This is a genomic window from Pedobacter sp. AJM (assembly GCF_002197755.1).
In the GTDB taxonomy this organism is placed as follows: Bacteria; Bacteroidota; Bacteroidia; order Sphingobacteriales; family Sphingobacteriaceae; genus Pedobacter.
Genome location: NZ_NHOT01000001.1, coordinates 57,672 through 288,357, shown reverse-complemented (window position 1 = coordinate 288,357; position 230,686 = coordinate 57,672). Strand labels below are relative to the sequence as shown.

The following is a 230,686-nucleotide window of genomic DNA, read 5'->3' as shown; positions in this document are numbered from 1 at the left end:
AACGATTTATCCATGTATGAAAAGATGGAGGATCAGACTATAGCAAGGGAGATGTTAAAAGAACATTTTTCTAACAGAGAATTCGTTAAGGCACTTTTTTTTGCCTCAGAAGAGGTTTATGGGCTTATGTTAAGCTGGTTGGAGGGGAAAGAACTAGACAAGAAAAAAACGGATAAGCTTATGTTGACTCTACATAAATATTATTCAAGAATGTGTACGCGAAGTACTCCTTATGGCTTGTTTGCAGCGTGTAGTTATTCCACTATCTCCGAAAAAAGCACGATAATGGATTTCACTGATGCAATTCCAAGGCAAATTAACCGGTTTAGCATGGATTTCATAAACGATTTTGTAAGTGGAATATGGAAATTTCAAGATATAAGAAAAAAAATGATTTTCTATACCAATACATCTCTATATGAAGCAGGTGAAAAGTATATTTATACAGAGGCAAAGTCAAACAAATCCTCTGTTGGTTATGCACTCAGCGCAATAAAAAAAACGGCATTTACTGAAAACACAATTAAAATATCCCAAAATGGAGCCAGCTATCAAGATATCGTTTCATGTTTAACGCCTAGTGGCGCCACTGTCAGTATCAAAAGTACCAGCACTTATTCCCTTTCAGGGTGCGCCAAAAGACCAGTTTAATCACCAGGAGCGTGTTTTAATTTAATTTGTTAATGATGATGGAGATCTTGTTGGCGAACCAGAAATAAGAGCTGTGGTAAAAACCCATGACGGCGATGAAAATAACAGTGCGTAGTACGAGGCCTTTGTACTTGCATAGGGCGCACTTCTTAATAGTTTAGGGAGCTAATATCTTACAAAATAATTTTTGAATGTTAATCAAGAGTCCGAGATCCAGATAGAATAGATGTTACAATTCTAAAAAGAAATTCTTAAATTTACAGGTAATTAAAAACCGTTACACATATTTAACGGAATATCTTTGCTAGCTTGTAATTGATTGATTAAGATGTAATTAGGAATAAGGAGCATCTGACTGTTAATCAGAGGGTCGCTGGTTCGAGCCCAGCAGAGGGAGCAAAGATTTTCAAGCCTGAAAATCACATAAAAACCCCCATCCTAGCTAATAGGATGGGGGTTTTTTATTTTCATAATAAGTGCCAATCATAAAAAAGATTACGATAAGCATCAGAACCATTATAATTTTACCTGAACCATCAATCAATTGAGATTTTTTTAGGGGCGGAACCTGAATAAAAAGCTCCGCCTAAAATGGGGCATTAATTTTTATCAACTGCAACCCTGTAACTTGGATCTTCATAAATATTAATGTCGATGACATCACCGGCGTTGGCCAGTAAGGTACGGCAGTCTTCACTAAGGTGTTTTAAATGCAGTTTTTTACCTTCCTTGTGATAGCGTTCAGTAAGTTTGTTTAATGCTTCAATGGCAGACATATCCGCCACCCTGCTATCCTTAAAATCAATGATCACTTCAGCAGGATCATTTACTACATCAAATTTTTCAGCAAATGCAGTAACCGATCCGAAAAACAATGGGCCGTAAATTTCATAATGCTTAATGCCATAATGATCGATGTATTTTCTTGCCCTGATTCTTTTAGCACTTTCCCAGGCAAATACCAGTGCAGAAATTACGACACCAATAAGTACTGCGAGTGCGAGGTTGTGTAGCCATACCGTAATTACGGCTACTGTAATGCCAACAAAAATGTCTTGTTTGGGCATCTTGTTGATGATTCTTAAACTCATCCATTCAAAGGTTCCGATGGCAACCATAATCATCACTCCGGTGAGTGCAGCCATGGGAACGAGGCCAATAACGGGTGCACCAAATAGAATGATCAGTAGAATAGTAAGTGCTGCCACAATTCCTGAGAGACGGGCCCTTGCGCCGGCGGAAAGGTTTACCAGTGTTTGTGCAATCATCGGGCAGCCCCCCATGCCGTAGAAAAATCCATTCAGGATATTGGCAATGCCCTGTGCAATTGATTCACGGTTACCGTTACCTCTTGTACCGGTGATCTCATCTACCAGGTTAAGGGTGAGCAGGCCCTCGGTAAGGCCAACGCCTGCCATGATTACAGCATAGGGTAAGATAATCTGAAAGGTTTCCAGATTTAATGGTATATGAGGGATGTGAAAAGGTGGAAATCCGCCACTCACTGAAGCAATGTCACTCACAGTTTTAGTGTGGATGCCAAATCCTAAAACGATAAAGAAAACGACAACAATAGCTGCCAACGATGGCGGAACTGCTTTTGTAATCTTCGGAAAAAATACAACGATGGCGATGGTAAGGGCTACAAGGCCAGTCATAATTATTAATGGGCTGCCCGAAAGCCAGGTTTGTTTCCCGTTAATGATTGTTTTGAATTGCTCCAGTTGTGCCATAAATATGATGACAGCGAGGCCATTCACAAAACCATACATCACAGGTTGTGGAACAAGTCTGATAAACTTTCCCAATTTAAACAGGCCAACCATAATCTGGACAATCCCAGCGAGGGCAACAGCAGCAAAAACATATTCAATTCCATGCGACTGCATTAATGCAATCAGCACTACTACTACCGCGCCCGCACCTCCGGAAATTAATCCCGGACGGCCACCCAGAATGGAGGTTACCAATCCCATTATAAATGCCGCATATAAACCTACCAGGGGTGGAAAACCAGCCAAAATGGCAAAGGAAAGCGATTCGGGTATCATGGTCATTGCCACAGTGATACCAGCCAAAACTTCTGTTTTGTAGTTGACTTTTTGTGAAAAATCAAAAAAACGTGTACGTAAATACATACCGTGAAAATTAATGTCAAAAAAAATAAAATAGATATTATCCTGGCAAGAGATTAGCCAGGGTTAAAAAAATAACTGAAAGGTTTCAGGGCTTTGTCACAGGGTGATATGAAACTTGTTGAATTTTTCTCATTTCGATTGTTGCAAAAGTATTAAAATTATAGAAACCCCTGCATATTTATTTAAACCTTTTGATCTTTATACCGCATGATCCTGGCAAGCCGGTTTGTTAAATCAGGTCTGCTGAATCCCGTTTTCTGCTGTTGATCTTTCAAACAACATAATTTAAGTAAGCAAATGGATTTTTGCGCTGTAACATGTTGCGCTGATTTTCATCCAACTATTATAGCTGAAGTGATGAGAAAAAAAAATCTTTTATTATTGTTTTGCCTGGCTATTCCGTTTTTGGGGTGGAGTCAGCAAATGATTAAGCCTGAAAAGAACATTGTTGATAAAAAGTGGATCAAGAATCAAAATTACCAAATGATCTGGTCAGCAGTAAAAGATACGCTCAGGATTCCACTGGCAACGGTTGATACGCAGGTAGAAGTTCAGGGAGATAAAATTCTGGTCATAACCATTGTAAAAATGAAATCGTCAGCTTCCCCTTGGATAGATTCTACGCTTGTACGCCGCTCAGATCTTTCACCCATTTACCATTCTTCTTATAATGCGCAGCGGGAAATGGTACTGCATTTTGGCGATGAGGTGATGGGGTTTTATAAAAATATGGCAACGGGAGAAACAACTAAAATTAATGAACCCGTACATCCTGGCTATTTTGACAGTAACTTTTATCCTATGCTGATCAACTGGTTACCCTTAAAAAAGAATTTAAAAGCAGAGATTGCCATTTTCGATTACAATCCAAATGGAAAAACAGGTTTACTTAAGGCCAATATACTGGATGTACGCGAAGGCGAATTTAACAGTAAAAAACTGGGTAAAAGGAAAATTTGGGTAGTGGAAGTTTCTGATGAAATCGGAAGCACCAACGGACGAAGTATTTACCAGATTGATCAACTTACCCGGCAAATTTATAAACAAAACATTTCTGCAGGCAGCAGGATCATGGAAATGACACTGGTAGGGCATTAATGATTCACCCGATGTTTAATCCAGGAAATAGCCATCTTAAGGGGCTGTTCTGATGTTGAAAAGGCGGTGTTATGGCCTAATTCCGGGTATAATGCATATTCATAAGCCTTTCCTTTAGCTTTAAAAGTATGAAGGTTTTCTATTGATAAACCTACGGGGGCCTGAATATCTTTTCCTCCGAAAATCCAAAGACCAGGAATGTTAAGCATTGCAAGTGACTGGTTAGGGTCTGTTGCTGCAAATGAATACCTGTCAGGGTCGTTCTTTATGTGATTCCGCGCATCATTTTCAGTATGCGTTTCCCAGAAATTTGAATCTCCCCGGGTATAAAACTGAAACCGTAACTGTTGAAGAGTATTAACAACTGGTCCGCTAAATAGGACCATAAAATTTACCTGGCGATTTTTTGCAGCTGCCAGCGGAACAATCCATCCGGCCTGACTAAACCCCATTAAACCTACAGGTATAGGTTTAGCCGGAAGATGCGCCAGAAAGGTATTGATGGCTTCACTGGCATCTGTTGCCAGCCTGTTCAGGTTAACTGAATCAATGTTATTTGTTCCCACCTCAGGCCCTTCGTAAAGCCCACCTGATTTTCCTACTCCGCGTTTATCATAAGTAAATACAGCTATACCATTTTTTGCCAGGGTAGATGCCAGCTTTATCATCCTTTTCTCTTGTCCGGATCCATGTACCAGAACTACCGCGGCATAGGGTTTTTCCGGGATGAGGAGTGTGCCTGCCAAAGTGATGGTATCACGCTTAAACTCCATGTTCTGCATAGTGAATCTAAACCGATGATGAGCATCAATTGTATTTTGCCCGAACGTTTTAGCACTCAAAAAAAGAAAGAAAAGAAACAGATATGTTTTCATCATTATTTTAAATATGAAGCAAGGTAACCTTGTCAGGATTACAGAAACTTAAAATGTGATGAAACCATTTAAAAAAGTGATGACCGGGTGCCGGTCACCTGTTTTTTTGCAAATACCAAGGCCAGAGTTGTTTTAAAAATTCTACCGTTAGATTCAGGCTTTCTCTGTTTTAAGTATAGATTAGATGATCATTTCGCGAATAAAACTGTATTTCGATCTGATCTGATCTTATTTTTAAATTTCTGAAGGAATGCCTTAACCGCTGTTAAGAGGGGTTATAATTTATCCAAATTTGTTAAGCAGTAATTTGCACGTTTTAAAACTGCCGATTTGAGTTCAGGATTCATTTTATCCCAAAGCCGATACACCATTGAAAGGCGGTGGTTATGCTGAAGTTTATCCCTATGGCGATCATGAAAATCCCAGTACAAACTATTGAAAGGGCAGGCATTGTCTCCCACCTTATCATTGCGGTCATATTTGCACCCTTCACAGTAATTGCTCATTTTATGGATGTAGTTTGCCGACGCGGTGTAAGGCTTTGAGCCCGTAATTCCACCATCGGCATACTGGCTCATGCCACGGGTATTGGTAATTTCTACCCACTGTATGGCATCAATGTAAATACCCAGATACCAGAAATCTACCTCATCAGGGTTTATTCCGGCAAGCAAGGCAAAATTTCCTGTAATCATCAGGCGTTGAATATGATGGGCATAAGCATGATGAAAGGATTGGGAAATGGCCTGTTTCAGGCAGTTCATGTGGGTTTTGCCCGTCCAGTACCAGGCTGGCAGCTTCGTTTGATGATTAAAGTAATTGAGTGATTCAAATTCTGGCATTTTCATCCAGTAAATGCCACGCATGTATTCGCGCCAACCCAAAATTTGCCTGATGAAGCCCTCGATCTGGTTCAGTGTGATTGATTTTTTATCTTTTTCCCAGGTGGCCAAAGCCGCATTCACTACTTCTACTGGTGAGATTAATTTCGTGTTCATGCTGAAAGATAGGCGGGAATGATAAAGTGCCCATTCATTCGTTTGCATGGCGTCCTGAAAAGTACCAAATAGTGGCAGGCAGTTTTCACAGAAATAATGGAGAAGTTTTAGCGATTGTTTCCTGTTTACCGGCCATTGCAAATATTCCGGTTCGATTTTGCCGATGGTTTTAACCCCTGCTTTCAGTAAACGCTCATATGGCTGACGTACATCATTGTCAAATAGCAAAGGTGGATTGGGTTTATGGTTTTTGGGGAGCTTTTTCCGGTTTTCTGCATCAAAATTCCATTTCCCGGCTTCAGGATCATGGTCATGATGGATTAAAACATGGTGCTTTATCCGCATGGCCCGGTAAAAGCTTTCCATTATGATTTCTTTACGGTCAGCAAAAAAATCAGCCAGTGCTGTTCTTGTAGTATAAAAGTGTTCACTGTCAAAACTACAGGAGGAAATATTGAGGCCACTACAAAAACCTTTGAGTTCCTGATCCAGCCTGTATTCATCCGGAAGCTGATACTGGAATTCCTCAATTTGATACTTCTTTATCAGATCATTTAGGTTATCAGAAAAATTTTGCCTGTTATCCGGATGGTCAAGGTGAAGGTAAAGTGTCTCAAATCCTTTGTTGCTGATGGTTTCAGTAAAATTTTCCATGGCTGCAAAAAAGGCACAGGCTTTTTGAATGTGGTGCCATACATAATCCGTTTCAGTTTTCACTTCCATCATCACATAGAGGATAGCCGGATCAGCATTTAAAAACCAGGAGTGTTTCAGGTTCAGTTGATCGCCGAGGATAAGCCGGAGTATCTGGTATTTTTGCTTCATGATGCATAATATGTAAGATCTTACTTAAGTCAGCTCCATCTTAAACCGTTGATCTTGTCGGTATTAAATTCTATTGTAGCGGCTTCTTAGCACAGAGCCGAAGAGAAGTGTAAATTTATGTACGTTGGAAATTCTGACGCGTTCCGCCATAATTTGTGCTGCTGTTTTCCTCCTGATTTTATCAAAAAGTCTGCGGTAATAAATGTAAGCCAGGTATACACCTTTTCTGGATGATGCCGGCAATTGCCTGATGCCTTCCAGTGCCTCGTCAAATTCTTTGCTGATTTCCTTTTCAATAACGGTTTTTTCTGACGTTGAAAATACCGACAAATCCACATTTGGGAAATACGTACGGCTTAAAACATAAAAATCGGCATTCACATCTCTTAAAAAATTTACCTTTTGAAAGGCTGAACCCAGTTTCATCGCAGATTCTTTTAAACGTGCGTAAGTGGCCTTATCACCTTCTGTAAAAACATGCAGGCACATCAGGCCCACCACTTGCGCAGAGCCCAGGATATACTGCTCATATTTTTCTGGCGTATATACTTCCTTTCGGAGATCCATTTCCATGCTCTGAAGAAAAAGATCAATCAGTTCAATATCTATCTGATAGTTATTAACCACTTCCTGAAAGGCATTAAGTACCGGGTTAAGGCTGATGCGGTCATTGATGGCTTCATAACAGTCTCTTTTAAACTTATGGAGCAGTGTGGCCTTATCATAGTCGTGGAAACTGTCAACAATTTCATCGGCAAGCCTTACGAAACCGTATATCGCATAAATAGGATTCCGAAGCTTTTTACCCAGGAATTGAATACCCATGGAAAAGCTGGTGCTGTAATTTTTAGTAACGATCTTACTGCATTCTGCAGATACTTTATCAAAGATGGTTTTCATTTTTCTGTAATGGATGAACGGAAGCAAAAATTAAATAATCGAAGGATGCGGCTTTCAAAATAAATCGAATACATATATGTTAAATCTTTTCTGCCAGCTGGGCATGATGAAAGTCTTCAAGTTTGAGCAATAGGTTAATTAGTTCCATTTTTTCCTGTGGAGAAAGGGGCTCCGTTACCTGAGCCGAAGCCAGTCTGATTTTATCCATGCTTTGTTTTAAATGGTCATTTCCTTTTGCAGTTACGCGGATCAGTTTACTTCTCCTGTCCAGAGCTGAAGATTGCTGTTCAATTAAACCTTTGTCCAGAAGCCTTTTAATAATTAATGATCCTGCGGGCTTATCATGTATATTGTGTTTAATCAATTCTGTTTTACTCATGCTTCCGCCAGAAACCAGGCTGATGAGGTAGATAAATTCGTCGGGTGTGGAGAATGTGCTGTCGGTGATAGCGGCTTTGGCGTGGATTTTGGCATAACGGTATAAATGAACGAGAGAGGTGTTGATGACACTATCTGCCGAGCGGCCATTTACTTTACCCGTCCAGTTGGGATCAGCTGCTGATACCGGCTGTTCATCTCTGAAACGAATATCGAGCCAGCTGCGAAAGGCATGAAGATCTTCAGCAGGATGTTTGGTACTGCTTTCATATATTTTAACCAGGTCTACCAGTTCATGGATTAATTGATACATCATATTTCGGGCTAAAAATTCGTTTTTAAATTGCCAATGCCGCCATCAACCGTTAAAATTTGTCCGGTTATCCAGCTGCTATCACTTGAGAGCAGATAGGCAATGGCTGCGCTGATATCTTTTGGTTCTCCAAATCTTCCGATGGGATGTCTTTTTGCTGATGCTTCCATTTTTTCGGGAGTGTTAAGCAGCTTGCCAGCCAACGGGGTATGGGTTAAGGAGGGTGCTACTGCATTTACCCGGATATGGTTAGGGCTCAGTTCGGCTGCTAAAGAGATGGTCAATCCCTCCACCGCTGCTTTTGACGATGCGATGCTGGAATGAAAGCCCATGCCGGTTCTCGCTGCTACGGAACTCATCAGTACAATAGAAGCTGAAGAAACATTTTTTAGCGATTTTAATGCCTGTTGTATAGACAATGCTGCACCAACTACGTTAAGCCTGAAATCATCTATTAAATCAAGTGCAGAAATTCTGTTAAATGGTTTTAGATTGATGTTACCAACACAATAAACCAAGCCATGCAATTCATCTGGGATAAATGCAGATAATGACTCAGGTCCTTGCATCACATCCATTTCCAGGTAGTGTACTGCTGCGGGCCATTCTGCTGAACGGTTTCTGGATGCCGCATAAATAGTCGCTCCTTCATTGTTTAATAATCTAATCAGATCAAGGCCTATGCCTGAACTTCCGCCTATAACCAGAATATTTTGATGCTGAAATCTCATGGGATGCTGCTTGAATTAATATATTAATATACAATTTTGTAATTATAATGTTTATAAATATACTAAATATTTGGCCAGGACGATGTTTGGGGGTTACTACATTTTTATTCAATATCATGAAGAAATAAATGTATCGCTGATAATAAAGAAGAAACTTGAATTTTATGGATGAGTAAGGGGGGAGATTTTTGATGAATCAGAAATATATGGTCAAAAAAAATCCGGACAACGCAAAGTCGTCCGGATTGATTTTATACAGGAAAACATGATTACTGTGGCAAATCTTTGATGGTATAAATACTATCAACTACATATTTGCTATAACCTCTCCAGGGCAAGCTTCCTTTATATTCTTTATAGTGTAATTCATAAAATTTACCACTGTTGCCCATCATGCGTTCTGCAATTTGCTTATCTCCGACTGAAAACTCAAATTCATTATTCTGCAGTGTGCCGGTTTGCCTTGATTTGATCCCGCTTTGAATAAGTTTTCCTTCATACGATTTAAAAAGGTAGCCCTTTTTTACAATATAGTTTAATTCGCCTGCCTTAACACCTTCGCCAAATACAAAGAAATAATTGTAGTAAATTAACCCTCCGATAATTAATAAAGCGATGAGGGCTATAATTGATGTGATTTTTTTTCCAGTTGTCATATTATTGAATCTTTTAAATTTATCCTAAGTATTTTTTGCCAATTGATTTTTTCCTCTTCTCAGTCTTTTGAGCTGACCCAAGTGTTCAGTAGGAATATTATCCCCGAGTAATTTACCCCAGGGTTTTAATTCGTCAATTCTGTCAAATATGATTTTAAGTACGGCAATGAAAGGAATTGATAAAAACATACCCGGTACGCCCCACACCGCTGCACCCATGAGCACAATAACGATAGACACCAGTGCGTTAATCTGAACTTTTGAAGAAACGATCTTCGGAACCAGTAAATTATTGTCGATAAACTGGATAAGTGCATAGGCCGCAATAATTAATAATTGAGTGGTGTACCCGTCAAATGAAACGGTAGCCATTAGTACGGGTAAAGCAATGGCAATAATTCCGCCGATATAGGGAAGCAGGTTCAAGATTGCCCCAATTACCCCAATCAAAATGGCATTGGGCACACCCAGAATTAACAATGCACAAGAATTCATAACAGCCACAATCCCTGTTTCTATTAGTAAACCCACAATATAACTTTGAATCGCAGCTTTGGTTTCTGCCAGAATTTCTCCGACTTTTTGTTGATTTTCTGCTGAGAAAACTTCATAAAAGAAATTGAGGATTAATGTTTTGTATAACATGATCAGAAAGGTATATACCGGGATCAGAAACACCACACTCAGAACACCCAGTGCGCCGCTTAAGGTTTGTCCGATTACTGCCTTACTGTTGTTGGCTGCCTCCTTAATCATCTGTACCTGTTTTTTCGTGCCAATACCAAAAGTTTTTTCCAGCCAGGCTTGACTGGTATAAAGCAATTCGGTAAACTTTTGCTTCATGGCATCAACATTATCAAAAAAGTGTGCAATTTGCGACGACAGGAAATAAGCGATTCCGGCTACTACCAGTAAAGCAATAATCATAGAAATTATAATGGAAAGAATTTTAGGTAATTTTCTCTCCAGCCGTACCGATAGGGGATTTAATAATATCGCAATCAATGTTGCAAAAGCCAGCGGAACCAGAATATCCCGAAGCACACTGAGTATAAATACAGCGATGACGAGGCCAAGCATGATTACTGGTGCCTTAATGTAAAATGGGAATTCCTTTTTCATATTTAAATTGTTGAGATGTGGTTTTGCCTGCGCCCATATCATTTTATAAAATAAATGCAGTTAAAATAAATTAACTGCATTTATATCATTGGCATAATATTAATCTGATTTTAGTTAATATTATGCTATACTCTATTCTGTACTTAGTATAAGGTAAACTCTACACGACGGTTTTCCTGACGACCAGTCGCAGTTTTGTTAGATGAAATCGGTTGATCAGGTCCGTAACCAGTAGCTTCGATTCTGGAAGCATTAGCACCCTGAGATACCAAATAAGCTTTTACAGATTCTGCTCTTTCTTTAGATAAACGTAAGTTTAACTCTCTGCCACCAGTGTTATCGGTGTGACCAGCTAATTTTAAGCTAAAGTTTTTGTCTACCAATAATCCAGCAACCCTGTTTAAGCTAGCATATGATTTAGAACGGATAGTTGATTTACCTAAGTCAAATTCTAAGTTTGAAATCGCATCTTTAACTACCTTACGGTCTTCCTCAGTGATTACCTTAGTTTCTCTGATGATTTCGCGTTGTACTTTGATTGGACAACCTGAACCATCAACTACAGTTCCTGAACCTGTTCCAGGGCATTTGTCAAATTTGTTTGCTACACCATCATTATCATCATCAGCCATATCTTTAGCATATTGATCTCTGTCACGTTGTGCATTTTGCTCAGCAGTAGATAATGCTCTTCTTAACTCAGCACTTTCTTCAGCACTTTGTTTGCGAAGATCCGCAACGGCGCTATAGTTTTGTAATTGAGAATTTTCTTTGTTACCCAAAGCAAACTCTAAACCTACGTGAGAGTAAGAATACCTGTTTTCTAAGTAAGCACTTTTAACAGTTGGTGATGATTTGATAAAATTAATATCATAACCTAAATCAATGTTGATGCCTTTTGATACACCAAATTTAAATCCAACTCCTGTTGGGATGTACCAGCCTTCTCTGTCTGTGAAAACCTGGGTAGTTCCTACCTGAGAATCAGAAGCCATATAACCGGCACCTGCCTTAATGTAAGGAATCAATACCGCGTTTTCAGTATTTAAGCTGAAGTTAGCGATGTTTAACACTGCAGTTAATGATCCAGCCCAGTTGATGCTGTTTTTCTGTTCTAAGTTAGGCGCTACGATGGTTTTCATTTCACCACGTAAAAAGTCTGCCTGTAAGCCTAAAGCCGGTAAAATTTGTTTTTTAACAAAAGCACCATAACCGATACTTTTAAATTCCCTGGCAGTAACACTTCCACCACCTAAAAAAGTATTCTGGCTGAATATACCTCCCTGAGCACCTACACTCCAGGTTCTTAAAGGTTGTTTACCAAATCTACCAGAGGTAGTTGGTGTTGATTCTTGTGCAAATAATTGTGATGATAATCCCAATATCGCAACCATCATTGATAGTTTTGTAATATTTCTGTTCATATTGTTAATTTTCGATATTAACAGGGAGAGCTATATTTTGTTTCACTATCAAATCATGAATAATGAGCAAAAGTAAATTAAACGCTCTGTAACAGTGATTTATGTTTTTTATACTCTTATTTGGAGTGAAATATCACTTAAGGGAATGTCTTAAGCCTTATGAAGATGACTGCTTTTAAGTGCAGAAAAAATATTTTAAGGAAAACAAAATCTTGATTAAGATTGATTTGATTTTTTGCCGGTATACATTTTTTACCCTTATTAAATCTTTTCCAAACATAATAAATGATAGCCTATAGTCAGCTGATCACATCTGAATCATCTAGAATTAAATGTCAACCAATTAAGTTACCAGGCCCATGGTTTCGGCCATTCTGCAGGCTTCCATCGCGTTACTTGCGTTTAGTTTCTGAAATATATTTTGTCTGTGTCGATTCACAGTATTGATACTCAGCACCAGCTTATCTGCAATCTCTTTACTCCTCAGTCCACGTTTAATTAGCCGTAAAACTTCTTTTTCTCTTGAGGAGAGGAGCACTTTAAATTGCGCCTCATTCTGCTCAATACTCTTACCGCTTTTATTGTTAATAATTATGCCTCGCGGAATATCAAATTCCGGGTGGTCATAAATCATCTGGTAAAGGCAGAGTGCCAGCCAGATACTGCCATCATCCGAACTGGTGATATACAGCAAACGATGTTTGATCAACACGTATTTGCCATCCCTGTTTTTTATTCTAAGTTTGGTGATGACCTCATAATCCATGCGTTCTTCAGCAGGCAAAGTATGCAGGTGCTGAAAAAACTGGAACTCAAGTCGGTATTTTTTCTGTAAATCTTCAGGATGTATTTTATTTAATAACTGATCTTCCCAAATGGATCTGATTTCATGATCTTGCTCAGATAGCCCAAGCTGTCCAGCGATATCGCCATAATAAAGAAAGCTTTTCCGCGCTTTCATGTCACTTAACACTGCAATACAGTTTTCAAATTGACTGTACATCTGTGCAATACGCTTCGTATTATCCAGTTTCTGATCAGGATTTTGGATCGTTTCAAAAGTTTGAGACAAAAGTTTAATATCAAGCAGATTTCGCATTTAACTAAAATTGATGGTTATTTATGACCATTGAAATTGGCTGAAGCGTTAAATAACTTTGCGAACTTAATCATTTGAATGGTGATGAAGTGATGAAATAAATGTTTTCAATTGCTTGTATTCTCTTAATTGATCATTACTATAAATTAATCGATAATATTAAATGAAAAGAATTCTTTTGACAATAGGTATTTTATGCGGACTGAACGAATTGAAGGCGCAGAATTTAGAAAAAATGCAGTGGTTTAATGAGCCGGATAAATGGGAAATTAAGAATAATACCTTAAAAATGCAGGTTACACCAAATAGTGATTACTGGCGTATTTCTCATTATGGCTTTACGGTTGATGATGCACCATTTTATTATGCAACATATGGGGGAGAGTTTGAAGCAAAGGTAAAACTTACCGGAGCCTATAAAGCCCGATTCGATCAGATGGGTTTAATGATCCGGATAGATCATCAGAACTATATTAAAACAGGGGTGGAGTTTGTGGATGGGAAATTTAACATCAGTACAGTAGTTACTCATGATAAAAGTGATTGGAGTGTGCTTCCGTTGGAAAAGGTGCCGCCATTTATCTGGGTTAAAGTGGTGCGCCGACTTGATGCTGTAGAGATTTTTTATTCTTTGGATGATCAAAATTACATCATGACAAGAAATGCTCCTTTGCAGGATAATACACCTGTAATGGTGGGCTTAATGGCTGCTAGTCCGGATGGTAATGGTTTTGAGGCAAAATTTGAAAACTTTAAGGTGAAACATTTGCCAGATCAGCGCAGACTGGAGTGGTTAAAAACACATTAACCATAAAATGACCAGCAGGTTTAAGGAATAAATAACGTGCTCCATTATTTTTATATGCCTGAGTTACCAATATAAATTAATTCTGATACACTCACATCTATCAGAAATCAAATTCCAGCTGGTTATTTTCGATATTTTCGATTGGGATTTCATCATAAAAACGAGAAAGGGTGATGCCCAGCAATCGAACTTTCATGGTTCCCAATTGCGCTTCCTCTAAAAGTTTTATGGCTTCCTGAAACATCTGCGAAGCCTGATTAAATGGTGTTGAAAAAGAACGGCTTCTGGTAATCTGTTTAAAATCTTCAAATTTAATTTTTAGGGTAATGGTTTTTCCTTTTAACTGATGCTTCTCTAACCTGGTGGCTACCGTTTCGCTGATTTGCTTCAATAAATCGTGCATTACGGCCAGGTCATTAGTATCTTCTGACAAGGTGTCTTCTGCGCCAACGGATTTTGTTTCGCGTTGAGACTGAACAGGCCGGTGATCCAGTCCACGTACAATTTTGTAATAGAATTTGCCTGATTTTCCAAACTGTGCAATGAGTTGTGATTCGGTTAAGTTTTTTAAATCAGCACCAGTGTTAATTTGCATGGCCTTCATTTTTGCAGCAGTAACTTTGCCTACACCAAAGAACTTTTCAACAGGAAGTTTTTCGATAAAAGCCTTGATTTTTGATGGCCCAATAAAAGTTAATCCATCTGGCTTGTTCATATCTGAAGCCACCTTAGCCACAAATTTATTGATGGAAATACCTGCAGATGCGGTAAGGTTCAATTCATTTCTGATGGCATCTTTAATCGATTTGGCAATATCGATAGCTGATCCTATGCCAAGTTTATCTTCCGTAACATCCAGATAGGCCTCATCCAGCGAAAGTGGCTCTATCACATCAGTATAGCGGCTGAATATTTCCCTGATGGCTTTTGACACCGCGGTATAGGCATCAAACCTGGGATACACAAATATAGCTGTTGGACAAAGCTGATAAGCTTTACTGCAAGACATTGCGGAACGAATGCCATATTGCCGGGCTTCGTAACTGGCTGTGGCAACTACCCCGCGACTATCGGGCTTGCCGCCCACTACAAGAGGTTTCCCCCTATACTCAGGAAAATCACGTTGCTCTACCGATGCATAAAAAGCATCCATATCAATGTGGATAATCTTTCTTATAATACTTTCAGGCTGATCGGACATTGATGGGTAGTATACGTTCGGAATGAAGAATCACTTTTTGTGAAAAACTGATATTAAATTTCGAAAAAAATATCATGATCTGGAGTGTCCCGTATTTTTCTTTACATAAAATCAACCGGGATAATGTAATCCGGAATGGCTAAAGGATCAGTAATGGCCAATGATAATGACTGGAAAATCAGATATTAGAGATGTAAACAATCTAAGCTATTGGCAATAGGAAATTGGTTATCGTTAACGGGTTAATTTAAAAGTTCCTGCACTTTATCTAATAAGGAATCCATTTCGAAAGGTTTTTCCATAAAGTCGTTCGCGCCTGCATCCATGGCAGATTGCCTGATATCACGGCTTGCTGAAATCATCAAAACCGGAATTTCTTTGTATTTAGGGTCATTTTTTAACAACTTACAGATATCACGTCCGTCATGTCCACTCATCCAGATATCGAGCATAATTAAATCAGGTTTATTTTTCACTGCATCAATAACTGCTCCACCATCGTAAGTAAACTCAACATCATAACCCATCACTTCCAATATCATCGTTATCGCATCTACTATCCCTTCATCATCATCAGCGATGAGTATTTTCTTAATTTCCATTTGGCGTAGATTTTGTCTTATTTGTTAGTATTTATAGGTGAAAAGCAAATATCATAAATTCTCTATTAGTATTAATGGATAAATCTTGTTTTTGTTTTAAAAAAAATATATTATTTTAAATTTCACTTCCTGATGGTTTTTAGACCATATTTGTTTCAACTTCATGCTGTTAAAAAAGAGAAATATGGCGCACATGATGAATAACTTAGCATCTAAATGATAATTTAGAAAAGGAGTCAGAACAGTTGTATTGTATTATAAAATTAAAAAGTGATTTTATCACTTATATTTACATCAAAATTTAACCAGTCTATCTTTCAAAGTTAAAATGGATCATATTAATATTAAGAAATTAGCAGAAGCATTAAATCTATCAACTTCTACAATTTCGCGTGCTTTTAGAGATAACAGCGATATTAATGGTGCCACCAAAGAGCGGATTTTAACCAAAGCGAAAGAATTAAACTATCAGCCTAACCATTACGCCAGCAATTTAAGAGAACAAAAAAGCAAAACCATTGCGGTAATTGTACCTGAATTGGCCAACAACTATTTTTCACAGGCTATACATGGTATTGAGCGGGTGGCCAGGGCGAATGGTTATCATATCCTAATTTATGTGACTGATGATGACTATCATAAAGAGGTAACCTTTATTCGGCATTTGCATAATGGCCGGGCTGATGGAATTATCATGTCAGTTTCGGGGGAGGCCAACGACCACAATTACCTGAATGAGTTCGGTACGAAACGCCTGCCGTTGGTTTTTTTCGACAGGATTTATGAAGATATTGTAACGCCCAGAGTAATTACGAACGATTATAACAGTAGTTTTTTAGCCACTGAACATTTAATCATGCAAGGTTGCAGGCGCATTGCTTATCTGGTGGTGAATAAAAGTTTATCTATCGGTAAAACGCGAATGCAGGGATATTTAGATGCTTTGACCAAGCATCGGGTTGGTTTTGAAGAACAGTTAATTGTGGATTGCAGTAATAGTTATGATGAAAATAGCATTATCATTAAGAATGCCTTAACGGATTTAAAGCCAGATGGTGTTTTTACATCTGTGGAACGTCTGGCTTTTGCTACTTATTATGCTTGTTATGATTTAGGCATTGACATTCCTGATGATTTGAAAGTAATTAGTTTTTCCAGTCTGGAAATTGCCCCGCTCTTAAATCCATCACTCACCACCATTACGCAACCAGCGGCTAAAATTGGAGATGAGGCAGCTAAATTATTATTCAAAATTTTAGATTGTCAGCAAGATAAAAATTTCATGAATGAGGTGGTTCTGGAGTCAGAAATCATCATCCGTAATTCTACCTCAAACCAGCAAAAAAAACGCCCGAAATAAGCAGGTTTTTAATCCCTGAAAATCTCAAAAAAAATCCTCACTTAGTGTAAAATAAGCAGAATTCTGTTCAAATTTCGGGAACGTTCCCGAAAATGCAGCAGATTTGATATTGATTTTTTCGGGAACGTTCCCGAAGAATCGTTGAAAAATGGCTTAGTGTAAAAAATACACGCTAAACAACTTTTATGTTTCAATAATTAATTGATTATCAATATTTTATTTTTTATTCGGCATTTTTTTGAAATCTAAAATTTAAAGTAAAATTAAATTTTTATCAGTTTTTTACAGGTCTGTTCTTCTCTGTAAATATATTTTTTAAATAAATTTTGAAATGTAATTATGTGCTGTAAATTAGGCCTGTGTGTAATTCACTATAATATTTAACCAAATTTTTATACTTAAACGAGCTTCGAATATGAAAGTATTTTACCTGTTAAAACAGGGGCTTTTGGTGCTGTTAGTTTTTTCAGCATTAATCGTAAAAGCACAAACCGGATCAATCTCCGGAAAGGTGCTTGATGAAACAGGCCTGCCATTACCTGGTGCTTCTGTGGTTGTAAAAGGTACAACCAGAAGTACATCCACTGATGGTGAAGGAAATTTCAAAATTGCTGGTTTACCGAACGGTTCGGTAACCTTATCTGCCAGTTTTATCGGCTATCAAACACTCGATAAAGCGGTAAGCCTTAATGGCAACACTACGCTAAACTTTCAGCTGGTGCCTGATGCACAAAAATTAAATGAAGTTGTGGTAATTGGCTACGGTACGGCAGAAAAGAAAAACTTAACCGGTTCCATTACTACCGTAAGTTCGAAAGACTTTCAAAAAGGTACCATTACCACTCCTGAACAATTGATTCAGGGTAAAGTTGCCGGTGTAAACATCATTTCAGGTGGTGGTGCGCCAGGTGCAGGAGGACAAATCCGTATTCGTGGTGGTGCATCTCTAAATGCCAGCAACGATCCGTTAATTGTTGTGGATGGTGTTCCTTTCAGCGGAAACAGTATTGGTAATGCACCAAGTCCGCTTTCTTTAATTAATCCGAACGATATTGAAACCTTTACCGTATTGAAAGATGCAAATGCAACGGCAATTTACGGTTCCAGGGCATCAAATGGGGTAATTTTAATTACTACTAAAAAAGGTGCTTCAGGTGCACCGGTGATTAATTTCAGTACCAATAATTCCATCGCCACAGTAGCGAAAAAGGTTGATGTTTTCTCTGCTGATGAGGTTCGTGCCTATGTAAACGCAAATGGAACAGCTGCACAGCGAGCACTTTTAGGTACCGCCAATACTGATTGGCAGGATGAAATTTATCAAAATGCATTTTCAACAGATAATACGTTAAGCATTGCCGGATCATTTAAAGGCGTTCCTTACCGCGTATCTGCTGGTTATTTAGATCAGGATGGAGTATTGATTACCGCCAAGTTGAAAAGAGCAACTGGTGGTTTAACCTTATCGCCACGTTTATTTAAGGACCACTTAAAAATTGATTTAAGTTTAAAAGGAACCCTGAGTAATTCTCAATATCCTGATGAGGCAGCCATTCAGAATGCCATCCAGTTCGATCCCACTCAACCTGTTTATGCTGATAATAAATTTGGTGGCTATTTCGAGTGGATTTCAGGAACGGGAGCTGCAGGCGTGCCAAATCCAAATGCACCACGTAACCCGGTTGCTTTAATCAGGCAGCAAAATAACGTAGGTAATGCAGAAAGAAGCTTTGGTAATGCCAGGTTTGATTACTCTTTTCACTTCCTGCCGGAATTGCACGCAAACTTAAATTTAGGTTACGATATCTCTAAAGGTTACGGTTCAAAATCAATTCCTGTTTATGCAGCGCAACGTGCCTCAACAAATGGTTACTACGAAAGAAGGTTAAACAATGGTTCTGATAAATTCTCAGAGTTCTATTTAAACTATGCCAAAACAGTAGAAAGCATTAAAAGTAGGTTTGATGTAACTGCTGGTTATGGTTACTATGATAACTCCACTACTGATTTTTATTTCAATACGTACAGAGGAACAGGAGAGATTTTAACTACTCCTGTATTCCCTAATGCGGTGGAAAGACAAAAGTTACTTTCTTATTATGGAAGATTTGTATACACCCTTGCTGATAAATATATCCTTTCCGGAACGATGCGTGCAGATGCTTCATCAAGATTCTCAGAGCAGAATCGTTGGGGATATTTTCCTTCAGCTGGTTTTACCTGGAGAATTATTGGCGAAAATTTCTTAAAAGACAGCAAAGTGGTATCTGATCTGAAATTAAGATTAAGCTATGGCGAAACAGGTAATAAAGACGGATCAACCATTGGTAACTACAATTACATCTCCAGATATTATGCCAATACCAACCAGGGTCAGTATCAGGTGGGCAACTCTTTTTACAATTATTACAGTCCTGCTGGTTATGATCCGGATATGAAATGGGAAACCACAACTACTTATAATGCTGGTTTGGATTATGGTTTCTTAAAAGGAAGATTGTACGGTAGCCTGGATGTGTATTACAAAAAAACAAAAGATTTATTGAGTACGATTAACATCCCGGTAGGGACCAACTTCAGTAACTTATTAACCACCAACGTGGGGAATATGGAAGTAAAGGGTGCTGAAGCCAGCTTGAATTTTGTAGCCATTCAACAAGATGAGGTGACCTGGGAATTTGGTGTGAATGCGGCTTACAACAAAAGGAAGATTACCAACTTAACGTTAAATCCTGATCCGGGATCTAAAGTTGGCGCAGGTGACATTACCGGCGGTACAGGAAATACCTTAAAATGGAATGCGGTGAACCAGATTCCAAGTGCATTCTTCGTTTATAAGCAAGTTTACAATGCCAATGGCGTGCCTCTAGAAGGTATTTATGAAGATTTAAATGGCGATGGTGTAATCAACACGAATGATCAGTATTTCTATAAATCACCGGATCCAAACTTCACCTTTGGTTTCAATACGTCATTCACCTATAAAAAATGGACGGCTACAACCGTGCTTCGGGCGAGCATTGGAAACTATGTATACGATAACATTTCATCCAACTTCGGAATCAGAAATAACATCTTAAGCACACAGGGAATTCTGAACAATGCCGGGGTAGATTTATACAATACCAATTTCTCCGGGAGTTCGGGTACACAGTATTTAAGTGATTATTTTATCAAAAATGCATCATTCTTAAAAATGGATAACGTTGGTTTGTCGTACAACGTAGGTAAATTATCTAAAAACAGTAACACCAGTATGCGAATTTCAGCGAACGTACAGAATGTATTTATCGTATCTGATTACAAAGGCTTAGATCCGGAATTATCATCAGGGATTGATTTTAACTTATACCCAAGACCGAGAACTTACACTTTGGGTTTAAATGTTGGTTTCTAATATCAAAGAAAATATAAAAATGAAAAATTCATTTAAAATCATATTGGCATCAGGGTTCTTGCTTTTAGGTTTAAATTCTTGTAAAAAAGAGGACTTAAACTTAACGCCAACCAATGATGTAACTGCCGAGAATGTTTATGCCACTCCGGCCGGATATAAAAATAGCCTGGTGAAGCTGTATGCAACTTACGCACTAACCAGTCCATCAGGTTCAGACAACAGTGATGTTGGCGGATTAAATGCAGGTTTTGCAGATTTCTTCAGGTTATTCTGGACTTCGCAGGAGCTGACAACGGATGAAGCCATTTGTGCCTGGGGCGATGTGGGTATTCCGGAATTAAACTTCGGCACGCCAAGCAATGATAACCAGTTTTTAAGAGGTTTATACTCGAGAAGTTTACTGCAGATTACTTTCTGTAATGAGTTTTTAAGAGAAAGCACACCAGAGAAATTGGCAAGTCGCAACATTGCTGGTGCAGATGCCACCGCCATTACCCGCTACCGTGCTGAAGCTCGTTTTTTACGTGCTTTTCAATATTGGGTATTGTTAGATGCTTTTGGTAATCCGCCTTTCGTAACTGAAGATGATAACATTGGTAAAGTTGCACCAAAACAAATTCAAAGAGCAGCGTTATTTAACTATGTGGAATCTGAATTAAAAGCAATTGAAGGCGATTTAGCTGAGCCGCGTGCAAATGATTATGGCCGTGCCGATAAAGGTGCAGATTGGGCTTTATTGGCGAGGTTATATTTAAATGCACAGGTTTATACCGGTACCGCGAAATATACTGAAGCCATTACCTATTCAAGTAAAGTAATTGCAGCCAGTTATCAATTGAAAAACAATTACCTGGATCTTTTCAAATCAGATAACGATAGAAACAATACAGAAAACATCTTAACCATTAACTATGATGGTGTAAAAGGAACAAATTACGGAGGAACTACTTTCTTAATTAATGCGGCCATTAATGCAGATATGAATCCGGCGAGTTTCGGTGTTCCGAATGGTGGATGGGGTGGAAACAGGACCCGTCAGAATTTACCGGCTCTGTTTCCTGATGCAAACGGAACATTAGATAAACGTGGTGTTTTCTTCGGTACTAAAAATACAATTGATGATGTTGGTACTTTCACTGATGGGTTACGTGTTACAAAATTCACCAATAGAACATCTGCCAATACCACTCCAACTTCGCTAAACGGCGTATTCAGCTCGCTTGATTTTGCTTTATTCCGCCTGGCTGAACAGTATTTAATTTATGGAGAAGCTGTTGCGCGTGGTGGTTCCGGCGGAAGTGCAAGCCTTGCTTTAACTTATGTTAATGCCTTACGCACCAGGGCTTATGGGAATGCATCTGGTCATGTGAGTGCTGCGGCATTAACTACAGATTTCTATTTAGATGAGCGCGGACGTGAATTATACTGGGAAGGTCACCGCCGTACAGATCTAGTCCGTTTCGGAAGGTTTGCAGGTGCTGCTTATTTGTGGCCATACAAAGGTGGCGTAAAAGCCGGAGCATCAATCCCGGCTTACCGCAATATCTTTGCCATTCCAACAGCAGATTTAATTGCCAACCCGAATCTGGTTCAAAACACAGGTTATTAATCTTAATTTTAATAAGAGATGAAATCAACAATATTCAAATCCTTAGCGTTGGGCTTAATCACCCTATCGCTTTGGTCCTGCAAAAAAGATGAAACGCAAACCGTTTCCAATATTGCACCTGCAGGTACATTAGCGGCTTCGGCAACTAATTTAAATTTAGTGCAATCCAATGGTACGCAAACCGCACTAACCTTGAACTTTCCTATATCTACCGCAACAGGTTATGTTGTGCCAGTAACCTCTACTTTACAGTTCGATTTAAAAGGGAAAAACTTTAGTACGCCAAGTGAAATAGTGGTTACAAGGGGTACTTATGCACCAACGGTTACCCAGGTAAATAACATGATTTTAGCTTTGGGTGGGAAGGTAGGTACACCTGCACAGGTTGAAGTAAGGTTAAAATCCGGCGCAGCCGTAAACGACATCAGCTATTCGAATGTGGTTACTTTAAGTGCAACACCTTATTTAGCTTCTGCCTGGATTTATGCTCCGGGAGCTTACCAAAACTGGGATCCCGCTACTGCAGATAGTTTGGTTTCACTATCAAGCAATGGCATTTATACCGGAATGATTGCCTTTACGCCAGGTAAACTTGCTTTCAAAATTACACCTGCAAAAAAATGGGATCTTTCTTACGGTGATGCCGGTACGGGTACTATCAGTACTTCTGGTGGAGATATTAATTCACCGGATGCGGTAGTAAAACAAGTTACGGTCGACTTAAATAAATCAACCTACACCATCACTACACCAAAAGAATGGTCTATTATTGGTGATGCAACTCCAGGTGGCTGGGTTACTGATACCGATTTGAAAGTAATTAACGATGGAAAAGCAATGGTTTACACATTGCAAACTACGCTGGTTGCAGGAGAATTTAAATTTCGTTTCGGTCACGACTGGGCGATTAATTTAGGTGGCGGTACCACGCTTGCTTTGGGGGGTGGCAACATTAAGGTGGAAACCCCTGGCATTTATACCATTACTTTAACGCTTACGAAAGCAGGCGATGTGGTAACAGGCGGTAGCTACACCATGGTTAAAAAGTAATTAATCTTTATTTCGCCCTGCCGAACGCATGTTCTGCAGGGCTTTTATCCTTTAATGTTTCAGCATGTTCAGATCCAAAAACTTTTCGCTCTTTCCTTTATTATCCAGTGCTCAAACAAACTTTCTGCAATTTGCAGGAAAAAAAATAATGCTGCTGACTTTGCTGATTTCACTTTCGGCAAGTCATTTATTCGCCCAGAAATTAGAACGGATCGAGCCGATGTTTTGGTTTACAGGTATGCACAATCCTGAATTGCAGTTGATTGTACATGGCGAAAACATCGCAGCAAGCACCGTTTCATTAACTTACCCGGGTGTAAAACTGGTAAAAGTTAATAAAGTAGAAAACCCAAATTACCTGTTTTTAGATTTAACCATCGCGCCAACTACCAGGGCGGGAAAATTTCCAATTCACTTCACTGTAAACGGGAAAAAAATATTGAATTACACTTACGAATTAAGGAACCGCGATAAAAGCGCAACCAGAATTCAGGGCGTAACACAAAAAGATTTTATTTACTTGTTGATGCCGGATCGTTTTTCGAACGGCGATAAAAGTAACGATGTAGTGAAAGGCTTAGCCGAAACTGCATTAAACCGTGATAGTATGTATTTCCGTCACGGAGGCGATATTCAGGGGGTAATGAATCACCTCGATTACCTGAAAGATTTAGGCATCACCACCGTTTGGATGACGCCGGAAATCGAAAATGATATGGAAAAAGCTTCCTATCATGGTTATGCAGTAACCGATCACTATAAAATTGATCCGCGTTATGGCAGCAACGAACTTTTTAAGAAATATGTAGAAACTGCTCATGCAAAAGGCATGAAAGTGATTAAAGATATTGTGCACAATCACATTGGCACGGGGCATTGGTTTTTTAAAGATTTACCGATGAAAAGCTGGGTGCATCAGTGGGCAAAATATACACAGACCAGTTACCGCGATCAGGCGGTTATGGATACACATGCCTCACAAGCCGATCGCAAGAAAATGCTGGATGGCTGGTTTGTGCCGTCTATGCCAGATCTGGATCAGCAAAACCCTTATGTGCAAAATTACCTGACGCAAAACCACATCTGGTGGATTGAATATGCAGGCATTGATGGTTTACGTTTAGATACTTATCCTTACAACGATCCGGCTTATATGGCAGATTGGGCATTGAAGATAAAAGCTGAGTTTCCAAACCTTTCTATCTTCGCAGAAACCTTTGTCAGTGGCGTGCCGAATCAGGCTTATTTTACAGAAGGAAATACTGTAAATCGCGGCTTTAATACACACCTTCCGGGAATTACCGATATGGCTGTAAAAGAAGGGATTTATGAAGCACTAAACGGAAAAAATGGCTGGACTGATGGCGTGAATCGTTTGTACGACGTGATCGCACATGATTTTTTATATAAAGATCCTACTCAAAATTGCATCGCATTAGATAACCACGACATGAGCCGTTTTTATTCTGTAGTGAATGAAGATTTCGAAAAGTATAAAATGGGTATGGCCTTATTGCTCACCATGCGTGGCATTCCGCAAATGTATTACGGAACTGAAATTTTAATGAAAAATTTCTCCAACCCTGATGGTTTAGTGCGTGCCGACTTCCCTGGTGGATGGGATGGTGACAAAAAAGATAAGTTCATCGCCAAAGGTAGAACAAGCAAAGAAAATGAGGCATTCAATTTTGTGCGGACATTAGCAAATTACCGAAAAAACAGTGTTCCTTTACAAAGTGGAAAATTGATGCAGTTTGTACCGGAAGATGATATTTATGTGTACTTCCGCTACAATGAAAGCGTTAAAGGAACAGTGATGGTCGTTGTAAATAATTCCGAAAAAGAAAAGACACTGAAAACGGATCGTTTCACAGAAAGAACCCTCGGAACTACCTCAGCGAAAAATATCATTACCAACAAAACCATTTCATTCAACGAAATTAAAGTGCCAGCAAGGACAACGCTGGTTTTGGAGTTGAATTAATTAAAACGCAAAAAATAAATACTAAGGCGGAAAGATCAAAGATCAAAGCGGAAAACCAGGTAAGCACACCTGCCTTGATAATAGATACTTACTACGCCATAAGATATAACAACCAACAATGCAAGAAGAACTCCAAACCCCCAATCCCGAACCCAAAACCCAAATAAAAGCCTGCCTTTTTGATCTTGATGGCGTTTTAGTTGATACCGCTGTTTACCATTACCAGGCATGGAAACGACTCGCCAATACCATTGGTTTTGATTTTACCGAAGCGCAAAACGAACAGTTGAAAGGCGTAAGCAGGGTAGAAAGTTTGAATAAAATTTTGGCCTGGGGCGGCGTAGAAAAAACGGATGCTGAAAAAGAAGAACTCGCCACTTTGAAAAATAGCTGGTATGTAGAAATGATCACCAAAATGACACCTGCAGAGGTTTTGCCCGGGACGGTAGATTTTTTGACTGAAATTCACCAGGCTGGTTATAAACTGGCTTTGGGTTCGGCGAGCAAAAACTCAGGGATTATTTTAGAGAAAACCAATCTTGCGCATTTCTTTGATGAAATTGTAGATGGCAATATGGTTACTAAATCAAAGCCAGATCCGGAAGTATTTTTGAAAGGTGCAGAACTTTTAGGTTTCAAACCTAATGAATGTGTCGTTTTTGAAGATGCTGTGGCTGGTGTGGAAGCAGCGAAAAGAGGTGACATGAGAGCCATTGGTATCGGCGAAAAAAGCATACTCACCGATGCGGATGTAGTCGTTAGCGGATTAGACAAATTAACAGTTAAAGATTTAGAGAATTTATAGGTTTAAGGTGTAGGGTTTAAGGTGAAGGGCATTGTCTCCAATCTCCAATCCCGCTACTCAATACTCAATTATGAAAAATTACATTAAAGCAGATGAGTGGAACATTATCGAAGAAGGCTTTGATCCACATTTAAATAAAATTTCAGAAAGTATTTTCAGCTTAGGCAACGGCCGGATGGGTCAGCGGGCTAATTTTGAAGAAACTTATACCGGCGAAACTTTATCAGGTAATTATGTTGCAGGCGTTTATTATCCTGATAAAACCCGCGTAGGCTGGTGGAAAAACGGCTATCCGGAATATTTTGCCAAAGTTTTAAATGCTGCAAACTGGGTAGGAATTGAAGTCAAGCTGGATGATGAAGTTTTAGATTTGGCAACTGCCGAAGTAAGCGAATTCAAGCGGGTGTTGGATATGCATTCCGGGGTTTTAGAACGTACTTTCACCGCAAAGCTAAAAAGTGGTAAAACTGTAAAAGTAAAAGCAACCCGTTTTTGTAGCATCGCTGATGATGAAGTTGGCGCCATTCGTTATTCCATTACGCCAATAGATTTTGATGGAAAACTAACCTTAATGCCTTTTATTGATGGTGATGTTAAAAACCAGGATAGCAATTATGATGAAAAATTCTGGGATCTTGTTGCGGATGAATTTTCAGGAACAGAAGCTTACCTCAAACTGAGAACGAAAAAAACAGCTTTTGAAGTTTGCACAGGTACTAACATCAAACTCTACAAAAATGGGGAACAGCTTGATGTTCAGTTGGAGGAAGTTCGCCGGGAAAAATTCGTCGGACAAACTGTAACGTTGGATATAAAGGCAAACGAAGAGGTTACACTGATCAAAATTGCGGCTAATTTATCTTCCGAAAACTATCCAAAAGAATCGCTTTTAAAAGAAACAAAGGCAGTAATTGCGAAAGCAACGGCTAAAGGTTTTGATACGTTATTGTCAGAACAAAAAGCAGCCTGGGCAACCAAATGGGAAGAGAGTGATATCATTATTGAAGGAGATGTATCTGCACAGCAAGCCATCAGGTTCAATATTTTCCAGTTGTTTCAAACTTATACAGGTAAAGATGATCGTCTGAATATTGGTCCGAAAGGTTTTACCGGCGAAAAATACGGCGGCTCTACTTATTGGGATACTGAAGCTTATTGCGTACCATTTTATCTGGCCACTGCACCACAGGAAGTAAGCAAAAACTTATTGGTTTATCGCCATAAACAATTAGGTAAGGCGATCGAAAATGCTGCAAAATTAGGCTTTAAGGATGGCGCAGCGTTATATCCCATGGTGACCATGAATGGCGAGGAATGCCATAACGAATGGGAAATAACCTTCGAGGAAATTCACCGCAATGGTGCGATTGCCTTCGCTATTTATAACTACATCCGCTATACAGGCGATGAAAGTTATCTTTCTGACTTCGGCTTGGAAGTACTCATTGGCATTGCCCGTTTCTGGAAACAACGTGTAAACTGGAGCAGCGAAAAACAGCAATACGTAATGCTCGGGGTTACAGGTCCGAATGAGTACGAAAACAACGTAAACAATAACTGGTACACCAATTTACTCGCTACCTGGTGCATGAAATATGCCACCGAAGCAGCAGAAATTGTAAAAACACAGCAGCCACAAAAATATGTGAATTTGCTGGAAAGCGTAAATTTCAGAGATGAGGAATTTACCGATTGGGCAGATATTATCGAAAAGATGTACTATCCGGAAGATCAGGAAAAAGGAATTTTCTTACAGCAGGATGGTTATCTGGATAAGGAGCAAACATTGGTAAAAGATCTGCCGGCGAGTGATAGACCAATCAACCAGAAATGGAGTTGGGATAGGATTTTGCGCTCACCGTTCATTAAGCAAGCGGATGTTTTACAAGGTATCTATTTCTTTGAAGAAGATTATGATCTGGAAACCATCAGAAGAAACTTCGATTTCTATGAGCCACGTACCGTTCACGAAAGTTCCTTGTCGCCTTGCGTACACAGTATTTTGGCCGCGAAACTAAACGACGAAGCACGTGCTTACGAATTTTATCTGCGTACTGCCCGGTTAGATTTAGATGATTACAACAACGATACAGAAGATGGTTTACACATCACTTCAATGGCCGGAACCTGGATGAGTGTGGTAGAAGGTTTCGCCGGAATGCGGGTTCGAAATGGAAAACTACAATTTAATCCGTTTTTGCCAACACAATGGAAATCGTTCTCGTTTACGATTGGTTTCAGAGGTGCAACGCTTAAAATAAGGATCGCAGAAAACGGCATCACCATTAAAAACAATAATGATGTAGAACTTGAAATTAATATCAAAAACCAGTTGTATAAGTTAGCGGGTAGCACTGAAATCGAAGTTAAAAACACTGAATTAGTATGAGTAAAGATGAGGGTTTAAAGGTTGAAGGTAGAGGGTTAAAAAAGCTAACTTTTGCAAATCAGAAAGGCCTTTCGGCACCATGTTTGTCACCTTTTCAATTAAGCAAAGTAAGTCATCATATGCTTATCTTGATCTTAATGCTGCTCTCTTCATCATCATTTGCACAAAAAAGGAGTAAAAAAATGAACGATCGACAAATCGTGATCTATCAGTTATTGCCTCGGTTATTTGGAAATAAAAACACCAGAAATATCCCTTACGGCACCATTGAACAAAATGGTTCTGGTAAGTTTAACGACATTACTGATAAGGCTTTAGACGGAATTAAGGAACTTCATGTAAACTACATTTGGTACACCGGAGCCATCGCCCACGCCAGTTTAACCGATTATGCTGCCTATGGGATTAAGGTCGATGATGCCGATGTGGTAAAAGGCCGGGCAGGTTCGCCCTATGCCATCCGCGATTATTACGACGTGAATCCTGATTTAGCCGTTGATGTTAAAAACCGGATGCAGGAGTTCGAAGCGTTGATCAAAAGAACACATGCCAGAAATCTAAAAGCCATTATCGATTTCGTTCCTAACCATGTCGCCAGAAGTTATCATTCATACGCCAGGCCAAAAAATGTGATTGATTTTGGTGCGCAGGATGATCCGAGCAAAAGTTTCAGTCCGAAAAATGATTTTTACTATGTTCCGGGTCAGCCATTCGTGGTACCCACCAACGGAGAAAAAACGCCTCTTTCTGCGCTGCAGGATGGAAAGTTTGAGGAAAATCCGGCTAAAGCCACCGGAAACAATGTGTTTTCAGCTGTGCCTAAATATGATGACTGGTATGAAACCATTAAACTCAATTATGGGGTAGACTATCAGCATGGAGAGAAACAGTATTTTGATCCCATTCCTCCGGTATGGACCAAAATGCGTGATATCTTAATCTTCTGGACCAAAAAAGGGGTAGATGGTTTTCGATGCGATATGGCCGAAATGGTACCGATCGCTTTCTGGAGCTGGGTAATCCCTCAGGTAAAAAAGATAAATCCGGATCTGATTTTTCTGGGTGAAGCTTACAATCCGCAGGTTTACAAACAGTATCTTGAAGAGGGTAAATTCGATTACTTATACGATAAAGTTGGATTATACGACGGCTTAAAGCGGTTAATCAAAAACGAACCCAATGCAGATGTTAAGGATATTCGTCACGTATGGCAGGCAGAAAGTGCTGGTTTTGGCGAACACATGTTGCGCTTTTTAGAAAACCATGATGAGGAAAGAATTGCTTCTGCAGGATTTGCAGGGAAGGCCGAACTGGCTTTACCTGCAATGGTGGTTTCGGCAACCTTGGGCCAAGGCCCCGTAATGTTATACTTCGGACAAGAAGTAGGCGAGCCCGGTAAAGGTGCAGAAGGTTTTGGTGGCGATGATAACCGCACCACGATTTTTGATTATTGGGGCGTACCCTATCATCAGCAATGGATGAACGGCGGCTTATTCGACGGATACGGTTTAAATGGAGATCAGCAGGCGTTAAGGACTTATTATCAGCAGTTATTAAAAGTAACCACAACCAGTGATGCCGTTTTACATGGTGAAATTTATGATGTTCCACAAAACGGAAACATGAATAACCGCATGTATGCTTTTATTCGCTACTCGGGCAAGCAACGTTTACTAGTGGTTGCGAATTTCGACAGGGACCAAACTTTAGAAGCAACTATTGAAATACCGGATCAAATTCTGAAAGTAAAAAGTTCTTCGCCGGTTACTGATTTATTAACAAACAGCAGGCTAAATATTCCGGCAGGAACAAGTATTCCTGTTAAACTTGGGCCGGTATCCGCGCAGGTGATTGAATTTTAAAAAGTATTAACCACAGAGTACACAAAGAAAAAGCACAGAGCAAGCAGAGAAGTTTTAAAATGTCAACGTCTTTTGTGTAAAAAATCGGTGTGCTATGTGGTAAAAAACAGAACCAAATAACAATGAGCTTACAGAGGAAATGAACAGTTAGCAAATAGAAACTTTGTGTCCTCCGTGAAAAACGCTGTGCCCTCTGTGGTAAAATAACGAAAAATAATGAGCTTAAAAACAGTTTTCGAGAACCCGAAATTAACACTGGTTCAGATCATTAACATGAGTGTTGGATTTTTCGGAATCCAGTTTGGCTGGGATTTACAACGTGCCAACATGGGACGTATTTATGAAAATCTGGGAGCCAATCCAGATCAGGTTCCCTTATTGTTTCTAGCCGCACCATTAACCGGGTTGTTGGTTCAACCGATTATTGGTTACCTGAGCGATAGAACCTGGCACCCGAAATGGGGAAGAAGAAGACCCTATTTTATGATCGGGGCAATTGTGAGTAGTCTGGCACTGATCGTGATGCCACACAGCAGTGTGCTGTGGATGGCAGCAGGTTTGCTTTGGGTTTTAGATGTTTTCGGAAACATAGCGATGGAGCCTTTCCGTGCTTTTGTTACCGATAAATTGCCTGATAGTCAGGTGAACCGGGGTTTTATTATGCAAAGCATGATGATCGGTTTGGGTGGAAGTGTGGCTTCAGCGTTACCCTGGTTAATGAACAACGTCTTTCATTTGCAAAACACAGCTGCAAAGGGAATCATTCCTGAAAATGTGAAGTTTTCGTTTTACATCGGTGCTTTTTTCTTTTTCGCAGCCGTATTGTGGACGGTCTTTACCACGAAAGAGTATCCGCCACAAGAAAACGAACTTCCGGAAAAAGAAAGCAGAGGTTTCAGGAACGGTGTGAATGAAATTTTCAGTGCATTGAAAAATATGCCGAAGCGCATGCAGATTGTTTCATTGGTGCAGTTTTTCACCTGGCCGGGGTTATTCCTGATGTGGTTTTATTACACTACTGCGGTTGCGGTAAATGTATTTGGTGGCAAAGATGCTGCCGATCCGGTTTATGCACAAGGCGCCGATTTTGGGAGTTTGACTTTGGCTTATTATAGTGTCATTACGTTTCTTTTTGCATTGGTGTTGCCCAAAATTGCTGATGCTTTAGGAAGAAAAACAACCCATGCCATTTGTCTAATCTGTGGTGCCATCGGACTGATCAGTGTAGCTTGGGTACATGACAAAAACATGCTGTATCTATGTATGACGGGTGTTGGCATTGCATGGGCCAGTATTCTTTCCATGCCTTATGCCATGCTGAGTGGTTCTTTACCAAAAGATAAAATCGGGATCTACATGGGCATTTTTAACTTCTTTATCGTGTTACCAGAGATTATCGCTTCGCTGGGTTTCGGCTGGTTAATGCGAAACGTATTAAATAATGATCGCCTTTTGGCGGTTCAATTGGGTGGTGGCCTGATGATTTTAGCTGCAGTGATTTGTTATGTCTTCATCAGAGAACCGAAAAAAACAGATGATGTTTTGACAGTGAAGTTGGGTGTTGAAGAGAACAGATCGGTGTAAGATTGTTGATCGTTCTTCATTGACAGTTGGTAGGCTTCGATAAAAAGATTGCTGTATCAAGTTCAGGAAGACGACCGCATTAATCCCTTGTTCATATCAATATAAAAAGCAGCTTAAAATTGAAAGGAAGCTTACAAATTTAACTTTGCGCTTCGCTATCGCCATCCCTGCTACCCGGCCTAGGAAATGATGGATTGGAGAAAACGATTAAAGCTTCCACCACAATTTTACATACCACTACCACCCAAGGCAGCACAAGCACCAGATTTTTCATCGGGTGCTTGTGCTGCCGAAATAAAGCTTTAACGAATTTATCCGACATCAGTTACAAGCCTTGACTTTTGCTTGCTCTTGTTAAGAAAAGAAGAAAGCCCTTCGGCGGCCAGCCGAGGCCAGCCACCGCATTGGAAAAAACTGCACGATTCGAAAAAATCTCGGATCAAGTTCAGGAGAACATACGATTTGGTAACATTTCTACAGCGATTTTTGATTAACGCTTCTTAAGTTTGATATTTAAACATTCAAACCAAACCTTCAATGAAATTCAAACTTGTACTCGCTACCTTCTTATGTGCAGGCTTTTTCGTCAATGCACAGCAAGAGCCGAAGAAAAACCAATCAAAAGAAACTAAAACCACCACAGAATTAACCGTTAAAGAAGAGCCGAAACCTGCAGCTAACGAAAGAAGCATAAAAGTGGAGAGCACTGTAGTGACCAATCACGCTGTGAATATTAACGGTAAATCCGTTCCTTATAAAGCTACAACAGGTACTTTACCCGTTTGGGATGAAGAAGGAAAACCTATTGCAGGCTTGTTTTACACTTATTATGAGCGGAGCGACGTTTCCAATCGAGATAAGCGACCATTGGTGATTTCCTTTAACGGCGGTCCGGGCTCGGCATCGGTTTGGATGCATATTGCTTATACCGGTCCGGTGGTTTTGAATATTGATGATGAAGGTTATCCGGTACAGCCCTACGGCTACAAAGAAAATCCGTACTCTATTTTAGATGTTGCTGATATTGTTTACGTAGATCCGGTTAATACAGGTTACTCTCGTGCGGTAAGTAAGGATGTACCGAAAGAAAAGTTTTTCGGCGTAAAAGCTGACATTAAATATTTAGCCGAGTGGATCAATACTTTCGTCACCCGCAATAATCGTTGGGCATCACCAAAGTTTCTTATTGGCGAGAGTTACGGTACCACCCGCGTTTCAGGTCTGGCTTTGGAACTACAAAACAACCAATGGATGTATTTAAATGGTGTGGTTTTGGTCTCGCCGACAGAATTAGGCATTGAAAGAGGTGGCCCTGTTGATGCTGCCTTGCGTTTACCCTACTTTGCGGCTACGGCCTGGTACCATAAAGTGTTGCCTGCAGATTTACAGTCGAAAGATTTAACCGCCATGTTACCCGAAGTTGAGGCTTTTACCATTAATGAACTCATTCCGGCAATTGCACAGGGAGGGATGTTGAGTGCGGATAAGAAGAAGGAAACTGCAAACAAAATGGCACGATATTCCGGCTTATCAGAAAAGGTAATCATGGATTATAACCTTAACGTACCAACAGATTTCTTTTGGAAAGAACTGATGCGAGATAAAGGGTTCACGGTTGGTCGGTTAGATTCACGTTACCGCGGCATCGATAAAATGAGTGCTGGCGAAGGTCCGGATTACAATGCCGAATTAACTTCCTGGTTGCATTCGTTCACGCCGGCTATTAATATGTACATCCGCAATGAACTCCATTACAAAACAGATTTAAAATATAATATGTTCGGTTCTGTTTACCCTTGGGATAAAACAGGCGACCAAACTGGAGATAATCTCCGCCAGGCGATGGCACAAAATTCATTCCTCCACTTATTGGTGCAATCCGGTTATTACGATGGTGCCTGCGATTATTTCAATGCCAAATACAGCATGTGGCAACTAGACGCCGCCGGTAAATTAAAGGATAGAATGACATGGGAAGGCTACCGGAGCGGACACATGATGTATCTGCGAAAAGATGATTTGAAAACGGCAAATAACCACATCAGGGAGTTTATCAAAAAAGCGTTGCCAAAAGAAGGAGAGGCGGCTAAGTTTTAGCTATGATGGTGGTGATTATAGGATGTTAAGATAGTGTAGAGATATCGTTCATTCAATAATGGGAGCGCAAAGGCAGTGCAAATATAAAATTTGTTCCTGCTTTGCGCTGTATTACCGATAAAAAATCGGGAGATGCCGCTTCAATCAGGGCTAAATCGGTTAGGCTTGTAGTACGGAAACCCCTCATAGTAGCGGTAACCTGAATAATTTAAACCCGACCACAGTGGATGCTTTACCAAAGCATTACTGCCACTGCTTTCCAAATGATTTATTTAGAAGCAACAGATTTCACAGTACATAAACTTTAAGGTTTGACAACTCAAATCGTCAGCATGCAGGAAAATTTGTCAATGCTGCCAGGGCAATTTATCTGCTTAAAAATTCAAAGCGTAAACTGTTGCCTGCAAACTAAAAATAAATACTTATTTTTGTGGCTCAATTATGCAGCAAATAAAAACATCATTCGATTTTGAAAAACCTATTGCAGATTTAGTTCAGCAAATAGAAAAGGTTAAGCAGGTTGCCGATAAAACTAAGGTAGATATGTCTGCCACTTTAGATGAGCTTGACGGTAAATTAAATGAAACAACCAATAACTTATATAAAAATTTAACAGGCTGGAATAAGGTTCAGATGAGCCGTCATCCGGATCGTCCGCAAACGCTTGATTATATCAGCATGATTTGTGATGATTTTATTGAGCTTCACGGTGATAGAACGGTTAAAGATGATAAAGCCATTATTGGTGGTTTTGCGACCATAAACGGCCAAACCATAATGGTTATCGGTCATCAGAAGGGCAAAAATACCAAAGAGCGTCAGTTTCGCAACTTCGGTATGGCTAACCCTGAAGGTTACCGCAAAGCTTTACGTTTAATGCGCCTGGCAGAAAAATTTAACAAACCTGTTGTTTCTTTTATTGATACCATGGGTGCTTATCCGGGTTTAGAAGCAGAAGAACGTGGTCAAGGTGAAGCCATTGCCAGAAACTTATTAGAAATGTCTGTACTCCGTGTGCCGATTATCTGTATTGTTGTGGGTGAAGGTGCATCAGGCGGTGCTTTAGGGATTGGTATTGGCGATAAGGTTTATATGTTAGAGCATACCTGGTATTCTGTAATTTCTCCGGAATCTTGTTCATCTATTTTATGGAGAAGCTGGGATTTTAAAGAAAAAGCTGCAGAATGTTTAAAACTAACGTCTGATGATATGTTTGGCAACAAGCTGATTGACGGAATTATTCCGGAGCCGCTTGGAGGTGCGCATCAGGATCCGGAGCTGATGGGCAAAACGTTAAAAGAATACCTGATTAAAGATCTGGCAGCTTTAGGTAAATTAAAAACCGATAAAATGATTGAGCAAAGAATTGATAAATTCTGTGCAATGGGAGTTGTAAACGAATAATCATTAACTACCTATATTTTTGTCCCGTTTGGCCTGGCTGAGCGGGATTTTTTTTTGCAGTTCACGCTCGTTTGAAACGAGCGTGTAAATAGGTTGCCGTATTTTAGGGCATGTAAGGGTAAACTGGTTTTGTATACTTTTACGATAAAATCGTAAGGCTATTATTGCACTTGTTAGAAACAAGCGCAAGCGCTATAGAATTGCTTACGCTCGTTTGAAACGAGCATGTAAATAGGTTGCCGTATTTTACGGCGTGTAAGGGTAAACTGGTTTTGTATACTTTTACGATAAAATCGTAAGGCTATTCTTGCACTTGTTAGAAACAAGCGCAAGCGCTATAGAACGGCTTACGCTCGTTTCAAACAAGCGTATAAATAGGTTGCCGTATTTTACGGCATATAAGGGTAAACTCGTTTTATACACATTTACAATAAAATCGTAGGGCTATTATTGCGCGGCTTTAAAACCGAGCGCAAGTACATATCTTATGCATCTCTCAATCAATGTCTAACAATTCAATTTCTATTGGGCCTCCTAAATTATAATAGTTGGATGCTGAACTATAAATATAATGTTCTGGCTCAGACACTATTCCAGCTCTAACCGGATTTTGATGAATGTAATTCAACTTTTGAAATGTAAAATTTGGACTGATTAATTCAACCGCATGATAACCATCTTGCCAAACTTTATAGTTTTCAATTCGTGTAAGATATTTTCCAGCAAATTCAAATTTATTAAGCAACCATTTCCTGCGACTTTCATTTTCAGAAGATATCTCTTTAATAATAGCCTTGTTTGTGAATTTTTTAAAATCTCTTATGATTTCAAAAAGCTTGACATTTGTATGGGTAGATGCAATAAGATGGATATGATTTGTCATTAAACAGTATGCGTAAAGTATAAGGCCTTTGTTTGATTGGCAATACTTTAAAGAATCCATGATAATTTCTTTATAAGATTGACGGGTGAATATATCCACCCAATCTACAATCGTAAAAGTTAGAAAGTAGATACCTTCCGGATTCCTAGCTTGATACTGATCTGACATTCAATAAAAATATTTATTTATACTGAAAAATCATAATTGCTTACACTCGATTCTAACGAGCGTTTAAATAGTTTGTCGTATTTACGACTTATATGCCAAATTAATCTTTATGCATCTTTTTACGATAAAATCGTAAGGCTATTCTTGCACTCGTTAGAAACGAGCGCAAGCGCAAAAAAAAGCAGCTACAACTAAATGTAACTGCTTTGTAAGCTTATATTTTAATCATTAAGTTTATTGCCCCGGGCCTTGCTGCCCATAATAACCTGAAAATTTAGCCTCCAATCCAGCAAATATTTTTTCCAGTTGTGTGCTTACCTTTTCCTGGCCGGCAGCCTTGCTGGTTTTAATCATTCTGTCTAAATAGTAGAGGCCTGTCTGCACATTTTGCGATCCGGTTAGTGAACGTTTAGACTGCGAAATATCACTCAGGAAAATAAGTTCTTTATTGATATAATCTGCTGATTGTGTTAAAATTTCATTTGCCCTGGCTGTTTCACCTAACTTATACAGATTTTCGGCCATGTAATATTTTACCACTACAGTACGAATGCCAAAGAACCGTTGTGGCATCACTTCATAATATTTATCTACCACTTTTTTAGCTTCGGTATTTTTTCCTTCTTTAATTAAACTTCCGGCGAGGTTACTGAAGATATTGGTGAAAATAAAGGTGTCATCTGATGATTGCGGATCTAAATAAGTGGCAGTTTTCATGTTGCCCCATTTAAACTTGGTCATTACGTTGTTGTAAAGAACTGGAGTATTTAACTGTTCAGCCCTTTCTTCATTATTAGCAGTATCTGGTTTAAGTGGCATCAAGCGTAAGGCCAGGCCTTCACTGTATAAGTATTTATCCAAACCATTGTATTGATCTGAAGGTACAGTAGAGGCAAAATAAATTGGCCTTTTCCAGTTGTTGTGTGCCAGGATATCCAGCATGGCTAAAGTACCTTTAGTAACATACCCTTTGTTGAATGTCCAGTCCATTTCAGGAGTAATTTTTGCTGCATTGGCAGGAGAAACGGTTCCTGTACTGATTACCTGTTGCGGATCAATGGTGATTTTGAAATTTTTAGTAGGCAGGAAGTTAGATTTAGTACCATCCTGCATGGCTACTTTATCATTGTCATCATTGGATAAAAGTAATTCCACGATGTTTTTAAGTTCCACATTACCCGCAATTTTATAATCATCGAAAGGCATTACATCTCTTTCTCCCTGTACATATTGTTCAGGTTTCATGGTGATTGGCAATGGCTCAGATTGATTTTGTTTCTGTCTTAAACCATTAATGTACCAGTCTGTATCGAATAAGCTTAAATTCACAATGCGGACATCAGGGCGAACATTTTCAACCTCCTGGATGTACCAGAGCGGATAAGTGTCATTATCGCCATAAGTAAACAAAATGGCATTGGATGCGCATGACTGAAGATAATCCAGTGCAATATCATGTGCCACCATTTTTGTAGAACGATCGTGATCATCCCAGCCTTGTTCAGCCATAATTACAGGTGCAACCAGTAATCCAATCACGGTAGCGCCAATGGCACCGGCGGTTGGGCTCAGCTTTTTGAGTACCCACTCTCGAATGGCCAGAACCCCGAGTCCAATCCATATCGCGAAGGCATAGAATGAGCCTACATAAGCATAATCACGTTCACGAGGTTCTAAGGGCTTTTGGTTTAAGTATAAAACAATGGCAATACCGGTAAAAAAGAAGAGTAAAGCCACTACACCGGCATCTTTTTGATTGCGTTGAAAATGCCAGATGGCACCTAACAAGCCAATAATCAATGGCAGAAAGAAGAAGCGGTTGTAAGCTTTATTATCAACTGTTGATGGGGGCAAATGACTTTGATCGCCAATTTTCCAAGAGTCAAAAGCTTTAATGCCACTTAACCATTCTCCTTCATAACCGCTTCCCTGACCTTGTTCATCATTCTGGCGGCCAATAAAATTCCATCCGAAATAACGCATATACATGTAACCGATCTGGTAGCTGAATAAGAAACCTACGTTATCTGCCAGGTTTGGCTTTTTAGCATCATCAAGGTGCATCCATTCTTTATAAAATGCGGCATGAGGGGCATCATCGCTATACATACGGGGGAGCAAAGTATTGTTGTTGTATTCGTATTCCGTTTTTGTGCCTGCTTTTTCATACTTATCATTCCCTTTTCTCCAGATGGTTTTTCCCCCCTCTTTAATTCCGGTCCGTTCAGAGTTGTAGTTAGGTCCATAGCCCAGTGGCCTGTCACCATATTGTTCACGGTTAAGGTAGCTTAAAAAGGAGAAAGCATCTTTAGGGGCACTATTATTTAAATTTGGATCAGCTTTTGCCCGGATGATGATCATGGAGAATGAAGCATATCCGAAAATAATGAGTACTGTTGAAATCAAGCCCAGGTTTAATAATTTCTTTTGGTGTTTAATGGAGTACCTGATTCCCCAAACCAATAAACCAATTAATACGATCGCAAAAAACAGCACACCTGTTCCGAAGCCAAGACCTAAAGTGTTCACGAAGAATAAATCGAAATAGGCACCGAAGGAGACTAAATATTGAATAATGCCATATTGAATAACAGCTAAAATTAAGATTCCAGCAATCAGGGTTTTAAAAATACCAGCGGTAGTCGCTTTGCCTGTTCTTCTGAAATAATATACAAAAGCAATTGCCGGAATGGTTAATAAGTTTAGTAAGTGAATACCAATAGATAAACCCATGATATAGGCAATAAATAACAGCCACCTGTCGGCTCTCGGCTCATCGGCATGAGATTCCCATTTTAGAATTGCCCAGAATACAATAGCTGTAAATAAGGATGATTGAGCATAAACTTCTGATTCTACTGCAGAAAACCAGAAACTATCTGAGAAGGTATAAGCCAGCGCACCAACCGCTCCGGCACCCATAATGCTGATTAACGTACTTTTTGAAAGCACCTCGCCTGGTTTAACCAGTGTTTTTTTAGCCAATGCCGTAATCGTCCAGAACAAGAACATGATCGTAGCACCGCTTGATACTGCAGAACCAATGTTCATCCAGTAGGCAATTTTTGTAACATCACCAAAGGCAAAAATAGAGAAGAAGCGTTGGATCATTAAGAATAATGGTGCGCCTGGCTGGTGTACCACCTGCATTCTGTATGCTGATGCGATAAATTCTCCGCAGTCCCAAAAGCTTGCAGAGGGCTCAAGGGTTAAAACATAAGTTATGGTAGCAATTAGAAAGCAGATCCAGCCTACTATATTATTGACTTTAGAATAATTCATTGGTTATTTAATGATATTAAAAAATTGTTTTCACATAAAAATGCTGCCGAAATTAACTATTCTAGTCGATAAAACTGGTAAATTTTTAGATTGATTTAACAAATTTTAACGGCTGCAGGTTATTTTACCAGGTACTTTATTGCCTTTTAAATGTGGTGAAAAAAATAAAAACCCATAAACAGAATCATAGATGCTGATTATGGGTTAGGTTTAAATGTATTTTTACTTAGCTTGAGGCAAATGGGGTAAATCTTTGTATTAATTCGTTGTATTGATTTTCAAGTTGCTTACTCAACCCGTTCTGCTTAAATGTTTGCGTCAGCTTGACCATCTGAGCAAGATAGGTAAGGTAAATACGAACGTTTTGCGCTGATGCGAGTTGATCTTTGCTTTCAGAAACGTCAGCCAGATAGGTCAGCTCTTTGTTGATGTGATTGGCGGATTTGCTGATCATTGCATTTGCCCGGTTTAAATCATTCAAACGATAAAGGCTTTCTGTAAAATAGAAAGTACTTACCACCTGGCGCATGGTATAAAATTTGTCAGGTATCACCTGAAAGTATTGATTTGCTATTTTTTTACCTTCATTAATTTTTCCCTCATCAATTAATTTAGTTAACAGCCCGCTAAACATATTTGAAACATAAGTCACATCATCAGCTGACTGTCTGTCCAGGTGATTCGCATTTTTAATATTGCCGTACCCGTATACGTTCATCAGGTTATTGAACATCGGTTTTGGGTTAATCAGATCCTTACCGTCAGCTTGTGAAGGATCTGATTTCAGCGGCAACAGGTGCTTGTTAAGGCCTTCTGTATATAAGTATTTATCCAGTCCGATGTACTGCTCATCTGGCATAGCACTGGTGAAATATATTGGTCGTTCCCAATTGTTATGGGTTAGAATATCAAACAAAGCTAAGGTACCTTTGCTGACATAATTCCCCGTATATGTCCATTCCATGCTTTCAGCAATTTTTCCTGCATCTTCTTTTGGCACCGTTCCGGTATCTAAAACTTGTTTGGGATTTACTGTTAATTTTAAATTCCGGGTAGGGAGGATATTATATTTAGTGCCATCATTCATCGTTACTTTGTCTGCATCATTATCTGATAGCAATACTTCCAGAATATCTTTTAATTCAACATGTTGTGCAATTTTATAATCCTGGTAATACATGACATCCCGGGTACCGGCAACATATTGTTCTGGTTTAAGGGTTATTGGCAAAGGTTCCGATTGATTCTGTTTCCGCTTCAAACCATCAATATACCAATCGGCAGTAAACAAACTCAGGTTAACCACCCGTACATCCGGACGAACATTTTCCACTTCCTGTGCATACCAAACCGGATAAGTGTCATTATCGCCGTAAGTAAAAAGAATGGCATTAGGCGCACAAGATTCCAGATAATTAACAGCCATATCATGAGCAACATGACTTTCTGAACGGTCATGATCATCCCATCCTTGAACAGCCATCAATACCGGCACCATTAAAATTGCGGTAAATGATGCAAACAGGCCCGCTTTTGCCGGTGAAAGTTTTTGAAAGAGCCAATCTTTCAGCCCTAAAACACCCAGGCCAGTCCAGATGGCAAAGGCATAAAAAGATCCTACATAAGCATAATCTCTTTCGCGGGGTTCTATTGGTACTGAGTTGAGGTAAATCACAATTGCAACTCCGGTAAATACAAACAATAATCCAATTACTCCTGCATCTTTATGATTGCGTTTAAAGTGCCAGATAGCACCAATTAATCCGATAATCAATGGCAGAAAGAAAAAACGGTTATAGGCTTTGTTTTCTGTAATAGATGGTGGCAAATGGCTTTGATTGCCCAGCCTCAAAGCATCAATTGGCTTAACGCCACTTAACCAGGCACCATTAAGGCCTCCTAATTGTCCGTCTTCATTATCTTGCCTGCCCACGAAATTCCACATAAAATAGCGCATGTACATTTGCCCGGTCTGAAAAGAGAACATATAACTTAAATTATCCATTAAAGTTGGTTGATGTGCATCATCAAAACCCATGTAGTTTTTGTAAAAATTGATGTGTTCAGGCTTATCGCTATACATTCGTGGCATTAAAGTTTTGTCAGCAAAAACATATTCTGATCTGGTTCCGGCAGATTCATATTTGTCTTTCCCCTTTCTGTAAAGCGTTCCGGTTTCTTTAATGTCGATTTTTTCTGAATTGTAATTTTCACCATAAAGTAAAGGACGATCACCATACTGAGATCGGTTAACATAGCTTAAAAAGTTAAAAGCATTTTCAGGGTCTGTGTTATTCAAATTTGGTTTCGCATGTGCCCTGATGATTAAAATAGCGAATGAGCTGTAGCCAAAAATGAGCAGCGTTGTAAACAGCAGAATTATGTTCAATGCTTTTTTATGCTTGCGGATAGCGTAATGGATTCCATAAACCAGTCCGCAACTAAGTAATAACACAAAAAATAGAATACCACTGCCAAAGCCAAGACCTAATGTATTTACAAAGAAAAAATCGAAGTTCGCCGCAAATGAGACCAGGTATTGTATAATTCCAAATTGTACAGTTGCCAATGCCAGAATTGATATGACAAAAACTTTAATCACATTTTTCAAGCGGGGATTTGGATGCTTTTTGAAATAATATATGAAGATCAGTGCTGGGATAGCCAATAGGTTTAAAAGATGTATGCCAATCGAAATACCCATCATATACGCTACGAATAGTAACCATCGATCAGCCTTTGGTTCATCTGCATGAGATTCCCACTTTAATATTCCCCATAATACTATTGCGGTGCAGAGCGATGACATGGCATAAACTTCAGCCTCAACGGCCGAGAACCAGAAGCTATCAGAAAAAGCATAAGCCAGCGCGCCTACCAGACCGGCACCCATGATACTGATTAATTTAGAGGTGCTTATTTCTTCTTCTTTTTTAAGAATCGTTTTTTTTGCCAATGCTGTAATGGTCCAGAATAAGAAAAGAATTGTACCTGCGCTTGCCAAAGCTGAAGATACATTCATAAAATAGGCAACCAGCGTTTTATCGCCCAGGGCAAGCGTAGAAAATAACCGCTGGATCATGGAAACCATTGGTGCACCTGGCTGGTGAACAACTTCCATTCTATATGCTGCTGCAATAAATTCTCCGCAATCCCAGAAACTTACAGATTGATCTAAAGTGAGGATATAAGTGAGCGCGGCAATAAAAAAGCACAGCCAACCCATAGCGATGTTGATCTTTGAATAATTCATAGTAAAATTTAGTCTTTGATAATAAATGATTTATGTGGTTCCTGATTAAAAATGTCGTAGAAAAAAATAAAATGTTGCACGGCATATGATGATTTTTTTATCTTTGCAATGCAAAAAGGAAGAGTAAGAAAAAATTGAAAAATTTTTTAAAATGACTCTTGCATATTTCAAATAAGCTTCCTACATTTGCATTCCCTTACGAGGGGTTAACCTCGGGAAAGTTTGTCCGATAGTATAAGGGTAGTACGACAGTTTTTGGTACTGTTTGTCTTGGTTCGAATCCAGGTCGGACAACAAATTTATCATCGGATCGTGTTTTTAAATAACATGATCCGATTTTTTTTAAACCGTAAACTACACACGGATTATGCCATTGCAGTTTAACCCGGTAAAATTATTTTCCGGAACAGGTTCACGAGGACTATCACTGAAAATTGCCGAAAGTTACGGCAAGCCACTTGGTGATGTTACGATCCACAAATTTAGTGATGGAGAATTCCAGCCTTCTTTTGACGAATCAATCCGCGGCTGCGATGTTTTTTTAATCCAATCTACTTATCAGCCTAGTGATAATTTAATGGAACTCTTGTTGATGGTAGATGCGGCTAAAAGGGCATCGGCACATTATATTACGGCAGTTGTTCCTTATTATGGTTTGGCCCGTCAGGATAGAAAGGATAAACCACGTGTAGCAATCGGCGCCAAATTGGTAGCAAACTTATTAAAATCAGCAGGTATCCACCGCATTATGACGATGGATTTGCATGCGGCTCAGATTCAGGGTTTCTTTGATATTCCGGTAGATCACCTGGATGGATCAGTGATTTTTGTACCTTATATTAAAAGTTTAAATCTGCCAAATTTAACCATTGCATCTCCGGATATGGGTGGTTCATACAGGGCCAGAACTTTTGCAAAGTTTTTCAATGCAGAAGTAATTATCTGTGATAAACGCCGTAAACGGGCCAATGAAATTGAATCCATGTCAATTATCGGTGATGTAACCGGGCAGGATGTAGTGTTGATTGACGATATTTGTGATACCGCCGGAACATTATCAAAAGCTGCGGCTTTGATTATGGAAAATGGTGCGGCCAGCGTAAGAGCAGTCTGTACACACGCGGTATTATCTGGTAAAGCCATAGAAACGGTTGAAAATTCTGTGTTAACAGAATTGATCGTAACAGATACCATTCCTTTAAGAATGGAGAGTGAAAAAATTAGAGTGCTGAGTACCGCAAGTTTATTTGCCAGGGCAATTGCCAATGTAAATGAGCACGGTTCAATTAGCGACTTGTTTAAAGTATAGCGTTAAGCGTGTTGCGGTAGGCATTTAAAAGGCCAAAACAACTTATGCTGAACAAAAAGAGAGTTTGAAAAAGTTGAAGGTTAAATAGTTTAGGGCTTAAGGTCTTAATACTCGATACTAAAACTTGCTACTAATAAATAAATATAAATAAAATGAAAACAATCGCAATTAGCGGTTCTCCAAGAGAGAACGTAGGGAAACGCGATGCCAAGGAACTTCGTTACGAAGGTAAGGTTCCGGCGGTATTGTATGGTGGAAAAGAGCAACAACACTTAGCAGTGGTTATTGCTGATTTAAGAGATGTTATTTATACCCCGGAAGTAAATTTTGTGGAAATTGATGTAAACGGTACTAAAACTAAAGCGATCGTTAAAGACACTCAGTTTCACCCGCTTACTGACGTATTAATGCACATCGATTTTCTTCAGTTGTTCGACGAGAAAGAAATCGTTATGGAAATTCCGGTTAAATTAACAGGAACTTCTCCAGGTGTTAAAATGGGGGGTAAATTGATTCAGAAATTACGTAAGTTACGTATCAAAGCATTACCTGCTAACATGCCACAAAATGTTGAAGTAAGCTTAGAAAAATTAGAAGTAGGTAGTTTATACCGTGTGCGTGATCTTAAAGCTGAAGGTTATGCCATTACAAATACTCCTGAAGATACGATCGTTTCTGTTGCAATGTCTAGAGCATTAAAACAAGCAGAAACTGAAGCTGCTAAAGGTAAAAAATAGTACAAGGATTTCACTGATTAAAGTGATTTCACAGATTAAAAGCGGTGCAAAAGCAATTTTGTACCGCTTTTTTATTCAAATTTTTTCTTAACCTACGCTACCCGTCAGAAGCTAAAGTTACTCCCTAGGTTTTATAAAACCCATTTTTCATCTTCCATTAAACATTATATCTTTGCGCCATGAAATATCTGATAGTTGGCTTGGGTAATATTGGTCCGGAGTATGCGCATACAAGGCATAATATTGGATTTGATATTGCTGATGAATTGGTGAAGGGCTTAGGGGGCAGTTTTGATAATATCCGGTTGGCCTATTATGCTGAAGTGAGTTTCAAAGGAAAAAAACTTCATGTCATCAAGCCTACAACTTTTATGAACCTCAGCGGTAAAGCCGTAAATTATTGGATGAAGGAGTTGAAAATTGCTCCTGAAAATGTATTGGTTATTGTTGATGATCTGGCGCTCCCACTGGGTAAACTCCGGTTAAAATTACAAGGCTCAAGTGCTGGTCATAATGGCCTAAAAAGTATAGAGGAAGTTTGTGGCGGACAAAATTATGCCCGTTTAAGATTTGGTATTGGGAATGATTATCCTAAAGGTCGTCAGATCGATTTCGTTTTAGGTCTGTTTGATAAAAATGAACAACTGGAATTGCCTGCGCTTATTGATAAAAGTGTAGAACTGATTAAAAGTTTTGTTACGATTGGTCCGGCACATACCATGACTGCTTTTAATAAATAACATCGAATCATCATTTTTAAACTTCATCTTCATGACTTTCATCGAATTTAAAGATTCCTTAAAATCTGATCATCCGCCCATAGGTTTATCTGTTCCATTAAAGGCACTCTGGTTTGATGGAAAAGGTGATTGGGATCAAGCGCACCATGAAGTAGATCATTTGGATGATGCTATTTCCGCTCTGATTCATGCCTATTTACACCGTAAAGAAGGCGATACCTGGAATGCAGATTATTGGTATAGGAACGCAAAAGAAAGCCGGCCACAAATTTCACTGGAAGAGGAATGGGAACAGTTAGTCGTACGATTTCTATAAAAGCTTTTTTTTCCGAAATAATTAAGATTTCCACCAACGAAAAAAGACCATCTTTCAATGGTCTTTTTTCGTGATATTGTCGTTTAAGTTATTTAACCTGTTCCTGTGCCCTTGCGATATAGGCATCTACCAACTGTGCTTCTGCACTTTCAGGGTATTGTGTCTTGATTTTGGTGTAAGCATCAACCGCACCGTTAAAATCTTTCAAGTTTTCATTTACCAGACCTAGTTTTTTAAGAAACATTGGTGAAGTAAATTTACTGGCTTTGTCTGATGCTTTTTTATAATAAGTAGCAGCTTGCTTGTAGTCTTTCAGTTCGCTATACGCATCACCCAATAAGCCTAAAGCCAATGGATCTGCAACCGGGCTGCCAGTTGCGCTATATTTTCCAAGTGCATCAATAGCTTGTTTATATTCACCTTTACGTAAATAAATTCCGCCAAGATAAAGGTTAGCTAAATTAGCAGATTTAGTATTGTCATATTCATCAGCAATTTGTGCTAAGCCTGGGTAACCGCCTTCACCTTTAACTGCTTTATTGTATAAAGAATCAACACCTACATAAGATTCAGCCTTAAACATTTTGCTTGCTGCCTCTTCAGCACGGCCTTTTAAGTACACATTTTGATACCAAAAATATACACCGATTAATAAAACTACAGCACCTGCGATAAAAAGCAAGCTCTTATTATTTTCCTGTAAAAATGAACCTTTTTTAATAGGTTGAGTAGTCTGGTTATCTGTTGTAGACATGTTTGTTTAAAAAATTAAGATTGCAAAAATACATTTTTCAATCAAAGTATCAACCTTTATTTTGAAGTATTTAATTAAACATTAGTTATTTAGAGGTTAAAAAACGGTAAATTGCGCCATATTTATGTGGTTAAAGAATATTACGCTTTTAAATTTTAAAAACTATTGCGATGCAGATCTCCGATTTTCAGATACTGTAAACGTTTTTACCGGGAACAATGGTTCAGGTAAAACCAACATGCTGGATGCCATTCATTATTTATGCCTGTGTAAAAGTTATTTTAACCCGATTGATGGTCAGCAGATTAAGACCGGAGAAGATCTGTTTATGATTCAGGGTGATTTTGACCGCAATGAAAAAAATGATAAAATTACCTGTGGCGTAAAGAGAAATCAAAAAAAGCAGTTCAAACGGAACAAAAAGGAATACGAAAAACTTGCCGACCATATTGGTTTATTTCCTGTGGTGATGGTTTCTCCATATGATGTGAACCTGATTATGGAAGGTAGTGAGGAGCGCAGGAAATTTATAGATAATGTTATCTCTCAGACCGATTCACATTATCTTGATCAGCTCATTGCCTACAACCGCATTCTTTTAAATAGAAATGCTTTTTTAAAGCAAATCGCCATCACCAGAAAATATGATCCGACATTGCTGGAGATTCTGGATGAGCAACTGGTGATCGCGGGAAACAAAATTTTCGCAACCAGAAAAGCATTTATGGATGAGTTTATTCCACTCTTTAACGACTATTATCAGTACCTTACCGAAAATAAAGAAACAGTTGCCTTAAATTACCAATCGCAATTGTCAGATATGCCATTTGATGAGTTATTGCGAAAATCGGTTGAAAAAGATCGGGTGTTAGAACGCACTACAACCGGTATTCATAAAGATGAGCTCGCTTTTGTCATCAGTGATATGCCGCTGAAAAAATTTGGTTCGCAAGGTCAGCAGAAGTCTTTTTTAATTGCTTTAAAACTGGCGCAATATGCCTACCTGGCAAAAAATAAAGGTTTTAAACCGCTGCTGTTGCTGGATGATATTTTCGATAAGCTGGATGATCACCGGGTACAGAAATTGATGCAAATGGTATCTCACCAGGATTTTGGGCAGATCTTTATTACAGATACCGGAAAAGAAAGAGTAAAATCTGTCTTTGAAAAAATAGAAGTTGATGTAACTTTGTTTGAAGTTAAAGAAGGACAAATAAGCCATGCGTAAGCCGAATGATGTAACGATGAAAGATGCCATCAGCAAAATGCTTGATGTATATCGTTTACGTAGAAAATTTGATGAAACATTCATCCTGGCTATCTGGCCGGAAATTATGGGTACCGCCATTGCAAATAGAACTACACAAATCTATATAAAGGATAAAAAGTTATTTATCAGAATAGAATCATCCGTAATTAAAAATGAACTGGTAATGGTTCGTCAGGGCATTATACAAAAGTTAAATGAACATGCCGGTAGTGTGGTCATCAATGAAATGATATTTCTATAATGGCTTATAAACAGAAAGCGCTGGATGTATAACCCAACGCTTTCTTATTTTGATTCAGCACCAGGTGCCTTTCAAATTAACTTCTTCCGCCGCCAAATATTTTAGCCAGAATCCAGATCACTAGTGCTACTACTATTACGACTACGATTACGCCTGACCAAACGCCGGCTTTGAAAATACCTCCAACAAGTTCACAACTGCTTAAGGTAGTGCATAAAAATGCGATTAATGCTACAGGTAATATCTTTTTCATACTGATGTTATTTTTTTATAGCTAACATCGAATACGAAATAAAGTTTTAATCACGGGCTATTTACCGTTAACTTTTAGCAATTCCACTTCAAAAATTAGAGCGCTATATGGTGGAATATCAGCTCCGGCACCACGCTCGCCGTACGCCAGTTGGTATGGGATAAAAAATTTATATTTAGATCCTGCAGGCATCAATTGTACACCTTCAGTCCATCCTGGAATCACCCTGTTTAACGGAAAGCTGATGGGCTCACCACGATCATATGAGCTGTCAAATTGTTTTCCGTTTAGCAAAGTTCCTTTGTAGTGTACTAAAACAGAATCTGTAGCGATAGGTTTAACGCCTGTTCCAGCGGTTATCACTTCGTATTGCAGTCCACTGGCAGTCGTTTGTACGCCCGCGCGTTTTTTGTTTTCTTCTAAGAAATCTTGTCCTTCTTTTATCATTGGTCCGTATTTAATTTTATTGGCTTCAGCCTCAGCCTTATTTTTAACAGCTGATGCTTTGGTAATGGCTGCATTGATATTTTCCTGAGCCTGTTGTGGTGTTAAGATTAATTTTCCGCCTGTAAATGAATCCTTCAAGCCTTTTATCAGCATCTCATAATTTAAAGCTGATAATCCGGTCGTTTTTAACCCTGCTCCAATAGAGGTTCCGAAGGCATAGCTGGTAGAATCTAACCCAGTTCTTAAACCAGAAATAACCCTGGTGGTTTTAGTTATAGTTGTTTTTTTAGCAACAGGTTTTTTTACGGCTGCTTTTTTTTGTGCATAAGTGGCAATGGAAAGGGTTGAAAGGCAGGCTGCCAGGAGAATTGTTTTCATTTAGTGATTAAGGTGTAATGTTAAAACGGTTATATACGCTGGATATTTTAAGCTTGAAAGATACGAAATTGATAAAACAATAAAACCCCGAAATCTCGGGGTTTTAGCATAAAAATATTTTTTACAATTGATTAGAAACGCTCATCTGCCTTGAAGAAGAAGTTTCCTTCAATCTCCGCGTTTTCATCAGAGTCAGACCCGTGAACGGCATTGGCATCAATTGATTTGGCATATTTCTGACGGATCGTACCTTCTGCCGCTTCAGCAGGATTGGTTGCGCCGATTAATTTTCTGAAATCTTCAATCGCATTGTCTTTTTCAAGGATAGCAGCAACAATTGGTCCTGAAGACATGAAGCTTACTAAATCTTTGTAAAATGGGCGTTCAGCGTGCACCGCATAAAACTGACCGGCAGTTTCATCCGTTAATTTGGTATATTTTAATGCGATGATTTTGAAACCTGCATTGGTAATGTCATTTATGATCGATCCGATGTGGCCGTTTGCAACTGCATCAGGCTTGATCATGGTAAAAGTTCTGTTCGTGCTCATTGTGTTTGAATATCAATTTTTCTGCAAAAATACGTTTTATTGATGAATAATCAACAGCCTTGTATAAGATCATGCTATACTTAATAGTTGTACAATCAGTCATCTTCAGGAAAGCCTTATTCATGATATATCATCCGGCTGTCTTAAAATCCTTTAATCCTATACTAAAAATACTTAGCTTTGCAACGCAAAAAATATATGCTTACACTACCTGAGTTAAAATCTTTACTGGCTACGCCACAACGAATTGTCATTACTACACATCACAAGCCGGATGGAGATGCCATGGGTTCATCACTAGGGCTGTATGGCTATTTAATCCAAAAAGGTCATCATGTAAAAGTCATCACGCCAACTGATTATCCAACTTTTTTACACTGGATGCCTAACAATTCTGATGTAATTATTTATACTGAAGAGCATGAAAAGGCTGCGAAACTGGTAGATGAAGCTGCTTTGATTTTTTGTTTAGACTTTAACACCTTAAGTCGAATTAATGAACTGGGTGAGCTCGTCAGGGCGTCAGGTGCTAAAAAAGTAATGATTGATCATCATTTAGAGCCTGAAGATTTTGATGATTACCGCCATTGGAGCATTAATGCCTGTGCGGCAGCACAGTTGGTATATGACTTTATTGTCAACCAACTGGAAGATAAAGCTGGAATCAATAAAGATGTTGCCGCTTGTTTATACACTGGTATTATGACGGATTCAGGATCGTTTCGTTTCGAATCAGCTACATCTGATGTATACAGAATTGCGGCAGACCTGATTGATTTAGGTGCTGAACACTGGAAAATTCATCAGCAGGTATATGATAATGCCAGTGAAGACCGTTTGAGGTTCCTGGGTTATTGCCTTTCCAATAAATTAGAAATTATCAGGGATTACAATACTGCAATCATTGCTGTCACTAAAGAAGAATTAGTCCGTTTTAACAGTACTACAGGCGATACAGAAGGCGTGGTCAATTATGCGCTTTCCATTAATGGCATCAGGCTGGCAGCACTGATTATTGAGCGCAGTGATAAAGTAAAGCTTTCAGTAAGATCTACCGGTGATTTTCCGGCAAATGAAATCTGTAAAAAATATTTTAATGGTGGCGGACATCGAAATGCTGCCGGTGGTGCCTCAGAAAAACCTTTGGATGCGGTAGTAAACGATTTCAAATCCATTTTAGAAGAGTATAAAAATCAATTAATTGCGTAAAGCAGATAACCAAATTAAATAAAGTTTAAAATACAAAATGAAAAAAGGAATTATTGTTCTTGTAGCTGCAACATTAGGGTTGGCAGCTTGTAACAAAGAAAAAAAAGGTGCTGGTGGTTTATTGTATACCATTCACCATTCTGAAGGAAAAGAGAAAATCAAAGAAGGTGATATCATTAAAATGAATTTCATCCAGAAAAATGATAAAGACTCTGTTTTGGGCAGCACTTATGATAATGAAAATCCACAGGTTTTTCCGGTTCAAAAGAAAATGTATGCTGGTGACATGAATGATGTGTTAACTTTATTTGGAGAAGGTGATAGTGCAACTTTCAAAGTAAATTTGGATACCATGGCTTTTTATAGTAAACAGCCTAAGCCAGAGCAGTTTAAGAATGATAAGTATATTACCTTCACTATCAAGGTAGAAAAAGTTTTCAAAAAGAATAAAGGTGAAGCTGATTCAACCTTCAATAAAAGAGCAAGTGAGTTTTTTCAGGCAGATTTTAAAGCCAGTGCAGAGAAAAAGAAAGGTGCTGAAGAGGGTAAAATTAAAGCTTACGTTTCTGATAACAATTTAAAAACGAAAACTTCTGCAAGTGGTTTACAATATATCATTACAGCACCTGGAAATGCAGAACGTGCACAACTAGGTGATACAGTAACATTAAACTATACCGGAAGATTAGCTAAAAAAGACAGTAAAGGTAAATATCCGGTATTTGATACCAGTGATGAAAAAATTGCCAAAGCTGAAAATAAATTCCAGGCAGGCAGACCATATGGCCCAACTAAAATGGCTTTGGGCGGAACCATTCCAGGTTTTACTGAAGCATTGCAATTGGTTGGTAAAGGTGGAAAAATCACTGCTATCATTCCTTCTAAATTAGGATATGGTGAGCAGGGTGCTCCACAGGTAGGTATTATGCCTTACAACCCAATTGTATTTGATATTGAGATCACAGATATCAAAAAGGCTCCTGCAGCAGCAGCCGCACCGATAAAAAAATAAATTAAATTAAAAAGGTGTTGTTCTTTCTAAGCAACACCTTTTTTTTGTCCCATTAAGTCATAGCAGAAAATGAAAAAAGGAATAATTATGATACTGGCGGCAGCTTTAGGTTTATCTGCCTGTAATAAATTTGAAAAGGGCGAAGGCGACATGACCTATAAAATTTACAATAGCGAAGGGAAACCTAAAATTCAGGAAGGTGATTTCGTTAAGTTAAATGGGATCCAGGTGATTGAAACCAAAAATGGGGATTCTACCCTGGTGAATACTTATGACAATGAAAGACCTGCATTTTTTCCCATCAGCAAATCAATGTTTAAAGGAGACCTGGCTTCTGCCTTAAAATTACTGGGCGAAGGAGATAGTGCTGTTTTTAAATTGAATTTAGATTCTATGGCCAAATATTCAGGTCAGCCTAAACCAACCGGCGCAAAAGATAACTTTTCTACTTTTACCATTAAAATAGAAAAGGTTTTACATAAAACGGCTAATGAGGCTGATTCTATTTTTGAGAAAAAGAAGCGTTCATTTTTTGAAGAAGAATACAAAACTTTAATTGCAAAAAATAAAGCTAATGAGGCTTCGAAAATAGCGAAGTATATTGCTGATAATAACTTGAAAACCCAAAAAACAGCATCGGGTTTGCAATATATCATTGAGGCACCGGGTAATACGCAAAGGGCAACCTTAACTGATACCATCATGGTTGATTATACAGGTCAGTTCACCAATAAAAAGGCCGATGGTAAAATCAACGTTTTTGATACATCAGATGCGAAGGTTGCCAAAGAAGCTGGTATTTACTCGCCAATGGCACAATATGCAGCCCGTCCATTAGTTTTGGGGCAACTGGCTCCGGGATTTATTGAAGGTGTTCAGATGATTGGTGTAGGCGGAAAAATCAAAATCATTATTCCTTCCAAATTAGGTTATGGAGAAAATGGTGGCGGTCCGATTAATCCTTTTACCCCGTTGGTTTTTGATATTTCTTTAAAAGCAATTAAATAAGATATAGCCGGATTGTATCCATAACAGGCGTTTTTATTTTTCATGATAGCCTCAATCGATTTTAATCGATTGAGGCTATCTCATTTCTGATAATTGATTAAGAAAAGGAGGTTGCTCTTTGCATCTCACTACGACTAAACATAAATGGCGATCGCCTTAAGATTGCTTCATATCTCCAAAAAAATCTATTAGCAATAAAAAATTACCTAATCCTCCCAGTCTTTGAAAGGATGAGTAGTTAAACTGGCATTATAATAACGCTTATCACCAGTTACTTCTACATTAATCCATGGTGGACACTCAAAATCTTCGTCTTCAGCTAACAACTCAATTTCTGCTACAATTAATCCTTCATTATCACCAGAAAATACATCTACTTCCCAGGTTTTACCCTGATGGTCAATTTCGTATCTGATTTTTTCCAGTTCACCTTCCGAAAAATGATCAAGCAACTCCTTTGCTTCGGCCAGAGGGATTTCATATTCATATTCCAATCTTGAGGCACCAACCGTAATGCCCTTTATTGTTAGCCAGGCCTTTTCTTCCGCTATTCTTACCCGAATGGTCTTAGCAGGATCATTATGGATATAACCCTGCCTGAGGTTCTTTCCTGCTGGTTTAATAACCTGATGCCATTCTTCGTGATGAAGCAAAAATTTTCTTTCGATTTCGATACCCATTATCTGGCTCTTTTTTGCAAATCAGCAACAGGCATACTGATCATTCTTCCTATAGCCTGTTTTCCCTTATACGTAATCACACGAAGCATAGTTGCATCTTTTGGTGGCGTAATCGCGGTTGTATATTTAGGATAAAAACGATCTGGCATAGAATTGTCGAAGCTATAATAAATGTCTAAGCCATCAATTTCAGGTGTCAATTCAATCATCAATTGTTTATCAGAACTGCGTTTCACTGTAAAAACCGGATCGTAAATAGCAGGTGAATATTTAACTTCAGCTAAATCCAGTCTTTTAAAGTGCTCTTCTGTACGGTCAACGAAACTCGTCCAGTTTTTCTTTTCTATAGGACTCCATATAGCTTCAGAAATTGCAAAGGCACGTGGCCATACCATGTATTGCACCTGGCGGAAGTTGAAAATCTGTTCTGTCCAGAGATTGGCTTGCCCTCCGATGATATATTTAGAATCTGCGCCTGCAGGTATTGGATTGAACTGATACGCTTTATTTAACCGAAGGGAAGCATAAACCTTAGGTTCTGTAATCACATCGGCCTGCATATAATCTAGATAGGCAAATTCAGTTGGGCTCATCACCACGTTATGCTTATCTTTTGAAGCCTCAATGCCATATTTTAAACCCCTCCAGCTCATTACTGATGCTGTAGGTGAAACTCCGCCTTCCAGAATTTCATCCCAGCCCATGAACTTCTTGCCTTTTGAAACCACGATCTGCTCTACACGTTTTTCGAAGTAAGCCTGTACTTGCGGAATGGTTTTTAAACCTTCCCTTTGCATCAGCGCCTTTACCTGGTCATTCTTCTCCCAGAAATTATGAGGGGCTTCATCACCGCCCATGTGTATGTATTCAAAAGGAAAAAGTTTGGCTACTTGTGTAATCACGGAGTCCAGAAAAACATAAACCTTTTCGTTCGCCGGACATAGCGTATTATCTACTAAAGCGAGGGGAGGCGCACCACGGCTCCAATCCATAATCTTTTCACCTGAACGAACCTTGTAATTAACTGCATCCGGAGTGCAGGAAAGTTCCGGATAAGAGGCGATTGCCGCTAAACTGTGTCCGGGAACGTCAATCTCCGGCATGATGTTTACAAAACGATCCTGGGCATATTGTACCAGTTCTTTAATATCTTCCTGTGTATAGAAACCACCATAATTTCTGGGTTCATCAGCGGTTGGCGGAATAAAGTCGCCAAAGGTTCCGGTTTTTTTAACACTCCATGCACCAACCTCGGTTAATTTTGGTAAACCTTTAATCTCAATTCTCCATCCTTCATCATCCGTTAAATGGAAGTGCAGCAGGTTAAATTTATAGCGGACCATGTTATCAATAAACTGCTTTACCTCATCCTTTGTGAAAAAGTGACGTGCAACATCAAACATCAGCCCCCTCCAGCCTAATTTCGGATAATCAACGATATCAACACAGGGTAATTTCCATTTTACGTTTTCGACCAGTTCCTTACTTTCAATAGCTACCGGAAACAGTTGAATCAGTGATTGAACACCCCAGAAAATTCCTGCCGGTTGATTGGCCGTAATGATAATTTGGGTGGGATTCACATTTAATTTATAGCCCTCTGTACCCAACTGTGCATCACTTTGAGTATTCAGTATCAATTTAATTGTTGGATGATTTGCTGTAGAAACGGTGCTCACAAATTTCCCCGTAGCTGTTTTAATTCTTTCTGATAGAAAAGCAATACTTTGTTTTAAACCTTCATTTTTTGATGCCTGAATACTTACGTTTTCAGGTAAGGTAAATTGTCCGGCTTTTTTCATAAGCGATACAGGTTCCGGAATAATGGCAATCTGAGCAGTTGAAACTGCATTTTCAGTATCGCCGATTTCAGTTTCACCGACTAAATTTTGTGCATAAGTATTGGCAGTAAGAATACAGTATGACAACAACAGGAATAGTTTCTTCATTTAAGTATTTAAAATTGAAAATTATTGATCTGCAATTTATTAAAAAGTTAGGAATTAGCCTATTTTCTCTTTACTAATCATGAATGGATGGCTTTACTAAGTCGATTTAGTGCTTAAAATCAGTACCGTTTAATGTATTGGAGAGTTTAACGGCTTAATGAAGTCAGTATGGTTTTGGAAGCTGTTTCCTGTGTATACCATAACGAAAGTTACAGCCGATTTGTGATGGACTGTATAAATGCATCATGCAGGTTTTTGCTAAAGCGGCTTTGCTGATCCTTTAAACGTTCAGGGTGCCATTGCACAAATAAAAGAAACGACTTGCCAGCGGGTTCAAGGCGTTCTATGGCTTCGGCAATACCATCTGGTGAAATGGCACTCACCACTAAACCTTTGCCAATACGATCGGTGCTTTGATGGTGATTGCTGTTAACCAAACCAAAATCAGTATGTACAATTTGTTTTAACCAGGAAGATGGATTGATGATAATCTCATGATAACGGTCTTGCTTGTCGGGCATTTTAGAATGGTCAAACTTTCCCCAGGTGGCAATATCCGGAATTAAAGTTCCGCCAAAAAAAACATTGCCAACCTGTATTCCCCTGCAAATGCCCAAAACCGGAATATCATTTGCCTCTGTATATGCTAAAATTTTAAATTCAAATTCGTCCCGGAGTTCATTCACATCATCTTCATGGCAGTATGGATAATAGTCTGGCTGATTATAAAACCGGGGATGCACATCCTCTCCACCGGTTAATACAATCCCCTGGCAGTTTCTGATGGCTTCAAAATTATCGAGTTTATAACCCAGCTGAATTACTGCTATGCGGCTATCATATGATAACACCCAATCCCGATAGATAGAGAATTTGCTGCAATCGGTAACACCAATAATTATTTTTTCAGCCATTAAATAAAAAGTGATTAATTGAGATCTTTATTTTTATTGGAGATCTGATTATCTCTGGTGTTTTTTTGAACAGTAATGGCACCGAAAAGCGAAAGTAAAAAAGCAAAGGCATAAAAACCTTTTTCACTGGGCAATAGTGTGGCGTTCCATAAGCCAATCACCAGCAGGGTAATGGTGAGCAAAGTAGAGAACCAGCTTAAGCCATAGTAAATTTCAGTTACCGGAATGCCTTCCAGTTTATCGCGAACAGCTTTTTGTAAGGAAATTACAGCAAAAAGGCCAAACATTAAAACAGTGAAATAATATCCTTTTTCATTCAGTAGCATGTCTGAACGCCAAAGGCCAACAATAAAGCCGATCATTCCGGTGCCTAAAGCAATCCAGGAAGCAGCTATAAATGCATTTGATGGTTTTTGGTTCATTTGATTAGCGTTTAATAAAAATGTAATTGATTTATTAATGGTAAAGGTTAAAGATATATAATTTTTGGTTGGTCAGTATTTATGCCGATCATTTTCAACACCTGAATACCTTGCCAAAACAATAATACACAATTCTTTATTATACTTAAATCTTAACTTAGTTTAATGCAGACTCTACTTACTTCAGCGCAAATGCGCAAAGCAGATGAATTTACGATAGCAAATACGCCTATTGCTTCTATTGATTTAATGGAAAAGGCAGCCCGGGCCTTTGTACATAGTTTTTTAAGAGATGAATTCGACACGCATAAAAGCATTGCTATATTTTGTGGTAAGGGGAACAACGGAGGCGACGGACTGGCCATAGCACATCTTTTACTCAGTAATGGATATAATAATATAAAAGTTTACCTGGTTAATTTTTCTGAAAAGCAAAGTGCCGATTTTACCATTAACCTTCAGCGGCTGGAAGAATCCAGGTGTAAAAAGGTAGTTTTAAATGCAGCTGCAGATTTAAAAAGTATCAAATCCGATATCATTATAGATGCCATTTTAGGGTCCGGCTTAAATAAGCCCCTGGAAGGTGAGTATGCAGCACTGGCAAGACTGATCAATCAATCGCAAAGAAAGGTTTATGCTGTTGATGTACCGACCGGCTTTTTTGCAGAAGGAAGGTTGCCAAAAGAATATAATGGAATAAAAGCCTTTAAAACGATTTGTTTCCAACGGCCAAAAATTAATTTTTTTCTGCCTGAATCGGTACAGGCGACAGTACAGGTTGAAGTTGTGGCAATCGGATTAGATGAGCATTTTATGCAGAAACAAACTTCAGATTTTTATCTGATAGAGCAAAGCGATGTGAAAAATATACTCCAACCCAGGAGATTATTCAGCCATAAAGGTACCTATGGTCATGCCTTAATTATTGCCGGAAATACAAATACCATGGGTGCCGCCCTGCTTTCTTGCATGGCATGTCTGCATACCGGTGCAGGTTTAACTACCGCCTGTATTCCTACTGGTGGCTTAATTGCACTGAACACGGCCCTTCCTGAGGTAATGGCTTTACCACGTGATGAATATACCCGGATAGAACACCCGGGGAAATATCAGGCCATTGCTGTAGGACCAGGTTTAGGTGTTTCTGTTGAAAATGAGCGTTTAATGGAAAGTTTGATGACATTTGATTATCCATTGGTTATTGATGCTGATGGTTTAAATATGTTGTCAGAAAGACCAGATTTATTAGGCAAGTTGCCCGCACATTCCATTTTAACACCACATATGAAGGAGTTTGACCGGCTTTTCGGGTCACACGACAACTGGTGGGACCGTTTGCAAACTGCAAAAGAACAGGCTGTTAAATTACAGGTCGTTATTGTGCTTAAAAATCAGTTTACTTTTATCTGTACTGCCGAAGGTGAAGTTTTAATTAATCCAACCGGTCATCCTGCCATGGCACAGGGTGGAATGGGCGATGTTTTAACCGGAGTAATTGCGGCTTTTTTAGCGCAAAAATATACGCCTGCCGATGCCGCTGTTTTAGGTTGTTTTGTACATGGAAAAACCGGTGACAGCCTCGCTCAGCATAAATTTGTGGTTACGGCTTCACAGGTAGCTGCCGGAATTGCGGATACCATTCAGAAGCTGATGTAATTGACGCATGTAATTTCCTGAGTACTATTCGGGTGGATCTATTCAGTGATAAATGTGTTTTTAAAAGTGTCCGATTTGCCTGAGTTATCACTGACGACATGGTATTACTGAAAAAATTAATCACAAATTAAAAATGGTTTAAACCCCTTTTGGGAATGTTTAAGAGCCGTATTTTTTTTATTCGTGTGCATACTTCGGGCAAACAGCTATTTATAAAATGATTTGGCTCACGAATTGATGAGGGTGTTAGAAAACCGAAAAACAATATTTAATTATGGAAACAAAAAAAGAGTATACCTTAAAGGAGCTCATTCAGGAATCGGCAGAAGATCCCAATGAAAATGATTTTTTTGAACTGGAGAAACCTGCCTTGCTGGAAGTCAATCTGAAAAACCAGAAAATTATGGCCAAAGCAGGATCGATGGTAGCCTATATTGGCAACGTTGATTTTAAACGCGAAGGTTTGTTAAGTAAAGGATTAGGCGGCTTATTGAAAAAAGCGATATCCGGAGAAGGCACATCATTGATGCATGCAACAGGAACAGGCAAACTTTATTTAGCTGATGAAGGTAAAAAGGTTAAAATCATTAAACTTCAGAATGAATCCGTTTTTGTGAATGGAAACGATGTTCTGGCACTTGAAGACAGCATTAAGAATGAAATCAAGATGTTAAAAAGTGTTGCAGGAATGATGAGTGGCGGATTATTTCAGGTTAAATTATCTGGCAGCGGGTATATTGCCATTACCACACACGGAGAGCCCATTTTGTTGAGGGTAAGTGCCAATCAGCCGGTTTATACGGATCCCAATGCAACAGTGGCCTGGTCAGAAAATTTATCACCTAATATTAAGACCAATCTTACTTTTGGCTCATTCATCGGAAGAGGGAGTGGGGAATCATTTCAATTAGAGTTTTTCGGAGAGGGCTGGGTGTTAGTTCAGCCATATGAAGAAGTGAAATACGCACAAAAATAAAATATCATAAAAAATCCCAGCAAATTTAAAACCTGCCGGGATTTTTTTATTTAAATATTCTAATTAAACACCACCCATTACGGTTAGTTTTTCCATCGTTGGGTTTGCACTTCCACCCATCGGTTCAAGTGTTACTGCAAAAGCCTGTGCATCCTGAATGGCTTGCATTTTTAAAAGGGCTTCTTTTGAAGTCGAATCCGTTTTGCCAAATACACCAAGACTTACCGGTTTTCCATTTACCATTGCCCAAAGTTGGTATTCATGTTGCGCATCTGCCTTCGGAAGATCCATTGCCAGGTAATTAATCAAAACATTTTTATTTTTTTTATTCCAATAGACATTCATTTTTGCCTGAGGACTTATGGCCTGCCCCTTCATTTTGATGGTCGCCCATTCTTTACTCTCATTCATCTGTACCAGATTATTTAATCCCTGGTTAGAATATTCAAGTTTGCTTACAACACCTGCAAATTTTTGTTTATCTAAATTTAAACTCGCAATCTGGTCGTGTGCATCGGTTAACTTACTATAGGTGATAAACAATGCCGCTGTACTCATCAACAAAAGTGCAATGCAGGCAACCAGTGCATAACGCAAGGTTTTTACCTTTCCGCTATGGTTTTCAAGCTGAACTATTTTTGTTTCTTGTGGTAAAGATGGTATAAGAACAGGCTCAGTTTCTTCATCTGCACCAATACCTAATTTCTCAAATAGTTTTGTTTCAACAAACGCAGCAGGTTGTACTGCATTTTGCATGGCATATTTTTCCAGCGCATCTTCAATGGCAGCAAGTTCATTTCTGATTTCCTGATGCTGACTGGCAAGTTCCTGTACCTGCAGCGCTTCCTGGGGCGATAAATCACCCAAAACGTACAGTTCAAGTACTCCTGATTCGATATATGCTTTTAAATTTTCCACGCTTAATTAAAATTCCTTCTCAATTCAATAATAGCCAAACGAATGCGGGTTTTTACCGTACCCAATGGCAGATTTAACTTTTCTGCGGCTTCTACATGTGTATAGCCTTTGTAATAAACTAAATCAAGAACGGCATGTAAGTCCGGTTTTAGATTTTCAACAAGCTGCTTTATCCCAAGTACATCCGGGTTAAAAGTAACTTTGTTTTGTTCATCAACGAAACTTACGTTATTTTCTATATCCTGGTTTTTGAGTGAATTTTTAAAATCTTTAGAACGTAACTTATCAATAGATAAATTTCGTGCAATATTCATCATCCAGGTAAACAGTCTTCCTTTGGAATTGTCGTAATGTTCAGCAGATTGCCAGATCTTTACAAAGGTTTCCTGCAATACATCTTCAGCAAGCTCCGTATGGGTGATAATCCTGGAAATAACGCCGTAAAGTGCAGATGAATACATCCCATACAGTGTTTTTAACACTGACGAATCTCTCGATTGTAGTGCAAAAACAAGTTCAGGTTCAGTTAATGTAGTTTTTTTCAATGCGGTCACTATGCTTGCTAAGATACATTACTGAACACGAAAAGCAAAAAAATGTTTTATAAAGAAATTCCTGCAGGGAGTGCAATTTTTAAAACATTTTTTAAACTGCAGTCATTTTCTGCTTTATGCTATACCATCAATCGGGAAAAGATGTTTTTCAGCATGATAGGAAGAGCGAACCAGTGGGCCACTTTCTACATATTTTAATCCTTTTGATAAACCCACTTCTTTATACATGGCAAACTGATCAGGATGAATCCAATCGATAACCGGATGGTGATTGCGGGTAGGCTGTAAATACTGGCCCAATGTTAAAATATGTACACCATTTGCAACCAGGTCATCCATCGCTTCAAAGATATCTTCATCCGTTTCACCTAAACCAAGCATAATACCAGTTTTAGTTCTCAAACCAAAATCAGAAATTCTTTTCAGCGCTTCCAGGCTTCTGTCGTATTTAGCCTGAATTCTTACCTGTCTGGTTAAGCGTTTAACCGTTTCCATATTATGTGATACCACTTCCGGACGTTCTTCCAGCACACGGTATAAATTATCCCACTGCCCTTTAAAGTCAGGAATTAGAGTTTCCAGTGTTGTTACCGGACTTTCCCTGCGGATGGCCTGCAATGTTTCAGCCCAGATAATAGAACCACCGTCTTTTAGATCATCACGGTCTACTGATGTGATTACGCAGTGTTTTACCCCCATTAATCTTACTGAATCGGCAATCCGGTTTGGTTCATCAACATCAACAGCTAAGGGCCGTCCGGTAGCCACAGCACAAAACGAGCAGCTACGCGTACAAATATTTCCAAGAATCATGAACGTTGCAGTACCAGCACCCCAGCATTCGCCCATATTCGGACAGTTACCACTTTCACAAATGGTGTGGAGTTTATGGGTATCGACCAGACTGCGAACCTGAGCGTATTCTTTGCCAACAGGCAATTTTACACGCAACCAATCCGGTTTACGTTTAACTTCGGTTACTGCAGGTACAACTGGTAGATCAATCATAATGCAAAGTTAAGGATTAGGATTGAAATGTAACAATATGGAAATGTTGTAATGTTGTAATGTTTGAAGGTTACTTTTTAAAGGAAATGCAAATTCTCTGATTCAGATCCTGCAAATTAGACATGCCGACTTATAGCTTACCATAAACTTTTTGCTTGGTTCAATAGCGCATTCCCTTTTTTGGTGATTTCTTTTTTACCGTTATTTATAGTAGATGACCCGGTATATTGACTAACTGCATTTGAAAGGTTTCTGAATTTATGAATGCCTGCGAAAATCTCTTTGGTGTGTGGAACATCGTTTTCCTTCATTACCCGTTCCCAGTTAATTTTTGATAGGGTAGCAATCATGTATTTTGAAACCAGTTTTGTGATAAAGGCTTTATCATAAACACCATTTAACGCTGCATCTGATTTTCTTTCACCTGCAAAATCAATGATTTTTTGAAATGCCTTATGTTCTGTGTCTGAAAACAAAGTGCTTTTCTTTAGCTTTTCAAGCGCTGGAACAGCTTTTTCCGGTTGATCTCTTTTTAGATGCAGATAAGCGTCAATAATCCATACCAATTCGTTTTGAAAGCCTAGCTTATTCATATCCTTTAAAAAGCATTCAAAATCTTCTAAAGATCTTTCTTCATCAATCTTGCGTGCCATGCGCATTCTGTCGAAGCCTCTGAATAGGTAATTCATTCCATCAAAGGCAATATGAGTTTGGGCGTCACTTAAATTTCTCCAGCCAAAAAAAGCCTTGGTATAGGGCAAAGGCATATCTTTATTTTGATCAAGCCACTTGATGTTTCTTGATAAGCCATCCTCTGAAAGATAATACAGGTTATTTCCAAAAAATAAGAATCCCCGTACAAATTCCAGCAATGTTTTCATTTCAGAGTCAGGCAAAAGTTCGGGCTGTGTTTTTGAGCATTCATATAAGGCAAATGGCTGACCTAAATCCCGGGTAGTTAATACTGCCATGCTTAAAATGGCGTGCTCAATATTTTGCATACGAAGCCTTTCTGCCGGGTCAATGGTCTTTAAATTTACTTTTGGCGCACCGTAGAGCACATTAAAACCCTGTATCAATCCCGGGAAAATATCTTCGTCGGTTTCTTTTACAAAAGTTTTCACCTTACGGTAATTGTTGTAGATTTTAAAGGCTTCCAACACCGAAATGCGATGTTTGCTGGTATCCATTAACGACAAAACAGATTGGTTGTACTTAGAAAAATGCTGATACTCGGACATATTAGTGTCCAGCACCGCATTTGCACGAATGGCAATTTTGGTAAACTTATAAAAAATGATTTTATCATAATTGATGTTTTCCTGTAGCTTTTGTTTATCCAAAAGAAGTAAGGCTTCATCTGTTTGGTCACCAGAACAAGCCCAAAGGAAAATTGTGCAAATTAATAAGAGCGAATACTTCATCATTATCATTTAAAATAAATAGGTAAACCAAAATGCTGGCTAATCAAAACTAGTCTTTTTTCAAACTATCGCAGGATCAAATGTTTGTTTATGCAATAGATTTTTTTAATTCAGGCGATATGATCTTTGGTTCTGTTTTTATAATGCCATTTTTATCAAATTTTGATCAGGTGGTTTAAAACGGAATGGCTTTTGCGAATCAGATTCTCGAAAAAAATATTTTACTACATTAAATTCTAATTTTTTGGCAATTTTTTTAGTTTTCCGACTGCAAAATTCGTTGTATGTTTAAAATGATTCTAAATTTGTAACTCCTTTAATATAAAATGACTAAAAAGAAAAAGACAGTTGGCAAAACTGACGTAGATGTGATTTTAATAGGCGCAGGTATTATGAGCGCTACCCTTGGGGTTTTATTAAAAGAGTTAGAACCTGGTTTAAGCATCGAAATTTACGAAAGACTTGACATTGCGGCGGCAGAAAGTTCTGATGCCTGGAATAATGCAGGGACTGGTCATTCTGCTTTTTGTGAATTGAATTATACTCCCGAAAAAAAGGACGGTACGGTTGAAACCAAAAAGGCCGTACAGATTGCCGAAAACTTTGAAGTTTCTAAACAGTTCTGGGCTTACCTTATTGAAAAAGGATTGGTTTCAAACCCGGGAAACTTTATTCGCAAAATTCCGCACATGAGCTTTGTTTGGGGAAAGAAGAATGTAGAGTACCTGAAAAAGCGTTATGAGGCATTGCAAAAATGTACGCTGTTCAGTGAGATGGAATATACGGAGGATGCAAAAGTAATTGATACCTGGGCACCTTTGATTATGGACGGTCGCAAGAAAGATGAAAAAATTGCAGCAACCAAAATGGATCTGGGAACTGACGTTAATTTTGGTTCTTTAACCCGTGATATGTTCAGCCACCTGAAGGAACAGGAAAATGTAAATCTTTATTTTAACCATGAAATCCGCGATCTGAAAAAAAATAAGGATGACAACTGGGCAGTAAAATCATTACCATCCGGAAAGGCTGCTACAGATTCTGGTAAATAGGTGTAGGCCCTAGCATCTTTTGAAAATAATTTTCCAAAAAATGGTGTAACATGTAAAAAATAAAAATTGTATAGCTGTTTTACCGGAAACGCCCTCGGTTTGGAAAACTCCAGAATGACCATTTTCCCACCTGGTTTTAATACACGATACATATCAGCCAAACCTTTCTCCAGATTTTCGAAGTTCCGCACGCCATAAGCACAGGTAATGGCATCAAAGGTATCTGCTTCAAAATGCAGGCCTTCCGAATCACCAACCTGAACCGAAAATATTTCACTTAAGCTACGTTGGTTGATTTTTTTGCGGGCCACTTCCAGCATGCCTTCAGATATATCTACACCGACCACTTTTTCAGGATGCAGTTTCTTGATGGCTTCGAATGCAAAATCACCTGTGCCGGTAGCCACATCCAGTAAATTTCTTGGCTGAATAGACACCAGTTCCTTAATGGCCTTCTTGCGCCAGAGTACATCTATACCTAAAGAAAGAAAATGGTTTAAAAAATCGTATGTACCTGAAATGTTATTAAACATGGTTGCAACCTGCTCTTTTTTAGTTGCATCTGTAACCTGGTATGGAGTGATGTTCTGATTCATGATAAGTAGCAAATATAGGGAAAAAGTCGGGAGTCTTTAGTCAAGAGTCTAATGTCTGGGTTGCAATAATCAATGCACCATTTAAAGTTTACATTTCTACCAGACTAATCATTTTCGACTTTAGACTTTGAACTTCGGACTTCGGACTCAAAACCCTACCTTTGCCTTATGGTTATCAAAACGGCAACATTTGTTTGCAGCAACACCCAGATTTCGGCTTTACCGGCACCATTAATGCCTGAATATGCTTTTATTGGCCGGTCTAATGTCGGTAAATCCTCTTTAATTAATATGTTAGTGAATCAGCATGGCCTAGCGAAAACTTCGCAGCGCCCAGGCAAAACACAACTTATTAATCACTTTTTAATTAATGAGAAGTGGTACATTGTCGATCTTCCGGGTTACGGTTATGCAAAAGTTTCAAAAACCAGCAGAGAGAAATGGGAGAAATTTATCCGCGCCTACATCACCAAAAGAGAAAGTCTGCAATGTGTTTTTGTTTTGATTGACAGTCGTTTAGAACCACAACAGATTGACATTGAATTTTGCTACTGGTTAGGTGAAAAACAGATTCCTTTTTCATTGATTTTTACCAAAGCCGATAAACAAGGTATGACCACCACACAGAAAAATGTAGCTGCATTTAAGAAAAAATTAGGCGAATTTTTTGAGGAAATTCCGGCGACGTTCATCACCTCAGCTGAAAAAGGAAATGGAAAAGATGACGTGCTTAAATTTATCGGTGAGGTAAATCATGATTTTGTCGTTCCAACAGAATATAAGAAATTTTAAATTATTTAGTTTATGGTCAATAGTTCAATCCTGGAAAGCCATTAACTATGAGCCATTGACTATCATCTTTAAAACATGAAAAAATACTTTTCTCTCGTATTATTCGCTCACTCCGTTTTTGCATTACCTTTTGCCATGATTGGCTTTTTTCTCGGTGTAACCACCACTGAAAATCCTTTCGAATGGCATAAACTGATTTTAGTTTTACTGTGTATGGTATTTGCCAGGAATGCAGCCATGGCATTTAACCGCTACCTGGACCGGGATATTGATGCCAAAAACCCACGTACGCAAATGCGTGATATTCCTGCCGGAAAGGTGTCAGCTAATGAAGCACTCATTTTTGTAATCATCAACTGTATATTATTTGCAGCTGCCACCTATTTCATCAACCCGCTCTGCCTCTATTTATCGCCAGTTGCCCTCTTCGTAGTATTGTTTTACAGCTATACCAAAAGGTTTACCGCACTGTGCCACCTGGTACTCGGACTTGGCCTTGCGCTTGCCCCTATTGGTGCCTACATTGCCGTAACAGGGCATTTTGCTTTGGTACCTGTTTTATATTCTTTAACCGTACTTTTCTGGGTAAGTGGATTTGATATTATTTATGCCTTACAGGACGAGGATTTTGATCGGGAAGAAAAATTACACTCCATCCCATCCGCACTTGGCATAAAAAATGCACTGAATGTATCGGTTTTACTGCATGTATTTTCAGCAGCCTGCGTTATCCTGCCAGTTTTTTTTACCGAATTTAGCTGGGTATATTACATCGGGATTCTGTTTTTCTGCTCCATGCTGGTATATCAGCATTTGCTGGTCAAACCAAATGATATTAGTAAAGTAAACAGGGCATTTCAAACCTTAAATGGATATGCTTCAGTGGTATTTGCGCTCTGTTTTTTAATCGACGCCTATTTAAGACATAAATAAAAATGAGTGAGTTTGAAAAGTAATTTAGAATGAGTAAATGACCGAATGAGTGAGTTTTAAGAACAATTTTGGATGAGAGAGTTTTGAATGAGAGAATATTTGGCAATTTCAATATCATTCAGTCATTCTCTAACTCTCTCATTCAATCCCTCACTAATTCTCTAATTAAATATGATGATAATAGAAAAAAAAACCAGAACATATATTCCGCAGGATTTAACCATCAACTGGGAAAGCCTGGAGCCACTTTTTAAGGAACTGCAAAGCCGCGAAATCAATAACGTGGAGGAACTGGAACAATGGTTAAAAGACCGTTCAGAACTCGAAGCCGCATTGGAAGAAGATTTTGCCTGGCGATACATCAAAATGAGCTGCGATACAGCCAATGCGGAATTGGTTAAAAGCTTTCAATATTTTGCTGAAGAGATTGAGCCAAAAATTTCACCACTGGCTAACGAATTGAACAAAAAATTTGTAGAAAGTCCTTTCATGGATGACCTGGACAAGGAAAAATTCTTTGTTTACAGCAGAGCGATTAAAAAGGCTTTAGAAATTTACAGGGAAGAAAATATTGAGCTGTTTACGCAGTTACAGGTAAAACAACAAAAATATCAGAGCATTACCGGTGCCATGAGTGTGGAAATTAATGGCCAGGAATATACGCTGGAGCAGGCTTCCATTTTCATCAAAGATTTAAACCGTGAGGTTCGTGAGCATGCCTGGAAAACCATTCAGCAACGTCGTTTAATTGATAAGGACGACCTGAACATTTTATTTGATGAATTAATCAAGATGAGAAACCAGGTGGCACTAAATGCAGGTTTTGAAAACTACCGTGATTATATGTTTCAAGCTTTAGGTCGTTTTGATTATAGCCCTCAAGACTGCTATGATTTTGCCAATGCCATTGAAAAAGAAATCGTTCCGATTTTAAAAGAGCAGGCAGAGAAACGCAGGGAGGCTTTGGGATTAGAAACACTTAAACCCTGGGATGTAGAAGTCAGCATCAGTGGTAAACCAGCACTTAAACCCTTCCATAATGGCGAAGAACTGATTGATAAAAGTATTGCCTGTTTCAATGCCATTGATGAAAAGTTAGGCGTAAAACTGGCAACGATGAAAGCCAACCATCTTTTTGATGTGGAGAGCAGAAAAGGTAAGGCTCCTGGTGGTTATAATTATCCACTGGCAGAAACAGGTGCACCGTTTATCTTTATGAATTCAGCAAACTCGCTTCGCGATTTAACAACAATGGTTCATGAAGGTGGGCATGCGATTCATACTTTCTTAACAGCAAACCTGGAGTTAAATGATTTTAAACATTGCTCTTCGGAGGTTGCGGAACTGGCATCCATGAGCATGGAACTCATTTCCATGGACAACTGGAGTGTCTATTTCGATAATGAAGAAGATTTAATCCGTGCTAAAAAAGAGCAACTGGCAGATGTGCTGAAAACATTGCCCTGGGTAGCCGTAATTGATCAGTTTCAACACTGGATTTACACCAATCCTGAACATACCGCAGCAGATCGGGAAGAAACATTTAAACAAATTTACAATCGCTTCGGAGCGGGTTTTGCAGACTGGGACGGTTTAGAGCAGCAATTTGGAAACGTTTGGCAGAAACAGTTGCATTTGTTTGAAGTTCCTTTTTACTATATTGAATATGCCATTGCACAATTGGGTGCTATTGCCGTATGGAAGAACTATAAAGAAAACCCTGGCAAGGCACTTGATCAATACCTGGCCGCACTTTCTTTAGGCTACACCAAACCGATCAACGAGATTTACGAAACGGCAGGAATTAAATTTGATTTCAGCTCAGATTATGTAAAGGAACTGGCAAACTTTGTTAAAGATGAGTTAGAGAAATTAGGATAATACATCCATATTTACTAAGTCGCGGTTAATCCCCGCGACTTTTCTATTTTTAGAAAAAACATTTATGCGCATCCTTAAAACAATAATGATCATTTTAACATTTGCAACAAGCATTTGTTACGCACAGCAAAATAATACCATACAGAAATATAGCTTAACCGGTTTCATCAATAAAAAGATTCCGGTTGAATTAAATATTTCCGTTTATAATCAGCTCATTTTAGGAAATATCAGGTATTTAAATACCAGGTTGAAACAGCCAATTAAGGTTATTGGCCATGTGGAAGATCAAAATCAGTATTCGATGCATGAATTTGAAAGAGATGGAAATATTAGCGGAAGCATTTATGCCGCGCTCAAAAACAATAAACTGGAAGGCAACTGGTCGGCAACCAAATCAGATACCAGTTATAACGTCATGCTGGCGATTAAAACCAATAAAAATCTTAAGCCGGAAATATTTTCACCTCTTAAACCAGATCAGCTGGCAGGTGAATATGCTTATCAATACGGTGAAAAAGGGTATCAGGGAAACATCACCATCAAAAAAATAAGTGGTAACACCTACAGTTATGATATTGGTTCGGTTACGCATGATCCCGGAAGAAACATTGCTGATGCATCAGGAAAGGCTATTTTAAAAAATAACCAGCTGATTATACAGGTGAACAAATCCTGTACATTCAAAGTTAAATTTTACAATGGTTTTTTAATCATTTCGCAGGAAAGTCCAGGTCAATTAAACGATTGTGAATTCGGATTTAATGCCACCTTAGAAGGCATTTATCTGAAAATTAAATAGTAACCTGAATCAGTTACCTGTATCGTAGACATAGCACATTCTCTTTTCCATTAAATATCCCGACGTGATATATCCATTACAGTCATTTTACTACTAATTGTGAAAATTTGTTAATTAGGTTAAACAGTGTTAAATATCCAATTTGATCTGTTTAATGCATTAGTTTAGGTTTAAATCTTTCAGAAAGGTCATCTAAACCATTAAGCTAATCAACTAAAAATGAAACCATTTACGCTTTTTCTCATACTTTTCCTGCTATTCCAGTTTTCTTTAAAAGCCCAGGAACATACAGGTAAAATTTCAGGCATTTTAACAGATGAAATAGGAAATCCAATAGCAGCAACCATTATTCTGATCAGCATAACCGACACATCCTTTCGAAAAATGACGGTTGCTACTGAAGGAAAGTTTTCTTTGAAGAATTTAAAAAGCGGAAAATACCAGATGATGCTTAGGGCAGTTGGCTATAAGGATATTATTGAAAATATAGAGATTAACCCATCGAGATTACTGGTTAGTAAGGATTTCATATTGGTTTCTATTTCCAATAATCTTGGCAGTGTTTACATTGCGGCGAAGAAACCTTTAATAGAAAGATTTAACGATAAAGTTATCATGAATGTAGAGAACAGTATCATTTCAACAGGGAACAATGCCCTGGAAATTTTAGCTAAAATACCAGGTGTTTCTGTTAATCAGGATGGGATCATCAGTGTGCTCGGAAAATCAGGTGTTCATGTTTTAATTGACGGGAAATCAACTTACTTATCTGCAGCGCAACTGGCCACCAGGTTAAAATCCCTGAGCGGGAATGAATTAAAATCAATTGAACTGATGACCAGTCCGTCAGCCAGATACGATGCCTCCGGAAATGCTGGAATTATTAACATCAAACTAAAGAAGAATTCGAGCCTTGGCACCAACGGAAACATAAATTTAGGATTTGGTTATGGCAAAAATCCTAAGAGCGACGCTGGCATTTCATTCAATCACAGCAATAAAAATTTCAATATCTTCGGAAGTTACGCTAACCAAAACAACCAATACCAAGAAGATTTGAATATCACTAGAATTAGTCCTGATGGAATTTCTGACCTGTATTTTCATCAATACAATACTCAAATTCGTTCATCGCACAATAATAATTATAAACTTGGCCTGGATTATTTTATAAATGAAAGGAATACGATTGGTTTCTTGACAAGTGGCTATTTTAATCATGGTCATGACAGCTCAAATGGAAAAACCAATATTGGAAAAAATTTCATGGAAACAGATTCTTCCATTGTAGCAGATAATCCATCTACGAGCAAATATCGGAACCAGGCCTATAATATCAATTATAAATCTGTAATTGATACACTTGGGCAAGAGTTTACTATAGATCTGGATTATGCAGAATATCAAAATGAAGAATGTACCGTATACAATAATTATTTTTCAGATGTAAATGGAAATCAATACAAGTCGCCTTTAACCTTCAGGAATTTAACACCGTCACATATTAAAATCAGAGCGGCTAAAATTGATTATTCATTACCGTTAAATCCTAAAACTAAATTTGATTTTGGAATAAAAAGCAGCTGGGTAGTTACAGATAATGATTTCCGTTTCGAAAACCAGGTAGCTTCACACTGGCAGAATGATCAATCCAGGAGCAATCAGTTTATATATGATGAAAATATCAATGCCGTTTATGTAAACTTTAAACATGAATTCAAATCAACTGGTATTGAACTCGGTTTGAGGGCAGAACAAACCAATTCGGAAGGCAATTCTATTAGTGAACAAAAGGTTGCTAAAAGAAGTTACCTTGATTTTTTCCCAAGTATTTCCATAAATCATTCGGTATCAGAAAATAATCAGTTAGGCTTTTCATACAGCAGGAGAATAGACAGGCCGGATTATAAATCGCTAAATCCCTTTGTTTATTTTGTTGATTTGTATACTTTTAGTCAGGGAAACCCGTTTTTGAACCCACAGTATACCAATGCTTTTGCATTCTCTTATAACTATAAAAAAAAGCTTAATATTTCATTGGGTTACAGCATAACTGATAATTTGATCATGGATGTATTACTGCCAGATAACGCAAAAAAAACACTTTACCAAACGGTTCAAAACCTCGACAAACAGTTTTCTTATCATTTAACCATTGGTGCTCCAACAACCATAACTCAATTCTGGAATATGGACAACACGGTTACAACTACTTATAACCAGATAAAATCAGCAAATTTAGGCGGAACAGATTATAATAGAAAGAAAGCAAATTTCACATTGAACAGCAGTCATAGTTTTACATTATCACCATCAGCTGCTGCGGAATTATCAGGTGAATTTACATCTGCCCAAATTTATGGCAGTTATGCCATTAAACCCTATTACGGACTTGATTTCGGGTTAAAGAAATCATTTCTCGCCAAAAAACTGCAGATGAAATTTGCCTTCAATGATATTTTAAACAGCAGAAAAACAAGAATAAGCAGTGCGCTATCCGGACTGAATTATAATTTAAGCCAAAAACAAGAAAGCAGAATTTTCAGGCTTAGCCTGAATTATGCTTTTGGCAGCAACAGCACAAGGGCGACCAGAGAAAGGGAAAAAAGTGTAGCGGATGAAGAAAACAGGATCAAATAAAAAAGTGGAGCTATATAAGCTGTAAGCTAAGCTAATTTATATATTGATTGCCACACAGATCCTCATCTACATCAGCTTACTGTATGTCTTATACCACCTCACTATTTTTATCTCGTGTTTTCATAATGACAAACATCACCATTACCGAAATTAAGATCATCACCAAATAGCTGTAACTTAAATTTCGCTCATCCTTGGCAGGGAAAAGATTAACGACACCATAACTCAGGAAGGAAACAATTACATATGTAATACCCCCTGTTAAGCCACCCGCAATCCCCGCATTTTTCGGGAACTTGCTTAAGCAAAAGGTAAAATAATTATTGAATGTATAACCGGCCCCAATATGAATGATGAAAGCGAAAAAAATCAGTGAATACAGGTTGCTGATGAATTGCAGACTGATGATCATCAAGATCACAAACAGGAGCTGCAAGGCTGCGTTAATAGCAAGTCTGCTAAAAAATGGACGGTTAATGGTAGCCTTGCCGATAAACCCACCTACCATCCAGGCAAAACCCAAAACCAGCGAGCTGTACCCCGCAATAACCGGAGAAAACTTAAGGTCGTGTTCAATAATAAAGGGACCCGTCATATTATAAACCATCACCATACAGTACGCCAGGCCCAGCATCACAATGCCAAGGGTAAAGCTACTGGTTTTTACCATCGTGACATAGATGCCCGTTATTTTTTTCAACTGAAACTCAGTAAAATGTTTTAGTGTTTCCCCACTGAAAAGAAATTCAAGTAAAGCAAAAATAAGCGCGAAACCAGCTAAAAAGTAAAAATTTGATTCCCAGCCAAAGGCAGTTTGTAAATATCCGCCAACAAAGGGTGCAATAATTGGCCCGGTAGACCAGATGATAGAAAACAGGCTTAAATAATGCTTGAGCTGATCACCTGCAAACAAATCAACAAAATAGGCACGTTTGGCTACAACAATGCATCCAACCGTTAAACCATGGATTACCCGCATCAGATAAATCAGATAGATATTATGGGTAACGGCAATCACTATACTCGCTGCAGCAAAAATCAATAAGGCATAAAGGCAAATTTTATAACGCCCGAAACTATCCAGCACACTGCCAATAAACAATTGCGAAACACCATAACTGATCAGGAAGATACTCAAGGTTAGCTGAACCTGGATACTGCTGACGTTCATCTTGCCGGCCATAGTGGGCAGCGAGGGGATATAAATATCTGTAGCGAAACCCGAAAGTGGAATCAAAGCAAATGCGAGCATCGTGGCTATTTTTTGATTCTTTTCTTTAATATAAGAGACATTGTGATTTACGGCTTGCATGGGTAATAAATATTATAATCAAATAAATTTTTCCTTATATAAATTGACTTGATTGGTTCAAGTTGACAAAAGTATCGTTTTAGCCCATGGATAAATTATGTCAATCAAATAAAGGATAATGTTTTTCAAATAATTGCACATTTTGACACTTTACCAATAATACCTGATTTTTGATCTCCATTTGGGTCAAAATAATGATGCTTTGAAATTTATATCCTGCTTTAAACGTTTTTAGCTGATATTTTTTTAAGTTTGAAGAATACTACAAGCAAATAAAAATGTTCGAAAAGCTATTCAGGAAGAAATCTATTTCAAAGATATTAAAGGATGCAGCAGGAGGCTATGGCGATCATGAAAATACACTTCACAAAACACTGGGGGTACGGGATTTAACCGCATTTGGTATAGCTGCGATTATAGGTGCCGGAATTTTCAGCACCATAGGCAAAGCCAGTGCAGATGGCGGACCAGCAGTAATTTTTCTATTTATTTTTACAGCCGTTGCTTGTAGTTTTGCCGCTTTTGCCTATGCAGAATTTGCATCTATGGTTCCGGTTTCAGGAAGTGCATACACTTATTCTTACGTTGCTTTCGGCGAACTGATCGCCTGGATTATCGGCTGGTCACTGATTATGGAATACTCTATCGGAAACATCACGGTGGCAATTTCCTGGTCGGATTATTTTACGGGATTACTTTCTACCATCCGAATTCCTTTTTTGGGTATTGATGGGATCCATGTACCCGACTGGGCAACAATGGATTACTTAAGTGCCTATAACGGACACGAACATGCCGAAGCATTACGGGCAGCTGGTAAAAATATTGCTGCCCTGGATCCCGCTACCGCCTTAGCAAATAACGCATGGCTTACCGCACCCCAAATTGGAGGTTTTCACCTAGTGGCTGATCTCCCGGCATTAGGTATCATTATATTAATCACCTGGTTAATTTACAGGGGTATGAAGGAAAGCAGAAATGCCAGCAATGCCATGGTAGTGGTAAAATTAGCGGTGATTATGCTGGTACTGGCGGTTGGTATTTTCTATGTTGATACCAGAAACTGGAATCCCTTCGCACCAAACGGGGTGTCGGGAATTTTAAAAGGAGTATCGGCCGTTTTCTTTGCTTACATTGGTTTTGATGCGATTTCTACCACTGCAGAAGAATGTAAAAACCCGCAGCGTGATCTACCCCGCGGAATGATGTGGGCGATCATCATCTGCACTATTCTATATGTTGCAATTGCACTTGTACTCACCGGAATTGTAAAATCAGATACCCTTGCCGTTGGCGATCCACTGGCTTTCGTATTTGATCAGATTGATTTAAAACTGATGAGCGGAATCATTGCCGTAAGTGCCGTTTTTGCCATGGCCAGTGTACTTTTGGTATTTCAGATGGGACAACCCCGAATCTGGATGAGTATGAGCAGGGATGGACTATTACCTAAATCATTTTCTAAAATTCACCCAAAATATAAAACACCATCCTTTGCAACCATTGTAGTAGGCTTCGTAGTCGCAGTTCCTTCACTTTTCATGAATTTAACCATCGTAACCGATCTTTGTTCTATAGGTACGTTGTTCGCATTTGTGCTGGTATGTGCCGGCGTGCTGGTATTACAAAACCGCCCTGATGTGCAGCGTGGTAAATTCAAAATCCCCTATCTTAACAGTAAATTCATTGTTCCTGTTGCGTTCATTGCTGCATTGGCCTTCGCTTTTGTTCAATTTCCAAAGGAAACCAGTGCCTTCTTTTTTAATACCCCAAAAACGGTTACTACTGTAAATTTTGTCACCTCTTTAAAGGGTGAGGAACTGCAGATGGTAAAAGAAGAAATTGTTAAGGATGCTGTGCCACAAATTATCCTTTCAGAAAAAGTAGATGCAGAATCATACCTCAGTGCTTTACCTGGTAATCGTTATGAGCAGTTTATTGCAGCATCAAAGGTTTCTTTTGATAAGAAATATGAAACAGGCTGGAGTTTGTTTAAACATAAGATCCCGATGTGGATTTTTCTGATCATCTGCGTGGTCATCTCGTATTATTGCATTACTAAAAACCTATCCCTGATTCCTGTTTTAGGATTAATCAGTTGCTTATACATGATGTGTGAACTGGGCATATCCAACTGGATTGGCTTTGGAATCTGGCTGGTTATCGGACTAATCGTTTACTTTGCATATGGATACAGGCATAGCAAACTGGCACATCCTGAAGTTTAATTTATTTCTAATAAGATACTGATGATGAGAAAGTGTCCGCTATCGGTTTACTCCTCATGAACAGGTATCATACGCCGATCTTTATCATAATGAAATCAGTTTCGGTCCGTGGAGACACATGACCGATAAGAAAATCCCCTATCGGTTGGTGACTCACCAACCGAAAACAGGTCCTTTAGTTTTCATTGGATAGCATACGTTATCACCGCTTTTTAAACACAAAAACAGTTAATGCTATCAATCCTATTCCAGAAAGAATAAGGTAATATTCACTATGTGCTAAACCATTTACCTTAGCGGCTGGCCCGGCAATAAATAATAAAACAGCCAATACAATCAATAAGTTCCTGATCATTATACCGCTAATCTGTTCAACTCAATATCATCAGGTGTTACAAATATTAACGGAACTTTCTCTACATCTACATAACTGCTGTCCAGTCCAAAACTACGTTCTTCTGATAAACTTAACTTTTTAAGGATAAAATAATAGTCCATAATCTGGCGTTCATAGAAACTCAGTTTGGTAAATTTAGACAGGTGTTTCTCCAGCAATACAAACCTGAAATCGCCGGCAATTTTATGTTTGTTTAAAGAAGTATACTGACTGGTAATATCAATCTCCCCATTTTTAACCAGCTCTTCCACTACTTTACGATAAAGCAGGTTTACCCGTTGCTCTACCCTGAAGCCCAGTCTGAAATCAATCCTGATTAATTTACCGGGGATTAAAAACTCCACTTTGTAATCCATGGTATAAGGCTCATCCATCACGTCTACGTGAACCAGCCAATACACATCTGCCCGCTTAGGTTCCTTCTGGATAATGGAATAAATAATCTTGGATTCAATCTCCGTTTTAAAGTTTGCGCTGGTTAAATAAACCAGTTGTGAGGAATATTTCGGAACAGATTCATCACTGCTCAGTTCGCTTAAAATCGGATAATAATCTTCAATCTCCACATATTTTACAAAACGGTTTTTAATTTTTCTGGCCACAAACCAGCTCCACATAATAGTAAATAATAAAGATCCGATAAATACCGTCACCCATCCGCCGTGCACAAATTTGGTTAAGTTACTCACTAAAAATGTTCCCTCAATTACAATGTAAGTGAGGAAGAAAATTAAAATGGAATATTTAGGAAACCGCCTGCTGCGCAGATAAAAACTCACCAGAATCGTGGTCATTAACATAGCGATGGTAATGGATAAACCATAGGCTGCATCCATGCGTTCTGACTCTTTAAATAACAAAACAATTCCACAGCAACCAATCCATAACATCCAGTTGATAGAAGGGACATATAACTGGCCTTTTGAAACCGTAGGGTAAACAATCCGGATTTTTGGCCATAGGTTTAAACGTACAGCTTCTGATATCAGGGTAAATGAGCCGCTAATTAAAGCCTGAGAAGCTATAATTGCTGCCATTGTAGCTAGGATCACCATGCCGATCTGAAACTGTTCAGGCACAATCATAAAGAACGGATTCATTTTTGCTCCAGGCATGAAATTAGCGGAGTTTTGCAGAATCCAAACGCCCTGCCCCAGATAGTTAAGAATCAGGGTAAGCTTTACAAAGATCCAGCTGATCCGGATATTATTTCTTCCGCAGTGACCAAGATCAGAATATAAGGCTTCAGCCCCGGTTGTACATAAGAATACACCACCTAAAATATAAAATGCATTGTGATTGTTAGCCAATAAATGCACTGCATAATATGGATTTAAAGCCCTCAGAATGCTAAAATCTTTGATGATAAAGGTAATTCCTATAACCCCTAAAATGGCAAACCACACAAACATGACCGGTCCGAATAGTTTCCCAACCAAATTGGTTCCAAATTGCTGAATGATGAACAGCATGGTTAAAATGGTTAATACGATCGGAATAACCGGGACATCAAATTTACTCGTTAAACCTTCTATAGCTGAAGTTACCGTAATACTCGGTGTAATAATTCCATCAGCCAGTAAAGCACAGCCACCAATAATAGCCGGTACCACAAGCCATTTGGCTTTTTTCCTTACCAAAGAGAAGAGTGAAAAAATACCACCTTCTCCTTTATTATCAGCCCTTAAGGTAATAATAACATATTTAATGGTAGTTTGGAGTGTCAGTGTCCATATAATGCAGGATAGTACGCCTAAAACAACATCAGTCGTAATGGCACCCGGATGGTTAATTACACCATCTTTAACCCCCAGTATGATTTTAAAAATTGCGTTAAGTGTATAGAGCGGCGATGTACCAATATCTCCAAATACGATTCCTAAACTAATCAGAACCCCACCGGCGGTTAATGCATTAACATTTTTATGATTTGACACTTTATGTTTTTTTAGTGGGGCAAAAGTAAACTATGTATAACAAATTAACAACCAAATTATTGTGTATTTTTAACACGATCCAAAATGTATATTATTGTTAAATTGTGTTAAAATATCGCTTTCAAACAAAATGTTTAATTTCTTTGTTTAAAATTAATACATTTGCTTCAGCAATTTGATGAAACTCTACACTAGGATAACGTTACTCACAAAACTTGTATGCACAGGGTGTATGGTTTTGTTGTGTAGTTTAAATTCCTGGTCGCAACAAACTGACAGCATTCATTTTAGCTTAAAAAACAAAACCAGAAAAGCCATCAGAATTCCTGAAATCAAAGCCAATATCGAACCTTACAAACCCATGTTCGGATCGTTTGGATACTCAGGGGTTTACCATACCTACTCCAGTGTTACTAAAAGTCCGGCTGTAGCAACTAACAAAGACAAATTACTTACGGTAGTCAAAATTTATCCCAATCCTGTTGAAGATCAGTTAAATATTATTTTATCTATTGGTAAAGATGGCACCCAGACAACAATCAAAATTATTGATTTGCTGGGCAATGAAGTAGTCACCCTTGCAAACGAACGCTTAAATGCAGGAGAGCAAACCAAAAGCTTTGCAATCCCTAGCCGTTTAAATGCTGGCATTTACTTTTTAAGGGTAACCGCAGGGTCAGAAAGCCAGGTAAAGCGCATCTCAGTTTTATAAAATCATTTTCTTTTCTATTTTTGAAAAGGTATGGGCAATCTCATACTGCACACACCTTACCTTTAAGAAATGAAAATTATAGCCATCGGACGGAATTATGCCGAACATGCCAAAGAACTGAATAATCCGGTTCCCACTACTCCCGTGATTTTTATGAAGCCTGATACGGCCCTATTAAAAGACAACAAACCTTTTTATCTGCCCGATTTTTCAGATGATATCCATTATGAGCTTGAAGTAGTGCTGAAAATCTGCAAAGAAGGAAAGCATATTGCCGAAAAATTTGCTTCAAATTATTATGACGAGATTGGCCTGGGAATTGATTTTACAGCCCGGGACATCCAAAGCAAACATAAAGAAAAAGGCCTGCCCTGGGAACTGGCGAAAGGATTTGACCATTCCGCACCGGTAAGTATCTTTTTGCCTAAAAGCGATTTTGAAGATTTATACCTGATGAACTTCGAATTGCAAATTAATGGCGAAACACGTCAGCATGGTCACACTAAAGATTTATTGTTCTCTTTCGAGAAGATTATCAGTTTTGTATCGCAGTATATCACTTTAAAAAAAGGTGATTTGATTTTTACAGGTACACCTGAAGGTGTTGGCCGAGTTCATCAGGGTGATAAATTAGCCGCATGGCTGAATGGCAAACAACTTTTAAATTTTGAAGTTAAATAAGGAATGATTAAAAAACCGATCCTGCACCTATTTAACCTCTCACTTTTTATTTGTTGTTCTATCACCGTTAATGTACTTCATGCGCAGCAGATATTCAGCAATAATAAATATCCCATTACGGATTTTCGGCAACCATTGGACATTGCACCTCCTGCCCTGGCGGGTTCATTTGGCGAACTAAGAGGTAATCACTTTCACTCGGGCGTGGATTTCAGAACCAATCAACGCGAAGGTTATCCTGTTTATGCGGTTGCAGATGGCTATATTTCCAGGTTAAGGGTTCAGAACAGTGGCTTCGGACAAGCGCTTTATATTAATCACCCGAATGGTTTCACTACCGTATATGGGCACTTACAACGTTTTGCACCAAAAATAGCTGCGATTGTAAAAAACCTGGAGTATGAGAAAAAATCATTTGAGATTGATGAATTTCCCGATGCCACATTGATTCCTGTACATAAAGGTGAAGTAATTGCCTGGTCTGGTAACCGGGGAAGCTCTGGCGGTCCGCATTTACATTTCGAAATCAGAGATACCAAAACTGAAGAAACCATTAATCCACAATTTTTCGGCATTATCATTCCAGATAATATCCCGCCTATTATTCATGGATTATACGTTTACCGTTTAAACGGCAAAACATTTAATGAATTTACACCCAAACAAGCTATTGGCATTACAGGAGCGAATGGCAATTATAAAACTGTTGCCCCTCTTAGTTTAACGGGCGAAGTTGGATTTGGGGTAGTGACTACAGACCGGCATAATGGTGCATCTGGCACCAATGGGGTGTATTCTATTCAGCTGGAAATGGATGGGAAGATGATCTATACTTCTGCGCTGGAACGTTTTGCTTTTGAAAACAGCAAGGCGATTAATTCGCATATTGACTACCCCACATACCTAAATACGAAAAGAAGTATTCAGAAAAGTTTTGTCGATCCCGGAAATCCTTTAAAAATTTACAGCGGATTGGTGAACAGCGGAAAAATTAATTTCAACGACGGCGCCGCACATCAGCTTCGGTATATCATTACAGATGCTAAAGGGAATGCGTCCATTCTACCTTTTACCGTAAATGCAGGAAGTGCACCAATTATGGCACCTATTATTCCATCAGGCATAATTTATCCCTATGGGAAAGTGAATGAATTTAATACAGAAGACATTAAAGTAGTTTTCCCAAAAGGAACCTTGTATAATGATTTAAACTTTGTTTATAAAAAGCTTCCGAAGCCGGCAGGAAATGCGTGGTCTGCTGTCCATCAAATTCATAACCGTTATACCCCACTTCACATTGGGTTTGATTTATGGATTAAGGCTGATCAGCTTCCGGAGAACTTAAGGTCAAAAGCACTTATCGTCAATTCAAATGGCTCTACACAGGGAGGATCTTATGATAATGGATTCGTAAAAGCAACACCTAGAAACTTTGGAAGTTTTTACATTGCTGTTGATACCATTGCACCACGAATTTCTCCTATCAACATCATCGAAGGAAAAAGCATGTCAGGTCTATCAAGAATGAACTTCAGGATCAGTGATAATTTGTCTGGCATTAAAAGTTTTAATGGTTACCTGGATGGTAAATGGATTCTCATGGAGTTTGATGCGAAAACAGCAACGCTTTGGCACAGCTTTGATGAGCGAACCACTTCCGGTAAGCATACCTTCGAACTCGTGGTGGCCGATATGAAAGATAACACAAGAAGATACACGGTACATTTTTCCAAATAGATGGTACAAATGTTTTAAAATGTCATCTTTTAAAAGATCGCGAACAGGATACTAATTTAAACTGTTTACATTGCAGCATTAAATTTAAATATTAATCAAAATTCAATCATTTTATATATGGCAGAATTAAAAGAAGGTGATCCGGCACCAGCAATTACATCGAAGGATCAAAACGGAAATGAAATTTCACTAAATGATTTTAAGGGTAAAACCGTAGTGCTTTACTTTTACCCCAAGGATGACACACCGGGCTGTACAGCTGAAGCATGCGATTTCAGAGACAATTATCAGGGGCTGCAAGCCAAAGGCATTGTGGTTTTAGGTGTTAGTGTAGATGATGAAAAATCACATCAAAAATTCATTACCAAGCACAACCTGCCCTTTACCTTACTGGCCGATACCGAGCAGAAAATTGTAACAGATTATGGTGTATGGGCTGAAAAAAACATGTATGGAAAGAAATATATGGGCACTGTTCGTACCACATTTATTATAGATGGTGAGGGTAAAATTGCCCATATAATTAAAAAGGTTGACACTAAAAACTCAACCCAACAGGTACTCGATTTAATCAATAACTAATTATAATATAGCAAGTAAAATATTAACTTTGCTATGAACAACAACCTCGTATTTAATGAAACATACAATTAAAGAGCTAGAAGATATTGCCTCACAAATCAGAAGAGATATCGTTAGAATGGTTCACGGATGTCAATCTGGACACCCAGGCGCTTCGCTTGGATGTGCTGATTTCTTTACAGCTTTATATTTTGAAGTACTGAACCATAAAACAGATTTTACCATGGAAGGTGTTGGTGAAGATTTATTCTTCTTATCTAACGGACACATTTCTCCTGTTTGGTACAGTACACTGGCACATGCCGGCTATTTTGATAAAAGTGAATTGGCCACTTTCCGTAAGCTGGATTCCAGGTTACAGGGTCACCCAACCACACATGAGCATTTACCTGGAATCCGTATTGCATCCGGATCATTAGGTCAGGGATTATCAGTAGCCATTGGTGCTGCTTTAGCCAAAAAGTTAAACGGCGATCAATCTCATATTTTTGCCTTACTTGGTGATGGAGAATTACAGGAAGGTCAAAACTGGGAAGCAGCAATGTTTGCGCCGTTTAACAAAGTGGATCATTTAATTGCTTCTGTTGATTATAACGGACAGCAAATTGATGGCCCAACCAGTAAAGTACTTGCATTAGACGATTTACAGGCAAAATTTGAAGCTTTCGGATGGCATGTAATCAATACTGATGGTAATGATATGCAGGCTATTGTGGAAGGTTTGCATTATGCTAAAACTTTAACAGGAAAAGGTAAACCGATCTTAAATTTAATGAGTACACAAATGGGTGCAGGTGTTGATTATATGGTAGGTTCGCATAAATGGCACGGTACGGCCCCAAATGATGAGCAACTGGCCTCAGCATTGGCGCAGTTACCAGAAACTTTAGGGGACTATTAAATTAGATTTGAGACTATAGATAGGAGATTTGAGACTAATTGTCGCATAATCTCACCTCTAAAATCTCATCTTACATATCTAAACTAGATTTGAGACAGTAGATAGGAGATTTAAGACTAATTGTCGCATGATCTCCTATCTCATATCTCATATCTCATATCTAAAAACAAAATGAAAAAATACACATATACAGAGAAAAAAGATACACGTTCGGGATTTGGTGCTGGCTTACATGAGGCAGGAAAGAAAAACGAAAACGTGGTTGCCTTATGTGCCGATTTAGTTGGATCGCTAAAAATGGATGCTTTTATCAAAGATTTTCCGGAGCGTTTTACACAGGTGGGTATTGCAGAAGCCAATATGATTGGTATTGCAGCCGGAATGACAATTAATGGTAAGATTCCTTTTACCGGAACCTTTGCCAATTTTTCTACAGGTCGCGTTTACGATCAGATCCGTCAGTCGGTAGCTTATTCTAACAAAAATGTTAAAATCTGTGCTTCACACGCCGGATTAACTTTGGGTGAAGATGGTGCAACCCACCAGATCCTGGAAGATATCGGTTTAATGAAAATGTTGCCGGGAATGGTGGTGATTAATCCATGCGATTACAACCAGACGAAAGCCGCAACTATGGCTATCGCAGAATATGAAGGTCCTGTTTATCTACGGTTTGGCCGCCCGGTAATTCCGGTATTTACAGATCCTGATCAAAAGTTTGAGATTGGTAAAGCCTGGATGGTAAATGAAGGAACTGATGTAACCATTATTGCAACAGGCCATATGGTATGGAAAGCCATCGAAGCTGGTGAACAACTGGCTGAACTGGGCATTGATGCAGAAATCATCAACATCCACACCATTAAACCATTGGATGATGAAGCCATTTTAAAATCGGTTAAAAAAACAGGTTGCGTAGTAACCTGTGAGGAGCACAATAAATTTGGTGGTTTAGGTGAAAGTGTTGCGCGTTTATTAACGACCGAATTACCTACTCCGCAAGAATTTGTAGCTACAAATGATACTTTTGGCGAAAGTGGTACACCTGATCAGTTAATGTCTAAATACGGCTTAGATGCAGTTAACATTGTTGAAGCAGTTAAAAAGGTAATTGGAAGAAAAAAAGCTTAAATTAAGTCACTTTAAAGGCACGAAGAACGCGAAGAAAAACTTGGTGGTCTTGGTGCCTTTTTAGTAATAAATACTAATATTCCTCGATGAAACCAATTGAAGATTCGCAAATTCTTGAAATGTTTGCCGTCGAGAAAACCCGCGATGAAGCTTTCAATTTACTATTAAAAAAATATCAGCAGAAAATTTACTGGCACATCAGGCGATTGGTACTCAACCATGATGACTGTGACGATTTATTACAGGAGGTATTTGTAAAGGTGTGGAAGAATATTGATAAATTTAGAAACGATTCGCAACTGTATACCTGGATTTATCGCATTGCCACAAATGAATCCATCACTTTCCTCAATAAACAAAAACTAAAAAACAATACTCCTTTGGATGAGGTTTCTGCAGAACTGGCTGAAAACCTCGTAGCTTCGTCATATTTTAATGGAGATAAATTAGAATTAAAATTGCAAAAAGCCATTCTTACCCTGCCCGAAAAGCAACGTCTGATTTTCAACATGAAATATTTTGGAGACATGAAATATGAGGAGATTTCGGAAGTACTGGGCACATCAGTTGGGGCGTTAAAAGCATCATTCCATATTGCTGCAAAAAAAATTGAAGCTTTTATTACAAATGATGAAATAGATTATTAAACCTTTTCACTCAAATTGTATCCTATATCTGTGATGAATGAAAATATAGAAAATAACGATTGGAAAAAGGATGCTCCTGTACTGTCAGCAATGCAGGAAAGCAATCCATTCAACATTCCAAACGGATATTTCGAAAGTGTAGATGACAGGGTAAAGTCTGCTATCTTCATTGATGGCTTAAATAAAGAATTAAACGGTGATGGTTTTGAGGTTCCACAAAATTATTTTGAAAACCTCACCGAACGGATTGAAACAAATATCAAGATATCAGCACTGCCAAAAGCCGAGGATTCATTTTCAGTTCCTGAACACTATTTTGACGGTTTAAAGCATAGAATTACGGAAAGAATAGCTGCTGAACAACCTAAAAAAGCTGCAAAAATTGTTCCTCTTTGGAGACGAAACATTTTGAAGTATGCCAGTGCAGCCTGTTTCGTTTTGATGGCGTCATTTGGTGCATATTTTTATCAAAACAATGCATCATCAATACCTTCGCAAACCCAATCTGCAGAGCTTTCGAGCGAACAACTGCTATATGATATTGATGAAAGCACCATTATAGAACATTTAGAAACTCAGAATACCACATCAGCAAATAATACTTCTGCGTCAGATACAGAAATGGAAAACTATTTATTGAGCAATTTCTCCTCGAGTGATTTATCTCATGAATTAAACAACTAATAATGAAAAACTTAGTATTCAGTACCTTAATATTCCTTTTACCCCTTACGCTTTTGGCTCAAAGACCTAAAAGTGAAGAAATCGAATCGCTTAAAATAGCTTATTTTACCCAAAAACTTGATTTATCGCCAGATGAAGCAAAAATCTTCTGGCCGATTTACAATGATATGCAGAGCGAGCAAAATGCCTTACGCAAAGAACGCATGCAAAAGATGATTTCTTTCAGAAAAGTAAATGAAATAGATAATCTTACTGATGCTCAGGTTCAAAGTTTAATTACGAGCGAATTTGATTTTAAGCAAAGAGATCTTAATTTGGATAAAAAGTATTACAGTAAATTAAAAGCCAAGCTACCGATCAAAATCGTTGGAAAATTTTATCGGGCGCAGGAAGGATTTAAGCGTGAACTGCTTAATAAATTTAGAGGCGGACAGAAAAATTAGATTAAAGACTTGCAGCGATGCAGGTCTTTTTGTTTTAAAGGCTATTGTATTTCCGTACTTTTGTGCATGCTTACTCAACGTCAGTTGTTTTTACAACACAATGCACAAACCTCTCCCGAACCGCTTATGCTCGAATTTGTACGGGCAAAAGGCGTTTATATTTATGATTCATCAGACAAAAAGCATTTAGATTTAATTGCAGGTATTGGTGTGAGCAATGTTGGCCACTGTCATCCGGCTGTGGTTAAAGCCGTTCAGCAACAAGCCGAAACCTATATGCACCTGATGGTATATGGTGAATATGTGCAGACACCTCAGGTTAATTTCGCTAAAGCGCTGGCAGAGGTTCTTCCTGAAAGTTTAAGCTGCACTTATTTTCTGAACTCCGGTACCGAGGCTGTTGAAGGCGCCATGAAGTTAGCTAAACGTTATACGGGAAGAAAAGGCTTTATTGCCTGCAAAAATGCTTATCATGGCAGTACCCAAGGTGCAGAAAGTTTAATGGAAAGTGATTTCTATTCATCAGGCTATGGGCCTTTTTTACCGCATGTCGACTTTATCAGGCATAATCATATGGCCGATTTAATTAAGATAACAGAGGAAATTGCAGCTGTTTTTATTGAACCCATTCAAGGAGAAGCTGGCATCCGCGTAGCCGACCTCGCATACATGCAGGCATTAAAAGCAAAATGCTTGGAAACAGGAACCTTGCTTATTTTTGATGAGATCCAATCAGGTTTCGGTAGAAGTGGTAAAATGTTTGCCTTCGAGCATTATAACGTTATACCCGATGTGTTGCTGCTGGCAAAAGGAATTGGTGGCGGCATGCCAATCGGTGCTTTTATCAGTTCGCTGGAAATTATGTCTGTACTATCGCATAACCCGATTTTAGGGCATATGACTACCTTTGGTGGCCATCCGGTGTGTTGCGCAGCCGGTTTGGCGACATTGAGCACTTTAGTCGACAATAACATTGTGGATGAAGTAGAAGAGAAAGGTCAACTATTCAAATCACTTTTAAAACACCCGGCCATAAAAGAAATCAGAGGAAAAGGCCTGATGCTGGCAGTTGAATTTGAAAGTTTCGAAATGAATAAAAAAATCATCGATGCCTGTATTTTAGACGGTGTACTATCCGATTGGTTTCTGCATTGCAGCAATTCGATGCGTATTGCCCCTCCCCTTATCATCACTAAAACAGAAATTGAGGAAGCCTGTAACATTATCCTTAAAAATATTAACTTAGTTCTCGAACAAAAAGCTTAAAGCGGAAAGACTAAAGTTAACAGACAAGCGATGATATTCTTCGTATAGTTTTAATACCTGATACTAAATACTGGATACTAAATGAATGTTTTAATAGTAGAAGATGAAAAAAGCCTTGCGCTTGAAATGGATGAATTTCTGAGCAAAGAAGGGTTCATAGTAGAACATGCCTGGAAAAAATCATCTGCAGAAGAGAAGATCTTCGTGAACAACTACGATTTTATTCTGCTGGATTTAGGTTTACCAGACGGCGATGGCTTTGAGGTTTTAAAACAGCTTAAAGCAATGAAAGACCGCGATGATGCCGTGATTATTTTAACTGCCAGGAGTGCGGTTGATGACCGTATCAAAGGTTTGGATGAAGGTGCTGATGATTATTTACCCAAACCTTTTTCATTAAATGAACTTTTAGCCCGCATGCATGCCATCACCAGGAGGAAACATAAACTGGAGAAAAATGAGGTTAACATTCATAACTTCCTGTTAAGCATTCAAAATCGTACTGTTTCTTTTGGAGAAGAACGCCTGAACTTAACCAAAAAAGAGTTCGAAATATTTAACTATTTGGTATTGAATAAAAACCGTGTGGTATCGAGAATGAGCTTAACTGAACACGTTTGGGGCGATATATTAGAAGTCAATTCTGATTCTAATTTTGTTGATGTGCATGTTAAAAATTTACGTAAAAAACTGGCTGCAACCGCAAATATAGACTGGTTTGAAACGGTAAGAAGTATCGGATACAGGATTAATTGTTAAGCTAAAAGATGGTAAGGTAATAAAATTGGTTAGCGGATTAGTATTTCAAGACCGCAGAAAAAGCTTTCAATTGGCTGTTCGCAGTTTATTATGATCAGGCGATAAACTGGAGTTGAAAAGATATTAATGTGATTACTAAACTTTAAATTTATACGATTAATGCCTTTTTGACGCTCAACACCTAAACAATTCTATATCTTATCAATTTGATACAACATGAATAACTAACCATTCTAAATACTAACTCTAACCTAACCTCCACATAAAACACCTAACCAACACCCCATGAAATTACAGGTTAAGTTTTCTTTATATAATGCAGTCACTAAAATTGCGATCATATTGCTTTTAGGGGCTGCCATTTTGTTTTCACTGGAAAAACTGGCCTACAATCAACTGGATAACCGACTGATCAAAAAAAAGAATAAGATTATCAAAAACCTGACCGACAGTGAGATTGATAGCTTGCTTAATAATCAGGATTCCTTTACCGATTATAACATATTAAAAGAAGAGTTTATTGTTTTACAGGATATTCCTGACAACCAAAAGGACTCGTCAGCAACTGTTTACACAGAGAGGCGTGAAATTGAAGGCAATATTGAAGTTTACCGGATTCTGAATTATAAATTCTCTTACCACACCAACTGGTATAATCTTGAAATTGGCGAAACCATGACTACATTACAGTCAATTAAAAATTCCATTCGCTTTTATACGCTCATAGTACTGGTTATTGCCCTTTTGATCACTTTAATAGCTGACTATGCCTTTTCAAATTATTTACTCAAACCTTTTTACCTGATCATCGATAAAAAAATCAATAAGGTTGATGATCCATTGCATTATAATTACCAGAATATCCCCACCACTACTGAGGATTTTAAAATGCTCGATAACAGTGTAAATACACTCATGCGAAAAATCAATACGCTTTTTGCACTCGAAAAGCAGTTTATCGCGAATGTTTCACATGAATTATTAACCCCAATCTCTATTCTGAGTACCCGTTTCGAGAACATGCTGAATACGCCCGAAATTCCGGTAGAGCATGAAAATAAAATCTACGCTTCCATTAAAACCCTAAACCGGCTTAAGGTAATCATTAACAGCCTGCTTTTAATTTCGAAAGTAGAAAACAATCAATATCTGAAAACGGAAGAAATAAGCCTGACACAGGAACTCAGCGACATTTATGAAGACCTGGAAGACAGAATCATAGATAAAAAAATCAAATACAGTATTAATTTAAATCATGATTACCAACTTATCGGAAATAAGGCCCTGATGCATACATTATTGATGAACATTATTAATAATGCCATTAAATATAACCGGGAAGGTGGAGAATTATCAGTTACAGGTTTACTCACCGGTCAAAAATATGTATTAACTATTTCAGACAGTGGACTAGGCATGAGCGAGGAGTTAGTGGCCAATGCTTTCGATCGTTTTAAAAGAGGAAATACAGAAGAAAACGGATTTGGCCTGGGCCTCGCCATTGTACAGAGTATAGCCAGTTTTCATAAAATTGATGTCGAAATTAAATCTGTTGAACAACAGGGCACCAGCATCTCCTTAATTTTTCAGGTATAATCTAAACAGCACTATATCTGTATCGGCCAGCTACAAATTTGTACCTTTGCATCTTATGCCTGTATCCTTTAAAAAAGCATTACTCCTGATCTTCAGTTTTTTGCTCTGTTGTGTGTCGAATTTATTTGCACAAAAAGTTGTAGCCATACAGGAATCGGTACCACAGCATATTTTTACGTTCAAAGAAATTGAAGTACTGGAAGATCCTGCCGGTCAATTCGAATTTAATCAGATCAGCAGTAAGGCATTTGAGCAACTTTTTAAGGCCAGTATTACCAGCACGCCTCAAACCAAAAATCTCCATAAAACTTATTGGTTCAGGATCAAAATCAGGCAGAATGAAAAAGTAGAGAAACCTTTTTTACTGGAATTTTTTGATCAGACCATCGATCATATTACCGCATTTATTCCACAATCTGACGGCAAATATCAGGAAAAAAAGCTTGGTGATGCATATGATTTCAGCAAAAGGCTGATTAACCATAAAAATTTTGAAATTCCGATTAAAAATAATGGAAACAGCATTCAGACCTACTATTTCAAGATCAAATCATCTCAGATTTCAGATATTATAATTGTATTACGAAGTGCGGAATGGTTCATTTCCTATGCCCTTGATGAATACTTTTACTTCGGTATTTTTTATGGCATGATTCTGGTTTTCAGCTTCTACAACCTGATTATGTACGTAGCCATCAGGCAGAAACAATATCTATATTATGTGCTGTACAATCTGAGTGTAGGCTTTTTTGAAATGAGTACTGATGGTATTGCTTATCAGTACCTTTGGCCAAACGCACCGACCTGGAATCAGGTTGCCTATGCTTTTGCACTTTGTGCCACCAGTATATTTGCTTTGCTTTTTACCAGAGAATTATTATTCATTAAATCGAAAGCGCCAAAAATAAACAAGTTAATTACTGGCATAATCACCTTAAGGATTATCTTTTTTTTCTACTGTTATCTTTTCGATCAGACTTTATTTAGTTTTAAATTTATAGAAGCTATACCGCTTTCCGTCGCTTTCTTCACCGGAATTTATATTTACAAAAATGGCTATAAACCTGCCCGCTTTTTTGTACTCGGCTATAGCTTTCTGTTTATAGGCTTTGTGCTTAAGTTCTTAATTATGCTGGGTATCAACTGGCTGAACTTTGGGGTAATCAGTTATTATAGCCTTAGTTTTTGTTTTATCATGGAAATGGTTTTCCTATCCTTCGCTATCGGCGATAAGGTGCGGATTCTGAAGTTAAAAAAAGATAAGGCTCAACAAAAAATTATTCGGCAAATGGCTGTTAATGCCACCTTAAAGGATACCATTAACCGTGAACTGGAAAGTAAGGTAGAAGAACGTACACGTGATGTTTTCCATAAATCCTTAATTATTGAGAGTAAAAACCAGGCTTTGGAAGAAGCCAATATGTTATTACAGAAGCAAGCTGAAGAAATTTCCAGGATGAATGTATTGCTGGAGCAGGATAATGAGGAGTTACAAACCAGTGTAGAAAAAGTAACCCGTGACCGGGTAATGAATACCGAAGTAGATTTTGAAGAGTTTAGTAAAATCTATCCTGATAAAGAAACCTGCTATGAATTTTTGGCTGAGCTCAAATGGAAAAATGGCTACCACTGCAGAAAATGCAGTAATGATCATTATTTTACCGGCCATATCTTACATAGCCGACGCTGCAGTAAATGCGGTTATGAAGAATCGGTTACAACCTACACCATTTTTCACAATACAAGGATTCCCATTAATAAAGCTTTCTATATGATTTTCCTAATTTATTCATCAAAAGGAAAAATCTCTTCACATAAGCTTTCAGAGTTACTAACCATCAGACAAAGCACCTGCTGGACCTTCGGATCACGAATTAAAAAAGTGATGGAAGACCGGAAAAAAACACTTAAAAAAAGTGGTAAAAATGGTTGGAGCCAGCTGGTAATTGAATAATCAGTAGTGCTAGTTGGTCACATTTTTGTTATTACTGTAAATCAGCAAAAATAATTTGACCGGTATTTAAGCGTATCAAAATCGTTCTGAAGCCGTATCCATTCCTTGCATTTAATAACTGATTATCAGGCTGAAGTGACCTGCAATAATTGCGGTATTAAAGCGTATCATTATTCACATAAACAACTACAAATCAATTACTTATACCAAAATTAACTTTCAGAATACTTGCTTTTAACATGAATTGCATAGTAACTTTACCTCATATAATATTAACAAAGCAAAAATTATGAGAAAAAAGTTTACATTGCTTATGGTATTTTTTATTGGCGCTATCTCATGGAGTATGGCACAAAACATTACCGTAACCGGCCAGGTGAAGGATCAGAAAGGTCTGCCTTTACCTGGTGTTTCCGTTAAAGTGAAAGGCTCAAACCAGGGTGCATCCACATCAGACAACGGAACTTTTACCATTTCTACACCACAGAATGCAATACTTGAATTTTCTTTTATAGGATTCAAAGCGATAGAAGAATCCGTAAATAACAGAACCAGCATTAATGTTACCTTGTCGGATGACAATCAACAGCTCAATGAAGTCGTTGTAATTGGCTATGGGACCACCACTAAAAAAGACCTGACTACTTCGGTGGTGTCAGTTTCATCAAAAGATCTAGAGAATCAGCCCATCACTAACCCGCTACAAGCTATCCAGGGTAGAGCAGCAGGTGTACAGGTAAGTTCACAATCAGGTAAACCAGGCGCAGGAATTTCCATCAGCATTAGAGGGAATACATCAATTACCGCCTCTAATAGTCCGCTTTATGTCATTGATGGAGTGACTTCCAGAGATGCGAGCTTTTTAAATGCCAACGATATCGAATCCATGACAATATTGAAAGATGCATCTGCAGCAGCTATTTATGGTTCAAGTGGTGCGAATGGAGTGGTTTTGATTACCACTAAAAAGGGATCGGCTGGCAAATTAAAGGTGGCTTTCAATGCCTTTACGGGTTTTTCTAACTTCTGGCAAAAACAAGATGTACTCAACAATGAGCAATATATTGGTTTGATGAAAGAATTGGGTTACACTACTTTTGGTGGAAATAACAATACCGACTGGCAGAAAGAAACCTTTGGAACGGGAACACAAAACCAGTATCAGGCTTCTATTTCTGGCGGCATAAAAGGGGGACAGTATTATTTTTCTACAGGTTACCAGCAGGATAAAGGCGTTGTTGCCCCCGCAAAACTGGATCGTTTAACGGCCAACTTTAACGGATCACAAAACATCACCTCATGGTTAAAATTGACGGGTAATGCGGTGTTAACTTCCAGCAATTCTATTGATGTTGGTGACAACAGCAGTGTTTCTCGTGGAGGGGTTATTTTAGGCGCACTAACTACGCCTCCTACCATTGGTATTTTTGAGCCAAATGGTCAATACACCACGATCCCGAATGCGGGTGGATGGGATAATCCTTTAGCTTTGGCTTTCGGATCTAAAAACAAAACCCGTAATTTCAGATTCATCGGGGCTTTTGGTGCGCAAGTTAACTTCACTAAAGATTTGTTTTTCAAATCAACGATCAGTACCAATGCTAATCGAAACTTTTACAAGTATTCTACTGACAATTTCTTAACCACCTATGGCCGTCAGGAAAGAGGCGTTTACCGAGATAACACCACTAATGACCATGTTTGGTTAAATGAAAACATTTTAAATTACACCAAAAATGTGAGTAAAAATGCTTTTACGGCAACAGGTGGTTACACCATTCAATCTTCAGATTATCAATATAAAAATAATGAGTTAACTCGTTTTTATGATGTATCCGGCAATCCAACGGCACCATCAGTAGCTTTAACAGTGCCACAAAGGGCACAATGGAGTAAACAATCTTATCTGGCCAGGGTTACTTATGCTTACGATAGCAAGTATTTATTCAGTTCCAACTTCAGGGCTGATGGCTCATCTAGATTTGCCAAAGAAAACCGTTTTGGTTACTTCCCGTCCTTTTCAGCAGGCTGGAGAATTTCTGGTGAGAACTTCATGAAAGAAAGTAAGACCATCAATGATCTAAAACTTCGCGGTAGCTGGGGTAAAGTGGGTAATGATGAAGGAATTGGCGATTATGCTTACTTAAAACTTTACAATGTAAATGCACAGGGTGAATACAACCTTCAAAACCCTGCAAATGATAACCTATCATGGGAAAAAACCACGCAGACCAATATTGGTTTGGATTTAACCCTATTCAATAGCCGCATTACCTTCACTGCTGATGCTTATTTAAAAAAGACAAATGATCTTTTAATTAACGTGCAGTTGCCTCCATCATCAGGCTTTGGAAGTCAGGCCTATAATGTTGGTGCGATGGAAAACAAAGGTTTGGAGTTTGTTTTGTCAACGAAGAACTTTGATCGTGAGCAATTCAAATGGACTACGGATTTGAATTTTTCCATCAACCGGAATAAAGTAACCGATTTAGGTGCCACTACACAATCATTAAACTTTGCCGGCATCTACGAACGTGACGATGCTGTTCGCGTAGTAGCGGATAGGCCGTTGGGCAGCTTTTACGGTTATGTATTTACAGGTGTGAATCCGGCCAACGGAGCAGCACAATATGCAGATACCAATGGCAATGGTCTTACGGGCTCGGCAGATCCGGGCGACAGAACTTTTATTGGTTCTGCACAACCGAAATTTATTTATGGTATCACTAATAATTTAACTTATGGAAACTGGGGATTTAATTTCTTCTTCCAGGGAGTTCAGGGTAGTGAATTATTTAATGCCTCCAGAATTGATATCGAAGGTATGTTCGATTCCAAAAATCAATCAACAGCCGTATTAAACAGATGGACTACGCCAGGCCAAATCACCAATATTCCAAAAGCATTAAGAAGTAGCTCAGAAAACTCCCTTACTTCCAGCCGTTTTGTAGAAGATGCCTCTTACCTGCGCTTAAAAACCGCAACGCTTTCATACAGTTTCAGCTCATCGGTATTGGAAAAACTAAAAATGAGCAAGCTAACCGTATTTGCTACCGGGTATAACTTATTAACTTTTACAAAATACTCAGGGCTGGATCCTGAAGTGAACATGAATTCAGCAAATGGCCCATCGATGGGTGTTGATTATGGCACTTATCCACAATCAAGAAGTTTATTGTTCGGTATTAATGTTGGATTTTAAAGATTAAGAAAATGAAATTAAAAATATATTCATTAGTGGCAACCGCAGCATTAGCGATTACTTTGCAAAGCGGATGCAAAAAAGGTTTCCTTGAAAAACAGCCTTTCAATCAAGTTACTGCAGATGTAGCCTTTACAACTGCAGCGGCAGCAGAGAAATTAATGGCCGGCGTTTATGGTGGTATGTATAACGACTATCACATTTGGGATTATATGGTTAATGGTGATGTTACGGCAGATAATGCCTATGCAGGAGGTGATAACCCTGCAAATATCCAGATTGATCTTTTCACCACCAATTCAACGAATGGCAATGTTGGCCGCGACTGGAGTGGACTTTATTCCAATATTAAAAATGCAAATGAAGTTTTGGAAAATGTTCCGAACATTCAGGATCCTACTTTGGATGCCAGTGGCAGGAGAAATCAGATTTTAGGTGAGGCTTCCACATTACGGGCTTACTTTTATTTCCACCTGGTAAGGTTATATGGAGGTGTTCCTTTGGTTTTAACCTCGCCAACCTCTTTAGAAGAGATGCAAAAACCCCGCTCTTCAGTAGAAGCAGTTTATGCGCAAATTATTAAGGATTTGGAGTTTGCCTTACCAAATGTTCGTTCCACTGCGCCCAATAAAGGCATGATCACCAAAGGGATTGTTAATGCACTTTTAGCAAAAGTATATGCTTCAAAACCAAATCCGGATTGGAGCAAAGTACAGCAATACGCTGATGCCACGATAAATGGTGGTTATAACCTGATGGGATCTTTTGATCAGCTGTTTGATGGCGCACATAAAAATAACAGTGAATCCATCTGGGAAATGCAATACGATGGCTGGGGCGGCCCGAATGGCCGTGGAAACTGGATGACTGGCGTAATTGTAGGTACAGGCTGGAAACGCTTTTGTACGCCTACAAATGATTTAGTTGCTGCTTTTGATACAGAAGGTGATGCTATCCGCAAAAATTCCAGCATAAGCTTTAAAAACGTAAGCACAGAAGGATGGTCTGATGATTACTGGACCAAATCCAATTATCCGTTTATCAACAAATACCGCAATGATGATTTAGCGAATTCTTATATTCTTCGTCTGGCTGACATTAAATTGCTCAAAGCAGAAGCCATAAATGAACTAAGTACATCAGGCTGGTCGGCTGCTGCTGCTCTGGTAAATGAAATCCGTCGTCGCGTAAATTTGACCGCCACTCCTGCAAATGATCAGCCATCCATGCGTCTGGCCATTGAAAAGGAACGCCGTTTAGAACTGGCTTTTGAAGGCCACCGTTGGTTTGATTTATTAAGAACAAATAGGGCAATCGCCGTTATGAATGCGCAGAAAAACGGTAATGGTGCAAACTTAAATTATAATGTTACCGCTGATAAGTTATTGTTCCCGATTCCGCAGGCAGAAGTAGACCGAAATCCAAGCATCAAATAATTCAACACACCAAATAATCCCTAAGGTTCGGGGCCAAAGTATACCGTCCCGAACCTTTTAAAAACAAAGATTTCGATTTTAAACTTTTTATCTCCCTATGAAATTCATTTACAATATTTGTTTAGTGACCTGTCTGCTATTATCTGCCTGCGCCAGCAGAAATGTAAAATCAGGCAATGAAGCCAATCAACAAAACAATGCTAATTCCCAAAAAAGTGAAGTGGGTTTCTGGTTAACCAAAGGTGACCAATCTCAATTGCTTCAGAAACAAAATATCACCCTGAACTTCACTGATGAAACCAATTCAAATCCAACGATTGAAGTTGACCCGGAAACTAAATTTCAAACCATTGATGGTTTTGGTTATACCTTAACAGGTGGAAGTGCTACTTTAATTAATGCTTTGCCTGCAACGGAAAAAGATAAACTGTTGAATGAACTCTTTGCCAATACTGATCAGGCCATCCGTGTTAATTACATCAGGATCAGTATCGGTGCTTCTGATTTAAGTGCTACTCCCTTCACTTATAACGATATCGCAGAAGGCGAAACCGATGAAGCACTGGCTAAATTTTCGATTGCCAAAGAGCATGCAGATTTAATTCCAATATTAAAGAAAATTGTAGCGATTAATCCTGCTATTAAAATTTTGGGTTCACCGTGGACAGCTCCAACCTGGATGAAAACGAATAAAAGCTTTATTGGAGGAAGTTTGAAACCGGAATATTATCAAACCTATGCCAAATACCTGGTGAAATACATCCAGGCCATGAAGGCAGAAGGTATCGTCATTGATGCCATTACTCCTCAAAACGAGCCTTTACACCCGGGGAATAATCCAAGCATGTACATGACAGCTGCTGATCAGGCAAATTTTATTAAAACAGCTTTAGGTCCGGTATTTAAAAACAGTGGTATTAAAACCAAAATCATCATCTACGATCATAATGCTGATAAACCTGAATATCCAATCACCATTTTGAACGATGCTGAGGCGAAAAAATATATAGATGGTTCTGCCTTTCACTTATATGCTGGTCCGATCACTGCTTTATCCAAAGTTCATGATGCACACCCTGATAAAAATGTTTATTTCACTGAGCAGTGGGTGGGCGGACCAAGTAATTTTGCAGAAGATTTGAAATGGCACGTATCTACACTAATTATCGGGGCAACCCGAAACTGGAGCAGAAATGTATTGGAATGGAATCTGGCTGCAGATCAAAGCTATAATCCACACACAGATAAAGGTGGTTGTACATCATGTTTAGGCGCAATTACCATTGCACCTGCAATAAGTAGAAACGTAGCCTATTATGTTATTGCTCACGCCTCTAAATTTGTTCCGGCAGGATCAGTGCGAATTGCATCTAATTTGACCAATAATTTGCAGAATGTAGCTTTTAAAACTCCAGATGGGAAAAATGTGCTGATTGTATGCAATAACAATAGCTTCACTACCCATTTCAACATTAAATACAAAGGAAAAATAATAACCAGCAGCCTGGATCAGGGTACTGTTGCCACTTATGTTTGGTAAAAAACTTAGTTTAATTGTCAGGATAGCCTCGCCAATGCGGGGCTTTTCCTTTTCAGATGGTACTGAAATTATTGGTTTTAAAATCCTACACTGATTTTTCTGGCAAGGGCTTTGATATTAAAAATTATCAAAACCTAAACCATGAGAAATATCATTCCAATACTCGCTATTTTTGCATCCGCTATGCTTGCCTGCCAAAGTAACAGCACAAAATCTGTATCTACAGATATTAAAGCTACCCACACAGATACAGCTTCGAAACAATGCTTTCAATATGTTGATAAAAAAGATACGGCCTCTTTAAGCTTGGAAATCAACAACGGCAAAGTAAATGGAGTGCTGAGTTATAAGCTATTTGAAAAGGATAAAAATGATGGAACCATTACAGGCATTGTTAAAGGCGATACCATTATTGTAGATTATACTTTCCAATCAGAAGGTACAACATCAACGCGTGAGGTAGTATGGTTAAAGAAAAGCGATCAGTTAGTTGAAGGATTTGGAGAGGGAGAAGAATCAAATGGTAAAATGAAATTTAAGAACCTCGCTAATCTTCGTTTTGATCAGGCAATGGTTTTCAGGCCAGTGATTTGTAAATAAATAGGCATACGATCGGATCGATAAAACCTGGTATTAAAGATTCTCAAACCTTTCCCAAAAGCCATCTACAGGCAATTTGGCAAAAATATTGACAGGTTCTTTCTTTACCGGATGCAGAAACTGGAGTCTGCGGGCGTGCAGGCAAATACTTCCTTTTCTGCTTCCCCTCGGATAGCCATATTTATTATCTCCAACTATAGGGCACCCCATAGAAGACAACTGTACCCTGATCTGATGCGACCGGCCGGTAAGCGGATCAACCTCAATGAGATAATAATCGCCTACTTTTGAGAGTAAACGATAAGATAATTCTGCACGCTGAGAACCCTGAACTTCGGCTTTATAATAGGTAACCACATTTTTCTGCGGATTTTTGATCAGCCAATGAATCAATGTTCCTGATTCATTTTCAGGCTTATTTTTCGCCACTGCCCAATAAGTTTTTTTAACCTCACGATTTTTAAAGGCAGCATTCATCCGTTCCAAAGCTTTACTTGTTTTGGCGAATAAAATAACACCGCTTACCGGACGATCTAATCGATGTACAACGCCTAAAAAAGCGCCGTTGGGTTTATTATATTTCTGGGCAATGTATTTTTTTACCTGCTCATCTAACGGTTCATCACCTGTTTCATCAACCTGTACAATATCCCCCGCTCTTTTATTAATAGCGATTAAATGATTGTCTTCAAAAAGAATATCTTTATCGGTAATGGGCATAGGGAGGTTTTTTGGGTAGAGGATTAATTGCTTAATAGACTTTAGACTAAAGGCTCTGGACTATAGACTCCAAACTTAATACTGTTCTTTTTCGCTGGGAAAATCATTGCTTTTAACATCGCGGATGTAAGACTGGGCAGCACCTAGAATATCATCATATAAATTAATATACTGACGCAAAAACCTGGGTTTAAAACCTTTGGTTAAGCCAATCATATCATTTACCACTAAAACCTGTCCGTCGCAGCCATTTCCTGCGCCAATACCAATGGTAGGAATATGTAAGCTCTCGGTTACTTCCCTACCCAGTGCAGCAGGAATTTTCTCCAGTACAATGGCGAAACAGCCGGCAGCCTGCAAAGCTAAAACATCAGTTTTTAATTTATTTGCTTCTTCTTCCTCTTTCGCCCGAACGGTATAGGTACCAAATTTGTAAATCGATTGTGGTGTTAACCCCAGGTGACCCATTACCGGAATTCCTGCTGTAATAATGCGCTGAACAGATTCAATAATTTCTTCACCACCTTCTAACTTTACACCATGTGCGCCAGATTCTTTCATAATTCTGATGGCAGAGTTTAAAGCCTCTTTTGAATTTCCCTGGTAAGAACCAAAAGGAAGATCGACCACTACAAATGCACGTTTTACCGCTCTGATCACAGATGCCGCATGATAAATCATCTGATCTAAAGTAATAGGCAAAGTTGTTTCGTGACCAGCCATTACATTCGATGCCGAATCACCGACCAGTAAAACATCCAGTCCTGCATCATCTAAAATGGTTGCCATGGAATAATCATAGGCTGTTAGCATGGATATTTTTTCACCACGCTGCTTCATTTCCTGTAAAATGTGTGTGGTTATTCTTTTGATTTCTTTATGTACCGACATGGGTTTTGTTTTGTAGCCCCAAAAGTATTGTTTTTTCCTTAAATAAGCGGAAAGACCAAAGGTAAAAGACTAAAGCTACCAAAACCTGAAATCGTTTTATACTCAAATCAAGCATCAAACCTTTCGCTTTAGTCTTTCTGCTTTTACCTCAAAGCTTATTTAACTTTTTTCTTTACATTTCCATTCTTAAATCATATCTTTGTACCCCGAAATGGAAGGGATATATTCATCTTTTTTTGCACCCTGCAAAAACAGCTTAAGTGCTGAGATAAACCCTTTTTTCATGTCTTTTTCAACTCAAAATCCATATTGTAATTACCATGACTAACTACACCAAGTTACCTGCGATTTTATTACTGGCCGATGGCACTATTTTTCACGGCAAAGCGGCTGGAAAAATCGGCACAACCACTGGCGAGATTTGTTTTAATACCGGGATGACGGGTTACCAGGAAATCTTTACTGATCCAAGTTACTTTGGACAAATAATGGTGACCACCAACTCGCACATTGGTAATTATGGAATTCAGAAAGAAGAAATTGAATCTGATTCAATTAAAATTGCAGGCTTAGTTTGTAAAAACTATAATATTGTTTATAGCCGTAAACAAGCAACTGAATCTATCCAGGATTACTTTCAGAATGATAACCTGGTCGCTATTTCTGATATTGACACCCGTGCCCTGGTACGCCACATCAGAGATAAAGGTGCCATGAATGCCATCATTTCTTCAGAAATTACAGATATTAATGAATTGAAACAAAAACTTGCTGAAGTTCCTTCTATGGAAGGCCTGGAGTTATCATCAAAAGTAAGTACAACTGAACCTTATTTTTATGGAAACCCTGATGCCAGCTTAAAAGTTGCAGCATTAGATTTGGGGATAAAGAAAAACATTCTCCGCAGTTTCGAAAACCGGGATATTTATGTAAAGGTTTTTCCTGCAAAAACAAAGTTTGCTGAAATGGAAGAATTTGGTCCGGATGGTTATTTTATTTCTAACGGTCCTGGCGATCCATCTGTAATGCCTTATGCTGTAGAAACCATTAAGGAAATCATGGAAGAAGACAAACCATTGTTCGGTATTTGTTTAGGCCACCAGTTACTGGCAGAAGCAAACGGCATTGGTACGATGAAAATGTTTAACGGACACCGTGGCTTAAATCACCCGGTTAAAAATATTATTAAAAACCATTGTGAAGTAACTTCACAAAATCATGGTTTTGGGGTTATTCCGGATGAGGTTAGACATTCAGATAAAGTTGAAATTACACATGTTAACCTGAACGACAAATCTATCGAAGGTATTCGTGTAAAGGGTAAAAAAGCCTTTTCAGTACAATACCACCCAGAGTCTTCACCAGGCCCTCATGATTCTCGTTATTTATTTGATGATTTCGTGAACGTGATGAAGGGCGAATTGGTTTGGTAAACGGGTGATGGGTTAAAAGGTTTCCGGTTATAAGTTGTGGATTACAGGTTTAATGTCATAGATTATAACATATAATAACACTGTATCGTTTCTGATTCTGGCTTCGCCATACAGACTTTCAACTTTTAACTAAAAAAATGCGGATCTAACCTGATTCGCATTTTTATTTTATCATATTTTCTTTTTTTCTGACTAATTTCACTTTTAATTCATTTTTAGCTCCTTACCTTCGTTATATGGAAACAAACAAAGCCATGATCAGCGTCAAAAATCTGGTTAAAAAGTATGATGATTTCATTGCCGTTCAGGATTTAAGTTTCGAAGTTTACGAAAATGAAATTTTTGGCTTGCTCGGTCCTAATGGTGCCGGAAAAACCACTACTCTCGAAATTATTGAAACACTCAGAGAGAAAACTTCCGGAGAAATTATCGTTGATGGCCTTTCAGTTGATAAACATCCCAATGCAATTAAACAGCTCATTGGTGTGCAATTGCAGGCGGCCGGCTATTATCCTAACTTAAATCTGATTGAACTGATTGAACTTTTTGCAGGTTTGTATGGTGCTAAAATCAAGCCGATGGATATGTTGGAAAAGGTTAATCTTCAGGATAAGGCAAAAGCCAAATACAAAGCCCTTTCCGGCGGACAAAAACAGCGCTTCTCTATTGCTACGACACTTATTAACCAGCCCAAAATTATTTTCCTGGATGAGCCTACAACCGGCTTGGATCCACAGGCGAGAAGAAATTTATGGGATTTAATTATTGAAATTCGAAATGCCGGCACCACTGTGGTAATTACAACACATTATATGGATGAAGCCGAGCAACTTTGTGATCGCGTTGCATTTGTAGAACGTGGAAGAATTATCGCTGTAGATACGCCTGACAACCTGATTGATCAGCTGATTAACAGTGGTTTCGAACGTAAGAAAGAAGTAAAAAAAGCGAACCTGGAAGATGTATTTATCAGTATGACAGGTAAAGAATGGAGAGAATAACCTCATTAGGAGTTACCTGCAAATGGAATACAATCTGCAAAAAAGTAAAAAATAATTATACGTTAATAAATGAACGATAGAAATTCAGGTTCCGCTCTGGCGGGAGAAAGACCTAAGGCTTATAGCAATACTACAGCAACACTTGCCCTAGCTAAGGCAAGTTTCCGTTCAATTATGAGAAGCCCTTCTGCAGTTGTTTTTACGCTGGCTTTTCCCTTAATATTTATATTGGTTTTTGGCTTTTTAGGTGGTGGCGGCACGCGCATTGATGTTGGCATTACACCCGGATCAGATATTAATAACCCTGTGATCAGCATGCTTGGAAAAACAGGTATGATCCGATTGGTAAAAGACAAATCAAAAGCAGAATTCGATAAATTGCTTGAAAAAGGAAATGTAGATGCGATGGTCGATATCCACAAAAAAGTGAATACCTCGGCTTACTCCGTTAATGTGGTTTATACTTCTGCATCCCGTGATAAGGGAGGTATTTTAAAGTCGGTTTTGAACAACCTTTTTTACGATAAAACACTAAAACCAACCGTTGCAGAAATTAAAGAGCGTACCGTTACCGGAAGAGAATATAAAACGATTGATTTTATTTTACCGGGTCAATTGGGTTTTTCTTTATTAAGCACCGGCGTTTTTGGCACCGCTTTCGTTTTTCTTAGCTTACGCCAGACACTCGTAATCAAACGTTTTTTTGCAACCCCTGTAAAGCGCTCCAGCATTGTAATCGGTGAAGGCATTGCCAGAATTGGTTTCGCACTCATTGGCGCTTTGTTTATTATCCTGATCGGCCATTTTTTCTTTGGTTTTACCCTCGTCCACGGAGTCGTCACGGTGATAAATATGTTACTGCTGGCTACAATGGGAATTATTGTATTTATGGGTTTTGGCTTTATCATTTCAGGCATTGCGAAAAGTGAAAGTATGGTTCCTCCCATTTCCAATATTGTAACCTTACCACAATTTTTATTGTCTGGGACGTTTTTCTCCATTGAAGCTTTCCCTACATGGCTGCAACCCATCAGCAGGGCTTTACCTTTAACCTATCTTAATGATGCCATGCGAAAAGTCGCTTTTGAAGGTATGGGCTTATGGGACGTAAAGTTTCAGATTATGATTCTGTTGATCTGGGGGATTGTGATTTACGCAGTTGCCGTAAAAGTTTTTAAGTGGGAATAACCTTTTAAAAAAATATTTTAGGCCGGTGCGAAATAACTCCGGCTTTTTTTGGCAAAATTAATATCGGTTATATATATTTTTTATTCTAAACGATATTAATATATTTGTGTATGTGGAATTTTAACCTGGACGATCTGAAAGAATTACAACCCCTTATTGATCGGTTGTATGAGAAAAAAGCCAAAATTGATTCTTCGAGGCCTCTACCTAATAGCGCACTTCAGCGCATTAAAACAGATTTAAGCCTTGAATGGACTTACAATTCTAACAGTATAGAAGGCAACACCCTAAATTTACAGGAAACCCAAATGGTACTCCAGGAAGGAATGACCATCAAAGGAAAATCACTGAGAGAGCATTTCGAGGTATTTAATCATGAAAAAGCGATTAATTATCTATACACTCTGGTAGAAGAAAGCTACCAATTACGCAGTATAGATATATTATCACTTCATGGTTTGGTATTAAGAAGCATTGAGGATGATTTTGCCGGTCGCATCAGAAATGGAGGTGTTCGAATTGTAGGTGCCAATTTTATACCGCCCAACGCAAATAAGGTTTCTGATTTACTGGATGAGCTGATTAATTTTGTGAATAATAATCCGCTGTCTTTAAATGACATGGTTCTAACCACCATTTTCCACCATAAGCTGGTATGGATTCATCCTTTTTTTGATGGCAATGGCCGAACCGTAAGGCTGGCCATGAATCTGCTATTAATGAGAAAAGGGTTCCCACCTGCAATTATTCTTAAAACAGACCGAAAAAAATATTACGAATCACTTAACCAGGCCAATAAAGGAAATTACCATAAGCTCTGCTTACTTATGCTTCAGGCTGTTGAACGTTCATTAAATATGTATATCAATGCACTTCCCGGCAATCACTATGGTGATTATGAATCAATAGCCAGCATTGTTGCAGAACCGGATATTCCTTACGGCCAGGAATATGTTAGCTTGTTGGCCAGGCAGGGCAAAATTGATGCACACAAAGAAGGAAAAGACTGGCTCACCACTAAAAAAGCTGTAAAAGAATATATCACCAACAGAAAAAGAATACGTTAACCTTTTTTAACTTTTTGCTTAAAACGAATCAGGTACTTTTGTATCATGAAAAAACTGATGATTATTTTTGCAGCCTTATTGGTTTCTTTTAACGCATCTGCGCAATTTAAATTTTTATCGAATAATACCTCAGATGAATATAATGCGAAGTTATTTGTTGCCGATTGCACTGATGGCCATTGTGAGGGAAAAGCTACGATTGCCATTTCTGACAAAATCACAGGAGATGATATTCAGACATTTCACTCTGATGACCTGGATTTTTCTTTAACTGAAAAACAAAATGCAAGAATAGGCTGGCTTGATCTCGGAAAGTATCAAAGTCCGTTAATTTTTGGCGATTTTAATTTTGATGGCAAAGAAGACCTCGCCATCAGAAATGGAAATAAAGGTGCCTATGGCAGTGCTTCATATGATATTTATATTTCTGATAAGAACAGGAAGTTTACACTGGATAAAAATCTGACGAAACTGGCCAGTGAAAATTTAGGTATGTTCGATGTTGACCGGAAGAAAAAGCAAATCAGTATTGAACAAAAAAGCGGATGTTGTTTTCACAGCATAACCAGTTATGAAGTGGATAGCAAAAAGGGACTTAAAGAAGTTTCGTCAGTGATTGAAGATTCCAGTATGGGCGATGAAGTAACTGTTATCACTCAAAAAATGGTTGGAGGCAAAATGCAAAAAACTGTTCAAAAGTTTAAAACCAAAGATTACTATGCAACACCCTAATTATTTATAGGGCTGCTTTCACCAGGAATGGTAAAATTTCTTTTTGAAAACTGACAAAATTCTTTCTCACATCGGCATCACTCACTGAAGTAAATGCAAATGAAAATACGATGCTTTTACTGGCTTTAAGCAAAAAGGCTAAACCTTCTCTCCTGGCGGGATTATTCTTAAAATTATCCAGTTCCAGATAAGCCGCGAGCAGTAAAGCTTCCAGTTGATCGGATAAATGCTTTAAAAACTCCTGCGAATTGGCATTCTCACGAACAAAATCCCATCCGATAAATTCATTACATGCTGTGAAGGATAAGCGGCTTGTTTTCATCACCAAAGCTTTCAAGTGCTCTTCTTCAGAAGCATAGCTTACTTTGTTATTGATGATTTCATTCAGGTTCTGATCCAGGTAATCCATCAGGATACTGTCCAGCACCTGCTCCTTGCTTTCAAAATATTTATAAATGGTAGCCTTGGCTATCCGGGCCTTTTTAGCAATTTCGTTTACACTTGTTTTGTGATAACCATATTTTCTAAAAAGTTCTTTGGCAGCTTTTTTTACGGTATCTTTTATTTTTTCGGCTTCCATTAATTGGTTACGTTTAATAAAACATTCCCCTGCAGGGAAACATTGTAAATTTTCAGATTTTTTTCTGCCGGAGCTTTCTGCGGTGTTCCGTCAAGCAGGGAGAATTTTGCCCCTGAACATGGATCGGTAGCAGTGATACTGTTGTCATCAGGAACAATGGCACATTTTTTCTCCGGATTAACGGTGCTGCAACGATCAAAAGCCACAAAGCTACCCAATGGTGTTTTAACAATAATTAAACCGGCTACTCCATGATTAGGCACCAATAATACACCGTTTTTTGCCTGCAAACTAAATTGTGTGAGTGTAACATTATAATTAACCACCACTTCTGGAATATAGTTTTCCTCTTTCCCGCAGCCACACAATAGTATCGTAAAAAACAATATGCTATAAAAATGCCGCATCGTTAAATTAAGGCTGATTTAAACTGTTTTAAGAAGCGGGCGTCGTTTTCTGAAAATAAGCGTAAATCTTTGATCACATATTTTAAATTCGCGATGCGCTCAATACCCATACCAAAAGCAAATCCGCTGTATTTTTTAGCGTCGATCCCACAGTTTTCCAACACATTCGGATCAACCATTCCACAACCTAGAATTTCTACCCAACCACTGTATTTACATAACTGGCAGCCTGCGCCTTTACAAATGGTACAAGAAATATCCATCTCTGCAGATGGCTCAGTGAAAGGAAAGTAAGAAGGACGGAAGCGAACTTTTGTTCCCTCGCCATATAATTCCTGTACAAAGTAGAATAAAGTCTGTTTTAGATCCGCAAATGAAACATTTTCATCCACATACAAACCTTCTATCTGATGAAAAAAGCAGTGTGCCCTAGCCGAAATGGCTTCATTGCGGTAAACCCTGCCCGGCATAATTGCCCTGAAAGGTGGCTGTCCCTGCTCCATCATACGCACCTGTACCGATGAAGTATGTGTACGCAAAGCAATGTCGCCTTTTTCTCCGCCTTTTTTTATGAAAAATGTATCCTGCATATCTCTTGCCGGATGTTCTTCAGGAAAGTTTAGCGCCGAGAAGTTATGCCAGTCGTCTTCAATTTCTGGTCCTTCGGCTACATTAAAACCAAGCTTGGCAAAAATCTCTACAATTTCACGCCTAACCAGCGCCAAAGGATGCCGTGAACCAATTTCAAAACCTTCTCCAGGTAGTGTTAAATCCAGGTCATTCACAGAAGCCTGAGCCGTACTGGATTCCGTAATTTCCTTCAGGGAATTGTATTTTGATTCGGCAATTTGCTTAAACTCATTTAAAACCTTCCCCAGTGATTTTTTTTCTTCAATGGAAACAGATTTAAATTCTTCGAAAATTTCTTTTATAATGCCTTTACTGCCTAAGTATTTAATTCGGAATTGCTCCAGTTCATCTGCTTTTTGTGTTACGAAAGCTTGAATATCCGTGGTGTATTGTGTGATCTTATCCTGCAACATGGGTTCAAATATACAGCAAAATATCGTAAAAATTTAAACATACCGGGTTCAAAAATCTGTTTACAATATCAGCATAAAAGAAAATGAACCCAAAACAGCAAAAGCCACATGATGTGGCTTTCTAAATTTTTACACTGGTTGGTGAGACACCAACCAGTAGGTTGAATTTAAATGACGCCTAAATCTTTCCCAACCTTTGTAAATGCAGCAATCGCCTGATCAAGGTGATGTTGTTCATGTGCAGCAGAAAGCTGGACGCGAATCCGTGCTTTACCCTGCGGAACTACTGGATAGAAAAATCCGATCACATAAATTCCTTCTTCCAGCATTTTGGCTGCAAATGTTTGGGCTACCTTGGCATCATATAACATCACCGGCACAATGGGGTGAAAACCAGGCTTGATATCAAAACCTGCCTCGGTCATTTTTTCACGGAAATATTTGGTATTGCTTTCTAGTTTATCTCTCAATGAAGTCGTTTCACTTAACATATCCAAAACGGCGATAGAAGCACCGGCAATAGCAGGCGCAAGCGTATTGGAGAACAGATATGGGCGAGACCTTTGACGCAACATATCAATAATTTCTTTTTTGCCTGAAGTAAATCCGCCTGATGCTCCACCCAAAGCCTTACCTAAGGTTCCGGTAATGATATCAATGCGATCCATTACATTAAAATGCTCATGTGTGCCACGTCCGGTTTTACCTATAAAACCAGAGCAATGCGACTCATCAATCATGATCAATGCTTCGTATTTATCAGCTAAATCTGCAATTTGGTCTAATGGTGCAACAGATCCATCCATTGAAAAAGCACCATCGGTAACAATAATCCTGTGGCGACAATCTTTAGCTGCAATCAGTTGTTTTTCCAAATCTTCCATATCCGCATTTTTATAACGGAAGCGCTGTGCTTTACATAAACGAACACCATCAATAATGGACGCATGATTTAGCTCATCTGAAATAATGGCATCTTCAGCATTAAATAAGGGTTCAAAAACACCTCCATTCGCGTCAAATGCTGCTGCATATAAAATGGTATCTTCTGTACCTAAAAATTCAGATATCTTAGCTTCAAGTTCTTTATGTACATCCTGGGTACCGCAAATAAACCGTACTGATGACATGCCATAACCGTGGTCATCAATTGCTTTTTTAGCAGCTTCAATTACTTTCGGATGAGAGGAAAGGCCTAAATAATTATTCGCACAAAAGTTGATCACCTCTGCGCCGCCACTCACTTTAATATCTGCACCCTGAGGTGTAATAATTATACGTTCGCGTTTAAACAATCCAGCGTTTTCAATTTCTTCAAGTTCCTTCTGAAGAACAGGTTGTAAGGTTTTGTACATGGCTTTTTATGGTTATTACGGCATCAAAGTTATAAAAAAAACCGCGCTCCGTTTGAAATTCCAACTTGAAATACCATTTTACTTCAAATCAATCTGATCTCAGCTTGCCGATGCCATATAATATCTTGCAAAAACGAAAAAAGAAACCAGGTAAGCTATTTTTTTTTCTACTTAACAAACTTTAACATTGAAATTCTGTATAGTCTTAAAACTTATTCGATATTTATAGCTTACTAATCATTACCATGATAAAATTTTGCGCGCTCCTTTTATTTTGTAGTTTGGCCAATTTTGTAATTGCACAGCAACATATTATTTCAGGAACTATTCGGGATACGGGCGGGCAACCAGTACCTTTTGCATCTGTTTATATAAAAAATACCACTACGGGCACATCAGCCAATGTGGATGGAAAGTATACCATTAAACTTAATAGTGGCCAGTTTACACTTAGTTTCAGGGCTGTAGGCTATACACAACAAGATCATATCGTAAATGCTAATACAGATATCGTTTTGGATGTTAAACTCTCTTCTGAAAGTTATACGCTTGATAACGTTAACATCAAGGCAAATGCGGAAGACCCTGCCTATGAAATCATCAGACAAGCCATTAAAAAGAGAAAGGAACACCTGGAGGAAGTGAAAGCATTCTCCTGCGATGTTTATATTAAAGGAGTGCAACGGCTAAAAGGTGCCCCTAAAAAATTCATGGGCAGAGATATCAGAAAAGTGATGGATCTGGATACGAATAGAAAAGGTATTATTTATCTCTCAGAATCGCAAAGCAGATTCAATTTTCAAAGGCCAGATGATATCCGTGAGGAGATGATTTCTTCTAAAGTAGCAGGTACAAACAGTGCGTTCAGTTTTAATAAGGCTTCAGATTTAATTATTGATTTCTATGATAATTACCTGTTAGAGAATAAATTGAGTGCAAGAGGATTCATATCTCCAATTGCTGACAATGCGCTGTTCTACTACAAATACAAATCTTTGGGTGATTCGAAAGAAAATGGTGTACTCGTTCATAAGATAGAGGTGATCCCACGTCGCGAAAATGATCCTGTATTTAGAGGTATTATCTATATTATTGATGAAAGCTGGAGAATTTACAATACCGATCTTTACCTGACCAAAAATGCAGGAATCAATTTTATTGATACCTTAAACATCAACCAGCAGTTTACGAAGGTAAAAGAGGTGTACATGCCTACCAGTGTGAACTTTCAGTTTAATGGGAATATTTTGGGTTTCAAATTTGCAGGGTACTATGTTGGCGTATATAGCAATTACAACCTTGAGCCTAAATTTCCAAAAAGCTTTTTTAATGGTGAAATTCTGAAAGTTACCCAAATGGTGAATAAAAAGGATTCTATTTATTGGAGCAGTAACCGTCCGATTCCTTTAACACCTGATGAGAAATTAAATTATGTTAAAAAAGACAGCATTGCAAAGCTTAAAGAATCTAAAAAATATTTAGACTCTCTGGAGAAAGAAAATAATAAATTCGGATTAGGTAAGCTTTTTATGGAGGGCCACAGCATCAATGACCGCTATGATAAAAAATATTATTCATTTGATCCCATCAGAAAATCTATTTTTTATAATACCGTAGAAGGACTTGTGATCAAGTATGGTGTTACGTACAAAAAAGTTCTTGATGACAACGTTTCATACAGTATCAGACCGGAGGCAAGGTATGGTTTTGCTAATCAGAAATTAACGGCGAGTTTAAGCGGAAATTACCTTTATAATCCATTAAAACGAGCCAGTGTGAGTGCATCTTTTGGTAATGGAATTTTCGACATGAACAATTTAGGTTCGATGACGGCCATAGGCAATACCATTAACTCGCTATTGTACGAAAAGAATTTTGCGAAATACTACGAAAAAAGTTTTTTCAATATCAATACCACCAGAGAACTGGCTACAGGTTTACAAGCCAGCCTGGCCTTTGATTATAACAGGAATCATTATCTCACCAACAGCACTGATTTTAAATTCTTCGATAATAAAGAGCGGGAATTTACCTCCAATAATCCATTTAGTCCGAATGTGGAGACACCACTATTTCCAACTTACACTTCCGTTAGTGCGACAGCAAGTTTAACTTATACCATCGGGCAAAAATACATCACTAGACCAGATGGTAAGTTTTACACTGAATCAAAATATCCGAAAATAACCGTCTTGTATAAAAAAGGGATGAACGGGGTATTGGGCAGCGATGTTGATTACGACTTTGTAAAAGCAGAGGTTTCTCAGGATAGGATTGGGTTAGGCTTATGGGGATATACTTCGCTTTTGGCAGGCGTTGGAAAGTTTTTAAATAACAGCAAAATGTATTACCTGGATTATAAACATTTCCAGGGTAATATTTCTACCATCTTCCCTCCTAACCTTCGTAAATTTCAATTTCTTGATTTTTATCAGTTCAGTACCAATCAGCAATATTTTGAAGCACACCTGGAACATAATTTTGCTGGCTTTTTCTTCAATAAGATTCCAATCTTACGCAAAGCGAGGTTAGAAGAATTTATAGGCGGCGGGTATTTATCTTCACCAGAAAAAAGAAATTATAAAGAGTTTTACTTTGGTATTCAGCGATTGGTATTAAGAGCAAGTTATGGCTTCGCCTATGATGGCGCAAAAAAGCTGACGCAGGGATTTAGAATCAGCTATGGATTTTAATTTAGGTTAAGATTAAAGGTTGATTGTTTAGGGATTAGATGAGTTAGGCTTATTTCTTACACCTTTTACTTGTAACCGGGAGACGTAAGAATATACCTCCTTTACCTAAACGCTTTCTTCCATCCATCTTTTTTATTATCTTTGCCCCGCTTTAAACGCCGTTTGCAACGGTATCAACAGCGTTATGAAAAAATATCAGACACTTCTTTATTATTGCTATAGTTACATAGCAGATGCAGAACAATTTGCTGCAGATCACCTTAAATTTTGTAAATCGCTAGATTTAGTAGGCCGTATTATTGTGGCTGATGAAGGTTTAAACGGAACGGTTTCAGGTACGCAACAATCATGCGATGCCTACATGAAAGCTATCCATGCAGATGAACGTTTCGCGAAGACTGAATTTAAAATCGATGAGGTGGAAGAACCATCATTTTTAAAGATGCACTGTCGCTATAAGTCAGAAATTGTGCATTCGGGCTTAAGAGATACTTCGATTATCAATCCAAATGAAAAGACAGGCAAACACCTGGAACCAGCAGATTTCATGGCCATGAAGGATGATGAAGACGTTGTTATTTTAGATGTTCGCTCCAATTATGAGCATAACCTGGGGAAATTTAAAAATGCAATTACGCTAGATATTGAGAATTTCCGCGATTTCCCGGAGCAGATAAATCAGTTGGCTCAATACAAAGACAAGAAAATTCTAACTTACTGCACCGGAGGCATCAAGTGCGAAAAGGCTTCGGCCCTTCTTTTACACCATGGCTTTAATGATGTTTACCAGTTACATGGTGGAATTATCAAATATGGAAAGGAAGCAGGCGGTAAAGACTTTGAAGGTAAATGTTACGTATTTGATAATCGAATAGCCGTAGATGTTAATCAGGTTAATCCTACCGTTGTATCAGTTTGCTATAATTGTGGCAAAACCACCCCAAAAATGATCAATTGCGCCAATCCGGAGTGTAATGAACACATTACCCAGTGTGATGAATGTGGAGAAAAACTGCAAGGTTGTTGCTCTACGGCTTGCACCACTAATCCACGGAAACGCCCATACGACGGAACAGGTTATTATGTGAAGGTTCCTCAGCCAGTAGCAAAGAAAGTAGAAATGATATGATGGAGTTGATGGCCAATAGTTAGTGGTCAATAGCTTAGTTGGAAATCCATAATTGATTGTTTAATGCGGATAAGCACCAGCCGATAAACCTAAAAAGCGTCCATTCTGGTAATTAAGAAAGCCGCAGATTCAGTAAACCTAAATATTGCATGACGCTGTATGGGCATAAAAAGCTGAATTCTAGATCCGGATTAGAAGTTGTTTGTTTATGGCTTCATCCCGGAGTGATATCATTGAAGCTGCATTTAAGAGGCTTTATGGTGAATATGAACAACTTTGCAAAAATGATGTCTATGGACTATTGAGCAATTAGTTTAATAATAAAACCATCAACTAACAAGCATTCAATGTTTTTCATTTACTTTGCAATGCAATGGCTTAATCAGATCCCATTATATGTTTAATACAGTACGCCTGTTTTTATTATTTCTTCTTCTATCCCATTATACTTTTGCTTCCGATATTAAGAGCATTGGTGTTCCGTATATTGAAAATTATTCCAAGTCTATTTATGGTGCAGGCAATCAGAATTGGAGCATAGCCAAAGATCATCATGGCATTATGTACTACGGTAATGCCGAAGGTTTACTCACTTTTGATGGAAAGTATTGGCAAAAATATAAAATGCCAAACGGTCAGATCGTAAGATCGGTTGCGACAGATCAAAAAGGGAAAATTTATACCGGATGCTTCGGCGAATTTGGTTATTGGGCCATTAAGGAAAATAAATTAACTTATCATTCGCTCATCTCATTGCTTCCAAAAGGGTCAAAAATCACAGATGAAATCTGGAAAATTTATGTGGATGGCGACCGTGTGATTTTTCAGTCGTTTTCCAAAATTCTGATTTACCATAACAATAAAATTAGCATTGTAGCTTCCTCAAAATCATTACTTTTTCTGCACCAAGTAAATAAACGGTTTTTTGTGGAGATACTTGAAAACGGATTACATGAACTGGTTGGCAATAAACTGGTTTACCTTTCACAAAGCGATCAGTTGGGCAAACAAGGGGTATTGTCTATCCTACCCTATAAGAATGGAGGACTTTTAATCGGCACCAGCAAAAACGGCCTTTTTGTCTATGACGGAAAAAATTTTACCCCCCTAAATACACCGGCAAATGCATTCCTGAAAACTTATCAGCTTAATAACGGTGTTCGGTTACTGGGAAAATATTATGCCTATGGAACCATTCTGAATGGCTTGATTATCATTGATGAAGATGGCAACATTGTACAGAAAATCAATAAATCAAGCGGACTTCAAAACAATACCATATTAAGTTTGTATGCTGATAACGAACAGAATCTTTGGGCAGGTTTGGATAATGGCATCGACAGGATTGAATTAAATTCGCCCCTGTACTTTTATTTTGATAAAACCGGGCAGTTCGGAACAGTTTACTCCAGTATCATTTTCGACAAAAAAATCTATCTTGGCACTAACCAGGGGCTATTTTATAGTGAATGGTCTCCAAATACGGCATCAAATCTTAATTTTAAACTTATTCCGGGTTCACAAGGACAAGTTTGGGAACTGACCATCATTGACAGCGAATTAATTTGCGGCCATAACAGCGGTACATTTAAAGTTTTTGGTGACCGGATTGAATGGATCTCGCGTACAAGTGGCGGCTGGACGATAAAGAAGCTAAATTCCAATCCCAATTACCTGATCCAGGGCACTTATGTTGGTCTCTCACTATATCAGAAAATACCCGGGGCAGGTTTAAAATTTATCACACAAATTTCGGGTTTCGATGCACCATCCCGGTTTATTGAGCAAGATAATAAAGGCGATATATGGGTCGGTCATGCTTACAAAGGGCTTTATAAACTTACTTTAAATTCAGATTATACAAAAGTCATTAGCACCAAGTATTTTGATGAACGCAATGGTTTACCTGGTAATTATAACATCAACATTTTTAATCTGGAAAACAGAATTGTCTTCTCTTCTGATAAAGGTTTTTATACCTATGATGAATTGAGCAATAAATTTACCAGCTACGAAGTATTAAATAAAAAACTGGGGTCTTTTGCCGCTTCAAATAACATTATTCAGGCCGGAGAAAAGAAATACTGGTTTATCAACCACGGCAAAACATCTTTGGTTAATTTTTCTGCCCCGGGGAAAATAGAAATAGATTCCAACCAGTTTAGTTTGCTCGACGGACGAATGGTTCAATACTATGAAAACATTAGTAAAATTAGTAATTCCATCTATCTGATTAGTGTAGATGATGGCTTTGTAATTTATAATTCACAGCAAAATCAATCTATTGCGAGTAAACTCCCCGCTGTTCTCATTCGGAGAATAGATGACATTACCGATAAATACTATACGCTTAATGAAACCGGAAATGATACCGAGCTCCCGTACAGCAGAAATAATATCCGCATTTCTTTTGCACTTCCTTATTACAGGCAGGCTAAAGTAAAATACCAGTATTTCTTAGAAGGTTATTCAAAAGACTGGTCAGACTGGAGTGATGCTGCCGAAAAGGATTTTACTAATCTATCCAGTGGAAGCTATAAATTTAAGCTCAGGGCTAAACTTAATGATTCATCAGTAACAGATGTAACGGTCTTTAAATTTACCATTCTTCGTCCCTGGTATTTGAACAACTGGTCATTACTTGCCTATTCTATTCTTTTCGCTGTGGTTTTGATCTTAGGTAAGAAAATCTATGAAACAAAGCTTAAAAGAGACAGTCAAAAAATAAGTGAGCAACTAAAGTCAGAACAGGATGAAATCCTGAGAAGAGAAACAGAAGCCAATGAGAAGCAGATTACAAAACTTCAGACAGAAAAATTACAGGCTGAGCTGGCTTCTAAAACCCGCGAGTTAGCCAATTCGGCCATGACACTGGTTTATAAAAATGAGCTGCTGCAAAAATTAGGTGGCGAAATTACCAAATTGAAAGATGAGAACGGCAAGAAGCTGTCTGATGATCAAACCCGTAAAATACAGAAGGTAATTAACGATGGGATGAATGATGAACGCGACTGGCATTTATTTGAAAACAGTTTCAATGAAGCACATGAAAGTTTCTTCAAAAAATTAAAAGCACAGCATCCTGATTTGGTCCCTAACGACCTTAAACTATGTGCTTACCTAAGGATGAATATGAGCAGTAAAGAAATGTCATCACTGCTTAACATTAGCCTGAGGGGCGTGGAAATCAGAAGGTATAGATTGCGTAAAAAACTAGAGGTTCCGCATGATAAAAACCTTACAGAATTCTTGATGGAATTGTAGCTTTAAAATGACAGGAAGTTTTAGGCAGATCATTTTAAATAAAATTTTACTCATAAATTCATTAGTTAGGGCAGCAAACCACTACATCATTACCTCTCATAGCCGAAAAATTTACCCCACAATTTACTTCGTGTATATTTTACACTATTTAAAAAAAATTATTAAGGTGCCGTATTAAAAAAGTGCCTATTTGGCCCTTTACGCCATTTGGTACGTTTAACTGAAGTATCAAAATCAACTTCATGATGTATAAATGTTGAGGTATATTTACTTGCACAAGCAGAAAAACAACCTCACTTTTATATTAACAATTAACTAAATTTTAATAATAGCATGAAAAGAATCTTTACAAGAATTTCTGTTCTCGCTGCATTTTGCTTGCTAACCATTAACGTAGCATTTGCGCAAAACATTACCATTAAAGGTAAAGTAACTGATGGAGGTGATAAGACATCTTTACCGGGCGTAACCATTACGATTAAGGGTGCACAAGGGGGAACGCAGACGGATGCAGACGGGAATTACTCAATCAGCGCACCTGCTGATGCCACTTTAGTATTCAATTTTGTAGGTTACACTGCACAAGAGCAGGCAGTGGCTAACCGCACCGCCATTAATGTGGCTTTAGCTTCATCAACACAACAATTAGAGCAGGTTGTAGTGGTAGGTTATGGTACACAAAGAAAAATTGATGTAACCGGATCGGTAGCCAGTGTTAAGGGGGAGGATATTTCAAAACAGATCTCCACAAATCCTGTTGGTGCCTTGCAAGGTAAAGTAGCAGGTGTTTCTATTACGAATACTGGTACGCCAGGCGGTTCGCCAACCATTACCATCAGAGGTACCGGTACCATTTATGGCAAAACAGTACCATTATATGTAGTAGACGGTGTGTGGTATGATGATATTAACTTTTTAAATCCTTCAGACATTGCCAATATTAGTATTTTAAAAGATGCCTCTGCTCAATCCATTTATGGTATCAGGGCTGCCAATGGTGTAGTTCTCGTAACAACAAATAAAGGTAAAAAAGGTGATGCAGTAATCAATTATAACGGTACTGTGGGTTTCCAGAAGGTAACGAATCAGGTTGAGATGGCAAATGCTTCAGAATATGCTACGGCAGTAAATGAGGCATATGCACTTCAAACTCCTGCTGTTGCCCCATTATTTTCCAATACCAACCTTGGAGAAGGAACCAACTGGTATGATGTCGTTTTAAGAGATGCTTTGATTACCAATCATCAGCTTTCTATTAGCGGAGGAAGTGAAAAATCAACTTATAACCTATCCCTAGGCTATTTAGATCAGGATGGAATTGTTAAAAACAACAATTACAAAAGATATACCGCCCGATTATCGAATGACTTTCAGATTTTTAAACCATTAAAGATTGGATATAATGTAACTGCAGCTTCCAGCAAATCTAAAGATGCTCCAACCAGTATCTTCAGGGCTTTGTATGCAGCTTCTCCTGTTGTTCCTGTGTTTAATGCAGATGGAACTTATGGCGATCCTAATGCCTATAACTTAGGTAATGGCAGTAACATGAATCCTCAAGCTACTTTGGATTTCTTTAATCAGCAAACCACAAAATACAAGGTTACCGGAAATATATTTGCAGAGTTGAAGTTCCTGAAAGACTTCACATTCAAAACGAGTTTTGGTGGTGATTTTGGTCAGGAAGAAGTTCGTGGTTATATTCCGGTTTATAAAGCAAGTAATACGCAACAGAATACCAATAGTAAATTGGATATTGATCGTGTTGAAAACAGAAACTGGATTATAGAAAATACTTTAACTTACGATAAAAAGTGGAATGACCATAGTTTAACAGTACTGGTAGGACAAACTGCCCAGCGTAATAAAATGTATAAGATCAATGCAGATGCATTAAATGTTCCATATTCTTCAGAAGGCGATTTGTATTTAGCATTAGGTGATGCGTCTACCAGAAACATCACAGATGAAGGTGAGCTATCAACGTTTGCTTCTTATTTTGCAAGGGTTAACTACGGTTACAAAAACAAATACCTTTTAAATGCTTCAGTTAGAAGAGATGGTGCATCTCAATTCTTTGGTTCTGACAATGTTTGGGGTAATTTCCCTTCCATCGGTGCAGGCTGGGTAATTAGCAACGAAGATTTTATGAAAGATCAGAAGATCTTCAGTAATTTAAAATTAAGAGGTAGCTGGGGTAAAGTAGGTAATGCCGGAGTTCCGTTTAATCCATCTACCCAAACGGTAGATCAAACTGCTGGCTTGATTGCTTTCTTCGGAGGGATTCCATACACTGGTGCCAACATCAGAACATTAGTTCCACCAACATTATTCTGGGAAAGAAGTGCTGGTACAGATGTTGGTTTAGAAATGGGTTTTCTTAAAAACAGATTATCAATTGAGGTAGATTATTACAGTAGAAAAACTGAACAAGCAATCTTTGACATTCCCGTATTGGGAAGTTTAGGAACAGTTAACAGTTCAATTATTGCTAACCAAGCAGATATTCAAAATCGTGGTTTAGAGTTCTCGGCAACTTGGGCTGACAAAACTGATAATGGTTTTACTTACTCTATTAGTGGTAATATCGGAATGAATAATAATAAAGTTCTCAATGTAACCTCAGGAGCAAACCCTATCTATAAAGGCGGCGATGGTTTAACAAGTGGATATTTATCTACAAGAACTGTCAACAACCGTCCAATTGGTGAGTTTTTTGGTTATCAGGTTGAAGGTGTTTTCCAAACTGATGCTGAAGCCGCCGCTTGGCCAGGTTTTAAAAGAGGTGATTTTAAATATGCTGATATTAATGGTGATGGAGTAATCGATTTAAGAGACAGGGTAGTCCTTGGAAATCCAAACCCTAAATTCACTTATGGCGTGAATACTAATTTCGCTTATAAAAACTTCGATTTAACGTTGGATATCCAAGGTGTTGCAGATGTTAGTGTATATAATGCAAATTTAAGTAGCCGCTTTGGTAATGAAAATTACACCAAGGATTTTATCAACAACCGTTGGTCAGGCCCAGGAACATCGAATACCTATTCGTCTGCTGACATTGCTGGTGGTATAAATAATGCACCAAATTCATTCTATGTTGAAAAAGGTGATTACATCCGTTTGAGAAATATTCAACTCGGCTATACCTTGCCAAGCGCAATAAGCAGTAAAATGAAAATGCAGCGATTAAGGTTTTTTGCAAATGCTCAAAACGCAGTTAACATTTTCGGATACAAAGGTTTTAGCCCTGAGGTTGGAGGAAAACCTACAAGTGCAGGTATAGATACAAACGTTTACCCATTATTTGCAACTTATAATTTCGGCGTTAACGTAACCTTCTAATTGACATCAAAATGAAAAAAAATATAAATATACAATCGAGCGTATTGGCCTTTGCTTTTAGCACATTGCTCTTTACAGCTTCATGTAAAAAAGACTTTCTTAATGTACCACCCCAGGCACAACAGCCATCAGTTACCTTCTGGAAAAACCAGGATGATGCACTGAAAGGCGTAAATGCTATTTATGCGAATCTTCGCAGCTGGAACAATGTAGCATTTAATGCCATTGCTATAGAAAGCACAGGATCAGATGAGGCGGATAAAGGCAGTACGCCTACAGATGCAACCTTTTTTAACCTGTATGATCAGTTCACTGTTACTGCTACTCACGGTACTTTACAAGATTTCTGGACGGGTCAGTATCAAAACATCAATCTTTGCAACCAGGTGTTGGATAATGTACCAAATATCAATATGGATGCTTCACTTAAAGACAGATATTTGGCTGAGGCTAAATTTATCCGTGCATATTCTTACTTTAGGTTAGTGAGGGCTTACGGAAGAGTACCGCTTAGGTTAAATGTTCCTAAAGATAACTCTGAGTATAATATTCCACAGGCTGAGAAAGCTGCGGTATATGCTCAAATTGAAAAAGACCTAACAGAAGCCGCTGCTGTATTACCACAATCATACGGTGCTGCAGATTTAGGGAGAGCTACAAAAGGCGCAGCACTTGGTATGAAAGCTAAAGTTGCCATGTACCAAAACAAATGGGCAGATGTACTTGCACTAACCAATCAGGTAATGGGATTAGGTTATGATTTATATCCTGACTTTGAAAAAGGTTTTAGGGTTGAAAATGAAAATAGTGTTGAGTCTTTATTCGAAGTACAGGCAGAATTGTTGCAAAGCAATGCTGATGCTTCAAACTCACAATACAGCCAGGTTCAGGGTGTAGCTGGAGTAATGGGATGGGGTTTCAATACACCGTCGGCAGAGTTAGCTGCAGCTTTTGAAACTGGTGATCCAAGAAGAGATGCTACTATCTTATTTAAAGGAGAAACCACGCCTCAAGGAGATTTAGTACCAACTACAGTTCCGAATGACCGTTACAATCAAAAATCTTATGTTCCATTTAATACGAGGATCTCTGGTTTTAACGAAGGTGCTCAACAAAATTTCAGGGTATTGAGATTTTCTGATATACTTTTAATGAATGCTGAAGCTTCGAACGAATTGGGAAACCCTGCACAAGCGCTAACTTCTTTAAACAGAGTACGCAGAAGGGCGAGAGGTTCAAACACTGCAATTTTACCTGATGTCACTACTACTGATCAAACCGCATTGCGCAATGCAATATGGAAAGAGAGACAAGTTGAATTAGCAATGGAAAACGATCGTTATTTTGATGTCATCAGACAAGGAAGAGCACTTCAGGTTTTTGGCCCCAAAGGATGGAAAGCCAATAAAAATGAAGTATGGCCTATTCCACAAACAGAAATTGATTTAAGCGGAGGCTTGCTCACGCAGAATCCTGGTTACTAATAAAAATGTTGATAAAGGTTGCCAGATGATCTGGCAACCTTTTTTTTAAACCGCTATGTTAAAAACTTACCTTATCCGTCACATCCTAATTTTCTCGCTCCTTCTGGTTTCACTTTCATCATGTGCACAAAAAGAAAACACCAATGATAGTGCTCAGCAAACCATTAAAAAAAATCTTTCTGATGAAGAACTTTTAGACCTTGTTCAGAAACAAACCTTCCAATATTTTTGGGATGGTGCCGAACCTACATCCGGTGCGGGAAGAGAACGTTATCATGTTGATAATATTTATCCTGAAAATGACAAAAGTACGGTAGCGACAGGAGCAACAGGTTTCGGATTAATGGCCATTTTAAGTGGAATAGACAGGGGTTATGTAACGAAACATGATGGCTTAACGCGCCTGAATAAAATACTTGATTTTCTAGCTAAGGCTGATCGTTTCCACGGCGCCTGGCCGCATTGGCTTTACGGGGAAACCGGTAAAGTGCGTCCATTCGGACAAAAAGATAATGGAGGCGATTTAGTCGAAACTTCATTTGTCGCTCAGGCACTGATTTGTATCGATGCTTATTACAAAAACGGATCTGCTGAAGATAAAGCCCTGGCAAAAAAAGCAGATGAACTTTGGAAGGGTATTGATTTCAACTGGTACCGCAACGGCAACCAGAATGTACTATACTGGCATTGGTCGCCGGAATACCAGTGGGAAATGAACTTTCCTGTTAAGGGCTATAATGAATGTTTAATTATGTATGTTTTAGCAGCTGCATCACCTACCCATACCGTTCCTGCCGAAGTTTATCATCAGGGCTGGGCCGACAATGGCGCAATCAAAGCTGATTTTAAGGTATATGGTCATCCATTCACATTGAAATATCAGGGACAAAAAAAATCTGTTGGTCCATTATTCTGGGCACATTATTCCTATCTCGGATTAAATCCTAAAGGTTTAAAAGACCGCTATGCCGATTACTGGCAAAATAATGTGAACCATACCCTTGCCATTCATGATTACTGTGTGGCTAATCCTGAGAAGTTTAAAGGATATGGCGAAAACAGCTGGGGATTAACCGCAAGCTACTCGGTTAAAGGCTATGCTGCGCATAATCCACAGGAAGATTTCGGGGTAATCTCTCCTACCGCAGCCATTTCATCCATCCCATATACACCAAAAGAATCAATGAAGGTTATCCGCCATCTTTATGAAGACTTAGGTGATAAGGTTTGGGGTAAATATGGCTTCTATGATGCTTTTTCTGAAAGTGAGAACTGGTATCCTAAAAGATATTTAGGCATCGATCAGGGGCCAATGGTGGTAATGATCGAAAATTACAGATCAGGTTTATTATGGAAATTATTTATGAGTAACTCCGACGTACAAAAAGGGTTAACAAAACTCGATTTCCAGTTTAAACCTTAGCATTCTATATAAATGTTTAGCCATCATATATTTAAACTTAAATTCAAAAACCATGAAAAAAGTAATTTTAATATTGACAGCAATGATGGGATTCGTAATCCTTAACTCAAGTTTTACAACCCTACCAAAGGTTAAACATAAGACAATAAAAGCAAAATTTGCTACCGTAAATGTAACCGCAACCAATTCAACCAGCGACGGCATTTATGTACAGTTAGAGAACAACACCAGTGGTGGCACTTATTCTTTTTTTATTGCTCCGAATACGCCAAATGCAACAGTTATCGGACAAATACCTGAAAATAGTGACATCTATACCGTAAAATTAACTTCTGCGGGAGGTGCCCATGATATGTGGGTTTACTGGGAACATCGTACGCATGTTACCGGTCTCAGTGTAAGTGGCATGGCGATAGGCTGTTCCAGCTGCGCTAGAATCACCATTTTTAATTAATTACGAAGGAATAATGGCTAAACATTTATTCAAAATATTTGTAATTACAGCGCTGTTTTGCAATAGCTATCGCATTTATGCTCAGCAAAAAACCTATTGTAACCCCATCAATGTTGATTATGGTTACACTCCTATTGAAGATTTTACCAAATGGGGAAAACACCGTGCCACAGCCGACCCCGTAATTGTAAATTACAAAGGCGACTTTTACCTCTTCAGTACCAACCAATGGGGTTACTGGCACAGTCCCGATATGCTGAACTGGAAATTTGTAGAACGCAAATTTCTTCGCCCGTGGAATAAAACCAAAGATGAGCTTTGTGCCCCAGGCGTAGGCATTGTAGGTGATACCATGGTCGTCTTCGGCAGTACCTATACCAAAAACTTCACTTTATGGGGAAGCACTGACCCCAAAGGCAATAAATGGTTTCCGCTGGTTGATTCGCTGGAAATTGGCGGATGGGATCCTTCCTTTTTTACAGATGATGATGGCAAATTTTACATGTACAACGGCAGCAGTAATAATTACCCGATGTATGGTGTAGAATTAGACCGAAAAACCTTTAAACCTAAAGGAACACGAACGCCCATGTATTTACTCGAAAGCTGGCGGTATGGCTGGCAACGATTTGGAGAATATATGGATAATACTTTTTTAGATCCTTTTGCCGAAGGTGCCTGGATGACCAAGCACAATAGCAAATATTACTTTCAATATGGTGCGCCGGGAACAGAATTCAGCGGGTATTCTGATGGTGTGGTGGTAGGAAGCAAACCTTTATTTTACGATACGCAGTTTACACCACAATCTGACCCCTTAAGTTATAAAGGTGGTGGGTTTTCAAGAGGTGCAGGTCATGGTGCCACCTTTCAGGATAATGCTAAAAATTATTGGCACATTTCCACCAGCATCATCTGCGTTAAAAATACCTGGGAACGCCGGATGGGCATCTGGCCAACAGGGTTTGACAAGGATGACGTGATGTGGACGAATACCGCATTTGGAGATTATCCGCTATATCTTCCAGCTGAAAGAAAAGAAAATGGCCCTGCCGGACCAGGCTGGATGCTGATCAATTATAAAAAGCCCGTGATGGTTTCTTCTACACTGGGTAGCTTCTACGCCAACAATGCAGTTGATGAAAGTATTAAAACCTATTGGAGCGCCAGAACAGCGAATAAAGGTGAATGGATTCAAACTGATTTAGGCAGCCTGGCCATTGTTAATGCCATTCAGATTAATTATGCTGATCAGGATGCCACGTTTATAGGTAAACAAATTGGTATTTATCACCAATACCAGATTCTTTCTTCAACTGACGGAAAGAAGTGGACCATGCTGGTTGATAAAAGCAAAAACAAAAAGGATGTGCCTCATGATTACATCGAACTTCAGAAACCGGTTAAAACCAGGTTTATCAAAATGGTCAATATCCATATGCCCACCGGAAAGTTTGCCATAAGCGGTTTACGTGTTTTCGGAAATGGAAACGGCAAAAAGCCATCAGCAGTTGAAAATCTAGTGGTATTAAGAACTGAAAAAGATAAACGTAGTGCTTACACTAAATGGGAACCTGTTGACAATGCTTTTGCCTACAACTTGTATTATGGAACAGCGCCAGATAAATTGTATAACTGCATCATGATCCATGATTTTAATGAATATTGGTTTAAGGCAATGGATAGCCAGAAAGCCTACTACTTTTCAATTGAAGCCATCAACGAAAATGGCGTTTCAGAGAAAACAACGGTAAAGAAAGTAGATTAATTTTAAAAGAATAAAAAACACATATAATGAATAGAGCGAAAATCCTGATTATTTTATTAGCTTCCTTTGCGCTGAACGCATCAGCACAGAACAAAAAAACAGTATCTCCCGAAGAGGCAAAGATGAACACCTTTATCACCAACCTCATGTCGAAAATGACAGTTGATGAAAAGATTGGGCAGCTGAATTTACCAAGTTCCGGAGACATCACTACCGGACAGGCCAACAGCAGCGACATTGGTAAAAAAATCGAAGCCGGACAGGTAGGCGGTTTGTTCAACATCAAAGGTGTAGAAAAAATCAAAGCGGTACAAAAGGTTGCGGTAGAACAGAGCAGAATGAAAATTCCATTACTTTTTGGTATGGACGTCATTCATGGCTATAACACTGTTTTCCCAATTCCATTAGGCGTTAGCTGTATCTGGGATATGGATCTGGTACAAAAAACAGCCAGAATTGCAGCCATTGAAGCCAGTGCAAGCGGTATTAACTGGACCTTCTCCCCTATGGTAGATATTTCACGCGATCCACGCTGGGGCCGGATTTCTGAAGGTAGTGGTGAAGATCCTTACCTCGGTTCAAAAATTGCAGCAGCCATGGTAAAAGGCTATCAGGGCAGGTTACAAGCCAACAATGAAATTTTAGCTTGTGTAAAACACTATGCTTTATACGGAGCAGCTGAAGCAGGCAGAGATTACAATACCACTGATATGAGCAAGGTAAGGATGTATAATGAATATTTCCCTCCTTATAAAGCAGCTGTAGATGCCGGTGCAGCCAGTATCATGGCTTCATTTAACGAAGTTGATGGTATCCCGGCTACCGGAAGCAAATGGTTAATGACTGATGTTCTACGCAACCAATGGGGTTTTAAAGGCTTCGTGGTAACCGATTATACAGGTATTCCTGAAATGATCGCGCACGGAATGGGCGATTTACAAACGGTATCTGCATTGGCCATGAATGCCGGCATTGATATGGATATGGTTGGCGAAGGATTTTTAAGCACGTTAAAAAAATCACTGGCAGAGAAAAAAGTTAGCATCAATGAAATTAACAGGGCCTGCCGTTTAATCCTTCAGGCGAAATATAAACTGGGTTTATTTACTGATCCTTATAAATTCTTAAGTACAGAAAGAGCCGAAAAAGATGTTTTCAACGCCGAAAACCGTCAGGTAGCCCGTGATATTTCAGCTGAAAGTTTCGTATTACTTAAAAACAACAACAACATTCTGCCCTTAAAAAAATCAGGTACCATTGGTTTAATTGGCCCACTGGCAGATAACACCGCGAACATGTATGGAACCTGGAGTGTTGCTGCCTTGTTTGATAAGTCTGTTACCGTATTACAAGGATTAAAAAATGCCTTAGGCGAAGATGCCAGGATTTTAACTGCTCGTGGTTCTAATTTTCTGGCCGATTCTGCCATGGAACACCGTTATGTAAATGTGCACAATCCTACATATAAACGGGATGGACGCACAGAAGCAGAAATGATTAAAGAAGCTTTAAAAGTGGCCGAAAAATCCGATGTCATTGTTGCCACTCTTGGCGAAGGTTCTGAATTTACAGGGGAAAGCAGTAGTGTTACGGATATCCAAATTCCGGAAACACAAAAGAACTTACTTAAAGCCTTAGCCAAAACAGGAAAACCAATTGTTTTGGTGCTGTTCACTGGCCGCCCACTGGCATTGAAATGGGAAGAAGAAAATATCCCTGCCATTTTAAATGTTTGGTTCCCGGGAAGTGAAGCCGGAAATTCCATCGCAGACGTATTGTTCGGCAAAGTTAATCCTTCAGGAAAACTGAGTACCACTTTTCCTCAAAACGTTGGACAGGTGCCGTTATATTATGCACATAAAAACACCGGACGTCCTCTGGCTGAAGGAAAATGGTTTGAAAAATTCCGTTCCAATTATTTAGATGTGAGTAATGATCCGTTATACCCATTTGGATTCGGTTTGAGTTATACCACATTTGATTATAGTGATGTGAAATTAAGTGCTAACACCTTAACCAAAGGAAAATCAATTACTGCATCGGTTACCTTGAGTAATACCGGAAAGTATGATGGCAAAGAAGTGGTTCAATTATACATCCGCGATCTGGTGGGCAGCATTACCCGCCCAGTTAAAGAATTAAAAGGTTTCCAGAAAGTAAGTTTAAAAGCCGGCGAAAGCAAAACCATCAGCTTTAATATTTCAGAAAATGATTTGAAATTCTACAATTCAGAACTAAAATTTGTTGCTGAACCAGGAGATTTTAAAGTATTTATCGGTACCAATTCCAGAGACGTAAAAGAAGCTGCTTTTACATTAAAATAAAGAAATCAAATGGTTCACTAAACCCTGACCCATTGCAAAATGATCAGGGTTTTTTATTTTTGTCAGATGAAAAAGATTATCCTATCCCTTTGTTTAATTTTCAGTTTCCCTCTTTTAAATGCCCAGGATTTAAAGAAATACGAGTATGGAAGTTTTATCAAAAGAGGCGACTCCATTCATTACAGAATCCTCTTCCCTGAGAACTTTAATCCCGCACAAAAATATCCGGTTTTATTTGTATTGCATGGTCGAGGCGAAAGCGGAAGCGACAATGAAAAACAATTAACACATGGTGCCAGATTATTTCTGAGAGATGATATCAGGAAGAATTTCCCTGCAATTGTGGTGTTTCCACAATGCCCTGCAGATAGTTACTGGGCCAATGTAAACATCACAACGAATGATAAAGGGAAAAGAAAGTTTAGTTTTGTGGAAGCTGGCAAACCAACCCGGGCCATGCGGACCTTACAAGGGATGGTAAAAGATTTTCTAAAAAAACCGTTTCTCGATAAAAAACAAGTCTATGTTGGTGGCCTCTCTATGGGTGGAATGGGCACTTATGAATTACTGAGAAGACAGCGAAGAACATTTGCCGCAGCTTTTGCCATTTGTGGTGGCGATAACACCAACAACATTAAAAAATACCAAAACGTGCCCCTTTGGATTTTTCACGGCGGAAAAGATGATATTGTAGATCCGGCCTTTTCAATGGCCATTGCCGAAAGGTTGAAAACCGTTGGCGATGAAGTAAAATTTACGCTATACCCAAATGCCAACCACAACAGTTGGGATAATGCTTTTGCCGAACCAGGCTTGCTGCCTTGGTTATTTGGACATAAGAGATAAAATTTCAGACCATATAGATTTTAAGAATCTATATGGTCTTGATCATTAATTACTATTCAGCCATATTATGGTAAACCGCCTGAACGTCATCATCTTCCTCTAATTTATCAATCAGTTTTAATACATCAGCTGCCTGCTCCTCTGTTACTTCATGATGTGATAAAGCAATACGCTCTAATTTGGAACTTTTCAGTTCGATTCCTTTTTCTTCCAAAGCTTTTTGCAAAGAACCGAAGTTTTCAAAAGCACCCTGTGCAACCGCGATATCATTTCCTTCTTCATCAGCCTCTACATATAACTCTTCTAAACCGGCATCAATCAATTCAAATTCAAGTTCTTCCAAATCCAAACCTTCAGCAGGAACAAAGCGAAAAACAGATTTGCGGCTGAAAACAAAATCCAGGGAACCTGTTTTACCCAGGGAACCATCAGTTTTGTTAAAATAGCTACGCACATTGGCAACGGTGCGGTTGGTATTATCTGTAGCCGTTTCAATTAAAACCGCAACACCATGAGGCGCATAACCTTCATATACAATTTCCTCATAGTTAGCCATCGACTTATCAGATGCACGCTTGATTGCAGCTTCTACCCTGTCTTTTGGCATATTTACAGCTTTCGCATTTTGCATGGCTGTACGTAAACGTGAATTGGTTTCCGGATGAGGTCCGGATTCCTTAACTGCCATTACAATATCTTTACCAATACGCGTAAATTGAACGGCCATCTTGGCCCAACGCTTAAATTTTCTTTCTTTTCTAAATTCGAATGCTCTTCCCATGTTTTAGTATTGAGATAGGAGATGTGAGATAAGAGACCTTAGGCCTTCAACCTTCCAACCCTGTACCTAATTATTTATTTTTAACTTATTCCTTCAGCTTTTTGCTTTTATTTTCGCTTAGCTTTTAGCTCTTCTTTAAATTCGTTAACATGTCTTCTGTCATTTTCGCCAGATCAAATTCAGGTTTCCAGCCCCAGTCTTTAGTTGCGAAACCATCATCAATTGAACGTGGCCAGCTATTGGCAATTTGCTGACGTGGATCATTGCTGGCGTAAGTTAAGGTAAAATCCGGAATATGTTTTTTAATCTCTGCCGCAAGCACTTCCGGCGTAAAACTGACGCCACCAAAATTGTAACTGCTGCGTACAGAAATTTGATCGGCCGGTGCATCCATTAACTCAATAGTGCCGCGGATGGCATCATCCATGTACATCATTGGCAGTTCGGTTTCTGCATTCAGGAAACTCTGGTAACTTCCCTTTTTCAAGGCATCATGAAAAATGTGAATGGCGTAATCCGTTGTTCCGCCACCCGGGGCAGCTTTCCAACTGATTAATCCGGGGTACCGGATACTTCTTACATCTAAACCATATTTCTGGTTATAGTATTCGCACCAGCGCTCTCCGGCCAGCTTACTAATGCCGTAAACCGTATTCGGATCCATTACACAAAATTGCGAAGTATTATCCTTTGGCGAATTTGGTCCGAAAACAGCAATGGAACTTGGCCAGTAAACCTTCGCCACTTTATATTCAAGTGCTAAATCCAGCACATTTAAAAGACCATTCATATTCAGATCCCAGGCCAGTTTAGGATTTTGTTCTCCGGTTGCCGATAATAAAGCAGCCAAAAGATAAACCTGCGTAGGTTTGTATTTTTTGAAAATGCCATTGATCATTTCTTTATCCAGAACATTTACAAACTCGAAAGGAGCAGAATTTTTGATGTCATAATCAGGTCTGCGGATATCGCAGGCAACCACATGATCATCACCATATATCTTACGTAACATGGTAACCAACTCCGTACCAATCTGGCCATTAGAGCCTAAAACAATAATTTCTTCCTGCATATTTTTTTTGAGAATGTGCAAAGGTAAAAAAATGAGACAAAAGGCTATAAAATATTTGTACTAAGCATATGCGATGTGTTTTTCCGATAATGAATAAATCAATATTTCTGGAACTGCTTTGTATCATCAACATAAATAGCAATTTTTATTACGGTGCAGTGCTGATAATCGATCATAAAAGCTAAAAATAATGCCAATTCAAAGCTGACAAATTTTAAAATTTGAGTGAAGAAAAAGAAAACAAAACAAAAAAAAATCTTTCAAAAGCAGGAGAGGTGAGAATTTATGAAAAAAACTTATCTTTATCTAAAGTTAATGTAATTAGTACACGAAGTATTTAGCCTACAAAAACCAACATAAACGTACTTAAGACAGTAATTAATTAATTATTTAGAACAATTCTATTTAGTAACAATCGCATTGCGAATACGGAATTAAAGCTTTCATATTTGATTATCATGCCATTTTTTTCTAATATTACCTATCCAACGCATAAATAACCAATATATAAAAATACAAAAACGATGCACAGAAGAGAAGCACTCAAAAACGTTGCATTTTTACTGGGAGGAGCCATCTCAGCGAGTACAATGGGCGTTCTATTTGAAAGTTTTACACTCCCTGAAAATGAAAAGAATTTTGTTTCATTTTCAGTACAGGATCAAAAAATTTTCGCCGAATTTGCCGATATTATTGTCCCGACAACTAAATCATCTGCCGGCGCTAAAGCTGCAGGCCTAGGTAAATTCATTCCAATGATGATGCAGGATTGCTATCCGAAGGAAATGCAAACCTCATTTGCAAGGGGTTTCAAACAACTTCAGGACAAGTCGATGCAAGATTTCAAAAAAAGTTATGTGGCCCTAACTGTTCCTGAACGCACCAAATTAATGGTTGATTTAAGACTGATGTCTATAGCCCAAAAAGAAACAAAATCAGAAGAAAATAAGGATCTGGTTTACTTTTTCATTACGGCCAGAGATCTTACCTTATTGGGCTACTATTCTTCTGAAATTGGATGCACCAAAGCCCGCGAATATATTCTTGTTCCCGGAAGATACGATGGCAATACCAAGCTGAAACCCGGACAAAAATCCTGGGCTACCTAATTTCAAAACTACAACGACAAAACATCATGAATTTAAATACAAATTTAAAAGCTGAAAATACTTACGATGCCATTGTAATAGGATCGGGGATTAGTGGCGGCTGGGCTGCAAAAGAACTTACAGAAAAGGGCTTACGGGTATTAATGCTCGAAAGAGGAATGAACATTGAGCACATTACCGGTTATGAAACGGCCATGAAAAATCCTTGGGATTTTGAACATGCAGGCAGATTAACCGAGGAGCAAAAACGTACGCACCCAGTACAAAAAAGAGATTATCCATATAGTGAGGCCAATGAAAAATGGTGGGTAAATGATTTGGAATGTCCGTATACAGAAGATAAACGTTTCGACTGGTACCGTGGTTTTCATGTTGGTGGTAAGTCTTTAATGTGGGGCCGTCAGAGTTACCGCTTAAGTGAACATAACTTAGAAGATAATGCAAAAGACGGACACGGTAGTGACTGGCCTCTACGTTACAAAGAACTTTCTCCATGGTATGATTATGCAGAGCGCTTTGCAGGAATAAGTGGTTCTAAGGAAAACTGGTCAACCTGCCCGGATGGAGAATTCTTACCTCCAATGGACTTAAATATTGTTGAAAAATCAGTAAAAGCCAGGATTGAGGAGCATTACAAAAGAGAGCGGATCATGATGATTGGCCGTGTAGCCAATCTAACTGTTCCTCATAAAGGCCGTGGAAACTGTCAATACCGTAACTTATGCAGCCGTGGTTGTCCGTTTGGTGCTTATTTCAGTACGCAATCCTCTACCCTGCCTGCGGCAATGGCTACTAAACGTTTAACGTTAAGACCTTACTCTATCGTAAATCATATCATTTATGATAAAGACACGAAAAAAGCAAAAGGCGTAATGGTAATCGATGCAGAAACCAACAAAACCATGGAGTTTTATGCAAAAATTATTTTTGTGAACGGTTCTACATTGGGTTCAACTTTTATTTTATTAAACTCTACTTCGGATGCACATCCAAATGGATTAGGGAATGGAAGTGGACAATTGGGGCATAATTTAATGGATCATCATTTCCGCTGTGGTGCTTCAGGCGAAGCAGAAGGCTTTGATGACAGATATACCTACGGACGCCGTGCAAATGGCATTTATGTCCCCCGATACCAAAACATTGGAAATGATAAACGTGATTACCTGCGTGGTTTCGGTTACCAGGGTGGTGCAAGCAGATCAAACTGGCAAAGTGATGTTGCCGAACTTTCATTTGGTTCTGGTTTAAAAGAAAAAATGACGAAACCAGGCAGCTGGACCATGGGTCTTGGCGGTTTTGGAGAAATGTTACCATACTATGAAAACAAGGTTTACATTGATAAAACTAAAAAAGACAAATGGGGTCAGCCAGTATTAGCCATTGATTGCGAATACAAAGAAAATGAGAAAAAAATGCGTGTGGATATGATGAATGATGCAGCAGAAATGTTAGAAAAAGCGGGCATGAAAAACATCAAAACATATGATGCAGGTTGTTATCCGGGTATGGCCATCCATGAAATGGGAACGGCAAGAATGGGTAATGATCCAAAAACTTCAGTTCTCAACAAATGGAATCAAATGCATGAAGTGAATAACGTGTTTGTAACTGATGGTGCCTGTATGCCTTCAATCGCATGTCAAAACCCATCATTAACTTTTATGGCTTTAACCGCTCGTGCTGCTGATTATGCAGTGAAAGAATTAAAGAAAAACAACATTTAATTAATAGGTAAAAGGTATGAGGTTTAAGGTATAGGGTTAGGAGTCCAAAGCCTTAAACCTTATATCTTAAACCCTAACCTCTATGAAAAGAAAATTAAGAATGGGCATGATAGGCGGTGGAAAAGACGCCTTCATCGGTGCAGTACATCGCCTTGCGGCCAATATGGATGGTTTAATCGAATTTACCGCAGGTGCACTAAGTGTGAATCCGGAAGTTGGTTATGAATCCGGTAAAATCCTCTTCCTCCCTGATAACAGAATATATAAGAGTTATGAAGAAATGATTCAGCAGGAAAGTGAATTACCTGCTGATGAAAAAATAGATTTTGTAACCATCGTTACTCCAAATTTCGCACATTTTGCCCCAGCCATGCTGGCACTGGAACATGGCTTTAACGTGGTGATCGAAAAGCCAATGACGCTTACCCTGGAAGAAGCTAAACTGTTAAAAGCAAAGGTAGAAGAAACAGGCTTAACGCTTTGTTTAACGCATACCTACTCTGGCTATCCAATGGTAAAACAGGCCAGGCAAATGGTAAGTAAAGGTTTGCTCGGCGCCATCAGAAAAATTATTGTGGAATATCCGCAAGGATGGTTAAGTACTTTGTCTGAACGTGAAGGAAATGCACAGGCCGCCTGGCGTACAGATCCTTCCAAAACAGGGAAAAGTGGCAGTATGGGCGACATTGGAACACATGCAGCACATCTTGCAGAATATATCTCCGGTTTGAAAATCGCCAAAATTTGTGCGGATTTAAATATCGTTGTTCCTGGAAGAGCTATAGATGATGATGGAAACGTGCTTTTAAAGTTCGATAACGGATCAAATGGTGTACTCATTGCATCTCAAATTGCAGCAGGTGAAGAAAATGCATTAAAAATTAAAGTTTATGGTGAAAAAGGGGGCTTAGAATGGCATCAGATGGAACCAAATACACTGATTGCAAAGTGGCCTGATGCACCGGCTCAAATTTACAGAACAGGTAATGGTTATATGGGCAGCTTTGCGAAACACAATACGCGTACACCAGGTGGACATCCTGAAGGTTACCTTGAGGCATTTGCCAATATTTATAAAAACTTTGCCTTAACGGTTAATGCAAAACTGAACCAGGAACAACCTACACCTGAAATGTTAGATTTCCCTACCGCTGATGATGGAATACGGGGAATGGCATTCATTGAAAATGTAGTGAACTCAAGCCAGTCTGACCAAAAATGGTGGGATTATAAAATTTAAATACAAGCATGACAACAATAAAAGGACCGGCCGTATTTTTAGCGCAGTTCATCAGTGATGATGCGCCGTTTAATTCGCTGGAAAACATTTGCAAATGGGCTGCAGGCCTGGGTTTTAAAGGGATCCAGATACCAACCCTGGATAAAAGGTTTATCGATCTTCAGAAAGCCGCAGAGAGTAAAACCTATGCTGATGACTTAAAAGGCACTATTGCTTCTTATGGTTTGGAAATCACTGAATTATCTACCCACCTACAAGGGCAATTGGTTGCTGTTCATCCTGCTTATGATGATTTATTTGATGCCTTTGCGCCAAAAGAATTGCACAAGAATCCAAAAGCCAGAACGGAATGGGCAGTGCAGCAAATGAAATATGCCGCAAAAGCATCTCAAAATTTGGGGTTAAACGCACATGCTACTTTCAGTGGATCCTTGCTCTGGCAGTATTTCCATCCATGGCCACAACGTCCGGCAGGTTTAGTGGAAGAAGGTTTTGCCGAACTGGGCAAACGATGGATGCCTATTTTAAATGAATTTGATCAGTGTGGTGTAGATGTTTGCTATGAAATTCATCCTGGTGAAGATTTATTTGACGGAGAAACTTATGAAATGTTCCTTGCGGCAGTGAATAATCACAACAGGGCATGCTTATTGTATGATCCATCTCACTTTGTATTACAACAGCTGGATTATATTCAATACATTGATATTTACCACGAACGCATTAAAGCATTCCATGTGAAGGATGCTGAATTTAATCCAACAGGTAAGCAAGGTACATTTGGTGGTTATCAAAGCTGGGCAAACAGAGCAGGCCGCTACCGCTCTCCTGGAGATGGCCAGGTTGATTTTAAAACCATTTTCAGTAAACTGGCACAATACGATTTTAAAGGTTGGGCCGTAATGGAATGGGAATGTTGCATTAAAAACCAGGAAGACGGTGCCCGAGAAGGTGCCGAATTTATAAAAAATCACATCATTAAAGTAACCGATAAAGCATTTGATGATTTTGCTGCATCGGGTAGTGATAGCGCTTTCAACAAAAAAATATTAGGATTACAAGACTAACAACATGAAAATCTGCATGGTTTTCTACATCAGATCATCAAACCTGCAGCATCACATGTTATTAAAAACACACAAATGAAAAAAACATTATTAGGTTTAGGCGCTGTAGTTATTTTTATGGCCTCTTTTACCAAAGCAGACTTAGAAAAAGAAAAAACGGTAGTGGCAACAGCTACATTATCCAGTCATGCCATGCAAATGAGTGCAGGCGAAAAGCTGATTAACAAATCAGATTGTATTGGTTGCCATAATAAGGTGAATAAGATTATTGGTCCTTCTTACATGGATATTGCTAAAAAATACCCTGCAACTGAAAAAAACATCAATTATTTAGCAGATAAAATTATCAAGGGTGGTACAGGTATTTGGGGTACTATGCCAATGACAGCCCATTCAACATTAAAACCTGCCGATGCTAAATTGATGGTTAAATATATCTTATCCTTAAAAAAGAAATAGGCATACATTTTTAAACCTCATACAATTCTAATGAAAACAGAGCAAGAAAATAAAAACACGAGTAACCGCCGTGATTTTATTAAAACCAGCGCCATAGCTGCCGCTGCATTTATGATTGTTCCACGTCATGTTTTAGGTGGGCCGGGTTTTTTAGCACCCAGCGACCGTTTACTGATTGCCGGTATCGGCGTGGGTGGTAAAGGACAAGGTGATATTGCTATGTTTGCCAAAAGTGGTAAGGCAGATATCGCTTTTTTATGCGATGTAGATGATCGCCGTGCTGCATCAAGTGTAAAAGCATTTCCAAAAGCAAAATACTATAAAGACTACCGCGAAATGCTGGATAAGGAACACAAAAACTTTGATGCCGTTTCTATCTCCACACCTGATCATAACCATGCTATACAGGCACTTGCAGCCATGCAGCTTGGTAAACATGTGTATGTTCAAAAACCGCTTACGCACGATATTCATGAAGCACGGATTTTAACCGCTGCCGCGAAAAAATATAAGGTGGTTACGCAAATGGGTAATCAGGGCGCATCAAATGATGGTCCGCGCCAAATGAAAGAATGGTATGAAGCAGGCTTAATTGGTGATGTACATACGGTTTATGCCTGGACCAATCGTCCGGTTTGGCCGCAGGGTATTCCATGGCCGGATAAAAAAGCAGAAATTCCAAAAGAGTTAGACTGGAATTTATGGTTAGGTACAGCCCCTGAGAAAGATTATGTAGATAAACTCGTGCCATTTAACTGGCGTGGCTGGTGGGATTATGGTACCGGTGCGCTGGGAGATATGGGCTGTCACTTAATTGAAGCACCTTTCAGCGTTTTAAACTTAAAATATGCCAAAGAGGTAGAAGCCAGTGTGGGATCTGTTTATGTGGATGAATTTAAACGTGGGTATTTTCCTGAAAGTTGTCCGCCGTCAAGCCATGTTACCCTGAAATTCCCTAAAACGGAGAAAACAAAAGGCGATGTTACTTTACACTGGATGGATGGAGGTATCCAACCTGAACGCCCTGCTGAATTGGAAGCTAACGAAACCTTTGGTGATGGTGGCAATGGTACTTTGTTTATCGGCACGAAAGGTAAAATGATGTCGGAAACCTATAGTGCAAATCCGAAATTATTACCACTTAGCAGAAACAAAGACATTAAAGTAAAAGAAAAATATGCCCGGGTTAAAGGAGGTGCTGATGGACATTATGCACAATGGGTAGAAGCAGCAATTGCAGGTTATGGTAAACAGGAAGTAAGTTCGCCTTTCGAAATTGCTGGCCCTTTAACTGAGGCTTTATTAATGGCTAATTTAGCCATCAGAAGTTTCGATATTCAAAAAACGGTAAATGGTAAAGTAACTTACCCGGGTAGGTACATGAAAATGCTTTGGGATAATGACAACATGAAAATTACTAATTTCGATGAGGCCAATCAGTTTGTCAAACGTGAATATCGCAAAGGCTGGAACAATTTAACTTTATAAAAATACACTCGTCATTCCTCGCAATGATGAAAAACGAAGTAAAATGAAAAAAATAATCCTTTCTGCCTGCATCATGTTGGCAGTTACACAAATATCCCAGGCACAAAAGGGCTTCAAACCCTTATTTGATGGTAAAACAACTACTGGTTGGCATACTTACAATAAAACCAATGTGGGCAGTGGCTGGCAGGTTCAGGAAGATGCATTACACCTTGATCCTAAAACCAAAGGTACTGATGGCGGTGGCGATTTGGTCACAGACAAAGAATACAAAGATTTCCATTTAAAATACGAATGGAAAGTAGCACCAAAGGCCAACAGCGGTTTAATTTTCTACGTTCATGAAGAACCAAAATACCATGCAACCTACTCTACTGGTTTAGAAATGCAGGTATTGGATAATGATGGTCATCCTGACGGAAAAATAACTAAACACCGTGCCGGAGATTTATATGATTTAATCAAAAGCTCATCTGAACCTGTTAAACCGGTTGGTGAATGGAACAAAGCAGAAATTATTAGTAAAAAAGGAAATTTAACCCTAATTTTAAATGGGGTTCAGGTGGTGAAAACAACCTTATGGGATGAAAACTGGAAAAAGCTGGTTGCCGGAAGCAAATTTGCTAATTTGGAAAACTGGGGAACTTATAAATCAGGCAAGATTGCCCTTCAGGATCATGGTGATGAAGTTTGGTACAAAAACATCATTATAAAAGAATTATAACTGAGGTTTAGGGGGTAATGTAAAAGGCTTGAGGGTTTCCTTTCTCGCTTTAACTTTATACCTTAAACATGATAACCTTACTAAAATTAGGCTAAAAGCGTAAGGCAAAAGATTGATGGATTTATATTCCTAGCTTAAACCTTACGCCTTAAACCTTATACCTCATAAACTTATATAAACCAAATGAATACCACTACCCGCTTTAAACTCTCTACCATGATGTTCCTCGAATTTTTTATATGGGGATCATGGTTTGTAACACTGGGCACATTTTTAGGCAACAATTTGAAAGCAAGCGGATCAGAATCTGCTTCTGTTTTTGGAACACAATCCTGGGGAGCTATTATCGCTCCGTTTATTGTTGGCTTAATTGCAGACAGATATTTTAATGCGGAGAAAATACTTGGTGTGTTGCATATTGTTGGCGCTGTATTGATGTATCAAATGTATAGGGCAACTGATGTAAGTGTATTTTACCCTTATGTACTCGGTTATATGATTTTATTTATGCCAACATTGGCATTAATCAATTCCGTTTCATTTAACCAAATGCAGGATCCGGAAAAGGAATTTTCAAAAATACGGGTTTGGGGAACCATCGGCTGGATCATTGCAGGCTTGCTTATTAGTTTTGTTTTCCATTGGGATTCTCCTGAAGGCATTCAATCGGGATTATTGAAAAGTACCTTCCTGATGGCTGGTATTGTTTCATTGGTATTGGGTATCTTCAGCTTTACCCTCCCTAAAACACCTCCTAAAGTTTCTTCGACCGAGAAAATCAAAATTGGTGATTTAATTGGTCTGGATGCCCTCAAGCTGTTAAAGGATAAAAACTTCGCCATCTTCTTTATTTCGGCTATATTAATTTGTATTCCGTTGGCATTTTATTATCAGAATGCCGGTTTGTTTTTAGCGGATATTAAAGTTTCAAATCCAACCGGAAAAATGGCAATCGGTCAGATATCCGAAGCATTATTTTTGCTGGCCATTCCTGTTTTCTTTTCGAAATACGGCTTTAAAAAAACCATATTGGTAGGTATGCTTGCCTGGGCACTTAGATATGTATTGTTTGCTTTTGGTAATGCCGGCGATTTAAGTTTTATGCTTATTATTGGTATTGCGTTGCATGGTGTTTGCTACGACTTCTTTTTCGTATCCGGTCAGATTTATACCAATTCCAAAGCAGGCGAGAAATACAAAAGCTCAGCGCAGGGTTTAATTACCTTAGCCACTTATGGTGTAGGGATGCTTATCGGATTTGAGGTTGCAGGTAAGATAACAGATACTTATAAAGCAGCGGATGGTGCAATCGACTGGAAAATGGTGTGGATTATTCCTGCAGTTATTGCTGCTGCAGTCTTCCTGCTTTTTGCTGTTCTTTTTAATGATAAAACAAAATCAGAAGCTAAAGCCCTTTAACATGCCTTCAAAATTAAACAGAAGAAATGCACTAAAGAACATCATTGCAGGCACTGCCGCAATTGGTGTTTCATCGGGTATATCATCCTTCGCTATGGATCAGCCAAAACCATCTGAAAAACTTAAAGGCAACGTAAATCATGCTGTTTGCCGCTGGTGTTTTAGTACGCTTGATGTAGAAACACTTTGTACCGAAGCAAAAAAAATCGGCATAAAGGGCATTGATTTGGTTGGCCCAAAAGATTGGCCAATACTTAAAAAACATGGACTGGTTTCTTCTATGTGTAACGGCGCTGAAATTAATCTCGTTGATGGGTTTAATGATAAAAAATTTCATGAAACTTTAATCAAGAATTATTCTGCCATGATTCCCCTTGTGGCCGAAGCTGGTTACAAAAACTTAATCTGCTTTAGCGGAAACCGTCGTGGAAAAGACGATGAAACCGGCTGGAATAACTGTGTAGAAGGATTAAAACAGTTAATGCCATTGGCAGAAAAACATGGCGTGGTATTGGTAATGGAATTGTTAAACAGCAAAATAAACCATGCCGATTATCAATGTGACAAAACGGCCTGGGGTGTTGAACTGTGTAAACGCTTAGGTTCAGAAAACTTTAAACTGCTTTACGATATTTATCATATGCAGATTGATGAAGGAGACGTGATTCATACCATCCGGGATCATCATCAATACATTGCGCATTATCATACAGCTGGTGTTCCAGGCCGGAATGAAATTGATGATACGCAGGAACTTTATTATCCGGCAATTATGAAAGCCATTGTAGAAACCGGCTTTAAAGGTTTCGTTGCACAAGAATTTATACCTAAAAATACAGATAAAATAGCTTCGTTAAAAAAAGCCGTTGAGATCTGTGACATTTAATTAATTATTATGTTATCAAGAAAAAGTTTCATCATCAATAGTTGCTTAGCAGTAGCAACTTTACTTTTGGCTCCATCAATTGCATGTGTAGCCCAGAAAAAGGCAGTTGGCCTACAACTTTATTCGTTAAGAGAAGACCTGCCAAAAGATTTAAAGGGAACGATTGAAAAAGTGGCAAAAGCAGGCTTTACAGAAGTTGAAACTTATGGCTTTTCTATTAAAGGTCAGTTTTGGGGTTTAACTCCTGTAGAATTCAAGAAACTATTGAGCACAAACGGACTTAAAGCAGTTAGCGGGCATTATGGATTAGGTACTTATTTAGCTGATGGCAACACTGATGAACTAAAAGCGGCTATTGCTGCTGCAAAGGTTTTAGGCAGTGAATATGTTACTATTCCTTATCTGGATGCCAGTATCAGAAAAAATGCAGAAGACTATAAAAAACTTGCCGCCAAAATCAATATTGCAGGCAAAATGTGTAAAGATGCAGGTTTACGACTGGCTTATCATAACCATGATTTTGAATTCCAGAAACAGGGAGAAACCACCGGCTATCAAATTTTGTTAAATGAAACGGATAAGAAACTCGTTGACTTTGAACTGGATTTATACTGGGTAGTACGCTCTGGAAATGATCCTATCAAATTATTTACAGAAAACCCAGGTCGTTTTACCATGTGGCATGTAAAAGATATGGACAAAACAAATCCTGCTTTAAATGCAGAAGTTGGAACGGGAAGTATTGACTGGAAACCCATTTTCGCTGATGCCAAGTTATCAGGCATGAAACATTTCTTTGTTGAGCATGAAACCAATTATAAGCCTAACCCAATCGAATCTGTTGCGGCAAGCTGCGCTTATATCAAGAAAAACATTTTATAATTTCTCATCAAAATTTTATTAGTAAAGGTCGTAGTGTTTTCTCGCTACGACCTTTTTCATGTTAACGCCTTTCTGAGTTATGATCTGACAAGACATTATTGCTCAATTCAACTTGCCAGCGAGTACACATGCCAGCTTAAATCTTTTGGTATAGCCCTGTAAATCAAAAACATCAAACAGGACAATATAAATTCCGATATTGGACATACCTCCGTGATCATCCAAACCATCCCAGGTTAAAAAGCCATTTGTTCCGATGGTTTGATTGTTAAGCAACTTTCTAATCAGCCTTCCTTTATCAGAATAAATGCTTACCGTAGCCAGGCTTGAATTCTGCTTCATATGGTATTCCAGTTTAAGCACATCCTCGAAGTTATCCCCATCCGGAGAAAAGGTTTTAGACAATAGAAAAACTTCGCTATTGCCATCAACTGACGATTGTGAGTTTTGATAGGTTGGAGTGGCAAACCCCGCTGCGGCAGCTGCTGATGTGAAATTACCAGGTTCATTTGCCGGCACCTTGAATGATACCCTTTCCAGCGAGATTCCGTCTTCATCCTGGATTAACGGATGATGAATTTTCGATTGATAATCTAACCGGTCCAATACCTGATTATGGCTTAACAAAACCACCGTTCCCTTATCATTATTATAGGCCGGCATACTGCTGATCTGAATCAGTTGGTTCGGAAACTTCACATCATAATTCTCCCGGATATTCTTTTGATTGCTCGTAATTACCCAAAACGTTCCCTCAGGCATGGTTAATTTTTTAGCCGAAATATTTTTAATATTGGCTACTTTACCAGCAGTATTGGTATTGGCGAGTTGCAATTCACTTAAATCAATATCATGACCGGAATTGTTGTAAATCTCTACAAAATCCACTCCACCAGGCCTCGGATTGAATAACACCTCCGAAATTAAAACATCATCCTGAACGAGAATGGATCGTGCACAACCAGGTGAAGCCTTATTTCCTGAAGAACTGACTATAGTAGCTTTTTTGGGGATGTGTTTGCTGATATTTTTAATCCGGTCATTTCTGACAGGGTGAGGATTAAAAATAATCGATGCAATTTTAATGGGTAACAATAGGGATATAAGCTTAATTTTTAGCATATTTGGACTTATATCAAATGTTTTATAAATATAATAATTAAAATTTAAAATGAAAGTAGCAGTTGTTGGTGCCACCGGATTGGTTGGAACCGTAATGTTAAAAGTATTGGAGGAAAGAAATTTCCCTTTAACAGAGTTAATTCCCGTAGCTTCAGAAAAGAGTGTTGGTAAGGAAATTACTTTTAAGGGTAAGAAGTTCCCAATCGTTAGCATGGATACTGCAATTGGTATGAGACCAGATATTGCCTTATTTTCTGCCGGTGGAAATACTTCATTAGAACATGCACCACGTTTCAAAGAAGCTGGTACTACTGTGATTGATAATTCATCAGCCTGGAGAATGGATCCTGCGATTAAATTGATCGTGCCAGAGGTTAATGCCTATGAACTTTCTATCGATAATAAGATTATCGCCAATCCAAATTGCTCTACCATTCAAATGGTTGTGGTTTTGAAACCATTGCATGATAAATATAAAATTAAAAGAGTCGTTGTTTCTACCTATCAATCCGTTACTGGCACAGGTGTTAAGGCCGTTGAGCAGTTAATGAATGAACGTAAAGGCATTGATGGCCCAAAAGCCTATCCATATGAAATTGACTTAAATGTCCTGCCTCATATTGATGTTTTCATGGATAATGGGTATACCAAAGAAGAAATGAAAATGGTTAAGGAAACCAATAAGATCATGAGCGATGATACCATCAAAGTTACGGCAACTACTGTTCGTATTCCGGTAATGGGCGGCCACTCTGAATCTGTAAACATTGAATTTGAAAATGATTTTGATTTGGCTGAAGTACGCAGTATTTTAGAAAAATCGCCTGGAATTATTGTAGTTGACGATGTAGCAAATTTAAAATATCCAATGCCTAAAGATGCACACGAAAAAGATGAGGTTTTTGTTGGCCGTATTCGGAGAGATGAATCAGCACCCAAAGCTTTAAACCTTTGGATTGTTGCCGATAACTTACGTAAAGGTGCAGCTACTAACGCCGTTCAGATAGCAGAATACCTTATCCGGAAAGAATTAGTTTAATTTTAAAACAAAAAAATTAAGCCCGTGCCACAAACACGGGCTTTTTTGTATTCTTTTCAGGATAAAAATTCATATCACCACATTTTATCCTATGTTATATTTCTACACATGCCTGATGAAATTTTAATCAGAAATCAATTACTAAATATAAAACAAAAACACTAATCACCAAATTATATATAATTTGGTGATTACAATATTAAATTTATATATAATTTAATGATTACAATATCAAAATTATATATGAATGAATTATATTTGTTTAGAAAGGTATTTTGATTATGATTGAAAGAATATTAGAGAATTATATTGAATCCAAGTTTTTTAAAGGAAAGGCAATCATCATTACTGGTGCCAGGCAGGTAGGTAAAACAACGATGTTAAAAAAACTCGCAAGGCTGAAAGAAGAATCATTCGTTTTTCTTAATTGCGATGAAGCCAATGTACGTATAACACTGGAAGATATCGGTATTGAACGATTGAAATCAATCATAGGAACGCATAAAATACTTTTAATTGATGAGGCGCAAAGGGTTACCAATATTGGTTTAACATTAAAGCTTATTGTAGATAACTTTCCAGAAGTACAACTTTTAGTTACGGGTTCCTCCTCTTTAGATTTAGCAGCAGGCACAAAGGAGAGCTTAACAGGTAGAAAATTTGAGTATCACCTTTTTCCTTTTTCAGTCGCTGAGCTGGTGCAGCATACCAATATTCTTACTGAAGAACAATCATTGGAAAAGAGATTAATTTTTGGCAGCTACCCAGATGCGATAAACTATCCAGGTGAAGAAAAGGAACTTTTATTAAATTTAACCAACAGCTATTTATTTAAAGATATACTGGCACTGTCCGGTATCAGAAAACCCATTCAGCTGGAAAAACTAGTACAGGCTTTGGCACTGCAGATTGGAAACGAGATCTCATATAACGAACTTGGGCAAATGATAGAAGCAGATAAGCTCACTGTTGAACGCTATATAGATTTACTTGAACAATGTTTCGTGGTATTCAGATTAGGTGCCTACAGTAAAAACCTGAGGAATGAAGTAAAGAAAGGGAAGAAAATCTATTTCTATGATAATGGCATACGCAATGCTATAATCCAGAATTTTAGTCCGCTAAGCTTACGGCAAGATACCGGGCAGCTTTTCGAAAATTATATGATATCCGAATTTATAAAAGCCAATAGTAACCAGATTAAGCATACCAAACATTTCTTCTGGAGAAGTTTCCAGCAGCAGGAAATAGATTTGATTGAAGAATTTGAAGGAAATTTAACCGCATATGAGATTAAATGGAACGAAAACAAAAAAGTGAAATTCCCAACCACATTTACCAATGTTTACCAACACGTACAAACCAAGGTAATTAATAAAAAAAATTATACCGATTTATTGGTTTAACTATATTTTTTATATGAAAAAGTCACTTATCATTCTTTTATACGCTCTATTTTATGTAAACTGCTTTGCCCAGAACAGCATCCAAAACCTGGATAAAGCATTCAATACTTTACTCGGCGATGAGCAGGCCAAACATGCCATAACATCCATTTGTGTTTTAGATGCACGCACCGGAAAAGTACTGTTCGCCAGAAATGAGCAAATAGGCCTGGCGACAGCATCAACTTTAAAAACCATTACAGCGGCAACCGCTTTCAGTATTTTAGGGAAAGATTTTCAATTCCAAACCACACTGGCCTACTCTGGAGAAATCACAGCTGATGGGACTTTGAAAGGCCATATTATCATTACAGGAAGCGGGGACCCTACATTAGGCTCCCCCCGCTTTCAAAACACTGAACCCGCAGTTTTAAAACAGTGGGTCGCAGCGATAAAATCTGCAGGCATTAAGAAAATTGAGGGATCAATTATTGGTGATGATCAAATATTTGGCACGCAAACCACACCCGAGGGTTGGGTATGGCAGGATATCGGCAATTACTATGGTGCCGGAACATCAGGCCTAGCCTGGAGGGAAAATCAGTTTGACATACAATTGCGTCCTGGATCAAGTACAGCTACAGCGGTACAAATCATAAAAACAATTCCGCTTACACCGTATATCCAGATCGAAAATGAATTAAAAACAGGTTCACTAGGTAGTGGAGACAAAAGCTATGCCTTTCTTCCACCCTATTCTAATGTTGCTTATTTACGCGGTACCTGGGGCATGGGCATTGGCAAATCGGGCATTTCCGTAGCCCTGCCCGATCCTGCTTTTGATTGTGCTTACCATTTACAGGACACGTTGAAGCGCTTGGGTATTCAAATCACACAGGAAGCTACTACCACAAGATTACTGAAACAGAATAAACAATCCGTTCCAACAGCTATGCAAAAGATCAGCACCGTTACTTCACCCACCTTGAGCGAAATGACTTACTGGTTTCTAAAAAAAAGCATCAACCTTTATGGTGAAACTTTTTTAAAAACTATGGCCTTGAAATCCGGAAAACCTGCAACTACTTCTAAAGGAGCAGAAACTGAAATTAATTTCTGGGCAGCTAAAGGCATTGATCAATCTGCCCTGAATATCATTGATGGCAGCGGACTTTCTCCGGGAAACCGAATTACGACCGCTGCCATGGCAAATATATTGTTCCAGGTTCAAAATGAAGATTGGTTCACGGATTTTTATAAAGCTTTGCCGGAATATAATGGCATGAAAATAAAAAGTGGCACTATAAATGATGTTTCGGCATTTGCCGGATACCACACTGACACCGCTGGAAATAAATATGTGATTGTAATCAATATCAACAATTATAGCGGAAGTGGAATTAATAAAAAATTGTTCAAGGTACTGGATGAACTGAAGTAAAAATTTTATCTAAAAACGACGCTATGCCACATTTTATTAAAAACCTTCAAACGGTTGATGGTTTGATCTCTAATTTATACAAAGACATCTCTATTGCAGAGATGACCGAAAAGATAAATCATTATTTTGATATCCAAGGTTATAAAGTAATTAACCAGCAATTTGGAAACCTGATTCTGGAAAAAGGCAACCGGACCATGCGCATTTTGTTCGGTGCATTTGTGAAGTACTTTAAATTTAGTGTAACCATTACACAAACCGCAGAGGATGAGCTTACAGTAAATGTTTTTCAACAATCAAGCGGCATATCCGGAGGTTTAATCGGGATGAACCAAGTCAAAACGGAACTCACCAGATTGAATTTTGTTTTTTCTCAAATTTAAGACGAAAGGTATAAACGGATAATAAATTGCTATTGCAACTGTATCAACCACAGATATTTGCAGGCAGTAAATAAGTCAGCATTATAAATGAGTGTTTGTCTTTTAAAACCGGATATTCTTTTCTAATGTTGATTGGATATGGATGTAAGAATCGAAAACTGGAAAGACAACCTCGAACAACAAAAACCTGATTACCAATTTGGTGACCATGTTCATGTGGTAGATGAAAAATTCTACATGCCTCAGCTTGACAAACACAGGCAGGTTTGGATTTATCTCCCTAAAAGCTACAAAGATTCTGAAAAAAAATATCCTGTTCTTTATATGCACGATGGTCAGCATCTATTTCATGCCAAACCAGCCAGGAATGATGAATGGGCTGTTGATACGACTGTAGATAACCTGATCCGTGAAGGTTTGCAAGAAATGATTATAGTTGGTATAAATCATGGTGAGGAAGATCGCTTGACAGAATATAATCCCTATGATAGTGAAAATGGCAAAGGCGAAGGGAAAGCATATCTGCAGTTCTTGGTAGAAACACTTATGCCATTTATCAATCATCAATACAGAACACTAACCGATATGAATCATACAGCAATTGCCGGAAGTTCTCTTGGTGGCCTGATTTCCATGTTTGCCATTGCAGAATACCCTGAAGTTTTTGGTTCAGCAGGAATATTCAGTCCGGCATTTTGGCTGGGACCTGAAATTTACACAGATGTTACTGATCGTTTACCGGGTTTAAAAGGAAATAAAATCTTTTTAGTTGCCGGAGATAAAGAAGGTACAGAAATGGTAAACAATGTAAAAAAAATACATGCCATCTTAAATCCTGATGGTAGCAACCAAAATATTCTTTTTCATGAGTGCGAAGATGGAAAGCATACGGAATGGTTCTGGCACCGGGAATTTCCGGCATTTTATAGCTTTATAGCGAAAGATTCAGACAATTAAAATAGTGCCATACCATACAAAAACCCTCTATATTAAATTAAAATTAACGAATCATTAGGCTTTATAATGATCGTAACATTAAGCCTGAAAACGCTTTATTTATTTAAAAATTATACTAACTTTGATGTTAGGCTTAGTAATTGTACTTTATACACTAAGCAGATTAAAAAGTAACAAAAAATCAAATAAAAATGAGCATAATCGTTAATGTCCATGCCAGACAAATCCTCGATTCAAGAGGCAATCCAACAGTAGAAGTAGAAGTAGTTACAGAAGCAGGTGCTTTTGGCCGTGCTGCTGTTCCAAGCGGTGCATCTACCGGGCAATATGAGGCTGTTGAATTACGTGACGGAGATAAATCTACATACTTAGGTAAAGGTGTTTTAAAAGCTGTAGAAAATGTAAATACTAAAATTGCTGATGCTTTAAGAGGTATTGATGTTTTCGAACAAAATGCAATTGATAAATTAATGCTATCTCTTGATGGCACAGAAAACAAAGGTAATTTAGGTGCTAATGCTATTTTAGGTGTTTCTTTAGCGGTGGCTAAAGCTGCTGCCGATGAAATAGGCCAACCTTTATACCGCTATATTGGTGGTGTTAATGCCAATACTTTACCAATCCCAATGATGAACATCATTAACGGCGGTTCTCACTCTGATGCCCCTATTGCATTTCAGGAGTTTATGATCATGCCAGTTGGTGCGCCTTCATTCTCTGAGGCTTTACGTTGGGGAACTGAAGTTTTTCATAGCCTGAAAAAAATTCTTCATGATAGAGGTTTATCTACTGCTGTAGGTGATGAGGGTGGTTTCGCCCCTACTTTTGATGGTACTGAAGATGCAATTGAAACCGTATTAAAAGCGATTGAAACTGCTGGTTACCAACCTGGTTCTCAGATCTGTTTAGCTTTAGATTGTGCTTCTTCTGAGTTTTACAAAGATGGAAAATACGATTACACGAAATTTGAAGGTGCTACCGGTGTAATTCGTTCAAGCGAAGAACAAGCGCAATATTTAGCTGATCTTTCTGCAAAATATCCAATTATCTCTATTGAAGATGGTATGGATGAAAACGATTGGACCGGCTGGAAAAGCTTAACCGATAAAATTGGCGACCATGTTCAATTGGTTGGTGATGATTTATTTGTAACCAACGTAACACGTTTACAACGTGGTATTGATGAAGACACTGCAAATTCAATTTTAGTAAAAGTTAACCAGATCGGTTCTTTAACTGAAACAATCAATGCTGTTACTTTAGCTCAAAACAGTGGCTATACGTCGGTAATGAGTCACCGTTCAGGCGAAACTGAAGATGTGACCATCGCTGATTTAGCTGTTGCTTTAAACTGCGGACAGATTAAAACAGGATCAGCATCTCGTTCAGACAGGATTGCAAAATACAATCAGTTATTGCGTATAGAAGAAGAATTAGGTGAAAATGCTCGTTTCATCGGTTCGAAATTCAAATACGCGAAGAAATAAACCCCTAAATTTCCTAAAGGAGACTTAAGGAACTGCCACTAAGTCCTTCTAGGCTTTGGGTTGTTAAGAAGTTGAAAAACTAATTTGCTAAACATCCGGAGATTTTAAATCTTCGGATGTTTTTATTTTAATACTATATTTGTTCTGTGTTAGGTGCATGATCTTAAATCACATATCTCCATACTCATATCTCCAACTATGAAACGTTTAATAGACCTTTTCCGCAATAAATATTTTCTTGCTACGGCTGCATTTGCAGTTTGGATGCTATTTTTCGATAAAAATGATATGATGTCGCAATACGAATACCGTAGTCAGGCGAACAAATTACAGGAAGAAAAAGAGTATTTTGAAAAGGAAACCGCTCAGGTTAAAAAGGATTTAAACGAGCTGAATACGAACCTCAATACTGCTGAAAAATTCGCTCGCGAAAAGTATTTCATGAAAAAAGATAATGAGGATGTGTTTGTGATCATTCGTGAGGAGAAAAAAGACTAATCCCGGGCATAATTAAATTTCGGCAGTGATAGTTTATACTTAACCGCTACAACCCTTAATAAAAAGATAAAAGCGATAACGGCAAGCTTCGCAATTACACTACCTACTCCAAATTCCAGCAGTAAAAAATAAATCGAACCACCCAAAATACAAGCCGTAGCATAAATTTCTTTTCTAAAAATCAGCGGAATCGTATTTAACAAGGTATCTCTGATAATACCTCCGAAACAACCTGTTATGGTTCCAAGTGCAATACAAACGCCAGGATTTAAACCAAAAGCAATTCCTTTAAGTAAACCCAACATTGTAAAAAACCCCAGCCCAAGGCTATCAAACAGGAATAAAGTAATTTTTAGTTTCTGAACCTGCGCCTTGAAAAACATCGCCACTAAAGAGGTCGCAAGAATAATCAAACAGGTTTGAATATCCCGCATCCATGCCACGGGAGTATCGCCGATTAACAAATCCCGAACGGTTCCCCCACCAATTGAGGTTACAAAAGCAATAATCAAAACACCAAATGGATCCAGTTTACGCTGCATAGCTGTAAAGGTCCCGGAAATGGAGAAAGCAACAGTGCCCAGGATTTCTAATATTTCTGAAGTACCCATCTATATAATTGAATTGTCTTCTCTTTTAAACTGAAAATAATATTGATCTTATTGAAATAACTCATTTAAACTACTTCAAAAAGTAATACGTTCGGGGTTGACAAAATCTACAATTCTCCGTTACGTTTTCTTAAAAACCATTCTATACTCAGTAATGTCAGAATCCATGCATATAACCACTTTATATTAATCAGCTCATCGTATTTGCGGTCTTCATAACTAATAGTTTTAATATTTTCATTTTTCAAGATCTCATCTGCTATCTTTAACAGATCTTCAGGCATAAAAAGCTTGCCATTGCTCTGTTTAGCCATCGCATTTAATAACTGATGATTTGCTGTGGTTTCCTGATATTCAGCCATTAAAGAATTGACGTAAAAACTTCCTGATGCTGTTAAACGTTTTCCGCCAAGAGCAGTATTGGACAAATAGGAATAATTGCCCGCACCCATTGTCCCGGCATCAAGTTGATAAGCATTCTCGGTTTTAGAAAAAGTATAGTTGAATACCTTCCCCGCTTCATTTTTTACCTGAAGATTAACTTCCGGTTCATTTACAGGCTGGTAACTATCGTTATAAAGTGTGGCATTAAACTGAACAGCTTCATTTTCATCATAGGCTGATTTTGAGGCAAAAACTTTAAACTTTCGCTGATCATCTTTTACCGCAAGATATTGAATCGTTTTAGAAATTAAATCATTTAACCCGGATGATCCATTTTCATTTTGTGCTTCTGATAATTTCCAACGCCATAAGCCTTCTCCCATCAGGTAACCAGTTTTTAAGCCATTTTCATTGGTAAAAAACAATAACGGTTGTTGTGTACTTACTTTTCCGATACGTTGATTAAAAACGGGTGTTGCACTTGCATTTACAATTAACCTTCCAAACGGCATCAATAAGGGGTCGAAAGTGGAAAATTTCTTTTTATCATCTTCGGATAAGTTAAAACTCGTGAAACCATTGGCAACATCAGCATAAACCTCTTGAACGGAACCATTCGCAGCACTTAAGTTTACCTGATTTTGAATCTGATTAAAAGCATTCACATTGCTTTGTGCACCTAAAACATACCAAACGGGCCTTTTTAAAGCCATTACTTTCTGCAAAAATGAAGTCGACATATTTTGAGCATCTGGCAACTGGTATAATATGATTAAATCAAATTTGGATGGGTCAGTGGCATTCAAATCATCAGCAAGGGCGAGTTTAGCCTCATAATGTTTATTGAGTGAAATGGCCTCTTTTAAAACACTTAAATCAGGATGTGGTGCTGCTGCAGCCAATAACACTTTTTGTCTGCCATCAATCACTTCCACATAAAAAGTTTGTGAATTATTTTTCGTGGTGATTTCATTAGGTAAAATACCCAGTTGAACGGTATATTTTTGAACACCTATTTTCCCGGCATGCAGTTTTATAGGAATATTTTTAACAAATGAATTTCCGTTAATGGCAATGGCTTGCTGAACCACTTTAGCGCCATTCTGATTCACCGCTATCGTCGTATTTTCATGATCGCTTTGAAAAGCCTGAACCTGAACTTCAATGGTGAAATCATCATCCAGGTAAACGATATTATTATAGTTTACATTTGAAATTAAAACATCTCGTTTGGGAATACTATCGCCCAAGGCAATGGTATAAATCGGCGCATTCATCTGATTGATGCTATATAAGGGATTTCCGCCACGATTGAATATCCCATCAGTAGCCAGGATAACAGCGCCTACATTTCTGTTGGAATACTCATCTCTGATTTTCCGAAAAAAAGCGGAAGCATCTGTAAGTTTTCCCTGGTTTTTAAAGTCAAGGCCATCCTTTACCGTATCAGAAAAATGGTAAGCTTTAACTTCATACCGATCTGATAGTTTATCCTGAAGAATTTTCAGGTTTTTCTCGTACAATTTCTGGTCAAAACCAGCCGCTTTAACCTGAGCAATAGAAAGGGAATTGTCCTGCCCGATAATGATTACAGGCTTATCTAAAGTATAGTTTAGCGTTTTAATTAAGGGCGCAAATATTAGCCAGGCAATCGCCGTAACAGCAACTATTCTGATGGCAGTTAAACCATATTGCAGCTTTCTATTAATATTTTTATTTCCCCGATACAGTAACCATGCATATAAAATACCTAAAGCCAGGCAAGCCAGAAAATATAAAATAGAAGTACCGGCAAAAATGCTGTTCATATTTTATAAAGATGCTAATTTTGTTATTAACCGCAAAGAAAGAAAGTTGAGGGTTTTTAACTACAGGGGATACAAAAGGTAGGCACAGAGATATACGCAGTCAGCTGTCAAGATCTCATAAATGATGAATTATTTGATGTATGTGTTATGCCTGGAAATCTATAAATTCTCTGCGTGCGCTGTTGTTAAATAAGTAGATTTGACCAAAGCAAATTTTATGAAATTAATCTGTTTAACGCTTCTCTTATCATTCAGCATTATGGCCAATGCACAAAATAATTTCAAGTCGACCCAAATTCAATTCGAAAGGGTAGAAAAAGCTTATCAAGAGAAGTGGGAAACTTTATATCAGTCATTACAATTAGCGGGTTATAAAGATCATTTTTCAATGATCATCAATGCTTATAAAGCTGAAGGAAAATTAGAAATATGGTTAAAAGCTAAAACTGACCATAAATATTCACTTTATAGGGCGTATGATTTCTGTGCCCATTCCGGTACATTGGGTCCAAAAGTAATGGAAGGCGATAAGCAAACACCCGAGGGATTTTATGCTATCAATGTTTTCAACCCGATGAGTACCTATCATTTATCACTTGGCCTAAACTATCCTAATAATGTTGATTTGGCGAGAACCGGAAAAGACAGAAAACCTGGGAGTGATATTTATATTCATGGGAATTGCGTAACTGTCGGTTGCATTCCGCTCACTGATGACAAAATTAAGGAAATTTATATTTTAGCAGTTGAAGCCAGAAATTATGGTCAGGAAAAAATACCGGTAAACATCTATCCTTTCAAAATGACAAATGAAAATATGAAGAAATATTCTATTCAGTTTCCTCTACAAGCCGGCTTTTGGGAAACACTACAACCAGGTTATTTAGCTTTCAAGAAGCATAAAAAACAATTGGATATTAATGAAATTGATGGGAAATATACGTTGAGGTAAAAGCTAAAAGGCATAAGGTTCAGGCCAAAAAACCCATCTTATGCCTTTTAATTTTTTAGTTTAGAACAGGAGAACCCTTCGTCTTAAACCTTTAATCCCTCTACCTTCTTACAGCATTCCGCCACAAACGGATAAAGTTTGACCAGTAACATACGCACTCATATCTGAAGCTAAAAACACGCAAACATTGGCAATATCTTCTGTTTCGCCGGCACGTTTTAATGGAATATCTTTTTCCCAGCCCGCAACCACTGCAGGGTCTAAAACTTCTGTCATTTCAGTACGGATAAAACCCGGAGCCACCACGTTTGCACGGATGTTCCTTGAACCTAATTCTTTGGCCACAGATTTTGTAAAACCAATAATACCCGCTTTAGACGCCGCATAATTGGCCTGACCTGCATTACCTGTAACACCGACTACAGAACTCATATTGATAAATACACCTTTACGCGCTTTCATCATCACTTTGGATGCAGCCTTAGTCACATTAAAGATAGACTTCAGGTTGATATTGATAACATCATCCCAGTTTTCTTCACTCATCCGCATTAATAAACCATCTTTGGTAATGCCTGCATTGTTCACTACAATATCAATAGTTCCAAACGCTGCTACAACATCACTGATCAATTGCTCGGCCTGATCGAATTTCGAGGCATCAGAACGATAGCCTTTAACTTTCGTTCCAAAAGTTTGCAGTTCTTTTTCTAATGCTTCGCCTTTTTCTACTGATGACAAGTATGTAAAAGCAACGTTAGCACCTTGCTCCGCAAATTTTTCAGCTATTTTACGACCAATACCTTTTGATGCACCGGTAATTAATGCCGTTTTTCCTTCTAATAATTTCATGATGAAATGTTGTAAAGTTGAATTTTTTAATGTTGTAAAGTTAATACTAAAAACCAAATTGACTAAATGACTTCAGACTAAAGACTCCTGACTAAACTGCCGGTTCCTGCTGACTTAAACAGTGAAAACTTCCCAATCCCCAGATAATATCTACGGAATTGATTCCGATAACTTTTCTATCCGGGAAACAGCCCTGAATAATATCCAGCGCTTTCTGATCATTCACATCATCAAAAACCGGTACAATTACAGCTGCATTGGCGATGTAAAAGTTAGCATAAGATGCCGGCAAGCGCGTATCATCATAAATCACGGGCGAAGGCATTGGTAATTCTACAATATTCAGTGAACGGCCATCCTTTAATTTCATGGCCTTTAAAGCTTCTAAATTCTCTTGCAACAGCAAATAGTTTTCATCCAGCGGATTGCTTTCTACTACCGTCAAAACGGTATCTTCATTGACAAAACGGGTAATATCGTCAATGTGTCCATCCGTGTCATCGCCAACAATACCATCTCCTAACCATAAAACCTGGTCTTGACCATAATACTCCAGCAAATATTTTTCAATCTGCTCTTTGTTTAACTGTGGGTTACGGTTTTCATTTAGCAAGCACGCAGTTGTAGTCAGAATAGTTCCTGCACCATTAAATTCAACAGAACCGCCTTCCATTACTAGATCAGGATTGAATAATGGCAAATCAAAATGTTTGGCGATTTTTGTTGGCACCACATCATCCAGATCAAAAGGGGGGTATTTTCCACCCCATGCATTGTAGCCCCAATCCACTACAGCTTTTTCATTTCCTTTTAATACAAAAGCAGGGCCATGGTCGCGACACCAGGCATCGTTGGTTTCATTGAAATAAAACTCAATCTGCGATAAATCTGCATCAACTTTAATAAGTTCGGAAACAGCAAATGCTTTCATCTCCTCATCTTTCACATTAATGCGAATTTTCTCGCCTTCAGCAACTGCTTTAATAAACTGGCAATATGGCGTATATATCGTTTCGATTTTCCCTGGCCAGCTTGCCTCTTTATGTGGCCAGCTTAACCACGTGGCTTCATGTTTCACCCACTCGGCAGGGAAAGCATAACCTTGTTGTTTTGGTGAATAATCGAATTGATTGATATTTAATTCTTTTCTTGGAGGGAAGTTTGACATTTCTTGTAGTCTTATAAGTTTAAGGTATCACATGGAATTTGTCGAAGTGTTTAGACCCTTCGACAAACTCAGGATGCACCCATAGGTGGTTTTCGCTTCAGCTTAATCCCCGTCAATATATCTTTTGGTAATTGGTTGATAAGAATCAATTCTCCTATCTCTTAAAAAGGGCCAGTGTTTACGCATAAAATCGCTTTGATCCAGGTCCAATTCCACCACTTTTGTTTCCTCCTGATCATGAGAGGCCAGATAAAGTAATTTACCCTGGGCATTCGTAGCAAAACTTCCACCCCAGAATTTCATTCTGCCTTCTTGCTCAAAACCGACTCTGTTTACGCTTACCACAGGTACACCATTAGCTACAGAATGAGAACGCTGAATAGTTTGCCAGGCATTATATTGATCTTGATTAGTCTCTTCATCCTGCGTAGTATCCCAGCCAATAGCAGTTGGATAAAACATAATATCTGCGCCCATTAAAGCAGTTATGCGGGATGCTTCCGGATACCATTGGTCCCAGCAGATCAGGATTCCTATTTTAGCAAATTTGGTTTCAAAAACTTTATAGCCTAAATCACCCGGTGTAAAATAGAATTTTTCGTAATAAGCAGGATCATCTGGGATATGCATTTTACGGTATTTCCCTAAATAGGAACCGTCGGCATCTAATACAGCTGTTGTATTATGGTACAATCCCTCAGTGCGTTTTTCAAACAGAGATGCAATAATCACCACACCAAGTTCCTTTGCTACCACCTGCAAAGCGTCAGTTGATGGTCCAGGAATGGCTTCTGCTAAATCAAAATTATCATAGTCTTCCACATCGCAGAAGTACAATGAAGTAAAAAGTTCTTGCAAACACACAATCTGTGCACCCTTTGCCGCTGCCTCTCTTACTTTAGCAATTGCTTTGTCTAAATTTTCCTGCTTATCTTTAGTACAACTCATTTGTACCAAGCCAACGTTTACTTTCTTCATGTTTTTTTTGAAATGAGAGAATGAGAGAATGATTCATTGAGAGAATGTTACTGTACCTATAGGCTACATTCACTCATTCAAAATTCATTCATTCAAATTTCCGTCAAAGTTACTATTTTGTTTAAAAGTAGAACGGCATAATCGTGTAAATGTTTTCTGGAAAAGGATAGGATAAGCTCAGAAGATTTTTAAATATTTAGAGTATTTTAAACTGACGAAGTTCCCCATCACACAAGCCAGCTAAACTTCGTAAGTTGAGTTATACCCCAATTTCTTCACGGTATTCTTGTTGCAGTTCGAATAAACACTTGGCACACAAGCAACCATCATACAATTCAGAAATATATTGTACTTCGTTAATGCTGAGTTGAACCACGCTACACTGACACTTGGTATAAGCATTTGCCTTGCACTCAATAGCTGTTCCGCATCTTTCGCAGGGAATGATTTCGTGTTTGCTATGTTTCAAAAGGATGTTCATTGGTTCACTCGTCATTAGTTCATTGGTGTTTGGCGCATTAAAACCAAATGGCTAATGAACTATTGAACTAAGCAAAAATAAGGACAAAAAATAAGGTTTTGAGCGTTTGCCCAAAACCTTACTTAATTTTGAATATGTGATACAAGTGCTATTGGAAAACAGATTGCTTCAGCTCGCTCGAATTAGCTTCGCAATGACGGCAAGGTGATTAGCTTTTTGCTTCAGTCTTTTATCCTTGCTCCTTAATCCCTTGTTCCTGTTTCTAACCAGAGCAACTGATACAGCCTTCTTCCATTGAACAAACCGGTCCGTCAACAATTTCTTCGGCCACCTGATCTTGTGTCATTTGCGCCGGGATTACCGCTTCGATCGCTTTACCGCCTTGATTTTCGACAGTGAATTTAACGGCCTGTGATGCGGCTTGCGTACGTAGGTAGTACATACCGGTTTTCAAACCTTTCTCCCATGCATAGAAGTGCATTGAAGTTAATTTTGAAGTATTCGGTGCATTTACGAATAGGTTTAATGACTGCGACTGGCAGATATATGCGCCACGGTCTGCAGCCATATCGATGATGTTACGCATCTTGATCTCCCAAACCGTTTTGTATAATTCTTTAATATAATCCGGAATAGATGGAATGGCCTGAATGGAACCGTTTGCCAATATGATCTGGTTTTTCATCTCATTGTTCCATAAGCCTAAGGCCACTAAATCTTTCAACAAGTGTTTGTTTACCACCACAAACTCTCCACTTAATACCCGGCGGGTATAAATGTTTGAGGTATAAGGTTCGAAACATTCGTTGTTACCTAAAATCTGAGAAGTAGAGGCTGTTGGCATCGGTGCAACCAATAAAGAGTTATATACCCCATCTTTTATTACTTTACTACGTAATGCTTCCCAATCCCAGCGACCACTATCTGGTGTTACGTTCCATAAATCAAACTGGAACTGACCTTTTGATAAAGGCGATCCTGCAAATGTTTGATATGGACCATTTTTAACCGCTAAATCATGAGATGCAGTCATTGAAGCAAAATAAATTGTTTCGAAAATATCTTTGTTTAAACGTTTTGCCTCATCGCTCTCGAAAGGTAAACGTAATAAGATAAAGGCATCAGCCAAACCTTGTACACCTAAACCAACCGGACGGTGACGCATATTAGAGTTTTCAGCTTCCTGAACAGGGTAATAATTATGATCAATAATTTTATTCAGGTTTAAAGTAGCCTGATAAGTTACTTCATATAATTTCTGGTGATCAAACTGTCCGTTGATTACAAAACGAGGCAATGCTAAAGATGCTAAATTACAAACCGCAACTTCGTCTTTTGATGTATATTCAATAATCTCAGTACACAAGTTAGAACTTTTAATGGTTCCTAAATTCTGTTGATTAGACTTGCTGTTCGCTGCATCTTTAAACAACATATAAGGTGTACCCGTTTCAATTTGCGAATCTAAGATAGCAAACCAAAGTTCCTGTGCTTTAATCGTTCTTCTGCCACGGCCTTCAGCTTCATACTTTGCATATAAAGTTTCGAATTCCTGACCAAAGCAATCAGCTAAACCCGGGGCTTCATGCGGACAGAATAATGTCCAGTCGCCATTATCTTTAACGCGTTGCATAAACAAATCGTTGATCCAAAGGGCATAGAACAAATCACGGGCACGCATTTCTTCCTTACCGTGGTTTTTACGCAGGTCTAAAAATTCAAAAACATCTGCATGCCAAGGCTCTAAATAAATAGCAAACGCGCCTTTGCGTTTACCACCACCCTGATCTACATAACGGGCAGTATCATTAAATACACGTAGCATTGGAATAATACCATTGCTGGTGCCATTTGTACCACCGATATAAGATCCTGTCGCACGGATGTTATGAATACTTAAGCCAATACCGCCGGCACTTTGAGAAATCTTAGCGGTTTGTTTTAAAGTATCGTAAATTCCTTCAATGCTATCATCCTGCATAGTTAACAGGAAGCATGACGACATTTGCGGTTTTGGGGTTGCAGCATTGAATAATGTTGGCGTGGCATGTGTAAACCAACGCTCACTCATTAAATTATATGTTTTGATTGCACTTTCAATATCTTCTTTATGGATACCAACTGAAACACGCATAAACAAATGTTGCGGGCGTTCTACAATCTGACCGTTAACTTTTAACAGGTATGATTTTTCTAAAGTTTTGAAACCGAAATAATCAAAACCAAAATCACGGTCGTAAATGATAGAACTATCTAAAATATCCTTGTTTTTTTCAATAATTTCAAAAACATCATCAGCAATTAGCGGTGCAGCCTTTTGCGCTTTCGGATCGAAATATTCGTACAACATTTTCATCGTACCCGAAAATGATTTTGTGGTATTTTTATGCAGGTTGGAAACCGCAATACGCGAAGCCAATAAAGCATAATCAGGGTGTTTTGTGGTTAACGATGCAGCCGTTTCTGCAGCAAGGTTATCCAACTCTGATGTGGTAACACCATCGTATAAACCTTCAATTACCTTTTTGGCAACGTCGATTGGATCGACAAGGTCTGAATTTAAACTGTAACACAACTTTTGAATGCGGGCTGTGATTTTGTCAAATTGCACCGGCTCTTTGCGGCCATCTCTTTTTAGTACGAACATATGTTATGAGATTTAATTTTTATTGACTGAATGAGTGAGTTTTGAATGAGAGAATGTTAATCTACCCATCGCCTCCACTCTATTCATTGCATTTATTTATTTCTTTGACTGATAAAAGAGCATTTACTCATTCCATCATTCACTAATTCGAATTTGGCTTAAAAGTCTTCATCTAATGAAAACGCCTGTTTATTATTATCAGCTGAGGTTAGCACACCACTTTTTTGATAATCACCTACCCTTTTCTCAAAGAAGTTGGTTTTTCCCTGCAAGGAAATCATTTCCATAAAATCGAATGGATTGGTTGCATGGTAGATTTTTTTATAACCCAGTTCCTGTAACCACCTGTCTGCTACAAATTCGATATACTGACTCATTAATTTAGCGTTCATGCCGATCAAGGCTACCGGTAATGCATCTGTAATAAATTCTTTTTCAATTTCTACTGCATCACTGATGATCCCGTGAACCGCTTCTTCACTTAGCTTATTGCTCAACATGCTGTATAACAGGCAGGCAAACTCACAGTGTGAACCTTCATCTCTTGAAATTAACTCATTACTGAACGTTAATCCTGGCATTAAGCCACGTTTCTTTAACCAGAAAATTGAGCAGAAACTTCCGCTGAAGAAAATACCTTCAACCGCAGCAAATGCCACTAAACGCTCTGCGAAAGTTCCGTTTTCAATCCAGCGAAGTGCCCATTCCGCTTTTCTTTTAACTGCCGGAACAGTGTCAATGGCATGGAATAAACGGTCTTTTTCTTCCGGATCTTTAATATAAGTATCAATTAATAATGCATAGGTTTCAGCATGGATGTTTTCCATCATGATCTGAAAACCATAGAAACAACGGGCTTCCGGCAACTGCACTTCACTCATGAAGTTTACCGCCAGGTTTTCATTAACAATACCATCACTGGCAGAAAAGAATGCCAGAATATGAGAAATGAAGTGTCTTTCTCCATCATTTAAATTATCCCAGTGTTTCTGATCATCAGAAAGATCAATTTCTTCTGCCGTCCAAAAGCTGGCTTCGGTTTTTTTATACATCTCCCAAATTGCCGGATATTTAATCGGCAAAAGCACGAACCTATCTTTGTTTTCTTGTAGTAATAATTCCTGTTCCATAACTGATACTTTATTTTTCTTCATTTTAATCAGAGCCGACGAAGACATGCATCCACCAATGTGATATGGTGATTGAAATGTCTTTATCAAAACGCTGTAGTGAAAGTGCTAACTCCTGCTTTCTGGCAAACAACTACATTTTTTAGCTGGGGAAATTTAAATTTTAATCGAGAGATCTACCAGTAAATCACTAAAAAATAAGCCTTTATATTTGTTTTCAGGTGCAAGAAGTTGAAGAACTTTGTTGAAACAAATATAGATACACAGGGCTTGTTTTTTGAACCAAAGTTGTTAACACCGTTGTGATTTAGGTGAATAAACACATCAGCTAAATCTCATTTTCGGGCGAAAAAAAAGGTAATTGTTTAGTTTCAAGGGGCTAGCAAATAAAAATAAGTGTTAATAACTTAAATTTAAGCCATATAAGCTTTACAAAATAGAGCTAAAAAGAATATTATTCTAAGTTATAACTGAGGCTAACTTTGGCAATTCCCTGGCGATAAATGCCAATCTGTTTTGCGGCACTTTCTGAAAGATCTATGGCTAATTTTTTTGAGAATGGACCACGATCATTCACTTTTACCACAACTGATTTTCCATTGTCGGGATTAGTTACGGTAATCATCGTTCCCATGGGTAAGGTGCGGTGTGCGGCAGTTAATTTTTTTGCCCGGTATTTAACACCGCTGGTGGTTCGGCGGCCTTCGAATTTTCTGTGATAATAAGTTGCCAGAACTGTTTTATTGATACTATCCGGCGCATTTAAGGGCCCGGAATTTTGTGCTTTACCTTGTAAAAACAGCAGACTAAAACTTAATAACATCAGATACTTCATAGGCTAAATTTTATTTGTAGAGCGCACAAATATAAGCATTTAGTTTATAATCAACAATTTGTGGAAAAACAGCTAAATTCTGAGCATCAAAAAAGGCGTATAACTTATCGCTATACGCCTCTACCTAACCCTACTACATCCACCTTATTTTTTATCCGGCACAAAGTTCATGGAGATTGAATTTACACAATGACGGGTGTCTTTATTGGTAAATCCTTCACCTAGAAATACGTGACCTAAATGCGCGCCACAATTGGCGCAAACAATTTCTGTACGTGATCCGTCAGCATCCGGGATGCGTTTAACGGCTCCTTTAATTTCATCATCGAAGGCCGGCCAGCCACAGTGTGCATCAAATTTACTTTCTGATCTATATAATGCTGCATTGCAACGTTTGCACGTGTAAGTGCCTTTTTCGGTAGTATGTTCATATTTACCCGTACCAGGATATTCTGTTCCTTTATTAACAATTACTCTTTCTTCTTCGGGGGTTAATGGATTCCAGTTCATTTTCTTTTTCGGTATAATATTTTCTGATTGCTGTGTTCGCTCGGTCTCTTTCTTTTCCTGCTTTTGCGCACAGGCAGAAAGACTCGTAATTAAAACAACAGCAGAGATCAAAAATAGTTTATTTAACATCGTGTTCATGTATCAATATACGCCATTGATTTTGATTTGGTTTGCGGGTTTGAGAGAATGTAGTAGTGTTTACAAAGGAATGATAAATCCGTTGGGCATTGGGCAATTCCGGAAGCTAAAGGTGCCATCATTCGAAAGATCGCTGGTTTGCCATGAAAGACTCGGAAAGTCTTTTAAATTTTCTTATGCGCCAATTTTTTTTGCCACGGAATCACGGAATACACGGAAAATGATTCATAAAACAACGCGTCTTATTTCTAAAATGGGCTTGCCGAAGTTTAATACTAAGCCAACGCTACATTCAGTGCATTTCAGGTAGTTTATAGTTTGAGCCAAATCTTCATTCGCTATTCCATTTTTTGATTTTATTTCTAAAACTACAGTATCCAAAACTATAAAATCAGCATAAAAGCTATGCGCAAGTAAAACATCCTTATAGTAAACAGGATAATATTTTTCGCTCTCATAAAAGTATCCGCGGCTTTCAAATTCGATAGAAAGCGCGTCCTTATAAACAATCTCAAGAAAACCACAACCTAAATCCTTATGAACTTCAATTGCAGCATTAATAATTAAATCAGTTTCATTTTTATAGGGGAAGATTACCTTGTTTTATTTGATAATCCATAAATGAGAATGTTAACCAAGCTAATTAAATTTTCTAATTTTTTCCTGTTTTTTATTCCGTGCTTTCCGTGGCAACTAATTTATTGTTTTCTTTTTTCCTTCATTTGTATGCAACCTGCCAAAACAAAAAAAGCGTCCCGAACCTAATCGAAACGCTTTTCTATAATGAGATTTTTAAATCTTATTTAGCCAATTCTTCTGCCATTGCAGCACCAATTTCAGCAGGGCTTTCTACTACACGAATACCACACTCACGCATGATTTTCATTTTTGCAGCTGCAGTATCATCAGCACCGCCAACAATTGCACCAGCGTGCCCCATTCTACGTCCCGGAGGCGCAGTCTGACCAGCGATGAAACCTACAACCGGTTTAGTACCGTGTTCTTTAATCCAGCGGGCCGCTTCAGCTTCCATTCCCCCACCAATTTCACCAATCATGATGATACCGTGTGTTTCAGGATCGTTCATTAATAACTTAACTGCTTCAACTGTTGGTGTTCCGATAATCGGGTCACCACCGATACCGATAGCTGTCGTAATACCTAAACCTGCTTTAACTACCTGATCTACCGCTTCGTAAGTTAAAGTTCCTGATTTAGAAACCACACCTACATGACCTTTTTTGAAGATAAAACCTGGCATGATACCAATTTTAGCCTCATCAGCAGTAATCACACCCGGGCAGTTAGGGCCAATCAAAGTCACATCACGGTCTGAAATATATTCTTTAACCTGAATCATATCCTTAGTCGGGATGCCCTCAGTAATACAAACAATTACTTTAATACCACCTTCTGCAGCTTCCATAATGGCATCAGCAGCAAAAGCAGGTGGCACAAAAATGATAGATACATTTGCTCCTGTTTGATCAACAGCATCTTTAACCGTATTAAAAACAGGCTTTTCTAAATGCAATTGCCCACCTTTGCCAGGCGTTACACCACCAACTACGTTTGTACCGTACGCCAGCATCTGCTCGGCATGGTAAGTTCCTTCGTTTCCGGTAAAACCCTGAACGATAACCTTAGAATCTTTATTTACTAAAACGCTCATGTATCTATTTTTTTTGTGCAAAGCTAATATTATTGACTGGAAAGTCAAGCCTAAAAACAGATTATTTAGTCCATTTTTTCATGAAAATGTAAGGATTCGTTACTTTAGTGTAGAAAAATTAAGGACTAAAGCAGGAAGCTCAGGGCTTAAAGTTCGATGCAAGAAACAACAATATAGTTTAATACTGAAATCTACCTTATGAAAATCAAAATATTGATCATTACAGCCATTTTCGCCTCGCTGGCTGTTTGCGTTAATGCGCAGCAGAGCGGGGCCACCGGATATATCCTGCAGAATGATGCGGAGGTGGCAAAGAAAGAACCCGGGACCCATCAGGGTGGGGGCGAAACCATCGGTTTTAATTTCTTCGGTGCGGCCAAAGACCTTAAAACAGTTTTCAAAAAAAGAATATTAAAGCCTGGATCTGCTATCGGTTATCATTTGCAAAAAGAAGATGAAATTTATTATGTCATCAGTGGAAATGGCATCATGCGGATGAATGGCAAAGTTTTCCCGGTAAAACCTGGTGATGCCATTTTAACCCGACCGGGAAGTTGGCATGGCCTTGCACAGGACCAAGACAATAACCTGGTTATCTTAATTGCTTACGAAAAGAAGTCACATTAGAATTTTTCTGTATTACCATTACCAAGATAAGCTGTACTTCGTTTAATTAAGGCATTTCTATACTTGCAGTAGACAGTTCTATGGTTGCCCTTCGTAAAGATACGTTGCTTTCAGGATCCCGAATCTTTGTAGCTCAAAACTTGATTGCAAATGCTACTAATGCAAAAAGCCAGATTAACTTTCATTAATCCAGCTTTGTTTATATTTTGCTTCGACAAAATCGCTTGGCCGACTAAAGACTTCCGACTCCAGACTTGAGACTTATTTCCATCCTTTTGCCCATTCGGCCTGTTCATGGTCATCCTGGAAAGTCCAGGCAACGAAACGACTTATTTTCTGTCCCTGACTCATTTGCACAGTACGCACCTCAAAGGCTTCTGCTTTAACCAAAGCACCATAAATGCTTTTTAAATTGGCACTTTTAGAAACCAGCGAGGTAAACCAAAGCACCTGTTTTTTGATTTGTGCACTTTGAATAATCATTTGTTCCACAAAAGCGCGTTCACCACCCGGGCACCAAAGTTCGGCCTTGTTGCCACCAAAGTTTAAAACGTGTTTCACTTCTTTTTCATTGCCACCCAGGTTGCGCCATTTTTGACGGGTACCCTGCTCTGCTTCTTTTAAGGAGGCATGAAATGGCGGATTGCAAACCACCGCATCAAAACGTTCAGTTCTACCCACAATCCCCCTGAAGATACCCATTTTTGATGATTGCTGACGGATTTCAATTGCGCCCTGCAACTCTTTGTTTGCCTCTATAATACGCTTTGCAGAATCTACAGAAAGCGGATCGATTTCAGAACCGACGAAATTCCAGCCGTATTCCTGATGGCCGATAATCGGATAAATACAATTGGCGCCCACACCAATATCCAGCACATGGACGTTTGCGCCTTTAGGGTTTTTTCCTTTATTACTTGAACCTAACAGATCGGCTACATAGTGGATATAATCGGCCCTGCCCGGAATTGGCGGACAAAGAAAATCCTGCGGGATATCCCATTGAGAGATATTGTAAAAATATTTCAGTAATGCCCTGTTTAATGCTTTTACCGCATTCTGGTCTGCAAAATCAATCGAATCATCGTGATGTTCATTTTTGAAAACGAAACGTTTTAATTCTTTTGAAGTAGAGATAAGTTGTTTGAAATTGTAGCGCGAACGGTGTTTGTTGCGTGGGTGTAACTCGCTTTTTTCCTTGCGGTTATTTTGTTCTTCCTGAGCCAATGTGATCTGGTTTAATTAAACAAGCTGTGTGCATGTTTCTGCCGCAAAGATAGTTTAAATAGTTGGAAGTTGAGCGCATGGAGACGGGAGTCGAAAGTTACAAAGCGCTTCAGGCTTTGTGCATATAAGATAAAATGCTTAGAGCTGGAAGTTTCGAGTATGGAGTTGCATAGAAATATAAAACACAAATGGTTGAGTTTATGCACCACTATCCCATTAAACAGATCACTTCAAAATTATCTTTTAATCCAGCGCACCAGGTTCTGCACTTAAACCGAAAATTCCTAATCTGCATCATCAAAAGCGTTTCTTCAAGGTTTTACATTAATCACATCACCGGCGGTAAAAATCCCAAATTCGGCGTGACTAAATTTTAATAAACCTTTATCTGTATTTTTAAGTGCCACAGGATTGGCCAGCCGAATCACCTGACCTTCACCAGCTACAGTGGCCTTATTACCGTGTACAATAATAGCTGTGCTTTCATCAATCCCCACACAAACCAAATCGGGATGTGCTGCCAATGCCGAAATCAAACGGTTGTATCGGTTGCGTTTCAGAAAATGCTGATCAATAATGGTATTTTCCAGCAACCCTAAGCCCGGCGAAAACTCAATATTTTTATCCCGGAGTTTATTAAAAGTTTCTTTGTAAGCCGTATCTAAAAGCTGTTTTCCGGTAATCATATATTTACTCATTACGGCAGCTCCGGCGCTTGTGCCAGCAATAGTGGAACCATTTTTACAGGCTTTGTGTAGGGCGGTATAAATGGGTGTATTTAAAACAGACTTCATAAACCGGTTTTGATCGCCGCCTAAAATATAGATCAGCTTCGCTCCTGCAAGTGAATCAATCCAGCTTTTATCATTTACATCGTGTTTGTTAAAATTAAAGTTCCTGATCGGGTGTTGATCCAGCTTTTTCAATTGCAGAGCAAGTGTTTTATAGCCAGAATCCGGGATTTCACTCGCCATAGGCAAAACAATAATATAATCCTTTGCTTTTAAATCAGCAGTATTCAACATTTGTTTCATCAAATCATCAGAACGATTTCCACCCCCGATAATGAACAAATTACCTTTGTTTTGGGCATTTACAAAAATTGAAAAACCAGCCAGTGCCAGCAACAAAAACAGCTTTTTCATTATTTATAAATGCTCACTTCAATTTTACCATCAGCCGTAATGGCGCCTCTGTACATGCCTTCTGTATTAAACGGCATGGTGATATTCCCTTTTCTATCCAGGGCAATCAAACCACCATCCCCTCCCATTTTACCTACTTTATCTAAAGCAATTTTTGATGCTTCAATAACCGATAAACCTTTGTATTCCATTAAATCTGAAATGGTTTTGGCAACCACATTACGGATGTAAAATTCCCCCCAGCCTGTACAGGAAATACCGGCCGTTTCATTATTGCAATAGGTCCCGGCACCAATAATAGGTGCATCGCCTACCCTTCCATACTTTTTATTGGTCATGCCTCCCGTGGAAGTTCCGGCCGCTAAGTTACCTGCCTTGTCCAGCGCCACACAACCTACGGTACCAAATTTATAATCGTGATTTTTTATACCCAAAAGCTCAGATTTTTTGCTGCCATGATCCAATACGGCTTTGGTAGAATCTTCTTTAATGGCTTGCTGCAAACCATCCCAGCGTTCTTTCGTCCAGAAGTATTTTGGATCTACGATTTCCAGACCTGCTTCCTTTGCAAACAGATCAGCACCTGCACCAACCAGCATTACATGTTCTGATTTTTCCATCACCGCCCTGGCTGCAGAAATTGGATTTTTAATTGTAGTGACGCCGGCAACAGCACCCGCCATTAATGTTTTTCCATCCATCATGGCGGCATCCAGTTCATTTTTACCCTCATGTGTAAAAACAGCCCCTTTGCCTGCATTAAAGTGCGGGTCATTTTCCAGTACATGAATGGTTGCTTCCACAGCATCCAGACTAGATTTTCCAGCTTTTATTTGTGCGTAACCTGTTTGCAATGCCTGTGTTAAAACCGCTATATAAGCCGCCTCCTTTTCAGGTGTCATGTTCTTTTTCAGAATGGTTCCGGCACCACCATGGATCACCATCACATATTTTTTCTGCTGTGCAGATACGTTCAATGTAAATAAAACAATTAGGAAAAGTACGGATCGCTCAAATATTTTCATCTTTCAGGTATAAAGAGGTTAAATTAAGAAATTCTATCGAGAAAAGGTTAGATTAAACCTTGGCAATTCCTTTTGAAGAAAACTGCAGGTCGTAAAGTTTTTTATAGTAGCCATCAAGTTTCAATAGTTCCTGATGCGTACCTTTTTCTTTGATTTCGCCTTTATCCAAAACAACAATCAGATTGGCCTTCTGAATGGTAGATAAGCGGTGTGCAATCACAATCGAAGTTCTGCCCTCCATTAAGTTATCGATGGCTTTTTGAATCAGCAATTCTGTTTCAGTATCTACCGATGAGGTGGCCTCATCTAAAACGAGAATAGCCGGATTGTGGACCAGTGCACGAATAAAGGAGATCAACTGGGCTTGTCCGGCAGACAGTGTAGCCCCTCTTTCCATCACATTATACTGGTAGCCCCCGGGTAAACGCTCAATAAACTCATGTGCGCCCACCTTTTTTGCTGCATTTACGACTTGCTCCATGGTTATTTCAGCATTATTGAGTGTAATGTTATTCAGGATGGTGTCTGAAAACAGGAAAACATCCTGAAGCACTGTGGCAATGTGGCTACGCAGGTAATCTAAATCAAAATCTTCAATCTGAATGCCATCTACTGTAACCTTTCCTTTTCCTGTTTCATAAAAGCGGTTTAAAATATTGATTGTTGATGATTTGCCTGCACCGGTTGCACCCACTAATGCAATAGTTTCACCGGCCTTCACCTCGAAAGTTAAATCTTTCAATACATAATGATCCTCATTATAGGCAAACCAAACATTTTTAAATTCGATATTACCAGCCAGTTTTTCTGGCTTTTGACGCCCTTCATTAGGTGTAGTGTCTTTGGTATCAAGCACTTTAAATACACGTTCTGCGCCAACCATGCCCATTTGGAGGGTATTAAATTTATCGGCCAGCTGGCGAATGGGCGTAAAAACCATCCCCAGGTACATAATGAACTGGGTAATTGTTCCTGGTGTTACATCAAGTGGCTTCGCTAAAATACTCCTCGCACCATACCAGATCAATAAACCAAGAGACATGGCTGAAATCAGTTCCACTACAGGAAAAAATATGGAATAATACCAGTTGGACCTGATATTCGCATCGCGGTAACGCTTATTGATGGCATAGAATTTCTTATACTCCTGACGTTCTCTTGCAAAATACTGTACGATAGAAACACCTGTAATGTGTTCCTGCAAAAAAGTATTCAGGTTGGAGACCTCGTTTCTGATTTCCTGGAAAGCGATTTTTATGGCTTTCTGGAATTTCCGGGTGGCCATGATCAGGAGCGGTATGGGTAACAGTACTACCATACTCAGCTCCCAGTCGGTATACAGCATCACTCCAACAATGACCACCACCTGGAGTGAATCGCCAATCATGGAGATCAATCCTTCCGAAAAGATATCGGCTATGGTTTCTAAATCGGATACCGTGCGGGTAATCAATTGCCCGATGGGGGTCTGATCAAAAAACTTTAGCCTGAGTTTGGTAATGTGATTAAACACATTTATTCGTAAATCACGAATAACAGACTGGCCCAGCGTATTGGTTAAAAGGGTATGGTTATACTGAATCAGCGTTTGAAGGATCAGCATAAAAATCATCAGCATGGTCATGTTCACCAAACCCGAATATTTACCGGCCAGAATATAATGATCAAGTGTATATTTAATTAAAAAGGGACGAATGGGAGAAATTGCGGCCAGTAAAACTGTTAAAATGACCGACCATACAAAAACAGCACGATAAGGCTTAACATATTGAAAAATACGCTTTAGTAATCCTGTGTTATATACGTCGCCTGTTACTGCCATTTTTTAAATTTTGAATGAATGAATTTTGAATGAATGAATAACCACTCTATAATTCAATCAATCTATAATTCTATAATTTTGAATGAATGAATAACCATTCTATAATTCAACCAATCTGTAATTCTATAATTTTGAATGAATGAATTTTGAATGAATCAATAACCATTCTATAATTCAACCAATCTGTAATTCTATAATTTTGAATGAATGAATTTTGAATGAACGAATAACCACTCTATAATTCAACCAATCTGTAATTCTATAATTTTGAATGAATGAATTTTGAATGAACGAATAATCATTCTGTAATTCAATCCCTCTATAATTCTATACTTCAATCATTTTTTATATACGGATATTCTATTTTAACCAAGTACAAACCACAGGCTGGCACGGATTGACCGGCATTGCTTCGGTTTTTACTTTCAATAATTGTTTTAAATCCAGCTAAGTTAAGTTCATTTTTGCCAACGCTTACCAATGTTCCCATAATTGCCCTGACCATGTTCCGCAAAAAACGATCAGCCTGAATGGTAAACACCAAACCTCCATTTATCTCTGCAAAAAAGGCCTGGGTAATTTTACAATTATTCGTAAATGTTTGGGTATTAGATTTACTGAAACAGGAGAAATCAGAATAATCAAATAATAATGCAGCCGCCTCATTCATCGCTACGATATTTAGATGATCTTTTACTAACCAGGATCTGTTGAGTTTAAAAGGATCTTTAGCAAAATGGATAAAATACTGATAAGCACGTGATGTTGCATCGAAGCGGGCATGTGCGGCATCATGTACCACAATAATCTGCTTTGCTGCAATCTGGTAAGGTAAAAGTGCGTTTATACCTGAAATTGAATTTAAAACCTTATTTTCTTCTATTTCATCCAGATCAAAATGGGCATAAAAATCTTTGGCATGTACACCTGAGTCAGTTCTGCCGCAGCCCAATGTTTCAACAGCTTGTCTAAAAACAGTCGACAATGCCTTATCCAATAGCTCCTGAACGGTTATGGCATTGGGCTGAATTTGCCAGCCATGGTATAAGCTGCCATCATATGCGATTTGTATGAAATACCTTTTTCTGTTCAAAGCGCTGCAAAAATACGTTTTAGGTAGCAAAGGGCAAAAGGTTTAGTTTATTGGATTCGGCGGTTAGGTGAAAGCACAAGCCTAATGTTTGAATCTCTTTTATCCTACCGATAAAAAAGTTATTTTTGCCAAAACAGTTTAAATTAACATGATACAAAGGATACAATCAATTTGGCTTTTCTTAGCTACTGTCGTTCTGATCTTAATGCTTTTCTTACCAATTGCCACAAAAACCGTTGATGGTTCTGAATCCATACTTTATACCTATGGATTACATCGTTTCATGCACGTGCAAAGCGGAAGTGCATTAAATGCTGAAGTATTTTTGCCGCCATTAATTGTAAATATCATCCTGATCCTTTTATGTTTTGTCAATATCTTCAATTTTAAAAGAAGAACGTTACAAAAACGCCTGGTAATTTTGACCATACTGATTATAATTGGTTTTGCATTTTTGTGCAGTTTTTACACAAAAGAGCTTCCGGGCGGCATTGAAGGTGCGAGTTTCGGAATGGGTGCCTATATGCCTGCATTGGCTATTTTATTTCTCATTTTAGCTGTTTTTGGCATTAACAAAGATGAACGCTTAATTCGTTCAGCTGAAAGGTTAAGATAGTTTAACTTCACCAGCAGATATGTCGAAAATTTTGCTCCAAACCACTAAAGCAATTTCCAGCCTATTAAATAAAAGACCAATAACTTATCCCCTGTTATTGGTTTTATTTTGTGGCATATTATCTTGCAGTAAACGTATTCATACTTTTGGAAAAACCATTATCCCTGAAAGTACTGATACTGTTTTTCTTCGAAAAAGAATAGGCAAAATAAAAAGCGTCAATACCGATGTTTTTACGAGGGGATCATTCAATGGTAATGCTGACACCGCAATTGTTTACCGTTTGTTTAAACCTGGCCATATTAAAGGTAAACACCCTTTAGTGATTGTGTTTCATGGATCCAATGCCGTTGGAAATGACAATAACAGCCAGTTGGGAATTTTGGCCAAGCTGTTTGCAATGGATGAAATACAGGCCAGATACCCGGCTTTTATTTTAGCACCGCAGTTTCCTTCGAGATCATCAAATTATGTACCGGATAAAAATAGAAATGTTTTAACTTCAGTACCGCAACCTTGTCTGCAAACAGCATTGCAATTAATAGACAGTTTGAAAAACACTTTAAATATTGATGAAAAGAGAATTTATGTAGTCGGTTTTTCAATGGGTGCTTCTTCTGTGATCAATGCGCTATCTTTAAAACCTGGTTTATTTGCCGCCGGCATCAGCATATCTGGCATACCACAGTTCGATCACATCAACGAACTGGCAAACACCCCCATTTGGTTAATTCATGGAAACAGGGATACAGAAAACCCTTTTAACAGCGACAAGCAATTTTACATGGAATTAAACCACAACAAAACCAGATTTTGGGAATTCGACCATCTGGCCCACAACGATATATTTGCGCCAGCCATATTAACCGATGAGTTACCGAAGTGGTTATTTAAAAACAAACGCAAATAATTGCATCCCCCCCGCCAACTAAACCCGGTTGGAGTGAAAATCCTTTTTAAAACCGGAAAGGTTTAAAAAGATTGAAACGGAAAACGGGACTGCTGCGACACAAGCACTACTGCAACCGCTTTCCAAATAAAAATGCCCATCGCTGACGTAGTCACAACCTTCACTTAAACCTGTTCCATCCAACATTTCCCATCATCCTTTTCTCATTTTCCTTTAGTCGCTTATTCTCAAATATTTAGCTCAAAAAACTATTTACTTGATTATCTGTAAAATACGAAATATTAACCTTACCTTTGCGGCTCAATTAAAAATAAAAGACGAATGACAAACCCATTTCAATTATTGGGGATAAGTGATGACGTCGTTAATGCCGTAAAGGACCTTGGATTCGAAAATCCAACGCCGATTCAGGAGCAAAGTATTCCTGTACTGTTAGAAGGCACTAATGATTTTGTTGGTTTGGCCCAAACAGGAACAGGAAAAACAGCCGCATTTGGTTTGCCGCTGTTAGAACTAATCGATTTTAAAGTTAATAAACCACAGGCATTGATTTTATGCCCTACCCGTGAGTTATGCTTGCAGATCGCTAACGACCTTAAAAACTTTTCTAAAAACGTTGCTAATGCCCACGTTGTTGCCGTTTACGGTGGCGCGAACATTATGCAACAACTACGTGAAATACGCCAAGGCGTTCAGATCGTAGTGGCCACGCCCGGCCGTATGTTGGATATCATTGGCCGTAAAGCCATCGATTTTTCTTCAGTTAAATATGTTGTGCTTGATGAAGCTGACGAGATGTTAAACATGGGTTTCCAGGATGACATCAACGACATTTTATCAACTACACCTGATGACAAAAAAACCTGGTTATTCTCGGCTACCATGCCAGCAGAAGTTCGCCGTATTGCTAAAAAATACATGAACGAGCCTGTTGAATTAACCATGGGCACTAAAAACACTGGTAACGTAAACATCGAACACGAATATTATATTGTTCGTGCCCGTGATAAATACGCGGCCTTAAAACGTATTGTAGATTTCAACCCTGAAATTTTTGCGGTAGTATTTTGTAAAACCAAACTGGATACACAAGATGTTGCAGAGCACTTAATTAAGGATGGCTACAATGCTGATGCTTTACACGGCGATTTATCGCAACAACAACGTGATAAAGTAATGCAACGTTTCCGTGAGCGTAACATGCAATTATTAATTGCTACTGATGTTGCTGCCCGTGGTATCGATGTAAATAACGTAACACACGTCATCAATTATTCTTTACCTGATGAAATTGAAAGTTATACCCACCGTTCTGGCCGTACCGGTCGTGCGGGTAAAACAGGTATATCCATCTGTATCATCAACTCTAAAGAAGTTGGAAAAATCCGTCAGTTAGAGCGCATTATTGGTAAGCAATTTACCAAAGCTGAATTGCCTACCGGATTTGATGTTTGTGAAAAACAATTATTCTCTCTGGTACATAAAGTACACAACGTTGAAGTTAACAACGAACAGATTGACCAGTACATTCCCCGTATTATGGATGAATTTGCTGATTTGACCAAGGAAGACGTAATCAAACGTTTCGCGTCATTGGAATTTAACCGTTTCCTGGATTACTATTCTAAAGCACCTGATTTAAATGCAGCTGTTGGCGATGACCGCGGTGAAAGAGGTGAGCGTGGTGAAAGACGCGGACGTGGTAGCGAAGGTTACACCCGTTTGTTTATCAACCTGGGTTCTGTAGATGAATTTACCCGTGGCGATATGTTATCATTTATCTGTAACAATGGTAAAATTGGTGGCAAAAGCGTTGGCAAAATTGATTTAAAAGGTGTTTTCTCTTTCTTTGAAGTTGAAGATGCTGTAGCTGATACCGTTTTTGAAGGTTTCAAATCTGTTGAATTTAATGGTCGCCAGGTTCGTATTGAAAAAAGCGGAGATGGCGGTCGTGAAGGTGGTGGTGAAAGACGCGGTGGCGGAGAAAGACGTAGCGGTGGTTTCGGCGGTGAACGCAGAGGCGGCGGTGGCGGTGGTTTCCGTGGCAGCGACAGAAGATCATCTGGCGGTAGCGGCAGACGCGAAGGCGGAAGTCGTGAAGGCGGAGCCAGCGGTGGTGGTTTCAGAGATTTCTCTGGCCGTAGCCGTGATGAAAAAGGTGGAAACACCGGTGGTAGCGGACGTAGAGAAGGTGGAAGTCGTGAAGGCGGAAGCGGCGAACGCAGAAAAAAATGGTAAATCACTAAACCAAATATTTCACAACCGGTCTTGTTTATTCAAGGCCGGTTTTTTTTGGGCCATTTTTTTTGTATTCATCACTACATGAGCGTATATTATCAATTTTATTGCCGGAAACCAGCTCGCAGGTTTTGATTATTCAAATTAACTCAATATAAATTATGAAAATCCTACAACCAATTTATAAAATGCAAATAAGAGAAATTAATTTGCTGAAATTTGTAGTTATCTTATTTATGCTAACACTTTTATTTAGCATAAATACTATGGCACAGGAGAAAAATCAAATGGTTCGATTGGCCAAAATTAAAGTTGACCCAGTACAACTAGACAAATATAATAGGGCATTAAAGGAGCAAATGACTGCTGCCATTAGTTTCGAGCCAGGTGTATTAACCTATTATGCTGTTTCGGACAAAAATGATCCATCACATGTTACCATACTTGAAATTTATGCCGATACTGCTGCATACCAAAAGCATATCACAACAGCTCATTTTAAAAAGTATAAAGAGACGGTTAAGGATATGGTTAAATCTTTAGAACTTGTTGATGTTGATTTGATTGCTGCCGCCAAAAAACCTGACTAATAGATTCTTAATTCTATAAAATAATCCAAAATGAATACATTCATATCAACCGTCATCTAGTTTAAATATCATCAGTAATCACTCTAACATTTGGAGTATTTTTTTTTGCCAAAAAAATCAGAAAGTGAAATGGGAAGCTCTTCGCAATGAAATTATTTAACAATTGTAAAATAGTTATGTAGCTTTATATTTATCCTTAAATTGCACTACATTCGCTGATTATGCAGGCAAAATACATCTCCTATCAGGAAACCGGTTCATTTTCTAAACTGGTTTTGGATTACATCCATAACGAAGAAGCACTACAGCCTTTTTACAGTTACCGCCCTGATATGGAAGGTTTAAATGAAGCCATAGAGCGCAGGAATTTTCTAGGCGACCGGAACATCCTCGCAGATGTACTCAAGAAGCAATATGAAAACCTGAAAACCAATAAATCTGTATCCAAAAATATTGAATTACTTGCCAGTGAAAATACCTTTACTGTCACCACGGGGCACCAGTTAAACCTTTTTACTGGTCCGCTTTATTTTATTTATAAAATTGTTACGGCCATTAACCTGGCCATTGAGCTGAAAATCGCGCATCCTGAAAAAAACTTCGTACCGGTTTATTGGATGGCAACAGAGGATCATGATTTTGAGGAAATTAACCACGTCAGTGTTGATGAAAAAAACATCAGCTGGATACAAAAAACAAATGGTGCAACAGGCAGGCTAAGTACTAAAACTGTTGCTGCTGCTGTTACGGCTTATAAGGGTTATCTGGGCATCTCCAGAAACGGAAAACATATTGCCCGCCTGGTTGAAAAAGCCTACCTTGAACATGATAACCTGGCAGATGCCACCCGCTACCTCGTGAATAAATTATTCGAAAAATATGGGCTGGTTATTGTTAATGCTGATGATGCAGCACTAAAAGGTTTATTTAAACATATCATCGCTGCAGATATTACGGCACAGAACAGTGCTAAAAACATCGAAAACAGTTCAAAAGATTTAGAAAACTTAGGTTATAAAACCCAGGTGAATGGTCGTGATATTAATTTCTTTTACCTGAAAGATGACTTACGCGAACGGATCATTTTCGAAAACGGCAAATATGTGGTAAACCATACGCCGATCAGTTTCAATGAAGATGAATTAAGAACAGAAATCAACGAATATCCGGAACGCTTTAGTCCGAATGTGGTGATGCGCCCCATGTATGAGGAAGTGATCTTACCAAACATTGCCTATATAGGTGGTGGCGCTGAAGTGGCTTACTGGATGCAGTTAAAGGCTAATTTTGATTATTATAAAGTTGATTTCCCGGTATTATTGCTGCGTAACTCTGCCTTATTGATTGATAAACGAAGTGCTGAAAACTTATATAAGTTAGGCTTTTCGCTGGAAGACATCTTTCTGCCAGTTGAAGAATTAAAAAATGAGTGGGTTAAGAAAAATACCACTGCTCAATTAAGTCTGGCAGATGAAACCAGGGCCATTAACAGCATTTTTGATCAGATTAAACTGAATGCCTATAAAATTGATAAAACCCTCTCCGTTTCTGCAGATACCGCAAAGCAGAAAACCAATCATCTACTGGCCAACCTGGAAAAGAAATTATTCAGGGCTGAAAAACGCAAGCATGAGATGGCTTTAATCCAGATTGAAAATGTTAAGAAAAGACTTTTTCCAAATGGAACCATGCAGGAAAGAACGTTAAACATTGCGCCGATGTATGTAAATTACGGGGAGGACTTTATTTCTACCTGCATTGAGAATTTTGAACCATTGGGCGGAGATTTTACCTTATTGCTACCATAAGAGCAAGTATAAAAGAACAAAGAGTAAGGGTAAAAGAGCCAGGTATAAAGAAAAAAACCGACACATAGCAGAAAATATAAAAAATGAAACCTGGTTTAAAGGCATAAATCATTGTTCTTTGCTCTTTATTCATTAATCAAAAATTAAAAATGAACTTCATCACTTTTACCGAAAGCAAACTCCGAACTTTTACCTGTAACGTGTTTAAAAAAATGGGATGTTCTGACGCACATGCCGAACTTGCTACCGATGTTTTAATCCGTTCAGATTTACGGGGAATTGATTCGCATGGTGTGGCACGTTTGAGTGGTTATGTGCGTTTATGGGAAAAGAAAAGAATTAATGCCACACCCAATATTAAAATCGTAAATGAAACACCAACCACTGCCACTATTGATGGTGATGCAGGCCTAGGTTTAGTGGTGGCACCTTTTGCGATGCAGGTAGCGATAGACAAGGCTGAAAAATATGGTAGCGGATGGGTTTCAGTTAAAAACTCTAACCATTTTGGTATCGCGGGCTATCATGCCTTAATGGCGGTAGAAAAAGATATGATCGGCATCAGCATGACCAATGCGAGTCCCCTGGTGGCGCCTACTTATGCCAGCGAAAGGTTATTGGGAACCAACCCTATGTGTTACGCCTTTCCAGCGGGAAAATATCCACCCGTAATTGTGGATATGGCTACCGCAGCTGCTGCCAATGGAAAGTTAGAAATTGCCCAAAGGGCAAATAAAAGTATTCCGGATGGATGGGTTCAGGATAAAAACGGAGAAACTTCTACCAACCCAAATGAATTAAAAAGCGGTGGTTCACTTTTGCCTTTAGGCAGTGATAAAGATCATGGCAGCCATAAAGGTTACGGATTGAGTGCTACTGTTGATATTTTATCGGCGGTACTTTCAGGCGCCAATTACGGTCCATGGGTACCTCCCTTTGTAGCTTTCCTGGAGCCTTCGGCAAATCCGGTCGGCGAGGGACTCGGACACTTTCTGGGAGCCATGCGGGTAGATGGTTTTCGCCCTGCAGCAGATTTTAAAAATCATTTAGATAACTGGATCGAGCGGTTCAAAAATGCTGAAACAATCGATCCTGATAAAAAAGTGATTATTCCCGGCGAACCTGAGCATGAATTTGAACAGGAAAGAAAGGTTAACGGAATTCCTTTAATTGATGTGGTGGTTAAAGATTTGAATGAACTGGCTGTTAAATTAGAAATTGAGGGATTAGATTAGCCAATTTGCGGTGTGTATCATCTATAATGACTGTTTAGCCTTCTTTTCATCTATATATGGGTTCAAATAACCCCAGTTCAAATTTCGTCTTTAATAACCGTACCAAGTCATCATCAATTCTGGATTAGGGCATACTGCCATCTAGAAATGCAGGCAAGAACAATTTATAGTGGTGATAACCCACCTGGAAAATCATATCCAGGCCTGCATTGATCGCCTGGGCGGTAGCACCATCATAATTTTTTGCCGTGAAATGTAATACATTGGCACCACTTACAGTCTTTTTTACTGCGGAATAAATTCAAAAGCCAGGGCAGCAGTTTTTTCAAGCTTCGGTAAGGATAAAATAATTTCACCACCTACATTTTGCCATTTCACTTTCTTACCTGTTGATAAAAGAAGAACGTCAGTACCTTTTTTCGGTATATTATTGCGCCATTTTATTATACCAGGAATAGCCTCATCTGCATGAATACAATAGATTGCAAAACGCTTTTTGCCATCCTTACTTTGTGTAAACCAGGTTTGTCCGTCGTGATAGTTTTTGGTGATTCGGGTATTGTAAATGGCTTGTCCATTTTTGGAAGTCCATTTCCCGATTTCACTTAATTTCTGAGTCACCTCGTCGGGTAGTGTCCCATCTGGTTTAGGGCCGATTCCAAGAAGCAAACTACCTCCTTTGGCTACAATTTCCACTAATTTATGTACTACCTCGCCAGCCGGCTTATATTGGTCATTAGGCACGAAACCCCATGCACCACCCAAAGTCATACAACTTTCCCATGGATGATCCAGTTGTGTATCAGGAATTTTTTGTTCAGGTGTCTGATAGTTTTCATAAGGACCATGAACGGTACGATCTACCATCAGTAAACCAGGTTGCGCCTTTCTCGCCATGGTCGCTATTTTTGGCATATCAATGTCCTGACTCCATTTCGGGATTGGTGCACCCCATGAAAGTACTTCTTCATTCACTGTTTCCAGCGGACGAACCCAGCCACCATCCAGCCAGAGAATATCAATACTTCCATAATTATTCATTAATTCGCCAATCTGGTTATACGTAAATGATTTGAACATATTCCAGCGCCATGGGTATTTTTTGATATCGTAATTATTATTTCGATCGGGCGTGGCGTATTTTTGCCACCAGTAGTATTGCGAGTGCCAGTCTGGTTTAGAAAAGTAGGCACCAATCATAAAGCCATCTTTTCTAAAGGCATCAAAAACATATTTCGCTACATCAGCTTTGGGGTTATTGGCAAAAGGCCCTTTGGCAATACTAAAATCACTTTGTTTGGTATCAAACATGGCGAAACCATCGTGATGCTTGGTGGTAAAAACCAGGTATTTCATCCCTGCAGCCTTGCCAGCCGCCGACCATTGTTCAGGATTAAATTTAGTAGGGTTAAATTGCTTACTATAATCCCAGTAAGCTTTTTTATAATCTTCATAGGAAATGGTGGTGTCTCTTTCAATCCAGTCTTCGGAGCAGATGGACCATGATTCGATAATTCCAGGAACAGCGTACAACCCCCAGTGGATAATCATACCGAACTTTTTATCCTGCCAGTGATCCAGCTTTTCTTTTACCAATGGATCTTTGGGCCATTCATAAGTGGTAGATTCTTTTACAATATCATGGCGTTGGGCATAAAGAAGGTTGGCACAGAATCCGAGAGTCAGCACTAAAAGTAATTTTTTATTCATGTGTAAATATAAAAATCCCAGCCATTTTAGTGACTGGGATTAGTGAATCATTTAATTAAGGCATCCAGAATATTTTGGTTTTCCGGGTATCTTTTGAAACAACAGCCTGATAGTTTTCGCTGTTAAGTGTTTTTTCCTTCGCAGGATAAATTAATCTTGTTGGAGGGGTATCAAAACCGGATAACTTTCCGGTTGTTGGAAATGTTAATACCGGGAAACCAGTTCGTCTATATTCAGACCATGCTTCCGTTGATTGTAATACACCATAGTGTAACCATTTTTGCGTGTAAATCTGAGTAAGTTTTGCAGCTGACGAACCTGCATAAGTAGCTGTTGATGAATTAACCCAGGTATCTACAACTGAAGTTGCAGGAGCAGCTACATTTTTGAAGCCACCACCTTGGTTTAAATTGTTTAAGTAATGATAGAAAGTTACTGATTGTCTTAACGCATTATCATAGGCCGTTTTTGCATCAGTTGTACTTCCCCATCTTTCAAAAGCTTCCGCTTTGATAAAGTTTACTTCAGAAGCTGTAATTAAAATTCCAGGAAGTTTTTGGTTAAACAAGAAGGTTGCCGAATCTAGAACAGCATAATCAGCAAAACCAGCCTCTTGTTGAGCAGTGGTAAAAGTAATTGGCATTGCTCTATAAGTCGCATTTGGAACAAAAACATCTTGGTTATTAATTTTGACAGTACGCCCATATTTATCATAAATTACCGGAATACGCGGATCATTTGCTGGTAACATTACCGTATTTAATGCATAATCAGTTGCATACCAGCTACCTTCAAAGAATGCATCACGCAAATCACTGGAACTATTTGTGAGTGGTGTAAGTAAAATATCAGAAGCTGCTGGATTATAAGTTCCCACATTGCCACCATCTACCAAGGGGTAGGTATTTTGATTAGCTAACATGGCCAATATCGCAGTCCTTGCAGTCGCTTCATCAGTTCTGGATATGCGCATTAATAACCTTAAGCGTAGAGAATTAGCATAACGTGCCCACATATTCATATTTCCCTTCAATAAAATATCCGATTTTGAAAATGCAGCAGTTGTAGTATTAGTATTAAAATAGGTTCCTAACGCATCTAAATCAGCAATAAATGATGTATATAATGCTTTTTGTTCATCATATTTAGGGTTGTTGATTGTACTTGTAGTATTTAAACTTCCAGCTGCTGAAAATGGAATATCACCCCACAAATCAACCATCTTAGCCGCCTGCTCTATTAATACTACTTTTGCTGCTTGCATAATTACTTTTTGACTGGCCTGATCTGCCGCAGAAAGCGTATTATATTTCGTTTCCATCGTTCTGTATTGTGCCATTACACCACTACCATTACCACCAGTGCTATAAAAATCATCCCAGTATTGCTGAGAGTAACCATCACTTTGCTGATAAATGGTATTTCCATTTGCGATATAGCTGGTTTGTGCATATACGCCAGGCATTTGTGTTAGAAACGTTCGTACATTCCAATATTTTGCCGCTACCCTGTCATTATTTAACATACCTGTAAATAGCCCGGTCACACTAGGATCCAGAACTTTTTCTGGATTATTAAATTTTTCATCAAGGTTCTTTTTACAACCAACCACAGTTGTTATTGCAATTAAAAGAAAGCTTGCTTTTATGATTAACTTTTTCATAATTCTTTTTTCTTATCTGATTAAAAGTTTGCATTTAAAGAGAAACCAAAGTTTCTGGATGCAGCGGTAGAACCTACGTCAACACCCTGCGACCACCATTTATTACCTAGTGGTGCTTCAGGATCCAAATCTTTTAATGTGCGGTGGATATAGAATAAGTTACGTCCGATTAAAGAAAAACGCATGTTGGTAATGCCTATCTTTTTGGTAAAAGTTGAAGGTATTTTATAACCTAGCGTAATTTCTCTCATTTTGATATAGTTATTTTTGAATATCTCTGCTTCAGTTAGCGATCCTTCACCCCAATTGTAAGTAGTGATGTAATAATCAGCTGCTGAAAGGATTTTGGTATTTGGCAAGCCAGTTGTTTGATTTACACCTTGTAAAAGTACACCGTCATTATAAGTTTTGCCGTTGCTGGTATAAGAAATTCCACCATTTTCAGCATCTCTAAACTCCATTGAATTCTCCAGCATACCTGCACCACGCATATACTTTAAGTTAGGTGCGATCATTTTACCACCGAAGCGATAATCGATTGTAAAATCTAAAGAAAAGTTACCATAACTAAAGGTATTTGAAAATCCACCAACTGCTTTAGGCATAATATTTCCAGCTTTTACGTATACTGAATTATCCATTACATAGAAGCCATCATCATTGATCAGGTAGTTTCCATTTGCGTCAGTCTTACGTGGACGAATGTAAATATTTCCAAGATCTTCACCTGCTCTTGCTACAATTTTAGCAGTGGCCTGATCAGAACTATAGAAGTTGATTTCAGAATTAGCATCTTTTAAAGAGTTAACTTTAGATTTATTGGTCGAGAAATTTAATCGTGTGTCCCATCTAAACTTTCCTGTTATTGGCGTTGCATTTAAAGCTATTTCGAATCCTCTGTTACCGATCTCACCAACATTTACAATCTGGCTTTGTGCACCATTAGTTGCTGAGATGTCAAGTGGTAAAATCTGGTTTTTGATTTTATTATCATAATAACTAAAATCAAATCCTAATCTTCCTTTTAAGAAACGGGTTTCCAGTCCAAATTCAGCTTCATGTTTCTTTTCAGGCAATAGGTTAAGATTACCATATGATCTAGGTGCCAGGATAGATGGTACTGATCCATTGATGGTTTGAAGGGAATTTTGGGTATAAGCAATATTCGCTTCGTATATTGGAGGCGCATTACCTACTACACCATATGATGCTCTCAATTTACCATAATCCCAGAATGACGGAAGTTTTACTACATCACTGAATACAAATCCACTGTTGACAGAGAAGTAAGAATACTGATTATTTTGTGGCGGCAAAGTAGAAACATATTCTCTTCTGCCGGTTGCTTCCACAAAAAGGAAATCTTTATAGCTAAAGTTTGCTATCCCTAAATAAGCATATTTTAATTGTTCTTTTCTTGCTTCTGTTGTTTCAGCCACATTAAATGAATTTGATAAGGCAAAGAAATTCTCCGTTACCAAACCATCCCTTGTATTTGATTTTAAATCTTTATAGGTTTCTTTTCTGCCCTGATAACCTCCGCTTAATGACAAGCCGAAATCTTCCCCAATTTTATTTGAATAGGTCACCAATGCATCTCCATACAATATCGCATACTGACCTTGGTTTGTGGTATAAGCACCAGTACTGGTGTTGCCATTCAGCGCACTAGGAATTTCTGTGAACTGTCTGTTCTCCGCTTTTAAGCTGGTATAATCATTACCAATACGCCCCCTAAATTTTAAGTTTTTGGCAAAATCATAATTTAAGGTAAAACTTGACAATAACCTGTTTTCATTTTCAGTATACTGGTTTTTTAATTGTTGCCAATAAAAATCTAATAAGTTTGTTGCTCTGATATTGTAAACAAACGGCTCCGGACGGTTTGGTTGATCGAATGTTGAATATTTATAGCCATTGCTGGTTTGGTATTTTTCCTTCATCAGCCCCATATCTTCTGCACGGCTAAAGAATCCTGCAAACGAACCTAATACCTGTCCTAATTGATATGGCCTATTAATGGTTTTAGTATTTACATAACTTACAATTACGTCAGCAGATAATTTTGGTGCTAATTTGATTGTAGAGTTTAAGTTGAATGAATTTTTTGATCCTGTATTTCCTGGTTGCGTTCCTTTATAATCTAAGCGTGATGCTGAAAAACGATAATTCAATGCATCTGTTTGATTAGAAATAGCAACGTTTGCATTTGAGGTATAACCATCCTGATAAACATCTTTGTAATTATTTGGCTGTGGTGAATAAGAACGAATTGATCCATCCCACCATCTCACTTGCTGACCTTCCATTTTAGGCCCGAAGTTGGCATAAGCCCTGAAATATGGCCTTAATCCTGTTGGTGAGAGCGGATCTGCAATCCATCCTTCTTCCGTTGCACCATTGGCTACGTTAGTTTCTCTGTCGTAACCTGGTCCATAGGTATTTTGAAAGTTTGGTAAAAATGCAACCTGGTCTATTGATCCCTGATAGTTGAAATCAATTCCTAATCCGCGGTTTTTAGAACCTTTTTTAGTCGTGATTACCACCACACCACTGGCTGCATCAGAACCATACAATGCGGATGCACTTGCACCTTTTAAAACGGTCAGGCTCTCAATATCTGCAGGGTTGATATCTAAAATACCGTTACCGCGCACACGTTGGTCATCCCAATAGTTGTTATTGTTTGCACCTGTAGCTCCATTCTGTCCATCATTTCTAATCATTACACCATCCACTACATATAAAGGTTGCTGGTTGTAATTAATAGAGTTAATGCCGCGAATCTGAACATTTACCGCACTACTGGCACCACCTGGCGCAGTGGTCACTTTTACACCCGCAGCTTTACCATACAATGCCGATGCAAAATTGGTGTTACCTGCTTCCGTTAATTGTTTCGCCGTTACTGTACTTACAGCATATCCCAGAGATTTTTCTTGTCTCTTGATACCCAGCGCAGTGGTTACCACATTCACTTCATCCAATTGATTGGAACTTTCCTTCAGGGTTACGTTTAATGTTGTTTGACCGCCATATACAATTTCTTGTTTTGCATATCCAATAGCAGTAAAAACCAGCGCTTCTTTAGCATTTACAGCGATGGAGAACTTTCCGTTCCCATCTGTTTGGGTAACTTTAGATGTGCCTTTGATAGAAATACTGACCCCAGGAAGAGGACCAGAAGCATCTCTCACCGTTCCGGAGATGCTTGTTTGTGCGTAAGATGTTATTGTTAACAAAGTTAACAACAGTATACTTAAGCACCTTAAGTACATTTTTTTCATAATTCTTTGTTGTTTAGGGTTATTAGTTGATTGGATACGCGTTCTACTTTACTTGCTATTTATTTGTTAGGTTTGTTTACTTATTCGAATTGACTGTTCTCGACCATTAAACTGGCTGCAGCCAAAAGTTCAGCCTCATCAGTCAGTGTTGATAATTTTATAGTTGTAAATTCCGAAATACGAGGCATGCAAAACTGATTAATGGCCTGCTGAATAGATGGCAAAAACATTTTTCCTACTTTAGCCCCTCTTCCACTCAGCACCACACACTCCGGATTTAACAGGTGCATTAAGGTGGAAAGCCCTTTTCCAATCTGAAATGCGGCTTTGGAAAGAATAGAAATGGCTAATGGGTCCTGCGCTTCTACAGCATCTAAAAAATGATCTCTAGGATGTTTGGTTTTATCTTTAAAGAGTATGGACATGCTGGATTCGGCACCTTCTTCCAGCGCCCGTTCTGCTTTCTCAGCCATCACCAGCAAAGATGTGTCTACTTCCAGGCAACCTCTTTTTCCACAGGCACATAGATTATTGCTATCGGATAAGGGAATATGACTGAACTCACCTGCATAACCTCGACTTCCACGATAAAGCTTTCCATTTACAATCATGCCTAATCCCGTACCCCATCCTATGTTTACCACCATCACATCCTGTAAATCAATTGCTTCACCAAAATTGAGCTCAGCCAGGGCAATTAAACTGGAGTCATTGTCTATCGATACGGGAAGATTTATTTTTTTCGAAAGATATTCCTGAAGCGTTTCACCACTTTCAACAAACAGGAACGAAGAATTGATACCCAATTGTGTATTTACGAAACCCGGCATACCAATTCCAACGCCAATGATATCATTACGCTTGATTTTGGATTTTTGAATACTATTGCTAATGAAGTCAGCGAGTACGTCCACATCTTGAAAAGAATCAGACATGTTCAGATCAAGGTGTTCAATCGGTAAAATCACCCTTCTGGATAAATCATATATGGTAAGCCTGGTAATCAGCTGATCCATTGCCACCGCTATGATGTATTTCTGGTGATCGGGATTTAGTAAATAGATGGATGCCCGTCTGCCTCCCGTGGATGGCGCAAGTCCTTGTTCAAGAATATAACCTTCTGCTATTAAACCATTTACAATAGCAGTAACCAGCGGCAAACTTTTTTTGGTGAGTTTACTTAAGTCTGTTAAGGATAAAGCCTTTTTATAATAAAGATGCTTGATAATATCAGCCCGAAGCCGCTGACCTTTCTCAATAATTACTGACATTTTTATTTGGTTTATCAACAAACTTAATAAATATTTTTAAAACATTATCCGACTTATTAATTTTTTTTAAAAGTATTTTCCCAAACAAAAAAAGGCCTGAATTACTTCAAGCCTTTTTTTGTTTGGTTATCGTTTAGTTTAATTTATACTTTTGAACAATCTGCTCCATCTGATTTTATGAAAAAAAGAAGCATCAGCATCAAAACTCATCCAGATAAATAATGCTTTTCCAACTACATGATCTTCAGGAACAAAGCCCCAATATCTTGAATCTGTAGAGTTGTGGCGGTTATCACCCATCATCCAATAGTAATTCATTTTAAAAGTATAAGTAGTGGCGGGCTGATTATTGATATACCAAACACCACCTTTTTGTTCTACCTTATTTCCTTCATAAGTTCTGATGGCCCTGTAATAAAGCGGCATGGTATTGCTATCAATTTTTACCATCCAGCCTTTTGCAGGAATTTTGACCGGGCCAAAATTATCCACATTCCACTTTCGATTTGGATCCAGCGGGAAAAGATCACCATCATTAGCAGTAGATGGCGTTACAGATAGTTCAACAGATTTTACAAAATCAAGCGGCTTTAATTTCTGAATCATTTCCGAAGTGGCATTGGCGATGTAGGTCTCTCCGTCAAGCTGTTGCATTTCACTGACTTTAAATCCCAAATTGCTGAATACCTCAAGATTAACATTGGCTGTGGTTAATTTAATTTTATAAGGCATCTGACCTGTATTTTTTAAGGGGTCTATTTTACCATTAATGCTTACTATGCCATTTTTCATCGCAACTACATCACCAGGAATTCCTATACATCTTTTAATGATATTTTCTCTTTTATCTACAGGCCTGCTGGTGACGGTATATTGGCTGTTTACAGTTTTCCAGTCAGACTGACGAATCAAATTATAATAACTGGGTTCCTGATTTTCAAGAGCCACCGTATCTCCTACCGGTAAATTGAAAACCACCACATCATTTCTTTTGATTTCAGATAAACCGGGTAAACGGTGATATTTCCACTGAATACCATCCCAAAATGCTTTGGTACCAGTTAAGGGCATGGTATGGTGAGCAAAAGGAAATGCTACAGGGGTCATGGGGATTCGGGCACCATAATTTACTTTACTGACAAAAAGAAAATCACCTATTAAAAGTGATCTTTCCATTGACCCTGAAGGAATGGTATAGGCTTCAATAAAAAAAACACGAATAATTGTTGCTGCCACTACTGCAAAAACAATCGCATCTACCCATTCCCGGGTTTTGGTTTTCTTCTTTTTATGATCATTTTTCTTTTTCCAGATTTTCCAGTTCATAATAATGATTGATACAATGGGTTTTAGATGAAGAGAAAGTTTTTTTGTTACAGGCATGTAGTGATGTGCTATTTTTCCCTGTGCGTTCACTTGCCTCAACTAACCGCCGAAGGGCTTTACTTTTGGCCTGGCCCATAAAGTAACAAAAGACCAAGGTTGCATTAAAATACGCCTTCACATCGCTACTGTCAGCCAGAGATAAGATGGATACCTCCGTTTTTAATCACTACATCCATTGTTAACCGAACCAGGCCTTCTAATTGCTAGTTACGTACTACACGCCCTTTCCCTCCCTGGTGAAAGGTGCCGACAGGCAGATAGGGACTGCTTACATTTATGGCCCATAAAAAAAGCGCTTTGATTGACATCAAAACGCTTCTTAACTTTTAATCCGGGATTAGTGGATCCCTCTGAATAACCTGCTCCACCTTATTTTATGCAAGAATGAACCTTCGCTATCAAAACTCATCCAGATAAATAGGGCTTTACCTACAACGTGGTCTTCAGGCACAAAGCCCCAATACCTTGAATCTGCAGAGTTATGGCGGTTATCCCCCATCATCCAGTAGTAATTCATTTTAAAGGTATAGCTGGTGGCCACTTTATCGTTGATGTACCAAACGCCACCCTTCTGCTCTACTTTATTTCCCTCATATGTCCTGATGGCACGGTAATAAAGCGGCATTGTGTTGCTGTCAATCTTAACTGTCCACCCTTTTGCAGGGATTTTAATCGGACCAAAATTATCCCTGTTCCATGGTCTTTTTGGATCGTGAGGAAAAATACCACCGGCTTCTTCTCCAACAGGATCAGGGTTCATCACCACAGATTTTACAAAATCGAGTGTTTTAAGTTTTGCTACAATTTCCGGAGATGCGTTCACAATGTAAGTGTTTGCGGCAATTGCCGGACTGCTTCCTAAATCAAGTTTGTATTCATCCAATGCAGAGTAGTTAAAGTCCATGGTTTTAAACTCAATGCGGTAAGGCATCATTCCTGTACTTTTAATGGGTTCAGATTTACCATTTATACTCACCACACCAGCCGACATGGAGACCACATCACCTGAAATACCAATACATCTCTTAATGTAATTTTCACGTTTATCAACAGGTCTGTCGATAATGGTATAGGTATTTCTCACCTGTTCCCTGCCGCTCATCCTTACGAGATCATAATAACTGGCATCTTGCTTTTCAACGGCGACCGTATCTCCCTCAGGAAAATTAAAAACCACTACATCATTTCTTTGGATATCAGATAAACCTGGCAACCGGCGATACTTCCATTGAACACCATCCCAGTAAGCTTTTGTAGAAGTGGTTAATGGCATGGTATGATGCGCAAAGGGAAAAGCAACCGGCGTCATCGGGATACGTGCACCATAATTTACCTTACTCACAAAAAGAAAATCGCCGATTAACAAGGAGCGTTCCATTGATCCGGACGGGATGGTGTAAGCCTCAATAAAGAAAACACGAATGATGGTTGCCGCTACTACCGCAAAAACAATGGCATCTACCCATTCACGGGTTTTGGTTTTTTTCTTCTTTGTGGCATCTTTTTTTTTCTGCCAGAATTTGTAGTTCATATTTTTATCTGTTGGTTAACGGTAAATCCGGTAACTATTATCTGCATTATTTTATAATTATACTGTTTTTATTTTTCTGTTCATCACCTCGGCTGTTAATTACACAAATTGAATGATTACCCAGATCAATAACAAAACAGTCTTTTATTCATTTAACTTCTATTCAAATATATCGGTAATGCTGAAAAATCCTTTTTTATCTTTTAACCATTCTGCTGCAACGACTGCCCCCAGGGCAAAACCTGCTCTGCTATGTGCGGTATGTTTAATTTCAATTTCATCTACTTCGCTACTATAAATCACGGTATGTGTACCAGGTATGTTTTCAATTCGGTGAGATTCAATCAGTAACTGATCTGTCTTTGGAAACAATTCTACATCTGTGCCCACCACTTCATTTAGCCATTCCGATTTACGTTCTAAATGATCTACAATTCCTTCTGCAATGGTAATGGCTGTACCACTTGGCGCATCCAGCTTCTGGGTATGGTGAATTTCTTCCACCTGCACATCATAGGCCGGATAGTTGTTCATCAGCTTTGCTAAAGTTTGATTCAGTTTAAAAAAAAGATTGACACCGATACTAAAGTTGGAACCATAAAGCAGGGTATTGTTACTGATATCACAATCATTTTTTACTTCCTGCAATTTTCCGTACCAGCCAGTTGTACCCACTACTACCGGCACATTGGCATCAAAACAAGCATCAATGTTGCCCAACACTGAATCAGGTGTACTGAAATCAATGGCTACATCGGCATTTTTTAAATTTTGCCTGTTTAAATCTTCACGATTTTCTATTGATATTTTTAACACGATTTCATGACCACGTTCCAGCGCAAATTTTTCAATAATCTGCCCCATTTTGCCATAACCTAAAAGTGCTATTTTCATCTGTATTATTTTATTGTTAAAAGTGATGAATCCATCTTAATCTCAATTACCGCGATGGTTTCCTATTTATTAAAATGTTAAAGACAGTTTTAGTGCCGGTGCAGCATTAAAACCATACATGGTATTGTTACTGATTACTGTAGGATGAACCTGAAAAGTCAGGTTATCATCAATGTTAAAAAAGTGTAAGCGGGCAGCCACGTAGGCATCTACGATATTTGCTGCGTAAAGCAATCCATAAGAGAAAATCACGATCTGGGAATTTCTTTTATAAAGACTTTTCCCATCTAATACACCCTGATCAGAATATTGAGTTAAGTCTAATTTTTTCTGAGGATTTGCTGCGCGATATTGTGCCTCATTCAAAAAACGATTGTAGTTTTTCCTACTATCGATATAAGATAAGGTGAGCGCAGTAAAACCACCATAAATAGCCACAATTTTACCGGAAGTATAGATTTTTTGAAGCGTCTGGCTTTTACCCGCCCTCGTTCCATATCCATCATTAAGCAATGACATGTTGTACAATTGTCCCCAGCCGGGAATAATCATTGATCTGAACACTGCCTTTCTCCCTGCCACTTTTCCTGGATTAACATATCTGGCTTTTGCAGAATCGCGCCGCGACATTACTTTTGGCGAATCAAGCTTTACCGGCTTATCTTTACTGCTTTTCAGCGTATCGGGTTGTTTTAACACCGTATCTCTTACCTGTGCAGTAGCCAGATTTACAAGAAAAAATGTAAAGAAAGAAACCAGAATTAAAAACTTGAGGATACGCATTACCAGTCTAATAATTCTAAGATTCTGTTTAAATCATCATCACTCATGAAAGGAATTTCAATTGCTCCCTTACCATTCTGACTTACTTTTAATTTTACCCGGGTGGCAAACTTAGAGGCTAAATCATCCTGCAGTTTCTGATACTGAAAGGAAGCACCCTTTGTTTTTTGTTTCTCTTCGGCTTTTAAAGGCGCGTGTTGCAGGTTTCTGACCAATTCTTCCACCTTACGAACAGATAAACCTTTTTCTAAAATTTCCTGGTGAATAAATAACTGCTTATCCACCCCATCAACATTGATTAGTGCCCTTGCATGCCCCATCGAAATTTTCTGATCACGGATAGAAGCCTGAATGGCTGGCGGAAGTTTCAGTAAGCGAAGGTAATTGGTTACCGTGGTTCGGTTTTTTCCTACACGCTCACCTAATTGTTCCTGTTTTAAGCCAACCTCATCAATCATCCGCTGAAAACTCAGGGCCACCTCAATTGCATTTAAGTTTTCCCGCTGGATATTTTCAATCAATGCCATTTCCAGCATTTGCTGGTCGTTAGCACTGCGGATGTAAGCCGGGATTTGTGTTAAACCGGCTAATTTTGAAGCCCTGAACCTACGCTCACCCGATATTAGTTGGTATTTGTTGGCACCAAGTTTACGAACGGTAATGGGCTGAATCAAGCCCTGAATCTTGATCGAGTCTGCCAATTCATTTAAAGCAACCTGATCAAACTCTGTACGCGGCTGATATGGATTGGTTTCCACTTCCGTTAAACTCACATGACTGATATTGCCGATCTGCTCGGTTTCGCTTACCGCATTGACCTGCTGCTTTGGGGGATGAGCGGATTCGCTATCATCTAAAAGCGCACTTAATCCTCTTCCTAAACCTGTTTTTCGCTGAAAAGATGTCATCTATAATTTATAAAGTTGCAGTATCAATATTTTCTTCTTCCTTTAACAGGCCATTTTTCTTCACAATCTCTCTGGCCAGGTTGAGGTAATTAATGGCACCTTTACAGTTTGCATCGTGCATGATAACAGATACGCCATAACTCGGCGCTTCACTTAAACGCGTATTCCGCTGAATGATGGTATCAAAAACCAATTCATGGAAATGTGTTCTCACTTCTTCTACTACCTGATTTGATAAACGTAAACGCACATCATACATGGTGAGTAAAATGCCTTCTATTTCCAGGTCAGGATTTAAACGGTTTTGTACAATCTTAATGGTATTCAATAATTTCCCTAAACCTTCGAGTGCAAAATACTCACATTGAACCGGTATGATTACTGAATCGGCAGCGGTTAAGGCATTAATGGTAATTAAACCCAGAGATGGGGAACAGTCAATAATGATAAAATCATACTGATCTTTAATCTTCTCTAAAACCGCCTTCATTTTATATTCACGGTTATTGAGGTTTATCATCTCAATTTCGGCACCCACCAGATCAATATGCGCGGGCAATAAATCCAGGTTTGGCGTTTCCGTTTTCTGAATAGCCTGAGCCGGGTCGATATCATTGATGATGCATTCGTATATACTATCTTTAATATTCCGGGGATCGAAGCCAATACCTGATGTTGAATTCGCCTGAGGATCAGCATCTACCAATAAAGTTTTGTATTCTAATACGGCTAAACTGGCAGCCAGGTTTATAGATGAAGTTGTTTTACCAACACCACCTTTTTGATTTGCTAATGCAATAATTTTGCTCATCTATCTATCCGAAATTTACTTAACGTTTATTTGGGCGTTGTTTATTTTATGCCTTTTAATCGGCAAAAAGTTCTATTTTTGCGTTGTTTACACCCTTTTTCTCAATCAGCTAAGATACAAACTATATGGCAATTTTAGCAATAAGGGTTTCCGGGTTTTGAACATCTTATTAACAATTCATCCATGATCACTATAATAGCCGCCACCAACAGGCCCAATAGCAATACGTTAAAAGTTGCCAATTATTATCAAGCACAGTTGCATCAGCGAGGTGAAAACGTAAATGTATTTAGTCTTGAACATTTGCCTGCCGATGTATTGAACACGGACATGTTTGGCAAGCGCTCAACCGCTTTTCAAAAAATACAGGACCTGATTACACAAACAACCAAATTTATTTTTATCATTCCTGAATACAATGGCAGCTTTCCGGGCGTGCTGAAGGTATTGATTGATGCCTGTGATTTCCCTGGCAGCTTTTATGATAAAAAGGCCTGCCTGGTTGGCATTTCTTCAGGTAAATATGGAAACATTCGCGGAATTGATCATTTCACCGGCGTTTGCCATTACATTCACCTGAATGTACTGCCCCTCCGCATTCATATTCCGAACATTAAACTGGAACTGGATTCATCCGGAAATTTGATCCAGGAAGATACCATTAGGTTTACGCACGAGCAGATTGATAAGTTTCTTAGGTTTTAAGGATTTATGACCTGGGGCATAAAAAACCAGGAGGGTTAAGATATTGGCCTGTCAAATAAAAAATAAGCCTTAGTCTTTAACGGGCGGTGGCGCAAAGAGAAAATCAAAACAGCAATGGAAAGGCCATTTAGCCGATGTTTTTAACATAAATTAAGTTAATTATTGTAAACTTAGTTAAACGAGGTTAATAAATCCATTTATGGTTTTAGCGGGTATATTTTAGCCGTATGAAAACTAAAAACATACTTCTCATGCTGCTGATTACAGTAATCAGCATGTCTAAAATCAAAGCACAGGATTCACTGGTAAGACATTCGGTTCATGTTTCACCTTTTGCAGGCTATAACGCCACACTTAAAGCCGCGGTTTACGGGGCAGAGGTTGGTTATGAATACCGGCTGAATAAAAACTGGGGGCTTACTGCCGGCGTAAATATTGCCTATACGCAAAAAAATGCCGATGGATCAACGAATATGGTTAGCAACGGCGTATCGCAATTTAAAAACATGAAATTTCTTCAAAATGCAATCTATGCAGGAGCCAAATATTATATTGGCCGGTTTTATCTATCTGCCGACCTTGGTTATCAGGAAGCTTATTCAACTACTAACTACACTTATCAAGGTGCAGGATCCAGCTATAATAATGGTACATCTGCCACAAATGGCTTTTACCAGGCATACGGATTAGGTTATCAATTACCACTTAAAAAGGGCGATAACATTGAGTTCTTCGCTAAAGGCAGCAATGGAAACAGCAATACCAGTTATGTTGCCGGTTTCAGGTATAATTTTGGCTTATTCAGACGAAAATAGTGTAATTTATCCCTTGCGCTCGTTTTAGAAACGAGCGCATGATCCTCTACTGATACAATCGCAATTTCTACCAAAAAAAAGATTAATGCAAATCTTCAGAAACTATTTTTCTAATGCATAAACCGCAAAAGAGGCCAACCAATGATCGCCACCATAATTGCCGGCAAAAACAAGTGGTAAGGCATTGGCTAAAAACCGGTTGGCTGTAACTTCAAAATGCTTTTTTAGTTTATGGTTTTGAGGTAATTCTTGAGCGATTCCCTTCATACACCATGCCCGGGTAAACGATAAACCAACCAGGTGAACCCCCTGATAATCGTTGATATCGCTAATGATTGGTAGATCACTGATGCGTTTAATACTTTTCTCTTCGTAAAATTTATTTAACCAACGCACAAATTCTTTATTCGGCAATACCCGCCTCATTAAGTCAGCTATCTCCAGGCTCGGCGAAAAGAAATCTGATCCATCCGGCTCGAGGTATGCCGGTGTAGCAGTATTATCCAGATAAAAGGCTTTAGCCTTCTCATCAATTTGCTTTTCAAAATCAGCATCCTTTAAAGTCCTGGCCCAATCTAAGGCAAAAACTAAACCAAACGCCGTATTGGGATGAACACCCGTCCGGTTTGGATAAGTTTGTTTAGGCAGATAAGCTTTCCAAAGTTTCAAAATTTGCTGCGTAAGGGGTTGCAACGCCGCATACCATTTCTTTGCGTCAGGATTATCCCAGGTATACAATTCCTGATCAAGTTTTAATAACCAGGCCCATCCATAAGTCCGTTCGTAGGTATTGGCTACCTGGTATTTCGTAAAATATTCGGCCTCCGCCCTCATTTTTTCTGGGGTAAAGGTTTTGTTGAGATGGGCAACAATTTCTGGCTTATTTTTTAAATCCGGAATGGTTTTTAGTAACCGAATCAACATCCAGTGACCATGCACAGAACTGTGCCAATCTAAACAGCCATAAAATGCAGGGTGTAATTCACTGGGCAACAATCGACCATCTATAGCTGCATTGGCTACATGAGAAGTTTTATTGGGAAATTCCTGACTGATGCATCCTAAAGGCATCCTTGAAAGTTGATCAGCCACATCTGCCGTTAGTGTTGGAACAACTTGTGCACTGACTAACAAGGATGAAAAGAAAAGAATAACGATTAATGTAAGTTTTTTCATGATGAAATTGAATTTGATGCATTTAGATGATGTAGACTTATTGGCCGTTCTTCGTCAAAACCAGCCCTCTGTTTCCCCTTTGTTATGCGCCAAAACGAATCCACTTGTCGCCTTCGTGACCAAAAATAAACGAGCCAGGATGCAGCATTTCGGCCATATCTTCAATTAAAGACACTACGTTTTCAGCAGATCTCTCCCGGTTAACATCATCATTAAGCAAGATAATCCGGTTGTTTTTCACCGCCTGCCAGTCTGAACTTAACAGGGATGGCACTTCCCGCATTAAATCGGTCAGCGTTTTTTCAGGCTGATAGTAAATAATGAATACGGCACTCATGATATCTGCCTCTATCATTCCACCAGCGAAGGCAATTTCTTCAGAAAAATAATAGCCCGGCATATTACTTACATCAAGCACAGCCACGGGCACTTTTTCCATAAATTTAATTTTGTGCTCCACAATATCTAAACGTTCCTGTAAATCTTCACGTTTTGTAGCATCAAGGCCGATAAATAAATCGTTTAAAAAAGACATCTGCATTAAATTTATTAATTTGTGCAAAAATAACAATCCTTATTTCATGCGAGCCTCATTTAATTATATATTTTGGATTTTCATTAGCATTATTTTCGTTTCATGTCATCAGGATACTTCAAATAATCATAAAAAAACATTTAATATTAATCTCGATCAGGGCTTAACCTCCATCGATCCGGCTTTTGCCCGCAACCAGAATGCCATCTGGATGAGCAATCAGATTTTTAATGGCCTGGTACAGATCGATTCCAATCTTCAAAGTGTTCCCTGCATTGCTAAAAATTGGAAAATATCTGAGGATGCCTTGACGTATACCTTTAATCTTCGCAATGATGTTTACTTTCATGATGATCCGATTTTTAAAAACGGCAAAGGCAGAAAGGTAGTAGCCAAAGATTTCAGTTATAGTTTTTACCGGTTAATCGACCCTAAAGTGGCTTCTTCCGGTGGATGGATTTTTAGCGATAAGGTAAAAGACAGGCGTAATTTTATCGCCATAAATGATTCGACTTTTCAGATTAAACTGGTAAAACCCTTTCCTCCATTGATGAATTTGTTAACCACACAATATTGTTCGGTGGTACCTGAGGAAGTAGTTACCCATTACGGAAAAAATTTCAGAAGCCACCCGATTGGCACAGGCCCCTTTAAATTTAAGTACTGGAAAGAGGGCGAGATCCTGGTTTTATTAAAGAATGAGCATTATTTTGAACATGATCAAAAAGGAACCAAGCTACCTTATCTGGATGCCGTAAAAGCAACATTCATTACCGATAAGCAAAGTGGCTTTATGAGTTTCCTGAAAAAGGATTTGGATTTTTATTATAATGTTGATGGCAGCTACCGCGATGACATTCTAACCAAGAGTGGCAAAATGGTTTCTAAATATAAAGACAAATTCACCTTAACCAAAAGCCCCTATCTATGCACGGAGTATGTAGGTATTTTAGTCGATACTAATCTGACCATTGTAAAGCAATCGCCGTTAAGAATAAAAAAGATCAGGCAAGCCATTAATTACGCCATCGACCGGGATAAATTAATCCGGTATTTGAGAAATGGCATTGGTATTGCGGCCACGTCAGGATTTATTCCGAAAGGCATGCCCGGCTTTGATAGTTTAGCAGTGCGTGGTTACACTTACAACCCTGTTTTATCTGCCAGGTTATTAAAAGAAGCTGGTTTTCCGGAGGGCAAGGGTTTACCTGAAATCACATTAAATACCACCACCACTTATAAAGATTTGATTGAATTTATTCAGGGCGAACTGACCAATATTGGGATGAAGGTTAAAATTGATGTGAGTCCGAGTGCAAGTTTAAGAGATCTGATGTCTAAGAATAACGTAAATTTCTTTAGAGGCTCCTGGCTGGCAGATTATGCTGATGGCGAAAACTTCCTTTCGATGTTTTATTCCAAAAATAAAGTACCTAACGGACCCAATTATTTTGCCTTTTATAACCGGGATTTTGACAAATTATTTGAGCAAAGTTATTACGAAACCCATACAGAAAAACGTTTTGAACTTTACCGGAAAATGGATCAGCTGGTGATGGATCAATCGCCGGTGGTTCCGTTATTTTATGATCAATCTGTCGTGATGCTTCAAAATAACATCAGCGGTTATGCTTTTAATGCTTTAAGCTTAATAATTTTAAAAAACATTAAGAAGAATTAATTTTTCATCAGCTTACGTGTAAGAAAATCAGCCGTAACTTCACTGACTTTAACCGAATTGGAAAATTTCATCCAGTGATGAGTATCATCAGGAATAACTAAGAATTCAAAGTTGAACTTCCTATCTTCAAATCGTTTAACTAAATCAACACTTTGGCTAAAGGCTACATTACGATCGTCATCTGCATGGATAATTAGTGTTGGTGAAGTCCACGTTTTTAAATAAGCGACGGGCGAAGATTCACCTGCAATCTTTGCGGCAAGGTCTGCATCGGGAGTGGGTAATTTACCTTCCATTGCCACACTGCTAAACCGGCTGTTTACGCCGTGAATATCTACCCCAGCCGCAAATAATCTGGAATCTTTTCCCAATGCCAAAGCAGTTAAATAACCACCATATGATCCACCATAAATACCGATTCTTGCCGGATCTACATTAGCCTGTTGAGCCAGCCATTCACCAGCAGCTTTAATATCCTGGTATTCTGAAGCACCTTGAGCCCCTGCCCGTAAAGGCTTATGGAAATCATATCCATAACCCAAACCCAATCTGTAATTTACTGATAACACTGTAAAACCCAGGTTTACCAGGTATTGGTTCAAAGCATAATCGATGGAATAATAATCCATCGGGTTCCAGCCCAGCATCATCTGTCGCTGTGGTCCTCCGTGTACATAAACAATGGCAGGATGATTTTTAACCGTCTTTTTCGGAGAAAATAGTTGCCCATAAACTGTTTTTCCATCTGCCGACTTAAAACTCACATGAACCGGGCTAACCAGCGCGCTGGTTGGAAAATCTGTTGGAAGCAACTCTGCTCCGATCAGATGGATTTTACCCTGATCAATCCTCGCTGGTAATAAAGGCTGACTTGCAGTAGCACTTAAACAGAATACATTTTTACCATCTCCCGAAATAACAGGATAAGCCTCAATCCCTTTTCCGGTAGTAAGCGGCTTCATCCCGGGCTGATCTACAGATGACTGATAAATGTGGCGTCTGTCCAGATCATCCTTATCTAGACCCGTATTGGCCGCAAATACCAATGTTTTTAAATCATTACTCAGCTTGATATTTTCAACAGTAAAATTTCCCGGCGTGAGTAAGGTTTTTCCCGATCCGTCAGGATTCATCGCATATAGATGTGGCCAGCCGTCCTCATAAGAAGTAAATACGATTTTCTGATGTGCCCACATTAAATTGGCTCCTCCTTCCATGGCGGGAAATGAACCCCTGATGGTTTCAGGTGCCTTGTTAAGCTGCATCCCTTTGCCATTATTAACATTAACTTTCCAGATGGCCCATGGCTGATGTTTTCGGGTTAAAATGGAATCCGTTTCCAAACCAATGCCAGGCAGTCTGATAAAAGCAATTTCATTTCCATCAGGCGACCAGGAAGGCGTAATATCTCTTGAAAAAGAAGGCAACAGCCATTGAACAGGTGTTTTCTGATCGGTGTAAATCCCTACATAGGAATGATCCATCCGGTTGCAAACAAAAGCTATTTTCTTCCCGTCCGGCGACCATCTGTAATCGCTATTGTTTCCTTTGGCATAAAATAACGGTTTAGCCGCTGTTGATCCATCTATTGGCACACTTTTAACTTGTCCGCCATTTGAAAAAATAACTAACTTACCATCAGGTGAAATCAGGGGATAATCACCTTCGCCGAGTGGGATCGTATTTCGATTTTTAAGGTTAAGCGAAAATACCTGCATTTTTGGAGCAAGCGGAGCAGATGCCGCGTTTACAGGTCCACCGTCTTTACCTCCATGATCTCCCCCCCTGACATAAACAATCCAGTTTCCATCCGTAGAAAACGAAAGGCTGGTGAGTTCCTGTCCGTCATCCTCGTTATAACTGGTCATTTTTATGGCCTTATAGTCTGGTGCTCCTGCAACATAAATATTTCTTTTGCCCTGTTCATTTGCCGTCCATGCCACATTTGATCCCTTTGGGGAAGCCACCAATTGAGATGGAAAGGGATAACTCAGAACCGACTGAACAGAAAAAGACTGCGCAAAAATATTTGTTGAACAACAGCACAACAGTACGAAAAACAAATGCTTCATGGTTTAACGTTTGATGATAAATTACAAAAAAAGCCCTATCCATTAAAAGGAAAGGGCTGGAAATTTCTTTTTATAAAAATGTTACTGATCCCACCACAACCTGCTTGTCCTTGGGACATCAATGGGTACGTTTGCTCCATTTTTGCTTCTTTCACCCTGAGGATAATCCAGGCGGCGAATAAAGGTTGGCAACGCAGCATTTACCGGCATGGTGAAATCTTTATATTGATAATCAAAGCGGCGGGCATCATTCCAGGCTTCCGGATTTAGATAAGTGGCAATGTATTTTTCCTTAAAAATTAAGCTTTTCGTTAATGCAGCTGCACCAACCGCCACTGTTGGCTGCGCCATATACGCTTCTTTATCTGTGGCTGAAACCTGGAATTTATCCATATTCGCCCGGATGGCTGCTAAATAAGCAGCATAGGATCTGGCCCGATCAATATTCAATGCGGCCTCAGCCTCAATAAATTTTAGTTCTGCATAAGTCACGATAAAAATTGGCGATGTGTTTCCACTCCATGGAGAGTTGCGCGAAATGTAATTTTCATCTTTTCGGGTATTGGCACCCGGAGCCCGGTTTCCTGCACCATTCACTGTTCCGATATATTTCCCATCTACTGTTAAATCTGTAATTTTCTGCAAACGCGGATCAAAGACACCATAGGTTGTTCCATTTAAAGCGTCGATCAACTGCTCTGAAAGCCAGCCACCCAATGATTGTTGTTCATTATTTAAAGCCACTGTTGCCCACGGACTGCGTTCTCTAAAGGTCTGCATTCTGGCATCATCGTCATTACCCGTAAAGGATTTACTCACCGCATCCAATACAGCAGCAGGATTATAAGTACCGGACTTACTCACCTTATTCAGCAAACGGGCCTTTAGTGCATAAGCCATTTTTAACCAGTTTGCCCTTTCAGTAGAAACATTAGTGCCGTAAATTAAATCGCTTGCTGCAGCCAGTTTAATGGCAGAGTTGGTTTTAGATAGTTCTGTGATGGCCTCATCTACCAGTGCCAATGTCGACGCATAAACATCTTGCTGTTTATCATATTTTGGCACCAGGTTATTGATGTTGAATGCTTCAGAAAATGGTGCATCGCCCCAAAGGTCATTCACCATCATCAGGTTATAGGCAATTAATACATCGGCCACACCTTTATATTCACTTGAATTTTGTGTTACAGCCAGTTTTTTCATTTCATTGGCATCAGCCATGGCAAAATAAAGCAAATCCCAGGTGGCACTGAAATCAATAGCCTGGAAGGTATCTCCGGCACCATTTGCCGCCGGGTTGGCTGTATATTGCACATATGGAAGGATAATGCTGGCCACGCTGTAATTGTTAAAACCAGCCTTATAAGTAGAAGTAGCCAGCAAAGCATTTAAACTTGGTGCTGTTACCTGATTCGGATTATCAGATAGTTTATCAAAGTAGCTATCTTTACAACCCTGCAAGCCTAATGTTGCCATCATGGCTGATAAAAAAGTATATTTTATAATCTTTTGCATCTTAATTCTTTTTAAAAACCAACATTAAGGGTAAACATAATGGTACGTGCTGATGGATAGGTAAAACCTGCAGAGCCATCATTGTTACTGCCCGAGTCATAAGAACTCGATTCAGGATCTACGCCATAATATTTAGTCCATAACCATAAATTATTGCCTGTAACAGATAAGGATGCACTTTTAATGGCTTTTGCCGGCAGCCATTGTTGCGGGAACCTGTAACTTAAACTGGCCGAACGCAAACGCACCCATGAAGCATCAGAAACAAAAGGTTCTGAAACGTTTCTATACAGAATACGATAGTAACCTTCACCATAATTATTACCATCTGGTCCAAGGCCCTGCCCCATGTAAACAGGCTTGGTATTGGGTTGCCCGTTGGCCAGCACGCCATCAAAAACTTTAGTCGTTCTTCTGTCTGCCGTATAATCCGGAAGACCAAAGGCAGAATAGAAATCTTCGAGCCAGTTGTATTTTTCGAAACCTAAGCGGGCATCAAACAAGACATTTAAACTGAAGTTTTTGTAGCTGAAATTATTACCGAAACCAATAATATAATCTGGCTGGGAATTTCCTAAAAGTTTTTGCTTCCCTCCCGAAATACTTGGAAACCCATTGGCACCTATCAGTAAAGGCAGATTTTTATCTAAAATCGTTGGATTCTCTGCCTGCGTTCCATAATACCTGTTGAAATAACTCCCATAAATATTACCATATGCCTGACCCTCAATTAATTTCATGGTTACTCCTGCATTACCATAGCCCCTCGCTGCACCATACACGATTTCAGTAACGCCATTAGGCATGGAAAGCACCTTGTTGCGGTTTGCAGAAAGATTAAGGTTCACGCCCCAGTTAAAATCTTTTCCAACAATGGGCTTACCGTTAATCACCAGTTCTACCCCCCGGTTTCTGATATCACCGGCATTAATTGATTTGGTCACATAACCCACTGCAGAAGATACTTGTGTTTGGATAATCTGGTCTGTACTTAATGAGTAATAATAGGTTAAATCAAAACCTAATCGATTTTTAAAAAAAGACATCTCTAAACCTCCCTCATAAGTATTGGTAAACTCCGGCAGTAGATCAGGATTGCCTAAATTGGATCCAATCGTTAAGCCACCTGTTCCTGATGGTAAATTAAGGTATGGGGTGTAACCCGTAAAGGTAGAATACTCTGCTGCATCCTTCCCAATGCGGGCATATGACAATCTTAATTTAGCCTGACTGATGACGGCTGGTAATTTAAACTGATCCGAAAATACATAACTTAAACTGGCAGATGGATAAAAGAAAGATCTGTTTTCCTTCGGTAAGGTAGAGCTGATATCATTTCTCCCTGTAACGCTTAAGAAAAGGAAATTTTTATAATCAAAAGTAGCCTCTCCGAAATAGCCAACTAAACGTTTCTCTCTTGTGGCCTGACTCGGGGTAAGCACACTGGCATTCTCCAGACTAAAGAAGTTATAAATCCCTAAAATACTTCCCAGCGTTCCGGTTTCTTTAATTCTTCTATCATAAAGTTCCTGACCCAATCTTAATGTTCCGGTAATATCCTCACCTAATTTTGTAGAGAGTGTTGCCACAAAAGTGCTGTTCAACGTTCTGAACTTTGAATTATATTCTCCGTAGTAACCCTGATCATTATCGTACATAGCCTCTCCGGTATACATCGGACCGCGAGCGGTTCTTACCCGGTTTTCATTATAAGTATCTACGCCAAAGCGATAAGAAAAGTTTAACCATTTGGTTGGATCATAGGTTAGACTTGCCCCGGCGATGTAACGGTTTACATCACCTTTCAGTTTATTATTGGCCGTACCCCATATTGGATTATTGGTACCCAAATACTTTTGCGAGCCATCTGCATTCTGGTAATCTGCTATGTCATATCTCGGTGAAAAATAAGCCAAACCCTCACCAAACCGGTCGGCACTATACGTATAACCACCAGAATTGGTAAAGTTCATATTCACAGAAGCCTTTAATTTCGGACTGATAATAAAATCAGTATTCAGTCGCCCGGAGAGGTTCCTGTTGTCGGTATTTGGCATCATTCCCTTTTGGTATAACTGAGAAACAGAAGAGAAAAACTTGACTACATCACTTCCTCCGGTTAAAGAAACGGAGTTTTTAATTTGCTGACCGGTACCGAATGCCTGATCGTAATTGTTATATAATTTATCTGGATGACTTGGATCAATCAATTTAGCTTCTGCAATGGTTGGACCCCAGGCAGGTCCGATACCACCCGGCGGGTTGGTGTACACACCGAGCACACCCTGCGTATATTCGGTTTGCACTTTCGGACTGATCAACACCTCATCAAAACCATAACTGCTGTTGAGGTTAATCTGGATGCCATTTTGCTTACCTCTTTTTGTGGTAATCACCACCACTCCATTTGCACCCCTTAAACCATAAAGTGCCGTTGCTGCCCCACCTTTTAAAATATTAATGGTCTCAATATCTTCTGGGTTGATATCTGATGCCCTGTTGGTTACCCCTCTTGAACCATACGCATTTCCGCTCGGGTTTGCCCCCTGGGTTGAGGTGGTGTTATCAATCTGAACACCATCAATCACATAAAGCGGATCACCGGATCTGTTCGGATCTATAGAGTTTACCCCTCTGATTCGAATGCTTGCTCCCTGCCCCGGACCACCACCTGTGCTTGAAATGGTGGCACCGGCAACTTTACCCTGCAAGGCATTAATTAAGTTGGGCTGATGGTTAAAGTTAAGATCCTTATCACCCACAGTTTGTGCAGCATAACCTAATGATTTCGCCTGCCTGGTGATTCCTAATGCTGTTGAAACAGTTACTTCCTGAAGTTGTTGGGAATCTGAAGCAAGAGCAACACTAATGACTGTTTTATCACCTATGGTAACTTCCTGCTGTTTGTAACCTACTAAACTAACCTGTAGCACTGCATTAGCTGAAGGAACCTGGATACTGAAAGCACCATTTCCATCCGTAGATGTCCCGGTAGTGGTACCTTTAATTTTTATACTGGCTCCTGGCAATGGTCCTCCATCTTCAGCGGACGTAATTTTCCCTGTAATGGTTTTTACCTGAGCTATGGCAGAAAGCCCGGTTAAAAAAATACACAGAAAAAAAAGTGAAGTAAAGATTTTTTTCATATCTAAAGATTTAAATGGATGATGTTAGTCACTGCAAGATAACCTTTTAACATAAAAAACACGCACAAAATATCATACATACATTCAAATACCGCAAAAAGCCGTATAAACCAACCCCAGAACGAAGCAAAAACAGGCAATAACAATTAAACAATCAAAAAAATTACAAATCTTAGTGTATTTTTCACACACTAAACTTCCGGCACAAAAAAAAGCGCTTTCAGGTTAAACCCGAAAGCGCTTTAAATAAGAAAAATATTGGTTTATTGCTGTAAGCCTCCACCCATTCCGCCACCTTGTTGCTGATCCTGCTTCACATCGTCGTTTTTAATCTTTTTCTTTTCCGTAAATTTCAACTTACCAAAAGAATAACTAAAGTTTACACCGAACGAGCGCAATGGGTAGTAAATGTTAGAACTTTGGAAAAGTGTACTTACCTTATTACCTACATTAGTTACCGAATTATTCACGGTTTTAATGTGTAAATCGCGGGTAAAAGGATTTAAAGTATTGATTCCGATTGATCCCTTTTTATTCAGAATGTCCTTTTTAAATGAGGCTCCGTAAAAAACCATTGCATCGGTTTTACCCTGATAGGTTCTTCTTGGAGAATTAACTACGCCGAATAATTCGAAGTTATATCCTTTACCGAAACCGTAAGCCGAACGGCCAAAAATATTATAATTTAAAAACGTACCCGTGCTTACTCCGGTTTGGGTATTACTTACTTCATAGGTATTTACGCCAAGATTAGTCATTAAAGTCCATTTTGGTTTTGGATTGTATGAACCAAATAAGTTAGCACCATAAGTTTGTGCAGTACCCACGTTGATATATGTGGTGAGTGTTTTATCCAGGCTTCCTTCTCTAAAAGGCGTAATTGAACTCTCAATTACACCACCCGTACGGCGGTAGAATACAGAGGCATTGATGACCGATCCTTTAATAAAGGTAGAATACCCAAGCTCAAGGTTATCACTCAGCTCCGGGTTTAATGTTGGCTCACCCTGGCGGATATTGAATTGATCGCTCTCATTACGGAAAGGATTCAGGTAGGCTAAACTTGGCCTTTGAACCCTGCGGTTATAACTCAGTTTTAAGGTAGCGTTCCCTTTTAATGTTTGTGAGATAATTGCACTTGGGAATAAATTGAAATAGTCGTTTTTCTGGGTACCACCTTGTGCGGTATTAAAATCGATTGCGGTATATTCTGATCTTAAGCCACCTTTAAAATTTAATTTTTTATTCAGTTTAAAGCTGATCACACCATAAGCGGAGGCCACATCCTGACTATATTCAAAATCCTGTGCGGTATTATTTGAAAATTCACTGTTAATGTTTCTGAAGATCCCTTTTGCTCCCACTTCCAATATCGTTGATTTGCTAAATGGATAAGTATAATCTGTTTGGGCAGTATATTCTTTATTTCTGCCGATATTGTTACTGCTTATCGCCGGAAAAGGACTTCCTATAATTTCATTCTCAAAATCCGTGGTATTACTTCCTGATGATAACTGACCTGAAATGGTAAATTCTTCACCTTCTTTCTTGGTGGTATGTTTATAATCAACGTTCCAGTCGAAATTGTTGAAACCCACATCCATGTTGCTGACGTTTTTAAGCGGAACACCATTTAAAATATAGTCGGCACTACCCGGACCACCATTAGAGAAATTATTATATTTAAAGGTAGAACTTACATTATCATAGGCATTAAAATCATAATCTGCTCCAAAACTTCCGTTGTAGCCATTGCGACTGAATTTGGAAACACCATTCTGGATAATACTGTTTATCCTGTTTGTTCCGGCAGAATCTGTACGGGTAATGTTTTCAAATAATAATCTTGAATCCTGCGCATAAGCCAGGTTTGCACCCAAACTGGTATTCACACTTAAACGACCTGTTTTAGCGGTCAGGTTAAAAGCACCATTATTTTGCCTGGTTCCAACAGATGTATTTACGGTTCCGCTTACGCCCTGTGCATTTGATTTTTTAGTAATGATGTTGATAATCCCTCCTGAGCCTTCTGCATCATATTTGGCAGAAGGACTCGTGATGACTTCTACACTTTTAATCTGCTCTGCAGGAATCATTTTTAAAGCATCAGATACGCTGCTGGCCATGGTTCCGGATGGTTTGCCATTGATTAAAACCCGCACCGCACCCCCACGCAACTGAACATTTCCGTCAACATCTACTGAAAGCATAGGCACTTTACGCATCACATCCGTTGCATCTCCTCCCGCATTGGTTCCGTCAGCTTCTGCGTTATAAACCATTCTGTCGATTTTATTTTCAATGACTGCCTTGGTACCCTGCACCTGAACATCTGCCAGTGAATTTTCTGTAGAAGAAATATAGATCGTTCCTAAATTCTGATCTGGCTTTGCAGGCGTAGTCGTAACCGTAACCGATTTGGTTTTATAACCCATAAATCCAATCATCAGTTTGTAAGTATCAGGCGCTACATTTTGCAAGGATAACTTACCTTTCGGATCAGTTACACCACCATTTACGGATTTATTATCTTTAGCACTGATTAATGATACGGTTGCATAATCTATAGGCTGTTTGGTTACAGAATCTAAAATGGTTGCCGTTATCCGGCCGAAAACTGTGGGCTTCTTTGCGCCTCCGCCAAAACCTCCTGCAGGAAACTGGGCATTGGCATGAATAAACGTTCCAAATATCAGGAGCGAGAGTAAAATTCTTTTCATTATAATTTGTTAGTATGATGGTTTATTAGTCTGCGCAAATTGCATTTTGTTACAATTCTTCAAAATAGTTTTTACGCCACTACGTTAATTTAGTCGGCAAAGGTGCAATTTTTATCGGTAAAATACTGGTCAACAGGAGAAAAGATAAAACATTTTATATACATGCCTGCGCAAAATGGCTTAAAAAAAAGGCTGATGAATTAAATCCATCAGCCTTTGTAAAATATAGTAGTCTGTAAAATGTTTTGTACAAGCTATCCTCAATTGAGGTGAGGCTTTGATTGGAACAGGATTAAACCTTTCTAATTTTGATAATCTTCATCCAGTGCAATACCTTCATTACCGGGTAAGTAGGATCAAACTCCCACCATTTGGTTGCAAAATTAGGGCTGTTTGGTTTTTTGTGGTGATTGTTCTGAAACAACTCACCCATTAAAAGGAAATCCCATGGCAATGAATTTTTACTGTGATCATCATTATCGTGATTGGAATAACCATATTTATGTCCGCACCAATTTACAATAGCACCGTGTAAAGGTCCCATCAAAAAGTGAACGGGCAATAAAATAAATAACCACCAATGGCTTGCAAAAGCGATGTAGAAACCAATATAGAACAAGCCACATCCTATTCTCCATAACCACGAATTACCAATCCGGTCTACCAGTGGCCATTCCGGATAATTCCCCTGGAAAGCAGGTTCAGGTTGTATTTTAAAATGAAGATAATTCATGTACATATTTTTGGTTGCGATCATCATCCCAAAAACGTCCTTAAAAAAATGTGGCGAATGCGGGTCTTTTTCTGTATCACTGTAAGCATGATGCATCCGGTGTAAAATGGCATAAGCCCTTGGATTTAAAAAAGATGAACCCTGAGAAATCAGTAAAACAAGATAAAAAAACCTTTCCCAGAAAGGCTCCATTTTAAACATTTTATGTGATGAGTAACGGTGGAGGAAAAAAGTTTGGCTGAAAAGAGATAAGAACCAATGGCAAAGAAAGAAAATAAGGATAATCATGTATAACGTGTATGCTTAATAAACGGAATTTCCCGACATTTAGTTTTCGGTATCTTTCCGCTGGCAAATATCCGTAATTAAACGAATACCTGAAAGTTGTTAAAAAGGCACTTAGAATAATTCATCCATGCCTTTTTATATTTTATTTTTAAAAAAATTATCTGCCGAAATCGTCCTGAACCCTTACGATATCGCTTTCATCTGATGGATTTGAAGCATCTGTATGTTGCCAGATTTCGGCCACTACCCCCCAATCATCCAAACCAATTAAGCGGTGACGCTCACCCTGCTGTAATTTGATCTGATCTTTAGGTGCATATTTTTTAACTTCTCCTTCTTCATCAGTCTCACTGGTTTTAATGCCTACCGTACCGGTTACCACTTGCCAGATTTCTGCCCTGCGGTGGTGGTATTGCCATGACAGGCGGGTATTTGGGGCTACGATTAAAATCTTCGGACTTAATTTACCACCAATTTTTAAGCTTTCTACATCTAATCCATCAAAATAAGTGTCTGCAAATTGCTGAGCTTGTGCTTCATCAATCACAAAAAAACCACCCCAAGGGCGTGTTTCATCGCGGTTTACCACATTAAAGCCTTCAATTTTTAATCTTTGCGCAACGCTATCGAATATTTCTTTTTTATCATTTTCCATAATTGGCGTAAAAATAATGCTTTGGAATTAAAAAAGCACTTTTGAACTTTTATTTTTTTCCATATGATATTTTAACACTGCTCTCAAGTGCGCTGAACACCTTGCTTAAAAAAATTGCAGCTGCCTATTTCACCAGCCTTACTTCAAAAATACTGGCAATGGCAGATCCGGGCTCGGCTTTTAATGTCAATTCCAGCTGTGATTTTAATAAGTTTTCAGGGATTTCGAAATCCTGCGAATAAAAAACATCGCCCTTACTTCCATCAAGTTTAACTTTTTCCACGACTACGTGATTGATCAGGATTTGGAAATTTCTATTTTTTTCTTTGCCATAAAAAGTAAGCCTGATCTTTTTCCCCTTCAAATCCTTATTCGCTAAATTATAACTGAACCAGCCCTTCCCCGCGCGAAAGTGCTGGTCCTGAAAAATTCCATTATCTGTATCTTCACCTTTAAAACCATGATCTGATTCCGGCTGCTGCTCTCCCGTACGCACAATGTCAACGGTTTCCTGTTCTAACTTGATTTTTTCAGTCTCAGCCAATTTAATCGCTTTAGCTTTTGCCTCCAGATTTTCTGGATTGGTATAAGGGAAGTATACCACATAACGCTTCTCTGCCAACTCATAAAAGGGAACCAGTTTGAGGTTTTTATATTTAGGCTGGTAAATTATCTTTTCTGCGCTGAACGTAAGCAACTCATTTTTAACCGGTGTAAGCTGCTGTGCCAGATCTGTTTTTTTACCAGATACCAATGGCGCCTCGCTCAGCGGGAATAAGGGACCGGCAGCAATATGCCCCATCCTGCTGCCATCTGCAGTTAAATTGGGTTGCGACAGGGTATCCAGCTCTGCAGCTAAAACGATTGGCCCATGAAGAAAGGCCACCCAATCTGATCCATCAGGCATGAACTGGGCGGTATTGTGCATGGGTAGTGCCACTTTAATTACGTCACCAGATGACCAAACCCGATCAATACGCACATAACCATTACCCAACGCCTTTGCCATGATTTTTTTACCATTCACCAGGATAGTCATTTGCCCTGCTGCAACCCATGATGGATGGCGCAAACGGATCGAAAACTGTTGTTTTTTATCCATTTTTAACACCATCTGCGTAAATTCCTGATTTGGAAACTGATTTCTTTGTGTAAGGGTAATGCCTTTTTCCTTCCAGTTGATCACTGATGGAATAAAAAGATTAACGTACAGGTTTTGATCGTCATGTGCATATATCAATTCGCCGTATTTGCCATGATTTTCTAAACCGGAGCCTACACAACACCAGAAACTTTCCTGGGGATTGGAATACGTACGGTAATGCCCGGGGCGCATGGGTGTAAAATAAACAAAACCACCACCGGCCCTTTGTGAAGTTAGAATATGATTGTATAGTGTTCTTTCATAATAATCTAAATATTTAATGGAAGGAGCATCAAGAAATAACTGTTTGGTTAACTTGAGCATGTTATATGAATTACAGGTTTCCGGTCCTTCCCTGGATTCGAGCATGGAAGAAAAATCGTTAGCCGGATGGAAGTGTTCTCTTACGCTATTTCCACCAATGGCCACCGTGCGGTTATTCACCACGGTTTGCCAAAAAAAACCTGCAGCCTTTGCCCAGCTGGCATCGTGATCTACCCGTGCAATCTGCTCAAAACCAATCACCTTCGGAATTTGCGTATTGGCATGTAAACCGTTTAAAGCATCTTTTTGTTCCAATAATGGCTTCAAAATGGATTGATCTGAAAATTGCCTGGCCAGTTTCAGGTATTTTTTATCCCCGGTAAGGGCATAAACATCCGCGAATATTTCATTCAACCCACCATGCTCACTTTTTAACAGCTCCTGAATCTGCTGATCGGATAAACCAGCCACCAAATCAATGCACCAGTCTGTTAATCTGATCAGCATTTGTTTCGCTTTTTCATTATCCGCCACGGCATAAGCATCGTGTAAACCCGCGAAAATTTTATGAATATTGTACAAGGGCACCCATTTGCCATTCAGGGAGAAGCTGGAAGCTTTGATGTTTCCGGATTTGATTTCTGCCCATATTTCTTTACCTCCGGGAACGCCGGATAGGTAACCATTTCCATTTTTTAACTGGCATTTTTCCAACTCATCAATCATATAATCCAGCCTTTCTTTCACTTTTGCATCGCCTGTAGCAGCGTACATGAGTGAAAGTGCCGAAACATAATGCCCGCCAATATGGCCATCCAACCCCGTATTCTCCCAGTTACCATAAGATTCAGCTTTTGGGGTGAGACCTGCCTCTTTTAAATAAGGTGCCAGTAAGCGATCGGGATTGAGGGAAAGCATATAGGTTTTATCCGTTTCTTCTGCCTGGAGAAACGGACTTTCCAGCAAACGCACATCTTTTAGTGAAAAGGCCTCCAGTTTCTTGGTCTGCGCAATTGTTTGGAGTGAAGATGTAGCAATCAATAAAAAAATGAAGATCCGTTTCATAAGCTCCTATTTATTAAACGTACTGAGGTTCCACTCATCCTGCCAGTTTATAGTAAGCTTATCGCCTTCAAATTTAATCGGCAACCAGAGGTAACGACCATCGATGGCGTTTTTAGGTTCCCATTTATCTGCCATAAAAATGAAATCACCTTTCTTTCCTGGAGCCGGAAGAATGTGGGTGCTTTGTCCGCCATATGTGATATTTGCACCTGGTCCCTGACAAGGATTCCCCATATACGTCCATGGCCCCCAAATGGAACTGGCCTTAAACCACCGGGCAGGGTTTGGAGCCCAACCTGTGCAACCAGAACCCACCATATAATAGGTGCCATTTTTCTTAAATAAAGCTGGTGCCTCTGTTTGATGCCCTACATAAATTCTGATGAACTTGCCTGTATGACTTAAATAATCAGGGCTTAATTCGGCTAAGTGTAAGGTGAAATTCTCTTCAGAAGAAAAAACATGATAAGCCTTGCCATCATCATCTACAAAAACAGTCATATCTCTTGCCATCTGTCCGCCAGGAAAATCCCTGCAGAAAAAGCCATCACTTCTATTTACCGGATTTTCACAATTTACCTTTTCTGCCTCAGGTGTACCCTCTGCATAAAACGGCATTTTACCTGCATTAGGGCGATAGCTTTTGATAAAGGTATAAGGCCCGTTGGGTTTATCTGCTACGGCAACGCCACTTCTGGCGGCTTCATAACTTTTGCCCAGAAGTTCCAGGTGGAACCACATCACAAATTTCTTAGTTTTTTTATTGTAAACAACCTTAGGTCTTTCTAAAATACATCCTCTTGCAATATCACTTTTCAGGTCATCAGAAACCGACAGTGCGATGCCTTCATCCTTCCAGTTATATAAATCTTTTGAAGAATAGCAATGAACCCCAACCTGTGCGGTATTTCCTTTTTCACCTTCAATTTTATGTTCACCAAACCAATAATAGGTGCCTTTATGTTCAACTATACCACCACCATGCGCATTAATGTGTACGCCTTTATCATCCTTCCAGATTTTACCCTGCGTAAATGAAGCATATTTTTGCTGCGCAGAAGCAAGTTGACAGGCCAATAAAGAGAGGGTTAAAAAGCATAAGATAAAGTTGATCCTCTTATTCATAACTATGTTGTTTGGTTTAATTACATGTGAATGAGTTAATAAACACTTATTTTTTTGTTTTTACTTTAAATTTTCGCTGTGGTCATTTTTGAAATTTTCGCCACTCCAGATCTTCTGTGCACTCCATTTAGCTGGTGGATTTGCCCAGAATGGATCGCTGGCGGGTAAGCCCAGCGGTAAAAAAATATTTGAAGCAATATAAGGGCTACCCTGATTGTTATAAAAATCGCCTAACTCAGGCTGCTCACCATATAAGCCAATGGTTAACCAACCATTTTTATAGGTGGTAGGGCTTTCCAATGTTTTTCTGATCACGGCAGTCAATGCGCAGCGAACCTGTTCTGCTGATAATTGCTTTGGCAATGCTTTTCGCAAAGCCATATCGGCTAAATGATGAAATGCCGCACCACGGTAAATGATCGAGCGGCCAGTTGCAGGATAAGTTCCATCTGCATTAATTAACCGCTCCTGAATGATGGCATATCTTTCATTGCGCTTTTTAATCTTCTCGAACATGTCCTTATAGGCATTGGTTTTTTTACCAATAATTTCTGAAAGTGCTGCCAGGTAAGGATGAATCACATAGCTATTGTAATAGTCAAAAGCGAATGAGGTACCATCAGTATACATCCCATCACCCGTATACCATTGCTCCATTTGCTGGAGTGCATAATCCACACGCATCGGATCCCAGTCATAACCAAATTTGGCTAGAAAAGCCTCATTCATAGCTGAAAACAATAGCCAATTAGAAAATACAGGTTTAAATTTCCGGGTAGTGACAATGGATTTCATCAATAAGGTTTGATTTTTCTGATCCAGGTTTTCCCATAACCAGGGTGCACGTACCACGGCCAGCGCCACATAGGAAGCATCAACCAGTTGTTGTCCGCCGATATCAAAATTCATAAAATCTTTGGCATTAGAATCCAAAGCATTTTTTAATCCACGGAGTGCCCATTCGCGATATTGTTTCCTTAAGGCAACTTCTTCTGCAGCCCCATCTTCCAATTGCAACCATGGCGCAATGCCACTTAAAACCCTTCCCAACACTTCTACATATTGAACTTTAATCCGGTGCTCTTTATTATCAACATGCACTGAGGTTACCTTTGGCATGGCAATCCGCAGACTATCATTGGCTAAATTCTGCAACACCGGGCGAACCATTTTATCCATCTGCTGGATCCAGAATTGCCTGTCGTTAAGCATCACACTTTTTTTACTTACTTTCTGTGCAATTGCCGATCCGCCAAGGCACATCAGCATCAAAAAAGCAAGCGCAATATTTTTTATGTTCATTGAATTGAGCTTTACTGTTGATTTGATAAATAACGATACATTTCGCAGCCGGCTAATAAAAAGGCACCTACGCCAAAATTAGCTGTAGAATTTGCATCTACTACTTGTCCGGGGATGGCCTTTTCACCAATAGGCTGTACATACCCTACTTTTCCATTCTTTTGCAAGGCCGTTTCTGACAAGTATTTCCATGCCTTTTTTGCTGCCGGAAGATATGTCTTCTCTTTTAAATAGCCATTGTTAATGCCCCAAAGCAAACCATAGGTAAAAAAAGCAGTTCCGCTGGTTTCTGCACCGGGCGCATGTTCAGGATCCAGAATACTCCTTGTCCAATAGCCTTCTTTTTGCTGAGATTTTGCAATAGCTTTGGCCATGTTCTGGTATTTGGTAAGGTATTCTTTCCGATGCGGATCATTTTTAGGAAGATCTTTTAACACTTTAGCCAAGCCAGCGAAAACCCATCCATCGCCCCTGGCCCAGAAATCTTTTTTGCCATTGGTACTTTTATGCTTGGGATAAACATATTTGGCATCGCGGTAGTAAAGCTTCGCTTCCTGATCATACATAATGCTATTGGCATACATAAAATATTCATAAAGCTTATCTGAATATTTTTGATCGCCTGTTAACTTATAAAGTTTGGTCATTACAGGCATCACCATATACAAACCATCTGCCCACCACCAATAATCCTGATTGGGCGTACTCATTTCGTATTGCATCACATCTTTTGCACGTGCCACTTTATATTCTGCAGGTTGTATATGATAAAGATCGATATAGGTTTGAAAGCAGATTTGCCAGTCGCCAAAAAGCACATGGTCGTCTGTTTCACCATAGTTATATTTCCATTCAGATTTATTGGCAGACTTTGCTCCCATCCATTGGTTGTGTTCCGCCCAATCCTCAGCATATTTGTGGTAAGCTTCATTTTTGGTGAGCTGATAAAGCTCCATATTGCCCGTATGGTAGGCGGCATGATCCCAAAAGGCACGAACTTGTGGTTTATTTGTAGTCTGCCAGTATTGATTGGCTAAATTAAGCTGAGCAAGTACGGTATCTTTTGTTTGCGCATGAACTTCTGTTACCCCATAAAACAGGATTAAAAGAAATGCCATTGAAAATAATTTTATTGTTCTCATTTATGAATTGGGTTTATACCTTCCAATGTGGGAATAACTTTCTTGATATTGCCATTTTCATCAAATTCCATTTGATCAATGCATACCTCCCGGTTGTAGCCTGCGGCATCACCCATGGTTATCCCTTTTGGTCTATTAAAACGGTGATAAACGATATACCATTCATCTTTACCCGGAATTTGAATCACACTATTGTGGCCAGTACCATAAATACCCTGATCTGGCCTTTTCGATAAAATTAAATTATTAGCCGGAACCGTAATTTTTCCGGTTGGGGAATCAGAAAATCCATATCGCACGGCATAATCAGGACTTCTGGTGTCTTCTTCCGACCAAAGAAAATAGTATTTTCCGTTTCTATAGAAAACCTCTGTGCCTTCACGGAAACTATTATCCGGTGTGATGATCTTCACAGAGGTCGTATCAATGGAAACCATGTCCTCATTAAGTGTTGCTACAGCCATATATCCATTACCCCAATACAAATAGCTTTTCCCGGTTTTCGGATCGGTGAATACATCAGGATCAATTTCTTGTCCACCCTTTATACCTGCAGACCGCTTGGCAATTAATGGTTTACCACTGTCCTTAAAAGGTCCGGCAGGATGATCAGACACGGCCACTCCGATTTTTTGTGCAGCTGTGAAATAGTAAAAATATTTATATACGCCATTTACCTTCTTCTCTATCGCAGTTGGAGCCCATGCATTTTTCTTTGCCCATGAAACATCTTTATTTAAATCTACAATCACTCCTTCATCTTTCCAGTTCACCAGATCTGTTGAAGAAAAGGTTTTAAAATAGGTGCCACTCCAGCCGGTAAAGCCATCACTGGTAGGGTATAAATAAAATTTTGAAGTTTTGTTTGAATACAGGATTTCAGGATCGGCATAAAAACCATTTAATACTGGGTTACGGTTGATGGCGGCGGATATGGCATAAGTTTGCATTGCCTGGTTGCCAATTTTAAGTGTATAACGTACAGGTCCTTTAGAGAAATCAACCTTCCCTTCAGGCTTAATGCTCACACCTGAAAATTTAGAAAACCCGGGATCAAATGCTTTCAAATCTGTACCATCATTAACAGGCAAATAAACGGTTCTGGCCACAGTATCCAGCACAATGTTATTTTGCTTGATGGATGGGTTGCCTGCCCCCTGCACTACGGATGAAGCACTATACCATTTGCTTAACAACCGGTTTTCTTCTTCTTTACTGATTGACATCACCGTTCCATGGCGGGGATGAAAATCCATTGTTACTTCTTCATCAATGATTTTGAAAGTGTTCAGGTCCTTAGATTTGGTAAACTGATAGCGTCCTTTCATGTAAACATCATACATTAAAATATAATCTTCAGAACCATTCAGCTTAAAAACCCCGGCACCCTCAACCGCATCGGTGGTTTGTTGTAAGTAACGGTCTTCCAATACATATTCCTTTGTTAAGGAACTGGAAACTGCTTTTTTGATGCCGTTTCCATTGCCCTCTGTTTTAAAAAACAGGTTGTATTTTCCTTTATCGTAAATAATATCTCCATCAATACAGGATCCATTTGTCGGACTGAAAAATAATTGTTTAGGCGTTCCCTCCAGGTCGCTAAAATCTGCATTGGCATAAGCATAATAGATTTTATCAGGATCATTGCCATGTTTCATAGACCAGTATACCATGTATTTTTTAACAGCCGGATCATAAATGGTTTGCGGTGCCCACACCCGTTTTAAATTCTCCTGATTGGGATATTTTTTTTGAATATTAACAATACTGGATTTCCAGGTAATTAAGTCATTCGATTTTAATAACACCATTGCCCGGTTACTGTCCCAACCTTTTGCCGATACCATATCAGTTGCCACCATGTAAAAATGCTTGCCATCGGCACCACGTAAAATATGCGGATCGCGAACACCGCCTGTTGAACTGATTTTTTCTGATGAAATAACCGGCCTGTTATGATTTAAGGCTTTGTAATGATAGCCATCTTCGCTAATGGCAAAGCGAATAGATTCTTCCGCTTTATCATTCCCTGTAAAATAGGCAAACAGGTAAGCACTGTTACGAGCTTGCTTTTTTCCTTGTGCATGAACGCCAAAATTTAAAGTAAATACGGCGAAAAGCACGAGTATCATACTGGCCTTTGTCTTATTTTTATTCATATTAATTGTGCTTAATCATTTTTTTTAGGTTTCCAATTCAATACCTGAACGGCAGTAGGTTGCTGACTGGCTTTTCCTTCGCCGTCTATCTGTTTTACATCCTGCAAAAACAAACTTAACACTTTTCTATTTTTCCACAATTCAGTATCATAACTGGGTTCCCAATCGCCAACGCTTTGGGCTGTTAAATCCGTTATTACCCAGTTCGTTGTCTGCAGATTATTATTCAAAGCGATTGAAGCTTTACTTCCTCTTTCCTTGTCTCTAAAGATCAGGCCGGCAGCGTAATGCCTGCCATTTTTCCAAACGATAATCTGGGGCCTGGCGATGGGAATCTGCTTGGTTCCACCACCACTTAAACTGAATGCGGTTTTTCTAAAATTTAAGTGATGCACTCTCCAATCGTTATCCGTTTTATAAACCAGATGATATTGCGGAATGCTTTCCCCCTCCTCACGCCAATAACTTGCTATAAACACTTTGCCTTTGGCATCTGCAAACATAGAAGTCTGGTTAATGAGCTCACTTTTTTGTGGGATTTTTAAGGCATACTCTGCATTACCCGCACTGATAGGCAATTGATAAGGCGCACCATCAGATTTTTGCCAGGTTAAACCTCCATCAGCAGATTTTGCATAACAGAGATCGTGGTTACTGGCCACATCAGGACTTTCACGCCATACCCAGGAAAGATGAATCACGCCTTTTTGATCGATTGCAACCTGCCAATAGGCATTTCTACGTCCTTCGCCATCAATTAAGTTATTCTGGATTCTGCTCCATTTTTTTGTTTTTACCGCATATCGATTAATCACCAGATTGCCGTTACCAGATCCTCCATCCCGGTAGAGGAATAACAAATCGCCGTTAGCCAGTTTGTAAAATTCGGGATAACTCACCTTACCCTCCCGTTCGGCGAGCATTGGTTTTTTCTCACTTAAAACCAGACTGCCTGCACTTAGCGCATATGCATAATTTAACGTGTTATTGTGCTGGCTCCATACCACATGTAAAATCCCATCTCCATCTACCATAATGCTGATGGATTTATGTGCATCGGCTGCATCACCTTTATAAGCAGTTCTTAAAGTTTCCCAGGTTGGCGAATTCAGTTCTCTTTTGGCAAGCACTAAAAACTGATCAGCATCATAATAGGCCGCATATTGAATATGCCGAAAACTGACTAAGGCGTTTTTTCTAAAGATTACCGTATTTACCGAATTGTTAGACCATCCGTTAGCGGCAACGGTACTGACAGTACTTTGCTGCGCCACACTATATAAACTCAGCATACAGCATAGGCCACCAATCAGTATATCTTTAATCAGTAAGTGCAACTGGAAATTAAGATGCTTGATTTTCATCATTTGGTTAAAATTCAAAGTACCGATTTTTTATGGATTTAAACAGGGGGTTAAATCACACTTTAGGGGGGACAATTTAACACAAAGGCTTTTAAACTGTAGCATTGATGTTATAATAGTTACGGAAGTTTTGCAGTATTTCTTAATAAACGCTTAAAGTGTGGGCAAAAAATCTAATTTCAGGATGCGACACTATACAAAAAAGGCCATCTCTTTTTTAGAGACGGCCTTTAATATGCATTCAATTTATTTTACAGAACGATACTATCAATTGCTTTATCCAATGCGGTTTCCTGCAAGTCAGCCACAGCAAAACCTTCAGCCCTCACTATGGTTACATCAGTAATACCGATAAAACCTAAATAGGCTTTAATATAAGGCGCTACGAAATCGTAACCTGCGGCAGGTCCTGAACTATAAACGCCACCTGTAGCCATAGCGATATACGCTTTTTTACCGGTGACCAAACCTTCAGGACCATTTGCACCATATTTAAACGTAATCCCGGCACGGCCGATATGATCAAACCAGGCCTTTAATACTGAAGGAATACCAAAGTTGTACATTGGCGCACCGATGACCAACACATCTGCATCCATAATTTCCTGAATCGCCTGGTTCGAGTGGCTGATGGCCGCTTTGTTTTCTTCGGTATGGTGTTCAACAGGTGTAAAGAAGGCATTTAAATGCGCTTCTTCCAGGTGTGGAAAAGGTGTTTTGGCCAAATCCTTTACCACAACAGCAGCTGCAGGATCTTGTGCTCTTAACTGATCTATAATGGCATTTGCCAATTTAATACTATTGGATGCTTCGCCTCTTGGGCTTGAAATTACATGAAGAATCTTTGACATTTTATTCTAAGTTTAGGTAGCTAAAATCGCAATGTTTAGCCAAACCCATCTTGATGTGTGATAAGAAATTACTTTTTCCTAAAAATTTATCACGCGCTAATGCCAGCACAATGCAATAGAAAATACTTTTCAGTCCAGCCCATAAAATTACAAAGCATTTAAAAAATCCATATAGGGTTGTACGCTTTTTTCTATCCATTCAGCAGTAGAATGATATTCTATTCCATAATATGTAAACGGTGGCTGGTAATCTGCTTTAACATATCCAAAAGAAAGTTCAAATGGACGGAGTAACTCGGCTAAGGTATAATTGTAAGTCCCTGATGGCAGATAGTCAGCCTCATCAACCCCCACCGATATGGCCAGGGCTATGGTTTTTCCTGCCAGTTTATACCCACTCTTACTTCCATAAGCCCAGCCATGGGTAAGCACTTCATCTAACCACTTTTTAAATAACCATGGGCAATTGAACCAATAGTACGGAAACTGAAAAACAATTTGATCATACTGTTCTACCAGTTGCTGTTCACAATGAACATCTATCTTCCCGTCGGGATAGCACTCATGCAATTGATGGATCACATATCGATCAGGAAATTTCTTCAGTTCTTCTACCCATCTTTTATTCACTACAGCACCCGGAAGATCAGGATGAATCACAATAATGAGTGTTTTCATAATTTTAAATTTTATGTTGCAAACATATGTTAAGTAACCTGAATTAGATTCAATAGCAACCCATTGTGATGTACTATAAAAAATGTAAGTAATGTCTACAATCGAAAAAACATCTGTCAACTTCGCCAAAAAAAACATTGGCAGCAGAATGTCCTGAAGCCTATAATGCCAATGTTATACTGTAGCACTGATGATTGATGCCGCAAGGGATACCGGTATCCAACAAATCTGGGATATCTGCCATTTTGGATACCCGGTAGATTTGAGCCCCCTACACCCTCATTTCCTGATTCGATTTGTGGATGTCTGCTCGGCGTTTGCCACCTTTTATAAAAATTACTGCCCCGGCCAGCAGCTTATTGTTATCCCAATTAATGAAGTAGGTTTCATATCATGGTTAGGTGGCGACCAATTGTATTAACAGAAACCAGCCATCCGGGTGAACATCGCCCAAACTGGATAGAACTCATCGCAAAAGAGTGTGTAAAAACTTTAAAACCGGGCATCCCGTTAAAGGGCATTTGCCTCTATCTCATCATTGACAGGCCAGATTGGGATCACCTGCATTACTGGCACCACGCAGGCTTATGTGATGCCGATGCACTTAATCCGCATGCAAGAAATTTATATCTGCCATATGCTGAGGCCATTGAAGAGGCCATGACCTTAGTTAAACCATATTTATAAATAATGGGGCTGCCTGACTCATAAAAAATGTTCAACTTTACGTGCTTAATTAAAAAAATTCAATGATTACCCCTATTGTTAACCCAACATATCCTACTCAAATTAATCCGGATTTAACCCGTATAGACTGGACACATGTATTGCATTTATTTCAAAAAATTAATTGGAAACATCGCCTGGCTGCAGAAATAGAAAGTGCCTTTAAATTGAGTACGCATACCCTTTTTGTATACCATGAAGAGGTAATTATTGCATTTGGAAGAGTAGTCGGAGATGGCCGTTATTACGCCATGCTGGCTGATGTAGTTGTTGATCCTGATTACCAGGGACAGGGCTTGGGCAAGTATATTGTGACCACCTTAAACAATCAATTGGATAATTATCATTTCGTAAACTTAAGCGCGGCACCCGGGGCAGATTCTTTTTATAAAAGTATGGGTTGGAAAAAGCAAACCACTGCATTTATATGGCCACAGGGGCCAAAGCAACTGAGGCAGCATTGTGCAGAAGATTGAACGGCATTTACTTCAGTCTGATATTCAATTTTATAGTTTTCAGGCTGTTGTACTCTTATCTGCATTTTGGTTTTTCAGGTAGACCCTGAATATGGTTCCTTTATCCGGTTCACTTTCAATGCTGATTTTTCCGCCTGATAAATTAACAATTTCTTTCACGAGGTGAAGGCCAACACCTGTTCCTTCCACATCTGTTGAAAGGCGCTCGTATTTATTGAATATTTTTTCCAGGTTTTCTTGTGCTATCCCCCTCCCGTTATCCGAAACGCTGAGCACGAAATCATCATTTTCCATATAGGTTTTAATCATAATTTCCGGCACACGGCTGGCACTCCGGTATTTGATTGAATTGTTAATCAGGTTGTAAAGTACACTTCTGAGCTTGCGGCGCACAAAAACAACTTCCGAGTGTTTAAACGCCCAACTGATGACGGCATTAGATTCCAGTATCTGCGCCGCTAGCGTTAAGCGGACATCTTCCAGAATTTGTTCAATATCCAATAACTCTGCAACAGTTTTAAAATGATGTTCAGATTGTCTGGCATCTGTTAAATCGATGATAATTCCTTTTATTTTTAACAGCCCGGTTTCAATTTTCTCCAGCAGTACCGGGAATTTTTCCATTCCTTTTTCGGGTACTTTCTTCAGCATTTCAATGGTTAAACCCAGGCTGGTTAATGGGGTTTTGATGTCGTGAGAGATGGTATCCAATAATAACTCATGCTCCATAATTAATTTTTCCTGCTCTTTGAGATCGCGGATCCTGGAAGTAATGTCAATAAAGGTAATGATCACCCCATTGGTTTTATTTTCCTTCATCACAATGTACGGCAAAATGTTCATCTGGAACCACCGCATATCCACCGTTTGAACTTCCTTCTCTAAAAGTTCACCAGTGCTGATTACCTGCTCAATATTATCAATAATGCTGGGAAAGCGAAAATTGTCTTTAACATCAAGAATGGATTTTCCAATGTCGCTATGATGAAGCTTAAACTGCTTCATTGCCGGTGGTGTAAATTTGCGCAGTATTAAATTGGCATCAACAAAAAGCTGGGGAATGATGGTGTTTCGAAAATAATTCTCCAGCTCGTCATTCAGATCTATTAGTTCACTAATCTTAGAATTTTTGTTTTGCATTCACCGTTGTTGCGCGTAAATGTACCTGCGCGGAGTAAGGTAGTTAAAATTATCGGGTTAGCACCATTATGTAACAATCTAATCATTAAGCGCATTTTTTCATACGCCTCAAAAATGGCATTTAAATGCATCCATGATCAGGCATTTTGTAAAAAAATCAAAATGCCTGGTAAGCGATCAAACCCACTCCCCAACCATAGGTGCAGCATAATCCAAGCTATTATTTTGTTGCAAATGAATACAGTAATACACCGTGTGCAGGTATGCTCAGGGGAAGTTTACCATTTTCGCTGTTTACGGATGCCAGATCCTTTTGTCGCCAGAGATCACGAACTTTTAAATTGCCTTTAAGGCCCAGCTTTTTAAAATCGCTATATGTTAATTCTGCCTTTTCCTGTCCAAAATTGGTAAATCCTACTGCATGGCTTCCATCTTCCAAGGTCTTTACATAAATGCGGACATCGCCAATGGTTTGTAAGCAGGTAGCCTGTTTGCCAAGCGGATCCTGATTGATGGCGATTACTTCATCATTGGTGAGCAGATTCATCGTAAAATCATCCAGTTTTTCCATATCGCAGCCAATCAGTAATGGTGCAGAGAAGAGGCACCATAAACTAAAGTGAAGGTATTGTTCATCTGGCCTGAGTTTGCTGGGATGCGGATTACCCCATCCCACCGTGCCCACTACCAGCATATCCGGATCATTCCAGTTGCCAGGCTTGGCCCATGCAGCTGCCTGATCTTGTTGCAAAGCAATATTTTTGACACTTGTCCAGGTATCGGTAATATCATTGGTGGTACGCCAGGATGTACCTCCAACAGCCCTGCCCCATTTCCAAACATCAGACATTCCATACTGACACAGACTGAAAACAATATCCCGTGGCTGTGCTTTAAGTGCATCGCCCATTAATTGAAACGGTTTCATCGCGGTAGCCAGGTCGTTTCCACCTTTATAAGATAAGGCACCAATTTTATACGGATCATTATTTGGCATGCCATTAATTACATGACCGTAACTGCACCAATCATATTTCAGGTAATCAAAACCCCATTTTCCATAGGTGTCTGCATCTCGTTTTTCATACCCATAACTTCCGGTGCAACTGCCACAAGTCCAGGGCCCCGGACTGGAATACAATCCAATTTTCAGGCCCATGGCATGAACGTCGTCTGCCAGCCCTTTCATGTCCTTAAAACGCGAATTGGTTATGATGTTTCCGGCCTGATCACGAAGTTCGCCCCTAATGGAAGGGTCTTTAGCATCTTTATTATTTTGCCAGAAATCATCAATATTGATGTAAGTCCAGCCATGATTCACTAATCCGCTTTTAATCATTGCATTTGCAGCACGCTTCACTTTATCAGCAGATACCTGATCAGCAAAACAATTCCAGCTGTTCCAGCCCATAGGTGGCGTAAGCGCAATCTGATCGCCACAAACAATGCGTAATGTTTTTTTTGCTTTACCTTTTGCATTCATGGCACCCAGGCTTACTGAAAATATGCCTTTTTCCTTCAGACAACCTGTAATGATGCCTGTATTTACATCTAATTTTAGTCCGGAGGGCAAACCGGCTGCTGAGAATTTCATTGGCCTTTCTCCCGTTGCCGCCACGATAAACAGAAATGGCGAATCGGGTCTTACGCCGAAAACGCCGGCACTGTTGATTTTTGGTAACAAAGATGTTTTAGGTGTAAGGATATAAGGTATACCTGGAATTGGATTAAGGGTAGCAAAGGTGCTGACACCCGTTGCCTTGAAAGCTGCATTTGCCCAATTTGCATGGTCATAATAATTGCCGTTGCCACCATCTGTCACAACTAATTCCAGTTTGTGTACCCCTTTAAGTGAAGCTTCGCAAGGCTTTGCTTTATCACCCAGGTGCATTATTCCGCTTGACCAGATTTTTTGACCATCTGCCACCAGTATAAACTCCGCTGCAGGCTCATGCCCGGTTATTTCATCATCAATACCCACCTGTGCTGAAAATGAATTTGCTTTTCCGTTCAGTAAAATCAACAATGAACTTTCGGCATGTGTTCCAAATCCACGATCAAAAGTTTTGCCTGCAATGGTCATGGTTTTTCCATCAACCGACTTGTTTTTTTGAGGTGTACCATTTCCCTGGGTGGCTGCTGTTAAATCCAGCATATCAAGCCATATGGTCGCTTCATGAGCGGAAGTTTGTGCCCAGCAACTTCCCGCAGAAATGAATGTTAAAATGGTGATGACAAATAATTTTACGATGTTCATGACGTGGGTAGATTTTTTATAATAAGGTATTCATGATAGAAAGTTCAGCAGTATTGAGCGAAGCGGAGTGTTTTTTAAATTATTTCGTAAACATCCAGTAATCAAAAAAGGCGATATCTGTTTCTGCCTTGCCTTTAAAAACAAAGTAAAGATCATGGATGCCTGTGATTTTGCTTACTGCCGTTGAAACAACAGCCCAGCGATTATTACCCCCTGTCAAAGGGACTTTGATGGTGCTGAGTAAGGGGCCGTTTAAACCATCAGCGTGAACTTCCATCGTTACATCAGCATTATGCGTAGTGCCAACCCTGGCTGTAAATTTTGAAGCACCCGCAGCCTCAAAGTCGACAGATTTAACTTTCGTATAGGCCAGATTTTTTTTCGCGGTAACAAACACACCCACATTTTTATTTTCAGAAGCTTTTATGTTTTCAGACCAGGCAATGGTTTCAGCCTCCACTTTTTGATAGGGATTTAAATTTTGCAGGGGCTTAACAATGCCATCCGTCATTTTCATGGGTGATATGCTGCCATCTTTTTTAAAGTTCATTTCCTGTACAGCGACAGAGCGGTTAAAACCATTTCCGCCTGGCAGTGCTCCGGAATGGTAAAAAAGGTAAGTTTTTCCTTTATAATCGACCACGCCCGGGTGATTGGTAAAACTTCTGCCTTCAGGAGGCATTAGCGTACCATTGTATCTCCAGGGGCCTTTCGGACTTGTGCTGGTAGAATAACCCAAATGTTCCGGTATGGGGCCACCTGCCCAAAAGAGGTAGTATAGCGGGTTTCGCTTATATAACCACGGTCCTTCTTCATATAAGGTTGGGCGGCGCTCGTTGGCTTCACGTTTGCCAAAAGATGCCACCGTCATGGGTACACGAATAGCCTCGCCTTTGAGCGAGATCATATCATCATTAAGCTCGGCATAATAGCAGTCTGGATTTCCCCAATAGAGATAGGCTTTTCCATCCGCATCGATAAATACTGTAGGATCAATATCTCCGTCACTTACGCTGACCAAAGGTTTCCCCAGCGGATCATAAAATGGGCCATATGGATTATCGGCAACTGCCACACCAATAGCCGAACGTTTTTTATCGCGTGATTTTACCGGCGCGTATAAATAAAATTTACCTTTTCTCTCTACCACCTGAATGGCCCAGGCATCACCAATGGCCCAGTCAAATGTTTCATATGATGCCACTGCGCCATGATCGGTCCAGTTGACCATATCTTCTGTGGTGTATAATTTCCAGTTATTCATCACAAACCAGGTGGAATTATCCTCATCATGGCTGGTGTATAAATAAAGTTTTCCGTTATACATCAAAGGTGCGGGATCGGCCGTATAATGGGTTTGTACAATGGGATTTTGCGCGGTAACCCTGAGCGGAAAATAAAAAACCACGCATAGCATCAGGCTCAGAATAAATTGTTTCATTGGGTTTTTCAAAATTATTTTATTTCAGTTGCGCTGTAGGGAATGGTATTTTTATGGCAGAATGAATTGAACTGCTTGTCCATAAAAACAGATAAAAAAAAAAGCAGATTATTCCGTAGAACAACCTGCCTGATTTTTTAAAGGTTAATATCCTGGATTCTGATAGGCCTTTTTATCAGCATCTGACATTTGCATTTTGTCAATCTGATCCTGAGGAATCGGACGCAAATATAAAGCTGGTGTAATGGTTCTGGTTACCGTTACTGGTGTATGATCACCATAATTGATCCCGGCAATGCTATAAGTGGTGGATAATTCAGCCCACTTTTGAGTTCTGATCAAATCAAATCTTCTATAGCCCTCTCCATAATATTCACGGGAGCGTTCTGCGAGAATGTAATTGATATCAATAGTAGCTGGCGTGGCAGCAACCATTGCAGCACTGTTATCTTGCACTTTAGCTACATTTCCATTATTATCCCAACGCCATTTTCCAGCACGTGCACGAATTACGTTAATCAATTCGCGTGCACTTTTGCCCGCTTTTACATTAGCCCCTTTTACGGCAGCTTCTGCAGCAACAAAATACAGTTCAGAGAATTTGGCGATTGGATACGGGCGTGTACTGCCGGCATTTGGCTGCCCCAGTCCGGTTCCATTATCTGTACGGTAAGGACCCAGTTTCCAAAGCCCCGGATAAACGATTCTGCTGATGCCATTTGGTGCAATCACATAATCTGCTCTTCCAGGCAAAGTTCCGGCTCCAACGTTGCTGGCTCCGGCACCGGTTGGGTAAGTAATTGCACTGTTGTCCGTATCTAAAAAGCTTAATACCGCATTGCCCGGAACAATTGATATGCCGTTGGCATTCACCAATGAAGCAGGTGCAGATTCTGGCGGATTGTAACCTTTTGGCCAGTTACCACGATATACGGTAGTAAAGGTTCCGTCGTAACGGGAATCAAGGGTTTTATCTGCAAAGGTATTTTTAAACACTTCTATGGTTGGGGCCATACGGTTCCACGGGCGACCAAGATGTTGTTCTGCTTCACGTTGAACTGAACTGATGCCACCACTTCTCAGGTTGGTGTAATTCCAGGTCATCATCCACCCAGAGAAATTATCCGGTGCACCACCACTTCCAAAAGTTAAACTACCACCATTATACCGCTCACTGCTTTCTGTGTGATCGGCATAAAGCAACATTTCTTTATTGCGGTCATTTGGACCCAGATTAACATCATAGTAAGTATCAACCAATCCGTTAGCACCTGGGTTTTCTATACCTGCTGTAGCAATATCATAAGCCTGCTGAAAATACCAGGCGGCATCATGTCCGTCAGGATCAGTTCTGTTGGCTGCCGGGTATGTTGGAATGTTATTGGGATTTTGTAACCACCATCCATAAGTCAGGTATGCTTTAGATAAAAAGAGTCTTGCTGTAGTTTTGGTTACGCCTCCGATAACCCTTGAAGTTGCAGGTAAATCGGCAACGGCCTGCAACAGGTCAGGAAATACCGCTTTGGTATAAACCACTGGTACAGTATTGCGGGTAGAAGTTCTCACCGGATTGATATTAAATTTAAGTTCACCTCCGCCTAAATCAAGTGGTACACCTCCAAAGGTTTGTACCAGCATGAAATAATCAAAAGCACGGAAAAACCTGGCTTCTGCTACCAATGCACTGGAAATACCCGCCGCACTGGCATTCTCTATCACACCACTGGCCGTATTGATATTTGGAAAAGCTTCGGTCCACAATACGCTGCTTGGATAACTCGTAGAAAGAATAGAGCCTACGCCTGAACAATCCATATCTTTAAAGTTACCATCGGCATCTTTACCCCAGGTTGCTTCATCTGTACCTGTAATCAATGAATTATAGTAATAGGCCTGCCCGTAAATGTTACGCAGGTGAGCATACATTGCGGTAAGTCCGCCATTTACACCTGTTACTGTTTTAAAATAATCAGGGGTAAAAATACTGCGTGGTTCTTCATCAAGAATTTTTTTACAGCCGGAGAACATGACCATTCCCAGCCAAACCCCTAAAGTTATATTGAAGTGTATACGTTTCATATTGGTATATTAAAAAGTTAAGTTAAGGCCGGCCACATAATTACGCGTAGAAGGCGTATTGGTACCTACAGTTAAAAACCTTCTCCGGTATGTATTGGTTACCGCAGCATTCTCATCGCCATACGAATTGGTTTCCGGATCCATACCTGATTCGCTGTAATATGGAGAGAACATTACAAATGGATTTTGAACAGTTAAATACATCCTAAGTCTCACCTTCGAATTCTTAATTAAGTCGCGGTTAAAATCATAACCCAGTGAAATGGTACGGATTTTTAAAAATGACGCATCAAAATAACCTAAGGTACTGCCATATTTAGGGTTATCACCACTTGCAATACCACCTGGTTTCGGATATTTTGCACCGGTATTATCTGGCGTCCAATAATCTACCTTTACGTTATTTCTTCTTCCTGATAAAAGGTTTAAGTAACCTGTAGAACCATATAACGTACTGATCAGGATACCGCCATCTTTGAATAAACCAACTACATTCAAGTCAAATCCTTTATAGGCTACCCGGGTGTTAAAACCACCTGATAATTTCGGATCTACATTCATAATCTGTCTGTCAGCGGCTCCAATTGCCCTTGTAGGCTTGCCTGTAGCATCATAATCGCCGGTATATTTAACCTTGATCATACCCACGTTACCACCTGGTTCCAAAACATTCAGGTTAGGATCTCCAGTCTGCCATAATCCTATTTTTTCATAGTCATAAATGGCATTGATGTTATACCCTACAAACCAGGCATTTCCCTCATCCCTGGTCTGTCCGGAAGCCAGTGAAACCAGTTTATTGCGGTTTGCAGACAGGTTAAAACCTACATCCCATGACCAGCCATCTTTATTGTTGAAGATGTTACCGTTCACGCTGAGTTCCCAACCTTTATTCTGTGTTTGTCCGATGTTGGCCGTATAACTTCCCACACCTGAAGTTGGAGGCAAAGCAATATCTAATAAAATATCATTGGTATTGGTTACATAATATTCAAATGTACCGTTGATTCTGTTTTTCAGTACAGAGAAATCTAAACCATAATTCCAGGTTTGTGAATATTCCCATCCTAAATTCGGACTTGGAAGTTGTGAAACATAGTAGCCTATAGCATAGTTCGTATCGCCAAAATTATAAGGCCTTGTATTTAATAAACCTAGTGTCTGGTAAGGATTTACCGACTGGTTTGATGTTTGTCCGTAACCTACTCTGATCTTTAACCTGTCAATGGCTGTAATGCCTTTCATGAAAGGTTCATTCATCAGGTTCCATCCTACTGAAACAGCAGGATAGGTATTCCATTTATGTCCTGGTGCCAGGCGAGATGAGCCATCAGACCTGATTGTGGCACTGATTAAATACCGGTTATCATAGGAATACATCACCCTTCCCATGTATGACATTAATCCGCTTAAGTTGTAATTTCCATTTCCGATTGTTAATTCACCATTGGCCTGACCAAGATTATAGAACTGGAAAGCATCTGAAGGAATATCACGTGCTGACATGGAAGAGGAATTAAATTTATTCTGTTCGGCAGAATATAATGCCACTACATTAAAATTGTGTTTTTCTGAAAAGGTACGGTCATATGTTAATAAATTTTCAAGTGTCCAGTGGTATGTTTGTGAGTTGCTCACACCAGCGGTAGAAACTGTAGTAGCGGTAGCACTTCCAATTCCAACACCTGTATAATTACCATTATTACTCTGAATAAAATCAAGCCCCAGGTTGGCCCTGTATTTTAAACCTTCTACCCCCGGAATTTTTACCTCTCCATAAAATGAGTTATAGGTAGCAAAACCACGTGTTTCATTTAACCATTTATCATGAAGGTCTTTTGTAGATTGATTGGTGTAAATCCACGATTCATCCTGTGGCATTCTGATGGTTCTTTTTAAACTGCCATCTGCATTATAAGGGTTTGACATTGGCGTATTGCTCAGCACACCGTAAACACCCACCTGATTACCTTCACTTAGATTATAGTTATTGTTACTGGTAAAACCAACCCGGAAAAACTTACCAATTTGCTGATCCAAAGATGCTTTCATCGAATACCTGGTATATTGCTGTGTGGGGATCAAACTTTGATTCTTATAGTAACCACCGCCAAAGCTATAGCTACCTGTAGCAGAACCACCTGATACGCCTACGTCATGACTGGTTACTACTGCAGATTTGTTATAGAATAAATCCTGCCAATCCGTATCGGTATCATTAGATTCATCTACCCCGTTAGTTGTAAACAAACCTGCTGCTTTACGCATTGCGATTAATTCTTGCGAATTCATCATCGGGAATTTTGCAAAAAGTGTTTGTAAACCCGTATAGGTGTTATAAGTAACCTGAGCAGGCGCACCTTGTTGTCCACGGTTTGTAGTTAACAAAATTACACCATTTGCACCCCGTGATCCATAAATGGCCGTTGCAGATGCATCTTTAAGGATATCTATACTTTTAATATCGTTTGGATTAATATCACCGATGGAGCCTGGAAAAGGAATTCCATCCAATACCACTAATGGATCATTACTGGCAGAAAGTGACCGTGCACCACGAATCAGAATCTGCATGGTTGCACCAGGTTTGGTTGAAGTTTGGGAAATATTAACTCCGGCTACACGCCCTTGAATGGCCTGTGCGATATTTGGAGCCGGAACTTCGCGAACTTTCTCACCTGATATATTGGCTACTGATCCGGTTACGGCTTCTTTACGTTGTGTACCATAACCCACTACCACTACCTGTTCCAGCTCTGCTGCACTCGGCAATAAAGTTACATTGATTTCGGTTTGGTTGCGTACCGGAATTTCTTTACTGGTAAAGCCAATATAAGTGAATACCAATACCGAATTGGCTGAGGGCACTGAAATGCTGAAGTTACCGGTGTTGGATGCAGTTGTACTCGTGGATGTTCCCTTCACTAAAATGCTTACGCCCGGAAGGGGTTTTCCCTGATCATCTAATACACGCCCCTTAATTTGAGTTTGTGCCTGTGCGGCCAGCGTGAAGATCATTAAAATTGCGGTAAGTGCAATTCTGGGGAGACTTATAGAAAATCTCAAATGAGGTCTTACAATAAATCGTAAAATTTCAATTCTCATAAAAACAGTTTATAATGGTTAAAAAAAACAGACCTCAACAGATGATCAATCGTCAGTTGAATAGCAAGAGCATGTCATGAAAGACATAAAAGAATGCGAAACAAAAAATACTACTGAATACTATTAAGCCTGTATGAAGGTAAAGGTATTTAGATCAACCCTTCAACAATGATTCAATTGTACATTTTTAAGGTAGAAATGTGCAAGAAAATTTCTTTTTTTATCAAATACAGCGTTTCAGGCAAGATTCTTTAAATCAAGCCCAAAAACGCATCATTAAAAATGCAATCGATTGTATTTTTTTATTTTCTGAATTTTTATTCCAAACACCACCAAATAAAAGCTTAAGAAATGGAAATTATCAGGCTATTTAATCATACAATCATGGTATTAAGAAATCATTTATTAACCTTATTGTTTTTATCAAATCAAGGGACAGGCTTGCTCACCTGTCCCGTTCTGGAGTGAATATTAATTCGAATATTCAGGAATCATAAAGAGACTCATTTCAGACAATCTTATAAAAGCTTCGAATTAATGAACAATATGACTAGTTAGTCACATCAAAATATTCAGCTTTAATTCCTCTGTCGCGAACAATTAGCGTGTCTTTTGTTGCATATTTTAAATTAAGATTTTTAAAGTTCACCGTATAATCCACGTATATCGCACTTCTGCTGCTGCCACCAATACTGTTCTTTTCACCATTGGAAACAAACCTGCCACTTCCTGTAACCTCTATATTGGTCGTACTGCTGGCGAGGGTACAGGTATTGTCATCAGCGAAATTCAACAGGAGCGTAAAGGATACGTTTGTACCTGCACTATTTTTAATGGTAAGGGGTAAACTTGCCGTTTTAAGTGATACCGTGCTCATACTCACCAGCTCATTGCTTTCTACATAAGGCGTATGACGTGAAACGGTATTCATGGTACCGTTGGCCTGGGTAATCTGGTCTATGCCTTTGCGTAAATAGTTGGCATGCCACGGATTAACGTATTTAACACCATAAAGTATATAATCTTTTGGTCTGGTTGCCCAGTGCAGCGGGTTTACCCTTGAAGGATTGGATACAACAGGAATCCCTTTTAAAATAGAATCCGCACCGGTAACCTTGGTCATTACCAATGGGATGACATAGTTTCTGCTCAGCG

The 230,686-nt window shown here is 38.9% G+C and carries 183 protein-coding genes and 1 tRNA gene (2 of these 184 only partly in view); 95 read left to right on the top strand and 89 right to left on the bottom strand.

Features of this window, described 5'->3' with window-relative positions; translation table 11 throughout:
• Together CBW18_RS01110 and CBW18_RS21315 are read left to right on the top strand one after the other, a co-directional pair.
• Positions 1 to 651, top strand: the 3' portion of a protein-coding gene (locus CBW18_RS01110; RefSeq protein WP_088299420.1) for a lantibiotic dehydratase. Its footprint begins 120 nt before the window's first position; the window shows 651 of its 771 coding nt (coding positions 121-771); its start codon lies beyond the left edge, outside the window; its stop codon occupies positions 649 to 651.
• A gap of 299 nt (positions 652 to 950) precedes the next feature.
• Positions 951 to 1,047 (top strand) — tRNA-Asn (locus tag CBW18_RS21315).
• Between the two features lie 203 nt (positions 1,048 to 1,250).
• Here the strand turns inward: CBW18_RS21315 and CBW18_RS01105 are convergent.
• Positions 1,251 to 2,789, bottom strand: a complete 1,539-nt coding sequence (locus CBW18_RS01105; protein WP_088299419.1) for a SulP family inorganic anion transporter — start codon at positions 2,787 to 2,789, stop codon at positions 1,251 to 1,253.
• 357 nt (positions 2,790 to 3,146) lie between these two features.
• On the opposite strand from CBW18_RS01105, the gene CBW18_RS01100 reads away from it, so the two are divergent.
• Complete coding sequence (locus tag CBW18_RS01100; RefSeq protein WP_088299418.1) at positions 3,147 to 3,887, top strand: hypothetical protein; 741 nt, start codon at positions 3,147 to 3,149, stop codon at positions 3,885 to 3,887.
• On the opposite strand, the gene CBW18_RS01095 is transcribed toward CBW18_RS01100, so the two are convergent.
• The 9 genes from CBW18_RS01095 to CBW18_RS01055 form a co-directional block, all read right to left on the bottom strand.
• Positions 3,884 to 4,765 (bottom strand): S9 family peptidase, encoded by an 882-nt coding sequence (locus CBW18_RS01095; RefSeq protein WP_216359176.1) that lies wholly within the window; start codon positions 4,763 to 4,765, stop codon positions 3,884 to 3,886. The genes CBW18_RS01100 and CBW18_RS01095 overlap by 4 nt on opposite strands.
• 272 nt (positions 4,766 to 5,037) lie before the next feature.
• Positions 5,038 to 6,585 carry a cryptochrome/photolyase family protein gene (locus CBW18_RS01090; RefSeq protein WP_088299417.1) on the bottom strand — a complete coding sequence of 516 codons (1,548 nt, stop codon included), beginning with the start codon at positions 6,583 to 6,585 and terminating at the stop codon, positions 5,038 to 5,040.
• A 63-nt stretch (positions 6,586 to 6,648) separates the two neighbouring features.
• Positions 6,649 to 7,485, bottom strand: a complete 837-nt coding sequence (locus CBW18_RS01085) for a phytoene/squalene synthase family protein (protein WP_088299416.1) — start codon at positions 7,483 to 7,485, stop codon at positions 6,649 to 6,651.
• A 79-nt stretch (positions 7,486 to 7,564) separates the two neighbouring features.
• Positions 7,565 to 8,179: a MarR family winged helix-turn-helix transcriptional regulator gene (locus tag CBW18_RS01080; RefSeq protein WP_088299415.1), complete on the bottom strand. Its 615-nt coding sequence runs from the start codon at positions 8,177 to 8,179 to the stop codon at positions 7,565 to 7,567.
• An 8-nt stretch (positions 8,180 to 8,187) separates the two neighbouring features.
• Positions 8,188 to 8,907 (bottom strand): SDR family NAD(P)-dependent oxidoreductase, encoded by a 720-nt coding sequence (locus CBW18_RS01075; protein WP_088299414.1) that lies wholly within the window; start codon positions 8,905 to 8,907, stop codon positions 8,188 to 8,190.
• Between the two features lie 269 nt (positions 8,908 to 9,176).
• Positions 9,177 to 9,563: a hypothetical protein gene (locus CBW18_RS01070; protein WP_088299413.1), complete on the bottom strand. Its 387-nt coding sequence runs from the start codon at positions 9,561 to 9,563 to the stop codon at positions 9,177 to 9,179.
• Between the two features lie 24 nt (positions 9,564 to 9,587).
• Entirely contained in the window at positions 9,588 to 10,685 is a 1,098-nt protein-coding gene (locus tag CBW18_RS01065) for an AI-2E family transporter (protein ID WP_088299913.1), read from the bottom strand.
• A gap of 143 nt (positions 10,686 to 10,828) precedes the next feature.
• Positions 10,829 to 12,109, bottom strand: a complete 1,281-nt coding sequence (locus CBW18_RS01060; RefSeq protein WP_088299412.1) for an OmpA family protein — start codon at positions 12,107 to 12,109, stop codon at positions 10,829 to 10,831.
• A gap of 343 nt (positions 12,110 to 12,452) precedes the next feature.
• Positions 12,453 to 13,208: a response regulator transcription factor gene (locus CBW18_RS01055; protein WP_088299411.1), complete on the bottom strand. Its 756-nt coding sequence runs from the start codon at positions 13,206 to 13,208 to the stop codon at positions 12,453 to 12,455.
• A gap of 163 nt (positions 13,209 to 13,371) precedes the next feature.
• Between CBW18_RS01055 and CBW18_RS01050 the strand changes: the two genes are divergently transcribed.
• Positions 13,372 to 14,016 carry a DUF1349 domain-containing protein gene (locus tag CBW18_RS01050; protein WP_088299410.1) on the top strand — a complete coding sequence of 215 codons (645 nt, stop codon included), beginning with the start codon at positions 13,372 to 13,374 and terminating at the stop codon, positions 14,014 to 14,016.
• 100 nt (positions 14,017 to 14,116) lie between these two features.
• Here the strand turns inward: CBW18_RS01050 and dinB are convergent, their stop codons facing one another.
• Positions 14,117 to 15,217, bottom strand: coding sequence for a DNA polymerase IV (gene dinB / locus CBW18_RS01045; RefSeq protein WP_088299409.1), 1,101 nt, complete (start codon positions 15,215 to 15,217; stop codon positions 14,117 to 14,119).
• Between the two features lie 242 nt (positions 15,218 to 15,459).
• Entirely contained in the window at positions 15,460 to 15,819 is a 360-nt protein-coding gene (locus CBW18_RS01040) for a PleD family two-component system response regulator (RefSeq protein WP_088299408.1), read from the bottom strand.
• A 328-nt stretch (positions 15,820 to 16,147) separates the two neighbouring features.
• Between CBW18_RS01040 and CBW18_RS01035 the strand changes: the two genes are divergently transcribed.
• The 9 genes from CBW18_RS01035 to CBW18_RS00995 all read left to right on the top strand — a co-directional run bounded on the left by CBW18_RS01035 (position 16,148) and on the right by CBW18_RS00995 (position 31,859).
• Positions 16,148 to 17,179 (top strand): LacI family DNA-binding transcriptional regulator, encoded by a 1,032-nt coding sequence (locus CBW18_RS01035; protein ID WP_088299407.1) that lies wholly within the window; start codon positions 16,148 to 16,150, stop codon positions 17,177 to 17,179.
• 415 nt (positions 17,180 to 17,594) lie between these two features.
• The gene (locus tag CBW18_RS01030) at positions 17,595 to 20,576 is read left to right on the top strand and encodes a SusC/RagA family TonB-linked outer membrane protein (RefSeq protein WP_088299406.1); all 2,982 of its coding nucleotides are present in this window, start codon (positions 17,595 to 17,597) and stop codon (positions 20,574 to 20,576) included.
• Positions 20,577 to 20,595: 19 nt separating this feature from the next.
• On the top strand, positions 20,596 to 22,185 hold the full coding sequence (locus tag CBW18_RS01025) for a RagB/SusD family nutrient uptake outer membrane protein (protein ID WP_088299912.1): 1,590 nt from the start codon (positions 20,596 to 20,598) through the stop codon (positions 22,183 to 22,185).
• 18 nt (positions 22,186 to 22,203) lie between these two features.
• Positions 22,204 to 23,235, top strand: a complete 1,032-nt coding sequence (locus tag CBW18_RS01020; protein ID WP_088299405.1) for a SusE domain-containing protein — start codon at positions 22,204 to 22,206, stop codon at positions 23,233 to 23,235.
• Positions 23,236 to 23,299: 64 nt separating this feature from the next.
• Entirely contained in the window at positions 23,300 to 25,219 is a 1,920-nt protein-coding gene (locus CBW18_RS01015; protein ID WP_088299404.1) for a glycoside hydrolase family 13 protein, read from the top strand.
• 118 nt (positions 25,220 to 25,337) lie between these two features.
• Complete coding sequence (gene pgmB / locus CBW18_RS01010) at positions 25,338 to 26,024, top strand: beta-phosphoglucomutase (RefSeq protein ID WP_088299403.1); 687 nt, start codon at positions 25,338 to 25,340, stop codon at positions 26,022 to 26,024.
• A gap of 70 nt (positions 26,025 to 26,094) precedes the next feature.
• On the top strand, positions 26,095 to 28,413 hold the full coding sequence (locus CBW18_RS01005) for a glycoside hydrolase family 65 protein (protein WP_088299402.1): 2,319 nt from the start codon (positions 26,095 to 26,097) through the stop codon (positions 28,411 to 28,413).
• Positions 28,414 to 28,595: 182 nt separating this feature from the next.
• Complete coding sequence (locus CBW18_RS01000; protein ID WP_253248928.1) at positions 28,596 to 30,275, top strand: alpha-amylase family glycosyl hydrolase; 1,680 nt, start codon at positions 28,596 to 28,598, stop codon at positions 30,273 to 30,275.
• 216 nt (positions 30,276 to 30,491) lie between these two features.
• Positions 30,492 to 31,859, top strand: coding sequence for an MFS transporter (locus CBW18_RS00995; RefSeq protein ID WP_088299401.1), 1,368 nt, complete (start codon positions 30,492 to 30,494; stop codon positions 31,857 to 31,859).
• Between the two features lie 139 nt (positions 31,860 to 31,998).
• Here CBW18_RS00995 and CBW18_RS00990 read toward each other — a convergent pair whose 3' ends face one another.
• Positions 31,999 to 32,181 (bottom strand): hypothetical protein, encoded by a 183-nt coding sequence (locus CBW18_RS00990; RefSeq protein WP_088299400.1) that lies wholly within the window; start codon positions 32,179 to 32,181, stop codon positions 31,999 to 32,001.
• Between the two features lie 215 nt (positions 32,182 to 32,396).
• Here CBW18_RS00990 and CBW18_RS00985 point away from each other — a divergent pair, with 215 nt between their 5' ends.
• Positions 32,397 to 33,956, top strand: coding sequence for a S10 family peptidase (locus tag CBW18_RS00985; protein WP_088299399.1), 1,560 nt, complete (start codon positions 32,397 to 32,399; stop codon positions 33,954 to 33,956).
• Between the two features lie 441 nt (positions 33,957 to 34,397).
• Positions 34,398 to 35,360 (top strand): acetyl-CoA carboxylase carboxyltransferase subunit alpha, encoded by a 963-nt coding sequence (locus CBW18_RS00980; RefSeq protein WP_088299398.1) that lies wholly within the window; start codon positions 34,398 to 34,400, stop codon positions 35,358 to 35,360.
• A 496-nt stretch (positions 35,361 to 35,856) separates the two neighbouring features.
• On the opposite strand, the gene CBW18_RS00975 is transcribed toward CBW18_RS00980, so the two are convergent.
• From CBW18_RS00975 to CBW18_RS00965, 3 genes are all read right to left on the bottom strand, one after another.
• The gene (locus CBW18_RS00975; RefSeq protein WP_088299397.1) at positions 35,857 to 36,411 is read right to left on the bottom strand and encodes a transposase; all 555 of its coding nucleotides are present in this window, start codon (positions 36,409 to 36,411) and stop codon (positions 35,857 to 35,859) included.
• A gap of 234 nt (positions 36,412 to 36,645) precedes the next feature.
• Positions 36,646 to 39,693 carry a DUF2723 domain-containing protein gene (locus CBW18_RS00970; protein WP_088299396.1) on the bottom strand — a complete coding sequence of 1,016 codons (3,048 nt, stop codon included), beginning with the start codon at positions 39,691 to 39,693 and terminating at the stop codon, positions 36,646 to 36,648.
• A gap of 226 nt (positions 39,694 to 39,919) precedes the next feature.
• Positions 39,920 to 42,946, bottom strand: a complete 3,027-nt coding sequence (locus CBW18_RS00965; RefSeq protein ID WP_088299395.1) for a DUF2723 domain-containing protein — start codon at positions 42,944 to 42,946, stop codon at positions 39,920 to 39,922.
• A gap of 367 nt (positions 42,947 to 43,313) precedes the next feature.
• Between CBW18_RS00965 and CBW18_RS00955 the strand changes: the two genes are divergently transcribed.
• The 4 genes from CBW18_RS00955 (at position 43,314) to CBW18_RS00940 (ending at position 46,048) form a co-directional block, all read left to right on the top strand.
• The gene (locus CBW18_RS00955; RefSeq protein WP_088299394.1) at positions 43,314 to 44,255 is read left to right on the top strand and encodes a ribose-phosphate pyrophosphokinase; all 942 of its coding nucleotides are present in this window, start codon (positions 43,314 to 43,316) and stop codon (positions 44,253 to 44,255) included.
• 152 nt (positions 44,256 to 44,407) lie between these two features.
• Positions 44,408 to 44,992, top strand: a complete 585-nt coding sequence (locus tag CBW18_RS00950; RefSeq protein WP_088299393.1) for a 50S ribosomal protein L25/general stress protein Ctc — start codon at positions 44,408 to 44,410, stop codon at positions 44,990 to 44,992.
• 179 nt (positions 44,993 to 45,171) lie between these two features.
• Positions 45,172 to 45,732, top strand: a complete 561-nt coding sequence (gene pth / locus CBW18_RS00945; RefSeq protein WP_088299392.1) for an aminoacyl-tRNA hydrolase — start codon at positions 45,172 to 45,174, stop codon at positions 45,730 to 45,732.
• Positions 45,733 to 45,763: 31 nt separating this feature from the next.
• The gene (locus CBW18_RS00940; protein WP_088299391.1) at positions 45,764 to 46,048 is read left to right on the top strand and encodes a hypothetical protein; all 285 of its coding nucleotides are present in this window, start codon (positions 45,764 to 45,766) and stop codon (positions 46,046 to 46,048) included.
• A gap of 88 nt (positions 46,049 to 46,136) precedes the next feature.
• Here CBW18_RS00940 and CBW18_RS00935 read toward each other — a convergent pair whose 3' ends face one another.
• Positions 46,137 to 46,802: a tetratricopeptide repeat protein gene (locus CBW18_RS00935; protein ID WP_088299390.1), complete on the bottom strand. Its 666-nt coding sequence runs from the start codon at positions 46,800 to 46,802 to the stop codon at positions 46,137 to 46,139.
• Positions 46,803 to 46,926: 124 nt separating this feature from the next.
• On the opposite strand from CBW18_RS00935, the gene CBW18_RS00930 reads away from it, so the two are divergent.
• Entirely contained in the window at positions 46,927 to 48,030 is a 1,104-nt protein-coding gene (locus tag CBW18_RS00930) for a DNA replication/repair protein RecF (RefSeq protein ID WP_088299389.1), read from the top strand.
• Entirely contained in the window at positions 48,023 to 48,313 is a 291-nt protein-coding gene (locus CBW18_RS00925; protein ID WP_088299388.1) for a DUF721 domain-containing protein, read from the top strand. Before CBW18_RS00930 ends, CBW18_RS00925 begins: the two co-directional genes overlap by 8 nt.
• A 76-nt stretch (positions 48,314 to 48,389) precedes the next feature.
• On the opposite strand, the gene CBW18_RS21310 is transcribed toward CBW18_RS00925, so the two are convergent.
• The 3 genes from CBW18_RS21310 to CBW18_RS00915 form a co-directional block, all read right to left on the bottom strand.
• Positions 48,390 to 48,566 (bottom strand): hypothetical protein, encoded by a 177-nt coding sequence (locus tag CBW18_RS21310; RefSeq protein WP_172406415.1) that lies wholly within the window; start codon positions 48,564 to 48,566, stop codon positions 48,390 to 48,392.
• Between the two features lie 57 nt (positions 48,567 to 48,623).
• Positions 48,624 to 49,391: an FKBP-type peptidyl-prolyl cis-trans isomerase gene (locus CBW18_RS00920; RefSeq protein ID WP_088299387.1), complete on the bottom strand. Its 768-nt coding sequence runs from the start codon at positions 49,389 to 49,391 to the stop codon at positions 48,624 to 48,626.
• A gap of 131 nt (positions 49,392 to 49,522) precedes the next feature.
• Entirely contained in the window at positions 49,523 to 49,942 is a 420-nt protein-coding gene (locus tag CBW18_RS00915) for a nucleoside-diphosphate kinase (RefSeq protein WP_025144153.1), read from the bottom strand.
• Between the two features lie 198 nt (positions 49,943 to 50,140).
• On the opposite strand from CBW18_RS00915, the gene CBW18_RS00910 reads away from it, so the two are divergent.
• From CBW18_RS00910 to CBW18_RS00900, 3 genes are all read left to right on the top strand, one after another.
• The gene (locus CBW18_RS00910) at positions 50,141 to 51,151 is read left to right on the top strand and encodes a bifunctional oligoribonuclease/PAP phosphatase NrnA (protein WP_088299386.1); all 1,011 of its coding nucleotides are present in this window, start codon (positions 50,141 to 50,143) and stop codon (positions 51,149 to 51,151) included.
• Positions 51,152 to 51,188: 37 nt separating this feature from the next.
• The gene (locus CBW18_RS00905; protein WP_088299385.1) at positions 51,189 to 52,163 is read left to right on the top strand and encodes an FKBP-type peptidyl-prolyl cis-trans isomerase; all 975 of its coding nucleotides are present in this window, start codon (positions 51,189 to 51,191) and stop codon (positions 52,161 to 52,163) included.
• A 69-nt stretch (positions 52,164 to 52,232) separates the two neighbouring features.
• Positions 52,233 to 53,171: an FKBP-type peptidyl-prolyl cis-trans isomerase gene (locus tag CBW18_RS00900; RefSeq protein WP_088299384.1), complete on the top strand. Its 939-nt coding sequence runs from the start codon at positions 52,233 to 52,235 to the stop codon at positions 53,169 to 53,171.
• A 206-nt stretch (positions 53,172 to 53,377) separates the two neighbouring features.
• Here CBW18_RS00900 and CBW18_RS00895 read toward each other — a convergent pair whose 3' ends face one another.
• The 4 genes from CBW18_RS00895 to yiaA form a co-directional block, all read right to left on the bottom strand.
• Positions 53,378 to 53,851, bottom strand: a complete 474-nt coding sequence (locus tag CBW18_RS00895; protein ID WP_088299383.1) for a CYTH domain-containing protein — start codon at positions 53,849 to 53,851, stop codon at positions 53,378 to 53,380.
• Positions 53,851 to 55,800, bottom strand: a complete 1,950-nt coding sequence (locus tag CBW18_RS00890) for a beta-N-acetylhexosaminidase (protein WP_088299382.1) — start codon at positions 55,798 to 55,800, stop codon at positions 53,851 to 53,853. The genes CBW18_RS00895 and CBW18_RS00890 overlap by 1 nt, the downstream gene beginning before the upstream one ends.
• A 209-nt stretch (positions 55,801 to 56,009) precedes the next feature.
• Complete coding sequence (locus CBW18_RS00885) at positions 56,010 to 56,714, bottom strand: gamma-glutamyl-gamma-aminobutyrate hydrolase family protein (protein ID WP_088299381.1); 705 nt, start codon at positions 56,712 to 56,714, stop codon at positions 56,010 to 56,012.
• Positions 56,715 to 56,728: 14 nt separating this feature from the next.
• Positions 56,729 to 57,136, bottom strand: coding sequence for an inner membrane protein YiaA (gene yiaA / locus CBW18_RS00880; protein ID WP_088299380.1), 408 nt, complete (start codon positions 57,134 to 57,136; stop codon positions 56,729 to 56,731).
• Between the two features lie 165 nt (positions 57,137 to 57,301).
• On the opposite strand from yiaA, the gene CBW18_RS00875 reads away from it, so the two are divergent.
• Positions 57,302 to 58,792 (top strand): NAD(P)H-hydrate dehydratase, encoded by a 1,491-nt coding sequence (locus tag CBW18_RS00875; protein WP_253248927.1) that lies wholly within the window; start codon positions 57,302 to 57,304, stop codon positions 58,790 to 58,792.
• A gap of 274 nt (positions 58,793 to 59,066) precedes the next feature.
• Entirely contained in the window at positions 59,067 to 59,768 is a 702-nt protein-coding gene (locus CBW18_RS00870) for an AIM24 family protein (RefSeq protein ID WP_088299378.1), read from the top strand.
• A 63-nt stretch (positions 59,769 to 59,831) separates the two neighbouring features.
• On the opposite strand, the gene CBW18_RS00865 is transcribed toward CBW18_RS00870, so the two are convergent.
• The 4 genes from CBW18_RS00865 to CBW18_RS00850 all read right to left on the bottom strand — a co-directional run bounded on the left by CBW18_RS00865 (position 59,832) and on the right by CBW18_RS00850 (position 63,675).
• A complete protein-coding gene (locus CBW18_RS00865) occupies positions 59,832 to 60,686 on the bottom strand; it encodes an anti-sigma factor domain-containing protein (protein ID WP_088299377.1) in 855 nt (284 codons plus the stop codon).
• Positions 60,687 to 60,688: 2 nt separating this feature from the next.
• Entirely contained in the window at positions 60,689 to 61,240 is a 552-nt protein-coding gene (locus CBW18_RS00860) for an RNA polymerase sigma factor (protein WP_088299376.1), read from the bottom strand.
• Between the two features lie 114 nt (positions 61,241 to 61,354).
• On the bottom strand, positions 61,355 to 62,248 hold the full coding sequence (lipA, locus tag CBW18_RS00855) for a lipoyl synthase (RefSeq protein WP_088299375.1): 894 nt from the start codon (positions 62,246 to 62,248) through the stop codon (positions 61,355 to 61,357).
• Between the two features lie 137 nt (positions 62,249 to 62,385).
• Positions 62,386 to 63,675, bottom strand: coding sequence for a short-chain dehydrogenase (locus CBW18_RS00850; protein ID WP_088299374.1), 1,290 nt, complete (start codon positions 63,673 to 63,675; stop codon positions 62,386 to 62,388).
• A 323-nt stretch (positions 63,676 to 63,998) separates the two neighbouring features.
• On the opposite strand from CBW18_RS00850, the gene CBW18_RS00845 reads away from it, so the two are divergent.
• A complete protein-coding gene (locus CBW18_RS00845) occupies positions 63,999 to 64,724 on the top strand; it encodes a malate:quinone oxidoreductase (protein ID WP_371565955.1) in 726 nt (241 codons plus the stop codon).
• On the opposite strand, the gene ubiE is transcribed toward CBW18_RS00845, so the two are convergent.
• The gene (gene ubiE / locus CBW18_RS00840) at positions 64,622 to 65,320 is read right to left on the bottom strand and encodes a bifunctional demethylmenaquinone methyltransferase/2-methoxy-6-polyprenyl-1,4-benzoquinol methylase UbiE (RefSeq protein WP_088299373.1); all 699 of its coding nucleotides are present in this window, start codon (positions 65,318 to 65,320) and stop codon (positions 64,622 to 64,624) included. The genes CBW18_RS00845 and ubiE overlap by 103 nt on opposite strands.
• Before the next feature lie 168 nt (positions 65,321 to 65,488).
• On the opposite strand from ubiE, the gene yihA reads away from it, so the two are divergent.
• The 5 genes from yihA to CBW18_RS00815 all read left to right on the top strand — a co-directional run bounded on the left by yihA (position 65,489) and on the right by CBW18_RS00815 (position 72,368).
• Complete coding sequence (yihA, locus tag CBW18_RS00835; RefSeq protein ID WP_088299372.1) at positions 65,489 to 66,112, top strand: ribosome biogenesis GTP-binding protein YihA/YsxC; 624 nt, start codon at positions 65,489 to 65,491, stop codon at positions 66,110 to 66,112.
• Positions 66,113 to 66,187: 75 nt separating this feature from the next.
• Complete coding sequence (locus CBW18_RS00830) at positions 66,188 to 67,045, top strand: UbiA-like polyprenyltransferase (RefSeq protein ID WP_088299371.1); 858 nt, start codon at positions 66,188 to 66,190, stop codon at positions 67,043 to 67,045.
• A gap of 174 nt (positions 67,046 to 67,219) precedes the next feature.
• Positions 67,220 to 68,926: a M3 family oligoendopeptidase gene (locus CBW18_RS00825; RefSeq protein WP_088299370.1), complete on the top strand. Its 1,707-nt coding sequence runs from the start codon at positions 67,220 to 67,222 to the stop codon at positions 68,924 to 68,926.
• 85 nt (positions 68,927 to 69,011) lie between these two features.
• A complete protein-coding gene (locus CBW18_RS00820) occupies positions 69,012 to 69,728 on the top strand; it encodes a hypothetical protein (protein ID WP_088299369.1) in 717 nt (238 codons plus the stop codon).
• A 219-nt stretch (positions 69,729 to 69,947) separates the two neighbouring features.
• Entirely contained in the window at positions 69,948 to 72,368 is a 2,421-nt protein-coding gene (locus CBW18_RS00815; RefSeq protein WP_088299368.1) for a TonB-dependent receptor, read from the top strand.
• An 88-nt stretch (positions 72,369 to 72,456) separates the two neighbouring features.
• Here the strand turns inward: CBW18_RS00815 and CBW18_RS00810 are convergent, their stop codons facing one another.
• Positions 72,457 to 73,680: an MFS transporter gene (locus CBW18_RS00810; protein ID WP_088299367.1), complete on the bottom strand. Its 1,224-nt coding sequence runs from the start codon at positions 73,678 to 73,680 to the stop codon at positions 72,457 to 72,459.
• Between the two features lie 278 nt (positions 73,681 to 73,958).
• On the opposite strand from CBW18_RS00810, the gene CBW18_RS00805 reads away from it, so the two are divergent.
• Positions 73,959 to 75,908, top strand: coding sequence for an amino acid permease (locus CBW18_RS00805; protein ID WP_088299366.1), 1,950 nt, complete (start codon positions 73,959 to 73,961; stop codon positions 75,906 to 75,908).
• Positions 75,909 to 76,262: 354 nt separating this feature from the next.
• Here the strand turns inward: CBW18_RS00805 and CBW18_RS00800 are convergent, their stop codons facing one another.
• A complete protein-coding gene (locus tag CBW18_RS00800; protein ID WP_088299365.1) occupies positions 76,263 to 78,242 on the bottom strand; it encodes a KUP/HAK/KT family potassium transporter in 1,980 nt (659 codons plus the stop codon).
• 232 nt (positions 78,243 to 78,474) lie between these two features.
• Here CBW18_RS00800 and CBW18_RS00795 point away from each other — a divergent pair, with 232 nt between their 5' ends.
• The 17 genes from CBW18_RS00795 to CBW18_RS00715 all read left to right on the top strand — a co-directional run bounded on the left by CBW18_RS00795 (position 78,475) and on the right by CBW18_RS00715 (position 98,113).
• Positions 78,475 to 78,954: a T9SS type A sorting domain-containing protein gene (locus CBW18_RS00795; RefSeq protein ID WP_088299364.1), complete on the top strand. Its 480-nt coding sequence runs from the start codon at positions 78,475 to 78,477 to the stop codon at positions 78,952 to 78,954.
• A gap of 69 nt (positions 78,955 to 79,023) precedes the next feature.
• The gene (locus CBW18_RS00790; RefSeq protein WP_088299363.1) at positions 79,024 to 79,635 is read left to right on the top strand and encodes a fumarylacetoacetate hydrolase family protein; all 612 of its coding nucleotides are present in this window, start codon (positions 79,024 to 79,026) and stop codon (positions 79,633 to 79,635) included.
• A gap of 3 nt (positions 79,636 to 79,638) precedes the next feature.
• Positions 79,639 to 81,372, top strand: a complete 1,734-nt coding sequence (locus tag CBW18_RS00785; protein WP_088299362.1) for a M23 family metallopeptidase — start codon at positions 79,639 to 79,641, stop codon at positions 81,370 to 81,372.
• Positions 81,373 to 81,489: 117 nt separating this feature from the next.
• Positions 81,490 to 81,954 (top strand): thioredoxin-dependent thiol peroxidase, encoded by a 465-nt coding sequence (bcp, locus tag CBW18_RS00780; RefSeq protein ID WP_088299361.1) that lies wholly within the window; start codon positions 81,490 to 81,492, stop codon positions 81,952 to 81,954.
• A gap of 55 nt (positions 81,955 to 82,009) precedes the next feature.
• A complete protein-coding gene (locus tag CBW18_RS00775) occupies positions 82,010 to 82,855 on the top strand; it encodes a transketolase (RefSeq protein ID WP_088299360.1) in 846 nt (281 codons plus the stop codon).
• A gap of 171 nt (positions 82,856 to 83,026) precedes the next feature.
• Positions 83,027 to 83,986: a transketolase family protein gene (locus CBW18_RS00770; RefSeq protein ID WP_088299359.1), complete on the top strand. Its 960-nt coding sequence runs from the start codon at positions 83,027 to 83,029 to the stop codon at positions 83,984 to 83,986.
• An 86-nt stretch (positions 83,987 to 84,072) separates the two neighbouring features.
• Positions 84,073 to 84,633: an RNA polymerase sigma factor gene (locus tag CBW18_RS00765; RefSeq protein WP_088299358.1), complete on the top strand. Its 561-nt coding sequence runs from the start codon at positions 84,073 to 84,075 to the stop codon at positions 84,631 to 84,633.
• A gap of 33 nt (positions 84,634 to 84,666) precedes the next feature.
• Positions 84,667 to 85,317, top strand: coding sequence for a hypothetical protein (locus CBW18_RS00760; protein ID WP_088299357.1), 651 nt, complete (start codon positions 84,667 to 84,669; stop codon positions 85,315 to 85,317).
• A gap of 2 nt (positions 85,318 to 85,319) precedes the next feature.
• Positions 85,320 to 85,760 (top strand): hypothetical protein, encoded by a 441-nt coding sequence (locus CBW18_RS00755; RefSeq protein ID WP_088299356.1) that lies wholly within the window; start codon positions 85,320 to 85,322, stop codon positions 85,758 to 85,760.
• A gap of 66 nt (positions 85,761 to 85,826) precedes the next feature.
• The gene (locus tag CBW18_RS00750; RefSeq protein ID WP_172406414.1) at positions 85,827 to 87,026 is read left to right on the top strand and encodes an aspartate aminotransferase family protein; all 1,200 of its coding nucleotides are present in this window, start codon (positions 85,827 to 85,829) and stop codon (positions 87,024 to 87,026) included.
• 81 nt (positions 87,027 to 87,107) lie between these two features.
• Positions 87,108 to 87,785: a response regulator transcription factor gene (locus tag CBW18_RS00745; protein ID WP_088299354.1), complete on the top strand. Its 678-nt coding sequence runs from the start codon at positions 87,108 to 87,110 to the stop codon at positions 87,783 to 87,785.
• A 285-nt stretch (positions 87,786 to 88,070) separates the two neighbouring features.
• Positions 88,071 to 89,381 (top strand): HAMP domain-containing sensor histidine kinase, encoded by a 1,311-nt coding sequence (locus CBW18_RS00740; protein WP_088299353.1) that lies wholly within the window; start codon positions 88,071 to 88,073, stop codon positions 89,379 to 89,381.
• A gap of 112 nt (positions 89,382 to 89,493) precedes the next feature.
• On the top strand, positions 89,494 to 91,335 hold the full coding sequence (locus CBW18_RS00735; protein ID WP_253248926.1) for a 7TM diverse intracellular signaling domain-containing protein: 1,842 nt from the start codon (positions 89,494 to 89,496) through the stop codon (positions 91,333 to 91,335).
• Positions 91,336 to 91,624: 289 nt separating this feature from the next.
• Positions 91,625 to 94,537 carry a TonB-dependent receptor gene (locus CBW18_RS00730; RefSeq protein ID WP_088299351.1) on the top strand — a complete coding sequence of 971 codons (2,913 nt, stop codon included), beginning with the start codon at positions 91,625 to 91,627 and terminating at the stop codon, positions 94,535 to 94,537.
• Between the two features lie 11 nt (positions 94,538 to 94,548).
• Positions 94,549 to 95,973, top strand: coding sequence for a RagB/SusD family nutrient uptake outer membrane protein (locus tag CBW18_RS00725; RefSeq protein ID WP_088299350.1), 1,425 nt, complete (start codon positions 94,549 to 94,551; stop codon positions 95,971 to 95,973).
• A gap of 97 nt (positions 95,974 to 96,070) precedes the next feature.
• Entirely contained in the window at positions 96,071 to 97,513 is a 1,443-nt protein-coding gene (locus CBW18_RS00720) for a glycoside hydrolase family 30 beta sandwich domain-containing protein (RefSeq protein ID WP_088299349.1), read from the top strand.
• A 141-nt stretch (positions 97,514 to 97,654) separates the two neighbouring features.
• The gene (locus tag CBW18_RS00715; RefSeq protein ID WP_140418613.1) at positions 97,655 to 98,113 is read left to right on the top strand and encodes a hypothetical protein; all 459 of its coding nucleotides are present in this window, start codon (positions 97,655 to 97,657) and stop codon (positions 98,111 to 98,113) included.
• A 33-nt stretch (positions 98,114 to 98,146) separates the two neighbouring features.
• On the opposite strand, the gene CBW18_RS00710 is transcribed toward CBW18_RS00715, so the two are convergent.
• Positions 98,147 to 98,833: an RluA family pseudouridine synthase gene (locus tag CBW18_RS00710; protein ID WP_088299347.1), complete on the bottom strand. Its 687-nt coding sequence runs from the start codon at positions 98,831 to 98,833 to the stop codon at positions 98,147 to 98,149.
• A 75-nt stretch (positions 98,834 to 98,908) separates the two neighbouring features.
• On the bottom strand, positions 98,909 to 99,724 hold the full coding sequence (gene panB, locus CBW18_RS00705; RefSeq protein WP_088299346.1) for a 3-methyl-2-oxobutanoate hydroxymethyltransferase: 816 nt from the start codon (positions 99,722 to 99,724) through the stop codon (positions 98,909 to 98,911).
• 320 nt (positions 99,725 to 100,044) lie between these two features.
• Between panB and carA the strand changes: the two genes are divergently transcribed.
• The 5 genes from carA (at position 100,045) to CBW18_RS00680 (ending at position 105,145) form a co-directional block, all read left to right on the top strand.
• On the top strand, positions 100,045 to 101,157 hold the full coding sequence (gene carA / locus CBW18_RS00700) for a glutamine-hydrolyzing carbamoyl-phosphate synthase small subunit (protein WP_088299345.1): 1,113 nt from the start codon (positions 100,045 to 100,047) through the stop codon (positions 101,155 to 101,157).
• 236 nt (positions 101,158 to 101,393) lie between these two features.
• Positions 101,394 to 102,158: an ABC transporter ATP-binding protein gene (locus tag CBW18_RS00695; RefSeq protein WP_088299344.1), complete on the top strand. Its 765-nt coding sequence runs from the start codon at positions 101,394 to 101,396 to the stop codon at positions 102,156 to 102,158.
• 69 nt (positions 102,159 to 102,227) lie between these two features.
• Positions 102,228 to 103,346 carry an ABC transporter permease gene (locus tag CBW18_RS00690; RefSeq protein ID WP_088299343.1) on the top strand — a complete coding sequence of 373 codons (1,119 nt, stop codon included), beginning with the start codon at positions 102,228 to 102,230 and terminating at the stop codon, positions 103,344 to 103,346.
• Between the two features lie 110 nt (positions 103,347 to 103,456).
• Positions 103,457 to 104,413, top strand: coding sequence for a Fic family protein (locus tag CBW18_RS00685; protein ID WP_088299342.1), 957 nt, complete (start codon positions 103,457 to 103,459; stop codon positions 104,411 to 104,413).
• 45 nt (positions 104,414 to 104,458) lie between these two features.
• A complete protein-coding gene (locus CBW18_RS00680; RefSeq protein ID WP_088299341.1) occupies positions 104,459 to 105,145 on the top strand; it encodes a hypothetical protein in 687 nt (228 codons plus the stop codon).
• A gap of 4 nt (positions 105,146 to 105,149) precedes the next feature.
• Here the strand turns inward: CBW18_RS00680 and CBW18_RS00675 are convergent, their stop codons facing one another.
• The 4 genes from CBW18_RS00675 to kbl all read right to left on the bottom strand — a co-directional run bounded on the left by CBW18_RS00675 (position 105,150) and on the right by kbl (position 108,530).
• Entirely contained in the window at positions 105,150 to 105,725 is a 576-nt protein-coding gene (locus tag CBW18_RS00675; RefSeq protein ID WP_088299340.1) for a TetR/AcrR family transcriptional regulator, read from the bottom strand.
• Positions 105,725 to 106,132, bottom strand: a complete 408-nt coding sequence (locus CBW18_RS00670) for a hypothetical protein (protein WP_088299339.1) — start codon at positions 106,130 to 106,132, stop codon at positions 105,725 to 105,727. Before CBW18_RS00670 ends, CBW18_RS00675 begins: the two co-directional genes overlap by 1 nt.
• 2 nt (positions 106,133 to 106,134) lie before the next feature.
• Positions 106,135 to 107,175 (bottom strand): phenylalanine--tRNA ligase subunit alpha, encoded by a 1,041-nt coding sequence (pheS, locus tag CBW18_RS00665; protein WP_088299338.1) that lies wholly within the window; start codon positions 107,173 to 107,175, stop codon positions 106,135 to 106,137.
• Positions 107,176 to 107,342: 167 nt separating this feature from the next.
• Positions 107,343 to 108,530 (bottom strand): glycine C-acetyltransferase, encoded by a 1,188-nt coding sequence (gene kbl / locus CBW18_RS00660; protein WP_088299337.1) that lies wholly within the window; start codon positions 108,528 to 108,530, stop codon positions 107,343 to 107,345.
• Positions 108,531 to 108,775: 245 nt separating this feature from the next.
• Between kbl and CBW18_RS00655 the strand changes: the two genes are divergently transcribed.
• The 10 genes from CBW18_RS00655 (at position 108,776) to CBW18_RS00610 (ending at position 127,260) form a co-directional block, all read left to right on the top strand.
• The gene (locus CBW18_RS00655) at positions 108,776 to 111,223 is read left to right on the top strand and encodes a DUF5686 and carboxypeptidase regulatory-like domain-containing protein (protein WP_088299336.1); all 2,448 of its coding nucleotides are present in this window, start codon (positions 108,776 to 108,778) and stop codon (positions 111,221 to 111,223) included.
• 184 nt (positions 111,224 to 111,407) lie between these two features.
• Positions 111,408 to 112,352: a rhodanese-related sulfurtransferase gene (locus CBW18_RS00650; RefSeq protein WP_088299335.1), complete on the top strand. Its 945-nt coding sequence runs from the start codon at positions 111,408 to 111,410 to the stop codon at positions 112,350 to 112,352.
• Positions 112,353 to 112,748: 396 nt separating this feature from the next.
• Positions 112,749 to 115,616, top strand: coding sequence for a triple tyrosine motif-containing protein (locus tag CBW18_RS00645; protein WP_088299334.1), 2,868 nt, complete (start codon positions 112,749 to 112,751; stop codon positions 115,614 to 115,616).
• A gap of 333 nt (positions 115,617 to 115,949) precedes the next feature.
• Complete coding sequence (locus tag CBW18_RS00640) at positions 115,950 to 118,961, top strand: TonB-dependent receptor (protein ID WP_088299333.1); 3,012 nt, start codon at positions 115,950 to 115,952, stop codon at positions 118,959 to 118,961.
• A gap of 11 nt (positions 118,962 to 118,972) precedes the next feature.
• Positions 118,973 to 120,445: a RagB/SusD family nutrient uptake outer membrane protein gene (locus CBW18_RS00635; protein ID WP_172406413.1), complete on the top strand. Its 1,473-nt coding sequence runs from the start codon at positions 118,973 to 118,975 to the stop codon at positions 120,443 to 120,445.
• A gap of 55 nt (positions 120,446 to 120,500) precedes the next feature.
• Positions 120,501 to 121,868, top strand: a complete 1,368-nt coding sequence (locus tag CBW18_RS00630) for a glucoamylase family protein (RefSeq protein ID WP_088299332.1) — start codon at positions 120,501 to 120,503, stop codon at positions 121,866 to 121,868.
• Between the two features lie 52 nt (positions 121,869 to 121,920).
• Entirely contained in the window at positions 121,921 to 122,322 is a 402-nt protein-coding gene (locus tag CBW18_RS00625) for a hypothetical protein (RefSeq protein WP_088299331.1), read from the top strand.
• Positions 122,323 to 122,335: 13 nt separating this feature from the next.
• Entirely contained in the window at positions 122,336 to 124,090 is a 1,755-nt protein-coding gene (locus tag CBW18_RS00620) for a family 43 glycosylhydrolase (RefSeq protein WP_088299330.1), read from the top strand.
• Positions 124,091 to 124,116: 26 nt separating this feature from the next.
• Entirely contained in the window at positions 124,117 to 126,414 is a 2,298-nt protein-coding gene (bglX, locus tag CBW18_RS00615) for a beta-glucosidase BglX (RefSeq protein WP_088299329.1), read from the top strand.
• Between the two features lie 66 nt (positions 126,415 to 126,480).
• Positions 126,481 to 127,260, top strand: a complete 780-nt coding sequence (locus CBW18_RS00610; protein ID WP_088299328.1) for a prolyl oligopeptidase family serine peptidase — start codon at positions 126,481 to 126,483, stop codon at positions 127,258 to 127,260.
• A gap of 52 nt (positions 127,261 to 127,312) precedes the next feature.
• Here CBW18_RS00610 and CBW18_RS00605 read toward each other — a convergent pair whose 3' ends face one another.
• Complete coding sequence (locus tag CBW18_RS00605; protein ID WP_088299327.1) at positions 127,313 to 128,041, bottom strand: YebC/PmpR family DNA-binding transcriptional regulator; 729 nt, start codon at positions 128,039 to 128,041, stop codon at positions 127,313 to 127,315.
• 124 nt (positions 128,042 to 128,165) lie between these two features.
• Complete coding sequence (locus tag CBW18_RS00600) at positions 128,166 to 129,113, bottom strand: NAD-dependent epimerase/dehydratase family protein (protein WP_088299326.1); 948 nt, start codon at positions 129,111 to 129,113, stop codon at positions 128,166 to 128,168.
• Positions 129,114 to 129,637: 524 nt separating this feature from the next.
• Between CBW18_RS00600 and CBW18_RS00595 the strand changes: the two genes are divergently transcribed.
• The 10 genes from CBW18_RS00595 (at position 129,638) to CBW18_RS00550 (ending at position 140,114) form a co-directional block, all read left to right on the top strand.
• Entirely contained in the window at positions 129,638 to 130,222 is a 585-nt protein-coding gene (locus CBW18_RS00595; RefSeq protein ID WP_088299325.1) for a gluconate 2-dehydrogenase subunit 3 family protein, read from the top strand.
• Between the two features lie 26 nt (positions 130,223 to 130,248).
• Positions 130,249 to 131,949: a GMC oxidoreductase gene (locus CBW18_RS00590; RefSeq protein WP_172406412.1), complete on the top strand. Its 1,701-nt coding sequence runs from the start codon at positions 130,249 to 130,251 to the stop codon at positions 131,947 to 131,949.
• 82 nt (positions 131,950 to 132,031) lie between these two features.
• On the top strand, positions 132,032 to 133,189 hold the full coding sequence (locus tag CBW18_RS00585) for a Gfo/Idh/MocA family protein (RefSeq protein ID WP_088299324.1): 1,158 nt from the start codon (positions 132,032 to 132,034) through the stop codon (positions 133,187 to 133,189).
• An 8-nt stretch (positions 133,190 to 133,197) separates the two neighbouring features.
• Positions 133,198 to 134,256, top strand: a complete 1,059-nt coding sequence (locus CBW18_RS00580) for a sugar phosphate isomerase/epimerase (RefSeq protein ID WP_088299323.1) — start codon at positions 133,198 to 133,200, stop codon at positions 134,254 to 134,256.
• A 75-nt stretch (positions 134,257 to 134,331) separates the two neighbouring features.
• Positions 134,332 to 134,715, top strand: a complete 384-nt coding sequence (locus CBW18_RS00575; protein ID WP_088299322.1) for a c-type cytochrome — start codon at positions 134,332 to 134,334, stop codon at positions 134,713 to 134,715.
• A gap of 30 nt (positions 134,716 to 134,745) precedes the next feature.
• Positions 134,746 to 136,203: a Gfo/Idh/MocA family protein gene (locus CBW18_RS00570; RefSeq protein WP_088299321.1), complete on the top strand. Its 1,458-nt coding sequence runs from the start codon at positions 134,746 to 134,748 to the stop codon at positions 136,201 to 136,203.
• Between the two features lie 43 nt (positions 136,204 to 136,246).
• Positions 136,247 to 136,927: a DUF1080 domain-containing protein gene (locus CBW18_RS00565; protein ID WP_088299320.1), complete on the top strand. Its 681-nt coding sequence runs from the start codon at positions 136,247 to 136,249 to the stop codon at positions 136,925 to 136,927.
• Positions 136,928 to 137,110: 183 nt separating this feature from the next.
• Complete coding sequence (locus CBW18_RS00560; protein WP_088299319.1) at positions 137,111 to 138,346, top strand: nucleoside permease; 1,236 nt, start codon at positions 137,111 to 137,113, stop codon at positions 138,344 to 138,346.
• A 1-nt stretch (position 138,347) separates the two neighbouring features.
• Positions 138,348 to 139,232, top strand: a complete 885-nt coding sequence (locus tag CBW18_RS00555; RefSeq protein WP_088299908.1) for a hydroxypyruvate isomerase family protein — start codon at positions 138,348 to 138,350, stop codon at positions 139,230 to 139,232.
• Positions 139,233 to 139,241: 9 nt separating this feature from the next.
• Positions 139,242 to 140,114: a sugar phosphate isomerase/epimerase gene (locus CBW18_RS00550; RefSeq protein WP_172406411.1), complete on the top strand. Its 873-nt coding sequence runs from the start codon at positions 139,242 to 139,244 to the stop codon at positions 140,112 to 140,114.
• A gap of 102 nt (positions 140,115 to 140,216) precedes the next feature.
• Here the strand turns inward: CBW18_RS00550 and CBW18_RS00545 are convergent, their stop codons facing one another.
• A complete protein-coding gene (locus CBW18_RS00545; RefSeq protein ID WP_140418612.1) occupies positions 140,217 to 141,236 on the bottom strand; it encodes a lamin tail domain-containing protein in 1,020 nt (339 codons plus the stop codon).
• A gap of 49 nt (positions 141,237 to 141,285) precedes the next feature.
• Between CBW18_RS00545 and CBW18_RS00540 the strand changes: the two genes are divergently transcribed.
• From CBW18_RS00540 to CBW18_RS00510, 7 genes are all read left to right on the top strand, one after another.
• Positions 141,286 to 142,275: an aspartate-semialdehyde dehydrogenase gene (locus CBW18_RS00540; RefSeq protein WP_088299317.1), complete on the top strand. Its 990-nt coding sequence runs from the start codon at positions 141,286 to 141,288 to the stop codon at positions 142,273 to 142,275.
• 281 nt (positions 142,276 to 142,556) lie between these two features.
• On the top strand, positions 142,557 to 143,681 hold the full coding sequence (locus CBW18_RS00535) for an ATP-binding protein (protein ID WP_088299316.1): 1,125 nt from the start codon (positions 142,557 to 142,559) through the stop codon (positions 143,679 to 143,681).
• A gap of 13 nt (positions 143,682 to 143,694) precedes the next feature.
• Positions 143,695 to 145,101 (top strand): D-alanyl-D-alanine carboxypeptidase/D-alanyl-D-alanine-endopeptidase, encoded by a 1,407-nt coding sequence (dacB, locus tag CBW18_RS00530; protein ID WP_088299315.1) that lies wholly within the window; start codon positions 143,695 to 143,697, stop codon positions 145,099 to 145,101.
• 23 nt (positions 145,102 to 145,124) lie between these two features.
• Positions 145,125 to 145,484 (top strand): hypothetical protein, encoded by a 360-nt coding sequence (locus tag CBW18_RS00525; protein ID WP_088299314.1) that lies wholly within the window; start codon positions 145,125 to 145,127, stop codon positions 145,482 to 145,484.
• Positions 145,485 to 145,622: 138 nt separating this feature from the next.
• Complete coding sequence (locus CBW18_RS00520; RefSeq protein ID WP_088299313.1) at positions 145,623 to 146,441, top strand: alpha/beta hydrolase; 819 nt, start codon at positions 145,623 to 145,625, stop codon at positions 146,439 to 146,441.
• 191 nt (positions 146,442 to 146,632) lie between these two features.
• A complete protein-coding gene (gene eno / locus CBW18_RS00515; protein ID WP_029286806.1) occupies positions 146,633 to 147,928 on the top strand; it encodes a phosphopyruvate hydratase in 1,296 nt (431 codons plus the stop codon).
• A gap of 198 nt (positions 147,929 to 148,126) precedes the next feature.
• A complete protein-coding gene (locus tag CBW18_RS00510) occupies positions 148,127 to 148,426 on the top strand; it encodes a septum formation initiator family protein (RefSeq protein WP_088299312.1) in 300 nt (99 codons plus the stop codon).
• Here the strand turns inward: CBW18_RS00510 and CBW18_RS00505 are convergent.
• Both CBW18_RS00505 and CBW18_RS00500 read right to left on the bottom strand, forming a co-directional pair.
• Complete coding sequence (locus tag CBW18_RS00505) at positions 148,423 to 149,037, bottom strand: trimeric intracellular cation channel family protein (RefSeq protein WP_088299311.1); 615 nt, start codon at positions 149,035 to 149,037, stop codon at positions 148,423 to 148,425. The genes CBW18_RS00510 and CBW18_RS00505 overlap by 4 nt on opposite strands.
• Positions 149,038 to 149,144: 107 nt before the next feature.
• Positions 149,145 to 151,229, bottom strand: a complete 2,085-nt coding sequence (locus CBW18_RS00500; protein ID WP_088299310.1) for an ECF transporter S component — start codon at positions 151,227 to 151,229, stop codon at positions 149,145 to 149,147.
• Between the two features lie 217 nt (positions 151,230 to 151,446).
• Here CBW18_RS00500 and CBW18_RS00495 point away from each other — a divergent pair, with 217 nt between their 5' ends.
• A complete protein-coding gene (locus CBW18_RS00495) occupies positions 151,447 to 152,181 on the top strand; it encodes a murein L,D-transpeptidase family protein (RefSeq protein ID WP_088299309.1) in 735 nt (244 codons plus the stop codon).
• Positions 152,182 to 152,289: 108 nt separating this feature from the next.
• Here the strand turns inward: CBW18_RS00495 and fabG are convergent, their stop codons facing one another.
• From fabG to sucD, 10 genes are all read right to left on the bottom strand, one after another.
• Entirely contained in the window at positions 152,290 to 153,033 is a 744-nt protein-coding gene (gene fabG, locus CBW18_RS00490) for a 3-oxoacyl-[acyl-carrier-protein] reductase (RefSeq protein ID WP_088299308.1), read from the bottom strand.
• Positions 153,034 to 153,124: 91 nt separating this feature from the next.
• Entirely contained in the window at positions 153,125 to 154,201 is a 1,077-nt protein-coding gene (locus tag CBW18_RS00485) for an agmatine/peptidylarginine deiminase (RefSeq protein WP_088299307.1), read from the bottom strand.
• A gap of 102 nt (positions 154,202 to 154,303) precedes the next feature.
• Positions 154,304 to 155,179: a carbon-nitrogen hydrolase gene (locus tag CBW18_RS00480; protein WP_088299306.1), complete on the bottom strand. Its 876-nt coding sequence runs from the start codon at positions 155,177 to 155,179 to the stop codon at positions 154,304 to 154,306.
• A gap of 259 nt (positions 155,180 to 155,438) precedes the next feature.
• Entirely contained in the window at positions 155,439 to 155,660 is a 222-nt protein-coding gene (locus CBW18_RS00475) for a cysteine-rich CWC family protein (RefSeq protein WP_088299906.1), read from the bottom strand.
• 262 nt (positions 155,661 to 155,922) lie between these two features.
• Positions 155,923 to 158,307 carry a ribonucleoside-diphosphate reductase subunit alpha gene (locus CBW18_RS00470; protein ID WP_088299305.1) on the bottom strand — a complete coding sequence of 795 codons (2,385 nt, stop codon included), beginning with the start codon at positions 158,305 to 158,307 and terminating at the stop codon, positions 155,923 to 155,925.
• Positions 158,308 to 158,465: 158 nt separating this feature from the next.
• On the bottom strand, positions 158,466 to 159,461 hold the full coding sequence (locus tag CBW18_RS00465; protein ID WP_088299304.1) for a ribonucleoside-diphosphate reductase small subunit: 996 nt from the start codon (positions 159,459 to 159,461) through the stop codon (positions 158,466 to 158,468).
• A 430-nt stretch (positions 159,462 to 159,891) separates the two neighbouring features.
• Positions 159,892 to 160,272 (bottom strand): septal ring lytic transglycosylase RlpA family protein, encoded by a 381-nt coding sequence (locus CBW18_RS00460; RefSeq protein WP_088299303.1) that lies wholly within the window; start codon positions 160,270 to 160,272, stop codon positions 159,892 to 159,894.
• A 144-nt stretch (positions 160,273 to 160,416) separates the two neighbouring features.
• Positions 160,417 to 160,920 carry a methionine-R-sulfoxide reductase gene (locus tag CBW18_RS00455; protein WP_088299302.1) on the bottom strand — a complete coding sequence of 168 codons (504 nt, stop codon included), beginning with the start codon at positions 160,918 to 160,920 and terminating at the stop codon, positions 160,417 to 160,419.
• A gap of 225 nt (positions 160,921 to 161,145) precedes the next feature.
• Positions 161,146 to 161,514, bottom strand: coding sequence for a GxxExxY protein (locus CBW18_RS21790; protein ID WP_088299301.1), 369 nt, complete (start codon positions 161,512 to 161,514; stop codon positions 161,146 to 161,148).
• Between the two features lie 205 nt (positions 161,515 to 161,719).
• On the bottom strand, positions 161,720 to 162,592 hold the full coding sequence (sucD, locus tag CBW18_RS00445) for a succinate--CoA ligase subunit alpha (protein WP_088299300.1): 873 nt from the start codon (positions 162,590 to 162,592) through the stop codon (positions 161,720 to 161,722).
• Positions 162,593 to 162,790: 198 nt separating this feature from the next.
• Between sucD and CBW18_RS00435 the strand changes: the two genes are divergently transcribed.
• The gene (locus CBW18_RS00435; protein ID WP_088299298.1) at positions 162,791 to 163,219 is read left to right on the top strand and encodes a cupin domain-containing protein; all 429 of its coding nucleotides are present in this window, start codon (positions 162,791 to 162,793) and stop codon (positions 163,217 to 163,219) included.
• Positions 163,220 to 163,480: 261 nt separating this feature from the next.
• Here the strand turns inward: CBW18_RS00435 and rlmF are convergent, their stop codons facing one another.
• The 5 genes from rlmF to truA form a co-directional block, all read right to left on the bottom strand.
• Entirely contained in the window at positions 163,481 to 164,446 is a 966-nt protein-coding gene (gene rlmF, locus CBW18_RS00430; protein ID WP_088299297.1) for a 23S rRNA (adenine(1618)-N(6))-methyltransferase RlmF, read from the bottom strand.
• 311 nt (positions 164,447 to 164,757) lie between these two features.
• Complete coding sequence (locus CBW18_RS00425) at positions 164,758 to 165,591, bottom strand: cyanophycinase (protein WP_088299296.1); 834 nt, start codon at positions 165,589 to 165,591, stop codon at positions 164,758 to 164,760.
• A complete protein-coding gene (locus CBW18_RS00420) occupies positions 165,591 to 166,616 on the bottom strand; it encodes an isoaspartyl peptidase/L-asparaginase family protein (protein WP_088299295.1) in 1,026 nt (341 codons plus the stop codon). The genes CBW18_RS00425 and CBW18_RS00420 overlap by 1 nt, the downstream gene beginning before the upstream one ends.
• 52 nt (positions 166,617 to 166,668) lie before the next feature.
• Positions 166,669 to 168,438 carry an ABC transporter ATP-binding protein gene (locus CBW18_RS00415; protein ID WP_088299294.1) on the bottom strand — a complete coding sequence of 590 codons (1,770 nt, stop codon included), beginning with the start codon at positions 168,436 to 168,438 and terminating at the stop codon, positions 166,669 to 166,671.
• A gap of 334 nt (positions 168,439 to 168,772) precedes the next feature.
• Positions 168,773 to 169,531: a tRNA pseudouridine(38-40) synthase TruA gene (gene truA / locus CBW18_RS00410; RefSeq protein WP_088299293.1), complete on the bottom strand. Its 759-nt coding sequence runs from the start codon at positions 169,529 to 169,531 to the stop codon at positions 168,773 to 168,775.
• Positions 169,532 to 169,679: 148 nt separating this feature from the next.
• Between truA and CBW18_RS00405 the strand changes: the two genes are divergently transcribed.
• The 6 genes from CBW18_RS00405 (at position 169,680) to CBW18_RS00380 (ending at position 176,928) form a co-directional block, all read left to right on the top strand.
• A complete protein-coding gene (locus CBW18_RS00405; protein ID WP_088299292.1) occupies positions 169,680 to 170,147 on the top strand; it encodes a DUF4293 domain-containing protein in 468 nt (155 codons plus the stop codon).
• 19 nt (positions 170,148 to 170,166) lie between these two features.
• Positions 170,167 to 171,057 (top strand): dienelactone hydrolase family protein, encoded by an 891-nt coding sequence (locus tag CBW18_RS00400; RefSeq protein ID WP_088299291.1) that lies wholly within the window; start codon positions 170,167 to 170,169, stop codon positions 171,055 to 171,057.
• 321 nt (positions 171,058 to 171,378) lie between these two features.
• Positions 171,379 to 173,295 (top strand): DEAD/DEAH box helicase, encoded by a 1,917-nt coding sequence (locus CBW18_RS00395; RefSeq protein WP_088299290.1) that lies wholly within the window; start codon positions 171,379 to 171,381, stop codon positions 173,293 to 173,295.
• A gap of 161 nt (positions 173,296 to 173,456) precedes the next feature.
• Positions 173,457 to 173,885, top strand: a complete 429-nt coding sequence (locus tag CBW18_RS00390; protein ID WP_216359175.1) for a putative quinol monooxygenase — start codon at positions 173,457 to 173,459, stop codon at positions 173,883 to 173,885.
• A gap of 221 nt (positions 173,886 to 174,106) precedes the next feature.
• Entirely contained in the window at positions 174,107 to 175,693 is a 1,587-nt protein-coding gene (gene bshC / locus CBW18_RS00385; protein WP_088299289.1) for a bacillithiol biosynthesis cysteine-adding enzyme BshC, read from the top strand.
• A gap of 149 nt (positions 175,694 to 175,842) precedes the next feature.
• Entirely contained in the window at positions 175,843 to 176,928 is a 1,086-nt protein-coding gene (locus CBW18_RS00380) for an Ldh family oxidoreductase (protein ID WP_088299288.1), read from the top strand.
• A gap of 285 nt (positions 176,929 to 177,213) precedes the next feature.
• On the opposite strand, the gene CBW18_RS00370 is transcribed toward CBW18_RS00380, so the two are convergent.
• From CBW18_RS00370 to CBW18_RS00325, 10 genes are all read right to left on the bottom strand, one after another.
• Positions 177,214 to 178,638, bottom strand: a complete 1,425-nt coding sequence (locus CBW18_RS00370; protein WP_088299287.1) for an alpha-L-fucosidase — start codon at positions 178,636 to 178,638, stop codon at positions 177,214 to 177,216.
• A 55-nt stretch (positions 178,639 to 178,693) separates the two neighbouring features.
• Positions 178,694 to 180,301, bottom strand: a complete 1,608-nt coding sequence (locus CBW18_RS00365; protein ID WP_088299286.1) for a SusD/RagB family nutrient-binding outer membrane lipoprotein — start codon at positions 180,299 to 180,301, stop codon at positions 178,694 to 178,696.
• A 20-nt stretch (positions 180,302 to 180,321) separates the two neighbouring features.
• Positions 180,322 to 183,588 carry a SusC/RagA family TonB-linked outer membrane protein gene (locus tag CBW18_RS00360; protein WP_088299285.1) on the bottom strand — a complete coding sequence of 1,089 codons (3,267 nt, stop codon included), beginning with the start codon at positions 183,586 to 183,588 and terminating at the stop codon, positions 180,322 to 180,324.
• An 80-nt stretch (positions 183,589 to 183,668) separates the two neighbouring features.
• Complete coding sequence (locus CBW18_RS00355) at positions 183,669 to 184,859, bottom strand: ROK family protein (protein ID WP_088299284.1); 1,191 nt, start codon at positions 184,857 to 184,859, stop codon at positions 183,669 to 183,671.
• A 138-nt stretch (positions 184,860 to 184,997) separates the two neighbouring features.
• Positions 184,998 to 186,185 carry a signal peptidase I gene (gene lepB, locus CBW18_RS00350; RefSeq protein ID WP_088299283.1) on the bottom strand — a complete coding sequence of 396 codons (1,188 nt, stop codon included), beginning with the start codon at positions 186,183 to 186,185 and terminating at the stop codon, positions 184,998 to 185,000.
• A gap of 397 nt (positions 186,186 to 186,582) precedes the next feature.
• Complete coding sequence (gene lepB, locus CBW18_RS00345; protein ID WP_088299282.1) at positions 186,583 to 187,776, bottom strand: signal peptidase I; 1,194 nt, start codon at positions 187,774 to 187,776, stop codon at positions 186,583 to 186,585.
• Between the two features lie 159 nt (positions 187,777 to 187,935).
• Positions 187,936 to 188,670: a 4-hydroxy-tetrahydrodipicolinate reductase gene (gene dapB, locus CBW18_RS00340; RefSeq protein WP_088299281.1), complete on the bottom strand. Its 735-nt coding sequence runs from the start codon at positions 188,668 to 188,670 to the stop codon at positions 187,936 to 187,938.
• 69 nt (positions 188,671 to 188,739) lie between these two features.
• Positions 188,740 to 189,453 (bottom strand): DUF5683 domain-containing protein, encoded by a 714-nt coding sequence (locus tag CBW18_RS00335; RefSeq protein ID WP_088299280.1) that lies wholly within the window; start codon positions 189,451 to 189,453, stop codon positions 188,740 to 188,742.
• Positions 189,453 to 190,361 carry a ParB/RepB/Spo0J family partition protein gene (locus CBW18_RS00330; protein WP_088299279.1) on the bottom strand — a complete coding sequence of 303 codons (909 nt, stop codon included), beginning with the start codon at positions 190,359 to 190,361 and terminating at the stop codon, positions 189,453 to 189,455. The genes CBW18_RS00335 and CBW18_RS00330 overlap by 1 nt, the downstream gene beginning before the upstream one ends.
• A gap of 7 nt (positions 190,362 to 190,368) precedes the next feature.
• Entirely contained in the window at positions 190,369 to 191,172 is an 804-nt protein-coding gene (locus CBW18_RS00325) for a ParA family protein (RefSeq protein WP_088299278.1), read from the bottom strand.
• Between the two features lie 183 nt (positions 191,173 to 191,355).
• Here CBW18_RS00325 and CBW18_RS00320 point away from each other — a divergent pair, with 183 nt between their 5' ends.
• Together CBW18_RS00320 and CBW18_RS00315 are read left to right on the top strand one after the other, a co-directional pair.
• Positions 191,356 to 191,877, top strand: a complete 522-nt coding sequence (locus tag CBW18_RS00320) for an NADPH-dependent FMN reductase (RefSeq protein WP_088299277.1) — start codon at positions 191,356 to 191,358, stop codon at positions 191,875 to 191,877.
• A 227-nt stretch (positions 191,878 to 192,104) separates the two neighbouring features.
• Positions 192,105 to 192,692, top strand: coding sequence for an autotransporter outer membrane beta-barrel domain-containing protein (locus CBW18_RS00315; protein ID WP_088299276.1), 588 nt, complete (start codon positions 192,105 to 192,107; stop codon positions 192,690 to 192,692).
• A 102-nt stretch (positions 192,693 to 192,794) separates the two neighbouring features.
• On the opposite strand, the gene CBW18_RS00310 is transcribed toward CBW18_RS00315, so the two are convergent.
• Positions 192,795 to 193,868, bottom strand: a complete 1,074-nt coding sequence (locus tag CBW18_RS00310; protein WP_088299275.1) for a DUF2891 domain-containing protein — start codon at positions 193,866 to 193,868, stop codon at positions 192,795 to 192,797.
• Between the two features lie 82 nt (positions 193,869 to 193,950).
• Positions 193,951 to 194,403 (bottom strand): hypothetical protein, encoded by a 453-nt coding sequence (locus CBW18_RS00305; protein ID WP_088299904.1) that lies wholly within the window; start codon positions 194,401 to 194,403, stop codon positions 193,951 to 193,953.
• Positions 194,404 to 194,449: 46 nt separating this feature from the next.
• On the opposite strand from CBW18_RS00305, the gene CBW18_RS00300 reads away from it, so the two are divergent.
• Complete coding sequence (locus CBW18_RS00300; protein WP_088299274.1) at positions 194,450 to 196,084, top strand: ABC transporter substrate-binding protein; 1,635 nt, start codon at positions 194,450 to 194,452, stop codon at positions 196,082 to 196,084.
• Here CBW18_RS00300 and CBW18_RS00295 read toward each other — a convergent pair.
• The 14 genes from CBW18_RS00295 to CBW18_RS00230 all read right to left on the bottom strand — a co-directional run bounded on the left by CBW18_RS00295 (position 196,081) and on the right by CBW18_RS00230 (position 218,307).
• Complete coding sequence (locus CBW18_RS00295; protein WP_088299273.1) at positions 196,081 to 198,156, bottom strand: prolyl oligopeptidase family serine peptidase; 2,076 nt, start codon at positions 198,154 to 198,156, stop codon at positions 196,081 to 196,083. The two genes, CBW18_RS00300 and CBW18_RS00295, sit on opposite strands and share 4 nt — an antisense overlap.
• 81 nt (positions 198,157 to 198,237) lie before the next feature.
• On the bottom strand, positions 198,238 to 199,671 hold the full coding sequence (locus tag CBW18_RS00290; RefSeq protein ID WP_088299272.1) for a SusD/RagB family nutrient-binding outer membrane lipoprotein: 1,434 nt from the start codon (positions 199,669 to 199,671) through the stop codon (positions 198,238 to 198,240).
• An 11-nt stretch (positions 199,672 to 199,682) separates the two neighbouring features.
• Positions 199,683 to 202,817: a SusC/RagA family TonB-linked outer membrane protein gene (locus CBW18_RS00285; RefSeq protein WP_172406410.1), complete on the bottom strand. Its 3,135-nt coding sequence runs from the start codon at positions 202,815 to 202,817 to the stop codon at positions 199,683 to 199,685.
• 263 nt (positions 202,818 to 203,080) lie between these two features.
• On the bottom strand, positions 203,081 to 205,537 hold the full coding sequence (locus CBW18_RS00280) for a TonB-dependent receptor domain-containing protein (RefSeq protein WP_088299271.1): 2,457 nt from the start codon (positions 205,535 to 205,537) through the stop codon (positions 203,081 to 203,083).
• A 292-nt stretch (positions 205,538 to 205,829) separates the two neighbouring features.
• Complete coding sequence (locus CBW18_RS00275; protein ID WP_088299270.1) at positions 205,830 to 206,558, bottom strand: acyl-CoA desaturase; 729 nt, start codon at positions 206,556 to 206,558, stop codon at positions 205,830 to 205,832.
• Positions 206,559 to 206,715: 157 nt separating this feature from the next.
• Positions 206,716 to 207,213, bottom strand: a complete 498-nt coding sequence (locus CBW18_RS00270; RefSeq protein ID WP_088299269.1) for a phosphoheptose isomerase — start codon at positions 207,211 to 207,213, stop codon at positions 206,716 to 206,718.
• A 124-nt stretch (positions 207,214 to 207,337) separates the two neighbouring features.
• Entirely contained in the window at positions 207,338 to 209,686 is a 2,349-nt protein-coding gene (locus tag CBW18_RS00265) for a glycoside hydrolase family 127 protein (RefSeq protein WP_088299268.1), read from the bottom strand.
• 6 nt (positions 209,687 to 209,692) lie between these two features.
• Positions 209,693 to 210,811 carry a glycoside hydrolase family 43 protein gene (locus CBW18_RS00260; RefSeq protein WP_088299267.1) on the bottom strand — a complete coding sequence of 373 codons (1,119 nt, stop codon included), beginning with the start codon at positions 210,809 to 210,811 and terminating at the stop codon, positions 209,693 to 209,695.
• A gap of 60 nt (positions 210,812 to 210,871) precedes the next feature.
• Positions 210,872 to 212,113: a DUF2264 domain-containing protein gene (locus tag CBW18_RS00255; protein WP_088299266.1), complete on the bottom strand. Its 1,242-nt coding sequence runs from the start codon at positions 212,111 to 212,113 to the stop codon at positions 210,872 to 210,874.
• Positions 212,114 to 212,124: 11 nt separating this feature from the next.
• On the bottom strand, positions 212,125 to 213,231 hold the full coding sequence (locus CBW18_RS00250; RefSeq protein ID WP_253248924.1) for a glycoside hydrolase family 88 protein: 1,107 nt from the start codon (positions 213,229 to 213,231) through the stop codon (positions 212,125 to 212,127).
• Positions 213,232 to 213,251: 20 nt separating this feature from the next.
• Positions 213,252 to 215,414, bottom strand: coding sequence for a family 43 glycosylhydrolase (locus CBW18_RS00245; protein ID WP_088299264.1), 2,163 nt, complete (start codon positions 215,412 to 215,414; stop codon positions 213,252 to 213,254).
• An 11-nt stretch (positions 215,415 to 215,425) separates the two neighbouring features.
• Entirely contained in the window at positions 215,426 to 216,781 is a 1,356-nt protein-coding gene (locus CBW18_RS00240; RefSeq protein ID WP_253248923.1) for a BNR repeat-containing protein, read from the bottom strand.
• Positions 216,782 to 217,029: 248 nt separating this feature from the next.
• Positions 217,030 to 217,629: an FMN-dependent NADH-azoreductase gene (locus CBW18_RS00235; protein WP_088299263.1), complete on the bottom strand. Its 600-nt coding sequence runs from the start codon at positions 217,627 to 217,629 to the stop codon at positions 217,030 to 217,032.
• 147 nt (positions 217,630 to 217,776) lie between these two features.
• Positions 217,777 to 218,307: an NAD(P)H-dependent oxidoreductase gene (locus CBW18_RS00230; protein WP_088299901.1), complete on the bottom strand. Its 531-nt coding sequence runs from the start codon at positions 218,305 to 218,307 to the stop codon at positions 217,777 to 217,779.
• A gap of 393 nt (positions 218,308 to 218,700) precedes the next feature.
• On the opposite strand from CBW18_RS00230, the gene CBW18_RS21530 reads away from it, so the two are divergent.
• Together CBW18_RS21530 and CBW18_RS00220 are read left to right on the top strand one after the other, a co-directional pair.
• Positions 218,701 to 218,994, top strand: coding sequence for a hypothetical protein (locus tag CBW18_RS21530; protein ID WP_216359174.1), 294 nt, complete (start codon positions 218,701 to 218,703; stop codon positions 218,992 to 218,994).
• A gap of 62 nt (positions 218,995 to 219,056) precedes the next feature.
• Positions 219,057 to 219,509, top strand: coding sequence for a GNAT family N-acetyltransferase (locus CBW18_RS00220; protein WP_088299262.1), 453 nt, complete (start codon positions 219,057 to 219,059; stop codon positions 219,507 to 219,509).
• A 39-nt stretch (positions 219,510 to 219,548) separates the two neighbouring features.
• Here CBW18_RS00220 and CBW18_RS00215 read toward each other — a convergent pair whose 3' ends face one another.
• The 6 genes from CBW18_RS00215 to CBW18_RS00190 form a co-directional block, all read right to left on the bottom strand.
• The gene (locus tag CBW18_RS00215; RefSeq protein WP_088299261.1) at positions 219,549 to 220,649 is read right to left on the bottom strand and encodes an ATP-binding protein; all 1,101 of its coding nucleotides are present in this window, start codon (positions 220,647 to 220,649) and stop codon (positions 219,549 to 219,551) included.
• A 220-nt stretch (positions 220,650 to 220,869) separates the two neighbouring features.
• Positions 220,870 to 222,906 carry an NPCBM/NEW2 domain-containing protein gene (locus CBW18_RS00210; protein WP_088299260.1) on the bottom strand — a complete coding sequence of 679 codons (2,037 nt, stop codon included), beginning with the start codon at positions 222,904 to 222,906 and terminating at the stop codon, positions 220,870 to 220,872.
• 79 nt (positions 222,907 to 222,985) lie between these two features.
• Positions 222,986 to 224,347, bottom strand: coding sequence for a glycoside hydrolase family 43 protein (locus tag CBW18_RS00205; protein ID WP_088299259.1), 1,362 nt, complete (start codon positions 224,345 to 224,347; stop codon positions 222,986 to 222,988).
• Positions 224,348 to 224,491: 144 nt separating this feature from the next.
• A complete protein-coding gene (locus CBW18_RS00200; RefSeq protein ID WP_088299258.1) occupies positions 224,492 to 226,426 on the bottom strand; it encodes a RagB/SusD family nutrient uptake outer membrane protein in 1,935 nt (644 codons plus the stop codon).
• Between the two features lie 9 nt (positions 226,427 to 226,435).
• Entirely contained in the window at positions 226,436 to 229,531 is a 3,096-nt protein-coding gene (locus CBW18_RS00195) for a TonB-dependent receptor (protein WP_216359173.1), read from the bottom strand.
• 550 nt (positions 229,532 to 230,081) lie between these two features.
• Positions 230,082 to 230,686, bottom strand: the 3' portion of a protein-coding gene (locus CBW18_RS00190; protein WP_088299256.1) for a DUF5627 domain-containing protein. It continues 427 nt past the right edge of the window; only the last 605 of its 1,032 coding nucleotides appear in the window; the start codon falls outside the window, past its right edge; it ends in the stop codon at positions 230,082 to 230,084.

What these genes read in the sequence shown, in the direction of transcription:
- CBW18_RS01105 (WP_088299419.1), bottom strand. Translation starts at nt 2,789, where the DNA reads ATGTATTTACGTACACGTTTTTTTGATTTTTCACAAAAAGTCAACTAC.
- CBW18_RS01100 (WP_088299418.1), top strand. Translation starts at nt 3,147, where the DNA reads ATGAGAAAAAAAAATCTTTTATTATTGTTTTGCCTGGCTATTCCGTTT.
- CBW18_RS01095 (WP_216359176.1), bottom strand. Translation starts at nt 4,765, where the DNA reads ATGATGAAAACATATCTGTTTCTTTTCTTTCTTTTTTTGAGTGCTAAA.
- CBW18_RS01090 (WP_088299417.1), bottom strand. Translation starts at nt 6,585, where the DNA reads ATGAAGCAAAAATACCAGATACTCCGGCTTATCCTCGGCGATCAACTG.
- CBW18_RS01085 (WP_088299416.1), bottom strand. Translation starts at nt 7,485, where the DNA reads ATGAAAACCATCTTTGATAAAGTATCTGCAGAATGCAGTAAGATCGTT.
- CBW18_RS01080 (WP_088299415.1), bottom strand. Translation starts at nt 8,179, where the DNA reads ATGATGTATCAATTAATCCATGAACTGGTAGACCTGGTTAAAATATAT.
- CBW18_RS01075 (WP_088299414.1), bottom strand. Translation starts at nt 8,907, where the DNA reads ATGAGATTTCAGCATCAAAATATTCTGGTTATAGGCGGAAGTTCAGGC.
- CBW18_RS01070 (WP_088299413.1), bottom strand. Translation starts at nt 9,563, where the DNA reads ATGACAACTGGAAAAAAAATCACATCAATTATAGCCCTCATCGCTTTA.
- CBW18_RS01065 (WP_088299913.1), bottom strand. Translation starts at nt 10,685, where the DNA reads ATGAAAAAGGAATTCCCATTTTACATTAAGGCACCAGTAATCATGCTT.
- CBW18_RS01060 (WP_088299412.1), bottom strand. Translation starts at nt 12,109, where the DNA reads ATGAACAGAAATATTACAAAACTATCAATGATGGTTGCGATATTGGGA.
- CBW18_RS01055 (WP_088299411.1), bottom strand. Translation starts at nt 13,208, where the DNA reads ATGCGAAATCTGCTTGATATTAAACTTTTGTCTCAAACTTTTGAAACG.
- CBW18_RS01050 (WP_088299410.1), top strand. Translation starts at nt 13,372, where the DNA reads ATGAAAAGAATTCTTTTGACAATAGGTATTTTATGCGGACTGAACGAA.
- dinB (WP_088299409.1), bottom strand. Translation starts at nt 15,217, where the DNA reads ATGTCCGATCAGCCTGAAAGTATTATAAGAAAGATTATCCACATTGAT.
- CBW18_RS01040 (WP_088299408.1), bottom strand. Translation starts at nt 15,819, where the DNA reads ATGGAAATTAAGAAAATACTCATCGCTGATGATGATGAAGGGATAGTA.
- CBW18_RS01035 (WP_088299407.1), top strand. Translation starts at nt 16,148, where the DNA reads ATGGATCATATTAATATTAAGAAATTAGCAGAAGCATTAAATCTATCA.
- CBW18_RS01030 (WP_088299406.1), top strand. Translation starts at nt 17,595, where the DNA reads ATGAAAGTATTTTACCTGTTAAAACAGGGGCTTTTGGTGCTGTTAGTT.
- CBW18_RS01025 (WP_088299912.1), top strand. Translation starts at nt 20,596, where the DNA reads ATGAAAAATTCATTTAAAATCATATTGGCATCAGGGTTCTTGCTTTTA.
- CBW18_RS01020 (WP_088299405.1), top strand. Translation starts at nt 22,204, where the DNA reads ATGAAATCAACAATATTCAAATCCTTAGCGTTGGGCTTAATCACCCTA.
- CBW18_RS01015 (WP_088299404.1), top strand. Translation starts at nt 23,300, where the DNA reads ATGTTCAGATCCAAAAACTTTTCGCTCTTTCCTTTATTATCCAGTGCT.
- pgmB (WP_088299403.1), top strand. Translation starts at nt 25,338, where the DNA reads ATGCAAGAAGAACTCCAAACCCCCAATCCCGAACCCAAAACCCAAATA.
- CBW18_RS01005 (WP_088299402.1), top strand. Translation starts at nt 26,095, where the DNA reads ATGAAAAATTACATTAAAGCAGATGAGTGGAACATTATCGAAGAAGGC.
- CBW18_RS01000 (WP_253248928.1), top strand. Translation starts at nt 28,596, where the DNA reads ATGAACGATCGACAAATCGTGATCTATCAGTTATTGCCTCGGTTATTT.
- CBW18_RS00995 (WP_088299401.1), top strand. Translation starts at nt 30,492, where the DNA reads ATGAGCTTAAAAACAGTTTTCGAGAACCCGAAATTAACACTGGTTCAG.
- CBW18_RS00990 (WP_088299400.1), bottom strand. Translation starts at nt 32,181, where the DNA reads ATGTCGGATAAATTCGTTAAAGCTTTATTTCGGCAGCACAAGCACCCG.
- CBW18_RS00985 (WP_088299399.1), top strand. Translation starts at nt 32,397, where the DNA reads ATGAAATTCAAACTTGTACTCGCTACCTTCTTATGTGCAGGCTTTTTC.
- CBW18_RS00980 (WP_088299398.1), top strand. Translation starts at nt 34,398, where the DNA reads ATGCAGCAAATAAAAACATCATTCGATTTTGAAAAACCTATTGCAGAT.
- CBW18_RS00975 (WP_088299397.1), bottom strand. Translation starts at nt 36,411, where the DNA reads ATGTCAGATCAGTATCAAGCTAGGAATCCGGAAGGTATCTACTTTCTA.
- CBW18_RS00970 (WP_088299396.1), bottom strand. Translation starts at nt 39,693, where the DNA reads ATGAATTATTCTAAAGTCAATAATATAGTAGGCTGGATCTGCTTTCTA.
- CBW18_RS00965 (WP_088299395.1), bottom strand. Translation starts at nt 42,946, where the DNA reads ATGAATTATTCAAAGATCAACATCGCTATGGGTTGGCTGTGCTTTTTT.
- CBW18_RS00955 (WP_088299394.1), top strand. Translation starts at nt 43,314, where the DNA reads ATGCCATTGCAGTTTAACCCGGTAAAATTATTTTCCGGAACAGGTTCA.
- CBW18_RS00950 (WP_088299393.1), top strand. Translation starts at nt 44,408, where the DNA reads ATGAAAACAATCGCAATTAGCGGTTCTCCAAGAGAGAACGTAGGGAAA.
- pth (WP_088299392.1), top strand. Translation starts at nt 45,172, where the DNA reads ATGAAATATCTGATAGTTGGCTTGGGTAATATTGGTCCGGAGTATGCG.
- CBW18_RS00940 (WP_088299391.1), top strand. Translation starts at nt 45,764, where the DNA reads ATGACTTTCATCGAATTTAAAGATTCCTTAAAATCTGATCATCCGCCC.
- CBW18_RS00935 (WP_088299390.1), bottom strand. Translation starts at nt 46,802, where the DNA reads ATGTCTACAACAGATAACCAGACTACTCAACCTATTAAAAAAGGTTCA.
- CBW18_RS00930 (WP_088299389.1), top strand. Translation starts at nt 46,927, where the DNA reads ATGTGGTTAAAGAATATTACGCTTTTAAATTTTAAAAACTATTGCGAT.
- CBW18_RS00925 (WP_088299388.1), top strand. Translation starts at nt 48,023, where the DNA reads ATGCGTAAGCCGAATGATGTAACGATGAAAGATGCCATCAGCAAAATG.
- CBW18_RS21310 (WP_172406415.1), bottom strand. Translation starts at nt 48,566, where the DNA reads ATGAAAAAGATATTACCTGTAGCATTAATCGCATTTTTATGCACTACC.
- CBW18_RS00920 (WP_088299387.1), bottom strand. Translation starts at nt 49,391, where the DNA reads ATGAAAACAATTCTCCTGGCAGCCTGCCTTTCAACCCTTTCCATTGCC.
- CBW18_RS00915 (WP_025144153.1), bottom strand. Translation starts at nt 49,942, where the DNA reads ATGAGCACGAACAGAACTTTTACCATGATCAAGCCTGATGCAGTTGCA.
- CBW18_RS00910 (WP_088299386.1), top strand. Translation starts at nt 50,141, where the DNA reads ATGCTTACACTACCTGAGTTAAAATCTTTACTGGCTACGCCACAACGA.
- CBW18_RS00905 (WP_088299385.1), top strand. Translation starts at nt 51,189, where the DNA reads ATGAAAAAAGGAATTATTGTTCTTGTAGCTGCAACATTAGGGTTGGCA.
- CBW18_RS00900 (WP_088299384.1), top strand. Translation starts at nt 52,233, where the DNA reads ATGAAAAAAGGAATAATTATGATACTGGCGGCAGCTTTAGGTTTATCT.
- CBW18_RS00895 (WP_088299383.1), bottom strand. Translation starts at nt 53,851, where the DNA reads ATGGGTATCGAAATCGAAAGAAAATTTTTGCTTCATCACGAAGAATGG.
- CBW18_RS00890 (WP_088299382.1), bottom strand. Translation starts at nt 55,800, where the DNA reads ATGAAGAAACTATTCCTGTTGTTGTCATACTGTATTCTTACTGCCAAT.
- CBW18_RS00885 (WP_088299381.1), bottom strand. Translation starts at nt 56,714, where the DNA reads ATGGCTGAAAAAATAATTATTGGTGTTACCGATTGCAGCAAATTCTCT.
- yiaA (WP_088299380.1), bottom strand. Translation starts at nt 57,136, where the DNA reads ATGAACCAAAAACCATCAAATGCATTTATAGCTGCTTCCTGGATTGCT.
- CBW18_RS00875 (WP_253248927.1), top strand. Translation starts at nt 57,302, where the DNA reads ATGCAGACTCTACTTACTTCAGCGCAAATGCGCAAAGCAGATGAATTT.
- CBW18_RS00870 (WP_088299378.1), top strand. Translation starts at nt 59,067, where the DNA reads ATGGAAACAAAAAAAGAGTATACCTTAAAGGAGCTCATTCAGGAATCG.
- lipA (WP_088299375.1), bottom strand. Translation starts at nt 62,248, where the DNA reads ATGATTGATCTACCAGTTGTACCTGCAGTAACCGAAGTTAAACGTAAA.
- CBW18_RS00850 (WP_088299374.1), bottom strand. Translation starts at nt 63,675, where the DNA reads ATGATGAAGTATTCGCTCTTATTAATTTGCACAATTTTCCTTTGGGCT.
- CBW18_RS00845 (WP_371565955.1), top strand. Translation starts at nt 63,999, where the DNA reads ATGACTAAAAAGAAAAAGACAGTTGGCAAAACTGACGTAGATGTGATT.
- ubiE (WP_088299373.1), bottom strand. Translation starts at nt 65,320, where the DNA reads ATGAATCAGAACATCACTCCATACCAGGTTACAGATGCAACTAAAAAA.
- yihA (WP_088299372.1), top strand. Translation starts at nt 65,489, where the DNA reads ATGGTTATCAAAACGGCAACATTTGTTTGCAGCAACACCCAGATTTCG.
- CBW18_RS00830 (WP_088299371.1), top strand. Translation starts at nt 66,188, where the DNA reads ATGAAAAAATACTTTTCTCTCGTATTATTCGCTCACTCCGTTTTTGCA.
- CBW18_RS00825 (WP_088299370.1), top strand. Translation starts at nt 67,220, where the DNA reads ATGATAATAGAAAAAAAAACCAGAACATATATTCCGCAGGATTTAACC.
- CBW18_RS00820 (WP_088299369.1), top strand. Translation starts at nt 69,012, where the DNA reads ATGATCATTTTAACATTTGCAACAAGCATTTGTTACGCACAGCAAAAT.
- CBW18_RS00815 (WP_088299368.1), top strand. Translation starts at nt 69,948, where the DNA reads ATGAAACCATTTACGCTTTTTCTCATACTTTTCCTGCTATTCCAGTTT.
- CBW18_RS00810 (WP_088299367.1), bottom strand. Translation starts at nt 73,680, where the DNA reads ATGCAAGCCGTAAATCACAATGTCTCTTATATTAAAGAAAAGAATCAA.
- CBW18_RS00805 (WP_088299366.1), top strand. Translation starts at nt 73,959, where the DNA reads ATGTTCGAAAAGCTATTCAGGAAGAAATCTATTTCAAAGATATTAAAG.
- CBW18_RS00795 (WP_088299364.1), top strand. Translation starts at nt 78,475, where the DNA reads ATGGTTTTGTTGTGTAGTTTAAATTCCTGGTCGCAACAAACTGACAGC.
- CBW18_RS00790 (WP_088299363.1), top strand. Translation starts at nt 79,024, where the DNA reads ATGAAAATTATAGCCATCGGACGGAATTATGCCGAACATGCCAAAGAA.
- CBW18_RS00785 (WP_088299362.1), top strand. Translation starts at nt 79,639, where the DNA reads ATGATTAAAAAACCGATCCTGCACCTATTTAACCTCTCACTTTTTATT.
- bcp (WP_088299361.1), top strand. Translation starts at nt 81,490, where the DNA reads ATGGCAGAATTAAAAGAAGGTGATCCGGCACCAGCAATTACATCGAAG.
- CBW18_RS00775 (WP_088299360.1), top strand. Translation starts at nt 82,010, where the DNA reads ATGAAACATACAATTAAAGAGCTAGAAGATATTGCCTCACAAATCAGA.
- CBW18_RS00770 (WP_088299359.1), top strand. Translation starts at nt 83,027, where the DNA reads ATGAAAAAATACACATATACAGAGAAAAAAGATACACGTTCGGGATTT.
- CBW18_RS00765 (WP_088299358.1), top strand. Translation starts at nt 84,073, where the DNA reads ATGAAACCAATTGAAGATTCGCAAATTCTTGAAATGTTTGCCGTCGAG.
- CBW18_RS00760 (WP_088299357.1), top strand. Translation starts at nt 84,667, where the DNA reads ATGAATGAAAATATAGAAAATAACGATTGGAAAAAGGATGCTCCTGTA.
- CBW18_RS00755 (WP_088299356.1), top strand. Translation starts at nt 85,320, where the DNA reads ATGAAAAACTTAGTATTCAGTACCTTAATATTCCTTTTACCCCTTACG.
- CBW18_RS00750 (WP_172406414.1), top strand. Translation starts at nt 85,827, where the DNA reads ATGCTTACTCAACGTCAGTTGTTTTTACAACACAATGCACAAACCTCT.
- CBW18_RS00745 (WP_088299354.1), top strand. Translation starts at nt 87,108, where the DNA reads ATGAATGTTTTAATAGTAGAAGATGAAAAAAGCCTTGCGCTTGAAATG.
- CBW18_RS00740 (WP_088299353.1), top strand. Translation starts at nt 88,071, where the DNA reads ATGAAATTACAGGTTAAGTTTTCTTTATATAATGCAGTCACTAAAATT.
- CBW18_RS00730 (WP_088299351.1), top strand. Translation starts at nt 91,625, where the DNA reads ATGAGAAAAAAGTTTACATTGCTTATGGTATTTTTTATTGGCGCTATC.
- CBW18_RS00725 (WP_088299350.1), top strand. Translation starts at nt 94,549, where the DNA reads ATGAAATTAAAAATATATTCATTAGTGGCAACCGCAGCATTAGCGATT.
- CBW18_RS00720 (WP_088299349.1), top strand. Translation starts at nt 96,071, where the DNA reads ATGAAATTCATTTACAATATTTGTTTAGTGACCTGTCTGCTATTATCT.
- CBW18_RS00715 (WP_140418613.1), top strand. Translation starts at nt 97,655, where the DNA reads ATGAGAAATATCATTCCAATACTCGCTATTTTTGCATCCGCTATGCTT.
- CBW18_RS00710 (WP_088299347.1), bottom strand. Translation starts at nt 98,833, where the DNA reads ATGCCCATTACCGATAAAGATATTCTTTTTGAAGACAATCATTTAATC.
- panB (WP_088299346.1), bottom strand. Translation starts at nt 99,724, where the DNA reads ATGTCGGTACATAAAGAAATCAAAAGAATAACCACACACATTTTACAG.
- carA (WP_088299345.1), top strand. Translation starts at nt 100,045, where the DNA reads ATGACTAACTACACCAAGTTACCTGCGATTTTATTACTGGCCGATGGC.
- CBW18_RS00695 (WP_088299344.1), top strand. Translation starts at nt 101,394, where the DNA reads ATGGAAACAAACAAAGCCATGATCAGCGTCAAAAATCTGGTTAAAAAG.
- CBW18_RS00690 (WP_088299343.1), top strand. Translation starts at nt 102,228, where the DNA reads ATGAACGATAGAAATTCAGGTTCCGCTCTGGCGGGAGAAAGACCTAAG.
- CBW18_RS00685 (WP_088299342.1), top strand. Translation starts at nt 103,457, where the DNA reads ATGTGGAATTTTAACCTGGACGATCTGAAAGAATTACAACCCCTTATT.
- CBW18_RS00680 (WP_088299341.1), top strand. Translation starts at nt 104,459, where the DNA reads ATGAAAAAACTGATGATTATTTTTGCAGCCTTATTGGTTTCTTTTAAC.
- CBW18_RS00675 (WP_088299340.1), bottom strand. Translation starts at nt 105,725, where the DNA reads ATGGAAGCCGAAAAAATAAAAGATACCGTAAAAAAAGCTGCCAAAGAA.
- CBW18_RS00670 (WP_088299339.1), bottom strand. Translation starts at nt 106,132, where the DNA reads ATGCGGCATTTTTATAGCATATTGTTTTTTACGATACTATTGTGTGGC.
- pheS (WP_088299338.1), bottom strand. Translation starts at nt 107,175, where the DNA reads ATGTTGCAGGATAAGATCACACAATACACCACGGATATTCAAGCTTTC.
- kbl (WP_088299337.1), bottom strand. Translation starts at nt 108,530, where the DNA reads ATGTACAAAACCTTACAACCTGTTCTTCAGAAGGAACTTGAAGAAATT.
- CBW18_RS00655 (WP_088299336.1), top strand. Translation starts at nt 108,776, where the DNA reads ATGATAAAATTTTGCGCGCTCCTTTTATTTTGTAGTTTGGCCAATTTT.
- CBW18_RS00650 (WP_088299335.1), top strand. Translation starts at nt 111,408, where the DNA reads ATGAAAAAATATCAGACACTTCTTTATTATTGCTATAGTTACATAGCA.
- CBW18_RS00645 (WP_088299334.1), top strand. Translation starts at nt 112,749, where the DNA reads ATGTTTAATACAGTACGCCTGTTTTTATTATTTCTTCTTCTATCCCAT.
- CBW18_RS00640 (WP_088299333.1), top strand. Translation starts at nt 115,950, where the DNA reads ATGAAAAGAATCTTTACAAGAATTTCTGTTCTCGCTGCATTTTGCTTG.
- CBW18_RS00635 (WP_172406413.1), top strand. Translation starts at nt 118,973, where the DNA reads ATGAAAAAAAATATAAATATACAATCGAGCGTATTGGCCTTTGCTTTT.
- CBW18_RS00630 (WP_088299332.1), top strand. Translation starts at nt 120,501, where the DNA reads ATGTTAAAAACTTACCTTATCCGTCACATCCTAATTTTCTCGCTCCTT.
- CBW18_RS00625 (WP_088299331.1), top strand. Translation starts at nt 121,921, where the DNA reads ATGAAAAAAGTAATTTTAATATTGACAGCAATGATGGGATTCGTAATC.
- CBW18_RS00620 (WP_088299330.1), top strand. Translation starts at nt 122,336, where the DNA reads ATGGCTAAACATTTATTCAAAATATTTGTAATTACAGCGCTGTTTTGC.
- bglX (WP_088299329.1), top strand. Translation starts at nt 124,117, where the DNA reads ATGAATAGAGCGAAAATCCTGATTATTTTATTAGCTTCCTTTGCGCTG.
- CBW18_RS00610 (WP_088299328.1), top strand. Translation starts at nt 126,481, where the DNA reads ATGAAAAAGATTATCCTATCCCTTTGTTTAATTTTCAGTTTCCCTCTT.
- CBW18_RS00605 (WP_088299327.1), bottom strand. Translation starts at nt 128,041, where the DNA reads ATGGGAAGAGCATTCGAATTTAGAAAAGAAAGAAAATTTAAGCGTTGG.
- CBW18_RS00600 (WP_088299326.1), bottom strand. Translation starts at nt 129,113, where the DNA reads ATGCAGGAAGAAATTATTGTTTTAGGCTCTAATGGCCAGATTGGTACG.
- CBW18_RS00595 (WP_088299325.1), top strand. Translation starts at nt 129,638, where the DNA reads ATGCACAGAAGAGAAGCACTCAAAAACGTTGCATTTTTACTGGGAGGA.
- CBW18_RS00590 (WP_172406412.1), top strand. Translation starts at nt 130,249, where the DNA reads ATGAATTTAAATACAAATTTAAAAGCTGAAAATACTTACGATGCCATT.
- CBW18_RS00585 (WP_088299324.1), top strand. Translation starts at nt 132,032, where the DNA reads ATGAAAAGAAAATTAAGAATGGGCATGATAGGCGGTGGAAAAGACGCC.
- CBW18_RS00580 (WP_088299323.1), top strand. Translation starts at nt 133,198, where the DNA reads ATGACAACAATAAAAGGACCGGCCGTATTTTTAGCGCAGTTCATCAGT.
- CBW18_RS00575 (WP_088299322.1), top strand. Translation starts at nt 134,332, where the DNA reads ATGAAAAAAACATTATTAGGTTTAGGCGCTGTAGTTATTTTTATGGCC.
- CBW18_RS00570 (WP_088299321.1), top strand. Translation starts at nt 134,746, where the DNA reads ATGAAAACAGAGCAAGAAAATAAAAACACGAGTAACCGCCGTGATTTT.
- CBW18_RS00565 (WP_088299320.1), top strand. Translation starts at nt 136,247, where the DNA reads ATGAAAAAAATAATCCTTTCTGCCTGCATCATGTTGGCAGTTACACAA.
- CBW18_RS00560 (WP_088299319.1), top strand. Translation starts at nt 137,111, where the DNA reads ATGAATACCACTACCCGCTTTAAACTCTCTACCATGATGTTCCTCGAA.
- CBW18_RS00555 (WP_088299908.1), top strand. Translation starts at nt 138,348, where the DNA reads ATGCCTTCAAAATTAAACAGAAGAAATGCACTAAAGAACATCATTGCA.
- CBW18_RS00550 (WP_172406411.1), top strand. Translation starts at nt 139,242, where the DNA reads ATGTTATCAAGAAAAAGTTTCATCATCAATAGTTGCTTAGCAGTAGCA.
- CBW18_RS00545 (WP_140418612.1), bottom strand. Translation starts at nt 141,236, where the DNA reads ATGCTAAAAATTAAGCTTATATCCCTATTGTTACCCATTAAAATTGCA.
- CBW18_RS00540 (WP_088299317.1), top strand. Translation starts at nt 141,286, where the DNA reads ATGAAAGTAGCAGTTGTTGGTGCCACCGGATTGGTTGGAACCGTAATG.
- CBW18_RS00535 (WP_088299316.1), top strand. Translation starts at nt 142,557, where the DNA reads ATGATTGAAAGAATATTAGAGAATTATATTGAATCCAAGTTTTTTAAA.
- dacB (WP_088299315.1), top strand. Translation starts at nt 143,695, where the DNA reads ATGAAAAAGTCACTTATCATTCTTTTATACGCTCTATTTTATGTAAAC.
- CBW18_RS00525 (WP_088299314.1), top strand. Translation starts at nt 145,125, where the DNA reads ATGCCACATTTTATTAAAAACCTTCAAACGGTTGATGGTTTGATCTCT.
- CBW18_RS00520 (WP_088299313.1), top strand. Translation starts at nt 145,623, where the DNA reads ATGGATGTAAGAATCGAAAACTGGAAAGACAACCTCGAACAACAAAAA.
- eno (WP_029286806.1), top strand. Translation starts at nt 146,633, where the DNA reads ATGAGCATAATCGTTAATGTCCATGCCAGACAAATCCTCGATTCAAGA.
- CBW18_RS00510 (WP_088299312.1), top strand. Translation starts at nt 148,127, where the DNA reads ATGAAACGTTTAATAGACCTTTTCCGCAATAAATATTTTCTTGCTACG.
- CBW18_RS00505 (WP_088299311.1), bottom strand. Translation starts at nt 149,037, where the DNA reads ATGGGTACTTCAGAAATATTAGAAATCCTGGGCACTGTTGCTTTCTCC.
- CBW18_RS00500 (WP_088299310.1), bottom strand. Translation starts at nt 151,229, where the DNA reads ATGAACAGCATTTTTGCCGGTACTTCTATTTTATATTTTCTGGCTTGC.
- CBW18_RS00495 (WP_088299309.1), top strand. Translation starts at nt 151,447, where the DNA reads ATGAAATTAATCTGTTTAACGCTTCTCTTATCATTCAGCATTATGGCC.
- fabG (WP_088299308.1), bottom strand. Translation starts at nt 153,033, where the DNA reads ATGAAATTATTAGAAGGAAAAACGGCATTAATTACCGGTGCATCAAAA.
- CBW18_RS00485 (WP_088299307.1), bottom strand. Translation starts at nt 154,201, where the DNA reads ATGTCAAACTTCCCTCCAAGAAAAGAATTAAATATCAATCAATTCGAT.
- CBW18_RS00480 (WP_088299306.1), bottom strand. Translation starts at nt 155,179, where the DNA reads ATGAAGAAAGTAAACGTTGGCTTGGTACAAATGAGTTGTACTAAAGAT.
- CBW18_RS00475 (WP_088299906.1), bottom strand. Translation starts at nt 155,660, where the DNA reads ATGAACATCCTTTTGAAACATAGCAAACACGAAATCATTCCCTGCGAA.
- CBW18_RS00470 (WP_088299305.1), bottom strand. Translation starts at nt 158,307, where the DNA reads ATGTTCGTACTAAAAAGAGATGGCCGCAAAGAGCCGGTGCAATTTGAC.
- CBW18_RS00465 (WP_088299304.1), bottom strand. Translation starts at nt 159,461, where the DNA reads ATGAAGAAAAATAAAGTATCAGTTATGGAACAGGAATTATTACTACAA.
- CBW18_RS00460 (WP_088299303.1), bottom strand. Translation starts at nt 160,272, where the DNA reads ATGAAGTATCTGATGTTATTAAGTTTTAGTCTGCTGTTTTTACAAGGT.
- CBW18_RS00455 (WP_088299302.1), bottom strand. Translation starts at nt 160,920, where the DNA reads ATGAACACGATGTTAAATAAACTATTTTTGATCTCTGCTGTTGTTTTA.
- sucD (WP_088299300.1), bottom strand. Translation starts at nt 162,592, where the DNA reads ATGAGCGTTTTAGTAAATAAAGATTCTAAGGTTATCGTTCAGGGTTTT.
- CBW18_RS00435 (WP_088299298.1), top strand. Translation starts at nt 162,791, where the DNA reads ATGAAAATCAAAATATTGATCATTACAGCCATTTTCGCCTCGCTGGCT.
- CBW18_RS00425 (WP_088299296.1), bottom strand. Translation starts at nt 165,591, where the DNA reads ATGAAAAAGCTGTTTTTGTTGCTGGCACTGGCTGGTTTTTCAATTTTT.
- CBW18_RS00420 (WP_088299295.1), bottom strand. Translation starts at nt 166,616, where the DNA reads ATGAAAATATTTGAGCGATCCGTACTTTTCCTAATTGTTTTATTTACA.
- CBW18_RS00415 (WP_088299294.1), bottom strand. Translation starts at nt 168,438, where the DNA reads ATGGCAGTAACAGGCGACGTATATAACACAGGATTACTAAAGCGTATT.
- CBW18_RS00405 (WP_088299292.1), top strand. Translation starts at nt 169,680, where the DNA reads ATGATACAAAGGATACAATCAATTTGGCTTTTCTTAGCTACTGTCGTT.
- CBW18_RS00400 (WP_088299291.1), top strand. Translation starts at nt 170,167, where the DNA reads ATGTCGAAAATTTTGCTCCAAACCACTAAAGCAATTTCCAGCCTATTA.
- CBW18_RS00395 (WP_088299290.1), top strand. Translation starts at nt 171,379, where the DNA reads ATGACAAACCCATTTCAATTATTGGGGATAAGTGATGACGTCGTTAAT.
- CBW18_RS00390 (WP_216359175.1), top strand. Translation starts at nt 173,457, where the DNA reads ATGAAAATCCTACAACCAATTTATAAAATGCAAATAAGAGAAATTAAT.
- bshC (WP_088299289.1), top strand. Translation starts at nt 174,107, where the DNA reads ATGCAGGCAAAATACATCTCCTATCAGGAAACCGGTTCATTTTCTAAA.
- CBW18_RS00380 (WP_088299288.1), top strand. Translation starts at nt 175,843, where the DNA reads ATGAACTTCATCACTTTTACCGAAAGCAAACTCCGAACTTTTACCTGT.
- CBW18_RS00370 (WP_088299287.1), bottom strand. Translation starts at nt 178,638, where the DNA reads ATGAATAAAAAATTACTTTTAGTGCTGACTCTCGGATTCTGTGCCAAC.
- CBW18_RS00365 (WP_088299286.1), bottom strand. Translation starts at nt 180,301, where the DNA reads ATGAAAAAGTTAATCATAAAAGCAAGCTTTCTTTTAATTGCAATAACA.
- CBW18_RS00360 (WP_088299285.1), bottom strand. Translation starts at nt 183,588, where the DNA reads ATGAAAAAAATGTACTTAAGGTGCTTAAGTATACTGTTGTTAACTTTG.
- CBW18_RS00355 (WP_088299284.1), bottom strand. Translation starts at nt 184,859, where the DNA reads ATGTCAGTAATTATTGAGAAAGGTCAGCGGCTTCGGGCTGATATTATC.
- lepB (WP_088299283.1), bottom strand. Translation starts at nt 186,185, where the DNA reads ATGAACTGGAAAATCTGGAAAAAGAAAAATGATCATAAAAAGAAGAAA.
- lepB (WP_088299282.1), bottom strand. Translation starts at nt 187,776, where the DNA reads ATGAACTACAAATTCTGGCAGAAAAAAAAAGATGCCACAAAGAAGAAA.
- dapB (WP_088299281.1), bottom strand. Translation starts at nt 188,670, where the DNA reads ATGAAAATAGCACTTTTAGGTTATGGCAAAATGGGGCAGATTATTGAA.
- CBW18_RS00335 (WP_088299280.1), bottom strand. Translation starts at nt 189,453, where the DNA reads ATGCGTATCCTCAAGTTTTTAATTCTGGTTTCTTTCTTTACATTTTTT.
- CBW18_RS00330 (WP_088299279.1), bottom strand. Translation starts at nt 190,361, where the DNA reads ATGACATCTTTTCAGCGAAAAACAGGTTTAGGAAGAGGATTAAGTGCG.
- CBW18_RS00325 (WP_088299278.1), bottom strand. Translation starts at nt 191,172, where the DNA reads ATGAGCAAAATTATTGCATTAGCAAATCAAAAAGGTGGTGTTGGTAAA.
- CBW18_RS00320 (WP_088299277.1), top strand. Translation starts at nt 191,356, where the DNA reads ATGATCACTATAATAGCCGCCACCAACAGGCCCAATAGCAATACGTTA.
- CBW18_RS00315 (WP_088299276.1), top strand. Translation starts at nt 192,105, where the DNA reads ATGAAAACTAAAAACATACTTCTCATGCTGCTGATTACAGTAATCAGC.
- CBW18_RS00310 (WP_088299275.1), bottom strand. Translation starts at nt 193,868, where the DNA reads ATGAAAAAACTTACATTAATCGTTATTCTTTTCTTTTCATCCTTGTTA.
- CBW18_RS00305 (WP_088299904.1), bottom strand. Translation starts at nt 194,403, where the DNA reads ATGTCTTTTTTAAACGATTTATTTATCGGCCTTGATGCTACAAAACGT.
- CBW18_RS00300 (WP_088299274.1), top strand. Translation starts at nt 194,450, where the DNA reads ATGCGAGCCTCATTTAATTATATATTTTGGATTTTCATTAGCATTATT.
- CBW18_RS00295 (WP_088299273.1), bottom strand. Translation starts at nt 198,156, where the DNA reads ATGAAGCATTTGTTTTTCGTACTGTTGTGCTGTTGTTCAACAAATATT.
- CBW18_RS00290 (WP_088299272.1), bottom strand. Translation starts at nt 199,671, where the DNA reads ATGCAAAAGATTATAAAATATACTTTTTTATCAGCCATGATGGCAACA.
- CBW18_RS00285 (WP_172406410.1), bottom strand. Translation starts at nt 202,817, where the DNA reads ATGAAAAAAATCTTTACTTCACTTTTTTTTCTGTGTATTTTTTTAACC.
- CBW18_RS00280 (WP_088299271.1), bottom strand. Translation starts at nt 205,537, where the DNA reads ATGAAAAGAATTTTACTCTCGCTCCTGATATTTGGAACGTTTATTCAT.
- CBW18_RS00275 (WP_088299270.1), bottom strand. Translation starts at nt 206,558, where the DNA reads ATGATTATCCTTATTTTCTTTCTTTGCCATTGGTTCTTATCTCTTTTC.
- CBW18_RS00270 (WP_088299269.1), bottom strand. Translation starts at nt 207,213, where the DNA reads ATGGAAAATGATAAAAAAGAAATATTCGATAGCGTTGCGCAAAGATTA.
- CBW18_RS00265 (WP_088299268.1), bottom strand. Translation starts at nt 209,686, where the DNA reads ATGAAACGGATCTTCATTTTTTTATTGATTGCTACATCTTCACTCCAA.
- CBW18_RS00260 (WP_088299267.1), bottom strand. Translation starts at nt 210,811, where the DNA reads ATGAATAAGAGGATCAACTTTATCTTATGCTTTTTAACCCTCTCTTTA.
- CBW18_RS00255 (WP_088299266.1), bottom strand. Translation starts at nt 212,113, where the DNA reads ATGAACATAAAAAATATTGCGCTTGCTTTTTTGATGCTGATGTGCCTT.
- CBW18_RS00250 (WP_253248924.1), bottom strand. Translation starts at nt 213,231, where the DNA reads ATGGCATTTCTTTTAATCCTGTTTTATGGGGTAACAGAAGTTCATGCG.
- CBW18_RS00245 (WP_088299264.1), bottom strand. Translation starts at nt 215,414, where the DNA reads ATGAATAAAAATAAGACAAAGGCCAGTATGATACTCGTGCTTTTCGCC.
- CBW18_RS00240 (WP_253248923.1), bottom strand. Translation starts at nt 216,781, where the DNA reads ATGATGAAAATCAAGCATCTTAATTTCCAGTTGCACTTACTGATTAAA.
- CBW18_RS00235 (WP_088299263.1), bottom strand. Translation starts at nt 217,629, where the DNA reads ATGTCAAAGATTCTTCATGTAATTTCAAGCCCAAGAGGCGAAGCATCC.
- CBW18_RS00230 (WP_088299901.1), bottom strand. Translation starts at nt 218,307, where the DNA reads ATGAAAACACTCATTATTGTGATTCATCCTGATCTTCCGGGTGCTGTA.
- CBW18_RS21530 (WP_216359174.1), top strand. Translation starts at nt 218,701, where the DNA reads ATGGTTAGGTGGCGACCAATTGTATTAACAGAAACCAGCCATCCGGGT.
- CBW18_RS00220 (WP_088299262.1), top strand. Translation starts at nt 219,057, where the DNA reads ATGATTACCCCTATTGTTAACCCAACATATCCTACTCAAATTAATCCG.
- CBW18_RS00215 (WP_088299261.1), bottom strand. Translation starts at nt 220,649, where the DNA reads ATGCAAAACAAAAATTCTAAGATTAGTGAACTAATAGATCTGAATGAC.
- CBW18_RS00210 (WP_088299260.1), bottom strand. Translation starts at nt 222,906, where the DNA reads ATGAACATCGTAAAATTATTTGTCATCACCATTTTAACATTCATTTCT.
- CBW18_RS00205 (WP_088299259.1), bottom strand. Translation starts at nt 224,347, where the DNA reads ATGAAACAATTTATTCTGAGCCTGATGCTATGCGTGGTTTTTTATTTT.
- CBW18_RS00200 (WP_088299258.1), bottom strand. Translation starts at nt 226,426, where the DNA reads ATGAAACGTATACACTTCAATATAACTTTAGGGGTTTGGCTGGGAATG.
- CBW18_RS00195 (WP_216359173.1), bottom strand. Translation starts at nt 229,531, where the DNA reads ATGAGAATTGAAATTTTACGATTTATTGTAAGACCTCATTTGAGATTT.